At 59.8% G+C, this 230686-nt stretch carries 188 protein-coding genes and 15 pseudogenes (1 of these 203 only partly in view); 111 read left to right on the top strand and 92 right to left on the bottom strand.

Features of this window, described 5'->3' with window-relative positions:
* On the top strand, window positions 1-726 hold the 3' portion of the coding sequence (locus B0G74_RS45165) for an IS30 family transposase (protein ID WP_132384364.1). The gene continues 435 nt to the left of window position 1, outside the view; only the last 726 of its 1161 coding nucleotides appear in the window; the start codon falls outside the window, past its left edge; it ends in the stop codon at window positions 724-726.
* A gap of 177 nt (window positions 727-903) precedes the next feature.
* On the opposite strand, the gene phaZ is transcribed toward B0G74_RS45165, so the two are convergent.
* Window positions 904-2232, bottom strand: a complete 1329-nt coding sequence (gene phaZ, locus B0G74_RS45160) for a polyhydroxyalkanoate depolymerase (RefSeq protein WP_132384363.1) — start codon at window positions 2230-2232, stop codon at window positions 904-906.
* Window positions 2233-2421: 189 nt separating this feature from the next.
* On the bottom strand, window positions 2422-2571 hold the full coding sequence (locus tag B0G74_RS46155) for a hypothetical protein (protein ID WP_162633939.1): 150 nt from the start codon (window positions 2569-2571) through the stop codon (window positions 2422-2424).
* An 822-nt stretch (window positions 2572-3393) separates the two neighbouring features.
* Here B0G74_RS46155 and B0G74_RS45155 point away from each other — a divergent pair.
* From B0G74_RS45155 to B0G74_RS45130, 5 genes and pseudogenes are all read left to right on the top strand, one after another.
* A complete protein-coding gene (locus tag B0G74_RS45155; protein WP_132384362.1) occupies window positions 3394-3966 on the top strand; it encodes a hypothetical protein in 573 nt (190 codons plus the stop codon).
* Window positions 3923-5097, top strand: a protein-coding gene (locus B0G74_RS45150) for an IS3 family transposase (protein ID WP_132373085.1) whose coding sequence is annotated in 2 segments (ribosomal slippage) — window positions 3923-4193 and window positions 4193-5097 — 1176 coding nt in all. Because the reading frame shifts where the segments join, the coding sequence is not laid out codon by codon here. Before B0G74_RS45155 ends, B0G74_RS45150 begins: the two co-directional genes overlap by 44 nt.
* Window positions 5098-5135: 38 nt before the next feature.
* Window positions 5136-6167 (top strand): hypothetical protein, encoded by a 1032-nt coding sequence (locus B0G74_RS45145; RefSeq protein ID WP_132384361.1) that lies wholly within the window; start codon window positions 5136-5138, stop codon window positions 6165-6167.
* 806 nt (window positions 6168-6973) lie between these two features.
* Window positions 6974-7318 (top strand): annotated as a pseudogene (raiA, locus tag B0G74_RS45140) (ribosome-associated translation inhibitor RaiA).
* A 293-nt stretch (window positions 7319-7611) separates the two neighbouring features.
* Window positions 7612-8283: a heavy metal response regulator transcription factor gene (locus B0G74_RS45130; RefSeq protein ID WP_132384360.1), complete on the top strand. Its 672-nt coding sequence runs from the start codon at window positions 7612-7614 to the stop codon at window positions 8281-8283.
* A 167-nt stretch (window positions 8284-8450) separates the two neighbouring features.
* On the opposite strand, the gene B0G74_RS45125 is transcribed toward B0G74_RS45130, so the two are convergent.
* Window positions 8451-9851 carry a transposase gene (locus tag B0G74_RS45125; RefSeq protein ID WP_132378795.1) on the bottom strand — a complete coding sequence of 467 codons (1401 nt, stop codon included), beginning with the start codon at window positions 9849-9851 and terminating at the stop codon, window positions 8451-8453.
* 88 nt (window positions 9852-9939) lie between these two features.
* Between B0G74_RS45125 and B0G74_RS45120 the strand changes: the two genes are divergently transcribed.
* Window positions 9940-10314 carry a hypothetical protein gene (locus B0G74_RS45120; RefSeq protein ID WP_132384359.1) on the top strand — a complete coding sequence of 125 codons (375 nt, stop codon included), beginning with the start codon at window positions 9940-9942 and terminating at the stop codon, window positions 10312-10314.
* Window positions 10315-10358: 44 nt separating this feature from the next.
* Here the strand turns inward: B0G74_RS45120 and tnpA are convergent, their stop codons facing one another.
* From tnpA to B0G74_RS47360, 3 genes are all read right to left on the bottom strand, one after another.
* Window positions 10359-10793, bottom strand: a complete 435-nt coding sequence (tnpA, locus tag B0G74_RS45115; RefSeq protein WP_132384358.1) for an IS200/IS605 family transposase — start codon at window positions 10791-10793, stop codon at window positions 10359-10361.
* A gap of 137 nt (window positions 10794-10930) precedes the next feature.
* Window positions 10931-11956: an IS630 family transposase gene (locus B0G74_RS45110; protein WP_132384357.1), complete on the bottom strand. Its 1026-nt coding sequence runs from the start codon at window positions 11954-11956 to the stop codon at window positions 10931-10933.
* Window positions 11957-12128: 172 nt separating this feature from the next.
* The gene (locus B0G74_RS47360; protein WP_243658631.1) at window positions 12129-12479 is read right to left on the bottom strand and encodes a hypothetical protein; all 351 of its coding nucleotides are present in this window, start codon (window positions 12477-12479) and stop codon (window positions 12129-12131) included.
* Between the two features lie 1008 nt (window positions 12480-13487).
* Here B0G74_RS47360 and B0G74_RS47350 point away from each other — a divergent pair.
* Together B0G74_RS47350 and B0G74_RS45095 are read left to right on the top strand one after the other, a co-directional pair.
* The gene (locus tag B0G74_RS47350) at window positions 13488-13673 is read left to right on the top strand and encodes a hypothetical protein (RefSeq protein ID WP_243658652.1); all 186 of its coding nucleotides are present in this window, start codon (window positions 13488-13490) and stop codon (window positions 13671-13673) included.
* 1010 nt (window positions 13674-14683) lie between these two features.
* Window positions 14684-14767, top strand: a pseudogene (locus B0G74_RS45095) (DDE-type integrase/transposase/recombinase); the annotation flags it as partial.
* A gap of 22 nt (window positions 14768-14789) precedes the next feature.
* On the opposite strand, the gene scpA reads toward B0G74_RS45095, so the two are convergent.
* The 10 genes from scpA to B0G74_RS45045 all read right to left on the bottom strand — a co-directional run bounded on the left by scpA (window position 14790) and on the right by B0G74_RS45045 (window position 24835).
* Window positions 14790-16976, bottom strand: a complete 2187-nt coding sequence (scpA, locus tag B0G74_RS45090) for a methylmalonyl-CoA mutase (RefSeq protein WP_243658629.1) — start codon at window positions 16974-16976, stop codon at window positions 14790-14792.
* On the bottom strand, window positions 16973-17806 hold the full coding sequence (locus B0G74_RS45085; RefSeq protein ID WP_132384452.1) for a Pnap_2097 family protein: 834 nt from the start codon (window positions 17804-17806) through the stop codon (window positions 16973-16975). Before B0G74_RS45085 ends, scpA begins: the two co-directional genes overlap by 4 nt.
* Before the next feature lie 4 nt (window positions 17807-17810).
* Window positions 17811-19115: an MSMEG_0569 family flavin-dependent oxidoreductase gene (locus B0G74_RS45080; RefSeq protein WP_132384356.1), complete on the bottom strand. Its 1305-nt coding sequence runs from the start codon at window positions 19113-19115 to the stop codon at window positions 17811-17813.
* Window positions 19116-19177: 62 nt separating this feature from the next.
* Window positions 19178-19462, bottom strand: coding sequence for an MSMEG_0570 family nitrogen starvation response protein (locus tag B0G74_RS45075; RefSeq protein ID WP_018420677.1), 285 nt, complete (start codon window positions 19460-19462; stop codon window positions 19178-19180).
* The gene (locus B0G74_RS45070; RefSeq protein ID WP_132384355.1) at window positions 19462-20667 is read right to left on the bottom strand and encodes an MSMEG_0565 family glycosyltransferase; all 1206 of its coding nucleotides are present in this window, start codon (window positions 20665-20667) and stop codon (window positions 19462-19464) included. The genes B0G74_RS45075 and B0G74_RS45070 overlap by 1 nt, the downstream gene beginning before the upstream one ends.
* Window positions 20664-21665: a sll0787 family AIR synthase-like protein gene (locus B0G74_RS45065; RefSeq protein WP_132384451.1), complete on the bottom strand. Its 1002-nt coding sequence runs from the start codon at window positions 21663-21665 to the stop codon at window positions 20664-20666. The genes B0G74_RS45070 and B0G74_RS45065 overlap by 4 nt, the downstream gene beginning before the upstream one ends.
* Window positions 21666-21679: 14 nt before the next feature.
* Window positions 21680-22240 (bottom strand): MSMEG_0567/Sll0786 family nitrogen starvation N-acetyltransferase, encoded by a 561-nt coding sequence (locus B0G74_RS45060; RefSeq protein ID WP_132384354.1) that lies wholly within the window; start codon window positions 22238-22240, stop codon window positions 21680-21682.
* A gap of 3 nt (window positions 22241-22243) precedes the next feature.
* Window positions 22244-23314 carry an MSMEG_0568 family radical SAM protein gene (locus B0G74_RS45055; RefSeq protein ID WP_132384450.1) on the bottom strand — a complete coding sequence of 357 codons (1071 nt, stop codon included), beginning with the start codon at window positions 23312-23314 and terminating at the stop codon, window positions 22244-22246.
* Entirely contained in the window at window positions 23307-24329 is a 1023-nt protein-coding gene (locus B0G74_RS45050; protein WP_132384353.1) for a Nit6803 family nitrilase, read from the bottom strand. Before B0G74_RS45050 ends, B0G74_RS45055 begins: the two co-directional genes overlap by 8 nt.
* 23 nt (window positions 24330-24352) lie before the next feature.
* Window positions 24353-24835 (bottom strand): MSMEG_0572/Sll0783 family nitrogen starvation response protein, encoded by a 483-nt coding sequence (locus tag B0G74_RS45045; protein ID WP_132384352.1) that lies wholly within the window; start codon window positions 24833-24835, stop codon window positions 24353-24355.
* Window positions 24836-25220: 385 nt separating this feature from the next.
* On the opposite strand from B0G74_RS45045, the gene B0G74_RS45040 reads away from it, so the two are divergent.
* From B0G74_RS45040 to B0G74_RS45025, 4 genes are all read left to right on the top strand, one after another.
* A complete protein-coding gene (locus B0G74_RS45040) occupies window positions 25221-26612 on the top strand; it encodes a PLP-dependent aminotransferase family protein (RefSeq protein ID WP_132384351.1) in 1392 nt (463 codons plus the stop codon).
* A 436-nt stretch (window positions 26613-27048) separates the two neighbouring features.
* Window positions 27049-28764 carry a site-specific integrase gene (locus B0G74_RS45035; RefSeq protein ID WP_132384350.1) on the top strand — a complete coding sequence of 572 codons (1716 nt, stop codon included), beginning with the start codon at window positions 27049-27051 and terminating at the stop codon, window positions 28762-28764.
* 214 nt (window positions 28765-28978) lie between these two features.
* Window positions 28979-29248 (top strand): DUF1488 family protein, encoded by a 270-nt coding sequence (locus B0G74_RS45030; RefSeq protein ID WP_132384349.1) that lies wholly within the window; start codon window positions 28979-28981, stop codon window positions 29246-29248.
* An 820-nt stretch (window positions 29249-30068) separates the two neighbouring features.
* On the top strand, window positions 30069-31331 hold the full coding sequence (locus B0G74_RS45025) for an IS110 family transposase (RefSeq protein WP_132384348.1): 1263 nt from the start codon (window positions 30069-30071) through the stop codon (window positions 31329-31331).
* Window positions 31332-31670: 339 nt separating this feature from the next.
* On the opposite strand, the gene B0G74_RS45020 is transcribed toward B0G74_RS45025, so the two are convergent.
* From B0G74_RS45020 to B0G74_RS45005, 4 genes are all read right to left on the bottom strand, one after another.
* Window positions 31671-32075 (bottom strand): hypothetical protein, encoded by a 405-nt coding sequence (locus B0G74_RS45020; protein WP_132384347.1) that lies wholly within the window; start codon window positions 32073-32075, stop codon window positions 31671-31673.
* A gap of 184 nt (window positions 32076-32259) precedes the next feature.
* On the bottom strand, window positions 32260-32892 hold the full coding sequence (yfcF, locus tag B0G74_RS45015) for a glutathione transferase (RefSeq protein ID WP_132384346.1): 633 nt from the start codon (window positions 32890-32892) through the stop codon (window positions 32260-32262).
* Between the two features lie 110 nt (window positions 32893-33002).
* Entirely contained in the window at window positions 33003-33830 is an 828-nt protein-coding gene (locus B0G74_RS45010; RefSeq protein ID WP_132384345.1) for a class I SAM-dependent methyltransferase, read from the bottom strand.
* Between the two features lie 457 nt (window positions 33831-34287).
* Window positions 34288-35244 (bottom strand): GlxA family transcriptional regulator, encoded by a 957-nt coding sequence (locus tag B0G74_RS45005; RefSeq protein WP_132384344.1) that lies wholly within the window; start codon window positions 35242-35244, stop codon window positions 34288-34290.
* Window positions 35245-35463: 219 nt separating this feature from the next.
* Here B0G74_RS45005 and B0G74_RS45000 point away from each other — a divergent pair, with 219 nt between their 5' ends.
* The 3 genes from B0G74_RS45000 (at window position 35464) to B0G74_RS44990 (ending at window position 38099) form a co-directional block, all read left to right on the top strand.
* Window positions 35464-36450 (top strand): nitrilase-related carbon-nitrogen hydrolase, encoded by a 987-nt coding sequence (locus B0G74_RS45000; protein ID WP_132384343.1) that lies wholly within the window; start codon window positions 35464-35466, stop codon window positions 36448-36450.
* An 88-nt stretch (window positions 36451-36538) separates the two neighbouring features.
* Window positions 36539-37081 (top strand): carbonic anhydrase, encoded by a 543-nt coding sequence (locus B0G74_RS44995; protein WP_132384342.1) that lies wholly within the window; start codon window positions 36539-36541, stop codon window positions 37079-37081.
* Between the two features lie 91 nt (window positions 37082-37172).
* Window positions 37173-38099, top strand: coding sequence for an NmrA family NAD(P)-binding protein (locus B0G74_RS44990; protein ID WP_243658627.1), 927 nt, complete (start codon window positions 37173-37175; stop codon window positions 38097-38099).
* A 570-nt stretch (window positions 38100-38669) separates the two neighbouring features.
* Here B0G74_RS44990 and B0G74_RS44985 read toward each other — a convergent pair.
* The gene (locus B0G74_RS44985; protein ID WP_132384341.1) at window positions 38670-39683 is read right to left on the bottom strand and encodes an alcohol dehydrogenase catalytic domain-containing protein; all 1014 of its coding nucleotides are present in this window, start codon (window positions 39681-39683) and stop codon (window positions 38670-38672) included.
* Window positions 39684-39795: 112 nt separating this feature from the next.
* On the opposite strand from B0G74_RS44985, the pseudogene B0G74_RS47760 reads away from it, so the two are divergent.
* From B0G74_RS47760 to B0G74_RS44970, 4 genes and pseudogenes are all read left to right on the top strand, one after another.
* Window positions 39796-39972: pseudogene (locus tag B0G74_RS47760) on the top strand (LysR family transcriptional regulator); the annotation flags it as partial.
* A 21-nt stretch (window positions 39973-39993) separates the two neighbouring features.
* Window positions 39994-40713 carry a substrate binding domain-containing protein gene (locus B0G74_RS44980; protein ID WP_347814534.1) on the top strand — a complete coding sequence of 240 codons (720 nt, stop codon included), beginning with the start codon at window positions 39994-39996 and terminating at the stop codon, window positions 40711-40713.
* A 413-nt stretch (window positions 40714-41126) separates the two neighbouring features.
* Complete coding sequence (locus B0G74_RS44975; RefSeq protein ID WP_132384339.1) at window positions 41127-41609, top strand: hypothetical protein; 483 nt, start codon at window positions 41127-41129, stop codon at window positions 41607-41609.
* A gap of 887 nt (window positions 41610-42496) precedes the next feature.
* Complete coding sequence (locus B0G74_RS44970) at window positions 42497-43246, top strand: response regulator transcription factor (RefSeq protein ID WP_165924068.1); 750 nt, start codon at window positions 42497-42499, stop codon at window positions 43244-43246.
* Here the strand turns inward: B0G74_RS44970 and B0G74_RS44965 are convergent.
* Both B0G74_RS44965 and B0G74_RS44960 read right to left on the bottom strand, forming a co-directional pair.
* Window positions 43188-44990: a hybrid sensor histidine kinase/response regulator gene (locus B0G74_RS44965; RefSeq protein WP_165924067.1), complete on the bottom strand. Its 1803-nt coding sequence runs from the start codon at window positions 44988-44990 to the stop codon at window positions 43188-43190. The genes B0G74_RS44970 and B0G74_RS44965 overlap by 59 nt on opposite strands.
* A 154-nt stretch (window positions 44991-45144) precedes the next feature.
* Complete coding sequence (locus tag B0G74_RS44960) at window positions 45145-47001, bottom strand: hybrid sensor histidine kinase/response regulator (RefSeq protein ID WP_132384336.1); 1857 nt, start codon at window positions 46999-47001, stop codon at window positions 45145-45147.
* A gap of 664 nt (window positions 47002-47665) precedes the next feature.
* On the opposite strand from B0G74_RS44960, the gene B0G74_RS44955 reads away from it, so the two are divergent.
* The 4 genes and pseudogenes from B0G74_RS44955 to B0G74_RS44945 form a co-directional block, all read left to right on the top strand.
* A complete protein-coding gene (locus B0G74_RS44955) occupies window positions 47666-47950 on the top strand; it encodes a hypothetical protein (RefSeq protein WP_243658626.1) in 285 nt (94 codons plus the stop codon).
* 1169 nt (window positions 47951-49119) lie between these two features.
* Entirely contained in the window at window positions 49120-49380 is a 261-nt protein-coding gene (locus tag B0G74_RS47345; RefSeq protein ID WP_243658625.1) for a phage integrase N-terminal SAM-like domain-containing protein, read from the top strand.
* A gap of 28 nt (window positions 49381-49408) precedes the next feature.
* The gene (locus tag B0G74_RS44950; RefSeq protein WP_243658624.1) at window positions 49409-49999 is read left to right on the top strand and encodes a tyrosine-type recombinase/integrase; all 591 of its coding nucleotides are present in this window, start codon (window positions 49409-49411) and stop codon (window positions 49997-49999) included.
* A gap of 8 nt (window positions 50000-50007) precedes the next feature.
* A pseudogene (locus B0G74_RS44945) lies at window positions 50008-51223 on the top strand (IS91 family transposase); the annotation flags it as partial.
* A gap of 1126 nt (window positions 51224-52349) precedes the next feature.
* On the opposite strand, the gene B0G74_RS44940 reads toward B0G74_RS44945, so the two are convergent.
* From B0G74_RS44940 to B0G74_RS44880, 12 genes are all read right to left on the bottom strand, one after another.
* Complete coding sequence (locus B0G74_RS44940; RefSeq protein ID WP_132384447.1) at window positions 52350-52730, bottom strand: SET domain-containing protein-lysine N-methyltransferase; 381 nt, start codon at window positions 52728-52730, stop codon at window positions 52350-52352.
* 982 nt (window positions 52731-53712) lie between these two features.
* The gene (locus tag B0G74_RS44935; RefSeq protein WP_132384335.1) at window positions 53713-54516 is read right to left on the bottom strand and encodes a Crp/Fnr family transcriptional regulator; all 804 of its coding nucleotides are present in this window, start codon (window positions 54514-54516) and stop codon (window positions 53713-53715) included.
* A gap of 392 nt (window positions 54517-54908) precedes the next feature.
* A complete protein-coding gene (locus B0G74_RS44930) occupies window positions 54909-56201 on the bottom strand; it encodes a DUF1173 domain-containing protein (protein ID WP_132384334.1) in 1293 nt (430 codons plus the stop codon).
* 22 nt (window positions 56202-56223) lie between these two features.
* Entirely contained in the window at window positions 56224-57618 is a 1395-nt protein-coding gene (locus tag B0G74_RS44925; protein ID WP_279388660.1) for a type IV secretion system DNA-binding domain-containing protein, read from the bottom strand.
* A gap of 278 nt (window positions 57619-57896) precedes the next feature.
* On the bottom strand, window positions 57897-59378 hold the full coding sequence (locus B0G74_RS44920) for a hypothetical protein (protein WP_132384332.1): 1482 nt from the start codon (window positions 59376-59378) through the stop codon (window positions 57897-57899).
* A gap of 11 nt (window positions 59379-59389) precedes the next feature.
* The gene (locus B0G74_RS44915; RefSeq protein WP_132384331.1) at window positions 59390-59989 is read right to left on the bottom strand and encodes a phospholipase D family protein; all 600 of its coding nucleotides are present in this window, start codon (window positions 59987-59989) and stop codon (window positions 59390-59392) included.
* A 222-nt stretch (window positions 59990-60211) separates the two neighbouring features.
* Entirely contained in the window at window positions 60212-60868 is a 657-nt protein-coding gene (locus B0G74_RS47340; protein ID WP_243658622.1) for a hypothetical protein, read from the bottom strand.
* Window positions 60865-61212 carry a hypothetical protein gene (locus B0G74_RS44905; protein WP_132384330.1) on the bottom strand — a complete coding sequence of 116 codons (348 nt, stop codon included), beginning with the start codon at window positions 61210-61212 and terminating at the stop codon, window positions 60865-60867. The genes B0G74_RS47340 and B0G74_RS44905 overlap by 4 nt, the downstream gene beginning before the upstream one ends.
* Complete coding sequence (locus B0G74_RS44900; RefSeq protein ID WP_243658621.1) at window positions 61202-61891, bottom strand: lytic transglycosylase domain-containing protein; 690 nt, start codon at window positions 61889-61891, stop codon at window positions 61202-61204. Before B0G74_RS44900 ends, B0G74_RS44905 begins: the two co-directional genes overlap by 11 nt.
* 64 nt (window positions 61892-61955) lie before the next feature.
* A complete protein-coding gene (gene virB11 / locus B0G74_RS47335; RefSeq protein WP_243658620.1) occupies window positions 61956-63380 on the bottom strand; it encodes a P-type DNA transfer ATPase VirB11 in 1425 nt (474 codons plus the stop codon).
* Window positions 63381-63510: 130 nt separating this feature from the next.
* Complete coding sequence (locus tag B0G74_RS44885) at window positions 63511-63795, bottom strand: VirB3 family type IV secretion system protein (protein ID WP_132384328.1); 285 nt, start codon at window positions 63793-63795, stop codon at window positions 63511-63513.
* A gap of 9 nt (window positions 63796-63804) precedes the next feature.
* Window positions 63805-64188, bottom strand: a complete 384-nt coding sequence (locus tag B0G74_RS44880; protein WP_132384327.1) for a mating pair formation protein — start codon at window positions 64186-64188, stop codon at window positions 63805-63807.
* A 433-nt stretch (window positions 64189-64621) separates the two neighbouring features.
* Here B0G74_RS44880 and B0G74_RS44875 point away from each other — a divergent pair, with 433 nt between their 5' ends.
* Window positions 64622-64909, top strand: coding sequence for an Arc family DNA-binding protein (locus B0G74_RS44875; RefSeq protein WP_132384326.1), 288 nt, complete (start codon window positions 64622-64624; stop codon window positions 64907-64909).
* A gap of 71 nt (window positions 64910-64980) precedes the next feature.
* Here B0G74_RS44875 and B0G74_RS44870 read toward each other — a convergent pair whose 3' ends face one another.
* The 7 genes from B0G74_RS44870 to B0G74_RS44840 all read right to left on the bottom strand — a co-directional run bounded on the left by B0G74_RS44870 (window position 64981) and on the right by B0G74_RS44840 (window position 70434).
* On the bottom strand, window positions 64981-65973 hold the full coding sequence (locus B0G74_RS44870; protein ID WP_132384325.1) for a fatty acid desaturase: 993 nt from the start codon (window positions 65971-65973) through the stop codon (window positions 64981-64983).
* Complete coding sequence (locus B0G74_RS44865) at window positions 65939-66658, bottom strand: autoinducer binding domain-containing protein (protein ID WP_132384324.1); 720 nt, start codon at window positions 66656-66658, stop codon at window positions 65939-65941. Before B0G74_RS44865 ends, B0G74_RS44870 begins: the two co-directional genes overlap by 35 nt.
* A 14-nt stretch (window positions 66659-66672) precedes the next feature.
* A complete protein-coding gene (locus B0G74_RS44860; protein WP_132384323.1) occupies window positions 66673-66936 on the bottom strand; it encodes a hypothetical protein in 264 nt (87 codons plus the stop codon).
* A 328-nt stretch (window positions 66937-67264) separates the two neighbouring features.
* On the bottom strand, window positions 67265-68314 hold the full coding sequence (locus tag B0G74_RS46360) for a hypothetical protein (protein WP_207915830.1): 1050 nt from the start codon (window positions 68312-68314) through the stop codon (window positions 67265-67267).
* A 257-nt stretch (window positions 68315-68571) separates the two neighbouring features.
* Window positions 68572-69600 carry a tRNA 2-selenouridine(34) synthase MnmH gene (mnmH, locus tag B0G74_RS44850; protein WP_132384322.1) on the bottom strand — a complete coding sequence of 343 codons (1029 nt, stop codon included), beginning with the start codon at window positions 69598-69600 and terminating at the stop codon, window positions 68572-68574.
* Window positions 69601-69838: 238 nt separating this feature from the next.
* Window positions 69839-70156: a type II toxin-antitoxin system RelE/ParE family toxin gene (locus B0G74_RS44845; RefSeq protein WP_132384321.1), complete on the bottom strand. Its 318-nt coding sequence runs from the start codon at window positions 70154-70156 to the stop codon at window positions 69839-69841.
* Window positions 70156-70434 carry a type II toxin-antitoxin system ParD family antitoxin gene (locus B0G74_RS44840; protein ID WP_132384320.1) on the bottom strand — a complete coding sequence of 93 codons (279 nt, stop codon included), beginning with the start codon at window positions 70432-70434 and terminating at the stop codon, window positions 70156-70158. Before B0G74_RS44840 ends, B0G74_RS44845 begins: the two co-directional genes overlap by 1 nt.
* Before the next feature lie 308 nt (window positions 70435-70742).
* Between B0G74_RS44840 and B0G74_RS44835 the strand changes: the two genes are divergently transcribed.
* From B0G74_RS44835 to B0G74_RS44820, 4 genes are all read left to right on the top strand, one after another.
* Window positions 70743-71159: a hypothetical protein gene (locus tag B0G74_RS44835; protein WP_132384319.1), complete on the top strand. Its 417-nt coding sequence runs from the start codon at window positions 70743-70745 to the stop codon at window positions 71157-71159.
* A 648-nt stretch (window positions 71160-71807) separates the two neighbouring features.
* Window positions 71808-73019, top strand: a complete 1212-nt coding sequence (locus B0G74_RS44830) for an AAA family ATPase (protein WP_132384318.1) — start codon at window positions 71808-71810, stop codon at window positions 73017-73019.
* Window positions 73009-74034, top strand: a complete 1026-nt coding sequence (locus B0G74_RS44825) for a ParB N-terminal domain-containing protein (protein WP_132384317.1) — start codon at window positions 73009-73011, stop codon at window positions 74032-74034. The genes B0G74_RS44830 and B0G74_RS44825 overlap by 11 nt, the downstream gene beginning before the upstream one ends.
* Before the next feature lie 269 nt (window positions 74035-74303).
* Window positions 74304-75572, top strand: coding sequence for a hypothetical protein (locus B0G74_RS44820; RefSeq protein ID WP_132384316.1), 1269 nt, complete (start codon window positions 74304-74306; stop codon window positions 75570-75572).
* 150 nt (window positions 75573-75722) lie between these two features.
* On the opposite strand, the gene B0G74_RS44815 is transcribed toward B0G74_RS44820, so the two are convergent.
* A complete protein-coding gene (locus B0G74_RS44815) occupies window positions 75723-76943 on the bottom strand; it encodes a tyrosine-type recombinase/integrase (protein WP_132384315.1) in 1221 nt (406 codons plus the stop codon).
* 707 nt (window positions 76944-77650) lie between these two features.
* Here B0G74_RS44815 and B0G74_RS44810 point away from each other — a divergent pair.
* The 6 genes from B0G74_RS44810 to B0G74_RS44795 all read left to right on the top strand — a co-directional run bounded on the left by B0G74_RS44810 (window position 77651) and on the right by B0G74_RS44795 (window position 82770).
* Complete coding sequence (locus tag B0G74_RS44810) at window positions 77651-78292, top strand: hypothetical protein (protein ID WP_132384314.1); 642 nt, start codon at window positions 77651-77653, stop codon at window positions 78290-78292.
* Window positions 78289-78423 (top strand): hypothetical protein, encoded by a 135-nt coding sequence (locus B0G74_RS47625; RefSeq protein WP_279388653.1) that lies wholly within the window; start codon window positions 78289-78291, stop codon window positions 78421-78423. Before B0G74_RS44810 ends, B0G74_RS47625 begins: the two co-directional genes overlap by 4 nt.
* Window positions 78424-78432: 9 nt before the next feature.
* Window positions 78433-80271 carry a hypothetical protein gene (locus tag B0G74_RS44805; RefSeq protein WP_243658619.1) on the top strand — a complete coding sequence of 613 codons (1839 nt, stop codon included), beginning with the start codon at window positions 78433-78435 and terminating at the stop codon, window positions 80269-80271.
* Window positions 80272-80337: 66 nt separating this feature from the next.
* The gene (locus B0G74_RS47330) at window positions 80338-80595 is read left to right on the top strand and encodes a hypothetical protein (protein WP_243658618.1); all 258 of its coding nucleotides are present in this window, start codon (window positions 80338-80340) and stop codon (window positions 80593-80595) included.
* Entirely contained in the window at window positions 80558-81271 is a 714-nt protein-coding gene (locus tag B0G74_RS44800; RefSeq protein ID WP_243658617.1) for an ATP-binding protein, read from the top strand. The genes B0G74_RS47330 and B0G74_RS44800 overlap by 38 nt, the downstream gene beginning before the upstream one ends.
* Complete coding sequence (locus tag B0G74_RS44795; protein ID WP_132384313.1) at window positions 81268-82770, top strand: hypothetical protein; 1503 nt, start codon at window positions 81268-81270, stop codon at window positions 82768-82770. Before B0G74_RS44800 ends, B0G74_RS44795 begins: the two co-directional genes overlap by 4 nt.
* Window positions 82771-83249: 479 nt before the next feature.
* Here B0G74_RS44795 and B0G74_RS44790 read toward each other — a convergent pair whose 3' ends face one another.
* From B0G74_RS44790 to B0G74_RS44760, 8 genes and pseudogenes are all read right to left on the bottom strand, one after another.
* The gene (locus B0G74_RS44790) at window positions 83250-83624 is read right to left on the bottom strand and encodes a response regulator (protein ID WP_132384312.1); all 375 of its coding nucleotides are present in this window, start codon (window positions 83622-83624) and stop codon (window positions 83250-83252) included.
* 10 nt (window positions 83625-83634) lie between these two features.
* Window positions 83635-85773 carry a CheR family methyltransferase gene (locus B0G74_RS44785; protein WP_243658616.1) on the bottom strand — a complete coding sequence of 713 codons (2139 nt, stop codon included), beginning with the start codon at window positions 85771-85773 and terminating at the stop codon, window positions 83635-83637.
* 263 nt (window positions 85774-86036) lie between these two features.
* A pseudogene (locus tag B0G74_RS47325) lies at window positions 86037-86693 on the bottom strand (chemotaxis protein CheB); the annotation flags it as partial.
* Window positions 86694-86773: 80 nt separating this feature from the next.
* Window positions 86774-87028 (bottom strand): type II toxin-antitoxin system ParD family antitoxin, encoded by a 255-nt coding sequence (locus B0G74_RS44780; protein WP_132384311.1) that lies wholly within the window; start codon window positions 87026-87028, stop codon window positions 86774-86776.
* A 613-nt stretch (window positions 87029-87641) separates the two neighbouring features.
* On the bottom strand, window positions 87642-89174 hold the full coding sequence (locus B0G74_RS44775; RefSeq protein ID WP_132384310.1) for a methyl-accepting chemotaxis protein: 1533 nt from the start codon (window positions 89172-89174) through the stop codon (window positions 87642-87644).
* A gap of 361 nt (window positions 89175-89535) precedes the next feature.
* Entirely contained in the window at window positions 89536-89826 is a 291-nt protein-coding gene (locus tag B0G74_RS44770; RefSeq protein WP_243658615.1) for a hypothetical protein, read from the bottom strand.
* Window positions 89823-90500 (bottom strand): MgtC/SapB family protein, encoded by a 678-nt coding sequence (locus B0G74_RS44765; protein WP_132384309.1) that lies wholly within the window; start codon window positions 90498-90500, stop codon window positions 89823-89825. The genes B0G74_RS44770 and B0G74_RS44765 overlap by 4 nt, the downstream gene beginning before the upstream one ends.
* Before the next feature lie 146 nt (window positions 90501-90646).
* Window positions 90647-90986, bottom strand: a pseudogene (locus B0G74_RS44760) (NUDIX domain-containing protein); the annotation flags it as partial.
* A 764-nt stretch (window positions 90987-91750) separates the two neighbouring features.
* Here B0G74_RS44760 and B0G74_RS44755 point away from each other — a divergent pair.
* Entirely contained in the window at window positions 91751-92365 is a 615-nt protein-coding gene (locus B0G74_RS44755) for an HAD family phosphatase (protein ID WP_132384308.1), read from the top strand.
* Between the two features lie 535 nt (window positions 92366-92900).
* Here the strand turns inward: B0G74_RS44755 and B0G74_RS44750 are convergent.
* A complete protein-coding gene (locus B0G74_RS44750) occupies window positions 92901-93962 on the bottom strand; it encodes a class I SAM-dependent methyltransferase (RefSeq protein WP_132384307.1) in 1062 nt (353 codons plus the stop codon).
* Window positions 93963-94335: 373 nt separating this feature from the next.
* A complete protein-coding gene (locus B0G74_RS44745) occupies window positions 94336-94773 on the bottom strand; it encodes a GNAT family N-acetyltransferase (RefSeq protein ID WP_132384306.1) in 438 nt (145 codons plus the stop codon).
* A 186-nt stretch (window positions 94774-94959) separates the two neighbouring features.
* On the opposite strand from B0G74_RS44745, the gene B0G74_RS44740 reads away from it, so the two are divergent.
* From B0G74_RS44740 to B0G74_RS46150, 3 genes are all read left to right on the top strand, one after another.
* Complete coding sequence (locus B0G74_RS44740; RefSeq protein ID WP_132384305.1) at window positions 94960-96405, top strand: IS1182 family transposase; 1446 nt, start codon at window positions 94960-94962, stop codon at window positions 96403-96405.
* A gap of 431 nt (window positions 96406-96836) precedes the next feature.
* A complete protein-coding gene (locus B0G74_RS44735) occupies window positions 96837-97238 on the top strand; it encodes an LD-carboxypeptidase (RefSeq protein WP_243658614.1) in 402 nt (133 codons plus the stop codon).
* Window positions 97239-97668: 430 nt separating this feature from the next.
* Window positions 97669-97836 (top strand): hypothetical protein, encoded by a 168-nt coding sequence (locus B0G74_RS46150; protein ID WP_165924066.1) that lies wholly within the window; start codon window positions 97669-97671, stop codon window positions 97834-97836.
* A 530-nt stretch (window positions 97837-98366) separates the two neighbouring features.
* Here B0G74_RS46150 and B0G74_RS44725 read toward each other — a convergent pair.
* From B0G74_RS44725 to B0G74_RS44665, 12 genes and pseudogenes are all read right to left on the bottom strand, one after another.
* Entirely contained in the window at window positions 98367-99047 is a 681-nt protein-coding gene (locus B0G74_RS44725; RefSeq protein WP_132384444.1) for an MgtC/SapB family protein, read from the bottom strand.
* A 55-nt stretch (window positions 99048-99102) separates the two neighbouring features.
* Window positions 99103-99534, bottom strand: coding sequence for an NUDIX hydrolase (locus B0G74_RS44720; protein WP_132384303.1), 432 nt, complete (start codon window positions 99532-99534; stop codon window positions 99103-99105).
* A 1059-nt stretch (window positions 99535-100593) separates the two neighbouring features.
* Window positions 100594-101771, bottom strand: a pseudogene (locus tag B0G74_RS44715) (tyrosine-type recombinase/integrase).
* A 1623-nt stretch (window positions 101772-103394) separates the two neighbouring features.
* Window positions 103395-104597: a cytochrome c gene (locus tag B0G74_RS44705; RefSeq protein WP_243658647.1), complete on the bottom strand. Its 1203-nt coding sequence runs from the start codon at window positions 104595-104597 to the stop codon at window positions 103395-103397.
* A 142-nt stretch (window positions 104598-104739) separates the two neighbouring features.
* Window positions 104740-105216, bottom strand: coding sequence for a hypothetical protein (locus tag B0G74_RS44700; RefSeq protein ID WP_132384300.1), 477 nt, complete (start codon window positions 105214-105216; stop codon window positions 104740-104742).
* Window positions 105217-105231: 15 nt separating this feature from the next.
* Window positions 105232-107832, bottom strand: a complete 2601-nt coding sequence (ctaD, locus tag B0G74_RS44695; RefSeq protein ID WP_132384299.1) for a cytochrome c oxidase subunit I — start codon at window positions 107830-107832, stop codon at window positions 105232-105234.
* Between the two features lie 10 nt (window positions 107833-107842).
* Entirely contained in the window at window positions 107843-108787 is a 945-nt protein-coding gene (gene coxB, locus B0G74_RS44690) for a cytochrome c oxidase subunit II (RefSeq protein ID WP_132384443.1), read from the bottom strand.
* A gap of 240 nt (window positions 108788-109027) precedes the next feature.
* A pseudogene (locus tag B0G74_RS44685) lies at window positions 109028-110672 on the bottom strand (GMC family oxidoreductase).
* Window positions 110662-111312, bottom strand: coding sequence for a gluconate 2-dehydrogenase subunit 3 family protein (locus tag B0G74_RS44680; protein WP_132384298.1), 651 nt, complete (start codon window positions 111310-111312; stop codon window positions 110662-110664). Before B0G74_RS44680 ends, B0G74_RS44685 begins: the two are co-directional and overlap by 11 nt.
* Complete coding sequence (locus B0G74_RS44675; protein ID WP_132384297.1) at window positions 111309-112277, bottom strand: hypothetical protein; 969 nt, start codon at window positions 112275-112277, stop codon at window positions 111309-111311. The genes B0G74_RS44680 and B0G74_RS44675 overlap by 4 nt, the downstream gene beginning before the upstream one ends.
* Window positions 112274-113428 carry an enolase C-terminal domain-like protein gene (locus B0G74_RS44670; RefSeq protein WP_132384296.1) on the bottom strand — a complete coding sequence of 385 codons (1155 nt, stop codon included), beginning with the start codon at window positions 113426-113428 and terminating at the stop codon, window positions 112274-112276. Before B0G74_RS44670 ends, B0G74_RS44675 begins: the two co-directional genes overlap by 4 nt.
* A 16-nt stretch (window positions 113429-113444) precedes the next feature.
* Complete coding sequence (locus B0G74_RS44665; protein ID WP_132384295.1) at window positions 113445-115289, bottom strand: thiamine pyrophosphate-requiring protein; 1845 nt, start codon at window positions 115287-115289, stop codon at window positions 113445-113447.
* A 906-nt stretch (window positions 115290-116195) separates the two neighbouring features.
* On the opposite strand from B0G74_RS44665, the gene B0G74_RS44650 reads away from it, so the two are divergent.
* Together B0G74_RS44650 and B0G74_RS44645 are read left to right on the top strand one after the other, a co-directional pair.
* Window positions 116196-117194, top strand: a complete 999-nt coding sequence (locus B0G74_RS44650; RefSeq protein WP_132384294.1) for an SDR family oxidoreductase — start codon at window positions 116196-116198, stop codon at window positions 117192-117194.
* 97 nt (window positions 117195-117291) lie between these two features.
* Window positions 117292-119082, top strand: a complete 1791-nt coding sequence (locus B0G74_RS44645; RefSeq protein ID WP_132384293.1) for a glycoside hydrolase family 15 protein — start codon at window positions 117292-117294, stop codon at window positions 119080-119082.
* 235 nt (window positions 119083-119317) lie between these two features.
* On the opposite strand, the gene B0G74_RS47320 is transcribed toward B0G74_RS44645, so the two are convergent.
* Window positions 119318-119641, bottom strand: a complete 324-nt coding sequence (locus B0G74_RS47320; RefSeq protein WP_243658612.1) for a hypothetical protein — start codon at window positions 119639-119641, stop codon at window positions 119318-119320.
* Between the two features lie 534 nt (window positions 119642-120175).
* On the opposite strand from B0G74_RS47320, the gene B0G74_RS44635 reads away from it, so the two are divergent.
* A complete protein-coding gene (locus B0G74_RS44635; protein ID WP_121310384.1) occupies window positions 120176-120361 on the top strand; it encodes a hypothetical protein in 186 nt (61 codons plus the stop codon).
* A gap of 20 nt (window positions 120362-120381) precedes the next feature.
* The gene (locus B0G74_RS44630; protein WP_243658611.1) at window positions 120382-120849 is read left to right on the top strand and encodes a universal stress protein; all 468 of its coding nucleotides are present in this window, start codon (window positions 120382-120384) and stop codon (window positions 120847-120849) included.
* Between the two features lie 578 nt (window positions 120850-121427).
* Here B0G74_RS44630 and B0G74_RS44625 read toward each other — a convergent pair.
* Both B0G74_RS44625 and B0G74_RS44620 read right to left on the bottom strand, forming a co-directional pair.
* The gene (locus B0G74_RS44625) at window positions 121428-121757 is read right to left on the bottom strand and encodes a DUF1840 domain-containing protein (RefSeq protein WP_132384292.1); all 330 of its coding nucleotides are present in this window, start codon (window positions 121755-121757) and stop codon (window positions 121428-121430) included.
* 538 nt (window positions 121758-122295) lie between these two features.
* Window positions 122296-122598 (bottom strand): hypothetical protein, encoded by a 303-nt coding sequence (locus tag B0G74_RS44620; RefSeq protein WP_132384291.1) that lies wholly within the window; start codon window positions 122596-122598, stop codon window positions 122296-122298.
* 208 nt (window positions 122599-122806) lie between these two features.
* Here B0G74_RS44620 and B0G74_RS44615 point away from each other — a divergent pair, with 208 nt between their 5' ends.
* Together B0G74_RS44615 and B0G74_RS44610 are read left to right on the top strand one after the other, a co-directional pair.
* Window positions 122807-123232, top strand: coding sequence for a helix-turn-helix domain-containing protein (locus B0G74_RS44615; RefSeq protein ID WP_132384290.1), 426 nt, complete (start codon window positions 122807-122809; stop codon window positions 123230-123232).
* 484 nt (window positions 123233-123716) lie between these two features.
* On the top strand, window positions 123717-125585 hold the full coding sequence (locus B0G74_RS44610) for a chloride channel protein (RefSeq protein WP_132384289.1): 1869 nt from the start codon (window positions 123717-123719) through the stop codon (window positions 125583-125585).
* Between the two features lie 630 nt (window positions 125586-126215).
* Here B0G74_RS44610 and B0G74_RS44600 read toward each other — a convergent pair.
* A complete protein-coding gene (locus B0G74_RS44600) occupies window positions 126216-127328 on the bottom strand; it encodes a mechanosensitive ion channel family protein (RefSeq protein ID WP_132384287.1) in 1113 nt (370 codons plus the stop codon).
* Between the two features lie 1591 nt (window positions 127329-128919).
* On the opposite strand from B0G74_RS44600, the gene B0G74_RS44595 reads away from it, so the two are divergent.
* From B0G74_RS44595 to B0G74_RS44585, 3 genes are all read left to right on the top strand, one after another.
* Window positions 128920-129432: a hypothetical protein gene (locus B0G74_RS44595; protein WP_132384286.1), complete on the top strand. Its 513-nt coding sequence runs from the start codon at window positions 128920-128922 to the stop codon at window positions 129430-129432.
* A gap of 479 nt (window positions 129433-129911) precedes the next feature.
* Window positions 129912-130577: a DUF4396 domain-containing protein gene (locus B0G74_RS44590; RefSeq protein ID WP_132384285.1), complete on the top strand. Its 666-nt coding sequence runs from the start codon at window positions 129912-129914 to the stop codon at window positions 130575-130577.
* Window positions 130578-130701: 124 nt separating this feature from the next.
* Window positions 130702-132018 carry a chloride channel protein gene (locus B0G74_RS44585; RefSeq protein WP_132384284.1) on the top strand — a complete coding sequence of 439 codons (1317 nt, stop codon included), beginning with the start codon at window positions 130702-130704 and terminating at the stop codon, window positions 132016-132018.
* Window positions 132019-132451: 433 nt separating this feature from the next.
* On the opposite strand, the gene B0G74_RS44580 is transcribed toward B0G74_RS44585, so the two are convergent.
* Entirely contained in the window at window positions 132452-132856 is a 405-nt protein-coding gene (locus B0G74_RS44580) for a hypothetical protein (RefSeq protein WP_241974947.1), read from the bottom strand.
* A gap of 723 nt (window positions 132857-133579) precedes the next feature.
* Between B0G74_RS44580 and B0G74_RS44575 the strand changes: the two genes are divergently transcribed.
* From B0G74_RS44575 to B0G74_RS44560, 4 genes are all read left to right on the top strand, one after another.
* Window positions 133580-135232: a penicillin-binding protein 2 gene (locus B0G74_RS44575; RefSeq protein WP_243658610.1), complete on the top strand. Its 1653-nt coding sequence runs from the start codon at window positions 133580-133582 to the stop codon at window positions 135230-135232.
* A gap of 680 nt (window positions 135233-135912) precedes the next feature.
* Window positions 135913-137259 (top strand): sorbosone dehydrogenase family protein, encoded by a 1347-nt coding sequence (locus tag B0G74_RS44570; RefSeq protein WP_132384283.1) that lies wholly within the window; start codon window positions 135913-135915, stop codon window positions 137257-137259.
* A gap of 1151 nt (window positions 137260-138410) precedes the next feature.
* On the top strand, window positions 138411-138587 hold the full coding sequence (locus tag B0G74_RS46140) for a hypothetical protein (protein ID WP_165924052.1): 177 nt from the start codon (window positions 138411-138413) through the stop codon (window positions 138585-138587).
* 139 nt (window positions 138588-138726) lie between these two features.
* The gene (locus B0G74_RS44560; protein ID WP_132384282.1) at window positions 138727-139968 is read left to right on the top strand and encodes a sodium:proton antiporter; all 1242 of its coding nucleotides are present in this window, start codon (window positions 138727-138729) and stop codon (window positions 139966-139968) included.
* Between the two features lie 67 nt (window positions 139969-140035).
* Here B0G74_RS44560 and B0G74_RS44555 read toward each other — a convergent pair.
* Window positions 140036-142912 (bottom strand): annotated as a pseudogene (locus B0G74_RS44555) (Tn3 family transposase).
* Window positions 142913-143043: 131 nt separating this feature from the next.
* Here B0G74_RS44555 and B0G74_RS46350 point away from each other — a divergent pair.
* From B0G74_RS46350 to B0G74_RS44540, 3 genes are all read left to right on the top strand, one after another.
* Window positions 143044-143508: a recombinase family protein gene (locus B0G74_RS46350; protein ID WP_279388659.1), complete on the top strand. Its 465-nt coding sequence runs from the start codon at window positions 143044-143046 to the stop codon at window positions 143506-143508.
* 192 nt (window positions 143509-143700) lie between these two features.
* Window positions 143701-145743: an ATP-binding protein gene (locus B0G74_RS44545; RefSeq protein ID WP_132384281.1), complete on the top strand. Its 2043-nt coding sequence runs from the start codon at window positions 143701-143703 to the stop codon at window positions 145741-145743.
* A gap of 146 nt (window positions 145744-145889) precedes the next feature.
* Window positions 145890-146141: a hypothetical protein gene (locus B0G74_RS44540; protein WP_132384279.1), complete on the top strand. Its 252-nt coding sequence runs from the start codon at window positions 145890-145892 to the stop codon at window positions 146139-146141.
* Window positions 146142-146218: 77 nt separating this feature from the next.
* Here the strand turns inward: B0G74_RS44540 and B0G74_RS44535 are convergent, their stop codons facing one another.
* A complete protein-coding gene (locus B0G74_RS44535) occupies window positions 146219-146710 on the bottom strand; it encodes a YetF domain-containing protein (protein ID WP_132384277.1) in 492 nt (163 codons plus the stop codon).
* 1069 nt (window positions 146711-147779) lie between these two features.
* Here B0G74_RS44535 and B0G74_RS46135 point away from each other — a divergent pair.
* The 5 genes and pseudogenes from B0G74_RS46135 to B0G74_RS44510 form a co-directional block, all read left to right on the top strand.
* Window positions 147780-147950 carry a hypothetical protein gene (locus tag B0G74_RS46135; RefSeq protein WP_165924063.1) on the top strand — a complete coding sequence of 57 codons (171 nt, stop codon included), beginning with the start codon at window positions 147780-147782 and terminating at the stop codon, window positions 147948-147950.
* Window positions 147951-148213: 263 nt separating this feature from the next.
* Complete coding sequence (locus B0G74_RS44530) at window positions 148214-148576, top strand: DUF2934 domain-containing protein (protein WP_132384275.1); 363 nt, start codon at window positions 148214-148216, stop codon at window positions 148574-148576.
* Between the two features lie 124 nt (window positions 148577-148700).
* Window positions 148701-148949, top strand: coding sequence for a cation transporter (locus tag B0G74_RS47315; protein ID WP_243658609.1), 249 nt, complete (start codon window positions 148701-148703; stop codon window positions 148947-148949).
* A 9-nt stretch (window positions 148950-148958) separates the two neighbouring features.
* A complete protein-coding gene (locus B0G74_RS44525; protein WP_243658608.1) occupies window positions 148959-149642 on the top strand; it encodes a cation transporter in 684 nt (227 codons plus the stop codon).
* Between the two features lie 991 nt (window positions 149643-150633).
* Window positions 150634-150888, top strand: a pseudogene (locus B0G74_RS44510) (Tn3 family transposase); the annotation flags it as partial.
* Window positions 150889-151103: 215 nt separating this feature from the next.
* On the opposite strand, the pseudogene B0G74_RS44505 reads toward B0G74_RS44510, so the two are convergent.
* The 3 genes and pseudogenes from B0G74_RS44505 to B0G74_RS44495 form a co-directional block, all read right to left on the bottom strand.
* A pseudogene (locus B0G74_RS44505) lies at window positions 151104-151615 on the bottom strand (IS5/IS1182 family transposase); the annotation flags it as partial.
* A 143-nt stretch (window positions 151616-151758) separates the two neighbouring features.
* Window positions 151759-152574, bottom strand: a complete 816-nt coding sequence (locus tag B0G74_RS44500) for a hypothetical protein (RefSeq protein ID WP_132384269.1) — start codon at window positions 152572-152574, stop codon at window positions 151759-151761.
* A gap of 1174 nt (window positions 152575-153748) precedes the next feature.
* A complete protein-coding gene (locus B0G74_RS44495) occupies window positions 153749-154072 on the bottom strand; it encodes a DUF4148 domain-containing protein (RefSeq protein ID WP_132384267.1) in 324 nt (107 codons plus the stop codon).
* A 207-nt stretch (window positions 154073-154279) separates the two neighbouring features.
* Here B0G74_RS44495 and B0G74_RS44490 point away from each other — a divergent pair, with 207 nt between their 5' ends.
* The 12 genes and pseudogenes from B0G74_RS44490 to B0G74_RS44425 all read left to right on the top strand — a co-directional run bounded on the left by B0G74_RS44490 (window position 154280) and on the right by B0G74_RS44425 (window position 165865).
* Window positions 154280-154585: a PepSY domain-containing protein gene (locus B0G74_RS44490; protein WP_132384265.1), complete on the top strand. Its 306-nt coding sequence runs from the start codon at window positions 154280-154282 to the stop codon at window positions 154583-154585.
* A 41-nt stretch (window positions 154586-154626) separates the two neighbouring features.
* A pseudogene (locus tag B0G74_RS44485) lies at window positions 154627-155372 on the top strand (tyrosine-type recombinase/integrase); the annotation flags it as partial.
* Window positions 155373-155478: 106 nt separating this feature from the next.
* Window positions 155479-156171: an ATP-binding protein gene (locus B0G74_RS44480; protein ID WP_132384263.1), complete on the top strand. Its 693-nt coding sequence runs from the start codon at window positions 155479-155481 to the stop codon at window positions 156169-156171.
* 616 nt (window positions 156172-156787) lie between these two features.
* A complete protein-coding gene (locus B0G74_RS44475; protein WP_132384261.1) occupies window positions 156788-157816 on the top strand; it encodes a DNA-binding protein in 1029 nt (342 codons plus the stop codon).
* A 32-nt stretch (window positions 157817-157848) separates the two neighbouring features.
* Window positions 157849-158202: a hypothetical protein gene (locus B0G74_RS44470; RefSeq protein ID WP_132384259.1), complete on the top strand. Its 354-nt coding sequence runs from the start codon at window positions 157849-157851 to the stop codon at window positions 158200-158202.
* Window positions 158203-158275: 73 nt separating this feature from the next.
* Window positions 158276-158722, top strand: a complete 447-nt coding sequence (locus tag B0G74_RS44465) for an SET domain-containing protein-lysine N-methyltransferase (RefSeq protein ID WP_132384257.1) — start codon at window positions 158276-158278, stop codon at window positions 158720-158722.
* Between the two features lie 230 nt (window positions 158723-158952).
* Window positions 158953-160113 carry a PDDEXK nuclease domain-containing protein gene (locus B0G74_RS44460; RefSeq protein WP_132384255.1) on the top strand — a complete coding sequence of 387 codons (1161 nt, stop codon included), beginning with the start codon at window positions 158953-158955 and terminating at the stop codon, window positions 160111-160113.
* Between the two features lie 285 nt (window positions 160114-160398).
* Window positions 160399-161271, top strand: a complete 873-nt coding sequence (locus tag B0G74_RS44450) for a hypothetical protein (protein ID WP_132384253.1) — start codon at window positions 160399-160401, stop codon at window positions 161269-161271.
* A 15-nt stretch (window positions 161272-161286) separates the two neighbouring features.
* Window positions 161287-162504: a hypothetical protein gene (locus B0G74_RS44445; RefSeq protein WP_132384251.1), complete on the top strand. Its 1218-nt coding sequence runs from the start codon at window positions 161287-161289 to the stop codon at window positions 162502-162504.
* Window positions 162505-162660: 156 nt separating this feature from the next.
* Window positions 162661-163077 carry a hypothetical protein gene (locus tag B0G74_RS44440; protein ID WP_243658607.1) on the top strand — a complete coding sequence of 139 codons (417 nt, stop codon included), beginning with the start codon at window positions 162661-162663 and terminating at the stop codon, window positions 163075-163077.
* A 579-nt stretch (window positions 163078-163656) separates the two neighbouring features.
* Complete coding sequence (locus B0G74_RS44435) at window positions 163657-163935, top strand: HU family DNA-binding protein (RefSeq protein ID WP_132384249.1); 279 nt, start codon at window positions 163657-163659, stop codon at window positions 163933-163935.
* A gap of 397 nt (window positions 163936-164332) precedes the next feature.
* The gene (locus B0G74_RS44425) at window positions 164333-165865 is read left to right on the top strand and encodes a sensor domain-containing diguanylate cyclase (protein WP_243658606.1); all 1533 of its coding nucleotides are present in this window, start codon (window positions 164333-164335) and stop codon (window positions 165863-165865) included.
* Here the strand turns inward: B0G74_RS44425 and B0G74_RS44420 are convergent.
* Complete coding sequence (locus B0G74_RS44420; RefSeq protein WP_132384247.1) at window positions 165828-166085, bottom strand: hypothetical protein; 258 nt, start codon at window positions 166083-166085, stop codon at window positions 165828-165830. The two genes, B0G74_RS44425 and B0G74_RS44420, sit on opposite strands and share 38 nt — an antisense overlap.
* A 343-nt stretch (window positions 166086-166428) precedes the next feature.
* Here B0G74_RS44420 and B0G74_RS44415 point away from each other — a divergent pair, with 343 nt between their 5' ends.
* A complete protein-coding gene (locus B0G74_RS44415) occupies window positions 166429-166683 on the top strand; it encodes a hypothetical protein (RefSeq protein WP_132384245.1) in 255 nt (84 codons plus the stop codon).
* A gap of 1008 nt (window positions 166684-167691) precedes the next feature.
* Here the strand turns inward: B0G74_RS44415 and B0G74_RS44410 are convergent.
* Entirely contained in the window at window positions 167692-168651 is a 960-nt protein-coding gene (locus tag B0G74_RS44410) for a helix-turn-helix transcriptional regulator (RefSeq protein WP_243658605.1), read from the bottom strand.
* Here B0G74_RS44410 and B0G74_RS47755 point away from each other — a divergent pair.
* Window positions 168539-168943 (top strand): XdhC family protein, encoded by a 405-nt coding sequence (locus B0G74_RS47755; RefSeq protein ID WP_347814530.1) that lies wholly within the window; start codon window positions 168539-168541, stop codon window positions 168941-168943. The two genes, B0G74_RS44410 and B0G74_RS47755, sit on opposite strands and share 113 nt — an antisense overlap.
* Window positions 168944-169078: 135 nt before the next feature.
* Window positions 169079-170086 (top strand): helix-turn-helix domain-containing protein, encoded by a 1008-nt coding sequence (locus tag B0G74_RS44400; protein ID WP_132384241.1) that lies wholly within the window; start codon window positions 169079-169081, stop codon window positions 170084-170086.
* A 316-nt stretch (window positions 170087-170402) separates the two neighbouring features.
* Here B0G74_RS44400 and B0G74_RS44395 read toward each other — a convergent pair whose 3' ends face one another.
* Window positions 170403-170717, bottom strand: a complete 315-nt coding sequence (locus B0G74_RS44395; RefSeq protein WP_132384239.1) for a hypothetical protein — start codon at window positions 170715-170717, stop codon at window positions 170403-170405.
* Window positions 170718-171184: 467 nt separating this feature from the next.
* Between B0G74_RS44395 and B0G74_RS44390 the strand changes: the two genes are divergently transcribed.
* The 15 genes from B0G74_RS44390 to B0G74_RS46330 all read left to right on the top strand — a co-directional run bounded on the left by B0G74_RS44390 (window position 171185) and on the right by B0G74_RS46330 (window position 187421).
* Entirely contained in the window at window positions 171185-172336 is a 1152-nt protein-coding gene (locus tag B0G74_RS44390) for an iron-containing alcohol dehydrogenase (RefSeq protein ID WP_132384237.1), read from the top strand.
* Complete coding sequence (locus tag B0G74_RS44385; RefSeq protein ID WP_165924062.1) at window positions 172333-172770, top strand: thioesterase family protein; 438 nt, start codon at window positions 172333-172335, stop codon at window positions 172768-172770. Before B0G74_RS44390 ends, B0G74_RS44385 begins: the two co-directional genes overlap by 4 nt.
* A gap of 52 nt (window positions 172771-172822) precedes the next feature.
* Window positions 172823-174442: an enoyl-CoA hydratase-related protein gene (locus B0G74_RS46340; RefSeq protein WP_207915823.1), complete on the top strand. Its 1620-nt coding sequence runs from the start codon at window positions 172823-172825 to the stop codon at window positions 174440-174442.
* A 10-nt stretch (window positions 174443-174452) separates the two neighbouring features.
* Complete coding sequence (locus tag B0G74_RS44370; protein ID WP_132384235.1) at window positions 174453-175331, top strand: xanthine dehydrogenase family protein subunit M; 879 nt, start codon at window positions 174453-174455, stop codon at window positions 175329-175331.
* 32 nt (window positions 175332-175363) lie between these two features.
* Window positions 175364-175864: a (2Fe-2S)-binding protein gene (locus tag B0G74_RS44365; protein WP_243658646.1), complete on the top strand. Its 501-nt coding sequence runs from the start codon at window positions 175364-175366 to the stop codon at window positions 175862-175864.
* The gene (locus tag B0G74_RS44360; RefSeq protein WP_132384231.1) at window positions 175861-176622 is read left to right on the top strand and encodes an N-acyl homoserine lactonase family protein; all 762 of its coding nucleotides are present in this window, start codon (window positions 175861-175863) and stop codon (window positions 176620-176622) included. Before B0G74_RS44365 ends, B0G74_RS44360 begins: the two co-directional genes overlap by 4 nt.
* On the top strand, window positions 176615-179047 hold the full coding sequence (locus B0G74_RS44355; protein WP_132384229.1) for a xanthine dehydrogenase family protein molybdopterin-binding subunit: 2433 nt from the start codon (window positions 176615-176617) through the stop codon (window positions 179045-179047). The genes B0G74_RS44360 and B0G74_RS44355 overlap by 8 nt, the downstream gene beginning before the upstream one ends.
* Window positions 179044-179796, top strand: coding sequence for an SDR family oxidoreductase (locus B0G74_RS44350; RefSeq protein ID WP_132384227.1), 753 nt, complete (start codon window positions 179044-179046; stop codon window positions 179794-179796). The genes B0G74_RS44355 and B0G74_RS44350 overlap by 4 nt, the downstream gene beginning before the upstream one ends.
* 79 nt (window positions 179797-179875) lie before the next feature.
* Window positions 179876-181462 carry a class I adenylate-forming enzyme family protein gene (locus B0G74_RS44345; protein ID WP_132384225.1) on the top strand — a complete coding sequence of 529 codons (1587 nt, stop codon included), beginning with the start codon at window positions 179876-179878 and terminating at the stop codon, window positions 181460-181462.
* A gap of 18 nt (window positions 181463-181480) precedes the next feature.
* Window positions 181481-182962, top strand: coding sequence for an NADP-dependent succinate-semialdehyde dehydrogenase (gene gabD, locus B0G74_RS44340; RefSeq protein ID WP_132384223.1), 1482 nt, complete (start codon window positions 181481-181483; stop codon window positions 182960-182962).
* A gap of 55 nt (window positions 182963-183017) precedes the next feature.
* Window positions 183018-183617 carry a chorismate lyase gene (locus B0G74_RS44335; RefSeq protein ID WP_132384221.1) on the top strand — a complete coding sequence of 200 codons (600 nt, stop codon included), beginning with the start codon at window positions 183018-183020 and terminating at the stop codon, window positions 183615-183617.
* Between the two features lie 191 nt (window positions 183618-183808).
* Window positions 183809-185464 (top strand): MFS transporter, encoded by a 1656-nt coding sequence (locus B0G74_RS44330; RefSeq protein ID WP_132384219.1) that lies wholly within the window; start codon window positions 183809-183811, stop codon window positions 185462-185464.
* Between the two features lie 36 nt (window positions 185465-185500).
* The gene (locus B0G74_RS44325; protein WP_132384217.1) at window positions 185501-186028 is read left to right on the top strand and encodes a phenylacetic acid degradation protein PaaY; all 528 of its coding nucleotides are present in this window, start codon (window positions 185501-185503) and stop codon (window positions 186026-186028) included.
* Window positions 186029-186111: 83 nt separating this feature from the next.
* Window positions 186112-186903 carry a transposase gene (locus tag B0G74_RS46335; protein WP_207915822.1) on the top strand — a complete coding sequence of 264 codons (792 nt, stop codon included), beginning with the start codon at window positions 186112-186114 and terminating at the stop codon, window positions 186901-186903.
* Between the two features lie 2 nt (window positions 186904-186905).
* The gene (locus tag B0G74_RS46330) at window positions 186906-187421 is read left to right on the top strand and encodes a transposase (protein WP_207915820.1); all 516 of its coding nucleotides are present in this window, start codon (window positions 186906-186908) and stop codon (window positions 187419-187421) included.
* 522 nt (window positions 187422-187943) lie between these two features.
* On the opposite strand, the gene B0G74_RS44315 is transcribed toward B0G74_RS46330, so the two are convergent.
* From B0G74_RS44315 to B0G74_RS44285, 7 genes are all read right to left on the bottom strand, one after another.
* Window positions 187944-189143 (bottom strand): porin, encoded by a 1200-nt coding sequence (locus tag B0G74_RS44315; protein ID WP_132384215.1) that lies wholly within the window; start codon window positions 189141-189143, stop codon window positions 187944-187946.
* A 65-nt stretch (window positions 189144-189208) separates the two neighbouring features.
* Window positions 189209-190654, bottom strand: coding sequence for an MFS transporter (locus B0G74_RS44310; RefSeq protein ID WP_132384433.1), 1446 nt, complete (start codon window positions 190652-190654; stop codon window positions 189209-189211).
* 104 nt (window positions 190655-190758) lie between these two features.
* Window positions 190759-191283: a gamma carbonic anhydrase family protein gene (locus B0G74_RS44305; RefSeq protein WP_132384213.1), complete on the bottom strand. Its 525-nt coding sequence runs from the start codon at window positions 191281-191283 to the stop codon at window positions 190759-190761.
* Window positions 191284-191341: 58 nt separating this feature from the next.
* Window positions 191342-192577 carry a CaiB/BaiF CoA-transferase family protein gene (locus B0G74_RS44300; RefSeq protein WP_132384211.1) on the bottom strand — a complete coding sequence of 412 codons (1236 nt, stop codon included), beginning with the start codon at window positions 192575-192577 and terminating at the stop codon, window positions 191342-191344.
* Window positions 192574-193527, bottom strand: a complete 954-nt coding sequence (locus B0G74_RS44295) for a hydroxymethylglutaryl-CoA lyase (RefSeq protein WP_132384209.1) — start codon at window positions 193525-193527, stop codon at window positions 192574-192576. Before B0G74_RS44295 ends, B0G74_RS44300 begins: the two co-directional genes overlap by 4 nt.
* A gap of 110 nt (window positions 193528-193637) precedes the next feature.
* Window positions 193638-194597, bottom strand: coding sequence for a LysR substrate-binding domain-containing protein (locus B0G74_RS44290; RefSeq protein ID WP_132384207.1), 960 nt, complete (start codon window positions 194595-194597; stop codon window positions 193638-193640).
* 28 nt (window positions 194598-194625) lie between these two features.
* Complete coding sequence (locus B0G74_RS44285) at window positions 194626-195531, bottom strand: LysR family transcriptional regulator (protein WP_132384205.1); 906 nt, start codon at window positions 195529-195531, stop codon at window positions 194626-194628.
* A 97-nt stretch (window positions 195532-195628) separates the two neighbouring features.
* Here B0G74_RS44285 and B0G74_RS44280 point away from each other — a divergent pair, with 97 nt between their 5' ends.
* Entirely contained in the window at window positions 195629-199165 is a 3537-nt protein-coding gene (locus B0G74_RS44280; RefSeq protein WP_132384203.1) for an indolepyruvate ferredoxin oxidoreductase family protein, read from the top strand.
* A 606-nt stretch (window positions 199166-199771) separates the two neighbouring features.
* Here the strand turns inward: B0G74_RS44280 and B0G74_RS47310 are convergent.
* Window positions 199772-200023, bottom strand: a pseudogene (locus B0G74_RS47310) (DDE-type integrase/transposase/recombinase); the annotation flags it as partial.
* A 398-nt stretch (window positions 200024-200421) separates the two neighbouring features.
* Here B0G74_RS47310 and B0G74_RS44270 point away from each other — a divergent pair.
* Window positions 200422-202263 (top strand): tannase/feruloyl esterase family alpha/beta hydrolase, encoded by a 1842-nt coding sequence (locus B0G74_RS44270; protein WP_132384201.1) that lies wholly within the window; start codon window positions 200422-200424, stop codon window positions 202261-202263.
* A gap of 185 nt (window positions 202264-202448) precedes the next feature.
* On the top strand, window positions 202449-202769 hold the full coding sequence (locus B0G74_RS44265) for a hypothetical protein (protein ID WP_165924061.1): 321 nt from the start codon (window positions 202449-202451) through the stop codon (window positions 202767-202769).
* Between the two features lie 80 nt (window positions 202770-202849).
* On the opposite strand, the gene B0G74_RS44260 is transcribed toward B0G74_RS44265, so the two are convergent.
* Window positions 202850-203635: an IclR family transcriptional regulator C-terminal domain-containing protein gene (locus tag B0G74_RS44260; RefSeq protein WP_132384197.1), complete on the bottom strand. Its 786-nt coding sequence runs from the start codon at window positions 203633-203635 to the stop codon at window positions 202850-202852.
* A 407-nt stretch (window positions 203636-204042) separates the two neighbouring features.
* Here B0G74_RS44260 and B0G74_RS44255 point away from each other — a divergent pair, with 407 nt between their 5' ends.
* From B0G74_RS44255 to B0G74_RS44215, 10 genes and pseudogenes are all read left to right on the top strand, one after another.
* Window positions 204043-204519, top strand: coding sequence for a class I adenylate-forming enzyme family protein (locus B0G74_RS44255; protein WP_165924060.1), 477 nt, complete (start codon window positions 204043-204045; stop codon window positions 204517-204519).
* A gap of 57 nt (window positions 204520-204576) precedes the next feature.
* Window positions 204577-205751 (top strand): IS3 family transposase gene (locus B0G74_RS44250; protein ID WP_132373085.1). Its coding sequence is split into 2 segments (ribosomal slippage): window positions 204577-204847 and window positions 204847-205751, totalling 1176 coding nucleotides; the frame shifts between segments, so codons are not numbered across the junction.
* A 42-nt stretch (window positions 205752-205793) separates the two neighbouring features.
* Window positions 205794-206372, top strand: a pseudogene (locus B0G74_RS47620) (AMP-binding protein); the annotation flags it as partial.
* Between the two features lie 153 nt (window positions 206373-206525).
* The gene (locus B0G74_RS47615) at window positions 206526-206891 is read left to right on the top strand and encodes a hypothetical protein (RefSeq protein WP_279388658.1); all 366 of its coding nucleotides are present in this window, start codon (window positions 206526-206528) and stop codon (window positions 206889-206891) included.
* A 97-nt stretch (window positions 206892-206988) separates the two neighbouring features.
* Entirely contained in the window at window positions 206989-207768 is a 780-nt protein-coding gene (locus tag B0G74_RS44240) for an enoyl-CoA hydratase/isomerase family protein (protein ID WP_132384191.1), read from the top strand.
* A gap of 95 nt (window positions 207769-207863) precedes the next feature.
* Window positions 207864-208925 (top strand): ABC transporter substrate-binding protein, encoded by a 1062-nt coding sequence (locus B0G74_RS44235; RefSeq protein ID WP_132384189.1) that lies wholly within the window; start codon window positions 207864-207866, stop codon window positions 208923-208925.
* A 206-nt stretch (window positions 208926-209131) separates the two neighbouring features.
* Window positions 209132-209893, top strand: coding sequence for an enoyl-CoA hydratase/isomerase family protein (locus B0G74_RS44230; RefSeq protein ID WP_132384187.1), 762 nt, complete (start codon window positions 209132-209134; stop codon window positions 209891-209893).
* A 290-nt stretch (window positions 209894-210183) separates the two neighbouring features.
* A complete protein-coding gene (locus tag B0G74_RS44225; RefSeq protein ID WP_132384185.1) occupies window positions 210184-211251 on the top strand; it encodes an ABC transporter ATP-binding protein in 1068 nt (355 codons plus the stop codon).
* Between the two features lie 145 nt (window positions 211252-211396).
* Window positions 211397-212416 (top strand): IS110 family transposase, encoded by a 1020-nt coding sequence (locus B0G74_RS44220; protein ID WP_132384432.1) that lies wholly within the window; start codon window positions 211397-211399, stop codon window positions 212414-212416.
* Between the two features lie 286 nt (window positions 212417-212702).
* Window positions 212703-214484 carry an ABC transporter permease subunit gene (locus tag B0G74_RS44215; RefSeq protein WP_132384183.1) on the top strand — a complete coding sequence of 594 codons (1782 nt, stop codon included), beginning with the start codon at window positions 212703-212705 and terminating at the stop codon, window positions 214482-214484.
* Between the two features lie 322 nt (window positions 214485-214806).
* On the opposite strand, the pseudogene B0G74_RS47305 reads toward B0G74_RS44215, so the two are convergent.
* The 3 genes and pseudogenes from B0G74_RS47305 to B0G74_RS44205 all read right to left on the bottom strand — a co-directional run bounded on the left by B0G74_RS47305 (window position 214807) and on the right by B0G74_RS44205 (window position 216625).
* Window positions 214807-215737, bottom strand: a pseudogene (locus B0G74_RS47305) (alpha-hydroxy acid oxidase).
* Entirely contained in the window at window positions 215734-215895 is a 162-nt protein-coding gene (locus B0G74_RS46120; RefSeq protein WP_165924059.1) for a hypothetical protein, read from the bottom strand. Before B0G74_RS46120 ends, B0G74_RS47305 begins: the two are co-directional and overlap by 4 nt.
* Before the next feature lie 10 nt (window positions 215896-215905).
* A complete protein-coding gene (locus B0G74_RS44205; protein WP_165924058.1) occupies window positions 215906-216625 on the bottom strand; it encodes a thiolase family protein in 720 nt (239 codons plus the stop codon).
* A gap of 277 nt (window positions 216626-216902) precedes the next feature.
* Between B0G74_RS44205 and B0G74_RS44200 the strand changes: the two genes are divergently transcribed.
* The 8 genes from B0G74_RS44200 to B0G74_RS44165 all read left to right on the top strand — a co-directional run bounded on the left by B0G74_RS44200 (window position 216903) and on the right by B0G74_RS44165 (window position 228668).
* Window positions 216903-217916 (top strand): LacI family DNA-binding transcriptional regulator, encoded by a 1014-nt coding sequence (locus tag B0G74_RS44200; protein ID WP_132384179.1) that lies wholly within the window; start codon window positions 216903-216905, stop codon window positions 217914-217916.
* Window positions 217917-218539: 623 nt separating this feature from the next.
* Entirely contained in the window at window positions 218540-219643 is a 1104-nt protein-coding gene (locus B0G74_RS44195; protein ID WP_243658644.1) for an extracellular solute-binding protein, read from the top strand.
* Window positions 219644-219905: 262 nt separating this feature from the next.
* Window positions 219906-220925, top strand: coding sequence for an IS110 family transposase (locus tag B0G74_RS44190; protein WP_132384432.1), 1020 nt, complete (start codon window positions 219906-219908; stop codon window positions 220923-220925).
* Window positions 220926-221212: 287 nt separating this feature from the next.
* Entirely contained in the window at window positions 221213-222292 is a 1080-nt protein-coding gene (locus B0G74_RS44185; RefSeq protein ID WP_132384175.1) for an ABC transporter ATP-binding protein, read from the top strand.
* A complete protein-coding gene (locus B0G74_RS44180; protein WP_132384173.1) occupies window positions 222289-223167 on the top strand; it encodes a sugar ABC transporter permease in 879 nt (292 codons plus the stop codon). The genes B0G74_RS44185 and B0G74_RS44180 overlap by 4 nt, the downstream gene beginning before the upstream one ends.
* Entirely contained in the window at window positions 223167-224069 is a 903-nt protein-coding gene (locus B0G74_RS44175) for an ABC transporter permease (RefSeq protein ID WP_132384171.1), read from the top strand. The genes B0G74_RS44180 and B0G74_RS44175 overlap by 1 nt, the downstream gene beginning before the upstream one ends.
* Before the next feature lie 120 nt (window positions 224070-224189).
* Window positions 224190-226604, top strand: coding sequence for a glycoside hydrolase family 3 C-terminal domain-containing protein (locus B0G74_RS44170; protein WP_132384169.1), 2415 nt, complete (start codon window positions 224190-224192; stop codon window positions 226602-226604).
* A gap of 228 nt (window positions 226605-226832) precedes the next feature.
* Window positions 226833-228668 (top strand): glycosyl hydrolase family 79 C-terminal domain-containing protein, encoded by a 1836-nt coding sequence (locus B0G74_RS44165; protein ID WP_165924057.1) that lies wholly within the window; start codon window positions 226833-226835, stop codon window positions 228666-228668.
* A gap of 151 nt (window positions 228669-228819) precedes the next feature.
* Here B0G74_RS44165 and B0G74_RS47300 read toward each other — a convergent pair whose 3' ends face one another.
* Together B0G74_RS47300 and B0G74_RS47295 are read right to left on the bottom strand one after the other, a co-directional pair.
* Entirely contained in the window at window positions 228820-229896 is a 1077-nt protein-coding gene (locus B0G74_RS47300; RefSeq protein WP_243658603.1) for a (Fe-S)-binding protein, read from the bottom strand.
* A 153-nt stretch (window positions 229897-230049) separates the two neighbouring features.
* Window positions 230050-230640, bottom strand: a complete 591-nt coding sequence (locus B0G74_RS47295) for an FAD-linked oxidase C-terminal domain-containing protein (protein ID WP_243658643.1) — start codon at window positions 230638-230640, stop codon at window positions 230050-230052.
* Window positions 230641-230686 lie beyond the last annotated feature (46 nt).

Raw genomic sequence — 230686 nt, 5'->3', positions numbered from 1 at the left:
CAGTGGTCCCCTGAGCAGATTGCTGGTTGGCTCAGACATGCGTACGCGGTCAACAAGGACTATCTGGTGTCGCACGAGACAATCTATCGGAGCCTCTATATTCAAGCTCGTGGCGCCCTGAAAAAGGAATTGCTCGAGCACTTGCGACGCTCCCGAACCATGCGCCGATCCCGTCATCACACACTGAAAACCGAGGACCGCACGAACATTCGCGACGCCGTGTCGATCAGTGACCGTCCCGCTACGGCGGAGGATCGGGCAATACCCGGGCACTGGGAAGGTGACTTGATTTATGGCAATGCTACCAGCCAGATTGCGACTCTCGTCGAACGTCAAAGTCGATTCGTGATGCTGGTGAAAGTAGCCAGCAAGAATTCTGAGGCTGTGGTTGACGCTCTGATACGACACGTCAGCAAGTTACCCAGGGAACTATATAAATCGCTGACCTGGGATAGGGGCTCGGAAATGGCCGACCACAACCGCTTTACCGTCGCTACAGACATTGAGGTCTATTTCTGCGATCCTCAACACCCTTGGCAACGCGGTTCGAACGAAAACACGAATGGGCTTCTGAGGCAATATTTTCCTAAGGGTACCGATCTCTCCGTCTACTCGCAGGCCAGACTGGATGCCGTAGCCAGGCGGCTCAACGAACGTCCCCGAAAAACACTAGACTTCGACACCCCGGCTGAACGATTTAACCAAATCGTTGCATCGACCGGTTGAATCCGCAGCCCATGAAGCGTCATTCGCCCGCACCGTCGCTCGGACATTCAGGCGTCGGTTACAGCCAACTGGCGCTTTCGGCCAGGTTCTGCTCTTCAACATGGGACAATGAAGGGCAGACCCTTTCCGGACGGCCACCGACCACGGCCGAAGGCCGCCTGGCAACTGGCGCGACCGTCAGACGGTCGCGCAGGAATAGCTCGCATTACTTTCGTTACCGTCGATTTTTTCGCGCCGATCTTCTTTGCAGACACTTCTTGGCGCCGGATCGTGTTCTACGATGAACTCGCGCAGTTGCGGATAGATGATGGTGCGCCAGCGGCGGCCGGAGAAGATCCCGTAGTGGCCGCATTTTTCCGCGGTGAAGTGACGCTTGTTCTTCGCCGGAATGCCGCTGCACAAGTCATGCGCCGCGAAGGTCTGGCCGTCGCCGGAAATGTCGTCGAGTTCGCCTTCGATGGTGAAGAGCGCGGTCTTCGTGATGTCCTGCGGCTTCACCCGCTCGCCGGCGACGTCCCACGTGCCTTCGGCAAGACGGAATTCCTGGAACACGACGCGGATCGTGTCGAGGTAATAGTCGGCGTCCATATCGAGCACCGCGTTGTACTCGTCGTAGAAGCGGCGATGCGCTTCCGCGTCGTCTTCGTCGCCGCGCAGCAGGCTCTGGTAGAAGTCCCAGTGCGAAGCCGCATGACGTTCCGGATTCATCGCGACAAAACCGGTGTGCTGCAGAAAACCCGGGTAGACCTTCCGGCCCACGCCCGGATAGTTGGCCGGCACGTTGTAGATTACGTTGGCTTCGAACCAGCCGATCGAGTGCTGCGTTGCGAGCGAATTGACTGACGTCGGGCTCCTACGCGCATCGATCGGACCGCCCATCATCGTCATCGTGCGCGGCGTGTCTTCGCCGCGGCTCGCCATCAGCGAAATCGCGGCGAGCACGGGCACCGTCGGCTGGCACACCGAGATCACGTGCAGATTCTTCGCGCCGATGTGACGGATGAATTCCTGGATATAAGCAACGTAATCGTCCAGATGAAACTCGCCGGCTTCGAGCGGCACCATGCGCGCGTCGATCCAGTCGGTGATGTAGACCTTGTGGTCCTGCAGCAGCGTGCGCACGGTGTCGCGCAGCAGCGTGGCGTGGTGTCCCGACAACGGTGCGCATACCAGCACGACCGGTTCATCTTTCAATTGAGTAACGGCGTCGCTGTCGTCGGCGAAACGCTTGAAGCGCATCAGACGGCAAAACGGTTTTTCGATGATCGTCTGTTCGACGATCGGGATATTGTGCCCGTCCTTGACGATCTGATGCAGGTTGAACTCCGGTTTTTCGTAGTCCTTGCCGAGCCGGTACAGCAGCTCGTAACCGGCCGACAGACGCGTGGCGCCCGGCACGTAAGCCAATGGACTGGCGGGATTCGCGAACGATTTCGATGCCGCCTGGGCCCAGGCGGTGAGCGGGCTCAGAAGTGCCCGCTGGAATTCGTGCAATTGATAGAGCATGTTTCCCTAAGGATAAGCTGGGTAAGACGCGAGGAATTCCTTGTTTTGCTGTATTGGAACGGATGAGGTAGCCGCATGCGACGCCGAGCCCGGGGGCTCGCGAGCAGCCATTCGCTGCGTACGCGACGCGATGGGCTGAACTTGCCGCTCCGGTCCAATTTGGCCGTTCGGGCTACTAGGCTACGTTGTTCAAGGAACCAATCGCGCATGGCTGACGGAATGGAACGCGCCATAACGGCAGGTTGCAATCGCTTCAGCGTCGGACTGTGAAGCAGCCTGTGCGAAGGCAACCGACCACCGGCCGCAGACATCGCGATAACGGATCGAATAGATGAACATGACAATCTCCTGTGGCATCCCCGATCAACGGGGCCTTGGCACCCTTCGTCCAGTCGGCCAGACGATAGGCGGTCGAGCGATTTGATCAGCGTTCGTTTTATGTACCGCGTAGAAGACGCTGGTCACTACCGTCGACATCGGATCGTCTCGACGCCAGCTGGACCAGATCTCTTGCGTTCCTGCTCATCGTGACCCTCACTGGATACAGATGCGGCCAAGCTAAGGTCAACAGTCCGGCGATACAGTTCTTATCCAGACAGGGGACGAATGTGTACTCGTCGTACGCGCTGCTACGGATATAAGCCAAGCTACGCGGAACGTCTAACATGGCAGCCACTCAAATGAAAATCGCAAGGTCCATGGAATCAAGATAGATGGACGACCCAAAGAAAACCATTCTACGAACGGTCGCTGCAATCCTCCGTTGGCATAGCGCGCTCATACGTTTGGATACCTCGATGCGTCCAGGAAGTGAATGTTCGAGTGGCGATGTAACGGGATCCGTTACCGTAAGCCAGTCATACCTAGCCCTACCTTCGCACACTTGGCGCCACCTCGGAGGGGCCGCCTAGCCGGAACGTGGCGGAAATATTGGATTTCGCTTGATTCTTGGCCTTGAGGATGCTACATGAAATAACATGCACATCTTCGAACGAGAAGTCAACGGCCATCGCTACCGTATCGCAGCTCAGTCGGTGTGGGATGCCGAGCGAGGGCGCTCCGTCGCACGCCAGGTTGTCCTGGGGCCGGCTGAGCCGCCACCCTTGGCGGATCTGCGTGCCACGCATACGGTGGGCACGCGCGGGTCGGCGATGTCGGGGCTTGATCTGGGTGGCCGAGCAACTGGATCTGGTGGCGCACATCGATCGGGCATGCGCAGGGGTTGGCGCGAAGGGCGGCCCATCGGTAGGCGAGTTGGCTGTGGCAGTGGCGATTCAGCGGGCGTGCGCGCCCGGACCCAAGCGCGAGCTGGGGGAATTTCTGGATGCGAGTCTGCCGCGCTTGTCGTGTTTGCCGGGATCCGCGTTCAGCGGGCAGGCATTTCATCGCGTCGCGCAGCAGGTGACCGAGCATCAATTGGAGCAGGCGCAGGTAGCGGTCGCGAAAGCTGCCGTTGCCCGGTTCGAGCTTTCCGCGGACGTGCTCGCGTTCGACACGACGAACTTCGATACGCACATCGACACGCAGACGCCGGGCGAGCTGGCCCGGCGTGGACACGCCAAGAGCAAGAGAAAGGACCTCCGGGTGGTAGGGCTTGGCGTCCTGGTCAGCGAGACGGGGCATGTGCCGCTGAGGTCCGCCGGAAAAAGTGGACGCCAACATTCCGTAAAATTGAGGAATGGAGGCATACATGAGTCGAATCCCCAAAGCCGTCTACACGAAGGAATTCCGTGAAGAGGCGGTGAAGCTTGCAATGACCGAGGGCGTTGGCGTATCGGAGGCTGCGCGTCGGCTGTCGATATCAATGAAGACGGTGGCAAACTGGGTGCGTGCTGCGAAGGCAGGCAAGCTGGAACGTGTAGGTCAGCATCAAAAGCCGCTGACGGAGATCGAAGCGGAACTCGGGCGAGTCAAGCGGGAGCTGGCGGAAGTTAAAATGGAGCGCGATTTATTAAAAAAATTCGCGACGTACTTTGCGAGGGAGTCGCGGTGAAGTACGGCGTGATTGAACAGATGCGACAGGACTATCCGGTGCCGCCGATGTGCCGGCTGCTGGGCGTTTCCGTGAGCGGCTATTACGCGTGGCGCAAGCGCTCGCCGTCGTTGCGGGCACAGCAGGAGCCGAGACTGGAGGCCGAAGTGCTGGCGGCGCATCAGCGCACGCGTGAGAGCTTCGGGCCCGAACGCTTGCAGAAGCACCTCGACGAGCACGGCGTGCGGCTCGGTGTTCACCGCATAAAAAGGCTACGCAAAAAGCTGGGACTACGCTGCAGGCAGAAACGCAAGTTCAAGGCGACGACCAATTCGAAGCACGACCTACCGGTGGCGCCGAACCTGCTGAACCAGGATTTCACTGCAACCTCGCCGAATCAGGCCTGGTGCGGCGACATCACGTATATCGCGACTGACGAGGGCTGGCTGTACCTCGCCGGCCTGAAGGATCTGTTTAGTGGGGAGCTCGTCGGCTACGCCATGAGCGAGCGCATGACGAAGCATCTGGTAATGCAGGCGCTGTTCCGTGCGGTTGCATCGCAGCGCCCGGCGCCCGGCCTGATCCATCACACGGACCGTGGGTCCCAATACTGCGCTCACGCCTATCAGGATCTCGTCGGCCAGTTCCGCATGCAGGCGTCGATGAGTCGACGAGGAAACTGCTTTGACAACGCGCCGATCGAATCGTTTTGGGGCACGCTAAAAAGCGAGCTGGTCTATCATCGACGCTTCGCCACGCGCGATGAAGCCAAGCGATCCATCAGCGAATACATCGAGATGTTTTATAACCGGCAGCGCACGCAGGCTCGTCTCAATTACCTGTCACCTGTAGCATTCACGCAGCGATACTATCTGAATCAGGTCGCTGCTTAACCCGTTGGCGTCCACGCGTCTCGACCGACCTCACGCTGTTGTATCGGACGTATCCGGGCAACGGCTCGGACCAGGCGGTGCTCGCGGCATGCCTGGGTGGGTTGGCGCAGCTGCACGAGGCACTCGACAGCGGTGAGGCGCGCGCGCGACCGGCGCCGCGTACGCTGGTACGAGACGGTGGGTTTTGGAGCCCGCAACTGGAGCTCGATCTCGACACCGCCGGCTACTACAGCCTCATTTCGTTGCCGCTCGGGCACAAGGCCGCGGAAGAGGCGTTGCAGATGGCGGCGCAGCGCGGTGCCATGAAACCGCTCTCGGGCAAGCTCAGCGAAGTCCGGGCGGCGCGCATTCGGACTACCGTCGCAGAGTTGGATCGCACGCTCGTTGTGGTGGAGAGCCAAGAATTGCTGGCGGGCCAGAAACGCGGGATCGCGTCGGCCCTGCGCAAAGCGAAGGTGGAACTGCGCACGCTGGAGGGGCTGATCCAAAAGGGCCGCCTCTCGCGTAGCCGTCTGGAGCTGCGAGTCAACAAGGCGCTCGCTCGGGAACACCTGTCGAGCTTCGTCGTGACCACCTTCGCCGGAAGCGAAACGGCACCGACCTTGCACTGGCACGTCGACGCCGCATTGCGCCGCGAGCTGGAGAAGACGCGGCTCGGCCGGCGGGTACTGTGCACCGACCGACATACCTGGACCACAGGTCGGATTGTTTACGCCTTCCGAGGTCAGTGGAAAGTCGAGGAGCTGTTCCGCAGAGCGAAGAAAGGCGGTGTCGTCCCCTGGGGGCCATCGCACCAGTGGGCCGATGGGTCGCTGCGCCTGCACACCTTCGCGACCGTTCTCGGGTTGATGCTCGTGAGCCTGGCGAAGATCGCGCTCGGAACGGACGCTTCCGCCCGTCAGACGATGGAAAGCCTCGCTGAAATCAAGGTGACGTTGGTGCGGACCACGACCGGAGGCGCAGGACGACGGCCAACGGTGATGCTGGCGCCAGAGCTTACGACTGAGCAGCGCCGCGCAGTCAAGGTCTTCGAGCTGGAGAGGCGGGCCCCTCAGTTATTTCATGTATGACCTATCAGCCTTTTCGGCCATGTATGCCTGGCGAAAACCATCTATCCGGCGCTCCGCCATGCGAAGGTAGGGCTAGGTATGGGACAGCCATTCCTAAGCAGCAGCAATGCGTGCCATTCGTAGAATGGTCTTTTTTGTCTTGCACGTTTACGTTGATTCCATGGTCGGTGCGTTCGCGCGACACCTCCGCAACGGCAGCGTCTTCTTTGGTCATCAGTTTCTTCGGTCGGAGAACGTTATGCACGTTCGTATCGTGGCTAGGCGGGATCGTGTATCCAAGATTTGCGCTGTACAGCTTGATACATGGAAGTCGTTTGTGCTTCATTGTGTTCTGAGTTGCGCGGCCCGCCTGTGCGCGCGGACAACAATCCGGGCTGCCCAGACAGCTACGAGCCGAACGGCGCCGATGCGTGCGTGCAGGACGCGCTGGCGATCGAGTCGTTGGCTGAGGTGGCGACGCCACGGCTGACGATGGTCATCCCGGCACCACGACTGCCTCTGGCTTCGGAGGCATAGTTCCGACAGCTCGGCGCGAGGAAGTTCGAGCGTGCGCTGCAACGCAATCGACCAGTGACAGTTCGGACACCGCTCCATTCATCAACCTCGGTGTCTAGGCGATGACCGAAGGTATAGGGGCAAATCCACCCACAATCACACCAGCGGGGCGTATGGTGGACACAGTTCCGCCGGGCGCCAGCGGCGACTACGTGTAGGAGAGGAGCCAGCTCGCGAGCCGAACCAGATAGCAGGAGAAGCACGCGGTTCGTCTTGTTGGTGCATTTGTTAGCTACCATTGCGGAGCATTCATGAACCTTAAAATCAGCGGACACCATCTCGAAGTCACTCCGGCACTGCGTGAATACGTGGTTACTAAGCTTGAGCGGATCTTGCGCCATTTCGAAAACGTCATTGATGTGACCGTCCTGCTGTCGGTCGACAACTAGAAGCAAAAAAGGCAGTGGGTCGAGATCAACGTTCACGTGAAGGGGCGAGATATCTTTGTTGAGAGTGCCGATGGGGACCTATACGCTGCGATCGATTTGTTGGTCGACAAGCTCGACAGGCAGGTTGTACGGTACAAGAACCGCTTGCAAGACCATCATCACGACAGCATCAGATATCGTTCCGCGAACATGACGCCCGCACAATGAGGGTGCAAGAAGCTGTCAGGAATTTCGTGTGCTGAGGTTGGTATAAAGAAGTCTCAACACATGGCGCAGGCGAATCGCTCGCCGAACAGAATCGCTAACTGATTGATGGCTTCCCTCGCGTCCGGACGCTCGTTCGCGCAGAAGGAACTCGCGAAGCGACGTCGCATCGATATTCTGGTCAACAATACAGGTGTCATGGCGTCGCCGAAACGTCTTGAGACCGCGTGAGTTAGAGGCACTACGCCGTCGGATTTTTTGCGAATTGCGGTATTTGTACGACAGGTTGCAACACCATGCGAATACTCATTATCGAGGACGAGCCGAAAATGGCTTCCTATCTCCGCAAGGGGCTCATGGAAGCGAGCTTCCAGGCGGATACAGCCCTTGATGGCAAAGAGGGCCTCTTCCTTGCGCTTAGTGAAGACTACGATCTGATTCTGCTTGACGTGATGCTGCCCGAACTCGACGGGCTCGAAGTCCTCAAGCGCATACGGGAGAAAAAACATACGCCGATACTGTTGTTGACGGCTCGCGACACGGTCCAGGACAAAGTCGTCGGGCTCGAGTCCGGTGCGGACGACTACCTGTCCAAACCGTTCGCCTACGCCGAATTGCTGGCCCGGGTCCGTGCGCTGCTCCGAAGGCCGGCGCAGTCGTCGGTCACTGTTCTGTGTGTCTCCGACATGGAGATCGATCTGGTCAGGCGGCGCGTGCGGCGCGGCAATGTGCGCATCGAATTGACGGCTCAGGAGTTTGCATTGTTGAAGTTGCTCACCGAGCGCCAGGGCGAAGTGCTGACCCGTGCTTTCGTGACTTCCCACGTGTGGGATATCAACTTCGACAGCGACACCAATATCGTGGACGTCGCGGTCAAGCGTCTGCGCACGAAGATCGACAGCCCGTTCGAAAACAAGCTGCTGCATACGGTTCGCGGCATGGGCTACGTGCTGGAGGACAGGGCGTGATTGCGGCCGGCGCGCCGTATTCACTGCTGATGTTGGAGATCGTTAATTTTGCTAACGGTGTCCATCACTCAAGAGTGCCGAGTTTTCAGGGATGAACAGGGTCAGAGCTTATGCCCTGCAGGGTAAGCGCTCGCCGTGAGCATCACTCGTTTGGCCTGGTTTTTGTACTATGCGGCCGCAGAGAACATTTCAAATGTTTCGGTATCCTGCCTTTCCATGATGAATTTTGCGAAGATGTGGCTCCCAGCGTTGTTCACGAGAAATTCGGGAAGGCTTTGCCGTAGGGCATGAGCGACGACCAGTTCCGATGGAGGGATCCCGGGGCGGATGGTGCGCAGCCACGATCCAAAGGAGTTCCAGACGTGCGAAGGGAACGCCACTGCCAGATAGTTTTGCAGTCCCTGACAGATGATGGCGGCCTGGATAAAGACGTGATACGCGTGGATCTTGCGCTTGACCGCGTTGCGGTACTCGAGCGACTCGCGATGAAGGTATTGATCGCCGCTTCTGCGGGTAAGCGGCTTCATGTCCTGCATCCAGAAGTGATACGCGAATGCGCCGATCCGATGTACCGCCTGTTTGAAGCTGAGCTCGATCTTGAATCGCAACCCATACAGCCGGATAATCTCGATCGGATCCAGGGTCACGTCGGTACACATCAACAGGCAGGTCCCCCTGCGAGGGTGAATCACGACGACGAAGCGAACGACCCGTGCGCACGGCCGCCACAGCAGATCCATGACGCGATACTGGATGGTGACGTTCTCCTCGCCATAGACCGGGCTGGGAGCGCATTGGACATCCCTCGGATCGTCCAGCAGCGATTTGAGTTTGATCTTCTCACCATAGAGCTTGGGGCGGCCTCGTTTGCGCGGTCCCTGTTCCTCATACTGCTCATAGGCGACGGCAGTGGACTTCACACGTGTGACCAGATGGTTGCCCTTGTCGCACAGGCCATTGACGATCTTGCCGGCAGCGTAGTAGGCATCGGCAACGAAGTAGAACGGATCCTTGACAGAGACGATCCCCAGCAACGCGATCATCCTGTCGAGTAAGGTGCGCCGATCGCGGTTGGACCAAACCAGCCCTTCATGAATGCGCGTGGCCAACGGTACCGCGATGACGCTCCTGTCGGCCTGCACGAGCACGTTGATCTGCTGCATGGAGTGTCCCATGATGAACTCGGGCTTGGTGTTGGAGTCCGACTCCTGATGAAGCCGCTTGACAGCAGGCATCTTCTTGCCACTCTTTGCCACCTTGATGCCGTCACCCACCAGGACGCGTCGGCCATTGACGCGTACCGGGTCAGGAAACAGGCGCAGTACCGCCTGAGTCCACAGCGCCGAGAGCCGATCGAGCTGCACGGCGTCGCTATGCAAGCTCTGACATAGCTTGTTATACAGGGCCGGTCGAAGTTTGAGTGCCCGCACGATGCTGGTCACGCCCAGCAATTCGGTACGTACGGTCAAGCCAGCGACCACAGTCGCGAACCACATGAAGCTGCGCAGGCGAGAGAACGCTGCACGCAGCATCGAGATTGCTTTCCACCATTGCATCCAGAGCATCATCAACATCCTAATTATTATGGACTACTATTTATAACATGCGTAGCCATACGAATCACGCAGAAATAGCCTTATTCAAGTAGAAAACCGCATGGAGACGATGAAGGCGAAGCTCGATACGATTGATGAAATGCAGGCGTGGATCACGCAGTTTTCGACGCATGGACCGGGCCAGCCGAAGCGGGCCGTACTGGGATACGACGGGAGCCACCAGATCGGAAACGACAAATACTTCACCGCGCTGGCCAGGGAATTGGCTGGTTTGAGTATTGAGCAAAGGCGCCCGAAGATGACACTGGTGCGCGCGGGCAATCAGGCGGGCCGGATCGGGTCAACGGGAAGTGGTTCGGCGCTCACGGGCGTCATGGAGAGACCGACAAAAAGCGCCGAGAACTCGGCACTCTCAAGTCCATCAGTAACTAAGGAGTCAAATACCACCGGCAAAGCCGGTGGCTTGAAATTGTGAGCGCCTCAAAGTCGCCCATAAAACCGTGAGCCGCCGGTGGCGGCTTACTCCATGGCCAGCTTCATCTGGTCATACCGCTCATCTTCTGCCTCCTGATTTCGGATGTAGGCTCGCACCATCTGCTCGTCCAGTCCGACCGTGGAAACGAAGTAGCCACGGGCCCAGAAATGCTCCCCGGTGAAATTCCGCTGTCGGCCGCCGAACTTCCGGGCTATCTGTATTGCGCTCTTGCCCTTGATGTAGCCCACTACGTTCGAAACCGCGTACTTCGGCGGAATGCTCAGACACATGTGAACGTGATCGGCCATCACGTGTCCCTCGACAATCTTCGACTCCTTGTGCGACGCCAACTCGTGAAATATCTCGCCCAAGTGCCTTCGCAACACGCCGAAGATCTTCTGCTTGCGGCGCTTCGGTATGAACACCACGTGATACTTGCAGTCCCATCTCGTATGGCTCAGGCTTTGGTACTCTTTCATCGTGAATCTCCTTCTCTTGGCGGAGATAGGAAATTCACGCGGACCGTCGTAAAGGTCAAACCTTGGTGAGTCCACCGGCAAAGCCGGTGGCTTACCTCACTGAGTTACTAAGCCGAAACAAAGTAACCGGACATGAATCATGCCGCGTAACGAACTGACGGATGCTGAAACATGGATCGGACCAAAGCTGGAATTCTCTGCAACGAGCGCAGAACTGCTCGAACACGCTGCTTAAGATGCCCGGGACCTTTGATAGCAAGCTTGCCGATCTTGTGATGTTTGAGATAACCCCATACCAACTCATCCGGATTCAGATCCGGCGAGTAAGCAGGCAGGAAGAAAAGACAAAGGCGTCCATCTGATGCTGCGGCAAGCTGGCGGATCGCTTTGCAACGATGAACTGGATGACCATCTGCAATCAGGAAGACGGGGGCATCGGCATTGAGTACCAGTCGCCTGACGAAATCGACGTACGCCGCAATCTTGAAGCTGCCTTCAAAACACATGAAACGGAGTTGACCGCGCGGACTGATCGCCGAGATCAGGTTCACTTTGAAGCGAGCGCCAGTGGTTTCGACAACGGGTGTCTGGCCGATCGGTGCCCAGGTCGTGCCGCTGTGATAGTCCGAGCGCACCGTCGATTCGTCGACGAAGAAAATCTGTGCCCCACAGCGTTTGGCCTGCCTGACAATCGCCGGATATTCGTCTCGCATCCATGACTCGACCAGTTCAGGGTCGCGTTGGTAAGCACGCGCCAGCGGCCGCTGCGGTGAAAGTCCGAGCTTCCTGAGCAGCCGGCCGACCGATACCTCAGAGAGCCGGACGTTGAAATGTTCGCGAATCAACTCCCGCACCATGTCTCGCGTCCACAACGCAAACTCGAACTTCATCTGCATTGGATTCTTCGTTGTGACCGTCCGATAGACAAAGCGGATAGCCTCGGACGACAGCTTCGTCGGCCGGCCCGGAACAGGCTTGGCCCGTAAGGCTTCAATACCTCCTTCGCGCCAGGCCGCCAACCACTCGTAAATACGCGCTCTCGAGAATCCCAATGTCCGGATCACGTCCTCAGGCGACTCGCCAGCTTCGACACGCTTGACCGCGCGAATGCGGATCTCTTCAAGTGTTGCGTGTGAAAGCTGTCGACCGTCGTCCTCGCGCATCACGTCTCTCCTCAAGACCCTTTCTCAAGACCCTTTAAGCTTAGACGATGGCGTCGGTAGTCAATCCATCGATCGCGGAGAAGCGCAACAATGCGTTCGTCGTCCCCCAACTCGGCCTGCTTTCTGGCGGTCGGCAACAGATGTCCGAGCGTGACATTTTTCATGTTCTACCTCACCATTGCTCGACATCAAAAGCCTGAACGGGCGCATCGTAATCGACCGTCTCGACGTCGTGCCCCGACGTCTCACTCCTGAATTGCACGACTCTTTCGAGCACCTCATCCAATGGGACATACTTTTTCCGCGATCGCCGACGTGCTCGAGCCGTCGCCCGCCTGGCGTTAGCAATCACGCGCCGCTGCTCTTCTACGGTTCGGAAAATTAGCGCCTCAGAGATGGTGCGTTGTCCTTCCGACCGGATCGCCTTTAGCGCGGTTCGCTGTTCGAAAAGCGAAATCGCCGGCCGCCGCATATCCGCGTATCGGACTTCAAGGTAGTCACGGGTACCCGCGGTCACGAACACGCGTGAGAGATCCTCCGGATGGTATCGAATGGTGACCGTGCGCCGGGACTCGCGCCATGCAACGAATATGGATGCCAGTAACGAATATGGAAAAGCGTCAGTCCATACGCCTGGATGGTCCTCGACGCCGCAGGCAAGAAACGGATCAGGAACTGCAACTCAGCGTCCCTAGCCCCCGACAATTGCCGCGAGTCAGAACTCCGGCCGAGCATTCTCCACATGTCGGCTGGCGTTGCGCCAAGCAGCCCCCGATGTGCCGCATGGTGGTATCGTCTGGCGACTTCAATCGCGAGCCATTGTTCAAACTCACGCAGCGTTAGTGCGGCCGTCTTTTCGGACTGTCGCGCTTTGCGACCTTTCGGGGACGATCCGGTCGCCCCCGGCAGGCCCCGCACCCGTTCCATGAGAGTCCGGTTCAGGCGCTCTATATGGCCACCGAAATCGGGACGTCCCACAGGCCGATAGGTCGATGCCGTATTCGCGGCACCCACTGCGAAGCGCCCTGCTTTTAAACTCGGCAGCGTTGTCGAGATGCAGAACTTTCGGAATTCCACGCATCGGCCAATCCGCGTCCGCCTCTATCTTCGCAAGCCAAGGCTCCTTGCATAGTGCCGCTCTGGTCAGGAGCAACCCCACCGTTGCCGCCCCCGGACGATCCATGCTGACGTAGAAGCTCAACACGCACCTCGTCGCCACGTCCAGCGCGATGGTCAGCCAGGGACGGCCGATCACCCGTCTGTCGTACTCGCTGACCCGCAGCACATCCGCTTGTGTCTGGTCGACCTGAACGATCTCCAGGGGGTACTTGGCAGCAAGCGACCCCGGCGCTTTGAGCACGTCAGGCAGCGCCGCGCGCTTCAAAGCGTCCAACTCGCGATGCCTCGCCCATCGGCGCCCGATGGTCGTTCGGCTTGGCAGTTGCAGTCCCGCGAGTGCACATCTGCGTCGAACCTCCAGCACAAGATCCGTTGCAGGATGAGCCAGCTGTCGCTGCTTAGGGAGCCAGACATGCACTACTTCGTCGATCACCTTATCGACGTGGTCCCCCAACCGACCGCCGCCCATCGATGGACCTCGGCGATGCGGAGCGACGGAACTCGCTACAGGATCGGCCAAAAATCTCCGGCGCAGACGATACACCGTTGTCCAATGCACGCCGAGCAGGCGCCCGGCGAGAACGGCCTGTTCTCGTGAAAGCGGTCCCCGCCCCAATGGCCGAAGCACTGATGCCACTTTCGCAGCACGGTCGTCCGTCACGCTCGCATCCGCCATCGCAGCCCCTCATCGACTTCCGTTGGACGCATTAGCGGAATTAAAGGACAGGTCGAACGCGCTAGCAAAATTAACGGACAAATGGACGTGCATCCGTTGCCGGAACGCAACGCGTTAAAAGGACGAACTTTGCCGCTAAGGCCTGCTGAGCATGGCTTGCGGACCTTTGTTCCGCTAGCGCAAGGTGTGGACGTGGCTAGCAGAATTAACGAACATCAACAGCTGGCGTGGCTGCGAGCGCGCGTGGGCGACGCGGCGACGGTGCAGCGGTGCACGGGCCAACGAAGCCGTACCTGTCCACGCTGTGCCGGATGCTCGGCGTGACGGCGCCGCACAGCGCCGCGCGGGCAGGTGGCGAGTGTGACGGCCGAACAGTCGCTGGCCACCATCCGGCAGATCCTGGCGTCGCGCAGCGCCCGGCGGACGCCGAAGTCCGTGGCGTGCCGCGGGCGAAAAGTTTATCGTCGCCGGCGCCGTGACTATCATGTAGATGTGGTCCGTGTTCAAGGCACGCGACCACAAACGGGGCAGAGGCGGGGCTGGCGGCAGAGCTGGCCGCCCGTCTGTGCCCCGCCAGAACCAGGTCTATGGCACGCGGGCCGTTTTTTTGCGACCTGGTCCTGATAGTCGTAGTCGCAGCGTTATATTTAACCGGTTAATCGGTCCGTCAGGTCGGGGGTGCCTCCGTCCAATGCAGGCCGTTGCCCATCCGGCTTCATCAGAGGGGGCAAACCCGGGCGGTCATCGGGAACAGCTGCCCGACCTCTTACCGCAATGCCTGCCCTGGAAGAATGCCGGCGGCACCCGAACCCGGCCAGGGCCGGAGCATCGCGGTATCGAGATGGATCATTCGACGGTGCACGGATGGTGATCATGCTCGTTACCGCGTTCGAGAAGTCATTTCGCAAGGACAAGAGGCCGGTAGGCATGGATGGCGCGTTGATGAGAGCTATATCAAGGTCAGGGGCGACTGCAAGTATCTGTACCGCGCGGTGGACAAGACCGGCAAGACCATCGCGAAACGGCTGCCACCCAGCGTCACTCCGAGAAGGTCATCAGCGGCGATGGTGAATGGGAAGCGGTGACCATCGACGGAAGCGGCGCGACGCCATTGCGCGCATCGGGCACCGCCGCATTTATCTCTCGGGCCGTCCTTTCACGAACCCGATGCTTCGCGCTCAAGTCACACAGAAAACTGACGATCGTTTCTATAGGTGTTCCGGGACCAAAAATCGCCGCTACCCCGTGGTCGAATAGCTGCCGATGGTGGGCGTGCGCCACGATGCCACCGACTACGACGGGAATGCCAAGTCCCTTTGAGGCAAGTTCCGCGAGCAATTGCGGCACGACCGTCAGGTGCGCTCCCGCCATCGTCGATATGCCCAGAACCTGGCATTCGCGTTGCACCGTCTGCTCGACGATCTCCTGGACTGATTCAAACAACTGCCCTTCCCTCACTTCGAAACCCGCATCTGACAACGCGCCCGCTACAATCTTCATGCCGCGATCATGACCGTCCTGCCCGATTTTCGCGATCAGGATGCGTGGGCGTCTGCGCAACTCCCCGGTCAGCGCCTGCACATCGTTACACGCGCGAACCCAATCCGGATCGTTGCGTCTCTCGTTGCCATAGTGCCCTGTGCTATTCGTGCGCGGTGGCATGTAACGCGGCCATACCGCTTCGAGCGCGCGCGTGCATTCGCCGACGGTCGCGCGCAAGCGAATACATTCGACCGTCGCCGCCAGCAGATTCCCTTGCCCGTCGCGTGCCGTCTGGGCGAGCCTCGCAAGACTTGCAGCCACGTCCCGATCATTCCTCTGGCCACGCACCGCCTGGATCCGAAGTGCTTGCAGCTGACGCACGTGCCGGTTATCGACCTCGCGACACTCGGGTGCGACGTCCGACGATTCATCGCGAAAGCAATTTTCTCCGACAATCCGCGTGCCGCCCGAATCGATCCGCGCCTGCGTTTTCGCCGCGCAAGCGCGGATCCGCTGCTGGACCCAGCCGGAATGAATCGCCGCGAGCACACCGCCGTGCGCGTCCATTTCGGCCATCGCGGCCTCGGTTTTCGCAACGATGTCCGCAGTCAGCGACTCCATCATGTATGAGCCGGCCCACGGATCCACGACATCGCATAAACCCATCTCGTGTTGCAGGATCAATTGGGTGTCGCGCGCCAGCCGCGACGACGCCGCTGACGGCAGCGCGAGCGCCTCGTCATGCGCGTTGGTGTGCAAGGATTGCGTACCGCCGAATACCGCCGCCATCGCCTCGACCGCTGTACGGACGATGTTGTTTTGCGGGCGATGCGCGCTGAGCGACCATCCCGAAGTCTGACAATGCATCCGCAGCGCTAGCGCTTTTGTCGAGCGCGCGCCCAACCCGGCTGCAATGCGTGACCAGACGATCCGCGCCGCCCGCAGCTTCGCAACCTCTACGAAGAAGTCCGTGCCGACACCGAAAAAGAAACTGAGTTGAGCACACACGTCGTCGGGTGTGCGACCGCGCCGGCATAGTGTCGTCACATATTCGCGCGCATTGGCGAATGTCAATGCCAGTTCGAGAACGGGATCTGCACCGGCCTCCTGGAAGTGATAGCCGGACACCGATAACGCATTGAAACGCGGCATCCGCGCAGCGAGATAATCGGCGACGTCGGCAACGATCCGCATCGAAGGTTCGGGCGCATGAATCCACGTGTTGCGGACCATGTACTCCTTCAGAATGTCGTTCTGAATCGTACCGCTAAGTGCGTCGGCACTGACGCCGCTCTCCTGCGCCGCGACGATGAACGCGGCAAGCACCGGAAGCACGGCGCCATTCATGGTCATCGACACCGACACGCGATCGAGCGGAATGCCTGCGAACAGCCGCGCCATGTCTTCGACGGTGTCGATTGCAACGCCCGCCATACCGACATCGGCAAGCGCCTCTGCATCGGTCGAATCGTAGCCGCGTTGAGTCGGCAGATCGAACGCAACCGACAGGCCTTGCGCGCCGTCCTGCAACGCTGCACGAAACGCCAGATTCGAATCCGCGGCGTCCGCATAGCCCGTGTATTGACGAATCGTCCACGGCTTGTGCGTGTACATCGACGGGTAAGGTCCGCGCACAAACGGCGCATTGCCGGGCAAGCTATCGAGGTGGTCTATACCTGACAGATCGGCGGAGGTGTAAAGCTGCCTGAGCGGCACGGTACGTGGCTTCTCCTGTGGGCTCATCCTCTCCTCCAGCGCTTCTTCGTCAAGACATCCGCAATCTTCTGGCCGTCGCTCACACGCCTTACTTCGCACCGGTGCGCCAGATCATCGGAATCGACCGAACGTTCAACGAAAGTCACTTCAAGCGCATCGCCGACATTGATATTGCCGTGATAGAACACGTCGCGACTGACCGTAACGGGCGGTTTGGGAAAGCGATACGTTTGCCACTCGGCGCGGTCGACAAACGAAGCGAAACTAGCGAAATAGAGAAAGTCGGCACCATTGAAATCGTTATTGGGGCAAGGCAAAAACTCGACCGCCTCGGGAAGCTCCAAAGTACTCATCCTCGCACTCGTCTCGCAACGGCCTCCGCCTTTACGAAAGCGCTTGCCCGCCTCGGTCATCTCAACCGCTTCTTCTGGCACAGACATGATGTCACCCGCCAGTTCCTTGAATGCCGCGCGTACCACGGAGCGGTTGTTGCCCGCTTCGGTGCGATTGACGAAGGTCGACATCATCGACAGCGTCGCCACGGTTTGCTGCGCATCGACGATCCGGTGCCGGCTGAAGTGACGCACCGGACCGACGCGACATAGTTCTGTGTCAATGCTGAAGTCATCGTTTTCGTCGATACCGTCAAGCGATTGCGCACGCAAGCTGAGCGCGGTAAACGCGGCATAGGATCGAACCCCATCGTCGGCGATGAACTCAGGCACCACGCGGGCCGTGTCCAGTGCTAACGCTTCCCAATGAAGGTGTCCGCACTCCTTTAGCAGCCAGCTTTCCGACAAGCCCGTCAGGCTCAACTGCGGCATACCGGCGCGGTATCGTGCTGAGGACCGCTGCATCGGCTTATGCAGCGAGCGCTGCCGCGCTCGCTGAGCCGACCGCCACCGCGCGCGCAGCACAGATCGCATCAACGATATATTGCGCATCGCGAGCGATGCCCGAGAAGCGCCCGGAACCCCACGTATGCAGCCACGGAAGGCCAACGAAATAAAGCCCAGGCAGGGCAGTAATGCCACGCGAATGTGCCGGATAGCCGCGTCCGTTGAACACGGGCGCGTCGAGCCACGCAAAGTCCGGCGTAAAGCCAATACACCAGATCACAGACGTGATGCCGCTCGCCGCGAGATCGAGCGTCGTGCGTTCGCTGTGCGGTCGCCATACCGGTTCGTAACGCGTGCCGGCGGGCGCGTCGATGCCATTCCTTTCGATGTAGCCGTCGATGCTCGCGTTGATGCGGTTATACGTATCGTCCGCTTCGTCGAGATTCGCGCCAAGGTTCGGTGTAAAGCGCAACTGCCCGTCGCGCAGATCTTCGAGACGGCCGTACAGTTCCATGCCCTCGGCGGCGAACTTCCGCAAATCGATATCACGTCCGCCGTCACGACCGGTTACGTAGTGATTGGTGTTGTCACGCACGCCTTCGCGTAATGGATGCTGCTCGACGGGCATATCGTAGTAGCGCATGTCGGCCAGCCAGTCCACCACATCGCGCCCGCGATAGAAACGCGCGCAGCGGGGCGCCTCACCCACCGCGAGCACCACTTTCTTTCCGGCGAGATGCAGGTCTTCCGCGATCTGCGCACCCGATTGTCCCGAGCCGACGACCAGCACCGCTCCATCCGGCAACGCCTGCGGATTGCGGTATTCGGACGACTGAAGCTGCACGATGCCAGCGGGCAGACGCTCTGCCATGCGCGGCACGATCGGTGTGTGATAGCCGCCCGACGCGACCACCACATGATCCGCCGTAAACGGGCCCGCCGACGAATTCACTGCATAGCGCCCATCGATTCCACGCGTCACGCGTTGCACGGCCGTGTGTTCGAGCACGGGGGCATCGAGCTTCGCAACGAACCTGTCAAGGTACGCGATGATCTCGTCCTTCTTCATGAAGCCGTGCGGATCGTCGCCTTCATACGGATTCCCCGGCAACGCGCATTGCCAGTTCGGCGTGACGAGACAGAATGCATCCCAGCGCTGGTTGCGCCACGTATGCGTGACGGTGTTCTTTTCGAACACCAGATGATCGATACCGGCTTGCTTCAGGTAAGAGCTGATCGACAATCCTGCCTGACCGCCGCCGATCACCAGCACGCTGTAATGGCCGCTTTCGGAGATTCGTTGCTGTGGGATTGCTGTGCTTGACATGACTTGCTCCTCCAGGAAAATGTCGATGATTGATTGAGCGGTTGAGCGAACGGTACGCAACGTCAGCCGAGCGCGAGCACGGTCACCGTGGCATCCGGCTGCGCAGCGAAGCGCGCGGCGTGCGCTTCGATTTGCGCGAGCTGGTCCATTGCGGACGAACAGGCGAAGCCGAATTTCTCGCGTACCCGTTCCGAGCCAATATGGAGCGCTTCGCGCGAGCGCCGCACAAAATCGTCGACGGGATAGCGCGTGCCCGGCGTGAAGAAGTCGCTGACGACGGTCGACGGCGAATAGCAGTTCGCTTCGGTGCCGTCGGGCCATTGAATGCGAAAGTGCATGACTGGCATCACAGGTCCTCAGTGGTGTTGCACGGCTGCTTCGCAAGCCAGTGCTGATAGATGTCGAGATGACGGCGCGCGCTCGTCAGCCAGTTGAACCGGCCGAGCAATGCGGGCACCGCATGGACGAAGTCGGTTGCGTTTGGTCGATCCAGCGCATCGCGCAACGCGCACGAAATCGATGCGGCGTCGTTCGGATCGGCCCAATGGCACAGCGTGTCGTTGAGGTATTCGGTGAACGGCGCGATGCGTGAGACGACTACCGGCTTGCCCGATGCCAACGCTTCCAGTACGACGAGGCCGAAGCCTTCGCGCAGCGACACCATCGCGACCGCGTCGGCGCAACGCAATAGCGCGGGAATAAGCGCATCGTCGATCGGCCCTGAGACGAGAACCGGTTCGCCCTCACCGATCGCGAGACCCAGCGACGCGGCCCGCGCGAAAAATTCACGCGTGTACGCGTTGTGATCGAGCAGACTCGCGCCGCCTGCGATCACGAGTTGCGCATTGGGGTGCGTAGCACGCACTTGTGCAAATGCATCGAGCAGCATCATCGTGTTCTTGCGAGCCTCGATACCGCCGACCGCGAGCACGACCGGCGCGCCGACGACCCCGAGCTTCGCGCGCAATGCGGGCCCTTCGCCAGGCATCGCTGCGGTCGCGCTAAAGCGCTGTACATCCACGCCGTTTGGCACCGTTAGAGCGTCGACGTGATAGACGTCGCGCATCTGACGGGTCCACGTGTCGCTCACGCAAAGCACGGCGTCCGCATCGCGCCACGCTCGCGTTTGCCACTGCGCGAGCTTCGGGTCCGCGAAGTGGTCGAGATGATGGACCGTGCGCACGAAGCCGTGAATCGCGCCTTCTTCCTTCAGTTCGGCCAGTGCGTTGCCGCTGATGCTGTCCTGCGCATGCAGCACATCAAATGCGTCTGCATCGTGCTCGCGATGCATTCGCATGAAGGCGCGTTTCAACGCTTGAATCCGTGCACCGACCATGTCGACGGTATTCGTTTCCGCTTCAGTCACCGGCGCGAGCACGACATTGCATGGAGATTCACGAAACATCACGTCACCGTCGGCGGCCGGCGCGAAGATCGTCACGTGACGGCCGTGCATATGGAGTGCCTGTGCCAGTTCGAGCGTATGCACGACGCCGCCGCGCGGATTGACCGAATGCGTGAACAGCGCGATGCGCAACGACGCGCCGTTCATGATGCGAGGTCTCTGGCCAGGGCGACGGTGCCGGCGCCGATGAATGCGCCATCGCGGAAGTCCCACAGCAACGCGGACTCATCGCGCTGATGAAGCACGACTTCGTGCGACACATCGACGATGCCGATTTCCGCGCACGCGAGCGAACGGGCGGCAAAGCGCGCGACCACCTGCTCGACGTTCGCCTCGCGTACCGACAGCAGGAATCCGTAGCTCGGGAACGCGCTGAGCCAGCGCTCAAAATCGACGCCATCCGGACGCGGAATCGCATCGAGGTCGATGCGCGCGCCGACCTTCGAGCATTCGAGCAACATCAGCGCGGTGCCGAGCGTACCCGCCATGCTGATGTCTTTGGCTGCATCGCACAGACCGTCTTCCGCGAGTGACGGCAGCAGCTCCAGGTCAGCGCGCAAGCGTTCGGCAGGCGAGCCGACCGACGCATTCCAGAAAGGATGCGGATCTTCGAAACGCCCTCGCAGATCGACCGCCATCAACAGACGATCGCCGGGACGGGCATGAAAGCTCGACAACAAAGCCTGCGCACGGCCAACGATCGACACCGCGAGTTGCGACGTCGCGCTGCGCGTATTCGTATGTCCACCAACCACCGGCACGCGATACGCGACCGATGCTGCCGCCATGCCCGCCAGTACCTGATCGGCCGAATCGATGCCGTCGCTCCACAACGCGTCCACGACTGCGAGCGGACGGCCGCCCATCGCGTAGATATCGCTGACGTTGACCATCACGCTGCTGTAGCCCGCAAACCATGGCATCGCCGCGACGAAGTCCGTGACCATGCCTTCGATTGCAAAGAGCAGGTAGCCATCGCCATCGCGAATCGCCGCGCAAGCGTCGCCGACGCCCACCGCCTGTGCGAGGTCGTCGGTGCCTCGCGGCAAGCGGCTTGCCAGTGATGCGACCACGCCCGCGATATCCGTCTTGTGCTGAAAGCCACGGCTTGCGCGCAATCGTTCGACGAGGCGCTTCACGTCAATCGCGTTCGCACGGCTCATGACGCTCTCCGATACGGCACCACGAAACCGCTCTCGGGCGTCGCGCACGGCGGATACGCGTCGAGTTGCGCCTGCATCAGATGATGCGAACGCCCGAACAACGTCTCTTCCTGGATCGTGTCCCAGCGCAACCGCTTGAATAGCGGCACGTTCTGGCTCTGCACGTGCGCAAAAAAACTCTCGCATCCGAGTGCATGCGCACTGCTCACTGCCAGCCGGATCAGTGAGGAGCCGATCTTGCCGTACGAGCGGAACGCCGCATGGACGGCCAACCGCGAACCGACCCACACGCCAGGCTCGCTCTCGTGAATGCGCACGGTGCCCACCACCTGTTCCGGCATGCCGGCGACACAACTCAACGCGACGAGCAGATGCGCATGCGTGTCGATCTCGTCGCGATCGTCGCCGACGAAAATGCCCTGCTCGACGCAAAACACCGCACGGCGCAGCTTGTACGCTTCGTCAGCTTCCCACGGGAGCGTCGTCCACTTGATGCGAAACTCGCTCGGCGTATAGGCGGCGTCGAGCGTCAAGGTATCGGTTGCGTCGCAGAACATGAATCACTCCTCGTACGAAGACAGCGACGAACACGCACCGCACTTGCCGCAACCGGCTTTGATATCCGCCGAGCGCATCCCAGCCTCGGCGAGCATCACGCCGATCGGCGCGAGCACCGAACGCATGAACTCTGGCGTCGGCGCCGGGTGATCTTCGAGCGGCGTGCCGCTGATCGGCACGAAGGGCACGACGAACGGATACACGCCAAGGTCGATCAGTTCGCGCGCCATCGCGACGATCGCGTCGGCCGTATCGCCGAGACCCGCGAGTATGTACGTGCTGACCTGGCCGCGTCCGAACACGGCCACCGCCGCCTCGAATGCTTCCATGTAGCGCGACAGCGGCACGCTCGCCTTGCCGGGCATCACACGCTCGCGCACTTCGGGCGTGACCACTTCGAGATGCATGCCAAGCGTATCGATGCCGCTCGCTTTCATGCGTTCGAACCAGCGGTCGTCGTCGGGCGGTTCGCACTGCGCCTGGATCGGCAGATCGACAGCCGCCTTGATCGCGAATGCGCTGTCGCACAGAATCTGCGCGCCGCGATCGGAAGTCGCGGGCGTGCCGGTCGTCAGTACCATATGCTTGACGCCATCGAGCAGGACCGCGGCACGCGCGACTTCCGCGAGTTGCTCGGGCGTCTTGCGTGCAATCGTGCGACCCGCCGCGAGCGACTGCCCGATTGCGCAGAACTTGCATGTCTTGCGACGGCTTTCGTAACGGATGCAGGTTTGAAGTACCGTGGTGGCGAGCACGTCCTTGCTATGCAGCGTAGCGATGTGCGAATACGGCACACCGTCGAGTGTCTGCAACGCATAGAAGCGCGGCGGCTTCGGGAAACTGATATTCGCAATCGGGATCGTGCCGCGCATCAGCGCGCTGGTGCCGCTGACATCCGGTTGCGCCGCAACGAACGGCGAATTCCACGCGGTGCTGGTATGCACGGGCACCATGATCGTCACGCCGTCGACAGTGACCGCCTTGTGGTCCGACGGACCGGCGCCGCCGCGCCGGCTCGCAGCGCCCGCATGCGGATCGACGAGACGCAGTCCCGTCGACTGCAATTCAGTCATCAATTGCCGGCTCGCTGCCGACACATTCTCGCGTGCGCTCATGGAAGGCTCCTATAGTGGCGTGGAAGGCGTCGTCGGCCGGGGCCATCGACGTGACGGGCAATGCGGGCGAATCATTGACCGCAAGACGCAGCAGTTCGGGCCGCGCATAGTGACCGACCGAATCCATCATGCGTTTGCGTTTTGTGATCAGCGACATGTCGAGATCGGCGATCACCATGCCCTCGCCTTCGCGCAACGGCTCGCAGAGATGCTGGCCTTCCGGCGACACGATGGCGGTCATGCAGCCGCCGCGCAGCGCTTTTTGCAACTTTGGATCGCTCGTCACGGAGTCGATCTGTGCATCGGTCAGCCAGCCCGTCGAGTTGACGACGAAGCAGCCCGATTCGAGCGCGTGATGGCGGATCGTTACTTCGATCTGCTCGGCGAAAATCGGCCCGACCAGCGAGCCGGGAAATTGCGCGCAATGAATCTCTTCGTGCTGGGTCATCAGTGCATAACGCGCAAGCGGGTTGTAGTGTTCCCAGCACGCAAGTGCGCCGACCCGTGCAATGGCCGTTTGCGCGACCTTGAGGCCCGCCGCGTCGCCCTGCCCCCAGATCATGCGTTCATGAAAGGTGGGCGTGATCTTTCGGCGCTTCAGCACGAGCCGCCCATCCGCGTCGAAGATCAGTTGCGTGTTGTACAGGCTGCCGTGATCACGCTCGTTGACGCCGAGCACCACCACCATCCCGTGCATTCGCGCACGCTCCGCGACCGCATGCGTGACCGGCCCCGGCACGACGACCGCTTCGTCGTAGAGCCGCATATGATCCGCACCCGACGCAACCGGTGGCCGCACGAAAGAAAAGTACGGGTAGTACGGCACGAACGTCTCGGGAAAGACGATCAGCTGCACGCCTTTGCCGGCAGCTTCGTCGATCGCCGCGCAGACCTTGTCGAGCGTGCCGGCAGCACGTTCGAGGTCCGGCGCGATCTGGACGGCAGCGGCGCGAATGACGCGTTTATCGGACATGATGATGTGCTTCCCTGACTCGGTCAGACGGTCCAGGTGTGGATGACCAGCGCGTTCTCCTTGCGATGGAGTAGCTGGATGTCGAGCACGTCGAGCGGACTGATTGGACGGATGCCTTCGATCAGCGACGCTTCGCCGTGGCCGTACAGCGCCTGCAGCGCGAAGCGGCATGCATAGACCTTGCCGCCTTCCTCCATGAACTTGATCAACTGCTTGTTGAAGTTCAGGTGACCCGGAAACGCTTCGTCGCCGAGCGTCGGGAAACCGCGTTGCAGACCCAGCGTGACGCCCGGGCCATACAGCAGCACCGACGTATCGAAGCCTTTGCGCTTGAGGCGCGTGGCCTGAAGCAGATTCACAAAGCCGATCGAACCTTCGAACGCGACCGTATGGAAGGTCACGAGCGCTTTCTCGCCCGGCTCGGCCTTGACGTCCTCGAAGACTTTCTCCTCGTAGTCGACCAGATAATCGCCGCTCTTATGAAGGGGTTGATTGACTGATGGCATGGCACTCTCCGGTTTATCGCGTCAGTTGAAAATGAATTCCGATCAATGGATGTATCGGCGATGGCATTAACGCAACGGCTATGCCAATCAGCGGCCCGAAAAATGCAATCATCTTCCGATCAATCAAACGGAAATTATCAGAGACGCCCCAAAAATTTTTTCGGAGAGCGGTCTGGCAGGCGCTTCAGCGAACAGCGAGAGTTTGGTAACGCGTTGATGCGGCACGCTATCCGAGCATTTTTCGCATCTTGATAGTGCATGCATTCCCGAAAGAGTGCACTGCCCCGATCAATGCGATCAAACGATTATTCGGATGCGATCTTGATTACCTTTTGCAGATACAGCGTGGTACTGTGAATTAGGGAATTTGAACGGGCACGCCATCATGAATACGTTGATGCATCACTGGCTCAAACGGCTCGAAGAAAGCCGCACACCGGCCTATCTGGTAATACCGGATCTGATCGAAGAAGACGTCGCGAGTGGCCGGCTGCGCCCGCGCGACCGTTTGCCCGGTTTGCGCGAGCTCGCGGGCGCGCTGCAACTGAACTACACGACCGTCGCGCGTGCGTATGCGGAGGCGCGCAAGCGTGGCCTGCTCGACGCTCGCGCGGGGAGCGGCACATTCGTGCGAGGCCGCACGCCGAGCTTGCCGCTCACAGCGGGCAGCAGCGTCGAGATGTCCATGAACATGCCGCCCGAACCGCCCGAGCTTGCCGTGCGGCTTCGCCAGTCCACCGCGAAGTTGATGCTGAGTGCGGACCCGTATCGTCTGTTGCGCTATCAGGACTTCGGCGGCACGGCGGCGGATCGCGCAGCGGGCCGCAACTGGCTTCGGCAACGCGTGCCCGATTGTGAGGATGACCGAACGTTGGTGTGCCCCGGCATTCATAGCGTGCTGGTCGCACTAGTGTCGCAGCTGGCGCGCCCCGGTGAGACCATCTGTCTCGACTCGCTCGCGTATCCCGGCATCAAGGCGATTGCATCGCAACTCGGCGTGCGTTTGCAGGCTTTGCCGCGGGACGACGAAGGGCCGTTGCCGCATGCGCTCGAAGCGCTCTGCAAAGCGGAAACGCCCCGCGCGTTCTACTGCAATCCGACACTGCAAAACCCAAGCACGCTGACGCTTTCCGTGCAGCGTCGCGAAGCGCTTGCGGACGTCGCGTTGCGCTATAGCGTGCCGATCATCGAAGACGACGCATACGCGATGCTCCCACAAGACGCGCCAATGTCGCTTGCTTCGCTTGCGCCGGAGTTGACGTTCTACGTTACGGGGATGTCCAAGAGTTTTGGTGCGGGTTTGCGGGTGGCGTATCTGTGCGCGCCGACCGTACGGCAGACGCAGCGGATTGCAGGCGCGTTGCGTGCGACGACCGTAATGCCGAACCCCTACACGATGCTGCTCGCGACACAATGGATCAACGACGGCACCGCAACCGACATGCTGCGCGCGATCCGCGCCGAAGCCCATGCGCGGCAGGAGATCGCAGCGCAAGTGCTCGCGGACTGGCGGTACGAAGCGCACCCGGACGGCTTCCATCTGTGGCTACCGATTCCGACGCAATGCAGCTGGAGCGCGTCCGAACTCGCATTGCAGCTGCGCAATCAGGGCATCGGGGCAGTCGCGGGCGCGGCGTTTTCGACCGACGGCAATCCGCCGAATGCGATCCGCCTCTGCATTGGTGGGCCGCAGAACCGCGACGATTGCCGCGACGGGCTGCAACGGGTCGCCGATACGCTAGAAGACCCGCATCATCTGCATATGCCGATGATGTGATCCGAAGGCTGGCGGCGTTCGTCGCACAAGTTGCGCTGAATGCGCCCGTCTGTCGCACAGTTTTTAAAGTCTGAAAAGCGCATTCTGTCGAAGACACCTGGTATCCGACCCTGATCTCACCGAAGCGCAAGGCTTCATCGCGCAAATGGGTCGGACGGCAAGTGACAGTTTTTCCAGCAAGGATAGCAACCAGAGCGGTTGAAAGGTAGCAAGATCTTGTCGTGTGAGCGGTTCTCGTCGCCCTCTTCCCCCATGTTTCCTTCAAACGCGAGGGGGCGGATAGCGCCGACTATCCAACCTTCGTTTCCTCGAATTTTCAACAAAACTGAGCACGCGCTTCAAAGCGAGATTCGATTCAACTAGCTCAAGGTGGAGCGCGCTATAAAGATAAGTTTTCTTATCTAAAGGCGTCTGTTTTCAGGCTAAACTCGGGCCTATGAAAACGCGCCTCACCCCGCCCTGCGCGCCTGCTGCTGACGCTGAATCTTCCGGATCCGGTTTTCCCGGCGCCGACGAACTTGCCGTGCTGCGCGCGTGGTACGCCGGGGTGTCTGTGCGGCAGGCCGTGGCGCGTTACCTGCCCTCCGCACTCGGTGACGGGAAATCGGCGCGCGGCGTGCTCGGGCGCATCCGCAGCAAACTGCTGGACATTGCCCGCGCGGCCCATCGCGACGATCTCGTCGCACTCCTCACTCATCCGGTAGCGGGACGTGAGCAGCACGCGAAAGGCGTGGCGCAGGCGATCGATGCGCTGCGCACCGAGCGCCCGCCGGAACCGCAGATCGCCGACGACGTCGCGCAGTGGTTTTCCCCGCGCGCGGTGCGCGTGCTACACGCGTACGGCATCAGGACACTCGCCGATCTCACGGTGCGCATTCCGCGCCGGCGCCAGTGGTGGAAGGCTGTGCCGGGACTTGGCATGGCGAGCGCCCGTTCGATCGAGGCGTTCTTCGCCGCCTGGCCCGCGCTCACGGACAGGGCGCGTGCGCTGGTGGTCGCCAGCCACCGCGGCGACATCGTGCCGTGGGAAACCCTTAAACTGCCGCACGAGGTCGACGGCTCCGCCGGCACGTTCCGCGCGCCACCCACTACCTGCACGCTCGACGCGTCCAACGACTACCAGGCCGTGCAGACGTGGCTGTCCCTGCACGAGTCGCCCGCCACGCAGCGGACCTACCGCAAGGAAGCCGAGCGGCTGATCCTCTGGGCCATCGTCGAGCGCGGCCGCGCGCTGTCATCGCTCTCGACCGAGGACGCGATTGCGTACCGGACGTTCCTGCGCCATCCGGCGCCGCGGGGACGCTGGATCGGCCCGATGCGCCCGCGCACGTCACCGGACTGGCGGCCGTTTAACGGCACCCTGTCGGCGCGCTCGGTCGCGCACGCGCTGTCGATTCTCGGCGCCCTGTTCCGCTGGCTGGTCGAACAGCGCTACGTGCTGGCCAATCCGTTTGCGGGCATCAAGGTGCGCGGCGGCAAGACGGCAGCGGCGCTCAACGCGTCGCGTGCCTTTACCGACGGAGAATGGGCACTGGTTCGTACAATAGCCGACGGCCTGGAATGGTCTCACGGCTGGACGGTTCCGGCCGCGCAGCGCTTGCGGTTCCTGCTCGATTTCGGCTTTGCGACGGGTTTGCGCGCGAGTGAACTGGTCGGCGCGACGCTCGGCCACGTCGAGACGGACGCACGCGGCGAGCACTGGCTGCGCGTCACCGGCAAAGGCGGCAAGGTCGCGCGGGTGGCGCTGCCGCCGCTCGCGTGGGACGCCCTCGCCCGCTATCTGGCCCAGCGGCACCTGCCGACTACCGCCGCGCGCTGGCGGCCGGACACACCGGTCATCGGCAGCCCGGACGCGGACAGTAGCGCGGCCATCAGCAGCGTGCGCCTGTGGAGCGTGCTTGAGCGCTTTCTCGTCCTTGCCGCCAGTGCCATCGAAACCGATCACCCACCGCTCGCGGAGAAGCTGCGCCGCGCCAGCCCCCACTGGTTGCGGCACACCCACGCTACCTACGCGCTCGGTCACGGCGCCGAACTTACCACGGTGCGCGACAACCTGCGGCACGCCTCGGTATCGACCACCTCGATCTACCTGCACAGTGGCGAGGTTAAGCGCGCGCGGCAGATCAGTGAGGCGTTTACGACCCGGAAGTGAGCGCGACAACCTGCATGACCGACCGGCACGATGGTTGACCGTTTCCTGATGACGGTTCGATCGCCGGTACAAACCGGCAAGCGGAGCGCGCAATCCTCCGCCCACTTTAGTGATGTCAGGCAGCCAGTGGCCCCATGCCGGCGACCATCGCTGGCATCATCGGAGCGATGGACAGCCTGCTCACTCGCCTACGAGATGACGCCCGGAAGCAGCCATGGAAAAACCTGAATTCGAGCCGCAGATTCTGGCAAATCGACAGGGCGTGTCGTTCTGGCTCATCCGCGGAAACACCACCGTCGAATGCATCGTCACGATTGCAGCGCTGGAGGCCCATTTCTGGCTTGAGCCGCGGGCCGGGGACGCCCGGACCCTGAGGATTTTCCGGGACGGGTACAGCCGCATCCACGCGATCGCCGAACGGAAGCTACTTGCGCATCCGTGCGCCCGCCTGGAACTGACACCCGATGACTTCGAGCGCCCCTGAACGGCGCGGGGAACCCGGCACGCTTCTCGAAGCATGAATAATCTGCCGGCGGCCCTTTTTTTGGCCACGCTGTTGTGGCGGAGCCAAGTCGGCCGCTGAGAGGGCCCGACCGTTAGTTGCGTACACCAATGAATCGGTTTTGATTCTCGGGAACGCGGCACTATCTTTAGCACTTCTTAGCTGGAAAGGAGAATCGGCGGCCGCTGCGGCCTGTAACTATGCGCGAGAGCGCCAGCGCTGCTCCTGCCTGCTCAGCAGGGTGGCGTCCGTCGATGACACGGGGAAAGCCCGACCCATTACGTGCTCACAGAGCCCGTCTCGGAATGGGCACATCGCCCCGCCAACCCACTCTCCCCCGGCGACGAAGCGGCATTTCAGCGGACGGCTAGCTGAGCGGTCGGGCAGCCGGCGGTAATCCGGGAGGACGGCAAGTCGGCCATTGCCGACGTTGGAGGGGACGCGGTTCTACGTCAGCAATGCAGCGGACTGCTGACGGCGGCGGCGGCGGAGCAGTCCGACGGCAACTTCCCGTATCAACGAACTCACACTCCCGACCGTGTATAGATAGTCCGTCCCGCTTTCATCGATACTGGTGGGACTGGCAGCGAGCTGCCAGTCGAGGCGGGACATGCGCCCGTGGACTACGAATATCCCGACCCAAACGCCTGGACGATCGCCGCTTTAGCTTCGAGTCCACGGGTGCGCCTGCGTCCGATAACGAATACTCAGGGTTCGCCGTGGCACCGGCTCTCTATATTGCCTTCGCTGGACGCAAGCATGCATGTCCCTACCGGGTAATCTATCACTTGCGGAGGTTCACATGGCACCTCTATCGAACCAGCAATTCAGGGCATTCGTCGGCCTCGACTGGGCAGATACCAAACATGACATCTGCCTGCAGCAGGCAGGCGACGACAGGCGCGAGTTCGACTGCATCCCTCACCAGGTTACGCGCATTGATGAATGGGCAAAGGCGTTACATCAGCGCTTTGGTGGTCCGATCGCGGTCGCGCTTGAGCTGGCCACCGGGCCGATCGTCTCCGTGTTGCAGAAACATGCGTTCGTCACTCTATTCCCGATCAACCCTGCAATGCTCGCGAAGTACCGTGAGGCATTCAAGCCGAGCCGGGCCAAGGACGATCCCACCGATGCCGAACTGGCACTCGACCTGCTGCTGCGCCATCCTGAGCGGTTCAGCCCGCTCAGGCCGCAGAGCGCAGGCATGCGCTCCTTGCTGAGCCTGATCGAACAGCGTCGTGAACTGGTCGGCGACAAGACCCGGTTCACCAACCGGCTAACCAACGCACTCAAGCAGTATTATCCTCAAGCCCTGGAATGGTTCGACGACATCGACACGGTGCTGTTTTGTGATTTTCTGACCCGCTGGCCAACTCTGCCGGCAGTCAGGCGCGCCAGCAGGAAGACCCTTGAAACGTTCTTCCATGCGCACAACTGTCGCCGGGCCAAACTGATTGAGGGACGTCTGGAGTCGATCCGCTGTGCTGTGTCGCTGACTGACGACCCCGGGATCGTTGCACCTCACCGGTTGCTCGCGCTGATGCTGGTGATGCAACTGCGCACAACGCTGGCTGCAATCGACGTGTTCGACAGGGAAATCGCGGCAGTCGCACGCACACTGCCCGACTTCGACCTGTTTGACAGCTTGCCCGGCGCAGGTCCGCATCTGACACCGCGCCTGCTCGCTGCGTTTGGCGAGCAACGTGACCGCTTCAGGGGCGCGGATGAACTGCAGAAGTACTCCGGCATCGCGCCGGTCACCGAGCGCAGCGGCAAGAAGTGCTGGGTGCACTGGCGCTGGCAATGCCCGACCTTCCTGCGCCAGACCTTCGTCGAATGGGCGGGCCAGACCATCAACAAGTCGTTCTGGGCGGACGCCTACTACCGGCAACAGCGGGCGAAGGACAGCTCGTATCAGGCCGCCGTGCGGGCATTGGCATTCAAGTGGATACGGATCATCTACCGTTGCTGGCAGACCGGAACGCGGTACGACGAGAGCATCTACCTCAACGCCCTGAGGAAACGCGGTTCGCCACTCCTCGGGAACCTCGGGCTTCCGGGGTAGTCCGCTCCGCTCGACGGGTTACGCGACTGCTTCTGGATCCGTGGGTTGCCTCCGCTTGACGTCATGTCGCGAGTTGTCCACGGCCGGCCAGCGGGTCGCCTGTTATGACCATGACGCTGGCCGGCGGTGGGCAACTCGCCAGATGAGCGCACGACGTTTCTTCGACATCCGCCGTTTCATGAATGAGCGACGCCCGAGGCTACAAGGTCAAGGATGTGGGTTGCGCCATGCCCTCAGAAAAACCTTGACTGACCGCCTCAGGGCGTGAAGCGGACCGTCAGTTCTCTCGGGAGCAGCCGTTCGGCGATGCTTGCCAGCCGGCCAGCAGTCCGCAGAGCGCTAGAGGTACTTGAATTTTATGATCTGCACTTTGTTATTGAATCGGGCAGCTTTGAACTGAACTGGCTCCGTCGTATTTGAAGTTGTGCGCTCCATAATCCACGGAATCGGCCGATACGTCATTGTCCGACCATTGATGATCAAATCGAGTATCTCGTATTCTTTCACATAGATACGCGTCAAAAACCGGCCACGAGATTGCCACTCCCAATGAGCTGGCACTGCTCGCTTTGCTATGACCGCGGCGCTTCCAGTCTGTGCTTTCACACCAGCAAAATTCGCAATTTCGAACAGTGCTTTGGCGATGCAGGCGATGAGGACCGCGTAGAAGAAGAAAAGCACGCCTGCGCCGCCAAGTTGGCCGCGATTCAGTAATGTGAAGGGAAGCGAGATAAGCTTATGCAAAGACACTCTTGATCCCCACCTTGAAAGAAAGAACCGTGCAACGCGCCGACTGGCGCGCACACACAAAGCCGTCGATTCTCCCTCGGGCTGGCCGAATTGTATTAATCCCGCCGACACCTCGAACGTCCTTCTGCAGACAGCTGCCGGTCGTCCCGCGGGAAGATCCGGCCTCTCCTGTCGGAGGTCAGAGCGGAGGCCTGTCCAGCTTGACCCACTGTTGTACGGACGCTCGCTCCCATTGACGCGCTGCGTACGATGCCAATTTCGCGGGAACGTCATCGCCATTCATGACGAGGCGATTTAGCATCAACGCCAGATCGGTGTCGGCGATGCACCAATCACCAAAGAGATTCGATGCATCCTGCGAGAGAAGCCGGTCGGCAGCAAAGTACAGTTTTTCCACTGCCTGCTCTGCTGCGGCCGTAAGAGCCGGCGCCTCATTTTTATAGAACACGACTTCCGTCGAGCGCTCCTGACGAATGGGCAACAGGTCGCTTCTGAGCCACGCCTGAACTTGACGCGCCCTGGCCCGGAGATGTCGGTCCCGAGGATAAACGAGCGTTTCAGGGAAAGTATCGTCCAAGTACTCGGTAATTGCCGATGACTCGGATAGCGCGAAATCGCCATGCGCTAATGTAGGTACGCGCTGAGTCAACGATTCGGCGGCATAGCTCTCTTCACGATTGGCGCCGCTTCCAAGGTCAACCCCGAACAGCTCGAATGCCAGTTGTTTCTCTCGGAGGGCCACGAACACAGACATCGCATACGGGCTTGCAAACTGTGCATCGGCATATAAACGAAGCGGAACCTTAAGCATGACGCAAACCTTGGTGATTGGTTAACTTGCGGCTCCAGGAAAGCGAGCCAGACGGAACTGGGCCATTGTCAGCGACCTGGGAGCTGATGTCGAACGGAAGCTTCTGGCCGTTAGGCAGCACTGGCCTGGACAAGACGCAGCCCCCATCCCGTCTTTAGCGTTCCGTCTTCGCGCTGCATGGGCGCGAACGCCGACAATAGTTCGCCCTTGAACTGTGCGCGCGTTGCTTCCGACATCCTGTCTGCATCGTAAGTGTCCAACATGTCCAACCATAACTGCTCAGGCGTAGGCGTCCAGTCAATTTCGATGTTTTCGAAGGCTACATTAACGAAACCATGCTGGAGTAGTTCGCTCCAACCGGTTTCGCTGCGTGTGCGCGCGTCACCGAGCGGTAGGTGCGTCAGGTTCGCCTTCGCAATTGGCTTGAATACGTCTAAAAAGACCTCCCCGACTTCCTCGGTCAGAAAGGCACGCCCGACGACAGCTGAGAAACTACCGCCTTCACGCAATACCCGACGAATTTCACGAATGACTTGCTCTATGTCGTCCATCAACATCAAAGCCATGTGCGACAGAACATAGTCGACCGAGTCGGTATCGAGCGACAACTCTTGCGCGCGCTCATTGATCAATCGAACGTCCGGCGGCAGCACCGCCCGAGCAGCGCTCAGCTCGCCCTCGCTCATGTCGAGGCCGATCAACTTCGTTCCTGCGTTGCGCCTATCGTTCAGAATTTGCAGCAGTGGCCCATCACCACATGCCAGATCGAGCACGGTGCGCGACATACCATCATTCGGCACCCGTTTTGCCAGCGCATGATAGGAAGACGGGTATTCTGCATGCGTCGACCGCGCAGGAAGATTGCCAAAGGCCCGGCGCGTTGCTCCTGCCCGACGCCGGTGAAAATCTTGCAAATAGACTTCTGCTTGGGATGTCATTCTTGCGTTGCCCGATTGTTCAATTCTTGGTTGTGCGTTTTGGACTCTGGATCGTTCAATCCACGGCGATTGTCAACGAGCTAGGCCACGATGTCGACTGTCTCTTCCTGGCCGGTTGCACTCACTGGGCTATCAAGCCACAAAGCTGCCGTCGACATCGAGCGAACGTGCGAATGGCCGCTGAAGGTAGTGGCTGCTGAACGCATACAGTCGGCCAATTTCCGCCGCTCGCCATCGTGGTCACGCGGTCATTCGAACGGCGGCTACGCCCAAACATCGGTCATCTGCGCGGGATTCGCGTCGGCGCATCGGCCACATTGTCGGCCAATGGCCTCCCGAGCATATGAGGCTGTCGATGCAGCGTGTCGACAGTCGCAGCACCCATCCGAGCGAACGACCGCGATTTAATTTTTCGTCTCCCGCTTTACGCTCGGGACGCACGGCAAGTGAACAGATTTCAGTTGCCGGCGACCGGCTCCCGCCGAGCATTCCTGCGTAGAACATCGGCGGGTACACCGAACGTCCGGACGAACGCGCGGCGCATGCGCTCCCTATCCATAAAGCCTGTTTCCTGTGCCACCACGTTAATCGTGTGCCGGCCTTGCTCGATCATGAACCTGGCTGCTTCCAAACGAAGCTGTTCCACGGCCTTGCCCGGCGACTGACCTGTTTCGGCCTGAAATGCGCGGCTGAACTGGCGAGGGCTGAGGTTAGCCACGTCCGCAAGCTCCTCGACAGTCAGCGGATTGCGCAGATTCCTGCGGATGTGCGCGATAACCAATTCGATCCTATCGGATTTCGGCGTCATGTCGAGCAGTGCGGAATGCTGCTTTTGCCCACCGAGCCGACGCTGATTCATGACAAGAAGTCTCGCGACCATTTTCGCGGCATCGGGGCCGAGGTCGCTATCGAGCAACGCCAACGCAAGGTCTATGCCGGCCGTCATTCCAGCCGAAGTCCAGATTGGACCGTCGTTGATGAAGATCCGGTCTTCTTCCGCAACGACTTTCGGGAACCGTGCTCTGAATTCAGACGCATGCGCCCAATGCATGGTCGCGCGCCGGCCGTCCAGAAGCCCGGCCTCGGCAAGAACGAATGCACCACTGCAAATAGAGGCTATCCGTCTTGATGCATTGGCCGAGTCTTTCACAAACGAAATCGTGGTTGCATCGGAAGACGGCATCTTCATTTCAGTTATCGAACCCACGATAACGGTGTCGAATGTCGGATCGCCAAATGCCTCCGTTTCCAATTTCATGCCACCCGAAGATTCAACGGGACCGCCGTGTTCAGACAATACATGGACGTCGTAGCACTGGCCAGCGGGAGGCATGTTTGCAATCTCGAACACCGTCAGGGCCGCAAGGCTCATCATCTGAAACCTGCGCGGCACAATGAAGCCGATCCGATGCATATCTATCCCTGCCGTCCGCAACATAAGCGTGACTGTGAATGAGCGGCCGTCCGGTCGTATTCCCGAATAGCAGGCCAATGAGCCTGGCAATGAGCGAATCGCGCTTGAGCGACGGACGTCATGAATGGTGGCAACAACGACATACATCGTAATGGCCCGAGGCGTTAAGTTACAAGCACTTCTCTCATCTGCCTCACAGCCAGCTAAAGGAACGCCATCATGTCCAAAATCATCCGGGCCGCCGCGGTTCAGATCGCGCCCATTCTCTACAGCCGGGAAGGCACGGTCGATAAGGTCATCAGGAAGATTCTGGAGCTCGGCAAGGAGGGGGTCCAGTTCGCGACTTTCCCCGAGACTGTCGTTCCGTACTACCCGTACTTCTCGTTCATCGAATCGCCATTTGCGATGGGCGCCGAGCATTACAAGCTGCTCGAGCAGGCAGTGACTGTTCCGTCACAGACGACTCAGGCCATCGGCGAAGCGGCGCGACAGGCCGCAATGGTGGTGTCGATCGGCGTAAATGAGCGCGATGGTGGCACGATCTACAACACCCAACTTCTGTTCGATGCCGACGGCACGCTGGTGCAGCGCCGCCGCAAGCTCTCACCGACTTATCACGAGCGGATGGTCTGGGGAATGGGCGACGGGTCAGGCTTGCGCGCAATCGATACCGCTGTGGGCCGCGTAGGCCAGCTTGCCTGCTGGGAGCACTATAACCCGCTGGCCCGCTATGCGCTGATGGCCGATGGCGAGGAAATCCATTCAGCCATGTATCCGGGTTCGTTCGCGGGAGATCTGTTTTCCGAGCAGATCTCCGTCAACATCCGTCAGCACGCACTGGAGGCCGGTGCCTTCGTGGTCAACGCGACCGCGTGGCTGACTCCCGAACAACAACAGCAGATTCTGCACGATACCAACACAAACCAGATTGGCCCAATCTCGAGCGGCTGTTTCACTGCAATCGTTTCGCCGGAGGGAAAGTACATGGGCGGCGAACCGCTGCGCGAAGGGGAAGGCGAGATCATTGCGGATCTGGATTTCTGGCAGATTGACAAGCGCAAACGCATGATGGACTCGCGCGGTCATTACAGCCGTCCCGACGTGCTCGGGCTGGTGATCGACCGCACGCCGAAGACACACGTGATCGAGCGGGCGTTACGCGCGCCGGGTGAAGAGCCAGCCACGCCTTTGGAAGCACTCGCGTGAGCCACACGTGGAGTCGCGCGATTTCGATGCGACCGACAAATGGAATTCAACCGGGCAATTCTGCCCCAAACGCGCAGGAGTAAAGAAAATGGACTTCAACGACGTCATGCTGGAGCGCAACGCCGACTTCGCTAACACCGCGTTCGTACCCGAACTCAAGATGATGCCATCGACGGGAACGATCGTCGTGGGCTGCGTCGATCCTCGCGTCGATCCCGCCAACGTGCTGGGCTTGAAGCAGGGCGAAGCGGCCGTGATCCGTAACGTCGGTGGCCGGGTCAACAATGCGTTGCTTGAAACACTGGCAGTGCTGAGTGTCGTCGCTAAAGCAGCGGGACGCCCCGACGGTGCGCGCAATCTCGTCCTGCTCCAGCATACCGATTGCGGGATCATCGGCTGCCACAAGCATGCGCCTGCGTTGCTCGCGAAGCATCTTGGTGTAGATGCCGCCGGGCTCGATGATCTCGCTATCACGCAGCCGTACGAGGCAGTGGCTCTCGACGTCGCAGCACTCAGGGCGCACAAGGAGCTCCCAGATAACCTGATCGTGTCGGGTCTGGTCTACGACGTCAAAACCGGCCACATCGAGACTGTCGTTCCTGCCGCACCTTTGCGCGAGTCTGCAGGTTGACGAATCTACTGGATGCAAGAGCCGGCAAAATCCCGGAGCCTCTCCTGCATACCCACCACTGTCCCATATGTCGACGAGGGAAGAGCTCAGCATGCCTCTTCCCTCCAACCTGGAGTATGAGATGAAGCATGATCTGTATCTGGTTGCGGGCGCCACAGGCGCCACGGGCGGTGCCGCGATTGACGAACTGCTATCGAAGGGCGCGCGCGTGCGAGCCCTGGTCCATCGCGACGACGAGCGCGCCTCCGCATTGCGGGCAAAAGACGTTGAAGTCGTTGTTGGCGATCTGCTGGACAGTCATGCTGTTCAAGCGGCGCTGCGAGACGTGACCGGTGCGTACTTCGTCTACCCGATCATGCAAGCGCAACTCGTCGATGCGACCGCCTATTTTGCGTACGCCGCAAAGCTCGCAGGCGTTCGCTCGATTGTCAACATGTCGCAGATTTCCGCGAGCGCGGATGCGCGCAGCCAGGCCTCGCTCGCGCACTGGTATGGCGAGCGTGTGTTCGATTGGGCCGGCATTCCGGTCACGCACTTGCGGCCGACTTTGTTTATGGAATGGCTGACCTACGGGTTTCAGCTCTCGCAAATCGCGAATCATGACTTGCTGCGCGTGCCTGCCGCTGACGGTCGCCACGCGCCGATCGCCGCCGCCGACCAAGGGCGGGTGATTGCATGCATCCTGTTAAATCCCGAGTCTCATGCGGGCAAGACATACCCATTATTCGGTGCCGAAGAACTGAATCACGAGCAGGTGGCCAAGATAGTTGGCGACGCGCTCGGCCGCCCCGTGCGCTACGAGCCGGAAAGCCTGGATTCATTCGAGGCGCGCCTCGAGCAAATCGGCTTATCGGCACATTTCATCCAGCACATTACGTCAGTGTATCGCGGTTACCAGGCGGGCGAATTCGCCGGCGCGAACGACATCGTCGAACAGCTTACCGGTCGAAAGCCGATTTCCGTGCGCGATTATGTCATCGAGAACCGCCGAATTTTTCAGCCGACAACGCAACGCTAGACCTCGACGGATGTGGCGATTGGCGACACCTCTTGCGCTGACTGCTCACTCAGATCTAAACGTCAAGTGCAAATCAGGTCGAGCGATGAGACGGCCATCGGCAGATCCAAAACTGGGAGCAGTCGTTCAGAACTTGTGAGGGTAGGCGTCAGCAAAGGGGGCGACCTGAGCCGATCGCGTCGGGCAGAGGTCGGCCATCTACAGCCGTCGGCTGGGTCGCAGACGCTGCCGTTCAAACGCCGCTTCCTCACTTGATTACGGACATTCTGGCCACAATCGTGGTCGTCGCGGTATCGGCCCGTAGGACGGCTGTTCCATCGATAGTTCAATAGTCGAAATGGCCGTCCAACTGACCGTGTCCACGCGATCCGGCGAGCGGGAGCGTCGCCAGCGCCGCAAATCGTGATCAACTCGACGGCGCATCGGGGTACTTTCCGAAAGCGGCGCCGAGCAACAGGACCGCTTCGCGAGCGCTGCCCGGTGGCAATTGTGAGGGTTGGCCCCGCAATCGGCTGGGCTGATTACACAACGCCCTTGTTTCTTTTGCTGGTTCAGTCCATCAGCGTCAAGCTATAGATCTGAGCTGAGCAGCACCGCCCCGTGGCGATTTTCACGCTCTATGTGTTCGATCGCATTGGCGAACTGGGCCAGATCGTAGTCGGCCTCAACCTCGAACTTTTCGGGCGCGCCGCGGCCGATCTCGATTGCCTCCCCTACGTCCTCTCGGCGCTGTTCGGCCGACGTGTTATGCATCCAGCGCGAAGACGACACGCCTGCGAACATGATCTCGCGAGGCACCGCGCTCATCGGGAAGATGACGGGGTCCGGTGCCATTGCGCCGTAAAGCAGCAGGGCTCCGCCGTCGCCGAGCAACGGAACAATTTCGCTCACCATCGCCCCGCCCACCGGATCCATAACGACCTGAAGCGGCCGCGCTCCAGCGGCATGGCGGACCTGGTCGAGCCAGTCCGGATCGGCCGTCGAAACCACGGGCAAATCCGGGAACCGATCTGATAGGGCCTTTGCGCCCTTTGCGCTTCGAACCGCGCCCACGACATTCAAGCCACGTCTTTGAGCCGCAATCGTTACGAAGCGCGCTACCGAAGACCCGGCAGCATTCAATAGAATCGGTATCTCACGGCCGGCGTCCGGCGCTGCGCGCTGAGCTGCCCGCAGCAACATGAGCGCGATCACAGCGTTTGGGCCCATTTGGGCTGCGATAGCATCGGGCAAATCATCCGGGATGGGTGTCACTAGCTCGGCAGGCGCCTTGAGACGCTCCGCCCATGCGCCCGGGCTCGGATTGAAGATCACTCGCATACCCGGCTTCACGCGGGCAGCATCCACTCCTTCGCCCACGGCCTCGACGATGCCCACGCCATCAGCTCCAGGGATCAGGAATCCATTTGCTGGCAGCGGGATTTGGAACATGCCTCGAACCATCATGAGATTGCCGGGATGAAGCTGCCGCTTCGTCACGCGAATCAGTACTTCGCCAAGCCCCGGTGGCGTTGGGTCAGGTAGCGTCTTCATTTCAAGAACTTTTTCCGGCTCGCCGAAGCGAGCAAAAACGATGGCTTTCATTGATTTCACTCCCGGTTGAAGGTATGGAGCGAGATTAAGCACTTTATTGCATCTTGATTAGGGGGTATTGTCTTGTTCTTGTTTCAAGCAAACGTTAGTAATTGCGTGATATATGGAGACTCTGGCAAACCTCGAATCATTCGTGAGAGCCGCGGAAGGCGGCAGCTTTGCGGAAGCTGGACGCAGGCTGGGATTGACTGCGGCCGCGGTCAGCCGAAACGTGGCGATGCTCGAACGCAACCTCGGAATACGGCTCTTTCAACGATCGACCCGCAAACTCACGCTAACAGAAGCAGGCGAACGGTTCCTCATGTCGATCGATGGAAATCTCGACGCACTCCAGGCCGCCATTGCCGAAGCGGCAGCGCAAAGCAGCGAGCCGGCGGGTGTCCTGAAAGTCAGCACGAGCCCGACATTTGGCATCATGCACATCCTGCCGTTGTTACCCCCGTTTCTGGCGAAGTACCCGCAAATCCGTCCGGAGTGGCACTTCGAAAACCGGCCTGTGGATCTGATCGCCGAGAACTACGACGCCGCAATCGGCGCCGGCTTGAATCTCGCGCCCGGGCTGGTATCACGGCCGCTCGCCCCGGTGCATGGCATCGTCGTGGCCTCGCCGGCCTTTATGTCCGGCCGGTCGCTGCCGACCGATCCGTCAGGACTCGCTGCCTACAACGGCATCGTCATGCGCTCGCCGCGCACGGGGCGAATTCGCCACTGGATGCTACGAACTGCGAACGGTATCGAGGTGCCCGGAGCGCTCAATGAAACCATCGTCGTAAATGATCCCGCCGCGATGCGCGAGGCCGCGCGTCTTGGCTTGGGAGTGACGTTGATTTCGCTATTCGATGTGCTGCCCGATCTGGAGCGCGGGGATCTGATTCGGCTGCTTCCGGACTGGCACGTCGATGCCGGCGAAATTTCGCTTTACTACGTGTCCCGGAAGCTCATTTCGGCCAAGACCCGTGTCTTCGTCGATTTTGTCGTCAATGCTTTTAATAGCGAGTCGATGAGCCACTTCAATCCATAGCAGGAACTTGTCGAGAGTTCGAGCAAAGAGAAATCGAAGACACGAGCAGATTTAGGAGGGTCGCGGGCTTTGGCCGACCCTGCCTTGACCTCGATCGCGACATCGACGGCCGATGCACGTTGGAAGCCGCCGTTGGCGTAATTCGCGACGAACGATGGTAGAGGGTCGTTTACGGCTCTGAGCGGCGCTAAGAGCATTCCTTTTGGGGTAACTGCATTCACCGAACTCGTGTGATATTTGAAATCTCTTGATTCCCGTAGTTGCGCCAGATTTCGATGATATGCCGGAAGGATGTGCAAATGCCCTTGCGGATGCCTCGGCGTGTCCAATACTTAAGCTACTTTGCATGTGCCCGCTGGAAGTTAGTGGCGAAGCCATCGGCAAGGTGAACAGACTCACAACGGAGGCTGACCATGAACCAGACAAGTTCCGCTCAAGAGCGGGGAAAAATATTCTACGAAGTGTCGGGCGAAAATTCAAAATACACGCTCCTTCACCTCCTGGACGTTGAAGATACACCGGGGCATTCGCTCGCGCTCTATGAACTGCATCGCACCTTTCCCAAGGGCGCGCTGATGTTTGCTGGCGTGAGCGCCACGGAGCAATGGCTGCGTGGCACCGTGGACACCGTCGATGGCAACGGCACCGTCATCGGCTATGGGTTCTACAACCTGGAAAATGGGTACAAGATTTTCGGCAGGTTTGACGGCATCTCACAGTCGGCAACGGGCCAGTCTCCCGATGTCCGCACGGTCATAGGAAGCACGGTGCTCACTGGCGGCACCGGAAAGATGCGTGGCATTCGCGGCATCCTTCACTTTGTGACCAACACCGACGTCTCAAAGAGCCTAAATGAGAGTAAATGCGAGGGCGAGTACTGGATGGAAAAAGAGTAAATCGGACCCTTATGGAGATAGGCGGCCTCGCGGCCGCCGCTGTCAGTTCGGAGAAGGGTCACGCCCGCTCCAACCCATCGGTCGAGGGGCGGTCACCTGTTTCGTAGCGCGGCAGTCGCTCAAATGCAGCAAGGTGTTGACGCTGGTCATCCCTTCCAGTCAAGCGATGGCGTGCGACTGCCTCAGCGCGGACCACGCTGACACGAGCGGCGAGAGTGAGCCTTTTTTGACGAATCGCGCGACACCTCCATTTGGCATCCAGGGCGGAGATCCGATCAAATGCGTTGCGATTGCGCCGCGCAGGAAAGCGGGAAAGCGACGGCCAGGATAATTTGCTCTTTGCGGCCGCTACTCTCGGGAAATGGGGGCAAGCGCGAGAGAGGGGCGCCTCGAGGGAACACTTGGGGTTGACCGTCGCTCACGTCGCAAGCAGCCGGCGATGACGGCGTTCTGGCACCACTGCGATCGGACAGGAGTCGGCCGCAGCTTATTCAATTCACGACCGGCAGCAACGGGTCGAAAGTGTGAGTTCGCTGATGTGGAAAGGTGCCGCTCCTCTGCTTCAAGCCGACAACGTCGGCAGTCCGCCGTATTGCTGACGTAGGCTCCAGTTCGCTTGAATGTCGGCAATGGCCGAATTGTGCGAATGGCTTGTCGGTTAGGTAACGGGTCCCCTGCCGTTCGCCCAACGCGTCAGGCGGAGGGTGTCGAGTGCTGGGCGGCAACCGCCACTTCGAGGCACGCCACATGGTTCAGCCGCCACCATCCGTGGCACAGTGGGCCTGCGTGTACTATTCGTGTTGAACCCAGCGGACGACTGCTACGGACGTAGCACCATGAGCTGTGTAATTGCAACTCGCCTCGAAAGCGGTCCTGGAGACGATGAGATGCGCATACTGATCGTCGATGATCATGAACTGTTCAGAGCCGGATTGGCACTGCTGCTTAGAGAGTTCTTCCCGAACATCGAGTTGCTGCACGCGAGTACGTTGTCTCAAGGCGTGAAGCATGCGCTTGGCGAACTCCTGAACATCGTATTTCTCGATCTCGATCTTCCCGATGGCCACGGTTGCGACGCGCTTGCCAAGCTGAAGGAGTCGCGGCCGTCGTTACCGGTGATCGTGATATCGGCCGATGAGAGCGTGGAAACCATCAGTCGGTGCATCGAACTTCGCGCCATGGGATACGTACCCAAGTCGTCACCTCCTGAAGCACTTCATGCAGCGATAAGCGCAGTGCTTGCCGGGGGCGTGTTCCTGCCCGCCGCCAGCATCGCTAGGCTCAGGCGTGACATGGGCACGGACGAGGCTCCGGTAAGCGGACCTGGGAATGGCCAGCCGGGCGGTGATTCGGAAAAGAGCAGCGCATCCGAGCTGGGACTGACTCCGAGAGAGTTCGAAACGTTGGCATGGCTGGTGCGCGGGCTTCCGTCCAAGGCGATTGCGCTGAGAATGGGGCTCGAAGACATTACGGTACGAAAATACGTCAGTCATTTGCTCGCGCATTTCAATCTGCGGCGCCGTACTGAACTCATCGTCATGCTAGCGGATAAAGGGATCAAACTCGGCGTCCCGCCAGTCACGGATCCCGCACATGATCGAAGCCTGTCGGCCGTTGGGCAGCAACGAGCCGACTGACTTCAGCGAGCGTGCTTTCTGGAGTGGAAGACTTCCGTAATAGCACGAACGGCTTGGCGAAATCGCGAAGTGCGTGCGGCGACACCAGTTCGCCCGTGATGAAGGCGACAGGAAGCACGCCCGCCCACGCGAAATGCTGCCTGATCCGTTCGGCAACCTCAATGCCAGTCGGGCCGTCGCGCAGCCTGATATCGGTGACGATGATGTCGGGTGCGCGGCCATCGTCGGCGAGAATCGCTTCGAATCCCTTCATTGACCCGGCGGTATCCACCAGTGCGCCCGCATTGAGGAACAACCGGCGCAGGCCCTCGAGAACGGTGGGTTCGTCGTCGCAAAGCAGGATGTATCTGCCGTTAAGGATGGACGTGCATGCGGCGTTCGCTTGATCTTTAATCTCAGTGACGGGTGCTGATTGCGATATCGGGGCGTACAGGGAAAAACGCGATCCGCGTCCTTCGACCGACGAGAAACGCATGCTGTGCTCCGGCAGAATCCCGACGATCCGATTGACGATCGACAACCCAAGTCCAAGGCCTTTCGACCGGTCGCGGCCAGGATTGTCAATCTGATAGTACTCGGCGAATATCGCATCCCGATGCGCCGGCGAGATGCCGACGCCTGTGTCCCACACGTCTATGCGTAGCCGTTCCCCGATCAGCACCCAGCCGATTACGACTCCCCCCACAGAGGTGTTCTTGATCGCATTCGATACAAGATTGGACAATGCCCGCTTTAACAGGGAGCGGTCGCTTTCGATGGCTGGAGGGTGGGACCGACGCTCGCTCTTTCTGAACGTTATGCCTCGGGACCTTGCGGGTTCAAGGTATTGCTCGAAGACCTCCATAAGCACGGCCTGCGTATCGAGCGGAGCCAGGTGCGGAACGTATGAGCCCAGTTCGCTATAGTCCTGAATATCCTTGAACATGTCGAGGAGGTCACGTGCCGTTTCCTCGATGATGTCGAGATCGTGGCTTGCGGCGTGTTCACCTTCGAGTTTTATCCTTGCGCTGCGGATAAATAGGTTGATCGCGGCGAGCGGCTGCTGAATGTCGTGGTAGGCCGATGAAAAGAATCGCTCCTTCTCTCTGACGACGTCTCTCATGCGTTCATTCTGTTGCTTGACTACGCGGGAAGCGGCGTCGACTCGCGCCTTGGCTGCGCGCAACGTCCGCCGGAACACAAATTCACGCCGGGCGGCGAGTTCAAACTGAATGCAGATGACTATGCCGGCGAGATACATGAGAGACACCGTATTCCCACGGGAAACCCAGGAAACCCAGTGAAACCTCGGCGTGAAAACAGTACTCCGTAGCCAGAGGTAAATAGCAAGACGGAAGGTTACAACGCATAGGCCGACCAACCATGCTGCCGTGATTGCGCGGAGTCGGAACGATGTGAATATCAGGAAAATGATAAGAAAATACTCGGGGAAAGTTTCCTCGAAGACCCATCTCACCGGGTAAACGTTCATCAACGCCAGTTGGGCGAACCAACAACTCAGTATCACTACGCAAAGTAGTCTGACGGACCGGCGCTCGTCAAAGGCGCGTGGTCCCCACATGAACCATAACGGCAGGGCCATACCCACGGCACCTGCGAGTCGCACATAGCCGACGTGGAGAAGAATGCTGGGATCAAGCGCGTTCAGCAGCCACCAGTCACGCCAGATAAACGCGATCCATATCAGTATGAGGCTGGCGCCAGCCAGCCTGCGTTGGCTCGCGTAGCGACGCGCATAGTCCATACGGAACGCACGCTCCATCGCCGCCGACCTGAACCTCCGTACTACGAAGCCTGACGATCTCATAGCCTGCCTGGATCCGGAAAGCCACAGTGGGCGGATAGTGCGCGACATCGAAAGGCTTTATCGGCGCACCACGGGTTAGACAGGTCCACCGTCATGGATCCCGCACGTGACGGAACCCTGCCGGCGGTCGGTCGGCAACGAGCCGACTGACTTCAGCGAGCGTGCTTTCTGGAGTGGAAGACTTCCGTAATAGCACGAACGGCTTGGCGAAATCGCGAAGTGCGTGCGGCGACACCAGTTCGCCCGTGATGAAGGCGACAGGAAGCACGCCCGCCCACGCGAAATGCTGCCTGATCCGTTCGGCAACCTCAATGCCAGTCGGGCCGTCGCGCAGCCTGATATCGGTGACGATGATGTCGGGTGCGCGGCCATCGTCGGCGAGAATCGCTTCGAATCCCTTCATTGACCCGGCGGTATCCACCAGTGCGCCCGCATTGAGGAACAACCGGCGCAGGCCCTCGAGAACGGTGGGTTCGTCGTCGCAAAGCAGGATGTATCTGCCGTTAAGGATGGACGTGCATGCGGCGTTCGCTTGATCTTTAATCTCAGTGACGGGTGCTGATTGCGATATCGGGGCGTACAGGGAAAAACGCGATCCGCGTCCTTCGACCGACGAGAAACGCATGCTGTGCTCCGGCAGAATCCCGACGATCCGATTGACGATCGACAACCCAAGTCCAAGGCCTTTCGACCGGTCGCGGCCAGGATTGTCAATCTGATAGTACTCGGCGAATATCGCATCCCGGTGCGCCGGCGAGATGCCGACGCCTGTGTCCCACACGTCTATGCGTAGCCGTTCCCCGATCTCCACCCAACCGACAACGATGCCCCCCACGGAGGTGTATTTGATCGCATTCGATATGAAATTGGACAGTGCCCGTTTGAACAAGGCCCGATCACTTTCAATAGGCGGCGGGGAGCGCCGGCGCAGGGTGAGTCTCAACTCGATGCCCCGTGATCTCGCCGGCTCGAGGTATTGCTCGAAGACCTCCGTAAGCACTGTCTGCGTATCGACTGGCGTTAGATGCGGGACGTATGAGCCCAGCTCGCTATAGTCCTGGATGTCCTTGAACATGTCGAGGATGTCGCGTGCCGTTTCCTCGATGACGTCGAGATCATGGCTTGCGGCGTGTTCATCTTCGAGTTTTATCCTTGCGCTACGGATAAAGAGGTTGATCGCGGCGAGAGGCTGCTGGATGTCGTGGTAGGCCGATGAAAAGAATCGCTCCTTCTCTCTGACGACCTCTCTCATGCGTTCATTCTGTTGCTTGACTACGCGGGACGCGGCTTCAACGCGTGTCTTGGCTGCGCGCAACGTGCGCCGGAACACAAATTCGCGCCGGGCAGCGAGTTCAAACTGAATGCAGACGCCAATACCTACGAAATACATCAGGAACACCATAGCCCCGGTGGTAAACCAGTGAGACCACGGTGTAGGAATACCGAATATGTATTGGAGCAGTTCTATAAGATTGTAGGTTGCAACGCACAGTCCGACTAACCATGCTGCCGTGATGGTACGAAGTCGGAACAGCGTGAATATCAGGAAAAGGACAACAAAAAAGCCGGGGAAAATCTCCTGTCCGACCCGGACTGGTGGGTAAACGTTCACTAACCCCAATAGGGCGAACCAGCAGCTTAGCGTCACTACGCAAAGTAATCTGACGGCCCAGCGTTCGTCAAAGGCGCGTGCTCCCCACATCAACCAGACCGGCAGGGCCATACCCACGGCACCTGCAAGTCGCACATAGCCAACGTGGAAGAGGATGCTGGAATCAAGCGTGTTCAGCAGCAACCAGTCACGGATAGCAACCGCGGTCCATATCAGTATGAGGCTGGCGCCGGCCAGCCTGCGTTGGCTTGCGTAGCGACGCGCATAGTCCGTACGGAACGCGTGCTCTACAGCCGCCGAGCCAAACTTGCGTACCAGGAAGCCCGAGAATCTCATAAGGCCGCTTGATCAGGAAAGCGCCGTACGCGGAGAGCGCGCGACGTCGAGAGGCTGTATCGGCGCGCCGCGGGTTAGACAGGTCCCCACCGAACGTGGCTAAGGGGGTACGACGGCACATGCCAGTGAAAGCGGCGCTGGTGGTCATCGGTGCGCAACGCCTTCGTGCGAAAAGACATATGAACAGAATAACAGGTCGCAATTTCTACCATCAGCCACAAATGTATCAACAAATGGGATGTGTTCCTGGCTGCACCGGAAGGTTCAGCGAGGCGCTCCGCCATCATTGAAGGCGACTAGCTGATACTTCACCAGGATCGGCTAACGGGAGTGCATACATCTTTCGTCGGCGTTGCGGGTCCGTCGCCTACACATGTGCGTTGCGACGGCGTTGCGCCTGACCAAGAATGGATAGGACAGCAACGCTGAGGGGGCATTCGTCGAGTGTACCCGGAGCGGTTGGTCATCGTGATGAGCTGAACCGGCCTTGGCTCATGCGAAAGACTGCTGTAGGTCGACATGAAGTGAACAGGCTGATTGCTCGAACTCCAAACGAACCCTCTCACGAAACCTTATAAATCAATCACCACCTGCATTACGGCTCGTGCGCGACACGCTCGATGCGCGTGGATTTCGAGCTCGCGGCACGCGAATAACGAATCGCATGAATGGAAAACTCAACGTAGCTAAAGGAATCAACATGAAATCACCACTGATAGTCGCATCCGCTGTCGTGCTGTTTGTCATGGCCGGTGTTGCGCATTCGCAAGATACACCGCAAGCCTCTCAACCCACCACGCAAGAAAACGCCGCAACACAACCCTCTGACCCGAGTGCGGGGATGGAAGCATACGGCGGTACGCCCGACACACGGGTGCAAGCCGGTGCAAAACATGCCAGACCGTGCCGGGTGGATCCACAATGCAACGTTTTTTTCGGAGGGAGCTAACAAAGATCTGACGGCGCGCGAGCCATGACTGGAAAGTACCCGATGCCCGTATCGCGAAGGGGACGAAATCCCTGGTCCGGCTTACCGAGTTCGCTGTCACTCTTTCAGGTGGCGCGCCCTGAGAGGGGAGGCGCCGCGACACGCGACCGGCGCGACGGCTTCAGGAGCAAGCGGACGGGCGTCATAACGAACATTTGGGCCGTCGCGAAGCTGGAGTTCGAAATCGCCGCGCCAGTTGCAACTGGCAGGACTTCGAAGTGGTGCGGGCCACGGCCAACTCTTCTTCGCGTCAATCAAGCCGTCGCGGGACCGCTCACATAAAACGACGTCTCGGCCGCGCGTTTGTGGAAATTCTTTCCCCGGCCGCAAGTTCGGCGTCGCTAACTCAACCCGTTGATGACGAAAAGGTGAAGAAATGAAAGTGCAACCCTCGGCTGTAACCATCGTGCTATTCCTGCTCACCGCGGCAGGCGCTGCCGACTCTCAGGAAATGCAACCGTCAGACGTCGCTAGCCCCTCATCCAGTCAGCAACCACTAAATTCATCGCAGCGGGCGACGCCGATGGACGGCGACAGTCCGTGGGACTATGGAGCCCAATCGGGCGGACGAAATGGTTACGGCAAAACCCGAGACGGTCAACCGTGCGTGGCGGGCCTGTCGTGCGATATCTATCAGGGTAGTTAACCTGGCGGCTGTGTCGCGAAAGGCCAACCGCTATCTGAAACGACCGAGACGACCCATACGATTGATAAAACAGATGCTGAATGGGGTCGAAAGTGTGAGGGCACCGATCGAGGAAGCTGCCGTCCGACTGCTCGACGCCGCCGCTGGCAGCAATCCGCCCATAGCTGACGTAGAACCGTGCCCGCTCGCACGTCTGCTATGGCCGATTATGTAAAGCCGTTGATTATGGCAAGTAGCTGGGTCAGTTTGGACAGGGCCAGTCATGCTCGGGGTCGGCGGCAGGCTACGCTGCTGGGAACTCGACATAGTTTTAGCTGTACTAAACCGCTGACGCGGTAGGGGGAGCGAAGCGGAGGTCAGTGCCTGGCGTTCGGTCAGGACGGTTGTCAGATGCCGAGCTACGGGGAAGGGACGAGCAGGCGGCCAGGAGCAGCATGGAAGTGCCCAACCGGGCATGCCATCCACTGTTCCCCGGAGGTCCGCCATGACGCTGCTCCGCCAACGCATGCTGAACGACATGCAGATCCGCAACCTTGCTGTCAACACGCAGAAGACCTATCTCCTGCAGGTTTCTAGTTTTGCCCGACACTTCCGGCGCTCACCCGAGGTGCTCGGTCCTGAAGAGATCCGTGCCTGGATTATCCACCTGACCAACGAACGCAAGCTCGCGCCCAGCCAGTGTCCAACTGGCCGTGGGCTCGCTACGCTTCCTGTACCGCATCACGCTCAGGCGGGACTGGAGTGACGAGGATTTCCCGTTGCCCAAACGGCCCGTGAAGCTGCCCGTTATCCTGAGCTTCGAGGAAGTCACGCGTTTCTTCGAGTCGATTCCCAGCCTGAAGCAGCGCGCCATCCTGATGACGGCCTATGCGGCCGGCCTGCGTGTCTCCGAAGTCGTGCATCTGAAGGTCACCGATATCGACAGCCAGCGGATGATGATCCGTGTCCGCCAGGGTAAAGGCCGCAAGGATCGCTACGTAATGCTCTCGCCGCGTCTACTCGAGGTCCTGCGACTGTACTGGCAGGACGCCCACCCGAGGGAACGGCTCTTTCCAGGCAGCATTCCGGGGCGGCCCATCAGCCGCCATGCCGTGGGCGACGCATGCCGGCTTGCACGTGAGCGCAGCGGTATCACGAAACCCGTTACACCACATTCCTTGAGGCACGCGTTCGCCACTCATCTGCTGGAAACCGGTGCCGATGTACGCAGGATCCAGCTGCTCATGGGACATCGCAGCATGGCGACCACGGCACGGTACCTGAAGCTGGCGACGAGCACCGTGTGCGCCACCACCAGTCCCTTCGAGCTGCTGCCGCATCCCGCACCCGTTCCACCCCAGCCGCCTGCGCCCGAGTACTTCTGAAGCCAGCGATGCGACCGGCGCTCGAGGTAGCGGACATCTTCCGCCGTTGCGGCCCTCACTACCGGCAGACCCATGCCGACGCCCTCAGTCGTGCCCAGCGCCGCGCGATGAGCGCCATCGAGCTGTGCCGTACCGCCGCGCTCGGCGGTCATGTCGAGGAGTGCGATGCCTGCGGCCATCAGCGCATTGCCTACGACTCGTGTCGCCATCACTGCTGTCCGAAATGCCAGTCGCTCGCCCGCGCGCAATGGCTCGAGCGCCGGCAGGCCGAACTGCTTTCCGAGGTTGAGTACTTCCATGTCGTCTTCACGCTGCCCGAACCCATTGCGACACTCGCGTACCAGAACAAGAAGACCCTCTACGATCTGCTGTTCCGCACCACCGCCCCGACGCTGCGCACCATCGCCGCCGATCCGAAACACCTGGGCGCGGAGATCGGCTTCCTCTCGGCGCTGCACACGTGGGGGCAGAATCTGCTGCACCATCCGCATGTCCACTGCGTGATACCAGGCGGCGGCATTGCCCCGGACGGCGAGCGCTGGATCGCCTGCCGATCAGGCTTCTTTCTGCCCGTGCGGGTACTCTCGCGGCTCTTCCGGCGGCTCTTTCTCGACCAGCTGCGCCGCGCGTTAGACGCCGGCGCGCTGCGCTTCCATGGCCAGCTCGAGCCGTTGCGTGATCCGCGAGCGTTCGCCGCCTGGCTCGCGCCCGCTGCTCATGCGGAGTGGGTCGTCTACGCGAAACCACCGTTTGGCGGCGCCGCACAGGTGCTCGACTACGTGGGCCGCTACACGCATCGCGTCGCCATCTCGAATAACCGGTTGCTGCGCTTTGATGGCGATTCGGTCCTGTTCCAGTAGAAGGACTACCGTCACGAAGCGCACCACAGCACCATGACGCTCACGGCCGACGAGTTCATCCGTCGCTTCCTGCTGCACGTGCTGCCCGCCGGCTTCAAGCGCATCCGCAGCTACGGATGGCTCGCCAACCGCGATCGGACAGAGCGACTTGCGACTTGCCACCTACCGGCGGCTGCTCGGCGTCGAGCCGCCCGCCGCCGCGTCACCCGTCCTTGCAGAAGACTACCGTGACCGTTACCAGCGGCTCACCGGCAAGTCACTGGCCGATTGCCCCGTGTGCGGCAAGGGCCATATGGTCCGCATTGAAGGCGCGCTGCCTGGCGACACGCCTGGCATCCTGCCGCGGGCGCCACCTGACCCGAGCCATGTGCACTGGCCGGCATCGGCACTACCCACGCGCACGTTGGTCTTCCCCTTGCGGCCAACGCGAACCGACTCGCGCTTTGGCGTCGTCGCACCATCACCGTGCCGCGAAACTCCGCATTCCTTACCAATTGACGTCCGCATTTCCGCTGTCTTCGCGCGACGGCCCCGGTCAACCGCCTGGTTCTGGCGCGCGCCACCCGTGCGCCGGGCATCACAAATCACCGCCACGATCATTCAATGCCCATAAACGCCAGCGCCTGCGGAGCGGTTTAGCACAAACATTTTTTTGATTACCGATCGCGGACTGGCCTCGACCGGTCTGTTCACGCGTCAGTAGCCGCGATCGCCAACCAAAAAAATCTCTGCTTTATGCAAAGCTTTCCATAATGCCGACGAACCGCCGTACGATTCGCAAAATCGAGAGGCCGTCGTACCGCGAACTGAGACATTCGACCAGTTGCCTCCGACACCGCTGCGTTGCCGAGCGCCTATTTGCATGGCCGGCGCCCCCGGGTCGTCGCAGCCTAGGTCCCACTGATGCGGCTGGACGGATCGCTGCGTCGCGTCTCGTTTAGGAAAACAGCGGCGAGAATTCGACGACGCCTCTGTGGCGACGCCGCAGAGGCGTGCATCGACTGCCCCGTGCGGGAGTTTTCCTGCTGGCCGAACCGAGCCGCCGGATCAGATCCGCCAGCGCCTTGCAAACGGGTGCACGGGGACGTATTACACGTAATGCCTGTTCGACCTGCTTCAGCAGTTCCATCAAACTGACTTCAGCTGCCCCTGTTCGTGCCGGCTTCCGTTTTTGCATCGACGTTTCCCCTGATTCTGCCGACTACGCGCGCTGGCGTGACAGCAGATCATCCAGCTCCAGCGACATCTGCCTTCTGGTAAAGGCGCCAGAACTTCTGCCGGACGTGTCACGTGGTGGCAACGTGAGTTTCAGCACATCGAGATGAAAAACCGCCCCCTCGCCAATCCTGACCATACCGTCATGCGCCAGCTCTGTAGCATGGCCGCTCGCCGGGGATGGGACGCTGCTCGCGACGGGCTCCGCGATGTTAGTAATGCCGGTCCGCGAGCAGCGACAGGCGACAATCCAATGCAGCGCACCGGCACGTGTACTACGCCCGAACGTTTTCATCGAGCGGATCGTCAGTAGCCAGCAGGTATTCAATGAACAGTTCTTCGCCGACGTCGATCGGCCGGAGCGTGTGGATGAAGATGCGGCCATCGTCTTCGATGGCCTCACAATTGGTTGCGCACGCATGGTTCAGCCATCGTGCGCTGTTGCCGCCGCGGCTGCCGGCGATCACGCGCACATCTGACAGACCGAAGAGGAAGGTGTGCCCCGCGACGCCTTCCCGACGGTGACGACACACGGCGTCGCGCCAGTGTGTAATTTCGCCCTTGTACTCGAGCACGCGCTCGCCTTCCGCGAGGGCGCGCATCGCGAAACCACCCTTGCCATGAATTGACGACCGTCGGACGACCAAACGCCGCATACTGTTTCCCTGACTGATATCCTCCCGGTATAAGAGCGGAAAATTTTCGCATCCACTGCGATGTGACGGGCGAATAACTACCAGGCTAGCGGACCGAGTCTTTGTGTTGAAGCCGGAACGTTGAGATATGTCGCTCAGGAACGTTAGTGAATGAGCGTCTAGTCCCATTTGTCGATCGACAACGGTGAGCCTTTTCGGGGATCGGACACGAATCCACCACATTCACAGCGTGGTTGATCAGGCCAACGACTTGCGGAACTCAACGATTCCGATTTCCCTTTCCAAGCTGCACGCTGGTACGCGGCATTGAATCCGTCATAGGAGGATCAATCCCGTCATCAAGCAGTAGCGGATCGATGACGGACCCGGGATGAGCCTTGCGCGCCTATGTAGGGGCAAACGGCAGCGCCCATCGGCGACCCGCCGTCGTATGTTGGGCCCTTTCGTACGACGCCACCGCTTATCGTGTGCGGGTCGTCAAGAAGGCGGCGATTACAGATCAGCCGCCGCATTCTGAGCCGCGTTCTACCGTGGGCCCTCCATCGGATCCGAACCACGATTTGCGGAGTGCAGGTTGGCAGCAGCCCCAATTCGTCGTTTTCTTGCAATTGCTCGACGCGCCTCCAATGCCGCCCAAGCTCAGCGTCGATCGCGTGAGGGCCTACCGCAACCGCCAGGCATCACTCACCAGGCCAGTCTTTACGCGACTGATCGCTAGTGCCCGTTGGAGAGTAGTGAAAAGAAACGGTGATTAAGAACCGACACTTAATGCTCAATCGCCCCGACACTTATTCGACTGTGCATGGTTTTGATGTGGACAAGGTCACACGACGACGCATGCAAGCGACGCAATGCCGCAGGTTTCTGAGTGTGGATGCGCTGGATACGCGCTCACCGGGCCATTCGCCCGCTGCACGGCGCATCCGGACGTGCCCGTTCCTCGCGGCAAGCGGGTCGTCGGAGAAAGCATGTGAAGGTAGAACTATCGGGGAGGCACCAGCTGCTGGCGCGCAAGCCTGAAACAAACGTCACGGTCGAGGGAAGGGTCGTTCTGCTTGATCTTGCCGGCCCGGATCTGAACCTGGCGCTCGAACTCGGCGGCAAGACCGGCGTCTCCGTCATCCGGCGCCGACCGCGCCGGGTCGGGGCATTTTGACACGCGATTTTTCAGGCTTTCGAGCCACAATTGGCCACGCGCATTTTCGCGCGTGTTGCGACGGCACTGTTTGGCGTCAGCGGCTGTACGCAGTTGCTGGCGCAGCGCAGCCTTGCTGCGCTCGTGCCGCAACCACTTGGCGAGGCCGAATGCGCCAAACAGTGCTTCCGGTAGATATCTGATTGCGGCAAGCCCTTTAAAGCTACCGTCCTTCCCGCGCTCGCAGCGTGATCGCGCCGAGGTCAACCCCGCTGCCTGCAGGTCACGCGTCGCGCGCTCCGCACGACGCATATCAAGCCCGGCTTGCCCGGCGAGAAAGCGCAGCGTCACGTTCTGCATCCCGCGTCCCACTGACGGGACACCTACGCGCATGGTCACCAGATCGAGGTATTTGAGACTCGCGCGCAGCAGTTGCACGCAGGCAACGCTTCGTTCAGTACGTTGCTGGCGTGTCGAGCCGTTTGCCCGGTTCAGACTCGGCAACCAGTCATCCGGCGCGTCGAGATAGCGTCCAAGGCGGTGCATGAGTTCGGTCAGCACACGTGGAATCCCGCCCGCCCCTGTCCTCGGAGGGGTGGGTAGCCCGGGCGGGAGTGCCGCGACACGACGAGCATGCAGGTGACCGGACATTCCGGGGCAGATGCAGCGTAGGATCAGAAAACCGGACAGCGAAACGCCCTTCGCCTGCGTCGCCTCATCGAGCGTAGTGTCGCGGACATTGCGTCAGGAATGGAAAGGAACCGTCTGGCCCCTTTGGGTAGTCGTCGATTCATGGGGTCACTCATCTTTTGCGATCAAACGCTCACCGACGACGCTTGACACCGAATGAGTAATTGCTAGAATCGACTTCAGTCACTGAAGTTGATGCATCTAGCACTTTTTCCGGTGCTGGCTGTCGTCAAGAACGACCCTCGCTGCCAGGCGAGGGTTTTTCTTTTGTGAGTTCCGTTTTGTCGTGCGCTATGCACTCCTGCTGAACATAGAAATAATTTCCAGTCGATGCGGAGTCAGTAAGCCGCTTCTCACCGTGTAGTCTCCTGTTTCGGTGACGATGCGGCCGCGGACGCATAGACCTCGTTCAACGCGTCTGCCGTACGGATCCATGGTTTCGTAGCCCGAGCCAACGATGGCGGCGGCAACTCTGGCATCTCTTCGCCCGCACGCCAGATCCATGACGGCATATCGCTGTTGTCGAGCAAGCTCGACAAGGCATCCTCGTCTTCCTGTTCCACGCCGGGCGGCTGCACATACAGCGCAACGGGCTTCGGTAACACATCAGCCAGCACCGCGCAGGCGAGCGGCTTGTTTTCCGCCAGGTTGTAACGAAGGCCCTTTACGAAGCGGCGCTTGTGCGCCGTGAGCGCATCGAGCATCAGCTTGTCGTAAGCGTGCTCGAATGGAATCCAGTTGGACGACACGACCATGAGGGCCAGCGTCTCGATCGTTGCGATCCCGGTCGGGCTCAGCCCGAACGTTGCAATGAACACGAGGTGCGCGTCTTCAATGCTGTCCCACAGTGCCAGTTCATTGGCAAAACGCTTCTGCAGTCGCCGATGCAGATCCTCACTCAGCATGAACGGAAAGTCGGGAAGGTGTTTCGCGACGATCCTGAAGCCATAGCGCGACTCCGCAATCTCCTTCACTTCTCCAATCGCGATCATCAGTTTGCGGCCTTTCCTGTTGATGGCCAGCTCTGCCATGTGAGCGATGCGGCGCTGTGTAATGCCAGCCGCATGCTCCAGCGAGAACGACTCTGGCACATACAGTGACCGCCCCAGCGGCTCCCCCCTGGACACCTTGCCGGCCGCAGCCTGCAGCAGGAATTTGCGCACGACGTACCATCTGCGCTTGCCCTCCATCGCCGGATACCAGCGATTCAGCCCAGCTTCTTCCCAGAGGTAGTGCAAGGTGCCGCGCAACGTCAGCTTTGCGCCGTCTGTGCGAACCGTGTCGGCCGCTACGCCTGAAGGTGCCGGCGCCGCTTTACCACCGGACTTCGACAGGCTGAAATCGAGCCTGAGCGTGGTAATACCATCCTCGATGTTCTCCCGAATAGCCTCACCTTTCACCTCGCCCAGTCCGGAGAGTTCCGCCGGCGGCTCGTAGGACGCACAGTCCGGCGCATGTGCACCCCCCGTATTCGGCATGCGCTTGATCACATAGTGTTCGCCGACTTTTGCGACATACATCGGGACGCCGACCGGCGTACACATGCACAGCGGCCGAACCTTCTCGCCGTGGGCATCGGCAAGATACGTCTGCAGGTCATCGGCAATAGCCGCAACAATCACGTCATCGAATCGAAACTCGCTCATGGCGTTACCTCTATCGATGTCTCTACGACTGCGTTGAAGGAAGGGTCGCGCCGATGATGATTGCATTTGCCCCGGGTTCGCCCTGCGAAGCAGGCGCTGGATTAACAGCTTCGGGAACAGCGGTTGACGGAAGAACGTCGCGCCGGAGTGCCTCGATGTAAGCAGGCACACGCACCGGATAGTCGCGCACGCCGAACCGGATCTTTGCAAGAGGCCAATCCTTGCCGTATTTCAGGTAGCCGTTCAGGTCGGGCAGGTTCGATATCTGCGACGACGTGACGACATGCTCCGACTCTCGGCGGCGCTCGCGTGTATTGATACGCCACTGTCCCTGCACGCCGATCGGATGGCGCTCCACTTCGTGCGTACCAATCATCTCGGACATGCGTCTGGTCGTCAGGGCATTGGCGCCGCCCATCGCAAGCAGGCTGCGGAAGCACGACAGCACGGCCTTCGCGGGCAGTTCGCCCAGCTGCATGTCCATCTGGACGAGATCCTGAACACCGCCAACCACACACAGGCCATGTTTGCGCCCCTTTGAGACCGCAGCCTCGAAACTGTAGAGACGGCCGAGCGAGGCGAGTTCGTCCTTGTATACCCACAGTCGCCGGTCAAAAGTCGGCGCTTCGCTGAGGATCATCGCGTAGATCAGATCGAGCCAAACCGGGATCGTCGGACCCAGCGCCGTGCGCTGGTCCTCACGCCACGTAAGCCAGATGTTCCCGCCGTTTTCATTGCTCATCCAGCGCCGGATTGAGAAATCGCCATCGGGAATGCGCCGCAGTGGCCGGATGTACCTGTTCAGCGTAAAGATGATGCTGGCCGTCGCCCGGTCTGCATCCTTAGCGAAGAACCCCACCGAATCCGTGTCTTCGAGATACTTCTGCAACACAGGGCGCTGCTCACGCACAAGCAGATCCGTCAGCGTCACCATGTCGCGCATGTCGTCCTGGTCAAGCTTGTTCATCGTGTCAGCGAGCACTGCACGCGCATACCCCGCCCACTCTTCGGCCTGATCCCCGTTCTGAGGCGGAATCGCCGAATGCGCGAGGCGTTCGAAGTCGAAGCCGTGATCGACCTCGTTGAACAGCGACCAGCCGACGCATCGAGCGTCGTACGGGTTGATCACCACATCGCCAGGCAGATAGAAACGCGACATGAGCGAACCGTTCGGATCGACCACCACCATGCGGTCATCACGGCGCAGTGCCGACGCGACCAGGCCATTGATTGCCTGACTCTTCCCGGTGCCGGGCGCGCCCACGATGATCAGGTTCTGCGTTTCCAGATCGGTCGGCATCTCGACACCACACACCGCGACTGGCGCGCGCAGTGCATCGCCATGCTTCACGGCCTGTTTGCGGTACTGGTTGTTATGTCGCGTGATCCGGTTGCTCAGCTGATGCCGGTTTTCCATCTTCGTGCCACGGATGAATCTGGCGTACCGGTAGCCTTCAAAGCCGTTGAACAGGTATTCATGACACGCCCATGCGGCACCCGCTGCAAGCGCAACACCCGGCGCAGCACCCCAGAAAAGCAGGGGATCACGCACGGCCGCCATGAAGCCATTGATGATTCCGGCCGGGAACGGAAACGGCGAATGACCTGCCAGGGTGAAGGACACGCAAAGGCCAAGGACAAGCGCGAGCACTGCGCCGGTCCACTGCATCATCACGACCTCGTGCTTTTGCATGATCAGCCTATCCCGTGTCCTTCACGTTGCTTTCCCGGCCGGACGGCCTCCTTCGCCCGCTCAGAGACTGCCTGCTTGCCGTCGCGCGTAAAGCCCGCCGACTCGCGCAGGTTTCCGAAGAACTCAGCTCGACGCTCGAGCTTTTCATGCGCATTCAACTCGGAAAACTTCTTACGTGGTCCTGCGTCGGCACGCGCGACGATGGCCCCTTCCGCCTGTTGCACCTTGCCCGCGTCAGCCGACTTGCCGGCAGCTGGAGAGCCGCGGTCAGCGGCATCCTTCGTCTTGTTTCGACCGGATTTCCTGAAACCCGCAACCCCGTCGACGGAGTTCCTTGCCTCCGGTGGCTGGCCACTGTTCTCCACTGGCGCAACGGACGGCGTTCGCTTGCCAGCGCCCATTTCGATGACGTTCGACTTTTGCGCCACCGGTTTTTCGGCGGCCCTCTTTGCTACCTTCTCGACCGGCGCCGTGCTCTTCCCACTGCCGCGCGTGAAGAACGCATTGCGCGCGGCATCGATCGCGGCCTTGTCAGACGTCGCCACTTCTGGCGCCCTGCCCGCGTGGGCTTCTTTCGTTTCACGCAGCATTTCGAGCGTGGCTTTGGCCTGTTCAGCACTAACCCCCGTCGTCTTCGCAACCGTATCGACAGTCGCTGCAAATTTGGCCGGATCTTTCAATGTCTCCAGAGACGTATCAATACTGAGGCTCTCTTTCGCGGCACCGGCCGCTGCGTCACCCACGCCCGCCGCCACCTCTACCGTACGGTCTGCGGCCTTCTGCGCGGCCTGCTCCGCGACGGGCTGCGCCGCGGTCTTCTCCGGCCCCTCGATCGCACGGCGCACCTGCGCCCGTAATGCCTGCTCCTGTGCATCGAGCTTGATCTCGGCAAGCTCCAGTTCCCGACTGCGGGCTTCCAGCGATTTCGCCCAGCCATGGAGCGTCTTGGGGTAGGTGTAAGTGGCGCCCTTGTCGTCGACGCGCGCCTGCGCTTTCGCGAACATGTCGGCAACTTCCTGCCGGCTCCATTCGCGCGCCACATTCAGATCCTTGTTCGCATGCAGGAGCTCGGCGGTCTTCTTCGCATCGATCAACGCCAGCTTGTTCAGACCCGACAGAAGCAACGCCCGATCGGTAATCTGCTCGGCCCGCTGTGCCTGCTCGACTTCTTTTTCGGCTAACGCCTGTTCGAGCGCGCCGCGCATCGCGGCGGTGTCAATCAGCTCACTGTCTTTCAGACCAAAACGTGTCTTGAGCGCTTTGGCATCGGTCGCGAGCTGCCTGTCTTCACGGCGCTGCTGGTCCTCGCGCTCGACCGCCAGCGCGACTGCGCGCGGCTCCCTTTTAAGCCAGTCCTGCCGGTATGCAAGATTCTTCTGACGCGCCTCAAGGCTCGCGCGACGCTGCGCGAGCGCATGTTCCTGCTCCGCAAGCTGCCGCTGACGCTCCCTGTCGCTAAACCGCAATACGGTGTCTTCAAACATAAAAACCTCCGTCAGTTCGACCCCTGCCCGGACCAGGGGCGCCCTTGGTTGAACCGGCTTAGCCAGTGCTGCTGATACGCCTGCGCGACCACCGGCACGTGCCACATCACCACAGCGTTTTCACTGTTGTACCGGGCGGCCGACGTCGTGAAATTGAAACTGCCCGTCTCAACCGATTCACCGTCGATCACCATGAATTTGTCGTGATGAATGGGATAGATATCGATCGTGCGCACAGGAACACCTGCACCGGACAGTAGGTTGAGCGCCATGCGTCCTTTGCCGCTGCGATCCTCGACAAGATTGCTTTTCTCATCCGCGACCACAGCCACATCGACGCCTCGCCCGTGCGCGGCGATCAACGCGCGAACTATCGCTGACGACGTGAAGCTATAGGCCGCGATGCGGATCGAGTGGCGTGCCGAACAGATGGCGTCGAGCACCAGCCGCCCGGCGGAACCCTCCGGCGAAAAGCCCGTGTCGATCGCAGGACCGTCAGGGGCTACGCATGCGGCCCGGGCACTGCTCGAGCAGGTCAGAAGGGGAAAGGCAAGAACCGCCAGGGCCGACGTGACGGCTGCAGATCTGAGAGAACGGTAGAGTCTGCTCATCCTCGCCCTCGCCGGCCCTGACCCAATAAGTCGACGTGCTTCGCCACGGCGACGTCAACACTACGAAAATTGCCCTGCGTCTCGCCACCGTGCCATAGGATGTGTCCAGGCTTACCCTGAACAATGCAACTGGCAATCCGCCAGCCAGTCGGATGAACCAGTTCATACGGACCCACCCGTGTCCAACCATGCGCTGCCGCGTAAGTCATCCCCAGCACCCTATTAGTAGTGAATGCGTGTCTGGAACTGGCCGGCCTCGTACACGTCGACCGCATTCGGCGACTGTGGCTGTTGCCAGACGATGTGGTCATACACCGTGACGGTGACTGGACCGCCGTCGTATCCGCCACCGTCACGCCCGCTTCGTCCATCTCGCCAGCTCACGACGGACACATCACCCGAGGGATCGCCGTACACCTGGTACGCACCGACCTGGCTGCCTACACAGGCCTGCGGCCCGTAATACGAGTAATCGGTGCTCATATCCGCCACGGAAGGCCTCGGCGTTCCGGCCAGTGCGAAACCACTCATGCCACTATATGGACGGGCCCCGGCCTTACGTTGCCCTTCGGCCACCCACGCACCGGCCGCCGCGGCCGTCGTGCCAGCAGGGCATGGATCGTACGGCGTGTTGTTCTGACGGACGGTCATGTCCGAGTCTTTACATTGCGGCCAGCCGCGCCCGTGGCGAAGATCGTCCATCAGATGATCCATTGCCGGCCCGCAGGTGACCGGTGCCCACGGGCCGCCATTCGATGACGGGTTGCCCAGGCAGATTACAATGCGGCATCCGTAGTCGTCATCGGCACGGGCCATGCCGGCGTGACCACCAGCAGCGAGCACCGACATGACCAGCATCAGCCTGATTCCGTTTCTCATTGCCATACCCCACCCCCTTCCAAAGTAAGCGTCCTGCGCTCGCCCCTCGTGGTTCGCCAGGCGCCCCACGTATTGCGCACGGCCAGACCCAACAGACAGAACGGCGACGCAGCCACTGCACCCAGCCACATCAAGGCAAGCACGGGCGGCAGCAGGATCCAGCCTCCGCTATCCCGCACCAGCCGGGCCACCAGATAAAAGGACATAGGCACCATGAGCGCCGCGAATTGCACTCCGGCCCCAGACTGGTGATGCCACCATTGCGACGCCGCAACGCACGCCGTGACGGCATAGACGTCCAGCACCAGGGCGGCAGCAAGCATGCGAAATTGGTTACTGGTCATCGACGGCTCCAGACGCCTTTACTGCCTTGCGCGAATCGCTGCCCTGGCCATTGACCTGACCGTCCTCGTCGTCACCATAGGTCGTGAACCAGTCGTCTTTGGCCGCAGACTTTGCGGCGCGCTCCGGCCGTGCCGCCGCGCGACGTGCTGGTCCACCTGCAGGGCGAACGTCTGGAACAACCTCGATCGGCTGCGCCCCCTGCACACCGGATGCCGGGACGGCAGCCGCGACCTTTTGCGCGTATGCGGCACCCCGCGTCAGATCGCCGCTGTAATAGCAGGAAAGCGCCGCACGTACCGCGTCATCAGCCTGCGCAAATTGCGGTTTTGCGCGGGCGTAGCACGCTTTAAGAATCGCGGCACCGGTCTTGAGGTTCGTGCAGGGTTCGAAAATGCTCTCTGTGGTCTGTCCGTAACGCGCCAGATTGTGTACGTTGACCTGCACCAGTCCCATGCTGTAGTTCCAGCCGCCGGCGTCGAGCGCCTTGACGGTGGCCAGCGCTTCCGGAAGGTTTTTTGGCTGTCGCGCAAGATGGCCGCCGACGACGCCGATCGCGAACGGATTGCCGCTACTCTCGACCGTCGCCACGCGCCCCAACAGCGCGTGATGAACGTCAGGGGCACACGCCTGGGCCAGCGAGACAAAGGAGGCTGCAACCGGTGGGGAAGCGAACTGCATATCCGCTTGTGACGCTTGAGCGGACAGTAGCATTACACCCAGCGCCAGAGGCACAACGAGCGATTTAATGGGAGACATAGAGCACCTTGCTGATTCCCCGCACCCCATCGTCATAGCGATGCATCTGCACCACGACGTCAATGAGACTGCGGGCATAGTCGATAATCTCGGCACGCTGCAAGGTCGAGCCGAAGCGCATAACCATCTGCGCGAGTCGTTCGAACATGTGCTCGGGGCTGGTTGCGTGCAGCGTCGTCATCCAGCCGCCGTGACCGGAATTCAGCATTTCGAGCGCGACGTATGCTTCAGCGCCACGCAGTTCGCCCGGAATGACGCGATCAGGCGACAGGCGCAACGATGCTTCCATCAGTTCAACTGGCGTCACATTCGCCGTGCCCTGATTACCCCGCGAATACAGCAGGTTCACCGTATTGGCCTGCGGCGGCCGCAGCTCCCGCGCGTCTTCAATCGTCACGATCCGCTCATCCGGCGAGATCTCCTTCAGGAGCATGTTGATGAACTCAGTCTTGCCTGCAAAAGTCGGTGCACTCACAACGATGTTCTTTTTCGCCTCGACGACGAGCCGCAGGAAGGCTGGCCAGTTGCCGTCGCGGTATAGCATCGCCAGCTTCCTGCCAGTGTCTTCCGCATCGGGCAATGGTTCATTGACTCGCCTGAAAGCACCGCTCTCCTCGTAGTACTGCATCGTCAGATCGAGCGTTGACGGTTTGCGGATTGCAATCGCGATCGTGCCGGGCGGCACCGCCGGGGGTTGGACAACCTGAATACGGAAATCGCGATTTCCCGGCCCCGTCAGTTCCGAGGGGATCGAGGCCGCGAGAAGCGGGCGCTTCGCATCCGTCTCCTGGTCGGAGTGATGCGCCACCAGCTCCGCAAAGTCCCGCAACGTGCTTTCGGTCAATACTGGCGTATATGAATCAGCCAGCACGGGACCGTCTTCCTGCGTGAGCAGATAACGTAGGAAACGCGCCATCTCACAGCAGGGTCCGATTTCCGTTTCGACCCGGCCCAGCCGGCGAGGCGCGTAGTGCGCCAGCGATTTCATCAGCGAGTTGACCTTCTCTTCTAGGTCACGCGCCTGCCGCGACTCCGTTTCAAGCCTATCGTTGGCGCCGGAGGGATTGAACGCATTGAATACGCGATCGAGCTGCCCCACTACTCCGCTGTAGTGCCGGTAGCGCACGATGGCGATATAGATTTCGTGCTGATACAACGACCGCGTCTGGAAACGCGCCTTCAGCTTTTCATTGAGGAAATTCGGAAACCAGTTCGAATACTTGCCGGCAGGCCACCGGTTGGCCTTGCGCCGGATCTCGTACACGTAGACGCCCACGTTGCTGTCAGCGATCGACTCCAGCGCGGTGTTCCGCTGATGCTTGTACGCATCGACGCCGGTGTCATCCAGCATTTCCGCGTAGAGCCCCTGGAGACGCACAATCTGCACCAGTGCGCTGTCGAGCGTGCGCAACGTATGGCCGTTGTAGTATGCGTTCACGCCGAACGGAAGTTCGCGCGAGGCGTGCAGATCGGCCGCATCATCCCTGTCTGCCTCGTTCCGCTGAACGAATGGCGACGCGCCGAAATGACGATCCAGAAAGTCACCGAGGGACATAGGTCTTCGCTCCGCCCCAGTATTTGAGGCTACGTGGCTTCGCCGTCGCGCCAAAGCTCTGATATGCGACCGAGAACGCGAACATGTCTTTCGCGGTAATCAGATAGGCGCCGATGACCAGAAAGGGCACGGCGAGCATCACCGGCCACCACTTGAGGAACATGAAGACAACCGCGGGCAATACGAACGAACCAAGGAACAGCTCAGCCAGGCAGCCCCATATCATCCAGGGCTGCACCATGCCTCTCGGGATTTCGTGTACTTCACGCATGACCTCACCTCAGATCTGCGAGGAAGCGACCGACGCCGCATAGCGGACGATGGAGGGGACCGCAAAGAACACAAATGAGCAGATAACTGCGATCACGGCACCCTTCATCGGAATCCAGCCCTTCGGCACCCCAAGCACACAGATGCCGAGAATCGCCATGAAGACATAGGGACCCGCATCGACGAACAGCCAGCTAACGAAATCGCGAACCAGGCCAGTGCCGGTGCTGTAGTCCATCGCATTGGCGCATTCGGGGAACACCGCGGCAACGAACAACAGGACCAGCGTGGCCGCCGACTTTGTTTGAGAGCGCGTTAGCAGGGGGGGCTTGCTAAGCAAGAAGTGCTGAATTGCAGGGGCGAGCGTGAGCGCGCCTATAATGGCGGCAGCCATGGTTAGTCCTCACAGGGTTGCGAAATGGTCAGGTTGGTGTCAGTGTTGGTAGCACCGACATCAACCGCTCTTATCGCGCTCCGGGTGCCATCAACAACCTGGTCGGATCGCGATGGGAGCCAAGTTAATCCCGCTCTGACACCTCCTCCTGTCGCGACGTTGGCGACGCCGGTGCATCCGATGCGCATCCCCTGCAGACCGCCTCGTCTTCCAGTTCGGCCCGACGAGTGCGAAGCTCAACAACCAGCTGCGCATTTTTCGACCGCGTCTCCTGCTTTGCCCGCTCGATGAGCCAATCATTTAGCTCTCGGGGGAGTCGACACTGCGAGCGAACGATGTCACCCATTCCCTCTCCTCCAGTGCTTTGCAGTCACTACGATATAGTGACATGTTGTCACTATATTCCAGCGCCGTCATAGTGTCAAATGTCACTATGAAAGACAGCTACCGCTCTCAATTCCGGCTACCGTGGTCCCTCTACCACCAGTTGAAGGAATCCGCCACGAAGAATCAGCGCCCACTCAACGCTGAGCTGGTCGCTCGTTTGGCGTCGACCTATCCCCAGCTCAGCGTCCGCGACGATACCGATGTCGACGAATTGCGTGAAACCGTCACTACAATGTCTCTCGCCGAGCTAATGACCCCAGACGAGATAACGATGTTCGCCGAACGCATGCTCGCTCTTGCCGCGCGCAAACGCACTACTAAGACGACACCGTAGTGACACTTTCCGACAGATGAGGTGACGAATTCAATAGGTCCACTTAGCCTTGCGGCCGCCAGCGGTTTATGCTAGTCGCTTGCCCTGGGCAGCCTATGGTTCATGACCGAGAACCAGAGCGGTGGAATTAACGCCAGGCCGAACATATGCAGATAGCCGCCAGGAAGGGCTCTGCCGGTCTGAACCAGGCGATCATAGGTATGCGTCTGCTCTAGATGGTGGCGAGTGTGAAGACCGTTATTTACGAGTAACCGGTTGGACAGCCAGAAATTAACATCCCATGCGACCTGATTGCCCAATTCATCGGGAGTGCCACACAGACCATAGTGCTGCAGATAGCCGACCGTTTCTACGATGAAAACGGCGAGTATGCCCTGCCCCAAGTAGAAAACGGCCCCGCGCCAACCGCCAAACCACGCGAAAAGAGCCACTACTGCTACGCTGACCAGGACGATTGGCAGCAGCCTGTTTTCTCTCCAATGGCGGATCTGCCCACGCTCGTAAGCGATAGCGGATCTCAGCGCAGCGAAGAAGGAGCGGCCGACATGACACCAGACCGACAGGCCAACATGAGCCGTTGAGCCAAATCGCGGATCGCCGACATGCTCGTGATGGAGTTGATGTACGACTCGGTAGTGAGGGTATCCAGCGACTGCTAGCGCTACGTCGGAGATCAACCTCGACCGGCGCCCACCCCGGTGCATTACCTCATGAATGTGCGCCATTGCGAAAGCACTCACCACGCCGGAGGCAATTACCAGTCCGGCGAACTCCAGCGGTCTCGCGGTCACCGCTCTGTCGAGAGCAACAAGCACCGCGATGCCCCAGACGCAGATGTAAGTGACCGGAATTGCGGGCCCGCCCGGCGCGTGGCTCGCCCTCCGGTTTGTGACCTCCACATCCTGGCCAATAAGCGCGTCAGCAGCCGGAACCACCGCAACCAAGAGAAGCAAAAACAGCCAGGGATACCCGAAAAAGAACAGTGCCGCCGCGGCCGCCGGTAATAGCGTCGACAGCCAGAACCCGCCTTTACGGTTGCGCAAAGATGTCATTTTCTTCCGCAAACCGCACCGCCGCCGTAATGTGCGATACGCCAATCTTCTCGTTGATGCGCTGGAACTGCCTGTAGACAGTCGTCGAAGACACCTTCAGTTCGTCGGCGATTGCACCTGCATTAAAGCCAGATCGCACGAAGCCAATCAACTGCACGTCCTGTTGCGAAAGACCGCACTTTCTGATTGCATCTTCTCGCACTGCTCGCGATGACCAATCAAGAAGCTCCAGTGCCAGGGCCCGGAAAAATGCCCTTCCCTCCCTGAGCTTCGGTTCACCCTCGTCGCGCCTCGTGCTCGAGCCAAGGTAGAGAGCTCCAATCCGCCCTTTCTCGCTGGCATGCGCAGGAATGAGGAATGCGCTGAGAAACCCGTGTTCCGCGGCCACTTCAAGCATCCGCTTTTGCCCAGCAGTCCGCACTGGCAACTCCGAGCCTAGCACTGGCGCCGTGTTCGATCGCGCGTAATCGAGACAGGGGTCCGTCAGATACCATCTGTTCGCGTTGTACAGTTGACACCATTCGGGGCGGCAACCGATCAGGAATCGATGGGTGGAACGACCAGCTGAATGATCGGTAGGATGCAACGAAACGAATACGAACCATTCGGCCCCCTTCGATCGAATCGCGTCCCTAACAAGCGGTATCAACTCCAATTCATCCGCTGCGTTTATAACGGCATCAAAGCTCAGTTCCATTATGATCGATCCGTCTAGATTACTTTACCAACTCCACCTTCCCAGACAATGTTTCGCACTTCCATATAAATTACCCGCATCGCCGAATGATGCGGGTCCGAAAGCGCGAACTTTTCAAACTCGTCTTTTGATGAAACCGGCAAAATCTGAACCAGCATAAGTTCGTCGCCCTGGATCAGATACCTTTCCGCAATGAAGCCGCTTGGCACCTGATAGAGGCGAACGCCCACCTGCTCGACATCGGCGCTAATGGCTCGCTCATAGACCAGGTTCTTCATGATCCTCGCCTTCGATCTCGGGGCGATATCCGCACGCGCGACACGTTCGATCCTTGACTTCATGCTCAGACCGAGACGAAATCACATTGTCTGCCACACAGCTTTCGCACTCGAAAATCGACACGAAAAATTCCGCATGACAGGCTTCGCACTTCATCCGATGGACTTCGTTTTCCTGCAAGACTTCCCATCCATCATCACCGTGATCGACCCCACAAGAAGGGCACACAATGCTGATACATTCGCTCATGGTTTTCCAATCCAACTAATCATCTTCACTCCGGCGAATCGCCGGGCCACCTCACGCACCAGAGTGCTACGCCAGCCTTCAGCCCGTCCGTGCTGGATACGGATCGCGCATTCCACTCGAATGCAGGCTTTGCACGTAATTGACGAACCGATCTATCTCGGACTCGGCCATTCCGAGCCATGCGAATCGTATGGTTCCGGGCTCCCTCGGGAAAATTAACTCAACGTCGATGCCGTGATGCTCGAGATACTGAAAGAAGACCGACAGATCATCGTCTTGCAACTGCTCCAGCCACGTGCGCACCCGCTCCAACTCGTCGCTGGTCAACTCCGCCGGCGATGTGTTCAGAACGCTCAACGCGAAGCGCGTTGGGCAGGGCGCTCGCGGGACGTAGTAAAGATCCCAGTGGTCCCGGTGCGCTGTGCGGGGATCGACGCCCAGTATGGGAAACGAGAGCCCCTGCTCCTTCGCATCCTTGGCGCGGCGAACCCACGGCCGACCGTCAGGGGAAGTTGGCCAAATGCGCTTCAGCTCGTCAGCCCGGTACTTCTCGCGGGACGCCCAGATCTCTCCTAGCTCGCAGTACTCCCTCGATTGAGCGACCCGGCAAGCCGCATCGACAAGCGGACTGTCGTGCCAGTGCGCGAGCGGCCTGGTGCGCTCCGCTGCATACATGCGCTGATGGTCATCCTCCAGATTTACGCCCGACTCCTCGAACAGTCGGCGAAATAGAACCAGTGATCTGCGGAAATACTGGAATGCGCCATCTGACTGCGCATACAGGCGCTCCGGAAATGTTTGCGCGTTATCTGGCGCAACATGGCCGTTCGCCGCGTCCGTAATGCCCGTGACAAGCCAGAAAGCATAGTGTGGGAAAAGCCGCGCCAACGCCTCGATCTTGTCGGGCGTCGGCCGTTGTCGGCGACGAAGAACCTTGCGCCAGCGCTGAACGGAAATACGGGTGTACTCCGTCAGCCGCTCCAGGTAGCCCCGGCCAGGCTCAGGCCGCGGAAGCAGAGAACCGGACGCCCTGCGAAGTGCCCCCTTCGTCCCTTCGTCTTCAATTGGAGCGAGGCGTGCCTGCTCATTCCGGAGCAAGATCATGCGGTCTTCGATCGTCGTGGTCATATTCTGAAGCAATCCCAATCAGTAAATCTGTCCCGATTAGATCAATTCATAAGATATGAACATACCGCCCTCCTCTCGCCTCCGCCAATTCAGTTACAAACAGAAACACAGAGAAATGCGCCCAGCATTAAAGGTGGAAATCTTTCTGCATCCCGGAGTTTCTTCCCAGCGACGATCTGGAAAATATGCCGTACTCCACTCCGTATCGCGGGCGATTGGCGATGGAGCGGCGTTAGCAAACTTGCGATAAGGGCCGTTTAGCCGAAGCGCTCAATGAGCCCATGCGCCACGGCGCGAAGACTGTCTGGCGACAGTTCCTGCAAGTCAATGACCGGTGCGTCTGCCAGTGCGGGATAACTGCGCCTTGTCGAACGCGCATAGGCAGGATCGTAGTGCGCGACCATGACCCGCTCGAACAATTCGGGTACTCGCCGTGATCTGGCCATTTCCTGCCACACCTCAAACTCTTTGCCGCCGACAAGGTCCCGTAGAGGGGCGAGCTTCGATACGAAGGCGTCCGGATCTTGCTCGAAATGGTGATAGTCCTCTCGCCACAATATGACACGCTGGGCCATCGGCGTATTCACCCGGACAAGCGTGCCCTTCATATGCATCGTTTCGAGCAGCGCCGGCGGTAACTGCACGTTGCCAATCTTCTTGCTCTCTGCTTCGACCCACACCGGGCGACCGGGTGCGAAGGTACAAAGCTTCTGTTGCAGCAGGCTATCAAAGTATTTCTGTGTCGGCTGCGGCGTACCAGGTATCGCGCCGATGACCGAGCCCCGGTGAGACGCGAGCGCTTCCAGATTCAACACCTGCGCACCGGCGGCTTCGAGTTGATCGAGCAAGCGAGTCTTTCCACAACCAGTCGAGCCTGACAGGACCACATACGAGAACTCACGCGGCCGCGTTGCCAGTTGCTCGTTGACCCACCGTCGATAGCCCTTCCAGCCTTCAGGCAGACGGTCCACCTTATAACCGATTGTATCGAGCGCATCAAACCAAAGTCGACTGCGCTTTCCGCCGCGAAAGCAATATACAAGCACCCTGCCATGACGCGGGCGGCCCGCAATTACGGTGTCAAGGTGACGCGAAATGTTTTTCAGCGAATAGGACACGCCGATCAGATATGCCCGCATTTTGTCGGTCCGATGCAGGGTGCCGACCTCGGCGTATTCGTCATTGCTGACCACGGGTAGGTTGATTGCCCCAGGGATGTGATCCACGGCGTATTCGCGTTCGCTGCGGGCGTCGATGATAAGGTCGTAATCGTCGAATCGGTACATGCCCACCTACCCTGTAATTTTTGACGTACAACGAATGTTCTCTACGCCATCCGGGTAAGACTCAACGCGTCGAGCAATTGAGCGTCGGCGATGATGTGCGTGTACTGAAGGCCCGTCGCGCATATCGGATAGTTTCAAGAATTCTTTGGGTCACCCCGCCGACGGCTCAAACCAACAACGAGAGTGACTCCGCCAATATAGTTGTTGTGCAGCCTGGCGGGAAATCTCGCCGGCAGAGTCAGGAGTCATCGGTGTCATCCTGCAGGACCGCCTCGTAGTCCTGTCCGCCGTAGAAAATGCCGATCACAGAGACCTGCTCCGCGTCAACGTCGAAGGCTATCACGACCCTCTTGCGGTAATTCGTGACGCGCAGGCCCTCACGAATGTCATCCCGGCGATTGCCTCGATGCGGAAACGTCCGCAACCCTTCGCAGTACGTAATGATCGAGCTGATATAGCGTTCTGCGATCACCGGCGAGGCGACGGCCGCAATGTAGCGATAAAGCTTAAGCAGCTGTTCCTGCGCTTCCGGTGTAAAAACGACGGTATGGGACATTACGCTTTTTCGTTGGCCTTGCGGTGTTCAGCGGCAAGCGACGCGCGTAGCTGGTCGACCCCGACGGCGCGAGACGGGTCAGCCTTCAGCGCATCGTAGGCGGGCGCGACCTGCTCGCGCAGCCAACTTTCCACTGCACGGTCACGCGCGAGGAGCGCCCGGAGTCCATCGCGGATCACTTCGCTTTCCGTCGCGTATTCGCCAGCCGCCACCTTGGACCTGACTGCCTCGGCCATTTCGTTGGGCAGCGTGATACTGAATTGTTGGGTCGAGCGCACGGAAAGTCTCCCTTCTGAGTGTAGGATTTAATCCTACACTCTGCCTTCGACACCTGCAAGGCTTCCGCACGGCGACCAGGACCCGCACACCCTCACCGCGTCTGTATGCACCAACGCCGGCCACTGTCACGCAGCAAGTTCTTCATCTGGGCAAGCCGTTCGCCTGCCGCCTCGGCGAGGTCCGGGGCATCGCGTGAGTGGGCTGAAGAAGCAGTGCCACCTGACGATCCTCTCTGCCCTGCTGCCGCGTGCCTTCGAAAGCCACTCCGCGGAAACGAGCTATCACTGCACGCACTGGACATTCGGTATTGGCGAGGCTGCGTCACATTGGCTTGCCGAATGCAAGTACCCCGCCGATGAAAAATCGGGCCGCACACTCTAACAGGGACAGCAATCGCCGCAGTGGCTACCTTGGTGCAGCTGTATTCGATGAAAAAGACGGACCGATACTTCCCTTCGCCCGGTCGACATGTTTTTCCACTTTCTTGTCTGAGAACAGTGCGGTTGGATCGCTTGTGGATTTCGCACATCATCTCGGCACCGCATTTCTGAATGGCTCTTTACTTCGCAAAACAGCACTGCACTTGATTTTCGTCAAGCTCGAAGTCGGCATGCTCCTGTCCTCTTTCGTAGTGGCGTTTCCCGTGTCGAATAAATTCGTCGAGCGCGCAAGGTTCGTCCGCGGGACGGCCTATCACTTTTTGTTTGGTTCCTTGAGGGCGTGAACCCCGGTTTCGTGTTGTCACGTTCCCAAGGAGGAGTCGATGTCACTCCACATAGAGCAACTCGCAGTGAACCGGTTTGAAGATCCTCTGTTATTTAGGCGGAGCGAGCAACACCGGCGGTGTGGCCCGGACGCTGGTTCGTGCCGCCAACGCGTGCATCGGGAAAACGTGCGGGAAAAGAAGACGCAGCCATACGGCAGATCGCGCACTAGCTTGCGTTCCTGTGCGGTGTGCTTGAGATCGACACGATGGACGTCTACGCAAGCTCACCGACGCGTGCGAGGTAAAGGACACAGCACGCAAGGCCGATTTGGTGGCGGCGAAGGGATCAGCCCAGAGGGGTGAGTGTTAATCCGTTCTTTCCGAAAAATATCCCTAACAATCAATGACTTTGAAGTTTGAATCTTTCTAGGCACCCCAAATTTGCTCACCGATAATATTACAACCCACTAACAACGGCCGAATTTCTCGATAAAACCTCACTTCCCGCCAGAGCTTCGATCCCCTCTGCGCAACGTTCTGCAACGAGCACCTCAAGTAAACCTTCAAGTTTACGAGTTTACCGGCTATTATTCGCCGAAATCGCGCGTCATCGAACTTTGGTGATTTTCGCGATTTTCGATGACAACATCACTTTGCAGGTATCTCATGGCTATTAAGGAACTGTCGCCGCCTCGCAAGGCTATTGGTATTGACCAACTGATCGCCATTGCTGACCGGGCGGAAGCGACGCTCGCGCAGCTGAGGGACGATCTCCTTGAGCCTTGGCCCAGAAAGATGGCGCCCATGCTTACGGCATCACGCGTGGCCAAGCTTTGCAAGATCGAGCGCACGCAGATCCAGTATCTCTGTACTCGGGGCAACAAGAAGGGAGAGTATCCCACGGGCACCCTCACCGGCAATGGACGCAATCGCGAATTCACGCTTGCGGACGCCCAGCAGTTGGTCAGGCTCGCGGGCCCGTACAAGCCTCGACCGCAAGGCGCCCTCGGTATTGCAATGGCCGTCGGCAACTTCAAGGGAGGGGTTGGGAAAACCACCAGTGCTGTGGCGCTTGCTCAGGGTCTGACCCTTCACGGACACAAGGTCCTGCTCATCGACCTCGACCCGCAGGCTTCGTCAACGACCCTGATGGGTTACGTTCCCACGCCGGAAGTCACCGAAGAGATGACGGTGATGCCACTCGTCTATGAGGAACAGCCGGATCTGAACTACGCGATTATCCCGAGCTATTGGGACAATCTCGACTTCATTCCGGCCTGTCCTGCACTGTTCGGCGCGGACTTCTATCTCCCGAACCGGCAATCGAAAGATCCTAACTATCAGTTCTGGCAGGTGCTTGAACGTGCCATGGGTCCGATTCGAGAGAAGTACGATGTGATCGTGATCGATACACCGCCAAGCCTGGCCTACCTCGCGACAAGCTGCTTCATGTCGAGCGACGGCCTGGTCGTTCCGCTACCGCCGGAAACACTTGACTACGCGTCAAGCGCGTCTTTTTTCAGGCAGTTCGCGGATCTGTTCAAAGCGCTGTCCGACGATCGAGATGTGAAGAAGGAGTTCGCCTTCATCAGCATTTTCCTTTCCAAAGTGAAGCCGCGAGTCGATGCGACTGACGTGGTCCGGTCGTGGATTCAGCAGACCTATCCGGAGTTACTGGGTCGGGCGGAGATTCAGGACTCGCCTGTGGTCAAGAACGCGGCGGCTGAGTTCAAGACCATCTACGACATACCGGCACTGAGCGCGTACAACCACGCCATTGATTCGTTCGACGCCATGGTCGATGAGATTGAAAGCCACGTCCAGGGCGCGTGGGCCTCACAGTTTGTGAAGGAGAAGGAGAAAGCGCATGTCGAGTAAGCTGAAGGAACGCCTAATGGCACGTACGGCCGGAGTCGCCGAGAGAGCTGAGTCTGCAGCAGCGGCACGCCTTCCTGAGGCTCAGCTACGCGCGAGTACGATGCCGGCGCAATTGGGTGCCTTCCGCCTCGAAGCTCGAGAGTATCAAGAACGGATCCAGCAATTGCAGGAGCAGTTGGAAGCGGCCAAGCGGAACGGTAAGGGGTCAATGAAGGTGCCCTTGTCGGACCTCCACGAGGTTCCTGGACGTCGCCGCTACAAGTCGCCGGAAGCGTACGCAGAGCTACGAGAGAATCTTCGCCATAACGAACTGATGACTCCCGTGGCGATTCGACCGCGAGTTGAAGGCGGCTTCGAGATTGTCTCTGGGCACTGGCGCACCGATTCCTATCGAGAACTCGAACGGGTCGAGATCGACTGCGTGCTCAGCGACTCAACCGAGGACCAGGCGGCGTTGGGCGCGTTTTACGCCAACCTCCTGCAGTCCGATCTGACCGATTACGAGAAGTATCTTGGCTTCAAGGACATCCGCCATCGCTTCCCAGGCATCACACAGGCCAAGATGGCAGAACAGGCCGGGGTCGGAGAATCGGTTGTTTCGGCACTGATGGCGTTTGACGATCTCCCGCCAGAAGTCCTCGCGTTTCTTAACGAGAAGCCCAGTCTGATGGGCGCAACCTCCGGCTATGCGTTGGCGCGCCTAGTCAGGACCGGGAAGGCGGATCGGGTCGTGCTCGCAGCACAGCGGCTGGCGAACAAAGAACTGGATGAAGGCCAAGCCGTGAAGTTCGCGAGCGCCGATCCTTCAAAGCAAAAGGCGCCCCCTATCGCGTCGTCTTTCAAGATCAGGGCAGGGCGCGTCACGTACTGTGACGTCCGGCAGGCAAAAAATGTGGTGCGGCTGGAGTTCCAGTCAGAAGCGGAAGCCCAAGCGGTTCAGTCAGCTCTGAAAGAGGTCTTGGAGAAGCGTGCAGTAGCGGCTCAGGATGCTCAAACCAGCATCCCGGAAAAATAACTCTTTAAAATCAATGACTTTAAATTTTAAAGGTTCCCGTCCGGCTCGTAGCCGGGCGATAAGGAGCAAGAAGATGAACGGATAACAGGGCATAAAAAACAAAAGCCTCCGGTTGGCGCCGGAGGCTTTTGAATACAGGGCTTGCTGTTCGCTCGCCCGGCTGCACTTTCCGACGGCAAATCGGGTAAGGACTAGACACCTCGAAGTGTAGCCGAACGAATCCGACAGTCAAGCGTACTCCATCCATTTTTCAGAAATGGACGCTGGATATGTCTATCGCGCAACACTTCGTTGCTGGCGAGGTTGGGTTACGCTCTGCCTCTTTTGAAACCAACGACGCCAATGCTTCCGCCACTTCTGGTGACGCGGAAGACGGTGGCGCAGTCGCTCTTAGCTCCGACTCGGTCAACTTACCGTGGGTCATTCTTCGGGCCGTCCACCGCGCTTCGCGACTCGATGGGGTACCTGCTCGGGCACGATCGCTGTTAGCCGCCCTTGCGCGAACGGTTGACGCGTCGAATCCTTACGGTCGCATTTTCGCCCGGCGCGAGCTCCTGACTGAACGCGCGATGCAATCCGAACGGACCTTCTACCGCAGCCTTGAGGACCTAGAGGCTGCCGGTCTAATCGACCGACCACCGCAGCGTCGCTATGGACAGGCGGGGCTTTTCGGTCGCGCATACCTTCACCTCACAGAACGAGCCGCCGTCCTTCTCGGACTGATTGACGCGCCGATACCTGTTGAAGAAGTCATCGATGCGCCGCAGGTCAAGTTCGAGTCGTCAGGGGGCAATGCTGTAGTGCAGCAGACTGCTGCGCACGCAGCTGAAGCGTTTTCCCTTCGGTCTGCCAACGTGGCAGACGGAGCTATATATAAGGATCTTTCCCCCGCTGCTTTTCAAAAGAGACAACCGGGGCAGGTGCCTGCGGACCTTCAGCGTCTGCGACCCCTGGGTTTCCAGAAATTTCTGATTTTCAAACTGATGCGCGAAGCGCGGGAGCAGGGCAAGCGACTTTCCGATGTTGTCGAGGCAACCTGGGAGCACCTCAAAAAAGCCGACCGGCCAATCTGCTACCTGCAGGCTCTGCTTCGTAGCACCGCTGACTTTGGGTTCCAGGTCCGCAGCCGCGATGCCGAACGCGACGCCTCTCGTGCTGCGGCCGAGGAACAGCAAACAGCTGAGGCGCTGGTGGCGCAGTTCGCCGGCCAGTCGTTCGTGGATGCGAATGGCGAGCGGAAGCTCGTGGTTGATGCTGACGGAATGTCGCTGTCGGTCTACAGCGTGGAGGAGGGCGTGGCGCGCCGGGAGGCCGGGGCGTGGCAAGCCCGTTTTGCGAAGGCTTTGCGTGCAGGTCAGATCCGGGTGGCCACCGCGGCGGACCTCGAAGCGTTCGCCCAGACGCGTCGTCAGATCAGCGCGCCCATCTGGACGGCTACCGACGTCCCCCGTGTCGCAACGGTGGCTGTCACCGACCACCTGGCGCTTTTGCGTGGTGCTCTGAGCCGGTTCGCCCCGGCTCGGGCGAGAGTGGTCTGAGCGGATCGCAGGCGCGAAATGATCAGATCGACCCCTGCTGTCGGGGTGACTGGCAGGCGGTGGTTTGCGGCGGAGCAGGTGCCACGAAGTCTTCATCTGCACGCTGCCTTGGAGCCGTGGCAATCCGTTCGAAAGACACAGGATGTGGCGCTACCGGGCCGCGCGTGCACGGGCCAGGGCTGTCGCCAGAGCGCGCTTCAGTGGCTCGTCGTCGACGTACTGATTGAAGGTCCGCAGGTCCGAATGACCCATGTTCTCGAGCGCGGCGCGCGCATCCAGCCCGTTGCTGACGGCTGCCGCCAGTCCCTTTGCGTACGAATGGCGCAGCCAGTGGGTTGACGCGGTCTCGAACCGTTCCGCGTCGATGCGGCGCCGGTGCGCACGGGCGTAGGCAAGGGCCTCGTCGCACAGACCGGTAATGAGGTTCCAGACGCTGGTGCGACTGCGTAGCCCTTTCCATATTCCAAATCTGGTGCGCCTGACTGACAGCAGCAGCGGCAGTGTCTCGTCCGGGGCAGGTACTGGCGACAGTCCGTAGGCCATCCGGTACGCCTGCAGCGACAGTGCGATCTCGTCACACGGGACCCAGCGCGCCTTGCCGCCCTTGCCGTGTTCCACGCGCAGCAGCCACTGGAAGGGCGGAGCGTCCGGAAACTCCCGGCGTAATTCCGCCGGAACGGGCTCGATTTTCACGTGACCCATCCTGCACCGGACCGCTTCCGTCGTCCGCAGCCCGGTCCGCTCGAACAGGTCGACCGCAAACAGGTCGCGCGCCTTCGCGAGGCGTGCCTCGCGCGAGGGTTCGGGGCGGGCGGCGATCGCCTCGCGCAGCAACGCGGTGTCGTCCGCCGACAGGAAGCGCGCCTGCTTTTCCGGGAGGCGCCGGCCAACCGTCGGCAGACCCGCGGCCGGGTTGCGCTGCAGATAGCCGACGTCGCGCAGCCAGTCGAACAGCGATGTGACGATTTTCTGGGTCTGGCCAGCCGAGCGGTCCGACAACGGCCCGAGAAACGGCCGCCAGTCGGGCGAGCCCCGTCGCACGCCCGGATTGCGGATCGCCCATGGCGCGGGTGCCTGCAGGAAGTCGACGAAGGCCGTGAAGTCGTCGAGGGTCCAGGCGGAGATGAGTGTGCCGGTTCGCCCCGCATACCAGAACAGCCGCTCCGCTTCGGTGCGGTACTGGGCAAGCGTCGCCGGCGAAAGCCGGCCGCGGCCGCTCGCCTTCGCGGCGAGCCAGCGGCCGACGACGTCCTCGTCCGTGAGGCCCGGCGGCAGGATCGGACTGTCGAGCCGGTTGGGCGGGCCGGCGGGCCGGCTCGTAACGGCTGCGGGCCGGCCGGTGATTGCGCCGTCGACGTCGGGGCCGCTCATCGGATCGCTCCGAACATCAGGTCAGTCGTTCCGTCGAAGTCGCCTGTAACGCAACTAACGATCCAGCCCGCTGCGTTCACACCGGCCGCCACCTGCCGCACATGCCAGCCAGGCGAGGGCCGCGTCCGCGGCAGCATCATGCGTCCGGTCTGGCGTTCTGACGCCAGCGGCCGGCGTGGATTGAAGCGAAAGTTGCAGCACCTCCGATTAGCCCGTCGCCGTCGATTGAAGCGAAAGTTGCAGCACCTCCGATTAGCCCGTCAACGAACGGAGGCTGGTTTCCGGGAGTGCCGTTTTCACTTTCGCTTCTTCGCGTCAGGAAGTGAAAGACGGAAATGCCAGAGAACGGAAGAGAAAGTCTGAAATGTCGAATACGGGCAGGCCGGGATCAACGAACGTTTTGTGAAACATAGGTGTTATACATACCGACCGAACGGAACCCAGCACTGGTGGGGCTTTGACGGCAATCGGGCTTGTTTTTAACCTGACTGTTTCACGATGAGTCGTAATCCGCGAGCGGGCCCCGGCAGAGTCAAGCGCAAAGTGCATATGCACTATGCTAGCGTGGACGAAGTGTAGTGATTGATACGTATTTTGTAATGGGGCGCCGAATGCAGGGGAATTCGACGGCGTGGCCGTCGGAAGGGCGGATTACCCGGTGTTTTTGTACTAAAACATGGTGATCGGGCAAAACCGGAGCCTTGACCATGATCGAACCACGTTTCGTGCGGGCCGTCAACAGCACGCGTCCTCACGGCGCGCATCGTTACGACGTGTTCGGACCGAAGGTGGGGCGCCGGCTAACACTGTTCGGGCGATGTGCGTTGGATCTGTGGATCCGCGTTGAATCGGATGCTCATGTGTTCGCATACTGCGAGAGGCCCCTGTGTATTCCCGGCACGAACCCAGCGCGGCCCGTCGATTTCTGGGTCCGCACATCTGATGAAGAGAGATTATGCGTCGTGCTGCGTCCGTCGGAGTCGACTGCAGCCGCGCGGGGCGACAGCTTGTTTCCTGCATTCGAGAAATGGAGCAGGGCGTCTTCGATGCAGCTCGACCTCATTCATCCACAGCATCTGGACGACCCGCCGGTGTTGCGCGATAACAGGATGACGATGCTGCAGCACCTCGCGGGCACTCATTCAATTCCTGTCGGGGCATTGATGCGTGGCGTGCTGGCCCGGTTACATCACGGCCTGACTCTGGCCGAACTCGAGCGGCGGCTAGCGCCCGTCGACCCGATGCTCGTGCGCTCGGCGGCTTTCAGACTCGTGTTGCGCGGTGAGATGCGGTGTCCAGCGCTTGGACTCGAGCCGCTGGGGCCGCACACCCGGCTGGAGCTGCCGTGAAAACGATCGCATTCGGTGCGTTGCGGTTCGATCGCCAGTCCATTCCGCAGGCTCTGATGGATGTCGGGCAGTGGCCACCCGCTGACGACAATGCGCTCTCTGATAAAGGGCGCGAGCTGCTGCAGCGCTGAATCAGGGCGATGACACTGTTTGTCGATGGGCACACCCCTCTGCGCGAAATTAGCCGGGCAACCGGCATTGGTTTTAACGACCTGTATCGTGTCTTCGAGCGATGCATCACGCAGCACGAGGACGGGCGCATCTTCGGCTGTCGCGCGCTAATTCCTTATCAGCACACGCGGCCCTATGATCGCCGCTCGCTGGTCAAGCCATTCCGTGAAGACATCGCAAGTAATGCCAGCGGCGCCTTCACCCAATTGCTGCAGCGTTATCCGGACATCGCGCGCTGGATCGAACGCAAGGTCACTGAACGAAGCCGGAAGCACGCGGAGCTGACCGAAGTGCATCGCCAGCTGTGGCGACTGCACGGGGGCTTTCTTGCGCAGTGCCGGCAGGCGGGCATTCAGGCTCATGAATATCCATTCAACCAGAAATACCTCGGTGAGCGATCGCTTGCCACGTACGTCCACACGCTGGCAAACCGGAATTTCGACGCTGCGGCCCGGGCAGCAGGTGCCCGGCAGATTGGCCATCGTTGGCGGGACGATCCCGAAACCGTGCGCAAACCGGCGACCCGTCCCTACGAGGTAGTCGAGTTCGACGGTCACAAGGTCGACGTGCGCCTGACACTGCGCATTGATGACCCGTTTGGTTTCGAAACGCTGCTTGTGCTGCACAGGATCTGGATCCTGCTGCTGCTCGACGTGGCAACGCGCGCCGTGATTGGCTATACGCTTTCGCTGGGCCACGAATATAACAAGGACGACATTGCTGTGGCCCTGCAGGCCAGCCTGATGCCACACACAGTACGCGCGTCGAAGATTCCGGCGCTGACTATCCGGCCGGGCGGAGGGTTCCCGTCCGCGGTGATTCCCGAAGCGGCGTGGGCATGCTGGGGCACGTTTCGCTTCGACGCCGCAAAGTCCCATTTCGCAAGTGCGACGCTTGAGCGTCTGACCCAGGTGGTCGGCTGCGCGACCGACAACGGGCCACTGGGTCAGAAGAACGAACGGGCGCTGATCGAGCGCTTCTTTGATCAGCTTGCGTCGCATTTCGCTCACAGGTTGCCGGCCACCACTGGCAGCGATCCGCACGCGGTCGAACGCGCACTCAACGATGTCGGCGGCAATACCTCGCTGATGATGACCCTCGACGAGCTCGAGGATGTAATCGACGTGGTTCTGGCTAATTACAACGGCGAACCGCATGGAGGACTGGGCGGGCGTACCCCGCTGGAGGCCATGCAGTTTCTGCTCGCGAAAGGGGAGGGTCTGTTGCGTACGCTACCGGTGGCCCGGCGCAGCACCTTATGCCTTCTTCAGGAAGCTCGTGTTGTCACCATTCGCGGGAACGTTAGCCGCGGCGAGCGCCCCCACATCAATTTTGAGCACGTGCGCTATGACAGCCGCGTGCTGTCGGGCATCGCAGGACTGATCGGCAAGCAGCTCCGCATCTATTTCAACATCAAGGATATCCGGCATCTGCACGCGTTCCATATGGACGGATCCGAACTCGGCGTGCTGACCGCGGCGCGGCCGTGGTGCTTCACGCCACATTCGCTGCGTGTGCGGCAGGAAATCTTTTCACTGATTCACCAGCGAAAGCTGGCGGTTCGGGAGGGCAGCGATCCCGTTAGCGCGTGGTTTGCCTACAAGAAAGAACAGGCGCGAAGCCATACGCGCGACGCCAACGACCTGGCGCGCATGCTGACGGACCGGGCGAAGTCGCATCAGGGATTGCCTCCGCCGGATGTCGCAGACGCGAGCGCAGCTGGGACCAGTGAAGCGCCGGTGACGGACTTTCCCGCGAAAACCGCGCCGTCGCCACCGTGGCTCACGAAGATCTTCACGTTCGGGTGACTGATGCCTGACTCGTTGCAACGTCCCGTGGATCCATCGGAACATCCGCTCGCGAACCAGACGTACATGGTGCCGACGCCGGCGATCGCGGCGATGTATGCACGCGTGCGCCAGTGCATCCGGCGTGGCGTCGCCGGTGCCCTGATCTTTGGGCATACCCGCTGGGGCAAAACGTACGCGATCCGGTACTGCGTCCGGCTTCTACGTCTTGAACTGCCTCGCGCAGCGATCCTGACGATCGGCATGCCGCGCAATCCGTCGCGTTCGGAAGCCCTGTTTTTTTGGCATGCTGCTGAAGGCGGCACAACACGAGCGCCCGGATAGTGGCACGGCGTTGCAGCGCCGGCTGCGTCTTTATCACAAGCTGGCTGAACTGGTAGAACGTGCGGCTGGCAGCAAACTGATCGTGTTCGTCGACGAGGCGCAGCGTCTGGAACTTGAGCACTACGAATGGCTGCGCGATGTACAGGACGAACTGGAGCGCCGAGGCGTCCGGATGTTCACGTTTCTCGTCGGTCAACCGGGCATCCTGAACCGCAAGAGCTCGTTCCGGCAAAGCGTCGATACATCTCAGATCGTGTCCCGTTTCATGATTGACGAGTTGCGCTTCGAAGGCTTCCGTTCCGCTGATGATTTGAAGATGTCGCTCGGTGCGTATGACACGTCGACTTTTCCGGATCGCAGTGAATGGCCCTATACGCGCTTCTTTCTGCAACGTGCATTCGATACCGGTTTTCGCCTGGGTAAGCAGCACGGGGTGTTGTGGGAGGCGTTCGATGCCGCGCATCGGCGCGCGCGGTTCGATTTCACGATGGAGATTCCGACGGAATATCTGGCCCGCACGGTGGAAATTGCGCTGACCGACAACATGCAGCACGACGCTGCAGACTTCGCGCTGAGCCCGGCTTGCTGGTCACAGGCGGTGGACGAGTCGAATTTCGTCGCCGCACTTGAGGAGTTGCGCATCATCTTTGTCGACGAGGCTGCATACGGATCATGAAGCGCTTCCATATCCTTGTGCCAGACCCTGAACATGAATCGCCCGGCCTGTGGTGCTGGCGTGATGAATGGCACGCCACCGGGCAATCTGCATTTGCGCTTCTCGCCAAATTCCAGCGGCTCAACGCGCTGTCGTGCACCGGCCTCGCGGACTGTTTCGGCTGGCGTGAAGGGCGGCGGTCGGTATCAGGGAGCATCGATCTGCGCGACGCTCGGCAATTTGATGTGCGACGCCTGACGGATGTGCTTCGGCTTCCGCTGGAAGACATCGCGCGCGCGTTCGTCATGCCGTCGCATCTGGCGCGCGTGATCGCCGTGCCAACGCTGCGCTGGTGCGCACGGTGCGCCCGCGAGGGTGTCCATCTGACTGTGTTCCAGCTGCGGACCTGCCGTTCCTGCCCCGTGCACCACACTCCGCTGGAGGAGTGTTGCCCCCAATGTGCCCTCGAGATTCCCTTCCGGCTGCGACCAGATGTCTTCCGGGCGCCGTTCTCCTGTCCATCCTGCGGTACGCCCTGGATTGCACCGTCGCGCGGTCTTGATGACCTGCGGGTCGACGGTGCGTATCGGCGCGTGCTTTCGCGATGGGCCGCCGACCAGCGTCGCGTTATGCAAGATGGTCCGCAATCTGATTCGGACGGCGTGTGGAACGTACGCAGGTCCGAGGAAAGCGAAGTGGCCGGGTATGCACCGTGCACGCTGTTCCCTGACGCAGCCGCTCTGGGCGATGAAGTGCTGTCGGGAGCGCGCAGCTGCTACAAGGCCATCAGGCGTCAGATCATGCGTGACTACGGTGGCCAGCATCACGGGTGCATTGCGTCGGCCGCCCGCCATCTGCGCTGGAGGATGGATGGCCGCTCGACGCCGCCATTCTGTCCGGTCGCACAGGCGGTGCTGCGGTGGCGCACGAAATGGGAGGGCTTTGGCGTTCCCGAGGCGCTGCTGCATCCACCGCTTCATGGCCCGCTCGGGATCGTCGTCTGGCTGTCGCGTTATGCGCCGATCGCGCCAGGCGAATGGAGCGAGTCAACGAGCAGATGGTTCACGCTACATCTGTTCGCAATCGCATGTCTCGACAGTTTGCGCACTTTCCTCCATGAAGCGCAGCAGGCGCGCAGTCATGAGCGCATTGTGTGGTGGCCGTTTCCCGTCCATGACTTCCCGCAGCGCGAAGTGGTCGCGGGGGGCCGTGACCGGCCCGATGATCCCGCACAATTCCGACTAATGTCGCTCCAGCTCAAGCGAGGTATCCGCGTTTTGGCCAGCACCACACCCGGCGGCCTTGCACATGAAAAACATCATGCAGGGCTTTTGCTCGCCATCGGGAATGCGGGCGACGGCCCGGCTTCGTCTCTTTCGCCTCGACCTCCGGAGCACGTCAATCAGCCGATAGCACCGGGATACAGCGTTTCGGCTGTGCTGCCGCGATACGACGCTTGCCCGGTCTTCACCCCCGCGAACACCGTTGAAGGCGATCCGAAATCTGTTGTTGCCGTGTGAGTGTCAACGCAGGCTCTCTCTGGAGAACGGAGTTGCCGCAAATTTTCTGACGATCGAAGGAGCCGGCATGCAGCAAGCGTAGGACGCAATAAAAACGTTACTTCGGTTCGGTCCGTGTTAAATCTGACTCTTCGCATCGCAGCAGGGCTTGCCGGAATTTCAGCGGCTTGTTCAGCGAGGGTGCGGTTTCATCGGAAAGCGCAGTTTCCACCGCAAATATGCGTTAGCGACAGGACTGCGCTTTGCGGCTAACTCGACGAATACACGTCGATGCGGATGACCTTTCCCGGTCGATACGTCAGGCGCTAGCCGGCCATGAACGGGCAGTTGCGGGGTGCCGGCGAGTGGCCGTTGACCGCTTGCAACCCGCCGCTTGCTCACAAGATGTTGAACAGCGCGGATCGATCTTAAAGGTCGATTGGCATACTGGCAGCTGTCTTGGGTATTGACCGGTGGTCCGGAAGGTCAGGCCACTGGCATCATGGGGCGCGGGAAGCAATCGCCCTGAAAAGCACATGTGGATCGAACGGCTTCTCGCAGCGGGGATAGCTGGCGTAGGCGGGGTCCAGAGCGTCAGCGCCATAGCCGGTCGTGAAGACAAAGCGCACATTGCGCTCAACGAGCCAGTCTGCGATCGCGTATGACTTTTCGCCATGCAGGTTCACATCGAGTACTGCACTGTCGAATTTGTCTTCATTGGACCTGACGTACGCGAGCGCTTCGTCCAGCCAGCCGATGGGGCCGATGACCTTGGCCCCCGCATCTTCGATCAGGCCGCACAACGCCTGCGCGACGACGAAGTCGTCTTCGACGATCAGTACCCGACGTCCCTGAATGTCTGTACCCGGTTCCATCCGGTTTTCCTCAGCTCTGGTCGCCAGCGAGGCGGCTTTTTTGTTCGAACGGCATTTCAATCCGGCATGAAACGCCGTCGGCACCGAAACTCAATTCCGCCTTGGCGCGCAACGAGTACGCCAGGGCCTCTTCGATCAGCTGTCGTCCGTACCCGCGCTTGGTGGAATCGGGCGGAACGGGCAGGCCACTCTCGCGCCACTCCAGCAATAGCAACGACTGGTCCTGGTTCGGGTTCTCGACCCGCCACCGGATATCGAGCTGTCCCTGTCTGTTTTTCAGCGCCCCGTACTTCAGCGCGTTTGTTGCGAGTTCGTGGATGGCCAGCGCAACGTTCTGGACATATTGAAGGCCGAGGGGAACGCCCGGGCCGGTGATCGCAATATTATCGGCGTCGATCCCGGCAATGGTTTCAATCTCCATGTGCACAATATCAGCCAGATCGATATGCTCGCCCGAGGCCTTTCCGAGGAGCCCCTGGAGCCGTCCCAAGGCACGCAACCGGGCGATGAACGCCTCGACGGAGGCATCCTTCGGCAACGTCTGACGGGCGACTGACTCGACGAGCGCAAGAAGGTTGCGCGTGCGGTGCTGGAGTTCCGCAATGAGCACTTTCTGGCGTGTCTCGGCGTGGGTCAGACCGGTGACATTCAGGAACGTGACCACCACACCTTCGGGACGCCGGTCGCCATTGCGATAAGGCGAGAGACGGACCAGGTAATTGATCATCCGGTCCTTGCTGTCGATGCGGCGTTCGATCACTTCGCCTTCATTGACCGTGCGCGCGATATCGCTGGCAAGCTCCGGCATATTCAGCGGACTTGCCAGGTCGGTAATGGGCCGTCCCCGGTCGGCCGGGCGGATATTGAACACGTCCGTCATGGCAGGCGTGAAGCTGCGAATCACCAGGTGCCGGTCCAGAAACACCGTGGCGACCGCCGTGCTCTCGAACAGGTTCTGCAGGTCGCTGTTCGCGCGATCGAGCGCTTCGATCTTCCTGTTCAGTTCGCTATTGACGGTGTGCAGTTCCTCGTTGAGCGAGACAAGCTCCTCCTTCGACGCTTCCAGCTCTTCATTGGTGGACTGCATCTCCTCATTGACCGAGACCAGTTCCTCGTTCGACGACTTGAGTTCCTCCAGTGCGGTCTCATACTCCTCGATTACGGATTGCAGGCGCTCGCGCGTGTCGCGCAGTTCCCGTTCCGTCTGCGCCGCCGTGCCGTCGTGCGCGGCATGAGCGCGGTCCAGTGCTTCCTCGCGGCTCAGCACCGCCCCTTGATCGATGAACAGGATCAGGAAAAGCGGCTCGACGCCGGGTTTGCTGCCCAGCGGCTCGACAGTGACATTCACCATCTGGACGCGTCCGTCGTCTTCCTCGACCGGGATGCCTTCCCGGGTTACTGAACGACCGGACTCAACCGCCTCGCGGAACACGGTGCGCAGTTCGAGGCGGATGCCCTTGCGCGCCATCGTGAATATCTGACGAGAGGGAATGCCGGCAGGCGGCTCAAGATATTTCCCGGTTCGCGCCGAGTAGTACGCAACGTCGCCGTCGCGATTGACCAGTACGTGGGGCGGCGAGAACCGCTCAAGCACCTGGGCATCCACCATCTGGCGCAGCGCGACAGCACCGACATCCGTACGCCGCGCCGTCAGCTCGCCTGCGTGACCGCCGCGCATTGACGAGACCATCAGCGGCAGCCGAACGTGCGGAGCAGGCACCGAACGCCGGCGGAAAATACGATGTTTTTTCTCGACCGGAGCGAACAGGTCGTCGAACTGGCTGACACTCTCCGACGTACCGAGAAACAGGTAGCCGTCGGGACGCAACGCATAGTGGAACGTCGGAATGACCTGCCCCTGCACATCCTGGCCGAAATAGATCAGCAGGTTGCGGCAGGACACCAGATCGATCCGGGAAAAAGGTGGGTCACGGATCACGCTGTGCGGCGAGAAGATGCACAGATCGCGCACCTCTTTCGCCACGACATAACTCGCGCCATCGGGAATAAAAAAACGGTCCCGGCGTTCGGGCGAGACGCTGTCGAGTAGCTGCCCCGGATATTTGGCCGCGCGCGCGACTGCCAGGGCATGTTCGTCGATATCACTTGCAAATATCTGCACCCGGGGCACGACGGCAAGCCGGTCCATGTGTTCGCGCAGCAGGATACCGAGCGAGTAGACCTCTTCGCCGGTCGCGCATCCGGGACCCAGACGCGCACCACCTCGTCCGCGCCGCGCTGCTCAAAAAGTTTCGGGATGACGGTACTTGCGAGCTTCTCGAACGCATCCGCATCGCGGAAGAAGTTGGTCACGTTGATGAGCAGGTCGCGAAACAATGCGCCAACTTCCTGCGGATCGCGCTTCAGGTGTTCGACGTAGGCATCGATTGCCTCGACATGGATTACCTGCATACGCCGCTGCACGCGACGCATGAAAGTGTTCGTTTTGTAGCCACTAAAGTCATGGCCAAGCTGGCCGCGCAGGATGCCGTAGAGCTCCTTTCTCGCGTCATCTAGCTGTTGCTGTTCCGCCGCGCTTCGCGCCTTGAAGGCGATATCGTCCAGCACATAGGTGCTACGGGCGAATTCGGCGAGCTTTGCTCCCATCTGCTCGACGGGGATAGCAAAGTCGACGAGACCCGTAGCGATCGCGCTTTCGGGCATGCTCGCATGTTGAGGACCGAATCCGTCGGCGATCTGAGCCATGGTCAGCCCGCCGCGCTCCTTGACCGCCTTGACGCCGAGCGTACCGTCGGAATCGCCGCCGGACAGGACGATGCCTACCGCCAATTCACCCCGATCGCTTGCCAGTTCGCTGAAAAAGATGTCAATGGGCTTGCGCTCGCGCCGGCCCGTATTTTGCGCACGAACCCGCAGATGGCCATTCTCGACCCCGAGGACCACATTGGATGGCGCCACGTAGACGCTGTTTATCTCGAGCTGCATGCCGTCGGCCGCGACCTGCACCGGTAGCGCCGTATATCGCGTCATGATCTCGTGCAGCAGGCTTTCACGGTCCGGGCCGAGATGCGTGACGACGACAACAGCGACGCCGGGCTCCGCGGGCATCCCGCGAAAGAAGCCGTCCAGCGCTTCAATGCCTCCGGCTGAGGCGCCGACGCCGGTAACCGGGAACCGCAACACGTCGTTCACAGACCCCTCCCGCGCTTTTGCGCCTGCAATGGGCGAGCGTTGGTTTCAACGGCTTTGGCCCCGTTGGCGTCGCCTGACGCGACAGCGTTTTGGGCGGTCGGCGCCGGGCTCGAAAATTGCGATTCCAGCAGGCGAAGCGCCTCCCGCACCACCTCGCTTGCCGTGCGGTAACGGCCAGAGGCCACCTGAGTGTCGACGAAGTGGCACAGGTGCTCCGTCAGCGACACGCTGAGGGCGTATTTGCTCGACATAGGTCGTACTATCTCCGCAGTATAGGCACCCTACGGTACTACCTTGTCCCATCCGCGTCTATTGGCGTATCGACAGGCGCCCCATACTGACTGGCCGCGGGTTGGCATGAAGAGTGTCGCCACGCCGAGGCCGTATCGTTCCTGACCGGCCTCGCGGATTATTGACGATCCAGCCATCAGGACTGGACATTCCCATCGACTGCCGTTGACCTTGCTGCATAGCGGTATGCAAAGGCTCTTGTCAAACATTGCGCCTGTTTGATCAATGGGGCGATCAGGTTATAGACCGTCGGCAGCGATTACATCCAGGATGGGCGCGCCCCGCTTGAATATGGCTTGGCGATCAGTCCAATGGCCGTTTTTGACCACGGCTGAGACGTTCACGGGAAATCGCTGAACGGCGGCAGCGGGTCGGGTACGGAAGTTCGGTATCCGGTCGAGGCCGGTGATGCTCGGAGCGACCGCGTTACTTCCGGGCTCGGCTACGAAGAGACGGTCGCCCCGATGCTCGAACGGCCACTTCGTGCCCTGAGTCAGTCGGACAAGGATCTCACGCGCGCACTCGTTTTCAGAAAACCCGGTTAAATACCTCGCAGAGATATGGCTAACGGCCTCACCTTGAAAAAGAAATCCGTTTCTTCAACTCGACCGTCTGCCGAACCAGTGACGCTGCGGCGGCGGACGCCTGTTCGACGAGAGCTGCGTTCTGCTGCGTGGCCTCATCCATAAATGTAACTGCCTGATTAACCTGCTCGATACCCGTGCTTTGCTCACGGGATGCACCTGATATTTCGCTCATGAGCGCTGTAACCCGCGCAACGGTCGTGCTTACCTGGCGCATGGAGTCGCCCGCCCCTTGGGCGAGCGACGCACCGCTCGTAACCCGTTCATTAGAAGTCAGGATGAGATCCTTGATTTCTTTCGCTGCCGCCGCGCTGCGTTGTGCGAGCATGCGGACCTCCGACGCGACCACTGCGAAGCCACGCCCCTGCTCTCCCGCACGGGCGGCCTCAACAGCCGCGTTCAGCGCCAGTATGTTGGTCTGAAACGCTATTCCCTCGATGACACCAATGATGCTGCTCATTTGCTGGGCGCCGGTCGCCAGTTGATTCATCGTCCCGGCAACACGACTTACCTCTGCGCTACTACCGCCCGTCGCTTCGGAAGCGGCATTCGCCAACGCGCTCGCCTGCATGGCATTCTCGGCAGTGTGTTTAACGGTGGCCGTCAGTTGCTCCATGCTTGCCGCCGTTTCTTCCAGGGACGCAGCCTGCTGCTCTGTTCGCCGCGACAGGTCATCGTTGCCGGCCGAGATTTGCGCCGATGCCGTCGCGACGGACTCAGCGGCCTGGTGAACGTGACGGACAACATCGGAGACGCGCTCATTCATGCTGTGCAGGGCACCCAGCAATTGTCCCGTTTCGTCGGTCCGGTCGACGATGATCTCGCTCGTGAGGTCACCGTTCGCTACTGCCCTGGCGATTGTCACGGCAGCCCCGATCGGTCGGGTGATGCTTTGCGTCATGAAGTAGGCAAGCAATGTCGCGGCAATAATCGCTGCAATTGTGACGACCACGACAGCGACTTCTGCGACATGTGCCAACGTGGTAATCGTCGCGCCCTGTTCGGTCGTGCGCTGCATAACGATCTGAATCAGTGCGTCCAACGCCTTCCCAATCGGTTTGTCCGCGCCGGCGACGCTCCTGTCCCGAACCTCAATCGCTGCCCCCGATTCAACAAGCGAAGACAGTCGGTCCATCGACGCCCGATACGCTCTTGTTGAGTCGAAAAGTGCCACGCTCGCTGCCTGTTCATCTGAACCGAGGTGCCCTCCTGTTTCGGCCGTTTTGACAGCAGCGTCGATGTCGTCCAGGTTTGCCATGAACTTCGCCTTGTAGTCGCCTCCACGAAGCACGTAGTCCTTGTAATTGTGAACGGCGTCGCCGAAAGTACCTTTGGCGTGCTGCAAAACCTTTAGCCTGGCGAGGGTGACCGATTCAAAATCGGTCCATTCATTTGTGATTTTCGTGAGCTTGACGAATGCCGTCGTACCGAGCACCACGGTGAGTAGGGCCGCGAGGGCGAATGCGATTGCGAGGCGCACACCGATGCGCAGATTTCTGAAGCGAAGGAAACTGCCTGTCATGATTTGTCGGTATCCTGGCCATGAGAATTGAGGATTTTTCGGATGAGTCGCCGTTGATCTCATCGAATCCGATCAGACTCAAAGCGGATTCCGTCTGCATACCGCTTACCATGTTTTACGGCATATTTCCGCATGAGCTTGAGATGCGGGAGTCCCTGAAAACCACCGGTAAGGGTTTGTGAGTGGATGATTCTTTTGTCAGGATTTCCTGACCCTTAGACAACGCAGAAGGCAGGAAGAACCAATTCGCCGTCGAGCGTATCCGGTTCACCTGGCGGCGTTTGATCGCCACCAGATCAAGCAAGCACCCGTCGCTCGATCCGTACGCGTTCAAGACCGCCTGTCGGTTAGCCGCCGAGGCCTATCGGCTCTCGTGACTGAAAAGATCATCGACAATTCGGCATGCTGCGCTGTAACCACCCATCAAGGCATCTGCTTCCGTCACAAACGGAAGACCGCCGGCCTCCCCGAAGCGCAGCGGCGAAAACATGGCGACCGCATTGTCCGCCTGAAAAATCCTGACGATCGCCACGTAACCTACGCACGCAACAGTGCCGCCGCCAGGCTGCGAGCTAATGTCGGATTCGACGGCCACCACAAGGGTGTACCCGTGGTATTCATACGTGCGCGCCATGACCTGTTCCACTTTCATCTGCCATTCCGGCACTCACGGACACCCGACATTGCTGCCAGGCGTGCACAGATCGTCGCGAACTCGCTAGCCGTTGCGCGCGATAGGCCAATCTGCACTTCGTCGAGTTCAGGGTCGTCTTCCGATTGCTGGACGATGAACTGCTTCACCCGGACACTTCCCGTACCCAGTGCGTTGTGAACACTGTCAAGCGATGCACTGCCGCGTTCGACCAGCAGGGTTATGTTGCGCTGTTGTTTGACCGAAATAAAGCGACGTTCTAGCGGCTTCACACCGACGAGAATAATCAAAATAATAATCGTCGCGCCGATGGCAGCCGTGTACATCCCTCCGCCAACCGCCAGACCGATTCCCGCTACAGACCAGAGGCTCGCGGCAGTTGTCAGTCCACGGACTATCTCCCCGCGCAACAGGATCGACCCCGCGCCAAGGAAGCCGATGCCTGACACTACCTGCGCGGCAACCCGGGATGGATCGAGAACGACGTTCTTCTCGCCCAGCACGTCGGCAAATCCGAACGCCGATACCAGCATGATCAACGACGAGCCGACGCATACAAGCATGTGCGTGCGCAAACCCGCCGCCCAATTTAATCTTTCGCGCTCAAAGCCGATGACGCTCCCGAGTAGCGCTGCCAGCACGAGGCGCGACAACAGCTCGATATTACCTATCACAATTTTCCTTTGATAGCGGCTCGTTAAGTCTGCTGCGAAGCCGTGCCGGCAACGTTGGCATACGGTGAGGTCGTCCGGAGAACGCCTTCATCCGGTTTGTCGATGACCGCTGGCGGCGCTTCGGCACGATTTTCGCGGGTGCAAAAAAGATCGACGATTTCCCGGGTCGGTATGCTCGTGACGAGCGTTGGGATTTTGCCCGGGTTGAACCACCGGCAACGCGAAATTTCGTTACGTGCTTCGGCGGACGCGTCCAGAGGAATATAGGCGCGGAAAACATGGTGGCGTTTGCTGAGACCGCCAAACTGGAACAGTAAGTTCCATTCCAATGAGGGAAGTCTCTTCTTCCAGCTCGCGCACAGTGGCATCCAGCGGCGACTCGAACCGTTTTATCGTGCCGCCGGATAGCGACCAGCGTGAACGCGCGCGGGCGACCAGAAGCACCTTGCCGTCGCGTACGCATACAATTGTGGATCGATCTTTCATGCTCTTCAGTCTACGAGGTGGTGCTTGCGTGTATAGAGCTGATGTGAATCAGCCCGGCGTTTTCAACGTCCAGAATAGCCCACCTGGAACGTCCACACTTAGCGTGCAAAAATGACAGAAAACCTGGTCGGTGGCACCACGCGAAATGCTATAAGCTGAAAAATCGTAATGATTATGCCGGCGCGAAAACGATATGAAAAATCGCTGGCCACTTATCCTCTGCCTGCCGCTCGTATTGTTCATTGCGGCCTGCTCGCTGTCCCTTCCCACTTTCGTGGTGGCGGTTGTCTGGATGACGATCGGCGTGATGGCGCTTGGACACCGCCCCCTTGAGAGCTTTCCCTCAACCGGTATCCGCAGGAAGTGGCTCCGAGGGTATCGCGCAGCGTTCGTGTGGTTCTATCACCTGGCGTCGTGGCCTGGTACATGCGTTCGTCGATCCGAGACATCGCCGGTCAGATCGGAGCGGCGCTGCGTCGAGTGAAGAAATCTCGGGGTAAAGGGGATGATAGCCCGTCGGACCACCAGTCAAACGGCGATCGTGAGTGAACGCGCGATCAGAGCGGTTAGAGCAAACATCGTCCGATGGTAGGAGCACAAGGCTCCCCCCTTTCGACCGTTCGCAACGGTTGTCCAGATCCGGGAGTGATCAACTGTACCTGTCAAACTCGTGATTTACCAACGCACAATACGAGCCCCAGCCATCCAAAGGCGCACTGCCGAACGGCGCTTTAATTTTCGCGTTTAGCGTACGCACTTACCAAATGACAGCGTTGATATCTCTTGTCCTGTTCGATATGGACGATGTTCTTTCTCATTACGACCGCTCCGCACGAGTCGATCATCTCTCAGCGTTATCAGGCCGAACACATGAAACTGTCCGCCAGGCCATTTGGGGATCCGGCTTGGAAGATCGTGCAGACGCCGGCCTGATCACCGGTGACGAGTATCTGACCGCATTGGGGGAAATCCTGGGCTGCCGGGTCACTCTCGACGATTGGTTAATTAGCCGCTGCGCGTCGATATCGCCCAACGTCGAAGTGCTTGCGCTTGTTAGATTGCTGGCGGGGCGACACCGGGTAGCCGTTCTAACCAACAATTGTCAACTGGTGACCGATAACATCCAGTATCTCAATCCTGCGGTGGCTGAACTCTTTGGCCCGCACGTTTACGCGTCGGCCTCATTCGGTTCGGCCAAACCGGCCGCGCGCACGTATCTGCGCTGCCTTGATAGCCTCGGTGTCTGCGCGGCCGAAACTCTGTTTATTGACGACCTCGAGGTCAACGTGACGGGGGCAATCAATGCAGGTCTTCACGGGCATGTGTTCACCAGCGCCGGGGCATTATCCGAAGAGTTGGAGCGTCGCAAGTTGCTGTAGCTGGGGTGCAGATCGTGCCAGGCGGTGTGCAGTGTTGCCGAGCCAAACAAGGGCGCGTTTGGTCTATGAGCGTCTCATGTTGATCAAAGATCGGACGACTGTCGAAGTGGGCCGATCGGCTGGGATGGGTCGATCAGAGCCGACAGCATCGAACACAGATCGGCCACAAAGAGCCGTTCGAAGCTTGTAGGCAAAAGCCCACTCCCAATCGTTCAACGGACGTTCAATCACGAATGGCCAAAGTCCTAGCGGATCGAGCATCACCCATAAGCCGACGGGTATTGCCTCAGGAGCACCGTAGCCGCACGCGCGAATCCAGCGCTCAATTCGAGAGACTGTTCATTGCGGGTCACACCTAATAATGGCACGAGTGAGGGCGCCGTGGCGTGCAAGCGTGCCATCCAGCTCCGCTATCTCCGCCTGATGTTCGGCGCTCCGTCTGGCGTGCATCTCTCCGACACTCTGACGATAGTCGCCTTCTGCGCTCCTGGCGACTTTTGTGCGTCGCGCGCGGTTTCTGGCAAGCGAGCCAGGTTCACGCCTGCGCCTGAAAAACCAGATTGAACGGCGTTTGCGTTGCGCGCCTGAAGCGCGTGAAGCCGCCAGCAGTCACGACTTCTCTGAGCCGTGCTTCGCCCGCCTGCGCGCCGAGCGCTCTTCTGCCTTCCTGTGATAATGATGCGCCTGTGCAGATCAGCGTCGACGCAGAATAGAACACCCGTCCGACAGGATTGATATTGTCTTCGAGGCGGTCATTCGCGAACGGTTCCACGATCATCCACGATCCATCGGGTCTCAGCGTTTGCAGAACGTGTGCTGCTGCGCCCGTCGGGTCGCCCATATCGTGCAGGCAATCGAAGAATGCGACGAGATCGTAATCCTTTCCAGGATATTGTTGCGCGGTTGCGACTTCAAACGTGACGCGGTCGCCGAGGCCCGCTCCGTCTGCAAGTTCACGTGCTCTCTGCACGGACGGTTCGTGATAATCGAAGCCAATGAACGCCGCGTTGGGGTATGCCTGAGCCATCAGTATCGTGGATGCGCCGTGGCCACAGCCGACATCCGCGACTTTTGCGCCATGCCCCTTGAGAATCTCTTGTACTCCGTCGAGCGCGGGGATCCATTCATTGACCAGATGCGCGGCATAGCCCGGACGGAAGAATCGCTCCGTACCCCGGAACAGCGACGGATGATGCTGATGCCAACCGACGCCCAAACCCGTGCGAAACGCGGCTTCGAGTTTCGGCAAGCTGCGGAACATTGCTTCAGCGCAGTCGCAGAAGCCCGGGATAAAAGTCGGGCTCGTTTCTTCAGCAAAGCACATTGCCATTTCATTGGCGAGCTGATAGCGGATGGTCGAAGGGTCATAGTCGATGAAACCGGATGCGGCTTGCGCCGCGAGCCATTCGCGCACGTATCGTTCGGCGAGACCGGTGCGTTCAGCGACCTGCTCGGAGGTCATCCAGCCCTGTTCGGTCATCGCTTTATAGAGGCCGAGCCGGTCGCCGAGCGCGATTAGCGGCGCGCACGCCACTGCGCCGAACTCTCCAACCATACGCCCCATGAAGTCTTCCACTTTCTGTTGGTCGTATTGCATATGCCACCTCACGCTACGAAGGCAGAATACATCTGATGAAAAAGCGGTGTCGCTGCTTGCAGTAGGCTAACCTCGCCCAAGAAGAGTATAGGTAGGCAAAAGAAGGATGAAAGGAAAATGCATGGCATCTCAAGCTTCGGCCATTCATGCTAGCGGAATCTCGAGGACAAATTCTCCCGAAGTCCATGCGGCAGTACCGCGCAACTAAGCGGCCATTCACGCCGAAGCGGTGAAGGACTGTGATGGGTCGCGTGCCGCCAGTCGCCGTCCGGCAGAGGACGGCCAAGAGCGGACCTTCAGCAGTGGATGCAAAATCTTGGCAATTCACAGACTGAAGACGTGGGCGAATCGCGCTGACCGTGGCCGGCTTGCCTTAAGGCACCAGAACCTTCTTCATTGATGGTGCGGGGTGTAGCACATAGTTCTCTCGCTCATAGAACGGAACGGCGTCCGGCCGCGCGTCAAGAAATATCGCGGTCATACCACGAGCACGGGCGTCGGTTTCCGCATATTCCATCAGGGATCGGCCAACACCGCTCCCTCGACCCGTCGCATCGACCACGAGGTCATCGATATGAAGGTGTGCCCCGCGAGCCAGGGTGTGGATGGGTCTCATGCCCATCACCCCGATAATCTTCTCATCATGAAATGCTGCCACAAGCTCGTAGCCCGAATACGATTGCCGGCGGGTCCGCTCCAGGAATTCGGGTTCTTCAAGAGACCGAAGTTGAGCGATGACAGGGTATGCCTGCATCCATTCGGGCGGCGACAGCCTTCTAATTTCCAACCTACTGCAGCGATGTTCTGTCATGGCTCAAGTCGATCTTCACTCGAAAAATCCAGATTGTTGCACGGGGCAGCAAGGCTGCGGTTTCTCGATGCGTCGGGCGTTCGAAAGTCCGCTTACGAGAATAACGACTGGCGGCTTCGGGTCGAGCTTGTGTGAAAACACCCTGGTCACCTAAACTGGATTAACTCATTCAGCATGGGTGACCGGATGAAGCGATTCATAGAAGGTGAAGATCGCAAGCAGGTGACGCTGCTTCCAGAGTGCCTCGATGACTTTGTTGTTGAGGACAATCCGGTCAGGATTATCGAGGCATTTGTTGAAGAGCTTGACCTTGCATCATTGGGCTTCGATGGAGCAATACCGTCGGTTACAGGTCGCCCGTCCTATCATCCAGCAGTGCTCCTGAAGATCTATATCTACGGGTACCTGAACCGGGTTCAATCAAGCCGGCGTCTTGAGCGCGAATGCCAGCGCAATGTTGAGTTGATGTGGCTCACGGGCCGACTGGCGCCGGACTTCAAGACCATAGCCGACTTTCGTCGTGACAACGGTACCGGCATTCGGAACGTGTGTCGCCGCTTCGTGATGCTCTGCCGTGAGCTGAAGCTGTTCTCGCAAGCGCTGGTCGCCATTGACGGTAGCAAGTTCAAGGCAGTCAATACGCGGGATCGCAACTTCACCGAAGGTAAAGTCGACAAGCGCCAGAAGCAGATCGAGGAGAGTATCCAGCGCTATCTGACCGCGCTGGAGACTGCCGATCGTACGCAACCCGCGGAACTCGAAGCGAAGACGACCCGATTGCAAGATAAGATCGCGCGCTTACGCGAGCAGATGCGGGACCTCGATCAGATCAAGGAGCAACTCAAGACGCAGCCTGATGGCCAACTCTCGATGACTGATCCCGACGCGCGCTCCATGGCAACGAGCGGCAAGGGCTCGGGAATGGTGGGGTACAACGTGCAGGTGGCCGTTGACGCCAAACACCATCTCATCGTGGCTCACGAGGTCACAAACTCTGGCAGCGACCGGGCACAGCTAAGTCCCATGGCAAAAGCTGCGCGTGACGCGATGGGCAAGACAAGGCTGCGGGCAGTCGCCGATCGTGGTTACTACACCGGAACTCAGATCAAGGAGTGCGCGGATGCGGGGATTGCGGTCATGCTGCCGAAGCCCACAACGTCAGGTGCGAAATACCATGGCCGGTTCGACAAGGCAGACTTCATCTACATTGCGCGGGACGACGAATACCAATGTCCAGCTGGAGAGCGGGCAATTTACCGATACACCAGCGAGGAACACGGGATGCAGCTACATCGATACTGGAGCAGCGCCTGTTCGCAATGCCAAATGAAGTCACAGTGCACTCCCAGCGGCCAACGACGGATAAGCCGATGGGAGCATGAGTCAGTGCTGGAGGCAGTTCAACGTCGGCTCGACAGGACGCCGGACGCGATGACAGTGCGCAGGCGAACCGTCGAACATGTCTTTGGAACGTTCAAGCACTGGATGGGCTACACGCACTTCCTGACGCGCAGGTTGCGTAACGTAGGTACCGAGATGAGTCTGAACGTACTCGCCTACAATCTCGCTCGAGTGCTGAGAATTCTAGGTTTCAAGAAGATGATGAAGGCAATGCGGCTGGTGGGTGCGTAAGCACCTCGTAGGTCCTAAACAAAGCCATCAAGCTTCTCTAGAACGCACCGGGGACGCTCACCCTCGTCGTCGCCGTGATGGCCGCAAAGGAGCCAAACGCGCCGCTGGGGGCGCGGGCATGTGCCGCGTCGTAATTCCATCGGGTTTCCACACAACCTGGGTCGGCTTATGTCTCCCGCATACGGCCCGCGGTCCAAGGCTATCGCTTCGCCATCCGCAGGAGGCGTGCGACCGAGAAGTGATGATCGACTTCGTCGCCCGAATCGCGGACAATCGATTTCGAACGGAACTCCGACTGGTGACAAGGAGTTGGCTCGGCGCAACGATGTCTGTTTTCAAGAACGAAATCGGGTTTTGCGTGGAGCCTGCCTCAGCGTTGCCTACAAACACGTCGGCATCCGTCGACCGGTCAATACAGTGGAGTAACCGACGTGACGGTGGAAGGCAAACGGGTGGCGGTCGTCGCCCCGGCAGGCGTTCCTGACATGGATAACCTCGCGCAGGCGATCTGTCTGCTCGAGAGTTGGGGATTGTCTGTCTCCGTAGGCGCGCACGTGGCTGACCGGTTCCGGTATCTCGCGGGATCCCATCAGCATCGCACAAGCGATCTGCTTGCGGCGTTGATGGACCCGGCGGTCGATATCATCTCGATCGCACGCGCCGGCTATGGCTGCGCGCACGTGCTGTCGTCGCTACCCACAACCGTTCCATGCGAGAAAACCGTAGCATCTGGCACACTTCAGTCATTCGGCAATGAACAGATGCCCTGGGCTCCTACTCATCTCCAAGGCTTGCCTAACTTCGCAGAGTTGTCATCGCAGCCCCTCGGGTGATTTTTCCATTGGCGGCCGAACGCATTCTGTTCGCACTGGACCCGTTTCAGCGACGTTTCGCCTGCGGCGTTCTCGGTCGTCCGTAATGGGCTCATCAAGGCGCTGTTTAAACGTACAGTAGCGCGAGCTTCACGTAAGGGCCTAGACTTAACTTCCCGACACGAACGCGGAGTGAGCTATGGTCACCAGGACCGTCCGCCGGGCACTTTCCGGTCTGACTTCGGCGTTTGCGCCAGCTCCGAAGAGTAAGCAACGGGTAGCATATACAGTGAAATCGGCTCAGCAACGCGCCGACGAAGCCTGGAGGCGCGCAACGCACGGAGTGCACAACTCCGGGTTTCGTAAAGATCCGAAAGCGTGATTTTCGGAAGCGAGGCGCAAGACCGAGCTCGCCGTCCGAATGGACTGTCATCGAAGCCGGAGACGAAATATGACTGCACCGAAAAAGCTCTACCGTCTGACGCTGAAACCCCACGCCAAGACTCCGCGCAAGTTGACCGAACTCCCCACCGCTGAAGCGCGCCCCGACCTTTTGGAAGCCGTTCGTCGAGCCGTGGCTGAGAATCAGGAAGCTGGGGAGCGGCGACCGCGAGAATAATCCGATTTCTCTGAAACCAATGCCTCTTTCCGAGTAGAGATAAGTCTCTCGACCGCAATCGGTCAACGGCTTGGTTGGGTCTACGGTCGACCACGTCGGGCAGCAGGCGTCCAAAAAGTGTCCGTCAATGCTGAACGGCAGGTGGCTCATGATGATTCATGAGAAGCCGTTGAGGGATCCCTCTGGTGCACTGTGTATCGGCGATCTTCTCGACACAGTCACACGAGGCGCATGCGCCATGGGATGTCAATGAGGTTAGTGCCCAAAGAGGTCGTCAACGATTCTCCGCGCCGCGCTATACCCGCCCGTCAGGGCGTCAACCTCGGTATCAAACGGACGCCCTCTCGCCTCACCAAATCTGAGCGGCGAAAAGATTCCAACCGCATTGCCGGCCTGGAACACCCTCACTACCGCAACATATCCGGAGCGCGCTGCTGCCTGCCTGATAGGCTGAAAGCTAAGGTTCGATTCGGCCGACACCTGAAGAGTGAACCCGTGATATTCATACGTCCGCATCATCTACCGTTCCGCTATTGCTTTTCGTGACGACACTCGCGAACGCCTGACATCTCTTCGAGCCGCGCACAGGTCGCGGTGAACTCGGTCGAAGATACGCGTGACAGCGAAATCTGAACGTCGTCGAGATCAGGGTCGTCTTCTGCCTGCTGGACGATAAACTGTTTGACCCGGATGCTTCCTGTGCCCAGCGCGCGATGCAAACTGTCCAGCGAGACGCTCCCGCGTTCGGCCAGCAGTTGTATGTTGCGCTGCTGTTTGACGGAAATAAAGCGCCGCTCCAGCGGCTTTACCCCCGCGAGAATAATGAGGATGATGATCGTCGCACCAAAGGCCGCGGTGTACATGCCTCCACCTACGGCGAGTCCAATTCCCGCTACGGACCAGAGACTCGCAGCGGTCGTCAGGCCCCGGACGACTTCGCCGCGCAGCAGAATCGACCCGGCACCAAGGAATCCGATTCCCGACACCACCTGTGCGGCAACGCGCGAGGGGTCCAACACAACGTTTTTCTGGGTCAATGCGTCGGCGAACCCGAACGCGGACACCAGCATCATCAAGGATGCGCCGACACACACGAGCATGTGTGTGCGCAAGCCAGCAGCCCAGTTCAGTCTTTCCCGCTCAAAGCCAATGACGCTTCCGAGCAGGGCCGCCATGAGAAGGCGAGACAGTATCTCGAAATTACCTATCACCTTGAAAGTCCAGATAGCGTGCATTCATACCGTATTACCGTTTTGGCGCGACCGGCTACACGGCTGGCAACTGCCCAGCAGCCGTTACGGTGCCAAGATCGACGGCGGGGAACGCTATTGTGACATTCTTGTGACCAATCAGCAGCCGGACAATTTCTCTCGTGGGAACGCTCGTGATGACGGTGGACACTTGTCTGGGCCGGATCCAGCGGCACCGTGAGATCTCATTGCTGGCAGTGGGTGTTAGGTGACGTGGTAGGTCCGCCAGGAACACGTGATGCCGTTTGGTTAGTCCGCCAAATTCGAACAGAAACGTGAAGCCGTCAACAGCAAGGCCGGTTTCCTCAATCAATTCTCTTCTGGCTGCCTCTACCGGTGACTCGGAGCGCCGGATTGTGCCGCCCGGTAGCGACCAACGCGACCGTCCGCGAGTTACGAGGAGTATTTTGTCGTGTTGCCTGCACACGATGGTCGCTCTTTCTTTCATGGTTACCCGATCTTCGTTCCGGTGCTATCTTTGAATGGCGCATCGCAGCTTTTCCGTTAGATATGGATTCGACGGTTGCCACATTCGCTCGATTTGGGAATGAGCTTGGTAGATAAAGAAACCTGACGCTTTCTAAACAAGCCCGCCATTTGACCTCGACGTTATTGTGACGGGGAGAGTATTCGATGAAAACCCGCTCGTCGCTGGAGATCGGCTTGCCGCTTGTTGTGTTTGCGGTGGCATGCCTGGTCTCGCTTCCAACTTTTATCCTTACCCTCGGCTGGCTCACTCTCGGTGCCTGTTCGATCGGCCACCACTCTCTGGAAGAGCTGCCCGCTGATGGAATCCAGCGCCAGTGGCTTCACGGGCCCCGCAGCATATGCCTTTGGTTCTACCACCTGGCATGGTGGCCGAGGTATATGCGGGTTGAACTACGGGAGATCGCTGCTCGCGCCGGAGAAGTTATCGAATCGGCTTACCGCCGGGTAGGACGGAAGGGGGCACCTCGCGCCTCAAGGCGAAGGGCCGCCGGCGACGATAAGTAACGCTTGGCGACATGGCACGGTCGGGCTGAGATCCCACGCACTGGCCGTCGGCTTCGCAGTGAATTGGTCCGTCTATTAAACCAATGTCCGTTTCCGAGTGTAGATGAGTCTTTGACCCGCGACCGCTCAATGGCCGGGTTGGGTCGACACCGGAAGTTCGTAGACGGCTCAGACGTGCTTGCCACCGCCGCTGCTTAGCGCTCTCTAGTTGGCATACAGAGAGATCGTCCGCCGCGTTATGACAAACTTAACGTCGCAACGGTGACCTTCTAATCCGGCCGCTACGGCAAGCAAAGCAACGCAACGCGCCCGGCAGCCACTAGACCGATAGCCCGCCCCCAGCGGCGCATCGCGCGGGGGTAGTTGTTATGTAGGAAACCCAATATTTCGTTACACATCCTACAAACAGGGGACGGTTAGGCTCAAGGCTGCTGATACGGCAGCGGAAATCGCGCACCTCCAGGCGGAGCTGCCTCGCTTTGCGGAAGATCAAAGCCTGTAGTGAAATTCATCCTCACCAGTCCAGCCGATGTTTTTCTTCGGTCTCCCGGTGACGGGTGTCGTCGTCGCTATGAAGATAGATGCTCGTCGTCGAAATCGATGCGTGTCCGAGGTTGTCTCGCACGAGTCGCAGATCGAGATTGCCGTCGGCCATGTGCGATCCGGCGCTGTGCCTCAGCCAGTGTGCGGATGCACGCTCCAGGTGCGTTGCTCGCGCGGCAAAGTCTTCTCCGCGAAGCCTCAATTTGTCCGCTGCGCCAGCAAAGATACTTTTAATGATCGAGTGCAGCGCGGCACGCGTGAGTGGCTTCGTCGATTTGCCGAGCGGCAACACCAACGGCGTGTCCTCGTGCGCGGACGGCACCGGTGCGAGCCCGCGCGCGCGCCGGTACCGCGAGAGTTCGACCATCATCTCGGCGGATGCGGGGACGAGTCGTTCCTTGTCGCCTTTGCCAAGCACCTCCAGCCACCACCGTTCGTTCCCCTCGTTGTCGCGCCGGCAGAAGAACTTGCCCATCGTGTTGCCACCGACCTCCGAGATCCGCAGGCCGCCGAGGTAGAGCAGGGTAAAGAGCCATCGAGCGCGCCAGTAACGTTCCTGTTCCCGGTCGCTATCCCGCGGCAGGCCGTCGATATAAACCTTCACCTCCTGCCAGAGGTCGCGTTCCAGGTAGCGGGTGATGCGCGGCGCCTGTCGGCGTGACCGCTGGCGCGACAGGGACAGCGGGTTGCCTGCAAGGTAGCCCGCTTCGACAAGCCATGAGAACAGCGCATTGAGGATGACCATCGCCTGACGCTGGCTAGAGACTGCGAGCGGCCCGTAAAACGGTCGCCAGCGCGGATCGTGACGCGGAAACTTTCGCCCGCCGTCCGACATCCAGCGCGAACGCGGCTGGGGATCGCCAAGAAATACCCTGTAGGCGAGCAGGTCCTCATGCGTGAGTGATGACAGAGGTTTGCCCAACTGCACAATGGACCATAAGAGAAGTCGCTCAGCTTCCTTACGGTAGTTGTCGAACGTGGTCTTTCGTGTCGACGACGCGTGCCAGCCACGCGCGGATCGCGCTCAGGTCGTCAGCTGCGGCGATTTGCTGGCGACCATTCGCCCGGTTCATGCCGTGACGGACCGTCAAGGTCGGGCGGCAGGTCCAGCGCATCGAGCGGGCGCGGCGCGATCAGGATCGTCGTCATGGTTTCATCGTAGAACGGGTAGGAGCATGTCTAATCGCGATTGTCGCACGCGTGGGAGCTCCTTTGACACTACCGGCATAATGTCCAAACCCAATCGAAAACGCATCGTCTCGCTCGAGGCTTTTTGCCGCGCAATGTCGGCGCGCGCTGGCGACGCGGCGCATCCGTTCCGACGTCCCATACACCCGTGGATTTTGCGGCGATCGCAAAGGCTAAAGCGCGCTGTCATCTGGCCACCGATGCCTCCGTGCAGAGCTGTTACGAAGCTGGGCGCGACGACTTGTGGCTGCACGCTATCTGGACGAATATCAGTCAAAACCCGGTGGCTTCAAGATGTTTCGTGCTCAACGACGTCCACGTGTCGGCCCAACGGTGGAAGAGGGATTGGACTGAATCCCGAAGCTGAACACTGCACGCACAGTAGCCTGCTGGAAACGGTCCCTTCATCGATATTCGGAAAAGCCGGCAAGTTCGGTGCAGCGCTCCGGGTGGTATCGCGCAGTCGAACTCCCTCGCTAGCGCCTTTGTGAACATTGCTAGCGTCAATCGTGGGCGCCGACACCAAATGTGTTCAGCCCGACTTCACGTTGATATACCACTATCCTCGGCTGCGGCGCGCAAGGGGGGCGAGCAAGACGAGCAGCCACGGCCGAGTGGCCTACTTCCGGATGAGCAGAATTTATTGCAACGGAAGCCATCGCGCGTGATACGAATCGCGATCGCTTCGAAATAGTCCGCCCTAATGTTATCCCCGATCTTCAGATCGCGCAGAGGAAGACCAGATGATGCTGCAAGCGTCACCGTGCGCTTTGGGCCGCGCAACGTCAGTAACCTGTTCTTTTGGCTGATGCTGATGATGGTTGCCACGATCTGCACACGATGAATAGACGTGGTGATTCCTGGAGACGCCCGGATAGTCGCTTCTGTTTCCGCGCGCTCACGTATGCCTTTGGAACTCACATTGTCGGCGTGAAGCAACCGGGGCGCGCCTGTACGTTATGCTAACTTTGTTTCCAACCTTTACCCGTCTTACATTGCCGACCCCATGGCCCATTTCGACCGTCACAAGACTGCCATGTCGTTCGCGCAGAACAACGCTGTTGGTAGCGGGCTCGATACTCACGACCTTTGCAGTTTCGTGCCTTACGTGCGTGCCCGCGAATATACCGGGACCGCTAGCCGGACTTGCTATCTGCGCCACGGCTAGTCGTGCTTCCGTGCACGTCGCGGCTAACATGAAAATTATCGTACCGAGAAACATACGCCGAATTGGCTCTAGCATGTCTATCTTCCAAATTTTCAGGCCTTTCCCCTCACAGCTGCAGATGTGGAAGTGTCGCGTTATTCAAAGCGAGTCTTCGGTTGTTCGCGCGAGTTCTGCTCCCGGATAATTACCTGCCTCCTTGCGTTCACACGGGTCCTGCCCTAGTGGAACCGGGGGCACACGCTTCAGGGACAGAGCAGTCCGATCGCTCAGCCGCGTCTAACGATCGGGAAAATCGCACCCCTCGCCTGAGTGCGTGAGCGCTTTTGGACGCACAACCGGACTCCGGTTCGCGAGTCGATTCGGTACAATTATCTCTCACTCGGCAGCAAATACTAAAGACCAAAAGTAGGTGCCGCTCATTTGTGAATCGCCGACCTCAAAGTGCGCACATCTCTGTCTGACACCGGGGCGGCATGATTGCCCCACGTGTTCCTGATGAAGCTGATCACGTCCGCGATTTCGGTGCTGGTCAATTGATCGTTGAATGCGGGCATTTTTTGCGGCTTTCGTTGATCGTCGGTCTTCGGGCTCTCGCTGCCTTCAATCACGATGCGCATGATCGACGTTGGATCGGCCGACATGACGAGCGGATTGCCCGCTAACGCCGGGCCCCTGTCGGGTTTGCCCATGGCGTCGGCACTATGGCAGCGCGCGCAGAACGACAGATACACACCCGCACCGGGGCGCTCGATTTCGCCGGTATCGACGGCTCTCGTCGTCAACATTCTTGCGTGTTCGTTGTTATCGAACGTGCCGCTCGGATTGCGCGCGGGCAGCGACTTCAGATAGGCCGCGATGGCGTGCAGGTCGGCGTCGCTCAGGTACTGCGTGCTTTCTTCGACCACCGGCGCCATCGCGCCGAACACGGTTGCCCGCGCGCCGTGTCCACCGCGCAGGAACGCGGCGATCTCGTCTTGCGACCAGCGGCCGAGGCCGCTCGCGGGATCGCCGGTGAGATTCGGCGCGGACCAGTTGTCGTTGATGCCGCCGGTGAGGTAGCGCTCGCGATGCTCGTCATAGCCCAGCTCGTTGTACGCGGGACCACGCGGCGTGTGACACGCGCCGCAGTGTCCGAGGCCTTGCACCAGATAAGCGCCGCGATTCCATTCGGCGCTATGGTGCGAATCGTCGGCGTAACGCTCGTGATTGCCGAACAGGTAACTCCAGAAGAACATCGCCCATCGCTGGTTGAACGGGAAAGGCAGGTGCGTGACGGGCGCGCGATTCGTCGATGCTTTCACGCCTTGCATGAAGTACGCGTAAAGCGCGGTGACGTCATCGTCATTCAGCTTCGCGAACGACGGATACGGCATCGCCGGATATAGCCGTTGGCCGTGCGGCGTTTTCCCCGCGCGCAGCACTTCGGCGAATTGCTGCAACGTATAGCGGCCAATGCCGAACGTCGGGTCGGGCGTGATGTTGCCCGCGTAAATCGGACCGAATGGCGAATTGACCGGCATGCCGCCCGCGTAGGGGGTTTTGTCTGCGGCGTCGTGACAGGCGGAGCAATCGCCCGCCTTCGCGAGATACGCGCCGCGCGCAATCTGCGCCTGGTCCATCGCGACCGGCGAGTCGCGCGTGATAGCGGCGAAACCGTCCGGACTGCTGTCGCGTTTGCAACCGCCGAGCAAACCGAGCGCACAGCTCATCGCGAGCAACCTTAACGTGGATGACAGAGCGCGCTTCGTTCTCATTGCGTCACTACCATACGCCGCACGCGCCGACGAACAGCGGCGCGAGCCACACAAAAATGACGCCGACCAGAAAGCCCGTGCCCACTAGCGCGCCGCATAGCGCGATGAAGCGCACGCGGATCGCGTCGTCGGTGCGAAGTTGTTGCGCCGAGCGCAGTGCTTCATGGTGGTGCGGGTGCGGTTCGTCGGTACTCACACCGCTTCTCGCGAGTCTGAACCCGTACCATGCGAGTCCCGCGCAAGGCGCGGCCACAATTACCGCGACGATCGAAATGGCGAAGATCCATGTATTGAACGCGCTCCACAAAGGCGCGGGACGCGGCGCGCTAACGCCATAGCAGGCGGTCGCGGAAAGCACCTCGGAGACGATCACCTGCAGCAGCCAGATACCCGGCGCGCCGAACAGACCGGCGATCGCGCACGCGGCCAACAGCTTGCGCCGCGCGTCGAATGCATTCGGTGTCGATAGTCCCGATTCAGGCATGACGAACACGCATGACTAGCGCCCCCTCAGGATGTACGGCGAAAGATACAGCGTGGAGAAGATGAAGAGCCACACCACATCCACGAAGTGCCAGTACAAACCGCCGATCGTGATCGGCGCGGTACGCCGCTCGTCGAGATAGCCGAGCGCGATCCACACCGTCATCACCGCGAGCACGATCAACCCGACGACGACGTGGGCCATATGAAAACCGGTGATCGTGAAATAGAGCGAGCCGTACAGATGCGCGGCCAATCCATAGGGATGGTCCTTCCATTCTTTTATCTGGACCAGCAGAAACACGATGCCTAGCGCGATTGCAATCAGCATCGAGGCGATCGACGTGAGCTTTTGGCCCTTCCGGAGAACCCGTTCCGCGAACCACACGAACACGCTGCTCGACAACAGAAACGCTGTGTTGAGCGCGCCAATGCCGACCTTCGGCATGCCCTCGGGCGGCCAGGAGAGATGCGTTTGCGCTTCCAGAAAGAGATACGAGAAGATCAGATAGCCGAATAGGCAGGCTTCCGTTGCGACCAGTGTTAGCACGCCCCACCAGCCGCCCGAATGTTCGCCCGCGCTGCCTACCGGCAACGTCGCATCGAGGTCGTGCGTGGTTGTGTCGACGCGCGCGCTCGGCGGCGGCGGTTCGCGTTGCGCAAGCGCGCGGCGCGGCCACAGCCACACGATCATTGCCGCCGTGCAGGCCACGGTCATCGCCGCGACGAAGGCGCGGCTATGCAGTAGCAGCCCGACGAAGAACAACGCGCTGAACAGGCCGAGATAGAACGGCGTGTAGGTGTCGTCGGGCATCTTCAGGATGACGTCCGCGCTGCCGCTCAGCGGCGACACGCCCAGCGTTTCGCGGCCGCGATGCAGTAGATAGCCGGTGGTGAGGCTCGACCGCTCGGTGATTTCATCCATGCGGTCTTCCCACAGCGGATGACGCGACGCGATCATCGGCAGCACGGCGAAGTTGTAGGGCGGCGGCGGCGACGGCACGGACCATTCGAGGCTCGAGCCATCCCAAGGATTTGCGCCTGCACGAGCGCCTCGCCTGGCCGAATACAGGGCATTGACGACGAACATCAGCACGCCCACGCCGAACACGAACGAGCCCACGGTGGTCAGCATGTTGCTGAGGTCCCATCCCATTCCTTCGGGATAGGTGTAAATGCGCCGGGGCATGCCGAGCAGCCCCGAGATGTGCATCGGAAAGAAGCCGAGATTGAAGCCGGTCATCACGACCCAGAACGTCAGCTTGCCGAAGCGCTCGTGCATAAGGCGCCCCGTGAACTTGGGAAACCAGTACGTGATGCCGCCGAGCACAGGGAACACGTTGATGCCGAGCAGCACATAGTGCAGATGCGCAACCACGAAATACGTGTCGGTAAGTTGCCAGTCGAGCGGCACCGCGGCGGTCATCACGCCCGACACGCCGCCGATCACGAACATCAGCACGAAGCCCGCGAAGTACAGGAACGGTGTTTTGAAAACGGGCCGCCCCAGCCAGATCGTCGCGATCCATGCGAACACCGCGACCGCGCTCGGCACCGAAATCAGCATGCTGGCCGCGCCAAAAATAGCGAGTGCGAGCGGCGGCAGTCCGGTCGCGAACATGTGATGGATCCACACTTCGAAACCGACCAGCATCGTCGCGACCGTCGATACGGCGACCGCCGCATACGCGACGATAGGCCGGCGGCAGAACGTGGGCAGCGCGTCGGACACGATGCCCATCGCGGGCAGCACGATCACGTAGACCCACGGATGCGCGAACATCCAGAACAGGTGTTGCCAGAGCAGCGGCCGTCCGTCGCTCGCGACATCGAAGAAATGCGTGCCGATGTTGCGGTCCATCCACAACAGAAGGAACGCAAGGCTCACCGCCGGCACTGCGAACAGGTTCGCGAACGAAGCCGTCAGCGTGCCCCATACGATGATCGGCAGACGGTTGACCGACATGCCGTCCGCGCGCATTCTGAACAGCGTGACGACGAAGTTCGCCGCGCCCACCGAAGTCGAAATGCCGAGCAGCACCATGCCGAGCGCGTACACGTCGATGTTCGGGCCACGGTTATAGTCGAGCGAAGCGAACGGCACGTAGTTGAACCAGCCGGCGTTCGGCGCTTCGCCGAGCGGAAAGCTCGCGTACAGAAAGAGCCCCGCGAACAGAAACACCCAGTAGGAAAGCGCGTTCAGACGTGGAAACGCCATGTCGCGCGAGCCGAGCATCAGCGGCCACAGGTAGTTCGAAAAACCGCTCAGAACGGGCAGCGCATACAGGAAGATCATCGTCACGCCGTGCATCGTGAAGAGCTGGTTGTACTGATCCGGCGTCAGCAGCGTTTCGTTGGGCCGCGCGAGTTGCAGCCGCATGATCAGTGCTTCGATTCCGCCGAGGAGCAGAAAGCAGAACGCCGTGACGATATAGCGCAAGCCGATCTGCTTATGATCGACGGTCGAGAGCCAGCCGCGCCAGCCTGGTTCGCTTTCCCACAGATCGCGTAGCCGCTGTTCTTCAGGCGAGCCTTTCACCACTTGTCCCACTTCCGGTTCGCGGCGGAAAGTGACTTGCCGTAGTGCGGGCAGATCCTCGCTTCCAGTGGCAGCCATGTCGGTCCCGTCAGTTGAGCGTCGCGAGATACGCGGCGAGGTCGCGCCCGTCGTTCGGGCTGAGCTTGATGTCCGGCATCAGCGACTGCGGTTTGATCTCCTGCGCGTGCGCAATCCATTCCATCACGTTGTCAGGTGTGTTCGGCAGCGCGCCCGCGGCGACCAGACGGCGGCTCAGCAGATGCGTCAGATCCGGCGCCTGCACACCGCTGGCGTCGCTGCCGCGCACCGCGTGGCAACCCGCGCAGCGCTCCATGAACAGATGCTGGCCACGCGTGGCGTCGGCGCTTGCGGGTAAGGCGGCGGGGCGGGCTTGTGCGTCGTACCACTTCTCGTAGTCTTGCCGGCTTTCGGCGATCACTTCGAAAGCCATATGCGCATGCTGCGCGCCGCAGTATTGCGTGCATTGCCCGCGATAAATACCCGGATGATCCGCCTGAATCCATTGACGGTTCACCTGGCCCGGAATGGTCTGCGTTTTTCCGGCGAGGGCGGGCACCCAGAACGCGTGTATCACGTCCGCGCTTTTCAGATTCACCTGCACCGGTTCGCCCACGGGAATGTGAATCTCGTTCGCCGTCGTGAAATGCTGGGGACTGTCAGCGCCGTAATCCGCTTTCCACCACCAGTCATACGCGGTCACGTTGATGGTCAGCGCCGGTTCGCGTGAAGGCGATGCGACCACCGCGAGCACCCACAGCATGTAGATCAGCGCCGCCAGCAGCAGGCCTGTCGAGATCAGCGTGCCGGTCACGACCGCGCGGCCGCCGCCGCTCTCGGTCATCCGATACCCGCTTGCACCGCGCCGATGAAGCACCGCGTAAAGCAGCAGCACGCCGACGATCACGCAAACACCGACGCACAGCGCGGCCAATGCCCAACCCAGCACGAACACCGGCCGCGAAGCGGGTCCGGCGCTATGCAGAAAGTACGCGAGGGGAGTGGAGCCCGGCATCACGACGCCGCTCGTCAACGGTAATACGCCAGGCGCCGCGCGAGGCTGGCGGCGGACTCGTGCCAATGCAAATGCATGTGCTCGCTCCTGAGCGGTCGATCTAAATCTGGCGGGTGAATCACGCTTATATCATAACGTGCTACAAACGGCCGGGCCGCGCTAGATGTCTCAAGAAAGTGATCCCTTCACCTCTCGTCGGTAGCAAATGAAATGCCTGACAAGCCGCTTGCACCGCGCCGTCTACAGTTCTCCGCGCGCTGCAAGGGCCTTGATGCGATCGGCGGTGCGGCACGCAATGGCCTGTATCGTCAGCGACGGATTCACGCCGCCGACGGTCGGAAACACCGAGCCATCGCAAATCCACAGGTTGCGGATGTCCCAGCTGCGGCAGTCGGCATTGACGACGCTCGTCGCCGGATCGTCGCCCATGCGCGCGGTGCCGTTCAGGTGGCACGTGTCGTCCGTTTCGCGCCAGATCTCCGAGCCGCCCGCCGCCGCGAGGGCGCGCTCCATGAAGCCGAGCGAATGGTCGATCAGGCGCTTGTCGTTATCGCACCAGGAGTACGTGACGCGCGCGACGGGCAGACCGTACTGGTCCTTTTCGTCGGCGAGCGTGACGCGGTTGCGTTCCTGCGGCAGCATTTCGCCCACTATCTTTAGCCCGGCCTGGTGATTGTATTTGTGCATCTCGGCGGCGAGCGCGTCGCCCCATAAGCCGCGGCCGTTCTGCGATGCGGCCCACGCGTTCGGCAATGGGCCCTGGCTCATGTACGCGTAGCCGCCGAAGAAATCCTTGCCCTTGTCGGTGTAATTCCAGTGTTCGGTGATCGCGAGGGAAGGCGGCCCTTTATACCAGCGGATTTCTTCGTCGAAGGTACCGTAGACGGCCTGGTTCGACTGCGCCATCAGGTTCTTGCCGATCAGCCCCGAGCTGTTCGCGAGCCCGTCGGGAAAGCGGCTGTTCGCCGACATCAGCAGGAGACGCGGCGTTTCGATCGCGTAGCCCGCCACCACCACGTTCTTCGCGCGCTGGAATTGCCAGCGTCCTTCGCGCAGATATTCGACGCCGGTGGCAAGCCCCGCGTCGTTGGTGGACGACGCGGCCCACCATCGCAAGATCGCGCACTTCGGCGCCCGCGCGCACTGCGCGCGGAATCCACGTAACCAGCGCGCTCTGCTTCGCGTTGGTCGCGCAGCCTGACACGCAAAAGCCGCGATAGACGCACGGGTGCGCCTTGCCGCGCGGCGCGGAAAGCGTCGCGAGCGGCGTTGCGCTCCAGCCGATGCCGAGCGCCTCCGCGCCGCGCGCGAGCACCATCGCGGCGGCGTTCAGTTCATGCGGACGATACGGATAGCGCGACCGCTTCGGTCCCCACGGATAGTTGACCGGCCCGGCGATCTTCAGCGCGTCTTCGACTTGCGCGTAGTAGCGCCACATCTCGCGCCAGTCGAGCGGCCAGTCCGCGCCATAACCGAGCAGGCTGCGTGACTTGAACCACTCGGGACGAAAGCGCAGCGAGACCATCGCGAAGTGCACGGTGCTGCCGCCGACCGCTTTGCCGCTGTTGTTGTTGCCGAGCTTGAGCGGATTGTCGCCGTCGCAGATGCGCTCGTCGGTCCAGTAGAGCTTTGCCTGATGCGCTTCGTCCGACGCGAATTCTTCGAGCGGGCGCCACCATGCGCCCGCATCGAACGCGACGACCTTGAAGCCACGTTCCGCGAGCCGGCAAGCGAGCGTGCCGCCGCCCGCGCCGGTGCCGACGATCGCGAAGTCGACTTCCTCGTCGTTCGGATACATGCGCATCGGCACCCAGCCGCCGCGCACGAATACATCCGGCGCGCGCCCGCCGGTGCCGCGCGGCTCGTGTCGAGCGTCATCGAACACGGCGGTTCTCCCGCGCGGCGCGCGCTTCGCTGCCGGGGCGCGCTTCGACCGCTTCCCACGGATCGCGCCGGTCGAAGTACATTCGCACGTAACCGCGCGGATTCGCGGGGCCGCCGAAGCCGATCTCGCTCCACGCGTGCGGGTGCGCGTAATACAAGCCGCAGATGTCGTGCAGCACGCGCTCGGCGAAGAACAGTTTGGCTGGCATGCCGCGCCACGCCGCGCCGCTCAGTTCGCCGCGTTGCATCCGTTCGAGAAGCGCGACCTGTGCGTTTCGTTCGATGCTCGCGAACGGCAAACCGTGACGCTCGCGGCTTTCGGCGTCGAGCGCGGCGAGGCCGGTGCGCCACGCATCGCGCTGCGGCGGCAGCCGCGCGTCGCGATAACCGTCGCCGCTATTCGCATGCAGCCGCGCATCGAGCAGCGCGGCGAGCGGCACGACCGGCTCGGCATTCGCCTGCGGCACGATGCACGCGCACAACGCGTTCACGGCGAGCCATTCCACCGGGTTGAAAAAGCGCGGTTCCTGGGGCGTCGCGAGCCGCTCGTCGATCACCGCGCGCGTCGGTTCGTCCCATGACGGTGTGCTGCGTTTGTCGAGAACGTCGTAGCCCGGATATCGGGTTTGCCGTGCATTCACTTTTCGGTCTCCCGCAATTTCAGCGCGGCGAGTCCCGCGAGCGCCAGCGCCGAAAAACTCGGCGGCGCAGGCAGTGGCGGCCCGGCGAACAGGTTCTGGCTCCAGTTGCGCCAGCCGCCCTGGCGACGCGCGATACCGCGCGCGTGAAAGCCCGCGCCCGCCACGCCGAGCAGCGTCGTCACGTGCAGCCATAAGCGGACGAACCAGCGCGCGCGCGGCTGCGCCAGTGCGGCCTGCGCGAGCAGCGCCGCCGCGATCGGCGGCACCGAGACCGGCGCATACATCGCGCGATGCTGGAACGAGCCGCGAAAATGCAGCAGCGCCGCCTCGCCGACCGTCCCGATCAAGCCCGCCGCCACCAGCAAGCCCAACGCGCGGCCCGCAGGCATGCCGAGCAGTTGCGGCTCGTGAGCGGGTTCGTCGCGCAGTCTCTCGGCGACCGCGCCGAGCGCGCCGGACAGCAGCAGCGCAATCGGCGCGCCGACCGGCGCCGCATGAAAGAGGTTGTTCCAGCTCCAGCCGCCGGGCCGCTTCGTCACGTTGTACAGATGGAAACCGGTGCCTGCAATTCCGGTCGCCGCCGCGCTGCAGTAGATCGCATGCCGGACCTGGTGTCTGCGCGACCGGTTATCCTTGCCGCCATGCACGCCGGCCGCGAGCGACAAACTTGCGACGACGAGCGGCGTCCACATCGCGGGGTTGTCGAACGAGCCGCGGTAGTGCTCCATTGCGCTGTCGGTCAGCACGGACAGCGCGAGCAGCGCGGCGCTGTGATTGAATGACCGCGCGGCTTCGATATGAACGTGTGTGGCCGGCGCGGCGGCCAACGCTCGCGGCTTTGGCGTGCGGGTCCTGGATTCGCCTGCGTCAGACGATGACGCGGCGTCGCCCCGCGTGCTCAACGAAACGATCGCGGCCGCGCCTGCGATGGTCCATAACATGCCGAGTACGCGTGAGGAATTCATGAGTGCCGCTCCCGTGCTGTGTCGCCGGTCTGTGCGACGAGGTAGGGCGCCGCGTCGGCGCGCTTGAATTCGAGTCCGCAGCCGGGCCGCGACAGATCTGGCGCGATCGCGCCGTCACGCGGTTGCGGCGCGCCGTCGAACAGCATCGCTTCGATACGCACGTGATCGTGAAACCACTCCTGATGACGCAGACGCGGCGCTGCGCACGCCACATGAAGATGCAGCGCGGGCGCGCAGTGCGCCGACAGCGGCAGATGATACGCATCGCACAGCGTGGCGGCTTGCAGAAAGCCGGTGATACCGCCGCAACGGCTCGCGTCCGCCTGCAGCACGTCGACCGAAGGCGCGGCAAGCAGCCGCTTGAAGTCGTCGAGCGTGTAGCCGTATTCGCCCGCCGCGATGTCCATACCGGCCGGTGCGTGCTCGCGCACGAAGGCCATCCCGCACGCGTCGTCGGATGAAACGGGTTCTTCGAACCACTGCACTTGCTGTTCGGTGAAACACTGCGCGCACCGCAACGCTTCTTTGACGGACAGCGCACCGTTCGCATCGACGAACAGGCCCGCGTCGCCGATCGCCGCGCGTGCCGCCTTCACGCGCTCCGGGTCTCGTTGCGGGTCGCTGCCGATCTTCATCTTGACCCAGCGGCAGCCGTCGCGCCCGGTCCAGTGCGATAGCTGTTCCTGCAAACGGGCGTTGTCGTAAGTGGTGAAACCGCCGCTGCCGTAGAGCGGCACGGTGTGGCGCGCAGCGCCCAGCAGTCTGACGAGCGGCACGCCGAGCAGCTTCGCCTTCAGATCCCACAGCGCGCAATCTATCGCGGAGATCGCGGTGGCCGCCAACCCAGCGCGGCCGAGATTGCGCACGTGGTACTGCATACGCCGCCAGTGCGCGCGCACGTCCCACGCATCGTGCTTCAGCACGCAGTCCGCGAGCGTGTGGTGAATCAGCGCGACGGTGCTCGCGTCGCTATAGGTGTAGCCGATGCCGGTCTCACCGGCCGCATCGACTTCGACAATCACCAGCGTGGTGGCGTCCCATGCGAACGTGCCGTCGGCTTCCGGCGCGTCGGTGGGAATGCGGTAGGCGCAGGCGCGCAGCGCCTGAACCGGCGCTTGCGCGCTGCCGTGCGTGATGTTGCTGCCGTTCATGCCGCACCTCGGCGCGTTATTTGTCGTGATGACCGGGAAGCACCGCGCCGAGCACCTGCTTCGCCGTTTCGACGATCACGTTGCCTTCGTCCGGGTCGCCCTTCATCAGCGTCGTCGCGAACGCCTTGGCCTGCGCGAGCGTAATGTGCGGCGGCAGCGGCGCGATGTTGGGATCAGCCTTTACTTCGATCACGACCGGCTGGTTCGCCGCGAGCGCTTCATCCCACGCGACGCCCATCTTCCCGGCGTCGTCCACGTAGATGCCCTTCAGTCCTATCAGCTCCGCGAACTTGTGATACGGCACCGAAGGAATGTCCTGCGATGCCTCGAACTTCGGATCGCCTTCCATCGCGCGCTGTTCCCAGGTCACCTGGTTGAGATCCTGGTTGTTGAGCACCATGCAGATCCAGCGCGGATCGGACCAGCGCTGCCAGTACTTCGATACGGTGATCAGCTCGGCCATGTTGTTCATCTGCATTGCGCCGTCGCCAACGAGCGCGATCACCGGACGCTCCGGATACGCGAACTTCGCGGCAATCGCATACGGCACCGCCGCGCCCATCGACGCGAGTCCGCCCGACAGCGAGCACATCATGCCGCGCTGCACCTGCAAATCGCGCGCGTACCAGTTCGCGACCGAGCCCGAATCGCTCGTCACGATGGCGTTCGACGGGATGCGCTTCGACAGCTCCCAGACTGTGCGCTGCGGATTGACCGCGTCCTTGCCGGGTTCGTGCGCGCGCTTGTCGAGCGTCTTCCACCAGTCCGCGGTCCAGTCTTCGATCTGTTCGCGCCACTTGCGATCTTTCTTTTCTTCGAGCAGCGGCAGCAGCGCGCTCAGCGTCTGCGCGCTGTCGCCCACCAGATTCACTTCCATCGGGTAACGCAGGCTCAGCATGTCGGCCTTCAGGTCGATCTGCACGCCGCGCGCGTCGCCTTCCTTCGGCAGAAATTCCGAGTATGGGAAGCCGGAACCGATCATCAGCAGGGTGTCGCAGCGCGTCATCAGATCGTAGCTCGGCTTCGTGCCGAGCAGTCCGATCGAGCCAGTGACCCACGGCAAATCGTCAGGCAGGACGGCTTTGCCGAGCAGCGCCTTGGCCACGCCCGCACCGAGCTTGTCGGCGATGGCGATCACTTCGTCGGTGGCGTGCAGCGCGCCCGCGCCGACCAGAATCGCCACCTTCCTGCCGGCGTTCAGCACGTCGGCGGCTTGCCGAAGCTGGTCGTCGTGCGGCACGAGACGCGGCGCGCGATACCCCACGCCCGAATGCAGCGTGCCGTGTTTGCGGGCGGGCGGCTCGTAGGTCAGATCCTGCACATCGTTCGGGAGCACTATCGCGGTGACCTTACGTTCGGACAGCGCAATTCGAACCGCGCGGTCCACCAGATGCCGCACCTGGGCGGGCACCACGGCCTGCTCGACGAACGCGCCGGCCACGTCCTTGAACATCGACACCAGATCGAGTTCCTGCTGATAGTGACCGCCGAGCGCGGCGCGCGCCTGCTGGCCGACGAGCGCGAGCACCGGCATATGGTCCATGCGCGCGTCGTAGAGACCTGTGATCAGGTGCGACGCGCCGGGGCCGGATGTGGCGATGCACACGCCCAGTTCACCGGTAAATTTCGCGTGCGCGGAAGCCATGAAGGCGGCCATCTCTTCATGTCGAACCTGAATGAATTCGATCGGGTCGGCGAGCCGATTTTTCCCTTTGTCACCTTTGCCTTTTTCCGCGGCGGCCTGCGCGCGGTTCAGCGCGCCGAACACCCCGTTGATGCCATCGCCAGGATAGCCGTAAATGCGGTGCACGCCCCATGCATGCAGCCGCTCGATGATGAAGTCGCCGACGGTTTGTGCCATTCCAGTCTCCTCATGGCCATCTCGTGGAAGGTCTCGCGACGAGCGAGCAATGCAGTCCACGCAAGTACTGTTCCGCGACATTGCAAACCGTAATGTTCGGCATTTCAAACCGTTGCATTCCAGACCAATATTCTCGCGCTGAATGCTTCAGTAGAAGCGGCCCGGGCAGGTGAAGAGGGACGTGGGAGTCGCCGTTGTCGCCGAGGTTCCATTACTTGCGCAGCGTAGCGCCTCGCAGCCAAAGAGATCCGGGCGCCGATCAAAAGTACAGTGTAGGGAATTCACAGCGGCGCCGATCCCGTTGATAGCACAGGCGTGAAGATTCGCGCGGTGCAGGAAGCGATTTCGAGAGTGTCTGGCAGTGCGAGTGAGATAGCTTCCGCTGCGGCAGAGCAGAGTGCGGGTATCAACCAGGTGAGCAATCCAGTCACACAGATGGATAGCACCACTCAACAGAACGTCGCGCTTGTCGAGCAGGCTGCGGCGGTAGCACGAGCTCCGAAGTGTCGTCATCTGCAGGCCACCTTGATAAAACGCTGACGATGACCGGCTATTGCTCTGGCCACTCAGGGCCATCACTGGAACGCGTCCAATGCGAACGCCGCGCACGATTCTTCGCGGGCTGTCGGACGAGCGATACCCGACTGGCCCCCGAATGCGTTGCATATTGCTGTAATCGTGACGGCGGCCGTAGCTTGACAAGCTGTTGGGACCGTTTCCCGGCAACGCGTTGTGGTCTAGCCAGTCGTTATACCCGTAAAGTGCGCGCGACAATCTGGGGCGTCATAACCACCTGATCGAAGGAACAGAACCTGCTGATAGCGATTGGGAGGCAACATTCCCATACGCTTGCCGTCGATACTGGCCGGCGACCGAATCAACCCGGCACGATTAGAGGATTACGCTATGGCCAAAGTTGTGGTGGTGACCGGCGCTGGTGCAGGGGTCGGGCGGGCGACCGTCGAGGAGTTCGCCCGTCGCGGGTATGACGTCGCGCTGCTGTCGCGCGATGAGGCGCGCGTCGCGCGAGCCGTGGCGGATCTGCAAAAGATGTACCGCGTGCGCGCCCTCGGTATTCCCACGGACGTGGCCGATGCCGAAGCCGTCGAGACGGCAGCCTCACTTGTTGAGCACGAACTCGGGCCGATCGACGTCTGGATCAACGTTGCGATGGCTACCGTGTTCGCGCCAGTCTCGGAACTCACGGCGAAGGAGTTTGAGCGCGGCACGCGGGTGACGTACCTCGGACAGGTGCATGGGACGATGGCGGCCCTCTCGCGTATGCGAACACGCAACCGCGGGACCATTGTCAACGTTGGATCGGCACTCGGCTACCGCTCCGTTCCGCTCCAGTCGATCTATTGTGGGGCCAAATTCGCAGTGCGGGGTTTCACGGATGCATTGCGCTCAGAAATCATTCATGACAGATTGGACATCCATCTGACGATGGTGGACCTACCTGCAGTCAACACGCCCCAATTCGACTGGGCGTTGAACAAGATGGGGAAAAAGGCTCAGCCAATCGCTCCAATTTACGAACCCGAAGTCGCTGCGCGAGCGATTTTTTTTGCGGCCACGCACCGGCGGCGGGAGGTATGGGTGGGCTTCCCTACGGTCAAGACGATTCTCGCAAATCAGATCGCGCCGGGAATGATTGACAGGTATCTGGCCACGGCCGGGTACAAGGGTCAACTTACTGACGAACCGCTTGAACCTGATTCGCCTGGTAACCTGTTCAAACCAGTTCCCGGAGATTACGGTGCGCACGGTCGATTTGACCGTCGCTCGAGAGGGGGCGACTGGGAGATATTGACGAGCAGACATCGCAATGCTTTCTGGGCGATGATGGGCGCCGCTGTGTTGGGCGGAGCGTGCCTGCTTTTCGGCGGGAAGCGCGCGAAATAGCGGTTCTAACTACGCGGTGAGGCGGTATTAACCTTCTTCGCCACGCGATTTCCAGCGAACGTTTCCAGCAGCCGGCGGGTGGCGGGGGAAAGAGACCGTGAGCAAGCTGATTGAAGATTATGCGCTGCTTGGCGATGGCGAGACTGCTGCGCTACTGGCTAACGACGGCTCCATCGACTGGCTATGCTGGCCGCGATTCGACGATGATGCGTGCTTTGCGGCGCTACTGGGCACCGATGATCACGGCCATTGGACTCTCGCGCCGGCAGATGGGGGCGTCTCGCGAAGTCGGCGCTATCAGGACGATACCCTTGTAATGGAAACGGACTTCCAGACACCTGACGGTCGGGTGAGGATTATCGACCTCATGCCTGTACGCACGACGTTTTCTTCGCTCGTGCGCATCGTAGTGGGGCTTCAGGGAATCGTAAAAGTGCGCAGCGACGTGCGGCTGCGTTTCGACTACGGAGCGCTTGCCCCATGGAGCGCGGCCGAGGCAGACGCCATGATCGCGAAGGTGGGCCCGAATCTGATCGTGTTGCGGGCGTCAGTGAAGCTCTCCGTGAGCGCCGACTCAACTGTCGCTGAATTCGAGGTGTCAGCCGGGGAGCGTGTCGCTTTCGTCATGAGTTATGAGAACTCACACGAACGGCCACCCGCGCCAATAGACGCAGAGGCAGCGCTCGTTTCAACGCAACGTTTCTGGCGTGACTGGATTGGCCGGTTCGACAATGCCATGACGGACTGGCCGGTTCAGGTCCGTCGTTCGCTGATTACACTCAAGGCGTTGATTCACCGGCGAAGCGGCGGTCTTGTCGCAGCGCCCACTACCTCGCTCCCCGAAGCCCCCGGTGGCGGGATGAACTGGGATTATCGCTACTGCTGGCTGCGAGATGCCAGCTTCACACTTACAGCATTGCTGAACGCCGGCTACCACGAGGAGGCCGAGGGGTGGAGAAACTGGCTACTCCGGGCGATTGCCGGGTCGCCGGATAAACTTCGGATCATGTACCGCGTTGACGGCTCGCGCCATTTGCCGGAGTGGGGTGTGGATGCACTGCCAGGCTACCGTTTCGCAAAGCCCGTGCGGGTCGGCAATGCCGCATCCACGCAGCACCAGCTCGATGTGTACGGGGAGGTGCTGGACTGCGTCGATCTCGCATCTCGAGGCGGAGTTCCGCCATCGGACCAGGAATTCGTCATTGAACGAAGGCTCGTCGAACATCTCGAAACGATCTGGCGAACCAGAGGTTCCGGGGTGTGGGAGTCGCGAGCCGAACCGTGCCATTACACGTATTCGAAGGTCATGGTATGGGTGGCGTTCGATCGCTTTGTCAGTCGGCATGCAACGAACGAGCGGGTTAGTCGCGGCCTCTTAAGGCGGATCACTGAGCTCCGTCAGACCGTACGTGACGAGATCTATCGGGAAGCCTGGAACGAGGGGCTTGGCACATTCACGCAACACTATGGCGCACAGACACTGGATGCTAGCCTTTTGCTCCTGCCACTGGTCGGGTTCCTCCCGGTAGAGAATCCCCGTATGGCCTCGACAATTGCAACGATTGAGCGGGAACTTGTGGAAGGGGGATTGGTTCGACGCAAAAAGGCGAATGCCGATGGGCCAAACGAGGGGGCGTTTCTCGCGTGCTCCTGCTGGATGGCCGAATGCATGAAATTGCAGGGCCGCGATCGGGAAGCTCGCGAGCAGTTCGAGCGACTACTTGCCGTCGCAAACGATGTGGGACTACTTGCCGAGGAATACAATGTGCCGGGGCGCCACCTTGCGGGCAATTTCCCGCAGGCACTAACCCATCTTTCGGTTGTCAACGCTGCACTTGCTCTAAGTGGGCCTACGCTACGACGGGGCGGCAAGGGATTCAGGGAATAACCCTGGTGGTCCGTGCGGCTCTTGCGGCTCTTCCATGCGGGGGCCGACTAGCTCCTGTCACCTGATGTCCTTGCACGACAATGACCAGAGGTTTGGATATTCACGCGACCAGTTGCCAGAAATGGCCAGTTGGGCCTGTTTCAACGGGAGATCGTCGGCGCAGACGCAACGCCGCAAGAAAACCGTGAATCGGCGCTTACGGCGCTCTCCGTCATCGCCTTCCCAGGGAAGGACGTCAAGATTCTCGCGTGCGTCCGGCGAGCCCCCCCAGCAGCACCGGCATGTGGAAATCCAGCGCATAGTGAGAGGTCAACGACGGCGCGATACCCTGTTGTGCAAGGAGTTTGTCCTTCAGGCGGATCTGGGCGTCAATAGACGGCATCACCTGAGCAAGGTAGCCTCGGTGGCAGATTGTCGACGCGACTGTCTCCTGGGACACGCGTGCGTCGAGCCAGGCTGGCTGCCCGGCGTACCAAGCGGCAGCGCACGGCAATTGCACGAGTAAAAGTAACGCCGCAACTCTGAGCGCGTGGAAAAGATGCGGATCTCGATCTGTCAATCTAGGGGTTCCGTGCGAACTCTCCATCGCGACTGCGGCGCAGATCGCGAAGGAAGGCAGTACCATGCGAAAACATAGTTTAGCCGCTAAGGCGCGCGTTCAAAAGCGCACTGCGCGGGCGGCCTCGCGGTCCGGGCACCGGCCCCTGATGCCAGGCATATCACTGACCAAGTGCTATGTCGCCCGCGTCGGACGCCCCCGGAAAATGGAAGGCCAGGCTTCTGGTTTTCGTCGAAGGCCTGGCAGGCCGTGGGCGTACAGTCTACCGATGTCCGTCACCGAACTCGTGGGCGACTTCGTGCCATTCGCACTTCCCATCGTGAAGGGGCAGTGCGACGTCGGCGAAGATTTCGAAGATTCCAATCAGTCCCCCGATGCTGCGCTGGCACAAGTCGCTACAGATAAGTCTCGCAGCGTATGTCACAGAGTGACATATAATGAACAGAGCGCTGTTCCTTTGCAGCTGGCGTCGCCGTGGCAGGCGACAATGTCACGACGTCCGCGAATGTTGCAATCAGACATTGGAGAAGAGTGATGGTCATCAACAATGACTTCGAATTCGGCTATCTGGTGATCGCCTTCGCGTTTCTTGGAATCATTCTGTTGGGTAGCCTCCTTGCCGCGCTTCACCTCGATCGGTGGCACCCGAAGCTGATTGGCGCTATTGTTGGCGCCCTCCTGGGGGTGGCCCTCATCGAGGCCGTGCCAATGTTCACTTAGCCGTCCTCGGGCACGACGGCATGGTGCGCCCGATCATTCAGGAAAAGCCGATGTCAACGCCTTTTGATCGCATTCTTCTGTGTTATGACGCAACGCCTGAAGGACAACACGCGTTGCGTTGCGGCGCTGCATTGGCCAGTCGGTTGGGGGCAGAGACACACCTGTTGTCCATTCTCGAGCTGGCCTGGTGGCCAGCCGGTTACGACGCCTTTTCATCGGTGAAGTTCGATGTGGACGAGGACGCCGCGAAAGAAATACTCGAGGACGGTATCGCGAAGCTCGCGTCATGGGGCGTTACTGCCACCGGGCATTTTTCAGTGGGAAGCGCCGCCGAACAGATCGCTAACCTTGCCAACTCCCTCAACGCTGACCTGATTGTTATTGGTCATCGACACAGGGGTATTGTGAATCGCTGGCTGGCGGGGGGCAGTCACCTCGAACTGCTCGAGCACGTGTCCTGCGGCGTACTGTTCGAGGTGGTTGGATAGAAGTGGGGAGGGTGGTCGGATTTGCAATGCTGACAGCGTCACTCAGGTCGCGGGCCAGACAAAGATGACATGCTGGGCATTTTCAGGACTCCCTTGATCGCGGTTTGCTGAACGCTGCCAACCGGCGGCCAGACAACATGCCATTTGCCATCTGGTGAAAATGAAAGGGCCGACGGACAATACGCCGAGTGGACTGATTCCATACGCGTCTACCTCGATAGCTGCGACACCCGTCGAGTAGGCGAGATCTTCGACGATGCTTTGTTGACGAGCTTCAGCCCGCACTCGCCTGTGCCCGACAGATGTCACAATGTTCGGCGCAGACGCTGTGAGGCCAGATTGTGGGGCCGCACTGGCAATGGAAGCGCCAGTGCAAAAGCAGAAGACGCCGAAAAAAAACAACAGTCGTCGCACGGGGCCCCCGGAATAGCGTCGGCATGTCATGTTCCGTGATAAGGCACAACGCGATCGAGAGCAAAGACGGGGGCAGGCGCCGCAACTTTCACTACTCGCTACCGGAGCGAAAGGGTCGCGGTTTTTCGGGGTTGCTCATTTCACGTTGGTCAGCATAGTTCTGCCTAAAGCCCCCATATAATATCCGCGTTCTGTTTGCTCGCTTCACGCATCATATCCAGCAGCGGCCACGCTCGTTGTGCGAGCCCTCGATGGTCTTCACCTACAGTGCGACCGTGTGCGTCCGGCACGTGGTAAAGCGATTCGAGCGCAACGTCCGCCCGCGCTTCTTCTGTAATCGCTGTTTCGAGACGGACAATCGCTCGAGGCAGTTCATTGTGCTCAATGACGCCTCTTGATCCGAGATGCTTACCTATGAGGTTTAGCAGGTATTGAGCAAGATTCTTGAGCATGACCACGTCGGGCGCGGCAGGTGACCGGAAGGTGATCAGCATGATGAAGTCTCCTAAACGAGCGCGGAACCGCGATGATGTCTTTCGCACCGCAGTTCGTATCTGTCTACCGCAACTGGGACCGCCGACGTGCTGACGCGGTGGGCCAACGGACTCGCGGGCGCACATGAAAACTTTCCGACTACTAATGTCATGCGGCCTGCTGTATGGCTAACGACAATCCACGAGAACGAACGGTCCCATGGTGCCCCAGCCTACGGCTGGCCACACTTGCGTGCGGGCTCCCATGAACTCGCGTCAGGTCCAGTCAGAGAAGGCCTTGACTGGAGTTTATGTCACATCATGACTAATGTAAATATTCTCAGATGTGCCTGATGTCTTTGTCTCGTCGTGTGCGACCGAAATCCGGTTTGCGACTGGCTGAACACCGGCGAGCAGCATATGCGCACGCCCCCCGACGACTGAAGGGCGGATCGGGTCGTTCATCTCATGGGAAAAGTGCTCAACGCGGGTGCACGTTGCCGCGTGCCAAGCCTATCTTGGCACAGCCGCGGCCTGAGATGCCGCTCGGAACCTGGTATTATTTGCTAACCGGCGTCCAGCCAAACCCCTGTCCACGAAGTTGTTGGCCGGCGTGCGCACTGTGGAAGTCCAGTTTTTGCAGCGACGGAGGGGCGAGAATGCGTTTCGACAAAGAAGGCGGGCTGTACGGGACCCGTGATACCGCTGCTGTCACAGTGGGGGCACCGTTGCTTCTGACGGGATCGACGGTCGCGGGGTCGGTCATCCCGATCAGCAGGATATGCCCCGGCGCTGCAACAGCAGCGGTGCTGACGGCTAGTGCTGAGAGCGCGGCGCTAAAGGCAATAATGAAGGATTGCATCTTTCTCCTCCGGGTCGAACGCTGATTTCGCGCTATCTGGAAGTCGGTCGTCCCGTTCATGCAGAGTGTTTTGGCTAGTCGCCATGGACGCATGGCCTTCCTGTTCCGCACCATTCGCGGATAAGTGGCACCAGCGTATACGGGCAAAGATTATAGGTCATGGAGTGATACATTTCCAGCTTCGATGTTGATACAGGAGAATAAGGCAATGGTTTCCAGAAAGCGTGCGGAGACTGATGAGCTAACGAAAGCGGAGCTGCAAGAATTATCCGATTTTCGCTATCAGCTGCGTCGATTTTTGCGTTTTTCGGAAGAGATAGTTCATGCTGAAGGCATTACGCCGCTGCAATACATGTTGCTTCTTCACATCGGCGGCTTTCCGGAGCGAGACTGGGCGACCGTGGGTGAACTGGCCGAGCGCTTGCAAGCGTCATCGCATGGCACGGTTGCGCTGGTTTCCCGCTGCGAAGCGGCAGGTCTTGTCGTGCGTAGATCCAGCGCAGAGGATCGGCGGCAGGTCGAAGTACACCTGCTAAAGAAAGGAGAACGATGCCTCGCGAGGCTTGCGTTGTTGCATAAGACCGAAGTCCAGTCTGTTGGATGGGCGTTCAAGACTGGACCTGAGAATCCTTGATGCAGCGTCCTTACGACACGCCAACGGGTCAGTGAGTTGCTTGGAGCCGGCTGATGGGTTCGCGCCTCCGAATCGACCTGCGTTCTGTTTCTGGTAGCAACCAGTTTCGTACTCTACGCTGTGTAGTACAGCTGCATCAGAGAGAGGTCCGAAAAGCAGACGGCTGAAGATGCACAAGACGGCTCGGCCAACGTCTCGGTGGTGTTTAGTCGCCGTGAAGGGTCGGCAACGCAAAAGCAGCGCACTATTATCGTCCGCTTCACCCGGGATACTGCGGGCGCGTTGATGCCAACCGTGAACGAGGCAGGTCGTGAAAACGGGCATTCATGTTAGACGATACCGCGACCAGGTCGGCACGAATGAACTCGACCAACTGGCTACAGTCCTCAGCTCCAAGGTGTTGAGTGAGGTTCGCTTGAGTGGTCAATGACGCAGCGGCGTCGCATGCAGCACTAACCATCTGGCGCTTCGATAGGGGCAAGTCATGAATGACGAATCCGATCGGCCTGAAAGCACGGCGACTATCAATTCGCGCCACGTCAAGGTGTCGCCGGTGCAGCCCCAGCCGGCCATGCAGCATGAAGACGATTCCATCGCCCCAGTGGGTCTGCGCTGGCTGTGTGTGCTTGCTTTCGTAGTGGGGATCGTGACGGGGCTGGGAGCTGTCCTGTTCCGAAGCCTGATCGGGCTTGTCCACAATGCGTTCTTCCTCGGGCGCTTCTCGTTTGCCTATGATGCAAGTCATTTCACGCCTGCATCCCCCTGGGGCGTATTTGTCATTCTGGTACCCGTAGTCGGCGGCATGGCGGTGACGTGGATTGTGAGTACGTTTGCGCCCGAAGCGAAAGGGCATGGCGTTCCCGAGGTCATGGACGCGATTTACTACAAGCGCGGTGTGATCAGGCCCGTGGTGGCGGTTGTGAAATCGGTCGCGTCTGCGTTAGCGATCGGTTCGGGCGCCGCGGTCGGACGCGAGGGCCCAATCATCCAGATCGGTTCCGCGCTTGGTTCGACGCTGGGACAACTGGTCAGAATGACGGCGGGTCAGCGAATAACTCTTGTTGCGGCGGGTGCCGGTGCGGGAATCGCTGCAACTTTCAACACGCCGATTGGTGGCGTGCTGTTCGCCACTGAACTGATGATGCCAGAGATCAGTGTCAACACGTTTTTGCCCGTGGCATTGGCTACAGGGACTGCGACGTTTCTCGGTCGCCTGTTCTTTGGTGCGGCTCCAGCGTTTTTTGTCCCGGCGCAACTGGGTGCGATTCCGAACGAGCCGGGCAGTGTTCTCACGCTCATTCTCTATGCGTTGCTGGGCGCGCTCACCGGAGCGGCCGCCGCGCTGCTGATTCGCTCACTGCACTGGGCGGAAGACGTGTTCGACCGCGTGCCGGGGCGTTATCGCCGCCACGCGCTCGGCATGCTGATCGTCGGTGTAACGATGTATTTGCTGTGGCGTCATGCGGGGCATTACTACATCGAGGGGGTCGGCTACGCCGCCATTCAGGCGACCCTCTACGATCAACTCCAGGGCGGCGGATTTCTGTTGCTGCTTGCCCTGTGCAAGACGCTCGCGACTTCTGTCAGCCTCGGATCCGGTTCGTCCGGCGGCGTATTCTCGCCGTCGCTTTTTATCGGTGCCGCATTGGGCGCCGCTTTTGCGTCCTTTATTGCAGCCACTGTGCCGGGCGCACCGGTTAGTGCGCCGGCCTTTGCGATGGTCGGCATGGGCGCGATGATCGGCGGCGGCACGGGCGCCGCCATGACCGCCGTCGCTATGATCTTCGAAATGACGCTTGACTACGACATTGTGTTGCCGATGATCATTGCTGTTGCATTCAGCCTCGGCGCGCGCCGGCTTTTCTCTCCCGAAAGTATCTACACGCTCAAGCTCGTGCGGCGCGGTCATCCGATTCCCAACGCCCTGCACGCCAACATGTTTCTCGTTCAAAACGCGTCCCAGATCATGGAGACCGATGTGCTGGTGCTTGATACGGGGGTACCTTTTCGCGACCTGCTGACTCGCCTTGACGGTCCCGCCTTCCGGCATGTCGTTGTCACCCGACAACAGGAGATCTACGGTGTTTTGCGTATCAACACAGGGCTGCGGCGTGCAGTCAGTCAAAGCGACTCGGATATAGCGCTCGGGACGCTGGCGCAGCGCAATTTCATCGTGGTCCAGGAGAAGGATGTTGCGTTCGGCGTCATATCCAGGCTCTCGAAACAACATGCAGTAATGGCGGTAGTGGTCGGACGGCGTGACGGGCCCGGTCCGCTTCGTGTGTTGGGCGTGATAGCGAAAGAGCACATTGCCGACGCCGTAGCGGGAAGCATCCGTATTTTTCCCGGTTGAGGCCAGCCGCCATGACTCATTCGACCGTTGCCTCCGGCATGCTAGCCCGAGCGCGCTGTCGATGAAGGAGGAAATGATGAAACTGGTACATGACGTAGATGTAGCATGCAGGCGACTCGGTAAGTTTCTGCATCTCGATACATTCAGGCACGCATTTGTGGCGGAAGAGGGTACTGCCGGGCCTGGCACGGAGACAGAGTGGGTAATCGTCTATCGGACAGCGCAGGGATTTTGCTGTATCTACCGTGGTGCCGCAGTGGAGTTTCAGGACATGCTCGACGTTCAGATATGGTCCGACGAGATGGAGGTGCGGACTTACTTCATCGGACTGTAGCAGAGGACCATGCAGATACCGGCGCTGCAACGGACAACGCCCCTAATAAACAAAACACTCTACAGCGTAACTCGCGTGTCGGGTGGGAGTGACTATCTCATTAAATTCTGACGCAGGATGGTCTCTGGGCAGGCCTGAGTGAGGGCCGCACCACACGAAATGTCGCGGGGCGACCTTTGGAAGCCCGGTAGCGATGCCGGGCTTTTTTGTGGCATGAAAGCCGAGAATTTTTCGACCCAAGATGACCACCGAAGTTCGGTTCTCTGTGAAATGCCTGGACAGCCGGTAGCTTCGCGTCAGTTCTGGAAAGCGGCATGGCGTGCGGGCGGCGCACTGGGGGCGCGAAGCGCCTCTTCCGGAACACTGGCGACATGAAGCGTGTGAGTCGGCAAGGCAAATCTCACTCCCGCATCAGCAAGTTCGGTCATCAGGGCCAGGTTGATTTTCTGTTGAATGTCCATATAGAGGTTGAACCCCGGATCGGTGACGTAATAGACGACTTCAAAGTCGAGAGAGCTTTTTCCGAACTGTTTGAAGTGAGCCCGATCGAATCGCGTATCACCCGCGTCCTCTACAGCTTCACGGACCTTGTCCGGAATCGCGCGAAGTTGCTCTGGAGTTGCGTCATAAGTCACGCCGAATCCAAAGACGATCCGCCGTTCCGACATGCGTTTGTAATTGTGTATCGTATTTTTCAGTAGTTCGGTATTGCTGCAGACAATTTCCTCGCCACTCAGACTCCGGATGCGGGTCGTTTTGAGGCCAACGTGCTCAATGGTTCCCGCAATATCTCCGAAGACGATGAAGTCACCAATCTCGAACGGCTTGTCCAGTCCGATCGCGAGCGAAGCGAACAGATCGCTCAGAATACTTTGGACCGCAAGGGCTACGGCTACACCGCCGACGCCGAGGCTGGCTACAAAGGCGGTGATATTGACACCCATATTTGCCAGCACGGCGAGCAGCAGGACTGACCACAACAACCCCCTGAGCATCCACGACAACATTGTCGTAATGACAGGGTTATGTGCCGATTCAGCCTGATTCTTAAGTCGTCCGGCCGTCCAGCATCTCACGCCCTGGTTGATCCAGATTGCGATCTGAACGCCTATGAGAAGAAACCAGACGTGATTGATACGCGCGTCCCACCTGTCGTTTAACCCAAGCAATTCGGTGCCGATGAGCAGGGCGGCAATCAGCACTGTGGCGGCATGTGTGCTCTTCAACACTTCGACGAGTGTATCGTCGATCTTCGTTGAAGTCCTTTCCGCCAGGCTCTCAAGGCGGGCGGTCACGAAGCGCAGAACGATTGACAGGGCAAAATAGGATATCACCGCTGCAACCGCTCCATAGAGCCAAGCGATGGCGGGTACCCCGAGAAACGCGTTCAGATCTAGCCATCTTTGCATTGGCAGATTCCTTCTATTGTTGAGGTTCGACGTCGGATGTCGCAAATTGTTACAACCGACTGTCTGGTCGGCGTACGCCGGGAAAAGTTCCCGCAAATTGGGCGCATAGGGTGTCGACGGAATCGCATGCCCGAAGTCCCTAGGGACAAGGCAGATGTCGGCGGCTTGACAAATCATGGATAGTCGCCCCCCGCTGGCATTCTCCACGGGCGACATTCTCGAGCCGCTCAAACTGGCAGGACTTCGCTGTGAATGTTCGCTTCAAACTCCGCAGTACCGGCAGACCGGTCCTGGATGTATCGGCGCATACCCTGGTGGACGTATTTTCAATTCGATTGTCAAATTGCATCACGCAATGACATATAATGGAGCGCAACGACAGGAGGACTCCATTACGGGGCGATAGACGGTGCGCGATAACCTGTTGTTCCGGCGAACACGCTAAATGACTCAATTTCAGCTGTGTTTTGGTTGTGGCGAGTCGTCACCAAGGCACTGCGATGATAGTTGAGTCAGCGGCAGACAGTTGCTGGTCCTCGGTGGGAGTGGCTCGGTGCTAACGCGCTACACCGCTTCGTGGTGGAGGCGATATGAAAGAGTCAGCAGTCTATGCTGATTTTGAAATCATAAGCGAGACAATGCCGGAACAATGTGCCCGTGGCGGCTGTGTATGGGTCGATACGGTGGCAAGGCATGCGGTATCTGGTGAAATCGTATATACCTGCATCGAACCATTCGGGGGGGCGGGTACGGTCCAGGTAAGCGAACGCATCGCGGTTGGTGAGGCATTAGAACATGCACGTGATTCGTTGAGACATAGGCTGGGAAGACGATAATTTTGCTGGCCGCGGAGCGCAGAAAATTTCGGGAACAATTATTTGACGGAATGGGAAGCAGCCTTCGACCTTAATGGATTGTGGCCGGTTCGTGTGCGCGGAGACCGCCAGCGCTATCCACGTCTTCCCGCCCGGCAGTATTAATAAGGTTTGCAAATAATAGTTGGGCGGTTGCCGATAAATGCGGCGGAGGAGACCATCTCGCTGCAATTGAGAATCGCTGTCGTGAATCACGGCGGTATTCTTTCCCCACCTGGCAGTCTTGTCGAAGACAGGGACGGCGCCGTCTTCGCGAGCCGAAGGGTATTCAGTTCGGGTGCTCCGCATCTGGCAGGAGCCCTGTCTGAACTCGATTCAACATCCCGGATCGCACATCGAAGGACAATCATTGCCTCGATGATGTCGTGAGCGCCGCGGAAAAGAGATGATAAAGCTGCCATCAAGTCTTCTTTCGATACTCCGTTGCGTTGACTGCGTGCCTGGATCAATCACAGTCCGGCGAGCAGGTCGCTCAGACGCGGACCATCGCCGTGTGGATGAGCCGTGGAATATTGACTACCGCACGGCTGGCGCGTTTCGTTGCCCATACGTGGGCGCTTCAACTGCCTGGGGCTCGCCTGATCCCATGTCGCTAGCCTCAGACCAGATTGAAGGGATTTTTTGCCTTGTCACTTCCGGATAAACAGGTGTGACAGTCCTGTCGGAATATGCCGCAGATGTCTGTCGCCTCGGAAACCGTAGGACCGGATCTATAAATGAAGGGATTTTCCGAGAAACTGCGCTCCCTGATGCTGCCACCACGGCATCTATGTCTTCGGCTTTCCGGCTCGGTCGCGTTGTGGGGTGGAACTGAATGGCTATCAGGTTGGCGCATCGTAGCGACGCTGCTGATGTTTCTAGTGCCTGCTTCTGGGGCCATGGCCAGTGACGGCGGGTGTGCAGAACTCAAGGGCAAAGGCGTAGGAACTGAAGCTGGTATTCCGGGCGATTTCCGCGAGGGAGCGTTTCGGCTGTCCAACGGGGAAGCCGCGGCGCTTTTCGATCACAAAGGACGGCGGATCTTTGGATCGATATCAATCGTTCCATTCGGGCAGGGGTATGAGGCATTCTGGAAGCCCATCTCCGGAACGGGCGAATATCTTGTGCTGCTGAATGGCATGCATGAGGCCTCACTGGTAATCGCCAGAAAGATGCATTGGACGCTCCCGTACCCTTTAGGAACCGCAGTAGGCCCCTTGGCTATTACATCGTGCGCCGACATTTTCTAGACAGACGTTGTCTCACGGATTACGTGAGAAATCCGTGATGTCCGGCTCTGGCGAGAAAGTTGTTTCCGAGCTCCGCGACCGTTTTCAGCGATCTGGCGCTGCGGTCCTTTGGCGTACGGAGATTCTCGAGTTCCGGCCGAAGTACTGCGGCCGCACACCCAGCCGGGTCGAAGGACGGTATTCGACGAAGCCGCTACTGAGGTGGCGCGGCGCATGTTGGGTGCGCCCGCAAGCAATTCACCACGAAATGGCCGCCAAACGGCATCAATCGAATCCGGCAATCTTGCGTAACGGTGATATCGGCACAGGCGGTTGCAGCGGTCGTGCGGGCAAGCGCTCTGCGCCGGGACCCCGCGCATATACCCGCCGCTGCGGAATAACCCGGCATAGCTCTGGCGAACAGGCCCCGCGCTACACGCGCGACATACCGGAAGTCGGGACCATTCATTGCTTGGAGGTCTTTATTTTCAGAGATGCCAATGACACGCGACACACTGGATGCGATTGCGAAACTGTACCTTCTGCTTTCGGTTGTGTCGGCAGGCTGGGTTGTCGTCGATCTATTTGTATGCGCGCGGCGTCAGCGGATGAAAATCATGGAGATTGTCTGGCCGCTGACGATGCTGTACCTCGGCCCAATCGGGCTGCTCTTTTACTTCTGGTTTGGACGAGCGCATCGGCGCAACGATTCGAACAGTAAAGACAAGCCCATGTGGCAGGCGACCTTTTCTGGAGCATCCCATTGCGGCGCGGGCTGCGCGTTGGGCGACTTTATCGGGGACTGGCTGGCATTTGGACTGTCGATCACGGCGTTCGGCTCGGACCTGCTAGGAAAGATGCTCATCGGATTTGTGCTCGCCTATCTCTTTGGTATTCTCTTTCAGTACTTTTCCATCGCCCCTATGCGTGGGTTGAGTATCGTCAAGGGTCTCACGACGGCGGTCAAGATCGACACGCTTTCGCTCGTTGCATATCAGGTAGGGATGTTCTCGTGGATGCTGGTTCGCGCCATGCTTTATCCGGATCTGAAGCCAACTGACTGGACATACTGGTTCATGATGCAGATTGCGATGATCGCGGGTTTCCTGACGACGTATCCAGTCAACTGGTGGCTGATTCGAAGAGGGATCAAGGAAAAAATGTGACTTTGGACTGGTGGATTATTCCGCACGCTGCGTGGCTTCGGGTATCGGGTCCGTTCGTGTAGTTCGCCAGACATCGGATGGCACATGGCACTTATACTGACAGCTTTTTGCTCCGCCTGTTCCCATGCTCCTGCGCTCATTTGCTGATAAACGGACCCTCCAGCGGGTGCATCGCTTGTGGCTTCATTACGGTGTTTTCTGGCTGGGCGCGGTCGCAGTTGGACTCGTCGCGGTGGCATATGCCCGGCTGATTGATTTCGGGTATGGTGAATTTCTCCAATACGTTGTCCGGTACCGTTGGCTGCCATTACTGGTGACGCCGGCAATCAGTGCGGCATGTGTTTGGCTCACGCTGCGCTATTTTCCCGGTTCTGAAGGCAGTGGTATTCCCCAGGTTATCGCGACCCTGCACAGTCGTCGGGGGCTGGGCGAGCGCCTTCTTACCCTCAGAATTCTCGTCGGGAAAATACTCGTATCGTTTCTCGCCATACTCGGTGGGTTCACTATCGGACGGGAGGGGCCCACGATTCATGTCGGAGCGGCGCTGATGTTTAACTTGCGTGAGTTTTATCCGAAGCGATATCGCGCCATGCGAGGAGGCGCACTTGAGCGTCGATTGGCGTTGGCGGGCGCGGCTGCGGGATTGTCCGCGGCGTTTAACGCGCCACTGGCAGGGGTCGTCTTCGCTATAGAGGAGTTAACCCGCAGCTTCGAACAGCGAACGAGTGGTGTACTCCTCACGGCTATCATTTTCGCAGGCGTGGTTGCACTAGGCATACAGGGAAACTATACCTACTTCGGGACGATCGACGTCGGACCGCATTTTCCGGATCTGCTCGCCGTCGCGGTAGTTCTCACAGGTATCATTGCGGGAGGCGCTGGTGGCGTCTTTTGCTGGTTGCTTCTCAATACCCAAAGATGGATGCCGTCCATGATTCTGGAATGCCGCACGCGGCACCCGATCCTGTTCGGTGCGGGATGCGGTCTTGTCATCGCCGCAATCGGTGTGTTCTCCGGCGGACACACTTTTGGCAGTGGCTATGTCGAGGCGAGGGACATGCTCGACGAACATGCCCATCTGACCATTCTGTATCCCGTCCTCAAGATGGCATCGATGATCGGCTCATACCTGCCCGGGGTGCCGGGAGGCCTCTTCGCGCCTTCCCTTGCAATCGGCGCCGGTATTGGCAATGCGCTCCATCTTGTGTTTTCCCAGATGCAGTTGCCGATGCTGATCGCACTCGGCATGGTTGGCTATCTGGCGGCTGTGACGCAGAGTCCAATCACGTCGTTTGTCATCGTAATTGAGATGATCAACGGACACGCCCTGGTGATCTCACTCATGGCAACCGCCCTGATTGCGAGTCAGGTCTCCCGTCTGTTTGCGCCGCCGCTGTATGAGGCGTTGTCGGAGCGCTATAGCGCACGTGCCGAAAATTGATCCTGATCAGAGCTCGCAGAATGCCCTCAGCCTCAGCGTTCGGAACATGATTGCTGCGCGGCTTCGATATGCGCAGCTGAGCTTGTTCACCGTCCCAGACGGGCGGTCAGTTCAGAGATCAGGACGCTTGCGAATGCACAGCGAAAGCTGCGTTTTGTCCGCAGGTCGAAAAAAGGTGGTCTGGACCGGCGACGCCGAAGTACTGAATTACCCCCGCCGCATGCTGGCATTGCGTGACGATGCCGAGGCGACAGGGGAAAGCGGGACGCATTGGAACCCGACCTGACCAGTCATGGATCGGCGCTCAAGCCCCGAGCTTTCCCAGGCGTCGTGCCAGCGTACAGCCTTGGTGCAATGTGTCAGTACTGGTGGAACACGCTCATCCGTGGGCAGGCGATCGCGGTAGCCGCAACGATGCGGCGGTGTGTGCGCCTCACTGCACTGCGACCTGTTGGGCAGACAGGCCGACAACGTGCCCGTGCCACACCTGACACGTCGCATTCACAGGTACCCATACAAACTTGCCGCGTACTTTCGCAAACGCGGGAGTCCGCACCACGGTATCAAAAGACGTGAGAGAGCCGGCGCGAGAACCCTCCGGAGTTGCAATTACTTTCGCCGAAAGCGCGCGGCGCTCGGAAATGACGAACAGGTCGTAGCGGGGCGCGGTGCGAACCCAGCGGTCGAAAGCAGCGACGCAATTGACGACGACATCCGGCACATGAATGCGTCGAAGATATGCATAGTCTTCAGGCGAATCCAACTGCGGCTGCGCATGAACACGTTGGATTGCCCAGCTAAACGCGAAGAGCAGAAAAATGGCAGTGGTAAGCTTCATTCGGAGGGGTGCCCGTAATAGCGGGTGATTTCGACAAGACGGAGAGGTCATGAGTATACACGCGCTATTCGGACGCTGGGCGCCGACGGCCTTGATGCGTACCGGGAGATGCCGGCGCAGACGCGGATCAGGCGGTCGTCCATGCCTTGAAGGGGCTGGAATGCCGGTTGAGCGCAGGACGGGAGCCGGCCCGTTTCTGACAGCATGCGTTTGTGTTGCCTTGATGTCCTGCTCCGCGCAAGATTCAGTGTTTTCCAAAGCACCCAAATATTCCGCTGCGTCGGAACAGGATCTTTCGTCTGTAGTCGAATGCATCGCTGATCGGTGGGAGCGAAGCACCCGTCACTTACATCGATCGCGTGTCGGGTCGACAGTGCGTTTGCAGGGACGCACCTTCTTTCGGGGCGTGCCGATCGGCGTCAAGGCGTGGCATGCCGCCGGGCGCACCGAAGTACAGTTTTTTGAAGGGCGCGCGGCAGACCGGATCTACCTACTTTCAATCAGGGACTGCTTGCGCTAGCGGGAGAATGAAAAGCGCTCCGTGCTAGTATCGCGCGACACCTGCGAGCTTCTCGCGTTTGCGGCTCGCGTCTTTCCAGTGACGACGGCCTGGCCGCGTGCTCCGACACGGACCCGATGCGCTTTTACCAGAAGACTATCAACTTTTCCCGGCATTCCAGCAGGCAACAGAACTTGCCCCGATGGCGCTCGCGCGCGATCGGCGTGGCGTTCTCGGCAGCGTTTCTGTCGCTTGCTGTGCGAGCCCTCTGGGTGCAAGGAATCAATGATGATTTCTATCAGAAGCAGGGCGATTTACGCCAGGTGCGCGAGTTCGGCATTCATGCGTCGCGCGGGCGCATTCTCGATCGCGACGGCCGCCCGCTCGCACTAAGCCTGCCCACCCGCGCGCTGTGGATGGACGCTTCGGGTACCGAGCCGTTATCGGTTGCGAAGGAGGAGTCGCTTGCCCACCTGCTCCATATCGATCCACAGCGGATCGACGCGATTGCTTCTTCACGCACGTCATTTGCATACCTACGCCGGCAGGTGCCATTGGACGTTGCAGCGCGCGTCATACGGCTCGATGTGCCGGGCGTATATGCACAGCGCGATTACTGTCGCTACTATCCTGAAGGAGCAATCGCAGCACCCGTGGTCGGCTTTGCCGGCGTGGAAGGCACGGGGCAAGAAGGCATAGAAAAGATGGACAACGCACGGTTGACTGGCCGTGATGGCAGTCGCCGTGTGCTGCGCAACGCAGGTGGCCAGGTGATCGACACGCTCTCGCTGAAGCAGCCCATGCGTGGCAAGGACGTCACGCTTTCAATTGATCAGCCTATTCAGTACGCGACATTTAGCGCGCTCCGCGCAGCGGTCGAACGGACCAATGCGCACTCGGGTTCGGCGATCGTACTGGACGCGCATACGGGCGAGATCCTCGCGATGGCGAACTGGCCTAGTTTCGATCCGAATCTCCGTACAGGGCGGACCGGGGTGGGGGTGCGCAATCATGCGGTGACCGATGTGTTCGAACCAGGCTCGGTGATGAAGCCCCTGACTATTGCGTTGGCGTTGCAACGCGGGGATGTCTCTGCGCACTCCTTGGTTCCTACAGATGGCGGAAGATTACGGCTCGATGGCGCGGTGATTCACGACGACAAGAACTTCGGTACGTTGACAGTTTCTGGCGTATTGCAGAAGTCGAGCAACATCGGTACGACTAAGATTGCCCTGCTGATGAGGCCGCGCGACATGTGGATGAATTTCCGCGCGGTCGGCGTCGGGCGCGCGCCGCGTGCCGGTTTGCCTGGCGCCGCCGCGGGCACATTGCGTCCTTATCGGCAGTGGCGTCGGATTGAACAGGCGACCATGTCATATGGCTATGGCTTGTCGGCGTCCCTGTTGCAACTCGCGCAGATGTACACGGTGTTTGCAAATGACGGCGTGTTCCTGCCCGCAACGATTCATGCGCGACGCGGCAAGCCTGTGTACGGCCGCCGGGTCTATTCGCCAGGTGTCAGCGAACAGGTGCTGACGATGCTGCGTTCCGTCGTTTCCGACGACGGAACGGCGCCACAAGCGGCGGTACCTGGATACACTGTGGCGGGAAAAACCGGGACGGCTTATCGCTGGACAACGCGTGGATACGACCGGTCACAGTTTCGGGCGAGTTTTGTCGGGGTCGTTCCCGCCCAACATCCGCGTGTGATTATCGCGGTGTCGATCGACCGGCCACGTCAAGGCTCGCATTTCGGAGGCGCCGTTGCTGGTCCCGTGTTTTCTGAAGTCGCGACAAAAACCATGAGTCTGCTGGGCGTCATGCCTGACGACCCCGGCTCGCGCTTTGTGGAAGACAAGAGCGCGCCAATCACGTGATTGATCGACCCCCCGGGCTACAGTGCGTGGCTGCAGCCGCGCGACCTTCAAGTGACACACATTTATTTTCGGCCTGCAAGATAGTCGAGGTTACCCGGTGCCGTTGCGTCGTCCGCGCAGAAATTCTTCTGGGCACGATCCGAGTGTGGTCGCCGCAGACATTCGTCAAACCTTACTTTGAGACCACGCATCTGGTGGCGGCGTCCTTTTCGCTCGCTCGGTCTGTCAGTTCAATCATGTTGCAGCTTCGTCCTGTGCAAGTACAACGCATAGCGAGCAGTGTGACGGGCACGCTCCGGTTCCAAACCCGCGTGATGCTCTCCAGCGACAGTTATCCAGAAGCGTGCGCGCATATGCCGGACAATTCATTTCGTAGACTCGCCAATTCTGCTCATCAAGTTGTCACAATTTGATTGAGTGGAGGACAGCGCGCGCAGCTTGCGGAATTTTGAACCGAAGACCCAAAAAGAGCATTGCACAAATCGAACCCATGCTAGCGACCATACCTTAAGGAAATCTGATGCTGGGTAGGGCGACCGTGCCAGCACAACGAGCACGCCTGAAGGCGGAGGACTTTCGATCAAGCATGGACCAATTTGCGCTTTAGCAGGCGGTGTCAAGGCCAGTTTCTTGCTGATCCCTCAGGCATCATTAACCGACCATCATCGATTGGAACCTACATGCGCCTGCTAAATCGTCTGGTTGTTTCCATGGTTTTGCCTTTGGCTTCCTGTGCAATCGGACCATCAAGTTCAGGCGACGCGGGCTTCGGCGCGTCGCCGGCCATTCCGGCTCCGGAATCGTCGATGATTCCAATGGTCAACATCGCGCCCGTTCAGGCGCGCCCCGACGGCTTCCTGCCCACCGCTCCCGCCGGCTTTCTCGTCACCGAATTTGCCGGTGGTCTCGCCCATCCGCGCTGGCTTTACACCCTGCCCGACGGTGACGTACTCGTAGCGGAGAGCGACGCGCCAAAAGAACACGATGAAGGCAGCGGCCTGTTCGGCTGGGTCAGAAAGCAGGTCATGAAGCGCGCCGGCTCCGGTGTGCCGAGCCCCGATCGCATCGTGCTGTTACGCGACGCGGACGGCCGCGGCGTCGCCAGGACACAGACTGTGTTTCTGCGCAACCTGCATTCGCCGTTCGGAATGGCGCTCATCGGCAATCAACTCTATGTTGCCGATACGGACGCTCTGCTGCGCTTCGACTACGTGCCGGGCGCCACCCAGATTACAAGCCCCGGCGTCAAGGTTGCCGACTTGCCGGCCGGGCCGATCAACCATCACTGGACCAAAAATATCCTGGCCGACCGCTCAGGCAAGCATCTGTACATCACGGTGGGATCGAACAGCAACGCGGGGGAGAATGGAGTCGGCGCCGAAGAAGGGCGGGCGCGCATCCTCGTGTTTGATATCGACACGGGCCATGTGCGGCCCTATGCGACGGGATTGCGCAATCCCAACGGACTTGCCTGGCAACCGGAAAGTGGCGCGTTGTGGGCGGCAGTCAACGAGCGGGACGATCTCGGCAACAATCTTGTCCCCGACTACATGACCGCCGTGAAAGATGGCGCATTCTATGGCTTTCCATACAGCTATTACGGCCAGCACATCGACACTCGCGTCAAACCGCAACGCCCCGATCTGGTGGCAAAGGCCATCCCGCCTGACTATGCGCTCGGCAATCATACGGCCTCGCTAGGTCTGGTCTTTTACGACCGGACGCTGTTCCCGGCGCACTATCGCGGAGGCGCATTCGTTGGCCAGCATGGATCGTGGAACCGTAAGCCGCATAGCGGCTACAAGGTGGTGTTCGTGCCGTTTGTCGATGGAAAGCCTGCCGGCACACCTGAAGATTTCCTGAGCGGCTTTCTGATGGCGGACGGCCACGCCGTTGGGCGGCCGGTCGGCGTCGCGCTGGACGCGCACGGCGCCTTGCTGGTGGCCGACGACGTGGGTAACGCTGTCTGGCGAGTCGCGCCGCGCGACAAGGCCAGAACGGCGGGCATCGCGCCGGCAGGTAAATGACTCGGTCGTGGTCGCTTTGTTCCCAGGCAGGGCCGACGCAAGGTCATCTGGCAAATGGCGTATGTGGCACGCAGTGCGGCCTAGCCGCGATAAGGATCGAGAGGAAATGAAATCAATATGCACAGTAGCGCTTATCTTGCATGGGCGTAACATTGATCCGCAGCGCGGAAAAATGGTTTCGCGATCACATTGCATGTACTCTTTGGCAATAGATGCATAAGTTCGATGCCGACTAGCAGGACTCCTGCACGGAGAGATGTCCCGGACCCCAAGCGTCGGCAGCCCGCCCCTTGATTGCCCGAAGCTCGTGCAGGACATCAATCCCTTCGCGCGTGGTGAGACTAGAGGCCTTTTGTTGAAGGTTGCCGCTGCGCGCATGCCATTCTGGCCGATCAATTTTTCATGCTAAGGCTGGACTGGGCCCGTCCCGATGTGCACCTGACTCAGCCGGTGATCGACACGCGGCCTCGTCTTCATCGATTGCTCCTGCCTGAACACGCGACGAGTGAAGTTCAGGCCGCGAAGCCGGAAAAGACCGGTGCGGGATGTCTTCAACGACTCACAATTTTTCATGACATCGATTCAGTAGACGCGCCAGCCGCATGGCGCAGTGCAGATGTGGCGTGGTAATGATGCGGCACACGCTGTGTGGTCTCCTCCACGCAGTGATGTACGAGAAACACGCCGCGCCATTGACAACATGATTGTGTGGGCATGGTGGCGATGCCGGTTCGTACGGGAGATGCAGATGATAGGGCGATGGCAATGGGTACTGAAACGGATCGCCAGGCGCCTATGGTTTCGTGCGGGCCTTTTATCCACTGTTGGCGTGGCAACAGCACTGTTTGCGTTAGCCGTCAAGGGATACATTCCGGAGAGCCTGTCGGCGCATATCGGGGCTGACGCAGTCGACAATATCCTTGGCATCATCGCGTCAAGCATGCTTGCAACGACAACTTTTTCGCTGAATATCATGGTCAGCATTTGGCTCGTCAACGAAGACCGTAACGCCGCGGGCGACCCCGCTCCTCGTCGAGGACACCACGGCACAGAACGTTCTCGCAACCTTTATCGGTTCATTCCTGTTCAGTCTCGTCGTGATCATCGCGCTCAGTACCGGGCCGTACGGTGCAGGACTTGTGGAAGTGGGGATGCGACTGCAAAAGGCACTTGAGTCGCTTGGGCGCCTGCACAGCGCGGGCTATCAGGCTGCCGCTCTAAGACATTCCGAGCTTGCATTGAGACGTGCGGAACTCGCGTTGCAACTGGAGGAAGACAAGGAGATGTTGCGGGTCCTCGCATCGAGGGTCGGTAAGCCCGCTGCATAACCAGGGCTCGCGCACAAACCGCGCTATCCGCTTCGCGATCGCACCGATTTCAAGTCGGGTAACCATCGGTCGGTCCGCCGAGGGCCATCGGGCGTCATCGCGAGGCACCAATCACTTCGTTCGTGGACGCGAATCTTCAATGTTTGACATAGCTGCCATCTGTCTGGTTGTGACCGCCTTGCTTGCATATCTGAACCATCGGTTCCTTGGCTTACCCACGACAATCGGTGTCATGGCAACGGCACTCGGCCTTTCGCTTGCGATTATCGGGCTGGATGAACTGGGCGTCGCGCACGGCCTGCGGGTTGCGGAGGAAAGCCTGGTGCACTCGATCCATTTTGGCGAGGTGCTCCTGCAAGGCATGTTATCGCTGCTGCTCTTCGCGGGAGCGATGCACGTTGATCTGGGTAAGCTCAAGTCGTTTCGCAAGCAGATTCTTGCGCTGGCTCTGCTGAGTACGATCGCGTCGACACTGATCGTCGGTCTCTCTCTGTGGATCGTGCTGCCGCTGTTCGGCGTTGGACTTGGGCTGTCCTACTGCCTGCTTTTTGGCGCACTCATCTCGCCGACCGATCCGGTCGCTGTCATGGGCATCCTGAAGTCAGCTGGCGCGCCTGACAGTCTGGAGGTGGTCATTACCGGCGAGTCGCTGTTCAACGACGGGGTGGGGGTCGTCCTGTTCTCGTTGCTGCTTGCGATGGCAGCCAGCGGTTCCGTGCCATCGGTGGAAACGGGATTGATCGCATTGGCCCGGGAGGCTGGCGGTGGTCTGGCGTTCGGCTGGGTACTCGGGTACCTGACATACCGGTTGCTTAAGAGCGTTGATAACTATCAGGTCGAGGTGCTGCTTACACTGGCATCGGTCATCGGAGGCTATGCTCTCGCTAGTCACCTCCACGTGTCAGGGCCGCTTGCCATGGTAGTAGCGGGGGTCATGACAGGTAACCGGGGGCGGGCGCACGCGATGTCGGACACAACGCGTCGCTACGTCGACATGTTCTGGGAATTGATCGATGAGATTCTGAATGCGGTACTTTTTGTGCTGATTGGCATGGAAGTATTGTCGATTTCGTTTGACGGCAGGATCCTCCTGGCAGGGGTCGCGGCTGCCCTTGTTGCCTTGCTCGCCCGGCTTCTGACGGTGGGCCTTCCGGTCGCGCTGCTCGGTCGTTCTGCGCGGCTGCCTGTCGGCTCTTGGCTTGTACTGACGTGGGGCGGTTTGCGCGGCGGCATTTCGGTCGCACTGGCGCTGTCGATTCCGTCAGGCGCCGGACGAGACGTGGTCCTCGCTCTGACATACTGCGTCGTCGTAGCCTCGATCCTGGGTCAGGGGCTCACCGTTGGGCGCGTTGTTCGCCGCGCCGTCCGGTTAAAAGCGTAGCCCCTGTCGAGGCAGTCAACGCGGACTGTTCGGTTTGCTCAATGAGAGCCGTGAAATTGGGGTGCCCTCAAGAAACGGACTTTTTCGTACGCCAAGACGACGCCTGAGCCGCCTTCACGGCGCGCAACGGCCGGAATCGCCCTTTGACAACGCATTTGTTGGCATGCCACACATAGTCACCGGTCAGGTTGATGTGATTCCAGCCAAGCGGTGCGACGTGTGAGATCCGGCTGTCTCCGATTTCGCGCTGCTGCCGCAAGGCGGCGATTGAAAGTTCCAGATACACCGTGTTCCAGAGCGTAATCGCAGCGAGCACCGGATTCAGGCCGCTGGCCCGGTAACGCTGATTTTCGTAAGAACGGTCGCGTATCTCGCCTAGGCGATAGACGAACACGGCCCGCGCCAACGAGTTGCGGGCCTCGCCTTTGTTCAGCCCGGCGAGACACACGCCGACGCAACGCCGGATCCTGAAGCCATTTCAGGGTGAACAGCGTACGCTCGATGCGGCCGAGTTCGCGCAGGCCGACCGCAAGGCCGTTCTGCCTCGGATATGCGCTCAGCTTGCGCAGGATGAGCGAAGCCGTCACAGTGCCTTGCTGGACCGACGCGGCCAGCCGAACCACCTCCTCGAATTCCCGCTCGATCAGTTTCCGGCTGATCGAACCGCCAATCAGCGATACCACTGCCGGCCAGTCGCCCGGTCTGCCACGTACGTACAGATTCTTGTCTGCCAGGTTGGCGATGCGCGGCGCGAACTCGAAGCCGAGAAAATGGCACAACGCGAACACGTGATCGGTGAAGCCCGCCGTGTTGGTATAGTGTTCCTCGATGCACAATTCAGACTCGTGGTACAGCAAACCAGCGAGCACATGCGTGGCGTCCCGCACGGGCGAATTGATGACCTCGGTGTGGAACGGCGCGTACTGGTCGGAGATGTGCGTATTCAACAGGACGCCGGGTTCACTCCCGTACTTCGCGTTCCGATACCCGCCGGCCTGACAGTGACCTCCGGCGCGAAAGCGCTGGCCATCGGAAGACGAGGTGGTGCCCTCGCCCCAGTACGCAGCGAAGGGCAGGCCATGCTGATAATTGACCAACTCCGCGAGCCCCTTCTGGTAGGTCTCGTCGCGGATATACCAGGGGACCAGCCACGACAGCTTTGCGGCGCTCGTGCCCGGACAGGCATCGGCCATTTTTTCGAGGCCGAGGTTGAAAGTGTCGGCGAAGATCGCGGTCAGCAACAGCGTCCAGTCGGGCAGCTCCGCGCCGCTTTTCAGATGTGTGAAGTGTCGCGCGAAGTCGGTCCACTGATCGACCTCAAGCAGCAGATCCGTGGTCTTCACGCGCGGCATCAGGTCGTAGGCTTGCTGCGTGAGCACGTCGGCCCCGGCCGGCGTCGCGTCATCCAGCTGCGTTATCCTGAGTCCCTTGTCGTTCAGCTCAACATCCGGCAGTTCGCCCGCTGACGCGAGCCGGGCTGTCTCATCGAGCGCTTCGCGCAAACGCCCGATGCGCTCATCCAGATAGGTTGTCGTCGTCGTTTGAACGGCCAGCCCGAGCTGGTCCTCCCGATGTTGCTCGGCAAACGTTGCGCGCGGCATCAGGTATTCATCGAAGTCCTTGAACACGAACCGCTGCCAGCGCGGCTTGACGAAACCCGTCGGCGAGTCGGCGGGTACCTTGCGCGCGTCGGTACGGTTCAGCTCGCGCAACGCGGCGATCGCATCCATCAGGTCCTGGCGGGCAGGCGCGGCGCGGAAACCAAAGGTATCGAGGAATGTCGGCGAATAACGCCGCAACTGCGAATAATGGTCAGCCGGCAGGGCCGTCGAGTCGAATTCCGCCTCACGTGCAAGCTGCTCTGCTTCATGCACGCTGGCCGTGAAAGTCTCCCACGGCACGATGGCCTCGATCGCCCGGAACGGATCGTCGCCGGGTCTCCTTCGTGGCGATCAGCGCGGCGCCGACTTTCGCGTAGAGGCGTACCTTGTCATTGACCGCGTTGCCCTCGGCCGCGAAGCGCTTTTCGTATTTGTGTTTCACCTTGGTGAAGAACGAACCGATCAGGCGATCATGGAGATTCAGAATCTCATCGGTCAGTGTTGCGGCCGTATCGAGCAGGATCGCGACCAGGGTAGCGTGACGCCGGTCGGTTTCATATCCCTCGATCTGATAGACGGCGGTCTGTCCGCCTTCGCGCGCCAGACGTAGCAACCGGTTTTGATGAATGTTGCGACCCGATGTCCGGCGGCAGCCCAGCGCGCGGATCGCTTGCGAGCGATCGAAAGGACGGCTCTTGCGCTCGGTTCGCCCGGTGATTGCCGCAACCAGGCCAGCTTGCTAACGGGCCGATCAGGCATCAACGACAGAAGCTGATCGAGCGACGTGCGCTGCCCGACTGTCAACGGCGCGGTCAGTAGCCGGAACACTTCGCGCTGCGCGCGGCGCACAGCTTTTCGAGCGCAACAACCGGCGGCAACAGCACACGCCAGCGCCGGAGTTCGTCTACGGCAGCCTGGGCAAGCACGATGCCCTGCGTAGTCTACATCGCGACCGGCAACAGCAATTCGACCAGCGCGCGATAGTGCTGTCGGCTGAACTGCGCCAAGCCCAGCCAGGCCGGCAGTTCGTGCATATGTTCGCGGCGCGTTTCGTCACGCGTCGCGTACACGTCCCACACCGCGGGGGTAACGCTCAGTTGCGCCGCGACGATACTGATGATCGGCGCATGCGGCTTCTCGGCTGGTCCCAGTAGCCGACCGGGAAAGCGCAGATAGACCATTAACACCGCGATACCGAGCCGGTTGTGGCCACCCCGGTGCTGACGCACGAACGCGAAGTCCTCCGCCGACAATGTAGCCAGGCGAACCAGTTCGCTTTCATCCTCCGGAAAGGCGAACAGCTGGAATCGCTGGGCCGGCGTCAGCACTTCGCGGCGAGGCATGGCTTTCTCCCTGCAGGGGAAGCGCGTAGTATGGCATTTAAGTAATGTTAATGGCCATGTCCCAAATGTCGCGGTAACCCCAGTACCCATGCGGCTTTGCGGTCGACGATTTTCAGGGGTTTTTGGCCAGGGTGGAATGTGATGCATGCGGCGCTCTATGCCCGGGTTTCAACCCGCGACCAGCAGACCTCGCCGATGCAGCTTCGGCAATGCGTGAATACGCCGCAAGGCGCGGCTGGACGGTGACCCTTGAAGTTGAGGACGTAGCCTCGGGGAGCAGCGTGCGCCCCAAACGCGAAGAACTGATCAACGCGGCTTGGCGCCGGAAGATCGATCTGATCCTCGTGTGGCGTCTTGACCGATGGGGCCGATCGCTACTGGACCTGATCGCGACCTTGCAGGACCTGCTGTCGCTCGGGGTAGGCTTCGTGTCCTTGTCGGACGCGCTCGACATGGCGACACCGAGTGGACGGGCGCTGGTGGGCATGCTGGCGATATTCGCCGAATTCGAGCGCGTATCCTGCGCGAGCGCGTCAAGGCGGGCATCGCTCACGCAAGACTGCAGGGCAAGCCTCATGGACGCCCTCCGACCGTGATGTCACGTGCGCCGGAGATGCAGGCCCTGTTTGCCGCGGGACTCAGCAAACGGGAAATTGCCAGGCGGCTCAACGTCAGTCGAACCTCGGTGCGGCGGTTCGTCGGTCCAGCCGGCGAGGACCCTGAGTTGAGCCTGGACCTATCGTCGGAAACCATAAATGCCGGCTGCGGTTGCCCGCAGGTGAAATAACATGAACGCACACCAGGCCGAACCCTTGCGCGAACTGTCCACCTATCTGGAACAAACACAGGAAAGTGTCACGCAACGATGGCTGGCTGCGGTTCGTGCCGACCCGGTGATCAGGCAGGCGGGCAGGCTGACTTCTGAGCAACTTGTCGATCATGTGCCCCGGATCTACACCGAGATCTGCCGCGAACTGAAATCTGCAAGAGGGAGAACCGGCGCAGGCGATATCGAGCGCGACGCACGTCGACACGGACACTACCGGTGGACACAGGGGTACCGGCTCGACGAGCTGGTTCGGGAACTGGACCTGCTTCGAAAGTGCATCCGGGAAGCCGCCACGGAGTTCTTCGAGACAACGCCGACACTTTCGAGGAAGCTCGAAACGCGGGCGTACGGGACCATCGAGGAACTGTTCAGCCTGACGGTCCACAGCGCCATCACGCAATTACTGGACGAACAGGGGCAGCGCGTCGACGATTCTATGCGGCAGCGCGACCGTGCGCTTGCGGCGCAGCAGGAAAGCGACGAAAGACTGCGCATGGCGGCTGCGGCGAGCGGACTGGGCATCTTCGAATGGCAACTGACGGAAAGAAGAGCCGTCTGGGAGAACACATGGATGTACGACATTACGGGACAGCCGCCCGGGGAGGGCCCCCTGACCGGCGAGGAATTCATCCGGAGCCTGGTTCACCCGGACGATGTTGCCCAGCTAGCCGAGCAGTTCAATGAAGGGAAGGTACCTGGCCGCCACGTACACACGACCTTCCGGATATTCCGGAAAAACGATCGCGCGCTGCGGGTGCTCGAAATGTCGGGCCGTTTCCGGTTTGCGGATACCGGCGCGGCTGATTGCTTCGTCGGCACGCTCGCCGATATCACCGAGCGCACGCAGGCTGAAGACGCCCTTTGGGCGGCGGATCGCCGCAAGGACGTGTTTCTGGCAACCCTGGCCCATGAGCTGCGGAACCCGCTGGCACCGATCCGCAACGGCGCGCAAATAATGAAGCTCCACCTAGAGAGTCTGCCACCGCAGATTCAGTGGGTCCAGGGGATCATCGACCGGCAAAGCCGTCACCTGTCCGATCTCGTCGATGACCTGCTCGACGTGTCGAGGATCACCACGGGCAAGATCAAGCTGAAACGCCAGGTTTTAGACCTGAAAGAAGCGGTTGCACGGGCCATCGAGATTGCCCAGCCGCTCGCTGACGCGCACCGGCACCGATTGACCGTCAGCCTTCCCAGTGTGCCCGTTTTTGTGGATGGTGATCTGACGCGGCTCACCCAGGTCATCTCCAATCTGCTCGACAACGCGATCAAATATACGGCCGATGATGGTGATATCCGCGTCGAGGTTCAGGTTGTACAGGATGCAGCGATGGTCTCTGTGGAGGATACCGGGATCGGGATTCCCGCAGACGAACTGCCTCACCTTTTCGATCTTTTCGTTCAGGTTGATCCGATGACCCGACGCTCGCGCAGTGGACTGGGCATCGGGCTGTCAGTCGCGCGCTCGGTGGTCGAACTGCACGAAGGCGCGATCTCCGCCATCAGTGCTGGGCCAGGTGAAGGCAGCCGGTTTACGGTTCGTTTGCCCATCGCGGCGGCATTGCCGACGAACAAAGCAGACCCGATTGCCGGGCCGGAGCTCCCAGGTCCGAAGCTCCAGATACTGATCATCGACGACAATCGTGACGCGGCAGAATCACTCGCGCTGGTCCTCCGTATGAATGACTACGAGGTCAGGAGCGCAGATGACGGGCCCAGCGGAGTTCGGGTTGCGCTGACATGGTCGCCCGACGTCATTCTCCTCGACATCGGTCTACCTGGCATGAGCGGCCATGATGTCGCGAGGCAACTCCAAGGGGCGCGACTGACCCGGCCTCCAGTACTGATCGCCCTGACGGGCTTCGGAGCGGAAGAGGACCGCTCGCGATCCGCGGAAAGCGGATTCAGCCGCCACCTGGTGAAGCCGGTGGATCCGGACATGCTGATCGGCCTGTTGCGCGACCTTGGTTCTTCCCGCTTAGGGAAAGATCCGGGCCAGTGAGCCACCGATAGCCGGCTGTGAAGCGAAGCCCAGCCGTCGCTTGGCACCCTCTGTCCGTCATCCTCCGGCCGCCTGCTCCAGGCTTTGCCTAATCAGCGATCGGGGGCTATGCTCCTTATTCCGGTTACCAGTGTTTCGAGACGGTCATGGCAACGGCGAAGGTATCTCGGTATGTGGTTGTGACCCAAGAACGGTGCGACAAGGACTACTGGCGATCGGAGTTCTTCGTCGGTGTCGACGACCCCGATCCCGCCACCGCAATTTTCCGCGAGAGCAATTGCAGCCCGCGGTTCGGAACGCCCGAGGCCGCCGCTGGTGCGGCACTTCAGCGTGGCGTCGAATTCGCCAGTACGTTGCGCGATCCTGGGGTAATCGGACTATTGACGCTCCACGACTAAAAGTTGCGCCCGACGTGCCGCGGCGGCAACGGAAGGTCCGAGATGCAGGCTGGGAGATCTGTCTTTCACGCTTCGGGTTATCGTTTCTTGCGGATGATGCTTATCCCGCCGTTGCGTTCGAGAATCGCCGCACCAACGTCGGACATCGCGCGTGACCCCAGTGCCTGCCGGACGCTCTCCTGGACGTCGGCTACCGTCACGAGTGCCCTGGTCATTTCCTGCCTGTTGAACTGTCCGTCACGGAACACCTCCCGTTCGACGCCCACCACCATCCGCTCCAGCGAACTGCTGTACATGCACGCCCACGCCAGTAGCCGGTGGAGTACCACAATCACCGTCGAAGCCGCCACGGCCGCAATGAACGGCGAGGCACCAACAATCGCCCGGCTCAACGTCGCCCCAAGCAAGATGGCAACGACATAGTCAAAAGCCGAACGCTGGCCAAACGAGCGTCGGCCCGATATCCGGATCAACACCAGCGCGACAACAAACACTATCAGCGCCCGCATCCCCATCTGCAGCGCGTTCAGATCCTTTCCCGTACCGAACAGCACGGCTATCGCATCCATTTCCGCCTCCCTGTGCCGCCGCAGCCACGTCTGGCATTGCCGGCGGTCGTCACCGCCGCATGATCCGGCGCTGACTGTCGCCTGGTGTCAGGTCCGGTTGCCAACGTCCCTCGGCAGCCTGGCCATCAGTTGGGCCTTGCGTTCCGCGCGTTTCTGCCCAAACGCGCCGAGATCGAGCCTCGACTTGCGCAGTTCAGGGAACAGCTCGGATTCTTCCGCCCTGACGCGATGCCTTACGTCTTTGATCATCACCCGGAATGCGGCATCAACGACGTCGGCGTCGGGCTTCAGGGCCCAGCTCGAAATAAGCCGCGTAGAACGGTGTGGCCTTCGGCAATCCGATGGTCTCGTACCAGATCATCAATGAGGCTCCCGTAGGGATTCACGGAACGAACCAGGCATCAAGTACCCATGATTGGGCGGCAAGGTAGTCGACCATCGAGGGTAACGTTTCGTCCGGCATTCCAGCGACGATGAAACTAAGTTCCTCAAAACCCGCCTTGCGGTTGGAACGTGCGCGGGTCCGTATCAGGCGCGACGCGTACGGTCGAAGCAACTGCCACAGCGTGGCTACGCGCAACTGTCCTGTCCGGCAGCGCACTGACAGGGCCATCGTTCGCCCGCAAGTCCGCCCGGACGGTGGAGGATGCCTGGCACAACGATTAGTGCTGGCCGGCACCTCATTGCCAACGCACTCATTGAGGCAGTGCGAGGTGAAGCCGACCCAGGCACCGTGTTTCCCGGCGTGTCTTCCCCGAGCCGCGTCAACGGGATGGCCCACCCGCTATTTATTGGGTCGATTGCAACGTCGAACCGCGGATGTGAGATTGCTCGGACGCGTTTCGCGACCGGCACGCTAGCGCTGTGGCTGCGGCGTTTGACGTGTTCCAGTCAGTTCGTGGCCCCTTTCGCACCGATTTTGATGCTTGCGTCGCGGCGCACCGCCATGTGAACTATTTTAGCCGTAGATTCGCTCATGTGGGTTCGGTTCTAACCGGCATTTCAGGCTGGGAGTCCCGGGAACACGCCTTGCTTCATTACGGGTGTGATGTGCCGCGGGAGAAGCAGAATGGACGTGCTGAAAATTGCAGAGGAAGCGGGCTTGTCTGTGTTGCTGGACGGCCGGATTGGACGGCAAGAATACACCAGCGTGTCGGGCTCCGTCGCTGCATTGCTGAGGTTTGCCGAAGCGATACGCGCCGACTCAACGCCCCAAGCGCGAGCGCCAGAACGGACCTGAAATGGATCGCCACGGCCTGCGACCGCCCGGTTGCTCTTTGACGATTGAGCCACGCGAGCGTCAGTGTGCACCGATTCCCTTGGCGGAATGCGGCGGCATTGGCACGGGCAAACGCAGTGCCGCGCAATACCCATGGCTGCGTGATGTACCCCAACCGTTGGGGAAGGCTTGCTGGCGCGGCGGATATCGGTCCGTGTGGCGTCCATGGGCGATAGCAGCGGGATTTTCTGGTCAACGTGATGTCCGGGTAAGGAGATCGTACGATGAATGAACAAACTCTTGATGAAAAAATCCGCCGACGCGCCTACGAACTGTGGGAAAAGGATTCGTCGCCGGCAGGCCCGTCGGAACACTATTGGGAGGCCGCCCGCAGGGAGATTGAAGCGGAGGACGATGGCGCACCGGGGGGGCCGGCACCTTCCGGCGACGGCAATCGAAAGAGTCACGCGGAGATCCCAGACGACCGGGATGTTGCATCGGCAACCGATTTGCCAGCTGTAAATCGGTCGGATACCGTACAAAGCGCACAAGACGCACGCGAACGACGTAAACATGCCGCGTCAGAAAACGCGCTGGAGTCGTCCCAGAACAGCAACCCCATCCCGCCAGGATCGACGCGGAAATAGCGCAAGGTCGTGAGTCGGCCACGTCACAAGATTTCGCCGGCGTAGGTCGCGACACTGCCGCAGTCCGCAACAGGTTCGACGCAGCCCAGATTGCCGCGGCCTGTCGACGCGCTGGACCCATCCCATGAAAGCCCGCTCATCAGATCCTCGCGTAGAAACACCGCGCGCCGTCTATTACGCATTGACATCGAACGTCGCGGTCGCGATCTGCAAGTATGCCGTGGCGTTTTATACGAATTCGGGCTCGGCGCTCGCCGAGGCCATCCATTCGAGCGCCGACTGCCTGAACCAGTTCGTGTTGCTGCTGGGTCGCCGCTCTGCCCGCGCATTGCCCGACGAACAGCATCGTCTGGGTTTTGGCCGCGAGACATAATTTTATGGGATGCTGGTTGCGCTGCAGATTTTTCTCATCGGCGGCGTCGTGTCGGCCGCGGTCGGCGGCTGGCATCTGCTGAACCGCTCGCCGCTCCAGCACCCGTACGCGGTAATCGGCGTACTTTGCGCGTCCGGCTTGATCGAAGCGTTTGCGCTGAAGGCTTCGATCGGAACCATCAAGCCCCGGCGGCGCAAACACGGACTGTTGCACTGGTTTCGCGAGAGCGGCAAACCGGAAGTCATGCTTTCCGTAGGTGAAGACGCGGCCGCACTGGCTGGCGTGGCGATATCGCTGCTTGCGGTAAGCATCGCTGTGCTAACGGGCAATGCGGCCTACGACGCGCTCGGCGGTATTGGCGTCGGACTGGTGCTGATGGGCACGGCATTCTTTGCGATGCACGAGATCAAGTCGCTGCTCGTCGGCGAGTCGGCTCACGCGGACACGCGGAATGCGATGTACGACTGGATCGCTAGCAGATCAGAAGTCACGCGGGTCGTGAGCCTTGTCGTACTCAAGTGGGCCGACGACCTGGTTGTCGCCATCCAGGCAGAACTGGAGCCGCAGTGCAGCGCTGACGATCTTGTCAGAACCATCAACAGCATTGAGAATGATCTTCGAGCGCAGTTTCCAACAGCACGGTGGATTTACTTTGAACCGGAGCTGCGGGAACATGGCAGCCATCCTTTGTAGGCTCGATGTCTGTTTGCAACGGGCGATCGAGCCACTCTTCAGTTGCATCGATGAGTCCGGCGGAGCCACCGTCGGCGGGATCATCGCGTTCCGCGACGGTGGAGCAGATCTCCAAGGTCGGGTGTCCAATGGCCATCAGCGGGCAGATGTTCTCGATGTGGGGTCGATGGTACCAGCCTGCGTCGCCCGTTCCGGGGCGCCGTCACCGGGCCGCGAACACGCACGTGGCGGATGCATGCCGAAAGTACGAAGCGACCGTCCAGAGCGGCAGCTGACCGCTGGCAGCGGGGGGCAGGACGCCGCCGGAATGTGCAGCTACTCTCCTGACTGGGCCTCCTGCTCAACACCTTGTGACGGGTTCTGACCGGCAATCTCTTTTTCGATGAGCGCCGGAGCCATATGCCAGTATTCGTCTGCGCATCCGCCGGTCGCATCGGCACCTGTAGCCCAGACTGCTGAGAGCGAAGCCGTGGCAAATCCGCGCAGCCGGCGGTTACGGATACTTGATCGTCGATGACCACCGTGATGGCCCTGACTCGCTCGCGCTGGTCCTGCGCATGGAGGAACATGAAGTCCGGACGGCGGAGGACGGTCCCCGCGGACTGCGGACCGCGGACCGCGACTGCATGGTCGCCTGACGTGATCCTGCTGGACATTGGCCTGCCGCGGATGAACGGGTACGACGTCGCCCACGAACTCAGGGCGTTGCCAAGCAACCGGCGACTCGGTATTGATCGCCCTGTCCGGGTGCGGCAGCGACGCAGACATTTCCCGCTCGACTGAGGCCGGCTTTACGAAGCATCTGGTCAAGCCGGTGGATCCGGACCAGCTCGTCCAGACATTGCGCGACATCGGACGCTTCCGGTACCGGGAGACTGCGTTCGTCATCAACGGAGGGCATTGCAATGCACGAAATGACCGTCGTAGAACGAATCCGGGCTCGTGCGTACGAACTCTGGCAACAGGATGGCGGCCTTGAAAATCAGCAAATCAGCGCTACCGGGCGAGTGGCCTGAATCTGGTGGCGGCGGCGATCACGTTATGGAACACGGTGTATCTGGAGCGATCGATTGCCGCCTTACGGCAGCAACGCGAAATTGACGACAGCCTCGTCGCGCATGTCGCGCCGCTGGGCTGGAATCACCTCAACCTGACGTGCGACTACGTGTGGCATGCCAACAAACGCGTCGCCAAGGGGCGATTCCGGCCGTTGCGCGCCGCTAAATCAGCAAGGGCGAGACCTTGAGGTACGAAAAATTCCGTTTATTGACGGCACGTTAACCCATCTACGTGCCCGGGTACTGCGAAGCTTTTGAGTACATTGCCGCTCAGGTCGTACTGGACGACGGTGTTGGTAAGACCATTTTGATCGGCTATCAAATGGCGGGGGCTTCAAGGAAGGGTAGGTTCCGGGAGCTGCGCAGTATTTGCAGGCGTCAACCCCGGCGTCGCCGTGACGTCGTCGACGCGCTTGATACCGCGATAGACCGTCTGCCCGATCCGTCCGACCGTTTTGCCCCGGCCGAAAAGCTCTTCGATTCGTATGCGGATGACCTGGCTGGTCCGGTAGCCCGCATGCCGCGAAGTGCGACCGTCGATTGCGCTGCCGCCCAAACGCTCATCGTTGCGTGCGACATGCGGTGTCACTTTGCGAACGCGGCAATCGTTTACGGAGTCGGGGGTGTCATACGCTTTGTCGGCACCGACTGTCATCGCATGAGCGCTTGGGACGCAATCGAGCAATCGCTACGCGCTGGCCCGCTCGCGAAACCATCCGAGTGACTGACCGCGGCGCCGACCAACAACCCCGAGCGGTTCTCCATCAGGAGGTGTCCGTGGTAGCACAGGATGGCCGGGCTCTTGTGGGTCTTCTTGAACAATCGCGCATCCGGATCAGTAGTCGACTCGTGCGTGGCGCTGCTGCGTCGCTCGCCTTTCCAGCCGGTGTCGGCGTTGCGGCCACCGCCGGTCGGCGATCGGGATAAGCTGGCCAGCAGGTTCTTCAACCGCAAAGCAGTTCTTTTCTTCTTCCACCTACAGCCTCGAGCCCAATCTCATCGAGATAGTCTGGAAGCACATGAAATAATCAGCCCCTCAGAAAAGGCTTGCGCCACTCTCAATTTTCCGTCTCAATCCCATCGATTTTGACTCTCGCCCCCTTTCTCTCGGCCCGCTGGCGGCTAAGCGCGACACTGACCGTGATGAGGCCGAGCAGGATCAACGATGCGTAGAATCGGCTCAGATGCAACCCACCTTGTGCGACCGGCTTGTCGAGCAGATCACCGAGCGTCGCGCCGAGCGGTCGCGTCAGGATAAACGCCGCCCAGAACAGCAACGTACGCGAGATTTTTGTCCAGAAGTACAGCGCTGCCACGACGATCAACGCCATCCCGAAGATCACCGCGCCATATTCGTATCCCAGTCCCAGGCCGCCCCGGTCGGCCCCGGCCACCGAGTCCCCGAGCGCCGTGCCTAGCGTCTGCGAAAACATGATGGTGCACCAGTAGAACCACTCGACCCTTGACGTGGTAATGCTCCTAACCGAGACAGTTCCTTCGACCCAGTACCAGATCGCCAGACTGGCGATAAGAAGTCCAAGGACGATAGTCACGCCACCTGGATAGCCCAAACCAAGTGACCTGTCAGCGAAATCCGCTATCGTTGTCCCGAGCGTCGTGGTTGCGACGATCGTCGCCCAGTACAGGAACGGCTGAAACCTGTCTGCCCTGATCTGAGCGAAAACAAACCCGATGAAGATGACGGCGAAAATCGCCGTGCCTATCAGGTAGCCCAGCCTCAGCGACATCGTCACCCAGTCGCCGCCCGTCTCGCCAAGCGTCGTGGCCGCAATCTTGATGAGCCAGAATCCGAGGGTCACCTCGGGGACCTTGCTGACAGCCTGCACGGCAAAGCTACGTGTGTTATTCGTCATGTCGTATTTTCCCCCGATAGAGTGTCATAAGCATGATCCAGCAATGCCGGTTCCTGATCGTCTGCCTTCCCGCAGAACATGGCCGTCCCGCCCGGCGATCACCCGAAGGGCAGTTCACCCGGTGACGCCCGATCAGGTCGCCGGATAGACGTCGCCGGAAAGGTTATGCATGCCTCCCCCGAGGCGCAATACATGTCCGGCCTGAACCCGATTTGCCGAAAACTGGATTGCTCCCATTACGTGTCCAGCCCGCAACCTTGCGGGGTGGCCAACGCTACAAGCGCCAGTTAAGACCGTTGATCTGACCACTACCTGAGCCGGGGCCAATCCATTCGGCAAGCCAAAGCGGCTATCATCAGTGGTTGACGTGAATCGTTTCACAGATTGCTCCCAGGTGGCCGTATGCGTCGCACGAAGTCTGATGAGTATGTGCCGCAGGTCATCTCGACGCGGTGGCGTGGATGGCAGATGGCACGTGCTGAGCATCTGCTGTGCCGGGCACTCACGTGCAATTCACGAGCGGGGCAGTTGCGGGAGACGGATAGCGGTTCTTGTTGCCTAGGTGCCTGCGCAGCCTGGCCGTTGCATCGATTTGTGCTTCGTTTCGCTCAACTGTACTGAGCGTCTGCGCGCCGGGTGATTGCGTCGAATGTGGTTCGTTGACGGCGCATACCGCCTGCTTCCCGTCGCGTAGGTGAACGGTCGTCGTGTAGGCGGTGAACGGCGTGGCAAGCGCCGTCGCAGTGGTAGTCGCAAGTGCGGCCGCAGCGAGTGCAGTTAGGTAAAATGTACACATGATTAACATTCCTAAGTTATAGCAATCGTCAAGTACAAATTTATTGCTAGGCTAAAAACCTTGACTCGCGCTGAACCGAAGGGGTCAAATGCCCTATTGGCTTGTACCGCTGTCAACGTTGCTTCGCCGATCTGGTCGCTGTCTCGTCGAGATCATTGTTAGCCGCGTCCGTCGGTGGTGACGACCCGGCTACATTTTGCGCGCGACGAGGCCCTCTAATGTGAGGTCGGTCATGTCGAGAAGAGCGCCTGTATACGATTCGACATAGCTTTTCTGCCGCCATATCACCAGTAGGAGATTCTTTGGATCTTGTCGTCGAATTCCTTGAAGGCGTTCGCTCGAGACGGGCCTGCTGTCTGTGCCGCCGTGATCACCCGTTCAGTGATGCGCGAAAAGATGCGTCGAGCCAAGTGCCGGCGCGATGTGCTTGCCGGACTGCGAAGCGCCACTGGTCGCGGTGCCCATTCCGGAATCTGACCCATTTGCGACATTTTTGCTGGCAATGCGAGCCTCTGCCGCCTGAATGTCCGCCGGGTAAGTCGACGTGTCGCGTCTTGCGGGATTGTATCCAGCATGCTCGATCTGAATGAGTTCAGAGCGGACCTGTGCGCGGGTGACCGGCGCGTTGGCCTGTTGGGAAAAGGCAATGACCGGGGCGCTCAGCGCGATGGCCGTTGCGAAGGTAAGGAGAACAGATTTCATGATAGTTCCTCATCTGATGAAAATAAACTCGGGCGATACGCCCGTAATCACAATTCCAATTCTAGGAGAGGTAACTTATGAGAACCTTAGCGGACGGAAAACACCGGCAGCGCACTGCGGCCATTCAAAATCCGCGGAGTTCAGGCTGCCTGCCTTAATCCTGGAATGCCATCATTGATTCTGAATCAATCAACATTGGAGTACGAAATGAAGGAGGAAATCGGTATTATCCTGGTCGCAGTCGGCGTAATTGTGACGAGCATTCCCGCCTTTGCATTTACCGGTCAGCAATATGCCAGGGAAGCGAAGATCAGCCTTGAGCAGGCGCGTGCCGCCGCGCTGAAGGCACATCCCGGGAAGATCACCGACGAAGAACTGGAGAAGGAAGCGGGAGGCAGCGGACTGCGTTATTCCTTCGATATTGCGTCGAAGCAGGGCACGCAGGAAGTCGGGGTTGACGCGCAGACCGGAGCCGTTCTTGAGAACAGGGCGGAAGGGCCGAACCCAGACTGAGCATCGGTGATCGAATTCCGCATCGCGCGTATGGAACGCTCATCACGACGGCCCGCTCGAGCGCTTATGCGCTGTCAGTCCTGGGGGCGATGTTCCGCTGGCTGATCGAGCAGCGCTATCTGCTCGCGAACCCATTTGCTGGCGTCAAGGTACGCGGGACCAGCCGCTCGACCGTGCTCGACACGTCCCACGCCTTTACCGAGGGCGAGTGGCTGCTCGCGCGTGCGATTGCCGACGGACTCGAGTGGTCGTACGGCCGGGAAGCCGGGCGGCGCAACGTCTGCGTTTCGTGCTGGACTTCGCTTATGCGACCGGCCTGCGCGTCAGCGAACTGGTCGGTGCCCGCCTTGGCAGCATCGAAACCGACGCCTGGGGCGATCATTGAGTGAGTGTTATCGGGATGGGTCGAAAGGCCGGCAAGGTCGCGCTGCCACCACTCGCCCGCACCGCGCTGGACCGCTATCTGGTTGAGCGAAGGCTGCCGGTCGCGCCGACCCGATGGCATCCGGACACGGCGCTTATCGGCAGCCTCGAGCAGGACAGCGCGGCTGGCATCAGCGGGGCCCGGTTATGGGAGATTACGCGGCGATTCTTTGCGAAAGCGGCCGAAGTCATCGAGGCGGACAACCCGGCGCTTGCGGAAAAACTGCGTCGGGCAAGTCCGCATTGGACGCGGCATACCCACGCAGCTCATGCGCTGGCCCGCGGCGCCGAGCTGATCACGGTACGGGATAACCTCCGCCATGCCTCGATTGCGACGACTTCGATCTACCTTCACAGCGACTAAGTCAAGCGAGCGCAGCAGATCCGGAACGCTTTCGCGGACAGGCAGGGCTCCAGCCGTATCGTCCTAAAACGGCATGACGTTACCGGGTTAGATAACTCGGACGCTTATGATAGGAATTCGCGCGCATCTTGTTCATCCCACATATACGGCCGATGATGGTGATATCCGCGTCGAGGTTCAGGTTGTACAGGATGCAGCGATGGTCTCTGTGGAGGATACCGGGATCGGGATTCCCGCAGACGAACTGCCTCACCTTTTCGATCTTTTCGTTCAGGTTGATCCGATGACCCGACGCTCGCGCAGTGGACTGGGCATCGGGCTGTCAGTCGCGCGCTCGGTGGTCGAACTGCACGAAGGCGCGATCTCCGCCATCAGTGCTGGGCCAGGTGAAGGCAGCCGGTTTACGGTTCGTTTGCCCATCGCGGCGGCATTGCCGACGAACAAAGCAGACCCGATTGCCGGGCCGGAGCTCCCAGGTCCGAAGCTCCAGATACTGATCATCGACGACAATCGTGACGCGGCAGAATCACTCGCGCTGGTCCTCCGTATGAATGACTACGAGGTCAGGAGCGCAGATGACGGGCCCAGCGGAGTTCGGGTTGCGCTGACATGGTCGCCCGACGTCATTCTCCTCGACATCGGTCTACCTGGCATGAGCGGCCATGATGTCGCGAGGCAACTCCAAGGGGCGCGACTGACCCGGCCTCCAGTACTGATCGCCCTGACGGGCTTCGGAGCGGAAGAGGGCTTGCGTCCAAAAGAAGCGGACTTTCCCGTACGCCGGGAACACCCGGCGTGACCGAACTCGTTTGTCCGGGCTATTGAATGCAGATTCGGCTCAGAGGGACCGTCCGCCGGTATACGTTCTTGTGCAGCCATGGTACGAAGGTGTACTCGTCGTACGCGTTGCTGCCAATAACTATCCAGTTGCGCAGAGCATTCGCCATGGCGTTCTCCCTGAAATAATATGATCCTGCCGCGGACACGCCGGATTGGATCTCACTGGATTTCGAGCCACCGTGGGCGTCTCCGAGGGACCTTTCCCGCGTACTGAGGTCGCTGCAAACGCTGTGCCCGGTGGTGTAGCCTGCCTTGCGTGGGCCCTTAGCGTATCTATGGACTCCACCCGTTTTGCAAGGGACGATCGTCGATGAATGACCGGGTTGCGCGTATCTATCCGGCCATCGGGTGAGCACCGGGATGCTCTGGCCACAATGCAGTGCGCACGTCAGAATCCAAATACGAAAGCGAGAAGGCGGCGGGGGCTGATGTCGGCGTGTGACGCAATTACGTACGGACCGACTACAGAAATTTAAACATTACAGGATTAATGTCAAGATTCAAGGGAGAGGGCGTCAGATACGGAGCGGTTTACGTAGTAATATGCCGCTCAACCTTCACGCGAAAACACCCTCATGAGCGATGTCCCGTCGTCCGACGCCGCGCTGGCCGCCGAGATCGAGCACCTCAAGGCCCGGTTCCCGAAGACCCGCGAGCTGTACCGCGAGGTCTGCGCGCTGCTGTTCTTCCGTCACGGCATCACGCCGACCGCGAACCGGCTGTATCAGCTCGTAAAGCGCGGCAGCATGAGTACGCCGACGCAGGTGCTTGGCGAGTTCTGGGCGGAGCTTCGGGAAAAGAGCCGCGTGCGCATCGACCATCCTGACCTGCCCACCGATCTCAGCGCGGCTGCCGGCGAACTGGTCGCGACCCTCTGGGCGCGCGCCACTGCGTCGGCCGACGCCGCGCTCGACGCACTGCGCGCCGAGGTCTTGGCGCAGCAGGCCGAATCGCAGCAGTTGGTGATCGCCGCCCGCGACGAACTGGGTCGCGTCGAGACGGCGCTCGAGCAGCGCGCCGCAGCGCTGCTGGCCGCGCAGGTCGAGGTGCGGGAGCTCGACAAGGCGCAGGCTGAAAGTCACGCGCAGCGACAGGCGTTGGAGGCGGAACTTGGGCGGTTCAGCGCGGCGCTAACTGCGCGCGATCACGAACTCGTGGAAGTGAGGGAAGGGTTTTCGCGCGATCTCGAAAAACTGCGTGAAGCGGCCGACCGGGCCGAGGAGCGGCTCAGGGCGTCCGAGAAGCGCGCCCTGCTGGAGATCGACCGCGAGCGGGGTCGCGCGGCGAAGCTGCACAAAGAGCTGGACGAAGCCGCGCGTCGCGCGGACCGCAAGGATGCGGACCACCACCGGGCAATTGACACCCTGCAATCGCAACTGGGCGATGCGCGTCAGCAGACGGGCGTACTGCAGGGGCGGCTCGACGCGGTTCAGACGGAGAACGCGCGGCTGCAGATGGAACTCATCGCGCTGCGGGATGCACAGGCGCGTGACGGGCAGCGGTCGCATGTTGCTTCCCCGGTCCGGAAGGCCCCGCGTGCGACCCGCCCGTCCGGCGCTGCGGTCGCGGCCAAACCGGGGACACCACGCAAAAAAGCAGTATAAATATGGGTCACCGGATTCCGGAAAGTCGCTGCATGGCTGATATCTACCTGCTCACCGGGCTGACGCTCCCCATGGGCATCACGCATGAGTCGCTGCCCGGGGCGGTGAAGGGGTTCATCGCCGACTGCTGGCAGCGCATGAGCCGCACGCAGATGTTCGCGCGCGCGAAGTCGCGCGGTCTGCGCCTGTCGTTTCGCGCGACAGGGCGGTGCGCGCATGGCGAAACCGGGCTGTTTGAGCTGCGTTTCAGTGATGGGGCAGCGGGCTGCCTGATGCTGGCCCACCTGCAGCGGGTGCGGAATAGTCGTGGCCGCAACCGTCGGCCCGGGCGGACTGGCGCTTCCCGGCCGCCGGCGCGGGACCCCCGCCAGACCAGTCTGTTCTGAACGCGACGGGGCTGTTGCGGTGCCTCGCAGCGCCCGCTATGCTCGCTGCCATCGACGGATCAGGGGGCAGGAAGTGCGGCGTGTGACAGTCAGGAAATCTTCCATTCATGGGCGGGGCGTTTTCGCGCTGCAGGCTATCGCTGCTGGCGAGCGGATCCTCGAATATCGCGGTGAAGTCACCTACTGGCGGCGGGCGGCTGCCCGACACAGGCGGTCCGGAGCGCCCGGTCACACGTTTATCTTCGGCCTGGCTGACGGACGCGTGATTGACGGCAGCGTTGACGGCAACAGCGCCCGCTGGCTGAACCACTCCTGTCGCCCGAACTGCGAGGCGATCGAGGACGAGCGGGGGCGGGTTTTTATCGAAACGGTCAGAGATGTCATGCCGGGCGACGAACTGTTTATCGCCTACGGACTCACGATTGATGAAGCGATGACTCCCGAACTGGTCGCCGACTATGCCTGCCACTGCGGGACAAAGCGGTGTACGGGTTCGATGCTGGCCTCGGCGAGCCGCTAACATGCGTTGACTCGTCAACCGCAGCCGGGCGCTGGTCGCAATGCCGGTCCTCCCACATATGCGGCGGAAGGATTGGCAACGTGGCACTAAGGGCTCGCGTCGGCGATTTCGAGCCGACCGGTTGCCGACATGGATTTTCATCGGTGGGCCGGGTGCGGACAGTGCAAGACCATGGTCGCCGGTGCCCACCGTGAACACATTAACGCTGAAATTACCTGCTGATAGTACCCATGACTGATATCGCGTTAAGCGGCACCGATTACAGTGGCATACACAGCGATATCGTTGCGCTTCTGGAACACGGTCGCCGTGCTGCGGCCCGAAGCGTCAACGCACTGATGACGGCGACCTACTGGGAGATTGGTCGTCGTATTGTCGAATTCAGTCAGGGCGGGGAGGGGCGTGCTGCCTACGGTCGGGCCCTTTTAGAACGGTTGTCGACCGACCTGACGGCCCGCTTCGGGCGGGGGTTTGGGGTAGACAACCTGGAATTGATGAGGATGTTCTACCAGACCTACCCGCCAGCCGCGATTTCCGGATCGCCGATTCGGAAATCTAAGCCAACAGGCGATCCAGGAAATTCCGAATCGCCGATTCGGAATTTCGATCTCGCCCAACTCGCGACGACATTCCAGCTGTCCTGGACGCATTACATCCACCTCATGCGGCGAACCCGGTCAATTGAAGAAAGAGCGTTTTACGAAGCTGAAGCGCTTCGCGGCGGCTGGAGCGTGCGACAACTGGATCGGCAGATCAGCAGCCAGTTTCACACCCGTGCGATGCTGTCGAAGAACCGGCCGGCGATGCTGCAGAAGGCGGGTAAGGCGCAACCGGGCGATCTTGTGACCGCAGAGGAGGCAATCAAGGATCCTTATGTCCTTGAGTTCCTGGATCTCAAGGACGAATATTCAGAAAGTCAACTGGAGGAGGCACTGGTCCATCGGCTCGAAGACTTCCTTCTTGAGCTGGGTGGCGATTTTACGTTCGTGGGCCGCCAGCGTCGCCTTCGGATTGGTGAAAGCTGGTTCCGGGTAGATCTTCTGTTCTTTCACCGACGCCTGCGATGCCTTGTGATCGTCGATCTCAAGCTCACTGAGCTCAATCACGCCGACGTGGGTCAGATGCACATGTACTGTAATTACGCGCGCGAGCACTGGACGCTGCCAGGCGAGAACCCGCCCGTCGGGCTGATCCTGTGTGCGCGAACGAATGCCGCGGTGGCGCGTTATGCATTGGAAGGGTTGCCAAACAAGGTGCTCGCGGCTGAATACCATATGGTCCTGCCGGATGAAAAACTCCTTGCCGAAGAACTGGCCAGAACCCGACGTGCATGGGAGGCCCAACATCGGTCGGAAGAGGGCGCTGACGGTTCAGATGGCCAACTGTCGTGACAAAGGCAGCATCACGATTGCCTCACACCCGGTTAGTCATCAACAACCATTCAGAGACGGACTGCTTGTTTCCATGGCAATCTGTGTGCGGAAATACATCTTCTTAGCAGGTCGGCGGGCCGCACAGGATGGGAACCAGAGCATGACACGGCGCGTGTAGTCGCCGACGCGGGCGTTCGGCGCGCAATCGCCGGGTCAGTCGATGAGCACCGCAGGAAATTGAGAAGCACGGTCAAATGGATTAATCTCGTCAGCCTGACCAGCAAACTGTTCTGAACCCGACGGATGCAGCTCGACATTTTCAACGACAGCCGCGACGTGATGCTGCGCAACGATGTCCTGTCCGCGTTGCAGCAGTATGATGCGGCGAGCGCGCGGCGCGCGCTTCAGGCCCTGGCGAACGAGTATCCGGACGACGACGTCCTGGTGTATTTCGGTTCGGTCGTCAATGCCCTCGAGGGTCGATCGACGGTCCCGTTTGACTGTCACGAGGCCGCATTGCGGGCTTGCCAGGCACTATCTCGCGAAGTCCAGCCCGCGGTCGCGCGCGTGTTCCCGGGGCAGAGCGGGGCGACCTGGCTCGTACCGCTCTGGGCAGAACTGGCCGGTCGCGCCGCTGCGCTGCCTTTCCGTGCGGAGCACGCAGATGCGCACGCGGCGCCGCTCTTCCTGCTTGCTGCGAGGTGGGCCGAGGCCTCTGATGCGATATCTCGCATCGCGTCCTGGCGACGGATTCCAGCGCCGCTGTGCTGGATGACGGAGGCACGTTACCGGCTCGATGGCCTGGACGCCGCCTGGCCGTTGCTGGTGGAACTGGCGTGGCTTTCGCCATCCCGGTTTGACCAGCTTTTGAGGCGGCTTGACGACGCGTGCGTCAACAGGTTGCGGCGCGCCTTCGATACGTCGTTTGAAGGCGCTGGCGACATCGGCGATCTGGCATGGTTTCCGGCGTGGGTACTCACGGACAAGACCGGCCTCGCGCCGCTGTTCAGACTGGCGGAGCCTTCGCGACAGAATGCGCCCGAGCGGGCGGCGAAGGTGATGCTCGGGTTACTCAGCCTGGAGCGTCAGGGCCGGCATCACGAACTGCTGGAAACCCGGCGCGAACTGCAGGCGCTCAACGCGGCCCTGTACGCTGCCTACATGAAGACGCGCTGAGAAGGTCCACAGAGCATGTCACGAACCGCTTCTCACAAATGGGTGTTCGCCGCGCGGTTCCGGCGCGGCGCCTTCGGCTGGAAGTCGGCGTTGCCGATCCAGCGTCTGAAGGAGGCCCTGACCGAAATCCGGCAGATCGCCCGTGCCGATCCTGTTCTCGCGGCCGACGGCGCGGTCGCCCTGCTCGAAATGCTTTCGCCGGCGCTCGAGCAGGTAGACAGTTCTTCCGGGGCGATCGGTACCGCCGTGAATCGCGCCATCGATGCGCTGGTGCCCGTCATTGGCGGGGCGGATGTGCCTGCTCCGGTCCGCATGCGCTGGCTGGACCGCCTGTTTGACGCGCTCCAGGACGACCGGATGCCGTATATCGAACAGCTGGGCGATCGCTGGGGCGACCTGTGCGTCTCACCCGCCATCGCGTCCTCATGGGCAGACCGGCTGTTGCCGGTGACTGCGCGTGTCATGGGCGCTGCAGGTCTGGGGGAGCATTTCGCGGGTACCACCGCCTGCCTCAGCGCGCTGAATGCTGCCCGCCGCCATGAGGAACTCCTCGCTCTTGTGAATGGCGCGCGCCTGAACTGGTGGGGATATCGGCAGTACGGAGTGGATGCACTGATTGCATTAAACCGTCCGGCTGAAGCACTGCGTTATGCGGAAGCGTCGAGGGGGCTGAACGCGCCGGCTGCGGCCATCGCCCGCAAATGCGAAGCGATCCTTCTGTCGTCGGGCATGACGGACGAGGCCTATCGACGCTATGCGATCGAGGCCAATCAGGCCACCACGCATCTCGCGACGTTCCGTGCCATCGCGAAAAAATATCCGGCGAGAAGCTCCGACAGCATTCTCCACGATCTGGTCGCGAGCAGTCCCGGCGCCGAGGGGAAGTGGTTCGCCGCCGCGAAGGACGCCGGCCTGCTCGATCTGGCGGCGTCGCTCGCGATGCGCGGCCCCGCCGATCCGCGAACCCTGGCGCGGGCCGCACGCGATTTCGCCGGACAGGCACCAGCGTTCGCGATGACCTGTGGTACGGCGGCGCTGCAGTGGATAGACGCAGGTTTTGGCTATGAAATCACCAGTGGCGATGTCCTCGATGCCTATTCCTCGCTCTCACAGGCGGCGCTCGCGAGTGGCATGACGCGCGACGAGCTTAACCGGCAGTTGCGCAATCAGTTCGCGGCCAGGCCAGGGCATTCGGTTGTCGCTACGGTGCTGACGCATCATTGGGTCACATGACGGCGCGGTGCATCCGGGTCACCGGGAGGGCGGTTCACGCAGGGCGTGTGGCCGGGCGTGCTGTCGTTAACGGCCGGGGGCCCAGGCTGTGGGACGAGCGCCCGTTATGCCGCCAATGACCGACTGAAGCGTAATGCGACTGTTGCCGGCAGTTTCATGACAGACAGAAGTCTGTACAGGACCTGGATCATGGAAGAGTACAACCCCGGTTGCGCACCCGAACCTGAATCATGGCTCGAACTCGACGAACAGGAGCGGATCGCGCTTGTCGAAACGTACCACCGCGGCGCCCGGATCAGGCTTCCCAACGTCACGGCACACGCCGCGCTACACGCGATCGTCGAAAACCAGATTGCCCTTAACCTCGAGCCCGTGGTCCGGGCGATGGATCGCCTCGAGAAAGAAGGGCTTACGCGACACGACGCGGTTCACGCAATCGGCTCAGTCGTCGCAGAGCATCTGTTCGATATTTTGAAGACGGATCAGAACGACGATGCTGCGACTTCGCAGGCGCGTTATGAAGCGGCGGTGGAGCGGTTGACCGCAGCAAGCTGGCGCAGAGGTGAACACTGATGCCGACTATCAAAACTTCAGCGGTGGTTTGAAGCGGGGCAGCGCTTCAGGTTGAGCCATGTCCCTTTCCAGGTAGCTCGCGAACTACGGTTGAATCCGCGGAATTCGGGTCGCTGGCTAACGGGTCTAGATCGTCAACTACAAAGTCCGCCGGAACGACAACTATCTTGTCCGGTCGACGGGGGTAATTGTCGCGTCGCTCCGTGCGCAGAATGGCCAGTTGCGAGCGTATCGATCACCTGCTGCTGGAGGTGGACCAGTACCGGCGGGCCGTGGTATCCGGCCGGGGAAAAGGCGGGTAACTCACGGAGTCGATAATTGGCGGCTGTGGGGCCGGTGGACTGCCTGCCAGGATGCGGCGGTTCTGTCGATCGATGAAGCGCCACGTGAGATGTCACAGGTTCTGGTAGCGGCCACCGTCCGGTGTTCACGGTCGGGAGAACGTGCAGGTGACGTTAACGTGCGGCCGCCTTTGGAGAATGCATCCGCGCTGGCGCCAACCAAGGCCGGGTGGTGATTGCGCGAAGGCGCACCGATCGGGTAGGGTGAGGGAATTTCGACCACAACGAGGAAGACACGATGAACAAGCAGGAACTGGTGGAGGCGGTCGCCACGAAGACCGGAGATAGCAGAACGGCGACGGGCGAGTTGATTGACGCGGTGATCGCGGCCATTACGGGCGAGCTGACGAAAGGAAAGACGGTGCAGCTGATCGGCTTCGGTTCGTTTTCGACGGGCGCGCGCGCCGCACGTGTGGGACGTAACCCGGCGACCGGCGCTGAGATCCAGATCCCCGCTGCGAAGACCGTGAAGTTCACTGCGGGCAAGGCATTCAAGGATGCAGTGAACGGCGCCTGATAACGGCGAAGCCGTCGTCATAGGCACGCGGGTGGCCTCCGGTTGAAAAGCTGCGTCGTCGGTGAGAATCGCGGATTCGCCGGGAACCGTTCCCGCTCGCGACTCAGCACTACTGTTCCGGATCAGGATACATCGCGAGGCGACCAGCTCTTATCGGGCAGCCGGTGCAGCCTGATCGTTGAGCGCATACGGAGCGGCCGGACTGCAGCCCGCGGCACGAAGTTCGGCCGCAAGCCCACGCTCTCGCCGGCGCAGCATGACCGTCCCTATCAACTCTCCGACGAGGGCAACACGGGTATGAAGGAGATCGCATCGTCGTTCGGCATTCACCGGCTGCCCTGTTCCGTGTGAACTCGTAGCGCTCCAGTTCTAAAAAGACAACGTACACATGCCGTCAATGCCCACCAATAAAACCCTGCCCGGATGGTTCATGGGACCGCGCGCTGTATTTTATGGCGGCGGCCTCATCGCACTCGTCATGGTTTCGCTGTGCGCAATCTCCCTGTACCAGAGCCGGCAGGACGCGCTGGAGCGGGCACGCGAGACGTCGCGGAACGTCGCGCTCATCGCGGAGCGCGATATCGAGCGCAATTTCGAACTGTACGCGCTGTCACTTCAGGCGGTGGTTGAGGGACTCGTAACTCCGAAGGTGATGGCCCTGCCGCCTGATCTGCGACGACAGTTCCTGTTTGATCGGGCCGCGACCGCAAAAAATCTGGGGTCGATGCTCGTGCTCGATGCTTCGGGCAACGTCATCATCGACGCGGGCAACGATACGCCGCGCACCGGCAACTTCGCCGACCGGGACTACTTCAAGGCCCAGCGCGATAGGCCCAACACCGGCCTCTACATTAGCGCACCGTTTTTCTCGCGCCTTCGCAACGGTTCGCCCAGTATTGCGCTAAGCCGCCGTGTGTCGCACCCGGACGGCACATTCGCCGGCATCGTGCTGATGGCGATCGACCTTGAGTATTTTCATGACCTGTTTGGCGGACTGTCGCTGGGGCCTCACGGAGCCATTTCACTGATTGCTGCCAACGGCCTCATGATCATGCGTCAGCCTTACGATCCGAAGGTCGTCGGGCGCGATATCAGCAGGGCCAGTACCTTCCGGCAGTTCAAAGCCGCGTCGGAGGGCAGCTTTTCTGACACCGCGTCGATCGATGGGGCGCGCCGCCTGTATTATTTCAAGAACTTCCCGCATCTGCCGCTCATTATCATGGTGGCGGAAGGCGAGCCGGATATATACGCCGCCTGGCGTCGGCGGGCACTCACGATGGGCTCTCTGATGGGCGCGTTCGCGCTGGGTTTTATTGCGCTCTCATTTGTACTCGGTACCCAGCTGCAGCGACGCCTGCGCGCGGAGTCCGAATTGCAGCTGCTCGCCAGAACCGACAGTCTCACCGGTCTCCACAACCGGCGCACGCTTGGCGAGATTCTCGATCAGGAGTGGCGCCGTGCGCAACGCATGCGCAGCGTGTTCTCGCTCCTGTTTGTGGATATCGATCGTTTCAAGGCCTACAACGACACCTATGGCCACCAGGCGGGCGACGATGCGCTGGCCGCCGTCGCACGCTGTATCGGCGAGAACATCCGGCGACCGGCGGACACGGCGGCCCGCTATGGCGGTGAAGAGTTCATTGTTGTCCTGCCTGACACATCCGAGAGCGGAGCATCCCTGATTGCCGAGAAGATCCGCGCGGCGATCAGCGAGTTCGCCATCGAACACGCAGGCAGCGAATACGGACGCGTAACCGCGAGCATCGGCTCCGCGAGCTGGACGCCGAATCAGGATACCGATGTAACGACAGTCATCAAGGCCGCCGATGAGGCGCTTTATAACGCCAAAGCATCGGGTCGGAATAAAGTCGCAACCTGTCACGAGCAAAAGATCACGCCACGGGACCCGGCTCTTCCGGCCCGGGAATGACGTTGCTGGCGCGCTTGCCGATCCACGCGAATGCCCACTGCTGGGCAACCTCGACCGCCTCTTCCTCCGTGTCGAACCAGGCAAGATCGCGCTCGATGTGCATCTCTGCGTCCACCTCGTCGCCCGCCGATGCCCGGACCAGCCGCGCATGTGCGAAAAATTTCCCGAGGGAGAAACTGGGAGTTGCATCGATGATCCACCCACGATACCCACATTCCATGATTGCCTCCGGTATGCAGCCTGATAGGAACTGAAAAGGCAGGCCTGGACCCGGGCCGCTCGTATTTGAATGTCCCTGGCGAAAGTTTCCCGCGATCCGTATTTCATGCTGCCGATACTGTTATAGACCCTGCAGCGATGCGCGCCTATGTGGGGACCGGCGGAAAGTCGGTAATCTTATTTGCGCCGCTCGCGCGATCCGTCGGGCTCGCCCGGGAATGTGCGCGAACCCCTTCCAAAAACTCAAAATCGATGGTTGCAGCCGTTCATCGGTGACAGAATGAATTCACGTCTTGGCACGCATCCTGGGCACGTGATGCTGACTCTGGATCTGGGGCAACCAAATGGACTCCTCTGACAATATCTGGCGCGCCGGGCGCGACGCCACGATCATCGAAGCGCTCAATGTGGCGCTTCACATGCTGGTCATCCACGACGGCATGCAGGTTCGTTCCGGGGGCAACGAGTGGACGCTGGACTTCCGCTCCCAGATCGAACTTGTCAGGCGAGCAATGGAAATGTTGGGCATCGACACGTCCGAGCCGTTGATCGCGCCACCGGGTGGACCCCGTAAGGAGGATGACGATGCCGACGTATGAGGGATCCGAACACGAGCTGTCGTCCATGCTTCGCCAGCAGCCACCGGCACCGTCGTCGCTCATCTTTCCGATTGCATGGCTGCCAGTTGGAGTGGCGACGTTGTGGTCTACTCTCCCGTGCGAACCCGGATCAGGCGCGCCAGATGAAGAATTCAATCTTGAAGACTACATGGTGGACGCATCGCAACCAACGCTTAATGGGCGGCGGCTTGCAAAGCCCGTCTTCAGGCTCCGGCCGAAAGTGTTTGTATGGCTGCCGATGCGCCGCCGCTGGACACAGGACCCTGAATGGCCGGCCGCTGGAATTCGGCCGGCTTGCGGCGCACACGCGCGCGCAGCGGCACCTAGCGAAATGGCCGCCTTGATTGAGCCGCGACTGGCGACGCTCTTGACCGCACACCGGCCGCCGGCGACTGGTCATACGGAATCGGGGTTTGACGGCTCTCGCGGATGCTCAACTTCGGGAAATCTGGGGTGCTTGTTGATGACCATGAATTCTGCGGCTCAGCCCAGGACTCACTGATCAGTAGCGCGCGAGCGGGGCCGGAGGGGACTGGCGTGGATTGCATCGGCCACGTTACGTTACGAAATGCCGCTATTAATGGAAGAAAACTTATCCTAATAGCGAGGTTCGCATCGCCATTTTTCGTCGAAAGTCGCTCGCTCACACAAGTAAAGTTGGTGCTAAATTTCAACTAAAGTCGTCACTACTCGCGCATCTTGTCACCGCGCGCGCGATTTCGGCGCATTTGAGCCTGATCCGCTTGTCCGACTCGTACGCCATGATCGTTTCTGGCCGTCTGCCCGCCCATTGCGATACAACTTTTGTTGAAATCGCGTATCGCGTTTCGACTTTAGTTGACGGCGTAGCCCCGATAGTTACAACTTTGATTGAAATGGAAAGGGGCGTCCGCGCCTTGTGTGACAAGGGTTTGCGGGGATATCGCGCCTGCACACCGATAGTTACAACTATAGTTGCGCGAGCGACCGGAGATATTGGGAGAAGTTTTAATTTGCGCTGCCACAGCCACTGGCGCCGCACAAGCGCTCGCGCAGCTGCAAATAGCTTTCCGCCAATGGCTTTTCGCTCGTGTCGTGCGCTAGATCGGCTTGCGCGTAATGTTCGCGGCGTGAAGACAGGAGGTGCTCAAGATCGTCGATCGCCTCGCTGTGGCCTGCAATGGGTCGCATGTCGCCTTGGGCGAGGACGCGAGACATATGATCGTCAGGCGTTGCCTGCAGCCAGACGGTGAAGCAGCTTGCACGAAGGATCGCGTAGATCTCTTCCTCAGTCACAAGCCCTCCCGGAATCGCGATCACCGCGCGGGGAAATTCGGCGATTACGGCCGTGAGCGCGCGTCTTTCATATCGCCTATAGGCGGATTCACCGTACAGCGAATAGATCTCTGATACGGGGCAGCCAGCAATGTTCCCAACAACCTGAGTCAGTTCGACAAATCTGCACTTTCGATCATCTGCAAGCATCCTGCCCAAAGTTGTCTTGCCGGCGCCTCGCAGTCCGATTAACGCAATTCGCTCGCGACGGTCGGGGGCCTGCTCAAGAGCAAAGTGCGTCTCAAGCACGGTGCACGCTTTGTGAAGTTCATCGCGGCTTTTTCCGCGCAGAAGTGAGCGGATCGCAAGCCACTGGTGCTCTTCGATCTCCTCGCCGTCCGTTACAAGGTCAGACAACGGGCAACCTAACGCGGAGGTCAACTGATTCAGGAAAAGAACCGACGCATTACCGGACCCACCCTCCAGTTTTGCAAGAAATCGTTCCGATACGCCAGCTAGCTCTGCAAGCGCCTTTCGCGTTAGCGCCCGTTGCGAGCGCAATTGACGAATGCGCTTGCCAATGGTTTCTAACAGGGAATTCGTCGACGCGCCGAGATCTGCGGACGAAGCCGGTGTGGCATTCGAACGCTCGGCCGTAGACCGTCGTTCGATTGAGACAATCTTCTGCTCCATAGCAATTCTCATAACTTGCATAAATGGACTATACTCCAGAACAGGACGCTGCAGTGAGGTAATCATGGATTGCATGGATAGGGCCGTTCTCGAGGCGGCAGACGCCTGGCAGCTTGCAGGTGCGGTTGTCGCACTAGGGACGGTGATCCGCACATGGGGTTGGGCTCCTAGGCCTGTTGGATCAATGGTCGCTATTCGCGGCGATGGGATAGTTAAAGGTTCAGTATCTGGCGGCTGCATTGAGGGCGACCTGAGCCACCGGAGATCGCTCTTTCCATTCTCGCCGAGATGACTTCAATGCGACATTGCGTCCCAGTGGTCCAAGGCCATGCACTTCGCAATTCGTCGGGCAGTCCACCCGGGCCGCATGAACGTAGAATGTTGGGTCGCCTGTTCGCTGCCCAGGCTTGCACTGAAAGGTTTAACTATGGCAAAGCCAGCCACGCTTGAAAAGCACAGTCACCATGCGTCGGATGTCCGTTTTGCGTCGATTGAGCGCTATTCATCTGTTGCGCGTACCGTCGAAATTCTTTCCGACCCATGGGGGTTCCTCGTCTTGCGCGAATGCTTTTTTGGCGTCCGGCGATTTGAGCACTTCCAGAGCCTCCTGCAGGTGCCGCGGACTACGTTGGTTGAACGACTGAAAAAATTTACACTGCTGGGTCTGTTGAAAAAGCAGATCCCGGCTGGTGGCGGAGCACGTCACGAATACCGGTTGACCGACAAGGGGCGCGATCTTTACGCCACCATGATTGCGCTGCTTGCGTTTGGTGATAAATGGCTGTCCGGAGATGCGCTGCCCCCGTTGAAGCTCATCCACAAATCGTGCGGATGTGACTGTACACCGCACGTGGCGTGTTCGCATTGCCATGCGGAGATCGATCCGCGGCTTGTGCACTATCGGGACGGTCCGGGTGCGGGCAAAGCGGCCCGGTTGGAGAATCGCAAGCGCTCCCGCAGAGCATCGGATCCGACCGTTCTCGAAAGGGTGCGCCCGTGTTCGGTCGCCCGGACCCTTCAGATTATTGGGGATCGCTGGAGTTTTCTGGTCATTCGGGAGTTCTTTTACGGCGTAAGGCGCTTCGATGAATTCCAGACGCGGCTGGGTATCGCGACAAACATCCTCGCCGATCGGCTGCATCGGCTGGTCGAGCAGGGCGTTGCGAATAAAATGCTTTATCAGGAAGGGCCGAAGCGTTACGAATATCGCCTGACGGAAATGGGGCGTGACCTTTACGGACCAATGCTTGTCATGATGCATTGGGGTGACAAGTGGCTATCGGAAGGGCTGCCTCCACTCAAGCTACGCCATCGAGCATGTGACCACGATTTTCACGCGGTCATCGTCTGCGACAAATGTGGCAATGAACTGGAAGCGCGCGAAATGAGCTTCGTAGCGCGTTATTCCTTACCCGCGGAGCTCGCAGCGGCATGAACCACGAGGCGCGGACGGCGGGCGGCTGCAATCGGCAAAAACGGGTTGGCCGACGACGCTTCCCGCGCAATCGAACGGCCGATCAACGGTTGCATTCGGCTATGTCACCCGTCTCAGGGAGCATAAATGTAGGCAGTGAGCATCTCGCTCATCAACATTGATGGTCATTTGCGGCGCCGACTATGCTCGCGCTGCGAGAAACCGGGTCGTCAGCAACAACATCTCTTCCAGCGATAACCTCCGCCTCCGAAGCGTCATTCAGCGTTGCCTTGTCGCGGCGCCCATGGAGAGTTCAGGCCGCGTTGATGCTCATGAGTCATCGCCCCGTCGGCCGGGCCGCATCAGAAACCACGCACTCAATTCCACATAGCTCTAATAGATGCCACCCGTCGGCAGGGGCATCGACGACTTCCAAGCAGGCCCCGGCTCCGTTCGCCCTGGCACCCAATTGCTGGATCACCGCTACGAGAACAGGATCTCCGCGCAACTTCGGGCAGTGAGCGAGGCGTCGCGAGATCGCCTCCAGCGATTCGCCTGCTCCCAGCGAATCACCCGACATGTTCATATAAAGGCGTGCGGCTTCCTCGCTTAACCGGAAGGAACCCACGTCGCCGTTGACCACGATCTTCATTGCGCCTCCGTTTCCGCCTGAATTGTTCAAGGCTCTGAGCAAACCGCAATCTTTCAGGCAACGATCTAGCTCACTGACCTATGGCAATCATAGTCCGCGAAGCCTGCTCAAACGAAACTATTTGATGAGTGAGATGTGGCATCGCCTTCCGCAAGGCGGATGGCGGATGTTACGAATAATGCAAGTCACCTTTACGCTAGCTTAGATAATGGGGCCACGTGTAGCGGTGGTCGTTGGCTTTGAATCGGCAATTTGTGGGCTCAAGCGCCAGTCGGCGGGCTTTCCTCGTTGTAAACAGGAACATAAATCCTCCTTGCATTGCGATTTCGTTGCCGCCTGGCAAACATTGTTGTCGCGGGTAAACGAGCTTGCAAATCGCACTTGTCGCGATTAAAGTCTAGTTACGCAAGTGACAGAGATGCGAAGTCAGGAGTGAGCAAGCCCTCGATCAAAGCCAAGGAGCCGTCGTGAACAGTTTCGAATTCCAGTCGACCCGATCCACCATAGTGGAGCCCGGCGCCTCGGCCCGTCTCGGCGAAATCGCGCAGCGCCTGGGATGCCGCAGGATTTTTCTGGTGACGGACAAGGGCATTCTGGATAACGGACTACTTGAGTCTGCGGTGAAAAGCTTCGCGACGGCAGGCATCGCAGTCACTGTCTGTTCAGACGTGCAGGCTGATCCGCCCGCCCAGGTGATCCTGGCCGCGACGGCCGCAGCAGTTGAAGCAAACGCCGACGGCGTTATCGGGCTTGGTGGCGGGAGTTCGATGGACGTGGCGAAGCTGGTAGCGTTGCTGGCCACGGGTAATGAGAAGCTGGACGAGATCTACGGTGTCGGCGTCGCAAAAGGGCCGCGGTTACCTCTCATCCTCGTACCGACAACCGCCGGAACCGGATCTGAAGTTACGCCTATTTCAATCGTCACGACCGGCGAAGGCGAGAAGAAGGGTGTCGTATCACCGGTACTTCTGCCTGACATTGCCGTCCTTGACGCGGACCTGACTCTCGGCCTGCCTTCTTCAGTGACCGCTGCCACCGGGATCGACGCCATGGTTCACGCGATCGAGGCCTACACGAGCAAGCGTCTGAAGAACCCCGTCTCCGACTGTCTCGCCCGTGAGGCACTCCGGTTGCTCGGTTCCAACATTCACGAAGCCTGTTCCAATGGATCAAATCGTGACGCACGACAGGGCATGCTGCTTGGCGCCATGCTAGCGGGACTGGCGTTCGCCAATGCGCCGGTGGCGGGTGTGCACGCATTGGCATACCCGATCGGTGCCCGGTTTCACGTACCGCACGGCCTGTCCAATTCTCTCGTGCTGCCTGCGGTCATGCGGTTTAACCTGGAAGCTGCTGAAGGCCTTTACGCGGAAATCGCACCGGCGCTGATTCCCAATGTGCAAGGCACAGAAAGTCAAAAAGCACGGTCGCTGGTTGAGCGGTTGGCCGCGTTGCCCACCGAGCTGTCGTTGCCCACCCGCCTTCGGGATGTGGGCATTGCTGCCGGAGACATCCAGGCATTGGCCGAGGACGCCATGCGCCAGACGCGCCTGCTCGTCAATAATCCGAAGGAAATCCTGCTCGGTGACGCGAGGGCTATTTATGAGGAGGTGCTGTGAGCGAGAAGTCCAAACCTGCGCGCCGCGAGACATACCGGCACTTCAACTCGATACAGACTCGTTGGGGTGACAACGATGTCTACGGTCATGTGAACAATGTCATCTACTACGCGTTCTTCGACACCGCCGTTAATCATCACTTGATCGAGCGCGGCGTGCTGGACATCGCCAATAGCTCCGTCATCGGCCTTGTCGTCGAAACGCGCTGTACTTTTTTCTCGTCGATGGGATTTCCCGACACAGTACACGTCGGATTGCGGGTCGTTCATCTGGGTAACAGTAGCGTTCGCTATGAGATTGCGCTGTTTCGCAATGACGCAGATGAGGCCTCAGCTGTAGGCGAATTTGTACACGTCTACGTGGAACGGGCCACGAATCGTCCAGTCACGATTCCAGGCCCGGTACGCGAGGTCCTGCAGTCGCTGACCGCATGAAACCCACCCGGAACGATCAAGACTATAAGTAGCAAAGCAGAGGAGCCGAAAAATGGAGATGGCAGGAGAATCGAGACTGGAGGCGTCGCGCGAACTGGTTTGGGACGCCCTGAATGATCCGGTCGCGTTGCAGGCGAGTATCCCCGGATGCGAGTCTTTGGAACGGACGGCTGATAACGAGTTCACGGCTACTGTCGTCTCGAAGGTCGGCCCGATCAAGGCGCGATTCGCGGGCAAAGTCAGCCTGTCGAACATTACTCCTCCCCGGAGCTACACGCTGACTGGTGAGGGCTCCGGTGGAGCGGCGGGATTTGCGCGTGCCGACATTGAGGTGTCGCTTGATGCACTTGAGCCGACGGTGACCCTTCTTCGCTACGGCGTGAAGGCAAACGTTGGAGGCAAGCTGGCGCAACTCGGTTCCCGCATGATCGATGCGGCGGCTCGCAAGTCTGCCGACGATTTTTTCGAGCTGTTTCGCAAGCAGGTGGACGCTCGCGCTGCGGATGCTTCTTCCTCCGCTTCGCCCTCCGTGCCGGTCGGCATGGAAGCGCTGATGCAGGCAGTGTCGGCGCCGGCAGTGAATGGCGCAGTGAATGGCGTTCAGGCGGCCCCGCCAGCGCCAGCCGCCGCTGAACGGGCGCCCGCGCAGGGTTCGGCATCTCCAGTGTCGCCGCCTCAAATCGAGCCGCGAGACGCGTCGCCTGCATCGGCTACTCCGGCACCGCCCGCGATAGCACCGGCACCATCGCCCGCAGCACCGCCTGCGGGGCCTCCAGCCCAGGCGCAGATCGCCAGCCATCAGGCGGAAGTCATGGACGTCCTGATGTCCGAGAAGATCAAGGTCTGGATCTCGGACCAGGTAGCGGTCGTCACAATCAACCGTCCAAAGAGCCGCAATGCGATGACCTACGCCATGTGGCTTGCCATGCCATCTATCATGGCGGCACTCGATCGCAACCCGGAGGTTCGCGCGGTGATTCTGGCCGGTGCCGAGAAGGACTTTTGTGCCGGCGCGGACATCCCGGAGTTTGAGAAGGTCCGCGCCGATGTAGCGCAAGCGACTGCTTACGAGGTCGCCGTGGACGCATGCTGCGACGCCATTGCCAACATTTCGAAACCGACGATCGCGGTATTGAGAGGTTACTGTCTCGGTGGCGGCGCTCACCTCGCGATGTCCTGTGACTTCCGCTTCGCGGCACAGGACGCGATGTTCGGCATCCCGGCTGCCCGTCTGTCCATCATCTATGGCGTCAGAGGCACGCGCAAACTCCTGTCGCTGGTCGGACTTACACAGGCCAAGAAGATTCTTTATGGCGCGCAGCGATTTGACGCAAAGCACGCCCTGAGCATCGGCTTTGTCGATCTGGTTGCCGGCGCGCTTGCCGTCACCGCGCCGCTGTCTTTGTTGGAACGTCTCATCGGTGCCAAACGGCACGCTGCGAATAGCGATCCGATGGCCGATGCCCGCGTGTTCGCCGCTTCGCTAGCCGGCAACGCTCCCCTCAGCATGGCCGGAGCGAAGTATTTGCTCAACGGCATGGCCATGGGAACGGGCGGACTGGATCTGGGTCGCGCCGAGGCACTCATTGCCGCCGCAGCGGGAAGCGAAGACTACCGGGAAGGACGCGCGGCTTTCGCCGAAAAGCGTGAACCCAGGTTCCTGGGCTGTTGACGGAGGTCAGATGAAACCTACTCCTTTCGACTACTGCTGTCCTGACTCGATCGAGGAAGCCATCGAGGTGCTCGCGGCGAATGTCGACGACGCCAAATTGATGGCCGGCGGTCAGAGCCTGACGCCGATGCTGAATTTCAGGGTCGTTCGTCCAGCGCTCATCATCGACATCAGCAGGCTGCTCGAGCTCGAGTACGTGCGAGAGCGGGCAGATGGAGGGCTGACGATAGGCGCTCTGACACGTCACCGCGTGCTGGAAACCTCGGAACTGGTCGCCAGCCGGTTCCCGGTAATTCCAGAAACCATGCACAACGTTGCGCACCTTGCGATCCGTAACCGCGGCACGATCGGCGGGAGTCTGTCACACGCGGATCCGGCCGCGGAGCTGCCGATGCTGACCCGTCTGCTGGATGCAGTGATCGTTGCGCGTTCGGTCCGGGGAGAACGGGAGATACCGTCGGCCGATTTCTTTGTCGCACCGCTAACCACCGCACTGGATGACGACGAGATCGTCGTCCGGGTTGAGATGCCGGGATTGCCGGCGGGTATGGGGTGGTGCTTTCAGGAATTCTCGCGCCGCGCAGGCGACTTCGCGCTTGCCGCAGTTGGGATCCTGCTCGACGTGCAGGGTGGAACGATCAAGGAGGCCCGCGTTGCCATGATGGGTGTCGCCGATACGCCATTGCGACGTCCGGAGGCGGAGGCTGTGCTGGTCGGCAAGTCGTTGTCCGATCAGGTGGTGGCCGATGCTGTGCATGCGGCCTGTGACGGGCTGGAACCAGGTGTTGACCTGCACGCTTCGTCTGAATTCCGCCGCCATCTTGCCGGCGTGCTGATGGAGCGCGTGTTGAAGAAGGCGTGGCAACGCGCCACAGGAGACGCTCAATGACTAACACCGATATTCCTCTGCAGCCAGTCTGGATGATCGTCAACGGCGAAGTCCGCGAACGCCAGGTCGAGCCGCGCCTGTTGCTGTCGGACTTTCTGCGCCATACGTTGGGGCTGACTGGCACGCATGTCGGTTGCGAGCACGGCGTGTGTGGCGCATGCACTGTCATGGTTGATGGCGACAGTGTGCGCTCGTGCCTGATGCTGGCAGTCAGGGCCAACGGCTGCGACGTACGCACCGTCGAAAGTATGGGCACTGTCGATGCGCTGAGCCCGTTGCAGGAGGCGTTCCGGGAGCACCACGGATTGCAGTGCGGCTTCTGCACTCCGGGAATGCTGGCTACCTGCGCGGACGCGCTGCAGAAATACCCGCTCAGTAACGATGAGCAGATCCGCGACGCGCTGTCGGGAAACCTGTGCCGCTGTACGGGCTACCAGGGCATTGTCGAGGCCGTTCGAGTCTGCGTAACAGGGCGCAATGCGCTTCGGGACGCCGCCGGAAACGCGAAACCAGCCAAGGACGAGACGCCATGAAAATGCACATCCTGAACGGTGGCCGGCTGCGCATGCGAAAAAGCGTGTACCTGCCTGAGGCTGACCGCAGTGAGACGATCGACTTGCCCGTATCGTGCGTGTTGTTGCGCCATTCGCAAGGCAACGTATTGTTCGATACCGGATGTCATCCGGATACCGTCGAAAATGCTGAAGGCCGGTGGGGCGCGATGGCCAGGGCCATGAAGCCTATCGCCGGACCTGAAGACAATGTCGTCTCGGAACTGGCCAAGCTTGGGCTTACCCCAGAGAACATCGACGTGGTGGTCAACTCGCATCTCCATTCCGATCACTGCGGTTGCAACGCCTTCTTCAAACGTGCGAGCTTTTTTTGCCATTACAAGGAACTGGAGGCTGCGCAGGGGCCGGACGCCGTGCAGAAAGGCTACATTCCCGCCGATTGGCAAACTCCAATGCCAACCGAGGCGATTCAGGGCGAGCGGGATCTGTTTGGCGACGGCCGGCTGTTGCTGCTGCCGTTGCCGGGCCACACCCCCGGAACCCTCGGAGCGCTTGCAACGCTAAGCCGTGACGGAACCTTCCTGATGGCGGCCGACGCGATCGCATTGAGAGACAACCTCGACCGCGAGATCATGCCGCGCAACACCTGGGATCCAGATGCCGCGATGAACTCGTTGCAGGAAGTCAAGCGCATCGAAAAATCCGGCGCGAAAGTCATATTCGGACACGATCCTGTCCAATGGACGGAACTGCGCAAAGGGGAAGACGCGTATGAGTGACCATCACGTCCGCGCGGGCCAACACGTGGTCCCAGATGCCGACGTTCGCGAGCGCCAAGGTCACACGCTCGTTGGACAGCCGGTGCGTCGGGTCGAAGACGCCAGACTGCTCACAGGTCTTGGCCGATATGTCGACGACCGTCCGGCGGGTCACGCGTTGCATCTGGCTATCGTGCGAAGCGATCAACCCCATGCCCGCATCGTGGCGATATGCACCGAGGCCGCGCGCGCCATGCCGGGCGTGTACGGGGTGTACACGTGGTCGGATGTTGCGGGTCTCGTCAAGGCGGCGGTTGCCACGTCGCGGATGAGCGGCTATCAACCCACGCCCATTTATGCACTTGCTAACGGCAAGGTCCATTTCGTCGGCGAACCCGTGGTCGCTGTCCTGGCTGAAAGCCGCTACCTGGCCGAAGACGCGCGGGACGCGATCGAGGTGGAATATGAGCCGTTGCCCGTTGCCACCGACGCGGAAGCCGCCGTGCTGCCCAATGCCCCCATTCTGCATGAGGGCTTCGCAAGCAACGTTCTGGTTGAACGTACTTTCGTTCGAGGCGAAATAGATGAGGCGTTTCTGAGCCCACCGGTTCGGGTCGCCGGCAGATTTCGCTTCCATCGCAAGGCCCCATCGGCGATGGAGCCGCGGTGCTACATGGCCGAAGTCGACGCCGGCCGCGATGCCCTCACTTTGTACACTTCGAGCCAGGTGCCGGGCATCATCCGCGATGCAATGGCTGACCTGCTGAACATGCCGGGAAACCGTCTGACGGTTATTGCGCCGGACGTAGGGGGAGGGTTCGGCGGAAAGACGTCTCTATACCAGGAAGAGATGCTGGTGTGCACACTTGCGCGCAAGACCGGCCGCGCCGTTAAATGGACTGGAGACCGGCTTGAGGATCTCCTGTCTACAAGCCAGGCATTCGATGAACTGGTCGTCGCTGAACTCGCGGTCGACGTCGACGGAAAAATTCTCGGCCTGCGGGCCGAGGTGATCGGCGATGTGGGAGCGTATTCGATCTACCCGTGGACGTGTGGAATTGAGCCGGTTCAGGTCATCAGTTTTCTTCCTGGGCCGTATCGGGTCCCGGCCTATTTCGGACATGTACGGGGCGTGACAACGCCGAAATCGCCCACCGGTCCATATCGCGGAGTGGGCAGACCCACGTCCACGTTCGCCATGGAGCGCCTCATGGACATGGCCGCCGCGCGCCTCGGACTCGATCCTGCAGAAATGCGTCGCCGCAATCTGGTTCGGCCTGAAGAGTTTCCCTATCGGACCCCGGTCGGAATCGTGTGGGATCAATCTGCGTTCATGGAAGGCCTCGAAGGTGCTGGCGAGCGCTTCGGCTACAAACAGGCGCGTGAAGCTCAAGCAAGGGCGCGCGCTGAGGGACGTTGGATAGGCATTGGAATCGCCTGTTATGCCGAGCTTTCCGGGATCGGATCGCGCATCTCCGCATCGCCAGGGATGCCTATCAACACAGGGACCGACACCTGCGTCATCCAGCTTGACTCTACCGGCGCGATCACGGCGTCATTTGGTTGTGCCTCGCACGGACAGGGGCATGAGACCACGCTCGGGCAGGTCCTTGCTGACGAGCTTGGCGCTCGCCTGGAAGATCTACGCGTCGTCACGGGCAACAGTGCGGCGGTCCCCCACGGTACAGGCAGCTACGCGAGCCGCACTGCCGTGATCAGCGGTGGTGCGGGAATACTCGCGGCGCGCGAGCTTCGCGAACGCATGCTTCGCGTGGCCAGCCACCTCCTGGACGCGCCGGTAGAGAGCCTCGAGATCGTCGACAGTGTGATTCGAGTACGTCTGGGGGAATCGCAACTCACGTTTCCGGATCTCGCCCGGGCCCTTTACTCACAGATGGGAAGAGTGCCCGCCGACGTACGGGAAGAGATGTGCGTCACCCGGGTTTATGACCCCGTCGTCGGCACGACCAGTTCGGCGACGCATATGGTGCAGGTGGAGGTCGATCCGAAGACCTACGCGGTACACATCCAGCGCTATGTGATTGCCGAAGATTGCGGTCGCATCATCAACCCACTCATCGTCGCAGGGCAGACGCGCGGCGCTGTCGCGCAAGGGGTTGGCGCGGCACTGCTGGAGGAGATCGTCTACGACGCGGATGGACAACTGCTTACCGCCAGCATGGTCGACTATCTGCTGCCCTCAGCTCCTGAAGTCCCGGAGGTGGAGATGGTTCACCTTCATACAGAAGCGCCTAACACGCTGGGTGGTTTCCGGGGAATGGGCGAGGGCGGCACTATCGGTTCACCCGCGGCAATCGCGAATGCAGTAGCCGATGCGCTTTCGCCACTCGGAATTGAGGTCTGCGAACTTCCAATCACGCCGGAACGTATCTTCCAGCTAATCCATTCATCATCGCCAGAGCAGAAAAAGGAGTTATTCATATGAAGTTCGAACTAGACGGCAAGGTCGCGCTGATCACCGGTGGCGCCCGTGATGTAGGCCGAGAAATCGCCATCGGGTTGGCCGCTGAAGGCGCGAGCGTAGTGATCAACTATCATGGTTCCAAGGCCAACGCAGAATCGGTGGTGGCGGAAATCCGGGAGAACGGTGGGCGCGCGCTCGCAATCGGCTGCGACATTTCCGACCGCGCGGCGGTAGATGCGATGGTTGCCCAGACTGTCGCCGAATTCGGCGCACTCAACATTCTCGTGAATAACGCCGGCCTCGTGATTCGCAAGCGTTTCTCGGACAGCACTCCAGATGAGTGGCGCAAGCAGATCGACGTCTGCCTGTATGGCACATTGAATTGCACTCACGCGGCGCTGCCGCACCTTGAAGCGCAGAAAGGAAGCGGTCGCATCATCTGCGTCATGGGTGACTCTTCGCGGGTTGGAGAGTCGGGTCTTGCGATCGGGGCTGCGGCACGTGCGGCCAATATCGCGTTGATGAAATCGATTGCCCGTGAAACGCGATCCGGAACGACCGCGAACTCCCTTGCGCTCGGCCTCATCGAGACAGCGCATGACCCGGAGTTCCTCGAAGCGAACCGCGAGAAACTGACGAAACTCTATCCGTTGCGTCGACTTGGCCAGCCCGGTGATGTCGCGCCAATGGCGGTTCTGCTGGCGTCCGATAAGGGTAGCTGGATTACCGGCCAGGTGATCAGCATCAGCGGCGGTTTCAGCATGGTCTGATGCGGGCCAAGGATGTAGGGAAGCAGGTGGATGGTGCCGGCCGCAACGGTTACGGTCGCCGTCGCTCAAGGAGACAGCAATGATTCAGACGGAACTCATCGCGCCGGTGCATGAACTGCTCAAGCGGCACGCCGCCACGCAGCCTGACAAGGTGTCGTTTCAGGACGAAAGGTCCTCGCTTACTTATGTCCAACTCGAGGAAGCCACCGCGCGTCTCGCCGCGCATTTCGAGGCGTCTGGCGTCCAACCGGGGGACCGGGTAGCGATACTGCTGCCCAATTCGGTCGAATGGGTCGTCAGCTGCCTTGCGTGCGTGCGCGCAGGTGGAATCGCTGTGCCGATCAGCCACGAAGCTACTGGGCCCGAGATTGAATATCGACTCACTGACGCGTCATGCTCGGCCGTTGTGGCCAGCGATGCGCGCGAGAGCGAGGTGCGCCAGATAGGCGCAACGATCCCATTGCTCAAGGAATATGTGACCGTTCAATGGGCGTCAGCGCCAGTGGTGGGAACAGACTACGCACGGATCGTGCAGGAAAAAGGGCAGCGCGCTCCGCTGGATCCCGATACGCTGGACTTGCCGGCATTTGTCGTTTATACGTCCGGCACGACGGGGAAGGCCAAGGGCGTGCTCCTTTCTACGCGCAGCATGCTTTGGGTGACCGCCGCATGCTGGGCACCGATTGCCGGCCTTAATGCGAACGATCGCGTCCTGAGTTGCCTCCCGCTTTATCATTCGTATGCTCTGAATTTCGCAGTACTTAGTGTACTGGCGGTTGGTGCAACCGAGTACCTGATGGAAAAGTACTCGTCGAGGGAAATCCCGAAACTCCTGGCGGAAGGGAATTTCTCGATCATGCCGGGTGTTCCGACGATGTTTCACTATCTGCTTGAAGGTTCGAAGTCGACGGGCATGACCGCCTTGCCGGGTCTTCGCCTGTGTGTTTCGGCCGGTGCCATTCTGCCGGCGGCGACCAACCGCGATTTTGAGGAGCGCTTTGGCGTCAAGCTGCTGGACGGCTATGGGATCACCGAAACTTCGACGATGGTGACCATGAACTGGCCCAGTGGTTCCAGACCTTACGGTTCGTGCGGTTTGCCGATTCCAGGCGTCGCTGCGCGCATTGTGGAGCCTATCGGTATGCGGGACGTCGGCGTGGGGGAAGAGGGTGAACTGCTCGTTCGCGGTCCCAACGTGATGAAGGGGTACCTGAACAAGCCCGCCGAAACCGACGCCGCCCTGAAGAACGGCTGGTATCACACGGGGGACCTGGCGCGCTTTGATGCTTCGGGCTACCTCACGATCACCGGACGGCTCAAAGAGGTGATTATCCGTGGCGGCCAGAATATCTCTCCAGCCGAGATCGAAGAACTCGTGTCGGCGTTCGACGGCGTGCTGGACTGTGCCGTGACCGGCATCGCACATCCGCATCTGGGCGAAGTGCCAGTGGTTTTCGTTGTCGAACGTGTCGTCGGATCGATCGAGGTTGAGGCATTGCTTGCGCATTGCCGGACCCAGTTGTCCGCATACAAGGTGCCGCACGCGATCCACGTTGTTGATGAGATTCCGCGCACGGGCTCCGGCAAGGTGATGCGTTTCAAACTGCGCGAGGGCCTGGAATTGATTGAGGCCGTCACGCCGCCTCTCGCCAAAGATAAATCTTGATAGAAGGATGAACAGACCATGTCTAATTCCAGATTTCCTGTCTCCGTCCCGCTGAAGGACGCAAGCCTTGTCAGGAACACGTGTCTGATTGCCGGCGAGTGGTGTGAAGCCGATAGCAGAGCGACAATCGACGTTAGCAACCCGGCGACCGGTCGGTCGCTTGGCACAGTGCCACGCATGGGCGCAGACGAAACCCGGCGGGCTATCGCCGCTGCTGATGAAGCGTTGAAGGAATGGAGTGCGCGGACGGGCAAGGAGCGTGGTGCAATTCTTCGCCGCTGGTATGAGCTGCTGCTTGCGAACCAGGAAGATCTTGCGGTCATCATGACCGCGGAGCAGGGCAAACCGCTTGCCGAGAGCCGCGGAGAGATTGCGTATGCCGCATCGTTTCTCGAATGGTTTGGCGAGGAGGCCAAGCGCCTCTACGGCGATACCATCCCCGGGCATGGCCGCGACAAGCGCATTGTGGTTCTACGGCAGCCAATTGGCGTGTGCGCGGCGATCACGCCATGGAATTTCCCGGCAGCAATGCTTACGCGCAAGATCGGTCCCGCACTGGCGGCAGGCTGCACCATGGTAATCAAACCGGCCAGTCAGACACCGTTCTCGGCGCTTGCGCTGTGTGTCCTTGCCGAACGCGCGGGAGTGCCACAAGGCGTCATCTCTTGCCTGACCGGTTCTGCAACGGCGATCGGTGGGGAAATGACGGCCAACCCTACCGTTCGGAAGCTGTCGTTTACGGGGTCGACGGAAGTTGGAAAGCTGCTGCTCGCGCAGTGCGCCTCCACTGTGAAAAAGGCGTCAATGGAACTGGGCGGCAATGCGCCTTTCATCGTGTTCGACGATGCAGACCTGGATGCGGCAGTTAAAGGGGCGATTGCATCGAAGTACCGCAATGCCGGGCAAACCTGCGTATGCGCCAACCGTCTGCTGGTTCAGGACGGAGTATACGACGCTTTCGTTGAAAAGCTTGCAACGGAGGTCAGGAAGCTAAATGTCGGGGACGGACTGGATCAGACGACACTGATCGGCCCTCTCATCGATGACAAAGCCGTAGCAAAGGTGCATGAGCATGTGACCGACGCGGTCGCGAAGGGCGCCCGTGTGGTTGTAGGCGGGAAACACCACGAGCGAGGCGGCAATTTCTATCAGCCGACAATACTCGCGGACGCGACGCACGACATGCAGATCTTCCGCGAGGAAACCTTTGGGCCGGTCGCACCGATATTTCGCTTCAGGACGGACGAAGAGGCGATCGCACTCGCGAACGACACGGAATTTGGGCTTGCTTCGTACTTTTACGGGCGCGACGTCGGCCGGGTCTGGAAGGTGGCGGAGGCGTTGGAGTACGGCATTGTCGGAATTAACGAGGGGTTGATTTCTACTGAGGTGGCGCCGTTCGGTGGCGTCAAGGAAAGCGGTCTTGGTCGCGAAGGATCCAGGTACGGCATCGAAGACTATACCGAACTCAAATATCTCTGTATGGGGGGCATTGCCTGAAGCGGACGAAGGTGTAGGAGTAGGGGCAGTCGCACACAAACTTTAGGAATGTTGAATGCGTGCATTGACAGCCGTACCTCGCGGTAGGCGATGGCGCCCGGCGCTACCATCCACAGTGCCGCGCTCATGGGCGCAATGGCTCCGCCGGCCGGGTTCGCTTACGCGAGCGCTACAGACATTGGGTCACGTTGAGGTTCGGGTTGGTCTGCAAGGGATCGTGTGTCTGCCCCCTCGTTTCGCTGCACCGCTGACTGGAAGCGTGATTGCCGCAAACAAAAATCTGAGAGTTGCAGCCGACGATGTTTCCTGCTGGGTGCGGGATATTACCCTCGCCGTCGACGGTGAAGCGGTGATTGCGGCGCGTAGCGTCGTATCGGCCTGTGAGAGTCGCGGGGCGTGGAAGTCGATTCGGACACTGCAGGCCCGGCCCCTGGCGAACCTTCTCTATCACGACCCGGCAGTCAGTCGCTCGGTATTTTCGTATGGCTCCTTTTCGCTGTTTGAAACGCCGTTCGTCGATCGTAACCTCGTAGACGTCCGCTCTGCGATCGCGAACGCATGGTCACGCTCCTCGGTCTTCTGCCGCCGCGGTGCTCCGCTTGTCCTCACGGAGATATTTTTGCCGAAATTGTGGACGCTCATTGAGCGGGAATAGTACAGCGCCTTATGAAAGCTTGAATCGACCTGAAACGTTAAGCACGTTCGCAGGTGGTGTTTAAAAAAAAGTCCGCATATCTAGGTGAAAACGTTGATGATGTCGCTCCTTGCGATATGTGCGTTCAGTTCGTATAGTCTGGTAATGCAAGTAACTATAAATAGACTTTTCAAGGTTAATGGAGATAAACCATGTCGGTCACAAATCAGGCATTGCCTGTCGCGCGCATGTCTCAGGACGAGCGGCTCGTCGTTTTCGCGTCATCGCTCGGGACAGTGTTCGAGTGGTATGACTTCTTTCTCGCCGGATCGCTCGCCGTCTTCATTAGCAAGAGTGTCTTCGCCGGGGTTAACCCAACGGCTGCGTTCATCTTCACGTTGTTGAGTTTTGCCGCGGGTTTCGCCGTTCGCCCGTTTGGTGCAATCGTATTCGGGCGGCTTGGCGATCTCGTGGGTCGGAAATATACGTTTCTGGTAACGATCCTTCTGATGGGCGCCTCTACATTCTTCATTGGATTGCTGCCGGGATTTGCGACGATTGGTATCGCATCACCCATCCTCTTCATTGGCATGCGCATGCTGCAAGGCCTCGCACTTGGCGGTGAATATGGCGGCGCCGCTACTTATGTATCTGAGCATGCGCCAGCCGACCGGAGAGGGGCATGGACAGCGTGGATTCAGATGACGGCGACGCTTGGGCTCTTCCTGTCTCTAGTTGTCATCCTGGGTGTGAGAACTTCCACTGGGGAAAGCGCATTTTCAGACTGGGGATGGCGCGTTCCGTTCCTGCTGTCAATCGTGCTGCTAGGGATATCCGTGTGGATCCGGTTGAAGTTGCATGAGTCGCCCGCGTTCGTAAAAATGAAAGCGGAAGGAAAAGCCTCGAAGGCGCCCGTGACCGAAGCCTTTGGGCAGTGGAAAAACCTGAAGCTGGTGCTTGTGGTGCTCTTCGGGTTGACGGCCGGTCAGGCGGTAGTGTGGTACACAGGCCAGTTTTACACGCTGTTTTTTCTCACCCAGACGCTGAAGCTGGACGGGCCGATCGCCAATATTGTGCTGGCGATCGCCCTTGTCATCTCTACGCCTTTTTACCTGGTTTTTGGTTCTCTATCTGACCGGGTCGGCCGTAAGCCCATTATCCTGGCGGGCTTTGTTCTGGCTGCCGCAACGTATTTCCCGCTCTTCAAAGGCCTGACCCACTACATCAACCCTGCACTCGAGGCAGCGCAGGTGAGTTCGCCCATTGTGGTGAAAGCGGATCCAGGCGAATGTTCATTCCAGTTCAATCCGGTAGGGACGGCCAGCTTCACCAGTTCGTGCGACGTAGCAAAGGGCGCGCTATCGAAGGCGGGATTGAGCTACCAGAACGAAGCGGCCCCCTCAGGTGCGGCAGCGACCGTTACCATCGGACGGACCACAATCGCAGCGTATAACGCGAAGGCTCCTGACGCGAAGGCACAGCAAACCCAGTTCGAGAGCAGTTTGAGGTCGACTCTTAAGTCTGCCGGCTATCCGCTCAAGGCCGATCCGTCGTTGATGAACATGCCCATGGCTATTCTGTTTCTGGCGATCCTGATGATCTACGGAACAATGGTATATGGTCCGATTGCGGCAATGCTGGTCGAGTACTTTCCTACGCGGATACGATACACATCGATGTCTTTGCCCTATCACATCGGTAATGGCTGGTTCGGCGGGTTTCTACCAGCATCGGCCTTCGCGATTGTCGCAGCGCAGGGAAACATTTACTCCGGGCTCTGGTATCCAATTGTGATTGCCGTTGCATCGTTTTTGGTGGGACTTGTACTTGTTCGCGAAACGCGTGGAGTCGACATCAACGCTGGTTGAACCGCGCCGATCGCGCTTGTCCTGAAGAGGAGGACCATGCCCATCTACGAATATCAGGGAAACGCACCCTGTATCGATCCGACAGCCTTCATCCATCCGCTGGCATGCGTGATAGGTGACGTGACGATTGGTCCACATTGCTACATCGGTCCGTTTGCTTCGATCCGCGGAGATTTTGGGTCAATCTCCATTGGGGACGGAAGTAATGTACAAGATAGCTGTTCATTGCACGTGGGGCATGGCAAGCGATGCGAACTCGGCAAGGACTCTCACGTCGGGCACGGCGCGGTGGTTCACGGAGCGATCCTCATGCCGAACACTTTGATTGGCATGAAGGCGGTCGTCATGGATGACGTCCTGGTCGAAGCATCGGCCATCGTAGCGGCATGCGCTTTCGTCAAGTCCGGCTGGCTCGTGCCTGCGAAGAGCCTCGTGGCCGGGATCCCGGCACGGGTGATTCGGCAATTGACGGAAGACGAGTTGCTTGGAAAGATCGAAGCTACGCGAAAATATCAGCAGCTGGCGGTAGCCTGCCGCGAGTCGCTGAGGCAAGTCGACCTTTAACCTGGACTTTAGACATTCAGCACCCCGATGAGGGGCGCTGGAAAATGGTTCGGAGTCAGAAACAAACTTGACATGGATAGGTAATGAGAATCATTTTCGGTTCTCTTGCGATAGCCATGTCACTGTCGAAACGCACTGAGTTTTACCTGGGCGAATGGATCAACGTTTTGCTTACCGCCGTGCCGCTTCGCTCGCAAACCAGCTTCCTCGAGCTGCTGTGCGGGTGCATGATTTCGCCCGAAGGATGGGTGAGCCGCGCGATCTCGGCCATTGGGTGTACGCGCCACTGGACGGCGTATTTCAAGCTTCTGGAACGTGGCACCTGGCGTACGGTGCCACTCGCGCGAGCGCTGCTGAGACTGGTGCTTGCCGTCTTGCCCAGCGGCACGCTCACCATGGTCCTGGACGATACGCTGATCATGCGCTGCTCGAAGAGGGCGCCCGGCGTCGCCTGGCGACGCGAGCACAGCGGCAAGACCAACCGGCCCAAACACGTCTGGGCGCAATGCATCGTGACGCTGGGTGTGAGCGTGCTGGGCAACGGGGGCGTCGGCATGGTGCTGCCGATCCTCTCGCGACTGGTTCCGCAAACGGGCAACACCAACAAGCTCAAGATTGCGCTGGCGCTTGTGCGTGCGCTCTCGGTTGTGACGCAGCGGCCCGTACGTGTGCTGTTCGACTCCTGGTTCATGCGCGCGCGTCTGGTCCTGCCATTTGTTGCGTCGGAACATGCACGTCATCGGCCAGGCGCGTATCGATACCGCGCTGTTTCTGCCGCCCGTACGATCCGGTGTGCCCGGGCGTGGACGCCCGCGCATCTATGGCGAGCGTCTGAGCGCCGAGGCCAATCGAAGCACTGCCCGCAACCGAATTGACGATGAAGCTCTATGGCAAGGAGCAGCGCGTGCGCCTGCGTTCGATCATCGCCGTGGCCCGCTTCCTCAAGGGCACGACGGTGCGCGCCGTCTGGTGGCAGTTCTACAACGACAAGCGGCAGGAATGGACAAAGCGACGCCTGATCCTGGCTTCCGAAGTGAATCTGGAAGCACAAACCATCGTTCAGCTTTACGCGCGCCGCTGGGGCATAGAACCGCTCTTTCACAATCTCAAGCGTTGGTGGGGATTCAACAATCTCTGGCAGCAGACGCGCACCGTACTCGAACTCTGGATGCAGATTCGTTCGTGCGCCTGGACGCTCATGCAGTTGCTCAGCCTGGCGATTGCCGAGGACTTCCCCATGCGCGAAATTGCGCCATGGAGAATCGGTCAGCCCGTCACCGCTGGCCTGGTCGCTCAATGGCTGCGTCGGGAATTTACCGGACTTGCCTCCCACACTCCCGCCCACGGGAAGTCCCGGAAATTCCAGAGGCCCGAAGCGCGTCATGCCCCTTGAATTACCAGTCGATGCCGCTGCTGCGGCCCCGCATGCTCGCTTCATCGCCAATTCAGTCTCATTCGCTGCCTCGCCACCGCTGCTCACATGTGGTCGGCGACGGGCGTTCGGGTGTCTAAAGTCCAGTATCTCCGGGAGTCTTCGTTTTAATGTCTCACGCGTAGATGGTAATGTGGGATACGCAGCGCGAAAAGTGACGCGTTTGACGGCTAGCTTGAATCCGGGTCACCAATGGTTAGCGCCGGTGCCCAGGCCGTGAGACGACCCGGGAGCGGCCTTGCGCGTGGGCTACCAGACAGCTATCGGCTCATGACGTGGGCGTCTGGGTGTTCGCAGCAGCGGGATGGCCGGGGACTGGGCAATCAACTCAATGGTTTCGGACCAACGACTCTACCAACTGTAGTAACGTTCATGATGACGCTCCCTCCGATCAGGTGGTGTTACGACACCGACCACTTTGGCACATTGATGCCGTTTCGGGTGGGGGCGTCGATTCCATTAGTTGTGTCCCAGTCGGGCCGGTTAGAACTTGTGTCGGATGCCAATGCGCAAAGCTGTCTGGCGGTCACTGGTCGATGCGGTCAGGCCGTTGATGGCAGCAACCGCCGGTTTGTTTGTCGAATCAGTTCCGGATGCTTTTTGCAGAACCCCAATGAAATACACATCGGTGCGTTTGGAGAGTAAATAGTCGGCGCCAATCGAACCCTGATGGTAGGTCGCGCCAGGGTTGGGACCTGCTGTCGTTGCTGTGCTGCCGCCTTTGGTGTAATCATATGCAATACCCAGCAGGAGTGCTGGAGTTACCTGATATCGGAAATTCACTTCTGCGTTGTTGAAGTCGGCCGCTCCTTTGTAATGACTCGGATTCGGTCCTGAAGTAGCGGTGTCGCCTAACCCGGCAAACTGAGTGTAGGAGTATGTTGCTCCAACTGTTGCAGATCCGATTGTATACGCGGCCCCGGCTCCGAAAACCTGATAGGTGTGCGCGGACATGAATCCACTGATAACGGGCGTAGTCGAATTTGCCGTGGCGGAAGTCAGTGTCGTCGATGAGCTGCTTCCAAAGAAACCGACGTTCGCGTTACGAACGTTCAGATACCCCACGCCAGCGGTAAGTCCGGCGCCGGCGTAGCTTGCACCCAGAGACCAAACCTGATTCTGCGTAATGTTTCCCGCAATGCCACCGAGACTATATAGTCCGCCAAAAGTAACGCCTGCAATGTTCGGACTTGTGTACTTGATGGCGTTATTGGTTCGCTGACCATTGTTGAAATTGTCGATATCGCCAGGATGCGCGCCAATATAGCCGGCCCACTGGTGACTGATAGCCATCGGAGAAGCATAGTCCACCACCGAGTCATATTGCCGGCCCAAGGTGACTGTCCCGAATTTGGAGCTGGACAGACCTACGTTTGCCTGCCGTCCGAACAGCAAGCCTCCCTGGCTCAAGCGGCCGTTATTGACGTCGAATCCGTTCTCAAGAATGAAGATTGCCTTGAGGCCAGAACCTAGGTCCTCGGTTCCCCTAAATCCAAACCGGCTTCCTTGAAGCACTCCGCTTGACAGGTTGTAAAGCTGTTTCCCGCCAGTAGGCGTGGCTACGTTGCTTGTGTAATTGAATCCTTCGTCGATTACCCCGTAGAGGGTGACACTGCTCTGGGCGTGTGCCGCTACGTTAAACAAAGACGAACCCACGATCCCGATCGTAATAGCTTTCTTCATTATTGCCTCCGTTAGTTATACTTATTGTGTTAACAAAATGTCCACGCATATCCGGTTGCGTGTGACTATCTTGAAAGTTCTTCGAGCCCGACATTGCGAGTGCGCGGACCCAGGATACCGATTGAAAGCATGACAACCGCCATGGCACCGGCGATAAAAACGAAGACGCCGCTCACACCGAAGTGCTTGAGTATGTCTGCGATCACAAAGGCTGAAAAAATTGCGGACAGCCGGCTCCAGGAATAGACGAAACCAACTGCCCGTGCGCGAATCCTGGTTGGATACAACTCGGTCTGATAAGCGTGGTAGGTGTAAGAGATAATGTTTCCGGAAAGCGTGAGACACACTCCCATGGCCACCAATAGCGATGTGTCGCGGAATTGACTGAACAGCAAGCCGCATACAACGTTGACTACGCTCATAAAAACAATGACCGTCTTTCGCTCAAAGCGGTCCGCGATCAGCAGTCCAATCAGTGGGCCGATCGGCGCGGCGAGTGCAATGATGCTGGAATACATCAGGCTGTGCGTAACCGTGATTCCCTGTTTCATTAGCAAGGTGGGGACCCAGCTAGCGAACCCGTAGTAACCGATGGTTTGAGAGACGTGGAACAATATCAACATCACAGTTCGCTTGCCAAAGGGTTTGGCCCACATATCGCGAAAGCTGGCGCGCAGCGAGACCGGCCCCGGTTCGGCAGGAGGTGGGAGAGCCCGGCCGTACTCCCGTTCGACTTTCGATTCCAGTCCCTTAAGGATCGCGTCGGCGTCGGCCAACCGTCCTTTTTGGGCGAGCCAGCGTGGGCTTTCGGGGAGAGACAATCGGATCCACCACACAAATATTGCGCCTTGCGCTCCAAGTAAAACGACCCATCGCCACCCCTCGAGTCCGAGAAACGACTGGGGGACGAGCAGATAGGATAGAAACGCGGCCACGGGTACCGCTGAAAATCCGATCGCTTGCGATGTCGCGAACGCGCGCCCCCGGATTTGCTTAGGAACGAGTTCCGAGATGTACGCACCGATCGTTATCAGTTCGACACCCAAACCTATGCCCGCGAGAAAGCGCCAGAGATTCAGGCCCAGCGCTGTGTTCTGGAAAGCCATTACGGTGTTTGCGAGGACGTAGCCAAGAAGCGCGTATGTGAAGACGGCGCGACGCCCAAACTTGTCAGCAAGGAACCCACACGTGAGAGTTCCGAGAAACAGGCCGGAGAACAATGCCGCAATGAAACTGGCGATGCCTGATGTCCCGAAAAGACCGTGGGTAGTCTGCGTGAGAACACCGCTCTTGACGAGGCCCGGGGCGATATAGCCGGTGTACATGAGGTCGTAGATCTCGAAAAACATTCCGAGGCTCAGCATGATGACCATCTTCCAAACCGTCTTCGTGGGGGGAAGCCGATCGAGTCTCGCACCAATGCGCCCCACAGATAGATTGTCCCTATCCTCAAGCCGGTCACGTTCCCTTGTTGTATCGCGCGACGATATCTCATCGTCGGGATAGCTCATCGCCCTGGACAGTTTCAATTTTTGTCTCCTTGATTTGATATAAAGCTGACTCTGATAGGTGTACTACCCCCGAGAACTGGCCGGCTCAAACTGCGGACGTATCCCTATCCAATCCTACTTAGCGTCTGCTTGTACTCTTTTCCCTTGTCGGCGTACGCCGCTGCATTTGCGGCAATGTTCCTAATCTCCTCGGCCGTTAGTTCTCTCGCAACCTTCGCGGGTGCGCCGATAATCAATACATTGTCGGGAAACACCTTGCCTTCGGTGACAAGTGCGCCAGCACCGACCAGGCTGTTCTTTCCGACCACCGCACCATTGAGCACGACCGCCTGGATTCCCACCAGGCTTCCGGACCCAATCGTGCAGCCGTGCAGCATGGCCTGGTGACCAACGCTTACGTTATCCTCAACTACGAGCGGAAAACCCGGGTCGGCGTGAAGAACGGCCCCCTCTTGAACGTTGGTGTTCTCGCCGACGAAAATTGGCTCGTTATCGCCTCGCAATACGGCGTTAGTCCAGATACTGGCGCCCGGGCTGATGGTCACCTGACCAATAACAGTTGAACCTTCTGCGACAAAGGCGGATTCCGCGATGGCGGGAAGAAGCTCACCCAAGCGTAAAATTGACATGAATAGTCCTTTTTCTTGCAACGACAGGCGTGAACCGGTCGGGAAATGGATGCCGGCGCTACCTTGCGTCGACGGCGTTGTCGGGAGTCTTCAATGGTCCAATGCGCGAGATGTCGCTGATCTGCTGAGACGTGTAACCGAGTGACTCAAGTACTTCCCGAGTATGTTGGCCGATGGAGGCAATGGGTAAGCGAGGCTGTAGCCGGGCACCGCCTATGGACAGCGGCAATAGTGGCATTTCGGTTTCCGATCCGTCATCCAGTTGTAGCTTTGCGAGCCCCCCACTGGCCTTGAGATGTGGATCATCGAACAATTCTTCGGGACGCGTAATGTTCGCGAACGGCACGTTATTCGACTCAAAAGCCGTGGCGAGTTTCGATGGACTGAGGGTTCGGAGGGTCTCCGCGAGAGTCGGGATAATCCATTCCCGCGCGTGCACGCGGTCGTTATTCGATTGCAGCCGGACATCTCCCAGCAGATCCTGCCGGTCGGTAATATTGCATAGTGCTGCCCATTGTGCGTCACCAGTGGCGGCGATGAACATCTGATCCCCGTCGGCCAACTCGAACACGTCATAAACAGCCCACGCGTTAATGCGCTCTGGCATTGGCGCGGCAGGCTGCCCTGTCACAACATACTGTTGCATGTGCTGCGCGGAAAGCAGCACACAGTTCTCGAACAAGGCCGATTGGACCTCTTTGCCCTTGCCGGTTGTCTTGCGGTCATACAGCGCAGCCAACACGCCGATCGCCCCGAACATGCCGCCCATAATGTCATTGACTGAGCTGCCGGCTCGAAGCGGACGCCCTACCGGGCCGGTCATGTAAGCCAGGCCGGCCATCATTTGTACTACTTCGTCGAGGGCGAGTCGCTTGTCATACGGGCCGCTCAGAAAACCCTTATGGGAAACATAGACGAGGGCGGGGTTGCGCTTGCTAAGGGCGTCATAGTCGAGCCCGAGCTCCTTCATCCTCCCGGGCTTGAAGTTTTCGACGAAGACATCTGCGGTCTCAATAAGTTTCAACAACGCTTCAAGCCCGCTGGCGCTGCCAAGGTCGAGGGCGACGCTTTTTTTGTTCCGGTTGAACGTTCGAAAGAAGCCAGCGCCGGCTCCGAGAAGACGGCGGGTGTTGTCGCCCTTCGGAGGCTCAACCTTGATTACTTCCGCTCCAAGGTCGCCAAGGACCATGCCGCATGTCGGGCCCATAACCATGTGTGAGAGCTCGACCACGCGGATGCCTGCAAGGGGCAGTCCCGACGCAGAGGCATGATGTTCAGGCTTTAGACTACTCATGATTGCACTCCGTGCGAGCTCAGTTGCGGTGGAACAGAGCCCTCAAGAATTCCCTCACGGGCGATATAACCGTAGAGTGGGGCGTCAGGTACCGCGCGCTTCAAAATGTCGCGACTTTCCACGAGTCTCTGAAGATCAATGCCAGTCTCGAAACCCATGCTTTGCAACATGTAGACGAGGTCTTCGGTTGCGACGTTACCGGTTGCGCCTGGAGCGTTCGGGCAACCTCCCAGCCCGGCGAGCGATGAGTCGAACTCCCGAATGCCATGGTCCAGCGCGACCACCGTATTTGCGAGAGCCATCCCCCGCGTGTCATGAAAGTGAAGGCTGGTGACCTTACCCTCGATTACAGAAGAGAGAAGTTGGAGGAGACGGCCAACATGCCGAGGCGTGGCGTGGCCTGTGGTATCTCCGAGCGCGATGACGTCAGCACCGGCATCAAGCGCCTTAAGAACGATTCTGCATACGTCCTGTTCCGGGACGTATCCCTGAAAGGAACATCCGAAGACTGTTGAGAGGCCGGCGACCACGGCTGTTTCCGCCCATGCCAACTCGCTGTCCCGGAGTTCGCGTATTCGCTGAAACTCCTCGAGCATTGCATCGGGCGTCTTGCGGACGTTGGCAAGGCTATGCTGCTCACTGATCGAGATTGGCGCGACGACGCGATGTACGCCGGCTTTCAGAGCGTTCTCGGCACCCCTTACATTTGGCACAAGCGCCGTAACGCGAAGTCCCGGCAGTGTCAGCGCGTGTGCAACGACCTGCTCGGCGTCCGCCATTTGAGGAAGGAGCCTCGGCGGGACGAAGGACGCGACCTCGATGTGTCGGATGCCGGCGTTGTAGGCAGCATCGATCCATGCCTTCTTGGCTTCCGTCGGCATGATTTGGGGAATGCTTTGTAGGCCATCCCGAAGCCCCACTTCCTGCACGACTACTTTCTTACTTGTCATGTTGCAACCCTCTGCTCATGCGATGAGACCCGAGAGTGCCGGTTTCAACGGTGTACAACAATCTGCGTGGTGCGATGGCGTCCATCGTCGATCGCGATGGCTCCAAGACCTCACGGGACGGGGGGTAGAGGGCGTACGGGCAATCCCTGTAAGGGTAAATTGGGGGGGCGTGAACTGGACGAATCGGAACTCATGATGTGGTTGAAGAAGCGACGGGCCGCAACCGACAATCTGTCAACGTGCTGCACACATACCACGAATTGCCTGGTCGCCCAGTCATCGGATAGCGGTATCGTGCAAATATCATACGTCTGGCGATACCTTGCAACCGCCTCAATTGGAAGTACGGCGAGCCCGAGGTTTAGCTGGATGAGACGGAGCGCTGCGTCGAACGTCGAGACGTTGGCGCGGTATCGGAGCGGGCGGTCGTGCTCGGAGGCGACACGCTTCATTAACGAGTTGAGAGCTGCGTTCACGGACAGGCCGATTTGCTCGTACTTGAAGGTATCAGGGAACGAAAGTATGGACATACCAGAAAGAGGGTGGTCCTTGTGTACCACGACGCCAAAGTGATCATCGCGGAACGGTAGCATCTGCACTTCTGTGCCTCCTACAAAGTCGCGACAAATGCCAATGTCTGCGATACCGTCGGCAACGCCCCGCACGATCTCAGTACTAACCCGCTCGTCCAGAACGACGCCAATTTTCTCGTTCGACTGCAAGAAGGACGCAATCAAGTCGGGAACAAATTCCACAATGGACGAGACGTTTGCCATCACACGCACAAGGCCTCGAACGCCAGTCGAAAATTCGCTGAGATCTGCCTGAAGGACCTCCACGCTATGCATGAGGTGCCGGGCATGACGTAAGAGTATCTCGCCGGCGGCCGTGGGGCTCACTCCGCGCGCGCGCCGTGAGAGCAGTGGGGTACCCAGCAACTGCTCCATGTCCGCAATACGCTTGCTCACAGCTGCCGCCGCGATGGCTTCCCGCTCGCTTGCGCGCGCAATACTGCCCTCCTCACATATTGCGACGAATAGCCTCAGTGACGTTGGGTCCGGTTGCCACATCGGTGTCTCCTTAGAAGCGGGGAATATATTAGTTTTGGCGGGTATAGCCGAGGAAATCGATGAATGCACGGGCGGCGGGCGATGGGGGCGAATTTTTGCGCCACAACATACCAACGTCCATCTGTGGGATGGTGTTCGCCACGTCACGCGCCTCAATCCGTTTTCCTTCGAGTGACCATGGCCGAAATACCATTTCGGAAAGAATGGTCACCCCGAATCCATGTGAAACAAGTCCACGGAGCGCCTCAACCGAGCCCGTGCGGAGGATGACATTGGGGGTCAACCGTTCCTTTTTCCAGTATCGCATAGACGACTGTTCGCCTTCATCAACTGTCAGCATGATGTACGGATGCTCTGCAATGTCGCGGAGCGAAGGGTTTTGCGATTGCGCAAGCGGATGTGATGGCGCCACCCATAGCTTACGTTGCGAGCGGATCAGGCTGCGGTGCTCGAAGCGGCCGATTTCAGTCAGATTGGACAGCAGCGCAACTCCGATATCAATCTTCCCCGACAGAACGGCCTGCTCCAGTGTGAGACGGTCAAGATCTTGCAATTCGAAATGAATCTGTGGATAACTGGCCCTGAATCTCGCCAGTATTTCCGGGAGGAAGTACCCCATCACTGTATATGACGCGCCGATGCGTACCGTTCCCTGCGTGTCGCGTGTTCTGGAGCGCGACTTATGCAACGCGTCGCTGAGGGTGTCGATCACGTGCCGCGCGTGATAGTAGAAGTCGTGGCCTTCCAGTGTCAGGGATACTCCATGGGGCAGCCGGTCAAAGAGACGGGTGCGTAAGACGTCTTCGAGTGCAGATACGGCGAGCGTGATCGCGGATTGCGATACGTGTTCACTGGCCGCTGCCATCGAGAATTGGCCGCTCTCAGCAGCAGCCACAAAGTAGCGCAACTGACGCATCGTAATATCTTTCGACATTTGAAATTCTCATATCGGTGTTTCGAATTTGAAATTTTACAATACCTCGAGCCGTTCATATACTCTCGCAAACTATCCAATTAGCGGAGACGGCACGATGGAGTCGTGTGTTCAGAAAGCTGTTCAGACCGGCGGCAGCCTCGCGGCGGCGGTCTCGCTTGATGACAAGTACATCAAGCTACAAGGCCGTGTGTACATGACGGGCACCCAGGCACTCGTGCGGATGCTGCTGGCCCAGAAGTCACGGGACCAAGCCCTCGGGTTGAATACGGGCGGGTTTGTCTCTGGATATCGCGGGTCTCCGCTTGGTGCAGTTGACCAGGAATTGTGGAAGGCAAAGAAGCATCTTGCTTCCCATAACATCACGTTTGTGCCTGGACTGAACGAAGAACTGGCTGCGACCTCCGTCTGGGGGAGCCAGATGGTCAACCTCGACCCCAATGCGACGGTTGATGGGGTTTTTTCGCTTTGGTACGGAAAAGGTCCCGGCGTTGACCGCAGTGGTGACGTGTTCAAGCATGGAAACATCGCCGGCACGTCAAAGCACGGTGGCGTCCTTGTAATTGCGGGTGACGATCACAGCTGCAAGTCGTCGAGTCTGCCCCATCAAAGCGAGCACGCGTTTATTGCAGCTATGATGCCCGTGATGAATCCGTCAGGAGTACGCGAGTTCCTTGAGTTCGGCCTCCATGGTTGGGCGATGTCGCGCTATTCAGGATGTTGGATCGGTTTCAAGACAGTCTCAGATACGATTGAGACATCGGCGTCTGTCGATATCGATCCGAAATCAGTCGATATTCGTATCCCAGATAGCTATCCTGTACCGCCTGACGGGTTTTCCCTGCGTTGGCCCGACGCGCCGCTTGAGCAGGAAAACCGGCTCCAGCGAGAGCGCCTGTATGCGCTACTCGAATACGTTCGGTTGAACGGGCTCAACCGGCAGATATGGAGCGCACCGGACGCGCGTTTTGGGATTGTCACTACCGGCAAAAGCTATCTTGACACACGGGAAGCATTGGCGCTCCTCGGACTTGACGAGGGGGCCGCATGTCAGTTGGGGATCCGCCTGCTAAAGATTGGAGTGTCATGGCCGCTCGAACCACAGGGCGTACGCCATTTTGCACAAGGGCTCTCGGAGATTCTCGTAGTCGAGGAGAAGCGGCAGATCATCGAATATCAGCTCAAGGAGCAACTGTATAACGAGCCAGCATATTCGCGCCCGCGAGTCGTTGGCAAGTACAGTGAGACCGGGGAGTGGGTGCAGGTACCGAAAACCGGAATCCTGCTTTCACCCAATGGCGAACTGAATGCTTCAACAATCGCTGCAACGATTGCTGCTCGCCTGTCACGTCTTTTCAATGAAAGTGAGTTGCCGCCCGGCGTGCGTGCCTACCTGGTGCGCGACAGCTCGAACGTGGATCGTCCGAAATTTGACCCGTCGCTTCCCCAGCGCGTGCCTTATTTTTGCTCCGGATGTCCTCACAACACTTCCACGAAGGTCCCGGAAGGTAGTCGTGCAGTTGCCGGAATCGGTTGCCATTTCATGGCAATGTGGATGGACCGAAGTACTGAGACGTTCACGCAGATGGGCGGAGAGGGCGCCACGTGGATCGGTCAGGCCCCGTTCACGTCGACGCGCCATATTTTTGCGAACCTTGGTGACGGGACGTACATGCATTCCGGATCGCTGGCGATCCGGGCGGCGATCGCAGCAGGTACCAACATTACCTACAAGATTCTCTATAACGACGCCGTCGCAATGACCGGTGGTCAACCTGTGGAGGGCAGTCCCACCGTTCTTCAGATAGTTCATCAGGTGGCTGCGGAGGGCGTGAAGGAGGTGCACCTTGTAAGCGACGAGCCGGAGCAATTTGCTGGGGCCGCGCTCCCCAGGGGAACCCGCGTGCTGCACCGGGACAGCATGGACGTGCTGCAGCGCGAGCTTCGTGAAGTTCAGGGTGTAACGGTTATCGTGTACGCGCAAACATGTGCGGCAGAAAAGAGACGCAGAAGAAAACAAAAGAAGCTGGTGGACCCTGCACGGCGGGTCGTAATCAACCAGGAGGTGTGTGAGGGTTGCGGAGATTGCGGCGTTCAGTCGAACTGCGTATCGATCATGCCTATCGAGACCGAACTGGGACGTAAGCGAACGATTGACCAGAACTCCTGCAACAAGGACCTATCCTGCGTTAAGGGATTCTGTCCCAGCTTCGTTACGGTGGAGGGAGGGCGACTGCGAAAGGCAAACAAGGCCGATCTGGCCGTTCCAACGAATCTGCCGCAGCCAGAAATCGCTCAGTGGATTCGTCCTTACAACATAGTTGTAACTGGCGTCGGAGGCACCGGTGTGATCACAGTTGGCGCCCTGATGGGGATGGCCGCGCATATTGAGGGCAAAGGTGTTCTTGTCCTCGACATGGCGGGCATGGCGCAGAAAGGCGGTGCTGTCATGTCGCATGTGCGCATTGCCGAGACTCCGGACGAACTGCATGCTGCCCGTGTGGCGGCGCGCGAAGCTGATCTAATTCTTGGATGCGACATGATGGTAGCGGCCGGTAAGGACGCTTTAACCTTGAGCAATCCGGACCGCACAGTTGCGATCATGAATACGGACGTCGCACCGACCGGCAGCTTTGCACGCGATCCGCAGTGGCAGGCCGCGCCGGACGGGCTGCTTGCGCAAGTCAAGGACCATACGCTGTCTGTCGATGCGATAGAGGCGTCCCGCATTGCGACGGCACTCATGGGCGACGCGGTGGCGACAAATGTATTCATGCTTGGATATGCCTGGCAGAAAGGCCTCGTTCCGCTTACGGAGAACTCGCTGTTGCAGGCAATCGAACTGAACGGCGCTGCAGTCGCGATGAACAAAGCGGCGTTTTCCTGGGGACGCCAAGCTGCTCTCAATCTTGCCTCCACGCGTGCTGTGGCCGGGTTTGAGAAGGCCATTGCGGTGGCAATGCCTCCTCGGCGGCAAACGCTAGAAAACATTATCTCCGATCGAACGGCCCGGCTCACGGCATATCAGAACGCGCGTTACGCGCGTCGCTATGAGCGGTTCGTCGGCGAAATTGCTGCGCTGGAAGCTAACCGCGTGCATGGAGATAACTTCTCTCGTGAAGTAGCGATAAGCCTCTACAAGCTGATGGCTTACAAGGATGAATACGAAGTGGCGCGTCTTTACACGGCGACAGATTTTATCGTGCGGCTGAAGCACCAGTTTGAAGGCGATTTCAAACTGAATTTTCATTTGGCGCCCCCTTTACTGGCGAGAAAAGATAGCGAAGGTCATGCCGTGAAAAGGCAGTACGGCCCCTGGGTGCTGACAGCGTTCAAAGTACTTGCCAAAGCGAGATTTCTCAGGGGTACACCGGTAGACCCTTTCGGACATACGATCGAGCGCCGACGAGAGCGTGCTGCCATCGCCGAGTTCGAGGAACTAATGCGCGAAGTCGCAAAATCTCTCAAGACCGACGGACTGAAAACGGCATTGGAGCTGGCAAGGCTGCCGCAGACAGTCAGGGGTTTTGGCCACGTAAAGGAACGCCACGCCGACTCTGCGGCGGCGAAGGCACGTGCCCTTAGGTCGAGCAACGCGGCCGGACGTTCGGGGCTGAGCAGGGAGGCGGCCTGATCCTGAGAACGTAACTAGCTAAGCAGAGTTTGATCTCGTTGAATTGAATTTCGGACTCGCTATATTGCCAATGGAAGCAATACGACGATGTTAGCCATCAGCTTTCGCTGATTCCGCTCACCGGACGCATGGGCGAGTCAGAGCGTCGTGGTCTGCAACCGCCGCGAAGATCAGCATCCCGTAGCCGCGAGCAGATTTCTGCCGCATCTCCGTGAGTCTTCTACGAGTCCAGACTTACCCTGACAGGGATTGCCACGAGGTCGTAATATCCTTATTCAGCATGCTCTTCCAGCCGTCGTGCATGACGATGGTTGCCATCGCGGCCTAAGTATTGTGTCCAGGCCTGTGCCTCTGCAACATCCAGGAAAGACTGCGAGCTAGGGCGCAAGATGACTGAGTGGGAAAAAGGAATAGCTTGCGGGATCTTGTTTCTGGCAGATTGGCAACTTGGCTCGCTAGTAGCGCGCCCAAGAGCTACCACTACATGGATAGATGCTGCGATGCACAAGAGGTGGTTTATCGCGATCATCGAAGGCCTTGCGCTCGAGCACATAGCTACTAATTGCGAATGGGGTACGATGCTTGCCCATTTCGGACACTTCCTCATCAACGGCATAGGTGTCCGTTTCCGCACCCAAGCCGGATGGGAAGCAGCGCTCGTTGGGAATTGCGGCTCTGGTGCAAATAGGCGGTATGTTCGAGTATTCCTATAGATCCGGATACCGTATTAAGCCGACAGCATTGCAGCAACTCGATGCCTGAAATCGTGGTCGCGGCGCTCCTGAACCGTTCGAAGCCGAGAATCACGTTCGTTCGGGACTTGAGGTTGCGATGGGCCTGCTCGATCAGGTTATTCAGCCCGTCACTTTGGCCGCGAATTGCTCATTCTGTGTATTCGCTGGTGTTGAATGCGGGGCTGCCGTCTAGCCGTTGCGACGCTAAAGAAGTCTGGCTGGGATTGCGAAATGACGGCGCGGGACGTCTCGACTAGCCCGCGTAAGACGTCGGACGACTGGCCACCAAGCGAACCGATCGCTCGGAACGGGCAGATCGCCGGAGGAACACGTGCGTCCTAACCGAAAAGTGAGCGGGTAAACCGCGAGTCCATTGATGCACCAACATGTTTGTCTCGCGCATCGATGGTGCACCAAGATGCATTAGTCGACGTACGCGCAACGGAGTCCGTGTGGGCAAAATAAGAACGCGCCCTGCGTGTTCTATTGTCATAAGCATCGTAAGACATTGGAGATTGGAAGATGACTTATAAGTGCCGTGCAGGAAAACCGGGCGCCTGGACTATATTTTGTCTGCTGTTAGGCACCTTGTTGGGTTTATCTATTTCCGGCTGCGGCGGTCACGACGATATCTCGCCATCGGCGCAGCAATCAGCATTCCTAACCTGTGACGACAGCATGAAAACGGCTTTCAAGCCAGATGCCAACACAACAGTTGTTTTTGTCAAACAGTTCAAGGCCGGATCGTCCTACGAGCTTGCCAACACCCCCGCATCACCGACTCCGCCAGTCGCCGCAACCGACGTGTGTCTGGTGAAGCTTGTCGTGGGTCCGGGGAATCCTGGACCAGCGGGGGCACCGTCTACTTCTGCTGGGATCGGCATTGAGGTCTGGCTGCCAACGGCTTCCGTATGGAACAACATCATCAGGGCGACAGGCAGCGGCGGTTGGGCGGGTGGCGCTGTTTCGGACCCGACTCAGGTGGCAACGAAGTCCCTCTACCTGGCGGCGGTCAATAAAGGGTACGTGGTGAGCGCGTCCGATCACGGCCATGTCATTCTGAACAACGGATCGTTCGCAATGAACCCGGATGGGACTATTAACGCTGTTTTGTGGCAGGACTTCGCTGAGCGAAGCATGCACGAAATGGCGGTCAAGACCAAGGCGCTTGTGAAGGCATACTACGGGCGCGCACAGACCTACGCCTATTGGGATGGGTTTTCCACCGGAGGACGCCAAGGGTTCAAGATTGCGCAAAAGTATCCTAGGGATTTTGACGGAATTCTCGCTGGCTCACCGGCTTTTAACTGGAGCAAGTTCATCACCGCCGAGCTTTATCCGCAGATTGCCATGCAACAGTCGCTGGGCGCACCTATCTCGGCAGCGAAGCTCGCTTTCGTCAGCGGCGCCGCCGTCAAATCCTGCGATGCCATAGGCTTGGGCTATCTGCTCAATCCGATGCAATGCCGCTATGATCCGGACAGAGATGTCAACGTACTTTGTGCGGGAGCGGCCGGCAATGGCGTGACAGGAGCCAGCACGAACAGCGCATGTCTGACGGCAACCGAGGCGCACGTCGTCAACCAGATCTGGTATGGACAGACGACGGATGGCAGCGTACCGGACCCTGCGGTCGATAACGGCAATGCTGCAACTCTTGCCGCGAACCAGCTATGGTACGGACTGACACGTGGCACGAGTCTCTCGTTGTCACTCGCGGGTGTCACCCCTTTCAGTATCGCAACCGATCAGGTCGCACTGGAGTTGCAAAATCCCGCCTATGCGCAGGCGACGTTTGTCAACGCGACGGGCAACGGCGCAAACAAATGGAAGCAAGTCGGGTACAGCGATCTGACTAATGCTTACGCGCAAGGCATTGCGCTGCAGCCCTCGTTTAGCAACATCAACACCGATGACCCCGACTTGGGCGCTTTCCACGCAGCGGGTGGCAAGATCCTCACTTATCACGGACTCGCAGATGACAAGATTTTCCCGGAAGGATCAATCAACTATTTCGAGCGCGTTGCTACCCAGATGGGTGGGAAAGCGCCCGTGCAGTCGTTCTACCGTCTGTTCCTGATTCCAGGGCTTGCGCACGACAGCGGTTTCGCAACCAGCGCTTCCATAGATCCGACTACCAATGCACAGATCAACGCGGCGAAGATGCCATTGCCACAACCAGCGGCTGGCCGGGATGAGATGTTTCAGGCACTGCGAAATTGGGTCGAAAAGGGACAGGCGCCGTCTGAAATCCAGGTGAGCTCCGCGGACGGAACTGCATCGAGGGCGCTTTGCCTGTATCCGGAAACCGTGCATTACGTCGGTGGTCCTATCAGTTTCCCGGCAAGCTACGCGTGCCAATAAACCGATAGGTTTCAGCTAAATGCCGTCTTTCCCACGGATCTCGGGGCAGGCTTCCGACCCGCAAAATGCAGGTGCGGCTGCAACGCCCGGTCGGGCCATTCTGTCTTTGCCTTGGCAGTATTGAGGGTCGGCCGGAATACGTGAAAAACCCGCTACATGTTCGGATAAACGGCGGAGTGACGTCGGTGCGATACGACTACCTCGATGGCACGGGTCTGCAACTGACAAACGTCGATCTGAACGGCACGTACAAGCTGACACCTGCGCTCGTGCTCCGCGCAGGATACGTGCTGACGCAGGGCACCTATCATGATGCTGCAGGGGCGCGGACATGGGACATGGGTAGTCTAAGCCTCGACTATCCCCTGTCGAAGCGCACGGATGTCCATGTCTATGAGGCGTATCGGCTTGCCAGCCAAGGCTCGCATGCGGATATCTTTGGCTTCTCGCCGTCGAGCACGCAGGCGCAGAATCTGCTGACGGCTGGCGTTCGGCATAAGTTTTGATCCGTCGGAGAAGACACGTTACGCTTGAGACGCAGGTGGGCATGGCGCGCCCCGTGCCCTGAGGTCATTTCGCCGTAGTACTAAGCCCCCGACGCGGCCTGCGCCGCTGCGATAACCTGCGGCGCCAATTCTGTTCTCGCCGCATCGAGGCTATAGCGCGACGTTAGCGTGGAGAGGTTAATCGCGGCGATAGCGCGGCCAGCGTAATCATAGACCGGTGCCGAAATGGAAATGCTACCTTCGTCGAAGCTCTTTTCCGTTATCGCGACACCCGCTTCCCGCACATCGTCCAGGTACGCAAGGACGTCCTCGCTCGACTTTTCACCGAAGCGGAGCCGGGATAGTGAGTCAAGCCGTTCGACCATCCTGGTGAGCTCGGCGGCCGGTCGCTGGCAGAGCAATACCTGTCCCGACGACGATGGCAACGCGACAAAGCGGCTGCCGACCGATAGGGTGATGGAGGCGAGATGAACGCTCGGTACATTGCCGATGACCACAATCTCGTCGTTGTCCAGTTCGACCCACGACACCGTCTCCCGCGTTTCCTTGGCCAACTGGGATAACACGTGGTAGCTGCGCTCAAGTGCCGCGTTGGCTCCAATCATTCCATGAACGAAGCGGAATACTTTCGCCGAAAGCGAATAGAGCTTCGAGGCTGGGTCGCGGCGCAGATATCCCAGGCTGTATAGCGTATAGACGAAGCGCTGCGTCGCGCTTCGGCCAAGGCCGCTAGACGCAGCAATATCAGTCATCGACAGTTGCCGGTTGGATTGCTCGAAACACTCCATGACGCGCATCGCCTTGGCCACGGATGCCACGTACAAGCGCTCGTCGAGTTCAGCCTCCGCCAGGATTTGTCCAGTCAAAATCGCGCTCCATTTCGCTTGTTCCGCCTGACCGCACTGATGTACGGCTTCCGGGTTTGTGTGTCTTCGAACTGCAAATCGTAAGTAAATCCGACTCGCGAGTACATAGACGCGCCTCGTCTCGATCGAACGGTGCCCGGCTGGCGTCTTCCCTCAATGTTGCTCATCGTCAGCGTTGCTTCTTCTGGCATGTACATCTTGTCGACATAGGTATAAACCCCGACTATCCGGGGTTTTTCGTTGGCACTAGGATTCTACGAAATTGGATATCAATTGTCTATATTGGAATGCAATATTTAGACACGTTTGCGATGTTCAGGAAAGCCGTCATCGGCGGCGATCGCGGCGGCGTCCGCCGCGCTGCCCACCGCCCTTAACCGACAGAAAGGCCCATGTCTTCACCTTCCATGACCAACGCTGCCCATATCGATATCGCGCCGGTGTCGGACGAAACCATCGCTGCTTTGCTTACACGTCGGGCGCAAGAGGCTCCTGACGCTGTCTATTGCTATTTCAAGGAGAGTGTCATCTCGATCGGCGAGCTGAATCGGCGCGTCGACCAGCTAGCCGGGTTGCTCCGTGATCGGGGGCTGCGGCGCGGTGATCGCGTTGCACTCATGCTGCCGAGCCACCCGGACCATATCGTGGCAATCTTCGCGCTCGCCAAACTGGCGCTTGTGCGCGTGCCGGTCAACATCCATCTGAAGGGCGCGTCGCTCGCGCACCTGTTCGATCATCTGGCGCCGAATGCGCTGATCGCGGATAGTGAGTATGCTGAACCGCTTCGGCCAGAACTGGCGAAAGTCCAGCGGGTGCTCTGGAGCAAGCCCACTTTCGACGGACTCGCCGAGGCTCCCGGGAGTGAGTTCGCCGATGATGGCTGAGGTCCGCCGGAAAAAGTGGACGCCAACATTCCGTAAAATTGAGGAATGGAGGCATACATGAGTCGAATCCCCAAAGCCGTCTACACGAAGGAATTCCGTGAAGAGGCGGTGAAGCTTGCAATGACCGAGGGCGTTGGCGTATCGGAGGCTGCGCGTCGGCTGTCGATATCAATGAAGACGGTGGCAAACTGGGTGCGTGCTGCGAAGGCAGGCAAGCTGGAACGTGTAGGTCAGCATCAAAAGCCGCTGACGGAGATCGAAGCGGAACTCGGGCGAGTCAAGCGGGAGCTGGCGGAAGTTAAAATGGAGCGCGATTTATTAAAAAAATTCGCGACGTACTTTGCGAGGGAGTCGCGGTGAAGTACGGCGTGATTGAACAGATGCGACAGGACTATCCGGTGCCGCCGATGTGCCGGCTGCTGGGCGTTTCCGTGAGCGGCTATTACGCGTGGCGCAAGCGCTCGCCGTCGTTGCGGGCACAGCAGGAGCCGAGACTGGAGGCCGAAGTGCTGGCGGCGCATCAGCGCACGCGTGAGAGCTTCGGGCCCGAACGCTTGCAGAAGCACCTCGACGAGCACGGCGTGCGGCTCGGTGTTCACCGCATAAAAAGGCTACGCAAAAAGCTGGGACTACGCTGCAGGCAGAAACGCAAGTTCAAGGCGACGACCAATTCGAAGCACGACCTACCGGTGGCGCCGAACCTGCTGAACCAGGATTTCACTGCAACCTCGCCGAATCAGGCCTGGTGCGGCGACATCACGTATATCGCGACTGACGAGGGCTGGCTGTACCTCGCCGGCCTGAAGGATCTGTTTAGTGGGGAGCTCGTCGGCTACGCCATGAGCGAGCGCATGACGAAGCATCTGGTAATGCAGGCGCTGTTCCGTGCGGTTGCATCGCAGCGCCCGGCGCCCGGCCTGATCCATCACACGGACCGTGGGTCCCAATACTGCGCTCACGCCTATCAGGATCTCGTCGGCCAGTTCCGCATGCAGGCGTCGATGAGTCGACGAGGAAACTGCTTTGACAACGCGCCGATCGAATCGTTTTGGGGCACGCTAAAAAGCGAGCTGGTCTATCATCGACGCTTCGCCACGCGCGATGAAGCCAAGCGATCCATCAGCGAATACATCGAGATGTTTTATAACCGGCAGCGCACGCAGGCTCGTCTCAATTACCTGTCACCTGTAGCATTCACGCAGCGATACTATCTGAATCAGGTCGCTGCTTAACCCGTTGGCGTCCACGCGTCTCGACCGACCTCAGGCGGCCCTGACGCCATCATCGCGCTCACCCCCAGTTCGGGTACCACGGGCGCGCCCAAAGGCGTGCTGAAGTCCGATCGAACCTTGCGGGCCGGCGCCCTTGCCATTCTTCGGCTGACCGGCGCGGAGCCCGGCGACACGTTTTTACTGTGGGAATCACTGCATCACGGCGCGGGCGTGGCCGTGATCATTTCCGCGCTGCTTGGAGGTACACGACTGGCGATGGTGGAACGGTTCAGTGCGTCGCGTTTCTGGAGCGACGTTCGCCGTCATCGCGTCACGCACATCCATTACCTCGGCAGCGTGTTACCGATGCTGCTCAAGCAACCGGCACGTCCGGACGATACCGAACACGATGTCCGCATCGCGTGGGGAGGTGGGTGTCCGCGGGAATTGTGGACGACATTCGCGCAGCGCTTTGGCGTGACGATGCGCGAGGGTTATGGGCTCTCGGAACTGATCACGTTCGTTACCGTGAATCCCGATGGTCCGGCCGGTTCGATCGGCAAGCCGCTCGCGCATTACGACGTGATGCTGGCCGATGATGACGGCAAGTCTGTGGGCGTCGGAGAAACCGGCGAAATCACTGTCCGCGCGAAAGTACCCAGCCTTGGGTTTCTCGGTTACTTCGGGAACCCGGAAGCCGACGCGGCCGCACGGCGCGGCGAGTGGTTCTGCACCGGCGATCTCGCGACACAGGATAAAGAGGGCTTCCTGTATTTCGCCGGCCGTAAGAAGGACATGCTGCGTCGCCGAGGGATCAACATTTCTGCGTGGGAAGTCGAACGCGTGGTCGCGGAGCATCCGGCCATTGAGGAGGCCGCTTTAGTGGGCGTGCCAAGCGAGCTGGGTGAAGACGAACTAAAGCTCTTCGTTCGCATGCGCGAGGGGCACAGCTTGCCGCCGGCCGATCTGATTCAGTGGTCCGAAACGAGATTGCCGTATTTCCAGATTCCTCGATATGTCGAATTCATTGCCGAGTTTCCCAAGACGCCGACGCAACGCATTCGCAAGAACGACCTGTCGCGCACCGTAGAAGGGGTGTGGGATCGGCAAGCCTCCGTATATCCAGTCGACACGAAGGGCACCCGGACGGCGCCCCGTTAACGCAACGCCCGACCATGCCGCGTGAGCGGACCGGCCCTGGCGGCGGAGTATTCGACGTTTGCTACCGCAAGCGCCTGCTAACGAACCGAAGGAAATCATGTCTGAAATAGTGATTGAATACCCGCATGCAGGCGTTGCGGTCGTACGCATCAATCGTCCCGAGAAACGCAATGCGTGCAATCAGCCGACCTGGCAAGCGATTGCGGAGTCGTTCGACCTGCTCGAGCGGAACTCGTCGATCCGGCTTGCCATCCTGACTGGGACGGGCGAGCATTTCAGCGCGGGCGACGACATTGTCGCGTACAACGCGGCGAAAGCCGATCCGGCCGCTGCGGAAAAGCACCGCGTATCGATATGCGACGCGTACGACGCCATTCTCCGCGCTCGCTTTCCGGTTATCTCGGCCGTGCGCGGCGCCTGCGTTGGCGGCGCTGTCAGCCTGGCGATGTGCTGCGACTTTCGGGTTGCCGACGACACGGCGCGAGTTTGCATACCAGCGGCGAAGCTCAGCCTCATTTATCCGACTGCCCATATCCAGCGTCTCGTGCATCTGGTGGGTGCGTCAACCGCGCGACGCTGGTTGTACAGCGCCGAATTTATCGATGCCGCGGCAGCGAGTGATGCAGGTTTCTTTGACGCATTGGCAACGACGGACGTGATCAAGGCGGCGATCGATTTTGCGCAGCCCATGCTGGACAAGGCACCGCTCTCGATCAGAGGCAGCAGGATGCAGGTCAATGCGATTTGCTCCGACTCCGTCTCCGAGATGCATTCCGCTATCGATCGGAAGATCGCGTCTATCGAGGAGAGCGTGGACTATCGGGAGGCGGTACGTGCATTCCGCGACAAGGTCGTACCACGCTTCGTTGGGAGCTAGCAAGGCACAGGATGTGCAACCAGAGTGGCCTTTAACCGTTCCTGTCGATTCGCAGCTGATCTGCATCGAGTCAGGATTTCTGGAGAGGTGTGAACATGAGTGGCACCTGCAATTTGCGACGCCGGACAGTCCTGCAGTCGTTCGCCGGACTAGCGCTCGCGCCAGCGCTTTCGCCGGCGTTTGGTCAGTCGGATAAACGCATCATCGTGACGGACCCGGGCGGACCCTACAGCCCCGCTTACCGCAAAGCATTCTATGACCCGTTCGAAAAGGCGACCGGGATTCGCGTTGTCAGCGCGGCGCGCGAGTCGCAGCCGCTTGCGCAATTCTCCGCGATGGTCGAGACCAAAAACTATATATGGGACGTCACAACACTGACGTTGTCCGCGGACGTGCTCCGACTGGAATCCCGCGGGTTTCTCGAGCCCATCGGGCTCAATGGCGCGGAGATGCCCGGATTGCTCGCTTCGGCAGTTCGTCCCGATTGGCTGGGCGTCAATGTCTATGGAACCGTGCTTAGCTATCGGAAGGATCGATATGGCGTTTCCGCCCCGCGGTCCATGCGTGATTTCTGGGATGTCCAGAAATTTCCGGGACGTCGGGCGATGCGACGCAGTCCTCTTGATTCGCTAGAGCAGGCGCTGATGGCAGATGGTGTTCCCGCTGACAAACTCTATCCGTTGGATGTCGATCGCGCATTTCGAAGCCTTGATCGAATCAAGCCGCACGTCGCAGTGTGGTGGACGTCAGGCGCCCAGGCGACGCAACTGCTCCAGACCGGCGACGCCGATATGGTCATCACCTGGAGTTCGCGCGCGCAGACGGCAATCGACAACGGTGCGCCGGTGGAAATCGTCTGGAACCAGGGGACCTACGCGATCGAGGGCTGGGGCATTCCGCGCGGCACGCCGCGTGCCGAATATGCGAAAGCGTTCGTCAAATTTTGCGCTGATCCGGCCAGACAGGCTGTGCTGGCAAACTCGGTTGCGGCAGGACCTACCAACAGGCGCGCCTTCGAGTTCATCTCCCCGGCACGCTCGGCCATTCTTCCGACTGCCCCAGACAATCTCAAACAGGAAGTCAATGTGAACGCCGCCTGGTGGGATAAGAATCGTGAGGCGGTGACCGAGCGTTTCGATACCTGGTTGATCGGCTAAACGATGGATCGGCCACGCACCCGCTTTGCGTCAGCAGGCCACGACGATGGCCTGCACGGCTGGTCTGTAAAACGATCTGTTTCGTGTCCGCCAGTCCACCGCTCGCGCAAATCCATCCACGCGAGCACCGGGCAACTCCGGCCCTGCACGCATTTGCCGCAAGACTCTACTTCTAACCATCATCAACCATGTCAACGAGAGAACAAATGAGCGACGACATTCTTGTCTCAAACCATGGCCGCGTCGCGGTCATTACGCTGAATCGTCCGGCGCGCCTGAATGCTTGGACAACCGCGATGCGCGAAATGATCATCGACGCACTGCAGCGTTTCGACGCGGACGACGACGTCGCGGCGATCATCATGACCGGCGCCGGCGACCGCGCATTTTCGGCCGGCCAGGACCTTTCCGAAGCACACGACTTTGACGGCGAACGTGCAGTCGCGTGGATCAAGGAGTGGGAGCATTACTACACGGTGTTGCGTGGCCTGAAGAAGCCCCTGGTGATGGCGTTGAACGGCACGGCCGTCGGCTCCGCATTCCAGGTGGCGCTGCTCGGCGACATCCGCGTCGGCCATCCCGGCGTACGCATGGGTCAGCCGGAGATCAACGCGGGCATCGCCAGCACGACCGGCCCATGGATCATGAGCGGAATGCTTGGCATGTCGCGCACCATCGAACTGACACTGACCGGCCGCCTGATGGACGCTGATGAATGTCATCGCATCGGCCTGATTCATCACGTCGTCCCGGCGGATCAAGTGTTTGGGAAGGCGCTTGAAATTGCCACGGAACTCGCAGCGAAGCCGCCGGTTGCGATGCGCCTGGACAAGCAACGTTTCCGCGAGATGACAGAGCCGGCTTTCCGCGATGCGATCGAGGCAGGCGTACGCATCCAGCGTGAGGCGTACGACTCCGGCGAACCGGCGCGAATGATGGAGGCCTTCTTCCGCGAACGGGCGAGGTAAGTGGAAGGCGATCATTTCTGTTCATCCTTTGCGGGAGACCTGAGTATGACGCAAGATTTCAACCGGACTCCGCGGCGCTTTCTACGAAAGTCGGCGTCGCGCCGCTCGCGTGCGCCCCGAGCGGCGGGAAGTCGTTCCAATCGATCCAGGCTGCGTGCGCGGCGATCCTTGCCGGGTGTATCGGACCATCTGCGCGACATGCGTTCGTCTAGCCCACGACGGTGGGTCGGCAACCGCCAGAACGCCACCGAGCGCTTCAACAGCCGGATCATTTCCTCAAGAGGGCGGCGATGAGTGCAAAGCTTGAAACAATCGGCATTACAAAAAGCTACGGTGAGACCGTCGCGCTACAGCCGAGCGACCTGATCGTGCAGGCCGGCGAATTTCTGACTTTGCTGGGGCCGTCGGGCTCGGGCAAGACCACGCTGCTGCAGATGATCTCAGGTCTCGTCGCGCCGACCGCGGGCCGCATCGAGATAGCCGGCCGCGATGTCACGCACATGGAGCCGGGCAAGCGCGGCATCGGTATGGTATTTCAGAGTTACGCGCTATTTCCGCACATGAGCGTGTGGGACAACGTCGCGTACGGATTGCGGATGCGCCGCACGTCACGCGAAGACGTCAAGCGTGCCGTCAACGACGCACTTGCGATGGTGCGCATGAGCGACTACGCGAAACGCTATCCGAAGGAATTATCCGGCGGTCAGCAGCAACGCATCGCACTCGCGCGGTGCTTTGTGTACCGGCCGTCGGTGATTCTGCTTGACGAGCCGCTCGGCGCGCTCGACAAAAAATTGCGCGAACACATGCAGGCCGAGATCCGCCGCTTGCACAAAGAACTGGGCGCGACCTTCGTCTACGTGACGCATGATCAGGACGAAGCGCTGACGCTGTCTGACCGCATCTGCCTGATGAACCAGGCACGCATCGAACAGGTCGGCACACCCGTCGATCTGTACGATCGACCGGCTACCCGTTTCGCGGCTGGCTTCATCGGCCACTCGAATCTGCTCGAAGGCGCGCTCGATCACGCGCGCGGCCCGAGCGGCGAAGCGATTCTTCTCACCGCGGGCGGACGCGTGCCGTTGCCAGTCCCGCACGCCGGCGCTGCCGCGCCCGGCGCGAAGCACTGCCTGTTGGTGCGTCCGGAAGCGCCACGGCTAGTTGAGCCGAAGAGCGGCTTTCTGGACGGCACGATCTCCGACATCGTGTTCATCGGTAGCGATACCCGGGTGCAATTGACGCTGGGCGATGGCAGCCATTTGAGCGTCCGTTGCGAGCGCGGTCTGTCGCCCTGTGTCGGCGATACGGTCGGACTCGTCTGGGACCCGCATCGCACGACGCTGCTCCGAGCCTAACGTACGCCAGGGAAATGATATGAACGCCTCCCACCCGTGAGCGGTGGAAGGGGAGCAGGAAGGTGGACCCTCACGGGCCGACGGCATCAAAGTGCCCAAGATGGAAGATCATGAAGGTCTTCACAGGCAAACCGGAGGGTCCAATATGAAGCTTACGACAGTGGGTGTGGACATTGCAAAGAACGTGATGCAGCTCCATTACATCGACGCCGAGACGGGCGAAATCGTGAACAAACCCGTAAAGCGTGCAGCGTTTCTTGAACATTTCTCGAACCGGTCGCCGTGTCTCATTGGGATGGAGGCGTGTGGTGGTTCACAGCACTGGGCCCGCAAGCTTATCGTGATGGGCCACCAGGTGAAGCTGATGCCGGGGAAGTTCGTCAAGGCGTTCGTGATGGGTAACAAGAATGACGCGGCTGATGCGCGTGCGATCTGGATGGCGGCGCAGCAGCCGGGCAAGTCGGTTGCGGTGAAGACGGAAACACAGCAGGCGGTGCTGGGGTTGCATCGGATGCGCGAACAGCTGGTGAAGTTCCGCACGATGCAGATCAACAGCCTGCGCGGCCTGCTAACCGAATACGGTGAAGTGATGGGCAAGGGGCGAGCTGCGCTGGACAAGGCGATTCCCGCCGTGCTCGAACAGCTAGTTGATCGTTTGCCGAAGATCCTGATCGACACGTTACGTGAGCAGTGGAACGGTCTGACGGAGCTGGACAAGCAGATCGCCGAAATCGAACGGCGCCTACAGGCATGGATGAAAGAGGACAAGGCGTGCAAGGCAATCGCTGCGATACCGGGTGTCGGTCTACTGACGGCGACCGCGGCGATCGCGACGATGGGGGATGCGAAGACGTTCCGATCCGGACGTGAGTTCGCAGCCTGGATCGGGCTTGTCCCAAGACAAACGGGTTCGGGCGGCAAGATTCAGTTGCTGGGTATCAGTAAGCGAGGCGATACGTATCTGCGCAAGCTGCTGATCCACGGCGCGCGCAGCGTCTTGTTCCACGCGAAGGAGCCAGGGCCGTGGCTTGAGCAGATCAGGACGCGGCGGCCGATGAATGTGGCGATCGTAGCGCAGGCCAACAAGATGGCTCGGACGATCTGGGCAATCCTGGCGCATGACAGGCCGTATGAAAAAGGGTACGTGAGCGTGAAGCCGGCTTGAATGGCAGACGGCGCGTAGGAAGATCAACTTTTACAGGATGACACGTCGAAAGGTTGCGCTGGCAATCGTGAGTAATGACAAGACAGGTCGGACCGGGACTCGCTAAACCTGAATGATTGGTTGAGCTTCGAGCTCGCCAGGGAAATGAGGTGCGGGTCAGCGGATTTCATGGTGGGCCGCAGCGTATCAGGCTGCAACAAGCCCGGATATAAAGCTGCAACCCATCCTGTCGTAGTCGGAACACACGAAAAACCGTCGCAAACGGGAGGCGTTCATATAAAACATCATGACCGTTGCCCTCGAGGCACATCCGTCGCGCGACACGACGCAACCGCGCCGCTACAGGTGGCTCGCTCAGTCGGTCCGTCTGCTGCCAATCGTGCCGACGTTACTGTTCCTGCTGATCTTCTTCATCGTGCCGGTCGGCGCAATACTGCAAGGCGGCCTTGTCAACGCCGACGGCAATTTTGGGTTTGGGCAGTTCGCGCGCATTGCGCGCACACCCGTCTACGCGAAAGTGCTGTGGATCACGTTTTCGATTTCGTTGATGACCGCGGTGGTTTCGGTGCTGCTCGGCTATCCGGTCGCGTATCTGCTGAGCCGGCTGTCGGCGCGCGTACGCGAGCGCTGGCTGCTATGGATAATGCTACCGTTCTGGACCAGCTACCTGGTCAAGACTTACGTGTGGATGTTGCTGCTGTCGAAGACCGGCGTGCTGTCGACCATCGCACTTGCACTCGGACTCGTCAGTGAAACGAACGGCATCGTGCCTTCACTGACAGGAGTGGTAATCGGCATGGTGCACGCGATGCTGCCACTCGCTGTGATGACGATGCTGCCAGTGATGCGCGGTATTGACGAACGCCTCGCTCAGGCGGCCGAGACGCTCGGCGCCGATCGCGGCATGAGTTTCTTTACCTTGTTCCTGCCGCTGTCGTCCCCGGGCGTGGCGGCGGCCGGATTGCTCGTGTTCATTTCGAGTCTGGGGTTTTTCATCGTACCTGCGTTGCTTGGTTCGCCGAAGGAAACGATGATCGCGCAGCTGGTGATCTCGTCGGTGCTAGAGCTGTTCGACATGCGCTTTGCGGGGGCACTGTCGACCGTGCTATTGCTGTGCTCGATCGTCATCTTCCTCGTCTATGACCGGCTGGTCGGGCTATCGTCGTTGAGCGGCGAGGTGCAGGACACGCGACGCGGCTCGCGTGCGCAAGGCGCGAAGCTCGCGCTGCTGCTGGCGGCGGGCCGGTTGACGGCGCCGTTCGTCAGGCGCCGGGTGACGCGCGATGCGCATGCAGCCGGCGGTATCGGCCCGCTGCGGATCTATTCTTTTGTGGTGCTCGCAGCGCTGGTCGCGCCCGTGCTGTCCGTGATCCCTTATGCGTTCACGACCAGTGACTTCATAGCGTTTCCGCCAAAGCTGTTCAGCTTGAAATGGTTCGGCACGTTCCTGCATTCGCCGGTATGGCAGAGCGCGCTGACCCGATCGCTGGAAGTGGGCCTCGGCACCGCGTTGCTGTCGCTTGTACTCGGCTTCGGTGCGACGCTGGCGCTTACGCGGATGTCGCAGCGGGCCAGCAAGCCTTTGTTCGCTCTGCTGGTGGCGCCGCTGATCGTGCCGCGGATTGTCGTCGCGGTCGGCCTGCTGTATCTGTTCGCGCGACTTGGGTTGACGGGCACCAATACGGGTCTTGTGATCGGTCACACGGTGCTGGCGATTCCGTATGTCGTGGTGACGCTCGCCGCGGGTTTCCGCCAGTTCGACTGGCGACTCGACGACGCCGCCCGCTTGATGGGTGCGTCGCCCGCAAGACGCATCGCAACCGTTGTCTTGCCGCTGCTGATGGCGAGCGTGACGGCGGCTTTTCTGTTCGCGTTCCTCGTGTCGTTTGACGACCTGACGATTGCGATCTTCGTGAGCGGCGGTATCAATACCACGTTGCCCAAGCAGATGTGGGACGACATCCAGTTGGCGATCACGCCGACGCTCGCGGCGGTCTCGACCACGCTGATCATACTCATCGCGTTGATCGGGCTCATTTCCTCAAGGATCCGGCGCATGGCGCGTTAGGTTTCGCAGATCGGGTCGCAGCGCCTGGGCGCTTACCGAGCAGTTCGGCAAGCGCATGGACGTCACTCTAACGGGGGGCTTTGAACGACCAGGCGCCGGCCTCGCGATGAACCCTCGAAGCCGGTATGTCGACTACGCAATGAGCAATGCGAATCGAACCTGCAGTTTTATGGTCCGCAACCGCGCCAACGTCGGACAATAGCCGCGGCGTCTATCTCACCGGGCGACGCGCGCCGATCGTTCCCATCACGGACTGCAACTCGCCGTGCAGCAGTTCGAGAATATGCTCGACGGGGCCGTACCCCCTCTACGCGAGCCCCCTCTACGCGAGCCCCCACAATGCCGGGCGGCCGATCAACACCGCGCGGGCGCCCAACGCCAAAGCCTTCGCCGCATCGGATCCCGTGCGTATGCCGCCATCCACGAGGATTTCGATCCGATGTCCCACCGCCGAGGCGATCTCAGGCAGCGCATCGGCTGTCGGGATTCCCTCCTCGAGCATGCGACCGCCGTGATTGGAGACGATGATCGCGTCGGCGCCGTGCTCGGCGGCCAGAATGGCGTCCTCGGCCGTCATGATTGCCTTCAGCACGACAGGTAGCGGACTCTGTACACGCAGCCATGCAAGATCTTTCCAGGTTAGTCGGGCGTCGTGATCCCAGCACCCCTGACTCGCCAGATGTCCGCTCCTCGGGAAGCCGTGCGCCGGCTGGATGTCTCCGAGCGCGGAAAGCGCGTGCCGCATCGGCCCGTGTACTCCGAGACGGACCGGCATGTTGACGGTCCGGCAGAACGCCCTGCATCCCGCAGCAGCGGCGCGACGCATGATATTGAGCAGGAAGTCGCGTTCCACGCCCCAATGGAGCTGAAACCAGAGCTTCGCTTCTTTCTGGCAACCTGCTCAACGGGAATACTGCTATTCATGCTGAGCACCATGAGCGTATCCGCGGCTCGCGCCGCGTGCGCCGTGGCCGCTCCTGCGTCAAGGTGTATCACGCCGTGGAGTCCGGACGGCCCATCAAAACGGGCAATGACACTCGCGTTCCTAACACGGTCGAAGACAGATCGCACTGACTGACGTTGCGTAGCACGCGCGATCGCAACGCCCAGTCCATCCACGCCATGCGATTGCGCCGGATCGCCAGACCGCTCCCGGCGCCCTGATTGGCAAGGTCTCGTGCCGCTGCCGATATCAGGCGCGTCGCATGCTCTTCGAGTTCGTTGAGATCGTATAAGGTCTTCACATCGCTCATGTCTGCGCCTTGGGAAAAGAATAAAGACTGCGCGTCTGGCTGCTCTGTTGCGGCGTTTGCCTTGCCTCTGCCACTGTGGCAGCGAGCGCGATGAGTTCCATTTCCAGCCGATAGCGTTGCGACGCAGGGTTGTGCCCGGCCAGCCGATCGCCGATCAACGCCGAATCCTCAACCCAGGTCCTTCGAGAGAATATGAATTGTGCAGGCCTGAGCGTCATTGCTTTTGCTAACTCCCATGATCTGCGCAAGCGCTACGCCTGCGCGTCGTGTTTGTCTCGGCCCGGCCTCGTGGCGCATTTGCAGCAGCAGTTCGTCGATCTGCGCGAGCCCCGATGCGCCAGGCGGACGGCCACGTGCCAGCAAGCCGCCGCTGGGGTTGTTGACCGGAATACGTCCGTCGAGCCGGGTTGCTCCGCTATCGATGAACGCGCCACTCTCTCCCCGCGCGCACAAACCGAGCCCTTCGTAATGCTCAAGCTCTGAGATCGTGAAGGCGTCATGCACTTCGACCACATTGATATCCGAAGGCGCGAGCCCGGCCATGTCATAAGCGAGCCGCGCAGCCCGTGTTTCCCATTCCCACCAGGTCAGGTCACGCATCCGGTCATACAGACCCGACGTCAGCACCGATGCCGCAATCCGGGCGGACCGCCGGGGCGCTGCAAGCCGGTCCCGCGAACAGACAATGGTCGCTGCCGCGCCGTCGCCGTTCGGACAGCACGCGTAAAGCGTGAGCGGGGTGGCAACCATCGGTGAATCGAGCACCTGCTCCAGCGTGAATACCTTGTTGAATCCGGCCATCCCCGCACTCCGGTCCGCCAGGTCGACGATGCTTGTTTCTTCGTCCGACGCTGCATCGCCCACGTCCACGATGTCGGTGAGGCGCACGACTCCGGCCCAGGAGGCCAAACTGGCGCGCAGCTGGCGGCCGAGGTTGCCAGCTGCGCCCGTGAGGAGGAGGCGGCCAAACGGTTTCTGTGAGAGGGGCTGCTGGGACATAAAGGGCTTAGTCTAAAGAAAAACGTTTTCCCAATATAGCCGTGAGCGATGGAGGCGTCAATGCTCGACTACGCCTGGAGAAAGTCAGATGCGTTGAGGCGCTGTTCCCTGTGCTCGCCTTCTTTCTGCGACAATCGCATCGCCAAATTCTCAAACCTCCTTTTTCATGAAGAACGCGTCCCCCACGATCCGCGACGTCGCCATGGCAGCAGAGGTATCTGTTGCGACCGTGTCGAAATACGTCAACGGCACCAAACGCTTTTCGCCCGAGGTCGAATCCCGGCTGAAGGAAACGATCGAAAAGCTCGGGTACCGGTCGAACCCCCTTGCGCGGTCGATGATCACAGGCCGCACGCGTACCATCGGGCTGGCAATCCTCGATATAAGCAACCCGCACTTTACGAATGTGGTGAAGGGCGCAAACCGGGTGGCGCTTGAGCACGACTACACTTTGCTTCTTGTCGATACCGAAGAAAACCCGGCGCGGGAACGTGCGCTGATTGAGGCACTTGCACAGCGCGTCGACGGGCTTGTCATCAGTTCGCGCCTTTCGGAGAAAGAATCGACGTGGATGCTCGAACTGAACAAGCCGGTGGTGATGCTGCGCCATTCGCATGAACTGACGATCCCGACGGTTGGCATCGACAACCGCCTTGCAACCTACATGCTGGCCCGGCACCTGTTGAATCTTGGGCACAGGCGAATAGCCTATTTGGGGTTTGGCCAGGCGTCGATTAACGATGAGCGTATCGGCGGTGTGCGTGATTGTCTTTCAGAGGTTGGCCTGCCGCTTGACGTGTACGATGCTCATGCGCCCACGGCACAGGCGGGCGAACAGGTCTGCTCAAAGGTCTTGTTGGGTCCGCAGCGTCCACAGGCGGTGATCTGCTACAACGATCTGATCGCCCTTGGCTTTATGAAAGAGGCCAAGGCGCTTGGGTTCCGGTTGCCCAACGACGTTTCAGTCACGGGCATCGACAATGCTCCCTATGGGGAGTATGCCGAGCCCACGCTGACCACTGTTGATACGCAGAGTGAGAAGATGGGTGAACTTGCGACTCTCAAGCTGGTAGACGCGCTCGCTGGTCGAGCTGATACCGCGCACCTGATCCTTGAGCCTCGTCTGATCGTCCGGGACTCCACTTCGGTCTGTACGGATCTGGCGGCCGATAAGACCTGACTCTTCGAAAACGTCTCACCGCCACCTTCACAATCGTCGTAGACGGAAAGAGTCCCGACGCCCAACGTTGCTTTGCCGGAGCTGCCCAGCCCGGCTTTAAATCCTGCTTTCGCACGGCCGACGCGGCCGCTCGCTCCTCTTCTGCGTCAACTGACAACAAACGAATAACCGTTCGAATTACGGGCGCGGTTCGCCGCCCGCTGCCTTCTTTCGGGTAACTCAGCGTTAATACTTACTAGCCAAACAGAGGGGAAGGCACTAATCTTGGAAAAACGTTTTCCCACGCCGAATCCCAAACTGCGGCACGTTGAGCGTACCCATCACTCGCTATCGGAACGACAAGGTACGGCGCGCAAAGCGATGACTCCCAACGGAGACTTACATGCAGTCTGCTGTCCATGGCGTTCCGCAAGCAGTAAGCCAGCCGATGCTGGATCGCTTGTGAATCGGCGCACTGGCTTGTCTTGCTGCGTTCGCGATCGTGCATCTGCTAATCCGCGTGTCACCCGCAAAGCTGAACGCATAACTTTTTATCGATCCACGGCTTGGAAAAATTGAAAAATATGAGACAGAGCTTATTTACCAGATTCCGCGGCGGCATCGCAGCGACCTTTTTCCTCTCGATGTCGTTGCCGGCAATGTGTCAACCGGTTGCGATCAACATTGTCGACGTTGCCGGCGATCTTCAGTTGACGCAAAAGGGTTTCGAAGCCTTCAAGGCCAAATACCCGAATCTCGTTTCCAACATCACATACACGAACGCGCCCGCGCCGCAATTGCCCGGCAAGATCAAGGCGATGCAGGCGGCCGGCCGTTCGGACATCGATCTCGTGCTGACGGGCACCGACGCGCTCGCCGCCGGCATCGAGCAGAAGCTGTGGATCAGGTTGCTGCCGGATAACGGCACGGCGTTCCCCGGCGCGCTCGACAAGTACGCGCCCGGTCCGCGCAAGATGCAGGATCTCGCGCAAGGCTTCGGTCTTGAGGTCGCGTACATGCCGGCTGGCCCGCTGATCGAATACAACCCGGCCAAAGTCAGTGATCCGCCCAGAACGCCGGACCAACTGCTGCAATGGTGCAAGGCGCACCCGAACAAGCTGATCTATGCGCGTCCCGCGAACTCGGGCCCGGGCCGCACGTTCCTGATGGGGCTGCCCTATGTGCTCGGCGATAAAGACCCGAAAGACCCCACCAACGGCTGGGACAAGACGTGGGCGTTCCTCAGGCAGCTGAACGATTGCATTCCTTACTATCCGGGCGGCACGTCGACGGTCATGAAGGAACTCGGCGAAGGCACCCGCGACATGACCGTGACGGTGACGGGCTGGGACATCAATCCGCGCGCACTCGGTATCGTGCCGGCCGATTTTCGCGTTCAGGCATTCGACAACATGACGTGGGTGAACGACGCGCACTACATGGTGATTCCCAAGGGCGTGCCGAAGGAAAAGCTCGACGTGATCTACAAGCTGATGAACTTCATGCTCGAACCCGCGCAGCAGGCTATGACTTACGACGACGGTTACTTCTATCCCGGCCCGGCGATCAAAGGCGTAACTGTCGAGCAGGCACCGGCGCATAGCCAGGAAGTCCTGAAGAAGTACGGGCGGCCTGAGTACGCGAAGTTGCTCGCCGATCGTCCGCATGTTCTGCCGCTCAGCGCGGAGGCGATGGTGGCGGCGTTTCAGAAGTGGGACCGCGAAGTCGGCTCCCAGAAGAACAGATAAGGTGCAACAGCGTATTGGTGACCGCAGCAAAGTCAATCAATCGATTCCGCACACGTCGTGCGTATCGCGCATATTGGCAGATCTTGACGGCAGGTGGCGCCATGCGGCGCTGCGGCCAACATCGTAGGGAAATGATATGAACGCCTCCCACCCGTGAGCGGTGGAAGGGGAGCAGGAAGGTGGACCCTCACGGGCCGACGGCATCAAAGTGCCCAAGATGGAAGATCATGAAGGTCTTCACAGGCAAACCGGAGGGTCCAATATGAAGCTTACGACAGTGGGTGTGGACATTGCAAAGAACGTGATGCAGCTCCATTACATCGACGCCGAGACGGGCGAAATCGTGAACAAACCCGTAAAGCGTGCAGCGTTTCTTGAACATTTCTCGAACCGGTCGCCGTGTCTCATTGGGATGGAGGCGTGTGGTGGTTCACAGCACTGGGCCCGCAAGCTTATCGTGATGGGCCACCAGGTGAAGCTGATGCCGGGGAAGTTCGTCAAGGCGTTCGTGATGGGTAACAAGAATGACGCGGCTGATGCGCGTGCGATCTGGATGGCGGCGCAGCAGCCGGGCAAGTCGGTTGCGGTGAAGACGGAAACACAGCAGGCGGTGCTGGGGTTGCATCGGATGCGCGAACAGCTGGTGAAGTTCCGCACGATGCAGATCAACAGCCTGCGCGGCCTGCTAACCGAATACGGTGAAGTGATGGGCAAGGGGCGAGCTGCGCTGGACAAGGCGATTCCCGCCGTGCTCGAACAGCTAGTTGATCGTTTGCCGAAGATCCTGATCGACACGTTACGTGAGCAGTGGAACGGTCTGACGGAGCTGGACAAGCAGATCGCCGAAATCGAACGGCGCCTACAGGCATGGATGAAAGAGGACAAGGCGTGCAAGGCAATCGCTGCGATACCGGGTGTCGGTCTACTGACGGCGACCGCGGCGATCGCGACGATGGGGGATGCGAAGACGTTCCGATCCGGACGTGAGTTCGCAGCCTGGATCGGGCTTGTCCCAAGACAAACGGGTTCGGGCGGCAAGATTCAGTTGCTGGGTATCAGTAAGCGAGGCGATACGTATCTGCGCAAGCTGCTGATCCACGGCGCGCGCAGCGTCTTGTTCCACGCGAAGGAGCCAGGGCCGTGGCTTGAGCAGATCAGGACGCGGCGGCCGATGAATGTGGCGATCGTAGCGCAGGCCAACAAGATGGCTCGGACGATCTGGGCAATCCTGGCGCATGACAGGCCGTATGAAAAAGGGTACGTGAGCGTGAAGCCGGCTTGAATGGCAGACGGCGCGTAGGAAGATCAACTTTTACAGGATGACACGTCGAAAGGTTGCGCTGGCAATCGTGAGTAATGACAAGACAGGTCGGACCGGGACTCGCTAAACCTGAATGATTGGTTGAGCTTCGAGCTCGCCAGGGAAATGAGGTGCGGGTCAGCGGATTTCATGGTGGGCCGCAGCGTATCAGGCTGCAACAAGCCCGGATATAAAGCTGCAACCCATCCTGTCGTAGTCGGAACACACGAAAAACCGTCGCAAACGGGAGGCGTTCATATAAAGCGATCATGAAGCACCAATTCGAACAGCTGCGCCTGGATTCCGTCTGCCGCAGTTTCGTCAATACTGAAGGGCAATCGGTGGCCGCGTTGCAAGGCCTCGATCTGAATATCCGCCGTGGCGAATTTATCGCGCTGCTGGGTCCGTCGGGCTGCGGCAAGTCGACGGCGCTCAACTGCATCGCGGGCCTGCAGCCGCTCACGGACGGCGGCATCTGGCTCGACGATGAACGCATCGACGTGCTGCCGCCGGAAAAGCGCGGCTTCGGCATGGTGTTTCAGAACTACGCGCTGTTTCCGCACATGTCGGTGCTGGATAACGTTGGCTTCGGCTTGAAGATGCGCGGCATCCCCAAGGCGGAAACGGTGAAGCGCGCGCGAGAAGCGCTGCAACTGGTGCAACTGGTCGGTCATGAGAAAAAGCTGCCGGGGCAACTGTCGGGTGGGCAGCAGCAGCGCGTCGCGATTGCGCGCGCCATTGTGATCGAGCCGCCGCTCATCCTGATGGACGAACCGCTGTCGAATCTCGATGCCAAGCTGCGCATCGAAATGCGCGCCGAGATTCGCCGCATTCATACACAACTGGATCGTGCGACCATTTATGTGACGCACGATCAGGACGAAGCGCTGTCGATGGCCGACCGCATCGTTGTAATGAAAGAGGGTGTCGTGCAGCAGGTCGCGACGCCGAAAGAAGTCTACGGACGGCCGAAGAATCTGCACGTCGCGCGCTTCATGGGCTATCGCAACGTTCTGCCCTTCACGCTGGAAGGTGTGCAGGGCGAAGGCGCGACGGTCGAGTCGAACGGCGTGCGCCTCGTCGGCGTGGCAATGGACGGTTTCGATAGCAAGCGCGTTTCCGTTGCGCTACGTCCTGAGGACATGGAGCGCGCCGCGCCCGGCACGGGGAACGCATTCGATGCAACGGTGACGACGGTCGAATACGGCGGCCGCGATTCGCTGATTCGCGTGAAGAGCGCGTTTGGCGAACTGTGGGCGCGCGTCGCGGGCGAATTCAGCGAGGGCGAGGGCATTACGCTGCGCGTGTCGACGTCGCGCACGCTGGTCTACGACGGGGAACCGTCATGAGCACACTGACGCCCGTCGCGGTGCGCGCACCGCGCGACGGCAAGGCGTGGCTCGTCTCACCCGCCTTGCTGTTCATTTTCGCGCTGTTCGTCTATCCGTTCATCTACGGCCTCACGCTGTCGTTAAGCCCGATGGAAGGCGGCGGCATGTGGGCGAACTACGCAAAGTTCTTCAGCGACACGTCGATGTGGCCGACCATCGTCGTCACGCTGAAGCTCGCCGTACCGGCGACGCTGATCAACGTCGGCGTGTCGGTGCCTGTCGCGTTCGCGCTGCGCCGTCCGTCGCCGTATCAGAAGTTCGTGACGACGCTGCTCGTGATTCCCGTTACGCTCGGCACGGTGCTGATCGCTGATGGCATGCTTTCATACTTCGGTCCGAACGGCTGGTTTCCGCAAGTGCTGCAGGGGCTGCATCTCTACACAGACGAAGTGCGCCTCACGCATAACTTCTGGGGCGTGCTGATTTCGCTGATCGTGTCGGGCTTTCCGTTCGCGTTTCTGCTGACACTGTCATACGTGACAGGCATCGATCCGACGCTCGCGAGCGCCGCCGCGACGCTCGGCGCCGACCCTTGGCAACAGTTCCGGCGGATCTATCTGCCGCTGCTCGTGCCCGGTCTGACGATGGCCGCGTGTCTGTCGTTCGTTCAGGCGTTTTCGGTGTTCCCGTCGGCAGTGCTGCTCGGCGCGCCGGCTGGGCCGACGCGCGTGATGTCGATTGCCGCCGCCGAAGCCGCGTTCGAGAGCTACGATTATTCGCTCGCCTCTGCGATCGCGATCGTGATGGGATTCGTGCAACTGGTGATTGTCGCCGCGATGCTGGGCGCGCGCCGCTTCTTCTACAGTGGACCGGCGACGGGAGGTAAAGGCTGATGGCAACCGAAAGTGAAATTGTCCGTCCGTGGCCTGCGGCGCCGCAGGAACACACGGTGAAATCCAAGAAACCGCGTGTCAGTTTGCGCGACCGTGTGTACAAGGCGCTCGTCTGGGGCGCGATGATCTTCTTCCTGCTGAACATCGTGCTGTTGATCGCGACCGTCGCAATCAACTCGGTCGCGACACGTTGGTTCGGCACGTTGCTGCCACAGGGCTTCACGCTGCGCTGGTATGGACAGGCATGGAGCGACTTCCAGCTCGCGGCCGTGTTGTGGGTGACGGTTGAAGTGGTCGGCGCGGTCGTGCTGCTGTCGATCCTGCTCGGTGTGCCCGCCGCATATGCGCTCGCTCGCGTGCAGTTTCGCGGCAAGCCATTCGCGATGTTGGTTTTCCTGTTGCCGCTGATGGTGCCGCCCGTCACGTACGGCATTCCGATGGCGACCGTGATGTACAAGATCGGGCTCGCGGGCACGCTCGCAGGCGTGATTCTCGCGAACCTCGTGCCGGCGTTGCCTTTCGTGATCCTCGTAATGACGCCGTTCATCGAGCAGATCGATCCGAATCTGGAATCGGCGGCACGTATCTTCGGTGCGAACACATTGCGCTATTTCCGCTACGTATTGCTGCCGTTGCTCGTGCCCGGCATGCTCGCGGCGGGTCTGTTGGTGCTGGTGCGTACCATCGGCATGTTCGAGCTGACATTCTTCACGGCGGGACCGGCGACGCAGACGCTCGTCGTCGCGCTGTATTACGCCGTATTCTCGACAGGCGTGCGTGCGCCGCAATCGATCGACGCGATGGCGATGATCTATATGGCGATTACGCTGATCTGGGTGCTGATTGCGCTGCAGTTCGTGAGCCCGACACAGATCGTTAGCCGGGTGAGGCACAATAAATAGTCGATTTGATGGCGTGGGTCCGCGAGACTATAAAAATTACAAATAGGATTGCGAAAAGAAATTGACGAGGCATTAACGTCAATCTCTATGAAGCGATCTATGGAGATAAAGGAGAGAGACATGGAAAAGCTACTGATGAAATCGGGTGTATCGATGATGGTGGGATTCAGTCTGCTATTGAACGGATGCGGTGGTGACAGCAATAGCGGTACGATTTCGGCAAGCAATCCGACTCCGTGGATGGACACGTCATTGAGACCCGAGCAACGCGCTGCCCTGCTTGTTGGGGCGATGGCTTTGCCTGACAAGGAAGAGCAGTTGGTCGGTGGGGCCGGAGTGGTTGCTGAACTTCCTCAATGCTACGGAGCCCGTCATATCCCCGGCCTCCCGAAATACCGCATCCCCACGCTCCGGATTACGAATGGACCAGTCGGCATAGGTCAAAACGATTGCGTTCCCTCGTCTTCGACCGGCGGCGGTGTGGCTGCATTAACGAGTCCCAACTCCGCCAGGGCAACTGCGTTGCCATCTGCCATCGGGGTTGCTGCGTCATTCGATCGCGCTGTGGCGACGCAATTTGGCGACGTGATCGGGAAGGAGGGGACGAACTTGGCCCTCCATGTCTTTGAAGCGCCTGGCATGAACCTGGCCCGGTTACCCGTCGGCGGGAGAAACTTTGAATATATGGGAGAGGACCCATATCTCACGGGCACGATGGGTACGGCCGAAGTTCGGGCAGTTCAGTCCCGCGGGATGATCGCGATGGCGAAGCACCTTGTGGCCAATGAACAGGAGACGAACCGGATGACGATTTCGGAAAACGTCGATGACAGGACATTGCACGAACTTTACATGCTGCCATTCGAAATGGCTGTGAAGGACGGACAGGTAGGCGCGGTGATGTGCTCATACAACTCCGTAAACGGATTTTCGATGTGCGAGAACAGGCATATCCTGACGGACGTGCTGCGTGGACAGTGGGGTTTTGATGGTTACGTGCAGTCAGACTTTTTTGCCGCGCACAGCACGGCTCAGACCATGCTCGCCGGGCTCGATAATGAAATGCCTGGAGTAAGTATTCCCGGTGTTACGACATGGTGGACCCCCGACAAGTTGAATGCAGCGCTCGCGTCGGGTCTGATCAAGACATCGGACATTGATACGGCGTTGGCCCGTCGCTACACGCAGATGTTCAAGGCCGGGATATTTGACCGTCCGCTCGTTCAAACGGCGATTGATGCAGCTACCGACGGTGTGGTCGCAAAGTCGATAGGCGAGCAATCTGCGGTACTTCTGCAGAATGACGGAACGCTGCCTCTGAGCAAGGGGGTTCAGAATGTGGCCATTGTCGGCAAAGCCTCCCAGGTCTTCGCGCAGCAGGCGGTGGCGGGCGGCAGCAGTGTGGGAAACCCAATGGGTTCGGGCGGGGGCAGTTCAGACGTTGCCGCGCTGTACACGGTTTCGCCGCTACAGGGAATGCAGGATGTACTCGCGAGTCTCGGTAATTCAACTGCGAAGGTTCATCTTGTTCTTGTTGACGATACCAACACGAACGCCACTATCGACGGAGCCAGTTCGACCTTCGCCGCCGTTCAGACCTTGATAGCGAGCGCGGATGCCGTCGTGGTGATGGCCGGTTCGATCTCCGAGGAAGGGGCGGATCAGGCTACTTTCACCGACGCTTCCGGCTTGAGCGTCGACCCCGGCAAATATCTCAACACGCTTGACTGGTACGGGCCGAAGGCCAGTTCTCTTACGACAACCGGTACGGTGAAGAGCAGCAATACACTTGCCATGGTTCAAAGCATTGTCGCTACAAATAAGAAGACCGTACTCGTTCTGAAAGACAATGCGGTCGAAGCAATCGATCCGACGCTGCTCAAAGGGGGAGCGTCGGCGCCAGCTGCAATACTCGAAGCCTGGTTCCCCGGCCAGGAAGACGGGCATATCGTCGCGGACCTGTTGTTCGGTGTGGCGAACCCATCGGGGAAGTTGCCCGTTACCTTCCCGCAAGTGGGCCAGGGGTTCATGGATTCAATTAATGCCGCCCAATATCCGGGTATCTCAGTCAACGGAGTTCCGACCGTGACATACGCTGAGGGACTTAACATGGGCTATCGGTGGTACGACGCTATGGGCAAGAATCCCGCCTTTGAGTTTGGGTTCGGGCTTTCCTATACGACCTTCTCAGTCCAGAATGCTGCCGTTTCTTCAGGAAGCAACGGAACCTATAACGTCACCGCGTCGGTAACCAACACAGGGAAGATTGCCGGTGCGGAAGTAGTACAGGTCTACGTTGGCTTGCCTTCATCGTCGGGTGAGCCGCCGAAACGCCTGGTCGGATTCCAGAAAGTTTTCCTGAACGCGGGTGCGTCTCAAACGGTGACGGTGAACATTGATCCGAATGGAAATAATCACCCGTTAAGCATTTGGGACAAGGACGCACAGCAGTGGAAAGCCGCCAGCGGAGGATCAACCGTGTATGTCGGCAATTCCTCCAGAACGCTCGCTACGGCTGGGACGATCACTCAATAAAGCTGTGCCTACGGCGGTCCTGGGTCTACGTGACGGGCAATCAGCTCTTGTATGACGTCAAGGGTAACGGGGCGAACGCATCTTTCAACTGGAAGAGGATCTTGGACGATGCGCCGTAGCCCTGCACGTCTTACACCCGATGCTTCAGATCCACCCAACTTGTTGAATCGGATATCGAATGGCGACTCCATGTCGTTAGCGCTATTCAAACACTTGAGGACGAATGTCATGAAAAAATCAAATGTCAGTCGCATCCATGAAAAATCGATCGGCTTTACCTGTCAAAGCAGGGCAAGTCTATTCATGTTATTGCCAATTCTGGGCACACTTTCCATCGCGGGATGCGGCGGCGGAGTAAGCAGTGATGACCCGTCGCTAATTCAACGATTTGCTGCCAGTTCACCCACTATTACGGCGGGACAAATCACCACGTTATCGTGGCAGGCCTCCGGATCAAAGTCCGTTTCACTGAGTGGTGTCACGGCGACGCCTGTAGCGTCGGCTGTCGTGGCGCCTTCGCAGACGACGACATACCATCTGACGGCAACCAGTGAAGTCGGTAAGTCAACGACCAGAGACGTGACAGTGACCGTTGCGCCTGCAACGACTGTCGGAAGCGTCACTGTGAATCCCACACAACCGGGAAGGGCTATCCCCTCGGGATTTTTAGGGTTCTCGCATGAGTGGGGTCAAGCGCAACTGCTAATGGGATCACCAGCAGTTCCGAATCCCGTCTATAGACAGCTGATCGCGAATCTTGAGCAATATGGAGGCGGACCTGTCTCCTTACGGATTGGCGGCAGTTCGACGGACAGTACCGGAGAGCCCGACGCTAATACTGTTCCACCCCTTGCGCAGATGTATGCAGACAGCAAAAGCTTGCCGTCAGGCGTTTCGTTTATCCTCGGGGTCAACTTTAAAGCGGGGAACGTAACGCTGGCAACGGACCAGGCAACGGCATATCTCAAGTCGATGCCTAGTGGATCTGTGCAGGCAGTTGAAATTGGCAACGAACCTGACCTTTATCAAAACACGACTTATCCGTTTTCTCAATTCCTGACGGACTTCCAGACTTTTGGTCATAGCATTCAAGCTGCGAATCCGGGAACTCTGCTTATGGGTCCGTCCATTGCTCGTTTCCCAAACACACAACTTTCGAAGCGTCTTCCACCGCGAACCGATTTCGCTACGACGGATCAGTTGAATACATTTATTCAACAAGAAGCATCCTCGCTTGCATTGGTGAGTTGGCACGCTTACGTTACGGCCGGCGCTAACGCAGGCAATACGGTTCCGTCAGGCTTTTTGCTTCAGCCGACCTCTTCGACCCTCAAGCCATCGTTAGTCGCAGCGTATGTGCCGCTTGCCACTGCCGCGGGGAAGCCCTTTCGAATGGCCGAGATGAATTCTCTATCGTCGTCGGGCCAGGATGGTGTGAGTAACGCGTTTGAAGCAGCACTCTGGGCTGTTGACACGATGTTTGAATTTGCGAACGTCGGAATTTCAGGGGTTAACTTCCACAGCAACAATTGGAATAGTTTTAATCAATGGGACGCATATGGGGCGTTCCACTTCAACGTCCCCGAGTCGCAGTACCTTGCGTCCAAGTCGATCGCGCCACCGAGCGGCACGCAGTTTTCGCAGCAATACTCGCTTCGCGAAGTACAGTCTCTTTACTATGGAATGTTGCTATTCGCGGAGTCAACAGGTCATCAGTCGAAATTGCTGCCTGTGGACCTGCAGACAAACACGAATGTCAAAGCGTGGGCGACAATCGACCCAACGACAAACAAGGTTAACGTTCTGGTGCTCAATAAGGACCAATCTGCCTCCGGTGTAGTTTCACTTACAATCCCTGGATACAGCTCGGGTGTCGTAACCCGGATGATAGCGCCGACTCTCAGCTCCAAGACGGGTATTACGCTTGGCGGGCAGACGTTCGACGGTAGCCAGGACGGAAAGGCTGTGGGGGTGGAGTACGGAGAAACGATCACGGGGGAAGGCGGAAAGTTCACGGTGTCTAGCGGTGCAGCGAGCGCTTTTTTGCTGACACTCTCTAAATAGGGGGATGTCGTGTGTGCGGCAACTCTAGGTGCGCCGCACGCGGGACCATACCGTTGAACTCGGGAGCACTGCCCCACCGGGCGTTGTCACATTACCGATTACCCTCCCATGATTCGCCGGGTGACCGGTAACGTGACAACGCCAGGATAAGTCATCGACCGGATTTCACCGCGGCTCTGCTGCCGACCAGTGCGAGCAGGACTTGTACCGGATGGGGCAGGGCGACCGCATCAATGGCGCTGGCTTGGCAGCGGCAAGAGTAGCCGGTCGCCATCAGCCTGCCACCGGCATAATGCCGTGCCACCGTCGGCCCCCAACTCATCTGGTAAATCGTTTCGGAGGTTGAGCGGTTCTGGGCTTCGTGCCCGTAGGTGCCGGACATGCCACAGCAGCCGACGGGCAGGACGTTCAACTGGGCGCCGCAAGCCGTGAAAACGCGTTCCCAGTTGTCCATTGCAGCTGCCGCATTCGTCCGCTCAGTGCAATGAGGAAGCAGGAAACAGGGTTCGACGTCGTCCGAAATGTGGCTCCCGGCTGATGCGAGCGCTTGGGCCAGCCATTCCTGAAGCAGATAGACATGCGGCGAATTTGCCTCGCCGAGCGTTTCCTTGTATTCCGAGCGATAGATCAACGTCATCGCTGGGTCAATGCCGATCAGGGGAATGCCGGTGCTTTCAAGGCGCTTGAGCATCGTCGCATTCTTCTCCGCGGTGCGGTGAAATCGACCGAGGAATCCATGCACGTGGAGAGGTTTGCCGCCAGGCAGAAAAGGAGCGAGCAGCGGATGGAATCCAAGTCTGTCGAGCAGACGAAGGGTGTCGAGAACCAAGCCGGTTTCGAAGTGGCTGGTGAACGCGTCCTGCACGACAATGACAGCCCGGCGCGCTTGTGCTTCGACAGCAGCGATACTGGCCGGGGTCGCTATCGCGAAGCAGGCGCGGCGCGTTCGGCGATCAGGTCGACACCGCTCAGCATCGGCACGCGGACCAGGCCGATGCGGCGCAGCAGTGATTTTACGACGCGGCTCGCCAGCAGCGCGTTGACGAGCCGAGCCGGGGTGCCTTGGCCAGCTGTGGCAGAGCAGGTTCCAGCCATGCCAGCAACAAGTCCCTGATTGGGCGTGATAACGCGTGTGGTACAAGGCCAGAAACTTGGACCGAAAGTCGGGCACGTCGACCTTAACCGGGCATTGTCCCGCGCAGGACTTGCAGGCCAGGCAGGTATCCATTGCCTCCTTCACTTCGTGCGAAAAGTCGTACTCGCCTCCGAGTTTGGCGACGGTATGACGAAACCTCGCTGGAAGAGATGCGATCCATCGTAAGCCACCCGCCGTTTGCCCGTTAAGATCATCGCCTTGTCCCTGCTGGCTTAGCAGGTATAGCTATTCGCGCAGCAGCGAGGCTCGGCCTTTGGGCGAGAAGCGGCGATCACGGAGCGCTTTCCATGACGGGCACATTGCGTCATCGGGATCGAAGTTGAAGCAGGCTCCATTGCCGTTACAATGCAGTGAATCCGTGAATGACCGACGGAGTTCGATTGGAACGATGCGGTCGCGTTGGCCGCGCGTCGAGATCTCGTCCAGACGCAGGAGTGCCGGCCCGGTGGGCGCGGCAATCTTGCCGGGATTGAACTGGTTGTGTGGATCGAACACCGTTTTGATGTCCTGTAGCCGGCTGTACAACGGCCCGAAGAAGGCCGGCGCGTGTTCAGAGCGCAGCCCCTTGCCATGTTCGCCCCACAGCACGCCTCCATATTTGCGCGTCAGGGCCACCACTTCGTCGGTGATCGAGCGGATGAGCTTCTCTTGCGCTGCATCCTTCATGTCGATGGCTGGACGGACATGCAGGACGCCGGCGTCGGCTTGCCCAAACATGCCGTAGACCAGACCTCTTCCGTCGAGCAGGGCGCGGAATTCGGCGATATAGTCAGCGAGATTCTCGGGTGGTACGGCAGTATCTTCGACGAACGGAATCGGGCGCCGAGCGCCTTTCAGGCGTCCAAGCAGACCGACCGCGCAC

The sequence above is a fragment of the Paraburkholderia sp. BL9I2N2 genome (assembly GCF_004339745.1).
Classification (GTDB): Bacteria; Pseudomonadota; Gammaproteobacteria; order Burkholderiales; family Burkholderiaceae; genus Paraburkholderia.
The sequence above is the reverse complement of the archived record's forward strand: the minus strand, read 5'-3'. Positions and strand labels throughout refer to the sequence as shown.

Excerpts from the sequence above, each read along its gene's own strand:
- phaZ (WP_132384363.1), bottom strand. The coding sequence starts at position 2,232 with ATGCTCTATCAATTGCACGAATTCCAGCGGGCACTTCTGAGCCCGCTC.
- B0G74_RS46155 (WP_162633939.1), bottom strand. The coding sequence starts at position 2,571 with ATGTTCATCTATTCGATCCGTTATCGCGATGTCTGCGGCCGGTGGTCG.
- B0G74_RS45130 (WP_132384360.1), top strand. The coding sequence starts at position 7,612 with ATGCGAATACTCATTATCGAGGACGAGCCGAAAATGGCTTCCTATCTC.
- B0G74_RS45125 (WP_132378795.1), bottom strand. The coding sequence starts at position 9,851 with ATGATGCTCTGGATGCAATGGTGGAAAGCAATCTCGATGCTGCGTGCA.
- B0G74_RS45120 (WP_132384359.1), top strand. The coding sequence starts at position 9,940 with ATGGAGACGATGAAGGCGAAGCTCGATACGATTGATGAAATGCAGGCG.
- tnpA (WP_132384358.1), bottom strand. The coding sequence starts at position 10,793 with ATGAAAGAGTACCAAAGCCTGAGCCATACGAGATGGGACTGCAAGTAT.
- B0G74_RS45110 (WP_132384357.1), bottom strand. The coding sequence starts at position 11,956 with ATGCGCGAGGACGACGGTCGACAGCTTTCACACGCAACACTTGAAGAG.
- B0G74_RS47350 (WP_243658652.1), top strand. The coding sequence starts at position 13,488 with ATGCACTACTTCGTCGATCACCTTATCGACGTGGTCCCCCAACCGACC.
- scpA (WP_243658629.1), bottom strand. The coding sequence starts at position 16,976 with ATGAGCCCACAGGAGAAGCCACGTACCGTGCCGCTCAGGCAGCTTTAC.
- B0G74_RS45085 (WP_132384452.1), bottom strand. The coding sequence starts at position 17,806 with ATGCAGCGGTCCTCAGCACGATACCGCGCCGGTATGCCGCAGTTGAGC.
- B0G74_RS45080 (WP_132384356.1), bottom strand. The coding sequence starts at position 19,115 with ATGTCAAGCACAGCAATCCCACAGCAACGAATCTCCGAAAGCGGCCAT.
- B0G74_RS45075 (WP_018420677.1), bottom strand. The coding sequence starts at position 19,462 with ATGCCAGTCATGCACTTTCGCATTCAATGGCCCGACGGCACCGAAGCG.
- B0G74_RS45070 (WP_132384355.1), bottom strand. The coding sequence starts at position 20,667 with ATGAACGGCGCGTCGTTGCGCATCGCGCTGTTCACGCATTCGGTCAAT.
- B0G74_RS45060 (WP_132384354.1), bottom strand. The coding sequence starts at position 22,240 with ATGTTCTGCGACGCAACCGATACCTTGACGCTCGACGCCGCCTATACG.
- B0G74_RS45055 (WP_132384450.1), bottom strand. The coding sequence starts at position 23,314 with ATGACTGAATTGCAGTCGACGGGACTGCGTCTCGTCGATCCGCATGCG.
- B0G74_RS45050 (WP_132384353.1), bottom strand. The coding sequence starts at position 24,329 with ATGTCCGATAAACGCGTCATTCGCGCCGCTGCCGTCCAGATCGCGCCG.
- B0G74_RS45045 (WP_132384352.1), bottom strand. The coding sequence starts at position 24,835 with ATGCCATCAGTCAATCAACCCCTTCATAAGAGCGGCGATTATCTGGTC.
- B0G74_RS45040 (WP_132384351.1), top strand. The coding sequence starts at position 25,221 with ATGAATACGTTGATGCATCACTGGCTCAAACGGCTCGAAGAAAGCCGC.
- B0G74_RS45035 (WP_132384350.1), top strand. The coding sequence starts at position 27,049 with ATGAAAACGCGCCTCACCCCGCCCTGCGCGCCTGCTGCTGACGCTGAA.
- B0G74_RS45030 (WP_132384349.1), top strand. The coding sequence starts at position 28,979 with ATGGAAAAACCTGAATTCGAGCCGCAGATTCTGGCAAATCGACAGGGC.
- B0G74_RS45025 (WP_132384348.1), top strand. The coding sequence starts at position 30,069 with ATGGCACCTCTATCGAACCAGCAATTCAGGGCATTCGTCGGCCTCGAC.
- yfcF (WP_132384346.1), bottom strand. The coding sequence starts at position 32,892 with ATGCTTAAGGTTCCGCTTCGTTTATATGCCGATGCACAGTTTGCAAGC.
- B0G74_RS45010 (WP_132384345.1), bottom strand. The coding sequence starts at position 33,830 with ATGACATCCCAAGCAGAAGTCTATTTGCAAGATTTTCACCGGCGTCGG.
- B0G74_RS45005 (WP_132384344.1), bottom strand. The coding sequence starts at position 35,244 with ATGCATCGGATCGGCTTCATTGTGCCGCGCAGGTTTCAGATGATGAGC.
- B0G74_RS45000 (WP_132384343.1), top strand. The coding sequence starts at position 35,464 with ATGTCCAAAATCATCCGGGCCGCCGCGGTTCAGATCGCGCCCATTCTC.
- B0G74_RS44995 (WP_132384342.1), top strand. The coding sequence starts at position 36,539 with ATGGACTTCAACGACGTCATGCTGGAGCGCAACGCCGACTTCGCTAAC.
- B0G74_RS44990 (WP_243658627.1), top strand. The coding sequence starts at position 37,173 with ATGCCTCTTCCCTCCAACCTGGAGTATGAGATGAAGCATGATCTGTAT.
- B0G74_RS44985 (WP_132384341.1), bottom strand. The coding sequence starts at position 39,683 with ATGAAAGCCATCGTTTTTGCTCGCTTCGGCGAGCCGGAAAAAGTTCTT.
- B0G74_RS44980 (WP_347814534.1), top strand. The coding sequence starts at position 39,994 with ATGTCGATCGATGGAAATCTCGACGCACTCCAGGCCGCCATTGCCGAA.
- B0G74_RS44975 (WP_132384339.1), top strand. The coding sequence starts at position 41,127 with ATGAACCAGACAAGTTCCGCTCAAGAGCGGGGAAAAATATTCTACGAA.
- B0G74_RS44970 (WP_165924068.1), top strand. The coding sequence starts at position 42,497 with ATGCGCATACTGATCGTCGATGATCATGAACTGTTCAGAGCCGGATTG.
- B0G74_RS44965 (WP_165924067.1), bottom strand. The coding sequence starts at position 44,990 with ATGGACTATGCGCGTCGCTACGCGAGCCAACGCAGGCTGGCTGGCGCC.
- B0G74_RS44960 (WP_132384336.1), bottom strand. The coding sequence starts at position 47,001 with ATGAGATTCTCGGGCTTCCTGGTACGCAAGTTTGGCTCGGCGGCTGTA.
- B0G74_RS44955 (WP_243658626.1), top strand. The coding sequence starts at position 47,666 with ATGAATGGAAAACTCAACGTAGCTAAAGGAATCAACATGAAATCACCA.
- B0G74_RS47345 (WP_243658625.1), top strand. The coding sequence starts at position 49,120 with ATGACGCTGCTCCGCCAACGCATGCTGAACGACATGCAGATCCGCAAC.
- B0G74_RS44940 (WP_132384447.1), bottom strand. The coding sequence starts at position 52,730 with ATGCGGCGTTTGGTCGTCCGACGGTCGTCAATTCATGGCAAGGGTGGT.
- B0G74_RS44935 (WP_132384335.1), bottom strand. The coding sequence starts at position 54,516 with ATGTCCGGTCACCTGCATGCTCGTCGTGTCGCGGCACTCCCGCCCGGG.
- B0G74_RS44930 (WP_132384334.1), bottom strand. The coding sequence starts at position 56,201 with ATGAGCGAGTTTCGATTCGATGACGTGATTGTTGCGGCTATTGCCGAT.
- B0G74_RS44925 (WP_279388660.1), bottom strand. The coding sequence starts at position 57,618 with ATGGAAAACCGGCATCAGCTGAGCAACCGGATCACGCGACATAACAAC.
- B0G74_RS44920 (WP_132384332.1), bottom strand. The coding sequence starts at position 59,378 with ATGTTTGAAGACACCGTATTGCGGTTTAGCGACAGGGAGCGTCAGCGG.
- B0G74_RS44915 (WP_132384331.1), bottom strand. The coding sequence starts at position 59,989 with ATGAGCAGACTCTACCGTTCTCTCAGATCTGCAGCCGTCACGTCGGCC.
- B0G74_RS47340 (WP_243658622.1), bottom strand. The coding sequence starts at position 60,868 with ATGAGAAACGGAATCAGGCTGATGCTGGTCATGTCGGTGCTCGCTGCT.
- B0G74_RS44905 (WP_132384330.1), bottom strand. The coding sequence starts at position 61,212 with ATGACCAGTAACCAATTTCGCATGCTTGCTGCCGCCCTGGTGCTGGAC.
- B0G74_RS44900 (WP_243658621.1), bottom strand. The coding sequence starts at position 61,891 with ATGCAGTTCGCTTCCCCACCGGTTGCAGCCTCCTTTGTCTCGCTGGCC.
- B0G74_RS44885 (WP_132384328.1), bottom strand. The coding sequence starts at position 63,795 with ATGCGTGAAGTACACGAAATCCCGAGAGGCATGGTGCAGCCCTGGATG.
- B0G74_RS44880 (WP_132384327.1), bottom strand. The coding sequence starts at position 64,188 with ATGGCTGCCGCCATTATAGGCGCGCTCACGCTCGCCCCTGCAATTCAG.
- B0G74_RS44875 (WP_132384326.1), top strand. The coding sequence starts at position 64,622 with ATGAAAGACAGCTACCGCTCTCAATTCCGGCTACCGTGGTCCCTCTAC.
- B0G74_RS44865 (WP_132384324.1), bottom strand. The coding sequence starts at position 66,658 with ATGGAACTGAGCTTTGATGCCGTTATAAACGCAGCGGATGAATTGGAG.
- B0G74_RS44860 (WP_132384323.1), bottom strand. The coding sequence starts at position 66,936 with ATGAAGAACCTGGTCTATGAGCGAGCCATTAGCGCCGATGTCGAGCAG.
- B0G74_RS46360 (WP_207915830.1), bottom strand. The coding sequence starts at position 68,314 with ATGACCACGACGATCGAAGACCGCATGATCTTGCTCCGGAATGAGCAG.
- mnmH (WP_132384322.1), bottom strand. The coding sequence starts at position 69,600 with ATGTACCGATTCGACGATTACGACCTTATCATCGACGCCCGCAGCGAA.
- B0G74_RS44845 (WP_132384321.1), bottom strand. The coding sequence starts at position 70,156 with ATGTCCCATACCGTCGTTTTTACACCGGAAGCGCAGGAACAGCTGCTT.
- B0G74_RS44830 (WP_132384318.1), top strand. The coding sequence starts at position 71,808 with ATGGCTATTAAGGAACTGTCGCCGCCTCGCAAGGCTATTGGTATTGAC.
- B0G74_RS44825 (WP_132384317.1), top strand. The coding sequence starts at position 73,009 with ATGTCGAGTAAGCTGAAGGAACGCCTAATGGCACGTACGGCCGGAGTC.
- B0G74_RS44820 (WP_132384316.1), top strand. The coding sequence starts at position 74,304 with ATGTCTATCGCGCAACACTTCGTTGCTGGCGAGGTTGGGTTACGCTCT.
- B0G74_RS44815 (WP_132384315.1), bottom strand. The coding sequence starts at position 76,943 with ATGAGCGGCCCCGACGTCGACGGCGCAATCACCGGCCGGCCCGCAGCC.
- B0G74_RS44810 (WP_132384314.1), top strand. The coding sequence starts at position 77,651 with ATGATCGAACCACGTTTCGTGCGGGCCGTCAACAGCACGCGTCCTCAC.
- B0G74_RS44805 (WP_243658619.1), top strand. The coding sequence starts at position 78,433 with ATGACACTGTTTGTCGATGGGCACACCCCTCTGCGCGAAATTAGCCGG.
- B0G74_RS47330 (WP_243658618.1), top strand. The coding sequence starts at position 80,338 with ATGGTGCCGACGCCGGCGATCGCGGCGATGTATGCACGCGTGCGCCAG.
- B0G74_RS44800 (WP_243658617.1), top strand. The coding sequence starts at position 80,558 with ATGCTGCTGAAGGCGGCACAACACGAGCGCCCGGATAGTGGCACGGCG.
- B0G74_RS44795 (WP_132384313.1), top strand. The coding sequence starts at position 81,268 with ATGAAGCGCTTCCATATCCTTGTGCCAGACCCTGAACATGAATCGCCC.
- B0G74_RS44790 (WP_132384312.1), bottom strand. The coding sequence starts at position 83,624 with ATGGAACCGGGTACAGACATTCAGGGACGTCGGGTACTGATCGTCGAA.
- B0G74_RS44785 (WP_243658616.1), bottom strand. The coding sequence starts at position 85,773 with ATGGACCGGCTTGCCGTCGTGCCCCGGGTGCAGATATTTGCAAGTGAT.
- B0G74_RS44780 (WP_132384311.1), bottom strand. The coding sequence starts at position 87,028 with ATGTCGAGCAAATACGCCCTCAGCGTGTCGCTGACGGAGCACCTGTGC.
- B0G74_RS44775 (WP_132384310.1), bottom strand. The coding sequence starts at position 89,174 with ATGACAGGCAGTTTCCTTCGCTTCAGAAATCTGCGCATCGGTGTGCGC.
- B0G74_RS44770 (WP_243658615.1), bottom strand. The coding sequence starts at position 89,826 with ATGAAAGTGGAACAGGTCATGGCGCGCACGTATGAATACCACGGGTAC.
- B0G74_RS44755 (WP_132384308.1), top strand. The coding sequence starts at position 91,751 with ATGACAGCGTTGATATCTCTTGTCCTGTTCGATATGGACGATGTTCTT.
- B0G74_RS44750 (WP_132384307.1), bottom strand. The coding sequence starts at position 93,962 with ATGCAATACGACCAACAGAAAGTGGAAGACTTCATGGGGCGTATGGTT.
- B0G74_RS44745 (WP_132384306.1), bottom strand. The coding sequence starts at position 94,773 with ATGACAGAACATCGCTGCAGTAGGTTGGAAATTAGAAGGCTGTCGCCG.
- B0G74_RS44740 (WP_132384305.1), top strand. The coding sequence starts at position 94,960 with ATGAAGCGATTCATAGAAGGTGAAGATCGCAAGCAGGTGACGCTGCTT.
- B0G74_RS46150 (WP_165924066.1), top strand. The coding sequence starts at position 97,669 with ATGACTGCACCGAAAAAGCTCTACCGTCTGACGCTGAAACCCCACGCC.
- B0G74_RS44720 (WP_132384303.1), bottom strand. The coding sequence starts at position 99,534 with ATGAAAGAAAGAGCGACCATCGTGTGCAGGCAACACGACAAAATACTC.
- B0G74_RS44705 (WP_243658647.1), bottom strand. The coding sequence starts at position 104,597 with ATGGACCAGGCGCAGATTGCGCGCGGCGCGTATCTCGCGAAGGCGGGC.
- B0G74_RS44700 (WP_132384300.1), bottom strand. The coding sequence starts at position 105,216 with ATGCCTGAATCGGGACTATCGACACCGAATGCATTCGACGCGCGGCGC.
- ctaD (WP_132384299.1), bottom strand. The coding sequence starts at position 107,832 with ATGGCTGCCACTGGAAGCGAGGATCTGCCCGCACTACGGCAAGTCACT.
- coxB (WP_132384443.1), bottom strand. The coding sequence starts at position 108,787 with ATGCCGGGCTCCACTCCCCTCGCGTACTTTCTGCATAGCGCCGGACCC.
- B0G74_RS44675 (WP_132384297.1), bottom strand. The coding sequence starts at position 112,277 with ATGAATTCCTCACGCGTACTCGGCATGTTATGGACCATCGCAGGCGCG.
- B0G74_RS44670 (WP_132384296.1), bottom strand. The coding sequence starts at position 113,428 with ATGAACGGCAGCAACATCACGCACGGCAGCGCGCAAGCGCCGGTTCAG.
- B0G74_RS44665 (WP_132384295.1), bottom strand. The coding sequence starts at position 115,289 with ATGGCACAAACCGTCGGCGACTTCATCATCGAGCGGCTGCATGCATGG.
- B0G74_RS44650 (WP_132384294.1), top strand. The coding sequence starts at position 116,196 with ATGGCCAAAGTTGTGGTGGTGACCGGCGCTGGTGCAGGGGTCGGGCGG.
- B0G74_RS44635 (WP_121310384.1), top strand. The coding sequence starts at position 120,176 with ATGGTCATCAACAATGACTTCGAATTCGGCTATCTGGTGATCGCCTTC.
- B0G74_RS44630 (WP_243658611.1), top strand. The coding sequence starts at position 120,382 with ATGGTGCGCCCGATCATTCAGGAAAAGCCGATGTCAACGCCTTTTGAT.
- B0G74_RS44625 (WP_132384292.1), bottom strand. The coding sequence starts at position 121,757 with ATGCTGATCACCTTCCGGTCACCTGCCGCGCCCGACGTGGTCATGCTC.
- B0G74_RS44620 (WP_132384291.1), bottom strand. The coding sequence starts at position 122,598 with ATGCAATCCTTCATTATTGCCTTTAGCGCCGCGCTCTCAGCACTAGCC.
- B0G74_RS44615 (WP_132384290.1), top strand. The coding sequence starts at position 122,807 with ATGGTTTCCAGAAAGCGTGCGGAGACTGATGAGCTAACGAAAGCGGAG.
- B0G74_RS44610 (WP_132384289.1), top strand. The coding sequence starts at position 123,717 with ATGAATGACGAATCCGATCGGCCTGAAAGCACGGCGACTATCAATTCG.
- B0G74_RS44600 (WP_132384287.1), bottom strand. The coding sequence starts at position 127,328 with ATGCAAAGATGGCTAGATCTGAACGCGTTTCTCGGGGTACCCGCCATC.
- B0G74_RS44595 (WP_132384286.1), top strand. The coding sequence starts at position 128,920 with ATGAAGGGATTTTCCGAGAAACTGCGCTCCCTGATGCTGCCACCACGG.
- B0G74_RS44590 (WP_132384285.1), top strand. The coding sequence starts at position 129,912 with ATGACACGCGACACACTGGATGCGATTGCGAAACTGTACCTTCTGCTT.
- B0G74_RS44585 (WP_132384284.1), top strand. The coding sequence starts at position 130,702 with ATGCTCCTGCGCTCATTTGCTGATAAACGGACCCTCCAGCGGGTGCAT.
- B0G74_RS44580 (WP_241974947.1), bottom strand. The coding sequence starts at position 132,856 with ATGAAGCTTACCACTGCCATTTTTCTGCTCTTCGCGTTTAGCTGGGCA.
- B0G74_RS44570 (WP_132384283.1), top strand. The coding sequence starts at position 135,913 with ATGCGCCTGCTAAATCGTCTGGTTGTTTCCATGGTTTTGCCTTTGGCT.
- B0G74_RS46140 (WP_165924052.1), top strand. The coding sequence starts at position 138,411 with ATGCGACTGCAAAAGGCACTTGAGTCGCTTGGGCGCCTGCACAGCGCG.
- B0G74_RS44560 (WP_132384282.1), top strand. The coding sequence starts at position 138,727 with ATGTTTGACATAGCTGCCATCTGTCTGGTTGTGACCGCCTTGCTTGCA.
- B0G74_RS44545 (WP_132384281.1), top strand. The coding sequence starts at position 143,701 with ATGAACGCACACCAGGCCGAACCCTTGCGCGAACTGTCCACCTATCTG.
- B0G74_RS44540 (WP_132384279.1), top strand. The coding sequence starts at position 145,890 with ATGGCAACGGCGAAGGTATCTCGGTATGTGGTTGTGACCCAAGAACGG.
- B0G74_RS44535 (WP_132384277.1), bottom strand. The coding sequence starts at position 146,710 with ATGGATGCGATAGCCGTGCTGTTCGGTACGGGAAAGGATCTGAACGCG.
- B0G74_RS46135 (WP_165924063.1), top strand. The coding sequence starts at position 147,780 with ATGGACGTGCTGAAAATTGCAGAGGAAGCGGGCTTGTCTGTGTTGCTG.
- B0G74_RS44530 (WP_132384275.1), top strand. The coding sequence starts at position 148,214 with ATGAATGAACAAACTCTTGATGAAAAAATCCGCCGACGCGCCTACGAA.
- B0G74_RS47315 (WP_243658609.1), top strand. The coding sequence starts at position 148,701 with ATGAAAGCCCGCTCATCAGATCCTCGCGTAGAAACACCGCGCGCCGTC.
- B0G74_RS44525 (WP_243658608.1), top strand. The coding sequence starts at position 148,959 with ATGCTGGTTGCGCTGCAGATTTTTCTCATCGGCGGCGTCGTGTCGGCC.
- B0G74_RS44500 (WP_132384269.1), bottom strand. The coding sequence starts at position 152,574 with ATGACGAATAACACACGTAGCTTTGCCGTGCAGGCTGTCAGCAAGGTC.
- B0G74_RS44495 (WP_132384267.1), bottom strand. The coding sequence starts at position 154,072 with ATGAAATCTGTTCTCCTTACCTTCGCAACGGCCATCGCGCTGAGCGCC.
- B0G74_RS44490 (WP_132384265.1), top strand. The coding sequence starts at position 154,280 with ATGAAGGAGGAAATCGGTATTATCCTGGTCGCAGTCGGCGTAATTGTG.
- B0G74_RS44480 (WP_132384263.1), top strand. The coding sequence starts at position 155,479 with ATGATAGGAATTCGCGCGCATCTTGTTCATCCCACATATACGGCCGAT.
- B0G74_RS44475 (WP_132384261.1), top strand. The coding sequence starts at position 156,788 with ATGAGCGATGTCCCGTCGTCCGACGCCGCGCTGGCCGCCGAGATCGAG.
- B0G74_RS44470 (WP_132384259.1), top strand. The coding sequence starts at position 157,849 with ATGGCTGATATCTACCTGCTCACCGGGCTGACGCTCCCCATGGGCATC.
- B0G74_RS44460 (WP_132384255.1), top strand. The coding sequence starts at position 158,953 with ATGACTGATATCGCGTTAAGCGGCACCGATTACAGTGGCATACACAGC.
- B0G74_RS44450 (WP_132384253.1), top strand. The coding sequence starts at position 160,399 with ATGCAGCTCGACATTTTCAACGACAGCCGCGACGTGATGCTGCGCAAC.
- B0G74_RS44445 (WP_132384251.1), top strand. The coding sequence starts at position 161,287 with ATGTCACGAACCGCTTCTCACAAATGGGTGTTCGCCGCGCGGTTCCGG.
- B0G74_RS44440 (WP_243658607.1), top strand. The coding sequence starts at position 162,661 with ATGACAGACAGAAGTCTGTACAGGACCTGGATCATGGAAGAGTACAAC.
- B0G74_RS44435 (WP_132384249.1), top strand. The coding sequence starts at position 163,657 with ATGAACAAGCAGGAACTGGTGGAGGCGGTCGCCACGAAGACCGGAGAT.
- B0G74_RS44425 (WP_243658606.1), top strand. The coding sequence starts at position 164,333 with ATGCCCACCAATAAAACCCTGCCCGGATGGTTCATGGGACCGCGCGCT.
- B0G74_RS44420 (WP_132384247.1), bottom strand. The coding sequence starts at position 166,085 with ATGGAATGTGGGTATCGTGGGTGGATCATCGATGCAACTCCCAGTTTC.
- B0G74_RS44415 (WP_132384245.1), top strand. The coding sequence starts at position 166,429 with ATGGACTCCTCTGACAATATCTGGCGCGCCGGGCGCGACGCCACGATC.
- B0G74_RS47755 (WP_347814530.1), top strand. The coding sequence starts at position 168,539 with ATGGTTTCTAACAGGGAATTCGTCGACGCGCCGAGATCTGCGGACGAA.
- B0G74_RS44410 (WP_243658605.1), bottom strand. The coding sequence starts at position 168,651 with ATGGAGCAGAAGATTGTCTCAATCGAACGACGGTCTACGGCCGAGCGT.
- B0G74_RS44400 (WP_132384241.1), top strand. The coding sequence starts at position 169,079 with ATGGCAAAGCCAGCCACGCTTGAAAAGCACAGTCACCATGCGTCGGAT.
- B0G74_RS44395 (WP_132384239.1), bottom strand. The coding sequence starts at position 170,717 with ATGAAGATCGTGGTCAACGGCGACGTGGGTTCCTTCCGGTTAAGCGAG.
- B0G74_RS46340 (WP_207915823.1), top strand. The coding sequence starts at position 172,823 with ATGGAGATGGCAGGAGAATCGAGACTGGAGGCGTCGCGCGAACTGGTT.
- B0G74_RS44370 (WP_132384235.1), top strand. The coding sequence starts at position 174,453 with ATGAAACCTACTCCTTTCGACTACTGCTGTCCTGACTCGATCGAGGAA.
- B0G74_RS44365 (WP_243658646.1), top strand. The coding sequence starts at position 175,364 with ATGATCGTCAACGGCGAAGTCCGCGAACGCCAGGTCGAGCCGCGCCTG.
- B0G74_RS44360 (WP_132384231.1), top strand. The coding sequence starts at position 175,861 with ATGAAAATGCACATCCTGAACGGTGGCCGGCTGCGCATGCGAAAAAGC.
- B0G74_RS44355 (WP_132384229.1), top strand. The coding sequence starts at position 176,615 with ATGAGTGACCATCACGTCCGCGCGGGCCAACACGTGGTCCCAGATGCC.
- B0G74_RS44350 (WP_132384227.1), top strand. The coding sequence starts at position 179,044 with ATGAAGTTCGAACTAGACGGCAAGGTCGCGCTGATCACCGGTGGCGCC.
- B0G74_RS44345 (WP_132384225.1), top strand. The coding sequence starts at position 179,876 with ATGATTCAGACGGAACTCATCGCGCCGGTGCATGAACTGCTCAAGCGG.
- gabD (WP_132384223.1), top strand. The coding sequence starts at position 181,481 with ATGTCTAATTCCAGATTTCCTGTCTCCGTCCCGCTGAAGGACGCAAGC.
- B0G74_RS44335 (WP_132384221.1), top strand. The coding sequence starts at position 183,018 with ATGCGTGCATTGACAGCCGTACCTCGCGGTAGGCGATGGCGCCCGGCG.
- B0G74_RS44330 (WP_132384219.1), top strand. The coding sequence starts at position 183,809 with ATGTCGGTCACAAATCAGGCATTGCCTGTCGCGCGCATGTCTCAGGAC.
- B0G74_RS44325 (WP_132384217.1), top strand. The coding sequence starts at position 185,501 with ATGCCCATCTACGAATATCAGGGAAACGCACCCTGTATCGATCCGACA.
- B0G74_RS46335 (WP_207915822.1), top strand. The coding sequence starts at position 186,112 with ATGAGAATCATTTTCGGTTCTCTTGCGATAGCCATGTCACTGTCGAAA.
- B0G74_RS46330 (WP_207915820.1), top strand. The coding sequence starts at position 186,906 with ATGAAGCTCTATGGCAAGGAGCAGCGCGTGCGCCTGCGTTCGATCATC.
- B0G74_RS44315 (WP_132384215.1), bottom strand. The coding sequence starts at position 189,143 with ATGAAGAAAGCTATTACGATCGGGATCGTGGGTTCGTCTTTGTTTAAC.
- B0G74_RS44310 (WP_132384433.1), bottom strand. The coding sequence starts at position 190,654 with ATGAGCTATCCCGACGATGAGATATCGTCGCGCGATACAACAAGGGAA.
- B0G74_RS44305 (WP_132384213.1), bottom strand. The coding sequence starts at position 191,283 with ATGTCAATTTTACGCTTGGGTGAGCTTCTTCCCGCCATCGCGGAATCC.
- B0G74_RS44300 (WP_132384211.1), bottom strand. The coding sequence starts at position 192,577 with ATGAGTAGTCTAAAGCCTGAACATCATGCCTCTGCGTCGGGACTGCCC.
- B0G74_RS44295 (WP_132384209.1), bottom strand. The coding sequence starts at position 193,527 with ATGACAAGTAAGAAAGTAGTCGTGCAGGAAGTGGGGCTTCGGGATGGC.
- B0G74_RS44290 (WP_132384207.1), bottom strand. The coding sequence starts at position 194,597 with ATGTGGCAACCGGACCCAACGTCACTGAGGCTATTCGTCGCAATATGT.
- B0G74_RS44285 (WP_132384205.1), bottom strand. The coding sequence starts at position 195,531 with ATGTCGAAAGATATTACGATGCGTCAGTTGCGCTACTTTGTGGCTGCT.
- B0G74_RS44280 (WP_132384203.1), top strand. The coding sequence starts at position 195,629 with ATGGAGTCGTGTGTTCAGAAAGCTGTTCAGACCGGCGGCAGCCTCGCG.
- B0G74_RS44270 (WP_132384201.1), top strand. The coding sequence starts at position 200,422 with ATGACTTATAAGTGCCGTGCAGGAAAACCGGGCGCCTGGACTATATTT.
- B0G74_RS44255 (WP_165924060.1), top strand. The coding sequence starts at position 204,043 with ATGACCAACGCTGCCCATATCGATATCGCGCCGGTGTCGGACGAAACC.
- B0G74_RS47615 (WP_279388658.1), top strand. The coding sequence starts at position 206,526 with ATGCTGCGTCGCCGAGGGATCAACATTTCTGCGTGGGAAGTCGAACGC.
- B0G74_RS44240 (WP_132384191.1), top strand. The coding sequence starts at position 206,989 with ATGTCTGAAATAGTGATTGAATACCCGCATGCAGGCGTTGCGGTCGTA.
- B0G74_RS44235 (WP_132384189.1), top strand. The coding sequence starts at position 207,864 with ATGAGTGGCACCTGCAATTTGCGACGCCGGACAGTCCTGCAGTCGTTC.
- B0G74_RS44230 (WP_132384187.1), top strand. The coding sequence starts at position 209,132 with ATGAGCGACGACATTCTTGTCTCAAACCATGGCCGCGTCGCGGTCATT.
- B0G74_RS44225 (WP_132384185.1), top strand. The coding sequence starts at position 210,184 with ATGAGTGCAAAGCTTGAAACAATCGGCATTACAAAAAGCTACGGTGAG.
- B0G74_RS44220 (WP_132384432.1), top strand. The coding sequence starts at position 211,397 with ATGAAGCTTACGACAGTGGGTGTGGACATTGCAAAGAACGTGATGCAG.
- B0G74_RS44215 (WP_132384183.1), top strand. The coding sequence starts at position 212,703 with ATGACCGTTGCCCTCGAGGCACATCCGTCGCGCGACACGACGCAACCG.
- B0G74_RS44200 (WP_132384179.1), top strand. The coding sequence starts at position 216,903 with ATGAAGAACGCGTCCCCCACGATCCGCGACGTCGCCATGGCAGCAGAG.
- B0G74_RS44195 (WP_243658644.1), top strand. The coding sequence starts at position 218,540 with ATGTCGTTGCCGGCAATGTGTCAACCGGTTGCGATCAACATTGTCGAC.
- B0G74_RS44190 (WP_132384432.1), top strand. The coding sequence starts at position 219,906 with ATGAAGCTTACGACAGTGGGTGTGGACATTGCAAAGAACGTGATGCAG.
- B0G74_RS44185 (WP_132384175.1), top strand. The coding sequence starts at position 221,213 with ATGAAGCACCAATTCGAACAGCTGCGCCTGGATTCCGTCTGCCGCAGT.
- B0G74_RS44180 (WP_132384173.1), top strand. The coding sequence starts at position 222,289 with ATGAGCACACTGACGCCCGTCGCGGTGCGCGCACCGCGCGACGGCAAG.
- B0G74_RS44175 (WP_132384171.1), top strand. The coding sequence starts at position 223,167 with ATGGCAACCGAAAGTGAAATTGTCCGTCCGTGGCCTGCGGCGCCGCAG.
- B0G74_RS44170 (WP_132384169.1), top strand. The coding sequence starts at position 224,190 with ATGGAAAAGCTACTGATGAAATCGGGTGTATCGATGATGGTGGGATTC.
- B0G74_RS44165 (WP_165924057.1), top strand. The coding sequence starts at position 226,833 with ATGAAAAAATCAAATGTCAGTCGCATCCATGAAAAATCGATCGGCTTT.
- B0G74_RS47300 (WP_243658603.1), bottom strand. The coding sequence starts at position 229,896 with ATGGATACCTGCCTGGCCTGCAAGTCCTGCGCGGGACAATGCCCGGTT.